Annotated in this window: 224 protein-coding genes, 9 tRNA genes, 3 rRNA genes, 1 other RNA gene and 4 pseudogenes (2 of these 241 running past the window's edge); 159 read left to right on the top strand and 82 right to left on the bottom strand. The window is 28.3% G+C overall.

Translation table 11 applies throughout. The annotated features are described in order from the left end of the window. From CINS_RS07130 to folE, 9 genes are all read right to left on the bottom strand, one after another. Positions 1-55: transfer RNA gene (locus tag CINS_RS07130), tRNA-Glu, on the bottom strand (it extends 20 nt beyond the left edge of the window). A gap of 64 nt (positions 56-119) precedes the next feature. After that, positions 120-1283, bottom strand: coding sequence for a Na+/H+ antiporter NhaA (nhaA, locus tag CINS_RS07125; RefSeq protein ID WP_039651094.1), 1164 nt, complete (start codon positions 1281-1283; stop codon positions 120-122). Between the two features lie 77 nt (positions 1284-1360). Then, positions 1361-2332 carry a Fe-S cluster assembly scaffold protein IscU gene (locus CINS_RS07120; protein WP_039651091.1) on the bottom strand — a complete coding sequence of 324 codons (972 nt, stop codon included), beginning with the start codon at positions 2330-2332 and terminating at the stop codon, positions 1361-1363. Between the two features lie 10 nt (positions 2333-2342). After that, positions 2343-3518: a NifS family cysteine desulfurase gene (locus CINS_RS07115; RefSeq protein ID WP_039651088.1), complete on the bottom strand. Its 1176-nt coding sequence runs from the start codon at positions 3516-3518 to the stop codon at positions 2343-2345. 130 nt (positions 3519-3648) lie between these two features. After that, entirely contained in the window at positions 3649-4803 is a 1155-nt protein-coding gene (locus CINS_RS07110) for a hypothetical protein (RefSeq protein WP_039651086.1), read from the bottom strand. A 79-nt stretch (positions 4804-4882) separates the two neighbouring features. After that, positions 4883-5062: a putative motility protein gene (locus CINS_RS07105; RefSeq protein ID WP_039651084.1), complete on the bottom strand. Its 180-nt coding sequence runs from the start codon at positions 5060-5062 to the stop codon at positions 4883-4885. 54 nt (positions 5063-5116) lie between these two features. After that, positions 5117-5605, bottom strand: a complete 489-nt coding sequence (locus CINS_RS07100; RefSeq protein WP_039651082.1) for a hypothetical protein — start codon at positions 5603-5605, stop codon at positions 5117-5119. Between the two features lie 66 nt (positions 5606-5671). Then, the gene (gene fliI, locus CINS_RS07095) at positions 5672-6979 is read right to left on the bottom strand and encodes a flagellar protein export ATPase FliI (RefSeq protein ID WP_039651080.1); all 1308 of its coding nucleotides are present in this window, start codon (positions 6977-6979) and stop codon (positions 5672-5674) included. Further along, on the bottom strand, positions 6979-7551 hold the full coding sequence (gene folE, locus CINS_RS07090) for a GTP cyclohydrolase I FolE (protein ID WP_039651078.1): 573 nt from the start codon (positions 7549-7551) through the stop codon (positions 6979-6981). The genes fliI and folE overlap by 1 nt, the downstream gene beginning before the upstream one ends. A 111-nt stretch (positions 7552-7662) precedes the next feature. Between folE and tig the strand changes: the two genes are divergently transcribed. The 16 genes from tig to CINS_RS07010 all read left to right on the top strand — a co-directional run bounded on the left by tig (position 7663) and on the right by CINS_RS07010 (position 18576). Then, the gene (gene tig / locus CINS_RS07085) at positions 7663-8982 is read left to right on the top strand and encodes a trigger factor (RefSeq protein ID WP_039651076.1); all 1320 of its coding nucleotides are present in this window, start codon (positions 7663-7665) and stop codon (positions 8980-8982) included. Continuing rightward, the gene (gene clpP, locus CINS_RS07080; RefSeq protein WP_039651074.1) at positions 8982-9572 is read left to right on the top strand and encodes an ATP-dependent Clp endopeptidase proteolytic subunit ClpP; all 591 of its coding nucleotides are present in this window, start codon (positions 8982-8984) and stop codon (positions 9570-9572) included. The genes tig and clpP overlap by 1 nt, the downstream gene beginning before the upstream one ends. Before the next feature lie 8 nt (positions 9573-9580). Continuing rightward, the gene (locus CINS_RS07075) at positions 9581-10615 is read left to right on the top strand and encodes a GGDEF domain-containing protein (RefSeq protein ID WP_039651072.1); all 1035 of its coding nucleotides are present in this window, start codon (positions 9581-9583) and stop codon (positions 10613-10615) included. A 3-nt stretch (positions 10616-10618) separates the two neighbouring features. Further along, positions 10619-11137 (top strand): peptide deformylase, encoded by a 519-nt coding sequence (gene def, locus CINS_RS07070; protein ID WP_039651070.1) that lies wholly within the window; start codon positions 10619-10621, stop codon positions 11135-11137. Then, a complete protein-coding gene (locus CINS_RS07065; RefSeq protein WP_039651068.1) occupies positions 11138-12646 on the top strand; it encodes a YifB family Mg chelatase-like AAA ATPase in 1509 nt (502 codons plus the stop codon). It begins immediately after the preceding gene. Positions 12647-12655: 9 nt separating this feature from the next. Continuing rightward, entirely contained in the window at positions 12656-13345 is a 690-nt protein-coding gene (locus CINS_RS07060) for an NYN domain-containing protein (RefSeq protein ID WP_039651064.1), read from the top strand. A 3-nt stretch (positions 13346-13348) separates the two neighbouring features. Then, a complete protein-coding gene (locus tag CINS_RS07055) occupies positions 13349-14689 on the top strand; it encodes a DNA recombination protein RmuC (protein ID WP_039651062.1) in 1341 nt (446 codons plus the stop codon). Then, entirely contained in the window at positions 14673-16019 is a 1347-nt protein-coding gene (locus tag CINS_RS07050) for a bifunctional ADP-dependent NAD(P)H-hydrate dehydratase/NAD(P)H-hydrate epimerase (protein WP_039651060.1), read from the top strand. Before CINS_RS07055 ends, CINS_RS07050 begins: the two co-directional genes overlap by 17 nt. Beyond that, positions 16010-16582, top strand: coding sequence for a phosphoribosylglycinamide formyltransferase (purN, locus tag CINS_RS07045; protein WP_039651058.1), 573 nt, complete (start codon positions 16010-16012; stop codon positions 16580-16582). Before CINS_RS07050 ends, purN begins: the two co-directional genes overlap by 10 nt. Before the next feature lie 42 nt (positions 16583-16624). Further along, complete coding sequence (locus CINS_RS07040; RefSeq protein ID WP_039651056.1) at positions 16625-17329, top strand: TerC family protein; 705 nt, start codon at positions 16625-16627, stop codon at positions 17327-17329. Positions 17330-17402: 73 nt separating this feature from the next. Beyond that, positions 17403-17480: transfer RNA gene (locus tag CINS_RS07035), tRNA-Pro, on the top strand. Positions 17481-17492: 12 nt separating this feature from the next. Continuing rightward, positions 17493-17569, top strand: a tRNA-His gene (locus tag CINS_RS07030). Positions 17570-17572: 3 nt separating this feature from the next. Further along, a tRNA-Arg gene (locus tag CINS_RS07025) sits at positions 17573-17649 on the top strand. A gap of 24 nt (positions 17650-17673) precedes the next feature. After that, a tRNA-Arg gene (locus CINS_RS07020) sits at positions 17674-17750 on the top strand. Between the two features lie 4 nt (positions 17751-17754). Further along, a tRNA-Leu gene (locus CINS_RS07015) sits at positions 17755-17839 on the top strand. A gap of 164 nt (positions 17840-18003) precedes the next feature. Further along, on the top strand, positions 18004-18576 hold the full coding sequence (locus tag CINS_RS07010; RefSeq protein ID WP_052251991.1) for a hypothetical protein: 573 nt from the start codon (positions 18004-18006) through the stop codon (positions 18574-18576). 4 nt (positions 18577-18580) lie between these two features. Here the strand turns inward: CINS_RS07010 and CINS_RS07970 are convergent, their stop codons facing one another. Beyond that, on the bottom strand, positions 18581-19279 hold the full coding sequence (locus CINS_RS07970) for a restriction endonuclease (protein WP_232012943.1): 699 nt from the start codon (positions 19277-19279) through the stop codon (positions 18581-18583). A 378-nt stretch (positions 19280-19657) separates the two neighbouring features. Here CINS_RS07970 and CINS_RS07000 point away from each other — a divergent pair. The 5 genes from CINS_RS07000 (at position 19658) to rrf (ending at position 25009) form a co-directional block, all read left to right on the top strand. Further along, a 16S ribosomal RNA gene (locus CINS_RS07000) occupies positions 19658-21170 on the top strand. Between the two features lie 93 nt (positions 21171-21263). After that, positions 21264-21339, top strand: a tRNA-Ala gene (locus CINS_RS06995). A gap of 6 nt (positions 21340-21345) precedes the next feature. Beyond that, positions 21346-21422: transfer RNA gene (locus tag CINS_RS06990), tRNA-Ile, on the top strand. 446 nt (positions 21423-21868) lie between these two features. Then, positions 21869-24777, top strand: a 23S ribosomal RNA gene (locus CINS_RS06985). Positions 24778-24892: 115 nt separating this feature from the next. Beyond that, positions 24893-25009, top strand: a 5S ribosomal RNA gene (gene rrf / locus CINS_RS06980). Together the 16S, 23S and 5S rRNA genes with 2 tRNA genes alongside form the textbook arrangement of a ribosomal RNA operon. 397 nt (positions 25010-25406) lie before the next feature. On the opposite strand, the pseudogene CINS_RS07965 reads toward rrf, so the two are convergent. After that, a pseudogene (locus CINS_RS07965) lies at positions 25407-25682 on the bottom strand (energy transducer TonB); the annotation flags it as partial. A gap of 74 nt (positions 25683-25756) precedes the next feature. Next, positions 25757-27427 (bottom strand): gamma-glutamyltransferase, encoded by a 1671-nt coding sequence (gene ggt / locus CINS_RS06970; RefSeq protein ID WP_039651055.1) that lies wholly within the window; start codon positions 27425-27427, stop codon positions 25757-25759. A 429-nt stretch (positions 27428-27856) separates the two neighbouring features. Between ggt and CINS_RS06965 the strand changes: the two genes are divergently transcribed. From CINS_RS06965 to CINS_RS06845, 25 genes are all read left to right on the top strand, one after another. Next, positions 27857-29512: an L-lactate permease gene (locus CINS_RS06965; RefSeq protein ID WP_039651054.1), complete on the top strand. Its 1656-nt coding sequence runs from the start codon at positions 27857-27859 to the stop codon at positions 29510-29512. Positions 29513-29518: 6 nt separating this feature from the next. Then, complete coding sequence (locus tag CINS_RS06960; RefSeq protein WP_373274657.1) at positions 29519-30259, top strand: (Fe-S)-binding protein; 741 nt, start codon at positions 29519-29521, stop codon at positions 30257-30259. Continuing rightward, positions 30256-31671, top strand: coding sequence for a LutB/LldF family L-lactate oxidation iron-sulfur protein (locus CINS_RS06955; protein ID WP_039651050.1), 1416 nt, complete (start codon positions 30256-30258; stop codon positions 31669-31671). Before CINS_RS06960 ends, CINS_RS06955 begins: the two co-directional genes overlap by 4 nt. Further along, a complete protein-coding gene (locus tag CINS_RS06950; RefSeq protein WP_039651048.1) occupies positions 31664-32314 on the top strand; it encodes an NAD-independent L-lactate dehydrogenase subunit in 651 nt (216 codons plus the stop codon). The genes CINS_RS06955 and CINS_RS06950 overlap by 8 nt, the downstream gene beginning before the upstream one ends. A 75-nt stretch (positions 32315-32389) precedes the next feature. Beyond that, entirely contained in the window at positions 32390-34336 is a 1947-nt protein-coding gene (locus CINS_RS06945; RefSeq protein WP_039651046.1) for a BCCT family transporter, read from the top strand. A gap of 38 nt (positions 34337-34374) precedes the next feature. After that, positions 34375-35910: a nickel ABC transporter, periplasmic substrate-binding protein gene (locus tag CINS_RS06940; RefSeq protein WP_039651044.1), complete on the top strand. Its 1536-nt coding sequence runs from the start codon at positions 34375-34377 to the stop codon at positions 35908-35910. A gap of 12 nt (positions 35911-35922) precedes the next feature. Beyond that, on the top strand, positions 35923-36861 hold the full coding sequence (locus CINS_RS06935) for an ABC transporter permease (protein ID WP_039651466.1): 939 nt from the start codon (positions 35923-35925) through the stop codon (positions 36859-36861). After that, positions 36854-37630, top strand: a complete 777-nt coding sequence (locus CINS_RS06930) for an ABC transporter permease (RefSeq protein ID WP_039651042.1) — start codon at positions 36854-36856, stop codon at positions 37628-37630. The genes CINS_RS06935 and CINS_RS06930 overlap by 8 nt, the downstream gene beginning before the upstream one ends. Then, the gene (locus CINS_RS06925; RefSeq protein ID WP_039651040.1) at positions 37627-38388 is read left to right on the top strand and encodes an ATP-binding cassette domain-containing protein; all 762 of its coding nucleotides are present in this window, start codon (positions 37627-37629) and stop codon (positions 38386-38388) included. The genes CINS_RS06930 and CINS_RS06925 overlap by 4 nt, the downstream gene beginning before the upstream one ends. Then, positions 38379-39047: an ATP-binding cassette domain-containing protein gene (locus CINS_RS06920; protein ID WP_039651038.1), complete on the top strand. Its 669-nt coding sequence runs from the start codon at positions 38379-38381 to the stop codon at positions 39045-39047. The genes CINS_RS06925 and CINS_RS06920 overlap by 10 nt, the downstream gene beginning before the upstream one ends. 115 nt (positions 39048-39162) lie before the next feature. Further along, positions 39163-39582, top strand: a complete 420-nt coding sequence (locus CINS_RS06915; protein ID WP_039651036.1) for an NAD(P)H-quinone oxidoreductase subunit 3 — start codon at positions 39163-39165, stop codon at positions 39580-39582. Next, positions 39579-40058 carry a NuoB/complex I 20 kDa subunit family protein gene (locus CINS_RS06910; RefSeq protein ID WP_052252017.1) on the top strand — a complete coding sequence of 160 codons (480 nt, stop codon included), beginning with the start codon at positions 39579-39581 and terminating at the stop codon, positions 40056-40058. The genes CINS_RS06915 and CINS_RS06910 overlap by 4 nt, the downstream gene beginning before the upstream one ends. Then, complete coding sequence (locus CINS_RS06905) at positions 40055-40849, top strand: NADH-quinone oxidoreductase subunit C (RefSeq protein ID WP_126437497.1); 795 nt, start codon at positions 40055-40057, stop codon at positions 40847-40849. The genes CINS_RS06910 and CINS_RS06905 overlap by 4 nt, the downstream gene beginning before the upstream one ends. A gap of 1 nt (position 40850) precedes the next feature. Further along, a complete protein-coding gene (gene nuoD / locus CINS_RS06900; protein WP_039651029.1) occupies positions 40851-42077 on the top strand; it encodes an NADH dehydrogenase (quinone) subunit D in 1227 nt (408 codons plus the stop codon). Further along, a complete protein-coding gene (locus tag CINS_RS06895) occupies positions 42074-42307 on the top strand; it encodes an NADH-ubiquinone oxidoreductase subunit E family protein (protein ID WP_039651027.1) in 234 nt (77 codons plus the stop codon). The genes nuoD and CINS_RS06895 overlap by 4 nt, the downstream gene beginning before the upstream one ends. Further along, the gene (locus CINS_RS06890; protein WP_039651025.1) at positions 42298-43011 is read left to right on the top strand and encodes a hypothetical protein; all 714 of its coding nucleotides are present in this window, start codon (positions 42298-42300) and stop codon (positions 43009-43011) included. The genes CINS_RS06895 and CINS_RS06890 overlap by 10 nt, the downstream gene beginning before the upstream one ends. Further along, a complete protein-coding gene (locus CINS_RS06885; RefSeq protein ID WP_039651023.1) occupies positions 43008-45461 on the top strand; it encodes an NADH-quinone oxidoreductase subunit G in 2454 nt (817 codons plus the stop codon). Before CINS_RS06890 ends, CINS_RS06885 begins: the two co-directional genes overlap by 4 nt. After that, the gene (gene nuoH, locus CINS_RS06880) at positions 45458-46456 is read left to right on the top strand and encodes an NADH-quinone oxidoreductase subunit NuoH (RefSeq protein ID WP_039651021.1); all 999 of its coding nucleotides are present in this window, start codon (positions 45458-45460) and stop codon (positions 46454-46456) included. Before CINS_RS06885 ends, nuoH begins: the two co-directional genes overlap by 4 nt. A gap of 8 nt (positions 46457-46464) precedes the next feature. Then, positions 46465-47091, top strand: a complete 627-nt coding sequence (gene nuoI / locus CINS_RS06875; protein WP_039651019.1) for an NADH-quinone oxidoreductase subunit NuoI — start codon at positions 46465-46467, stop codon at positions 47089-47091. Continuing rightward, positions 47084-47587 carry an NADH-quinone oxidoreductase subunit J gene (locus CINS_RS06870; RefSeq protein ID WP_039651017.1) on the top strand — a complete coding sequence of 168 codons (504 nt, stop codon included), beginning with the start codon at positions 47084-47086 and terminating at the stop codon, positions 47585-47587. Before nuoI ends, CINS_RS06870 begins: the two co-directional genes overlap by 8 nt. Continuing rightward, complete coding sequence (gene nuoK / locus CINS_RS06865) at positions 47587-47898, top strand: NADH-quinone oxidoreductase subunit NuoK (RefSeq protein ID WP_039651464.1); 312 nt, start codon at positions 47587-47589, stop codon at positions 47896-47898. The genes CINS_RS06870 and nuoK overlap by 1 nt, the downstream gene beginning before the upstream one ends. Next, entirely contained in the window at positions 47886-49688 is a 1803-nt protein-coding gene (gene nuoL, locus CINS_RS06860; RefSeq protein ID WP_039651015.1) for an NADH-quinone oxidoreductase subunit L, read from the top strand. Before nuoK ends, nuoL begins: the two co-directional genes overlap by 13 nt. A gap of 1 nt (position 49689) precedes the next feature. Next, positions 49690-51162, top strand: a complete 1473-nt coding sequence (locus tag CINS_RS06855) for a complex I subunit 4 family protein (RefSeq protein ID WP_039651012.1) — start codon at positions 49690-49692, stop codon at positions 51160-51162. Next, positions 51162-52565, top strand: coding sequence for an NADH-quinone oxidoreductase subunit N (locus CINS_RS06850; RefSeq protein WP_039651010.1), 1404 nt, complete (start codon positions 51162-51164; stop codon positions 52563-52565). The genes CINS_RS06855 and CINS_RS06850 overlap by 1 nt, the downstream gene beginning before the upstream one ends. A gap of 43 nt (positions 52566-52608) precedes the next feature. Further along, on the top strand, positions 52609-54945 hold the full coding sequence (locus tag CINS_RS06845) for a tetratricopeptide repeat protein (protein ID WP_052251990.1): 2337 nt from the start codon (positions 52609-52611) through the stop codon (positions 54943-54945). Here CINS_RS06845 and miaA read toward each other — a convergent pair. After that, a complete protein-coding gene (gene miaA, locus CINS_RS06840; protein WP_039651008.1) occupies positions 54942-55814 on the bottom strand; it encodes a tRNA (adenosine(37)-N6)-dimethylallyltransferase MiaA in 873 nt (290 codons plus the stop codon). The genes CINS_RS06845 and miaA overlap by 4 nt on opposite strands. Positions 55815-55882: 68 nt before the next feature. Between miaA and mqnP the strand changes: the two genes are divergently transcribed. The 21 genes and pseudogenes from mqnP to purF all read left to right on the top strand — a co-directional run bounded on the left by mqnP (position 55883) and on the right by purF (position 71292). After that, positions 55883-56758, top strand: a complete 876-nt coding sequence (gene mqnP / locus CINS_RS06835; protein ID WP_039651006.1) for a menaquinone biosynthesis prenyltransferase MqnP — start codon at positions 55883-55885, stop codon at positions 56756-56758. After that, a complete protein-coding gene (locus CINS_RS06830) occupies positions 56749-57249 on the top strand; it encodes a hypothetical protein (RefSeq protein ID WP_039651004.1) in 501 nt (166 codons plus the stop codon). The genes mqnP and CINS_RS06830 overlap by 10 nt, the downstream gene beginning before the upstream one ends. Further along, positions 57246-57749, top strand: coding sequence for a DUF6115 domain-containing protein (locus tag CINS_RS06825; protein ID WP_039651002.1), 504 nt, complete (start codon positions 57246-57248; stop codon positions 57747-57749). Before CINS_RS06830 ends, CINS_RS06825 begins: the two co-directional genes overlap by 4 nt. Positions 57750-57762: 13 nt before the next feature. Then, positions 57763-58728 carry a GTP 3',8-cyclase MoaA gene (gene moaA, locus CINS_RS06820; RefSeq protein ID WP_039651000.1) on the top strand — a complete coding sequence of 322 codons (966 nt, stop codon included), beginning with the start codon at positions 57763-57765 and terminating at the stop codon, positions 58726-58728. Continuing rightward, positions 58729-59478: a 7-carboxy-7-deazaguanine synthase QueE gene (locus CINS_RS06815; protein ID WP_039650998.1), complete on the top strand. Its 750-nt coding sequence runs from the start codon at positions 58729-58731 to the stop codon at positions 59476-59478. After that, complete coding sequence (locus CINS_RS06810) at positions 59475-60059, top strand: 6-pyruvoyl trahydropterin synthase family protein (protein ID WP_039650995.1); 585 nt, start codon at positions 59475-59477, stop codon at positions 60057-60059. Before CINS_RS06815 ends, CINS_RS06810 begins: the two co-directional genes overlap by 4 nt. Beyond that, positions 60059-60256, top strand: a complete 198-nt coding sequence (locus CINS_RS06805; protein WP_039650993.1) for a hypothetical protein — start codon at positions 60059-60061, stop codon at positions 60254-60256. Before CINS_RS06810 ends, CINS_RS06805 begins: the two co-directional genes overlap by 1 nt. Before the next feature lie 6 nt (positions 60257-60262). Beyond that, positions 60263-60673 (top strand): hypothetical protein, encoded by a 411-nt coding sequence (locus tag CINS_RS06800; protein ID WP_039650991.1) that lies wholly within the window; start codon positions 60263-60265, stop codon positions 60671-60673. Next, positions 60673-61335 (top strand): 16S rRNA (uracil(1498)-N(3))-methyltransferase, encoded by a 663-nt coding sequence (locus CINS_RS06795; protein WP_039650988.1) that lies wholly within the window; start codon positions 60673-60675, stop codon positions 61333-61335. Before CINS_RS06800 ends, CINS_RS06795 begins: the two co-directional genes overlap by 1 nt. A 76-nt stretch (positions 61336-61411) precedes the next feature. Then, entirely contained in the window at positions 61412-61612 is a 201-nt protein-coding gene (rpmE, locus tag CINS_RS06790) for a 50S ribosomal protein L31 (protein WP_039650986.1), read from the top strand. Beyond that, complete coding sequence (gene rsmI, locus CINS_RS06785) at positions 61612-62430, top strand: 16S rRNA (cytidine(1402)-2'-O)-methyltransferase (RefSeq protein ID WP_039650984.1); 819 nt, start codon at positions 61612-61614, stop codon at positions 62428-62430. The genes rpmE and rsmI overlap by 1 nt, the downstream gene beginning before the upstream one ends. 19 nt (positions 62431-62449) lie before the next feature. Further along, positions 62450-63130, top strand: coding sequence for a 23S rRNA (guanosine(2251)-2'-O)-methyltransferase RlmB (gene rlmB / locus CINS_RS06780; RefSeq protein WP_039650982.1), 681 nt, complete (start codon positions 62450-62452; stop codon positions 63128-63130). Then, a pseudogene (locus tag CINS_RS08095) lies at positions 63123-63336 on the top strand (helix-turn-helix domain-containing protein); the annotation flags it as partial. The gene rlmB and the pseudogene CINS_RS08095, both read left to right, overlap by 8 nt. 664 nt (positions 63337-64000) lie before the next feature. Beyond that, positions 64001-64807, top strand: coding sequence for a hypothetical protein (locus CINS_RS06770; RefSeq protein ID WP_039650978.1), 807 nt, complete (start codon positions 64001-64003; stop codon positions 64805-64807). A 10-nt stretch (positions 64808-64817) separates the two neighbouring features. Next, entirely contained in the window at positions 64818-66020 is a 1203-nt protein-coding gene (locus CINS_RS06765) for an LL-diaminopimelate aminotransferase (RefSeq protein ID WP_039650976.1), read from the top strand. A gap of 2 nt (positions 66021-66022) precedes the next feature. Continuing rightward, the gene (locus tag CINS_RS06760; RefSeq protein WP_039650974.1) at positions 66023-67276 is read left to right on the top strand and encodes a homoserine dehydrogenase; all 1254 of its coding nucleotides are present in this window, start codon (positions 66023-66025) and stop codon (positions 67274-67276) included. Between the two features lie 2 nt (positions 67277-67278). Then, complete coding sequence (locus tag CINS_RS06755; RefSeq protein ID WP_039650972.1) at positions 67279-67617, top strand: YraN family protein; 339 nt, start codon at positions 67279-67281, stop codon at positions 67615-67617. A 56-nt stretch (positions 67618-67673) separates the two neighbouring features. Then, entirely contained in the window at positions 67674-67988 is a 315-nt protein-coding gene (gene trxA / locus CINS_RS06750; RefSeq protein ID WP_039650970.1) for a thioredoxin, read from the top strand. Between the two features lie 120 nt (positions 67989-68108). Then, a complete protein-coding gene (gene trxB, locus CINS_RS06745; RefSeq protein WP_039650968.1) occupies positions 68109-69047 on the top strand; it encodes a thioredoxin-disulfide reductase in 939 nt (312 codons plus the stop codon). 174 nt (positions 69048-69221) lie between these two features. Continuing rightward, entirely contained in the window at positions 69222-69950 is a 729-nt protein-coding gene (gene dapB / locus CINS_RS06740) for a 4-hydroxy-tetrahydrodipicolinate reductase (RefSeq protein WP_039650966.1), read from the top strand. Between the two features lies 1 nt (position 69951). Beyond that, the gene (gene purF, locus CINS_RS06735; RefSeq protein ID WP_039650963.1) at positions 69952-71292 is read left to right on the top strand and encodes an amidophosphoribosyltransferase; all 1341 of its coding nucleotides are present in this window, start codon (positions 69952-69954) and stop codon (positions 71290-71292) included. A 3-nt stretch (positions 71293-71295) separates the two neighbouring features. Here the strand turns inward: purF and CINS_RS06730 are convergent, their stop codons facing one another. From CINS_RS06730 to ilvE, 4 genes are read right to left on the bottom strand one after another with little or no spacing between them, the layout of a single operon-like run. Beyond that, complete coding sequence (locus CINS_RS06730) at positions 71296-71826, bottom strand: DUF2393 domain-containing membrane protein (RefSeq protein WP_039650961.1); 531 nt, start codon at positions 71824-71826, stop codon at positions 71296-71298. Beyond that, the gene (locus CINS_RS06725; protein ID WP_084593991.1) at positions 71826-72368 is read right to left on the bottom strand and encodes a DUF2393 family protein; all 543 of its coding nucleotides are present in this window, start codon (positions 72366-72368) and stop codon (positions 71826-71828) included. The genes CINS_RS06730 and CINS_RS06725 overlap by 1 nt, the downstream gene beginning before the upstream one ends. A gap of 9 nt (positions 72369-72377) precedes the next feature. Then, entirely contained in the window at positions 72378-73448 is a 1071-nt protein-coding gene (locus tag CINS_RS06720; RefSeq protein WP_039650956.1) for a prohibitin family protein, read from the bottom strand. Next, the gene (gene ilvE / locus CINS_RS06715) at positions 73433-74371 is read right to left on the bottom strand and encodes a branched-chain-amino-acid transaminase (protein ID WP_039650954.1); all 939 of its coding nucleotides are present in this window, start codon (positions 74369-74371) and stop codon (positions 73433-73435) included. Before ilvE ends, CINS_RS06720 begins: the two co-directional genes overlap by 16 nt. Before the next feature lie 99 nt (positions 74372-74470). On the opposite strand from ilvE, the gene CINS_RS06710 reads away from it, so the two are divergent. The 10 genes from CINS_RS06710 (at position 74471) to CINS_RS06665 (ending at position 84256) form a co-directional block, all read left to right on the top strand. Further along, the gene (locus CINS_RS06710) at positions 74471-74677 is read left to right on the top strand and encodes a tautomerase family protein (protein ID WP_039650952.1); all 207 of its coding nucleotides are present in this window, start codon (positions 74471-74473) and stop codon (positions 74675-74677) included. Beyond that, on the top strand, positions 74674-75135 hold the full coding sequence (bcp, locus tag CINS_RS06705; RefSeq protein ID WP_039650951.1) for a thioredoxin-dependent thiol peroxidase: 462 nt from the start codon (positions 74674-74676) through the stop codon (positions 75133-75135). The genes CINS_RS06710 and bcp overlap by 4 nt, the downstream gene beginning before the upstream one ends. Then, complete coding sequence (locus CINS_RS06700; protein ID WP_039650950.1) at positions 75129-76202, top strand: epoxyqueuosine reductase QueH; 1074 nt, start codon at positions 75129-75131, stop codon at positions 76200-76202. The genes bcp and CINS_RS06700 overlap by 7 nt, the downstream gene beginning before the upstream one ends. A gap of 68 nt (positions 76203-76270) precedes the next feature. Beyond that, positions 76271-76711 (top strand): 3-hydroxyacyl-ACP dehydratase FabZ, encoded by a 441-nt coding sequence (fabZ, locus tag CINS_RS06695; RefSeq protein ID WP_039650949.1) that lies wholly within the window; start codon positions 76271-76273, stop codon positions 76709-76711. Continuing rightward, positions 76711-77502, top strand: a complete 792-nt coding sequence (gene lpxA / locus CINS_RS06690) for an acyl-ACP--UDP-N-acetylglucosamine O-acyltransferase (protein ID WP_039650948.1) — start codon at positions 76711-76713, stop codon at positions 77500-77502. The genes fabZ and lpxA overlap by 1 nt, the downstream gene beginning before the upstream one ends. Continuing rightward, a complete protein-coding gene (gene clpX, locus CINS_RS06685) occupies positions 77495-78724 on the top strand; it encodes an ATP-dependent Clp protease ATP-binding subunit ClpX (RefSeq protein ID WP_039650947.1) in 1230 nt (409 codons plus the stop codon). Before lpxA ends, clpX begins: the two co-directional genes overlap by 8 nt. Positions 78725-78726: 2 nt before the next feature. Beyond that, positions 78727-79764: a rod shape-determining protein gene (locus CINS_RS06680; RefSeq protein WP_039650946.1), complete on the top strand. Its 1038-nt coding sequence runs from the start codon at positions 78727-78729 to the stop codon at positions 79762-79764. Then, positions 79754-80497, top strand: a complete 744-nt coding sequence (gene mreC, locus CINS_RS06675; protein WP_039650944.1) for a rod shape-determining protein MreC — start codon at positions 79754-79756, stop codon at positions 80495-80497. The genes CINS_RS06680 and mreC overlap by 11 nt, the downstream gene beginning before the upstream one ends. A gap of 76 nt (positions 80498-80573) precedes the next feature. Next, positions 80574-83837, top strand: coding sequence for a carbamoyl-phosphate synthase large subunit (gene carB, locus CINS_RS06670; protein ID WP_039650942.1), 3264 nt, complete (start codon positions 80574-80576; stop codon positions 83835-83837). Next, positions 83834-84256, top strand: coding sequence for a Sua5 YciO YrdC YwlC family protein (locus CINS_RS06665; RefSeq protein ID WP_039650940.1), 423 nt, complete (start codon positions 83834-83836; stop codon positions 84254-84256). The genes carB and CINS_RS06665 overlap by 4 nt, the downstream gene beginning before the upstream one ends. Here the strand turns inward: CINS_RS06665 and CINS_RS06660 are convergent, their stop codons facing one another. After that, a complete protein-coding gene (locus CINS_RS06660; protein WP_039650938.1) occupies positions 84257-85294 on the bottom strand; it encodes an isoaspartyl peptidase/L-asparaginase family protein in 1038 nt (345 codons plus the stop codon). A gap of 154 nt (positions 85295-85448) precedes the next feature. Here CINS_RS06660 and CINS_RS06655 point away from each other — a divergent pair, with 154 nt between their 5' ends. From CINS_RS06655 to bioD, 3 genes are read left to right on the top strand one after another with little or no spacing between them, the layout of a single operon-like run. Further along, positions 85449-85787 carry a DMT family transporter gene (locus CINS_RS06655; protein ID WP_039650936.1) on the top strand — a complete coding sequence of 113 codons (339 nt, stop codon included), beginning with the start codon at positions 85449-85451 and terminating at the stop codon, positions 85785-85787. A gap of 1 nt (position 85788) precedes the next feature. Then, complete coding sequence (locus tag CINS_RS06650) at positions 85789-86103, top strand: DMT family transporter (protein ID WP_039650934.1); 315 nt, start codon at positions 85789-85791, stop codon at positions 86101-86103. A 7-nt stretch (positions 86104-86110) separates the two neighbouring features. Next, complete coding sequence (gene bioD, locus CINS_RS06645; protein ID WP_039650932.1) at positions 86111-86683, top strand: dethiobiotin synthase; 573 nt, start codon at positions 86111-86113, stop codon at positions 86681-86683. On the opposite strand, the gene CINS_RS06640 is transcribed toward bioD, so the two are convergent. Continuing rightward, the gene (locus tag CINS_RS06640; RefSeq protein WP_039650930.1) at positions 86657-87925 is read right to left on the bottom strand and encodes an adenosylmethionine--8-amino-7-oxononanoate transaminase; all 1269 of its coding nucleotides are present in this window, start codon (positions 87923-87925) and stop codon (positions 86657-86659) included. The two genes, bioD and CINS_RS06640, sit on opposite strands and share 27 nt — an antisense overlap. Before the next feature lie 131 nt (positions 87926-88056). Between CINS_RS06640 and CINS_RS06635 the strand changes: the two genes are divergently transcribed. Genes CINS_RS06635 through CINS_RS06620 form a run of 4 tightly spaced genes read left to right on the top strand, consistent with a single transcriptional unit; the run spans position 88057 to position 90888 of the window. After that, entirely contained in the window at positions 88057-88437 is a 381-nt protein-coding gene (locus tag CINS_RS06635; RefSeq protein WP_039650929.1) for a TPR repeat protein, Sel1 subfamily, read from the top strand. A 23-nt stretch (positions 88438-88460) separates the two neighbouring features. Then, positions 88461-89585: an aminotransferase class I/II-fold pyridoxal phosphate-dependent enzyme gene (locus CINS_RS06630; RefSeq protein WP_039650926.1), complete on the top strand. Its 1125-nt coding sequence runs from the start codon at positions 88461-88463 to the stop codon at positions 89583-89585. Continuing rightward, entirely contained in the window at positions 89582-90208 is a 627-nt protein-coding gene (locus tag CINS_RS06625) for a pimeloyl-ACP methyl esterase BioG family protein (protein WP_039650924.1), read from the top strand. The genes CINS_RS06630 and CINS_RS06625 overlap by 4 nt, the downstream gene beginning before the upstream one ends. Beyond that, positions 90193-90888 carry a biotin synthesis protein BioC gene (locus tag CINS_RS06620; protein ID WP_052251989.1) on the top strand — a complete coding sequence of 232 codons (696 nt, stop codon included), beginning with the start codon at positions 90193-90195 and terminating at the stop codon, positions 90886-90888. Before CINS_RS06625 ends, CINS_RS06620 begins: the two co-directional genes overlap by 16 nt. On the opposite strand, the gene blaOXA is transcribed toward CINS_RS06620, so the two are convergent. From blaOXA to surE, 3 genes are read right to left on the bottom strand one after another with little or no spacing between them, the layout of a single operon-like run. After that, complete coding sequence (blaOXA, locus tag CINS_RS06615) at positions 90872-91630, bottom strand: OXA-493 family class D beta-lactamase (RefSeq protein ID WP_039650920.1); 759 nt, start codon at positions 91628-91630, stop codon at positions 90872-90874. The two genes, CINS_RS06620 and blaOXA, sit on opposite strands and share 17 nt — an antisense overlap. Beyond that, positions 91630-92277, bottom strand: coding sequence for a dinucleotide-utilizing enzyme, molybdopterin/thiamine biosynthesis family 1 (locus CINS_RS06610; RefSeq protein WP_039650919.1), 648 nt, complete (start codon positions 92275-92277; stop codon positions 91630-91632). Before CINS_RS06610 ends, blaOXA begins: the two co-directional genes overlap by 1 nt. Further along, a complete protein-coding gene (gene surE / locus CINS_RS06605) occupies positions 92270-93043 on the bottom strand; it encodes a 5'/3'-nucleotidase SurE (RefSeq protein WP_039650917.1) in 774 nt (257 codons plus the stop codon). The genes CINS_RS06610 and surE overlap by 8 nt, the downstream gene beginning before the upstream one ends. A 246-nt stretch (positions 93044-93289) precedes the next feature. On the opposite strand from surE, the gene pepE reads away from it, so the two are divergent. Together pepE and dcuC are read left to right on the top strand one after the other, a co-directional pair. After that, a complete protein-coding gene (pepE, locus tag CINS_RS06600; RefSeq protein ID WP_039650916.1) occupies positions 93290-93994 on the top strand; it encodes a dipeptidase PepE in 705 nt (234 codons plus the stop codon). A gap of 20 nt (positions 93995-94014) precedes the next feature. Beyond that, on the top strand, positions 94015-95301 hold the full coding sequence (dcuC, locus tag CINS_RS06595; protein ID WP_084594003.1) for a C4-dicarboxylate transporter DcuC: 1287 nt from the start codon (positions 94015-94017) through the stop codon (positions 95299-95301). 47 nt (positions 95302-95348) lie between these two features. Here the strand turns inward: dcuC and zupT are convergent, their stop codons facing one another. After that, positions 95349-96215: a zinc transporter ZupT gene (zupT, locus tag CINS_RS06590; protein ID WP_039650912.1), complete on the bottom strand. Its 867-nt coding sequence runs from the start codon at positions 96213-96215 to the stop codon at positions 95349-95351. Between the two features lie 110 nt (positions 96216-96325). Next, a complete protein-coding gene (pepT, locus tag CINS_RS06585) occupies positions 96326-97558 on the bottom strand; it encodes a peptidase T (protein WP_039650910.1) in 1233 nt (410 codons plus the stop codon). Positions 97559-97646: 88 nt separating this feature from the next. Between pepT and lpxB the strand changes: the two genes are divergently transcribed. The 26 genes from lpxB to uvrA all read left to right on the top strand — a co-directional run bounded on the left by lpxB (position 97647) and on the right by uvrA (position 126252). Next, positions 97647-98741, top strand: a complete 1095-nt coding sequence (lpxB, locus tag CINS_RS06580) for a lipid-A-disaccharide synthase (protein ID WP_039650908.1) — start codon at positions 97647-97649, stop codon at positions 98739-98741. 12 nt (positions 98742-98753) lie between these two features. Then, complete coding sequence (greA, locus tag CINS_RS06575) at positions 98754-99239, top strand: transcription elongation factor GreA (RefSeq protein WP_039650906.1); 486 nt, start codon at positions 98754-98756, stop codon at positions 99237-99239. Then, positions 99239-100969, top strand: coding sequence for a sulfatase domain-containing protein (locus CINS_RS06570; protein WP_039650904.1), 1731 nt, complete (start codon positions 99239-99241; stop codon positions 100967-100969). The genes greA and CINS_RS06570 overlap by 1 nt, the downstream gene beginning before the upstream one ends. Further along, positions 100966-101694: a UDP-2,3-diacylglucosamine diphosphatase gene (locus CINS_RS06565; protein ID WP_084593989.1), complete on the top strand. Its 729-nt coding sequence runs from the start codon at positions 100966-100968 to the stop codon at positions 101692-101694. The genes CINS_RS06570 and CINS_RS06565 overlap by 4 nt, the downstream gene beginning before the upstream one ends. Continuing rightward, complete coding sequence (locus tag CINS_RS06560) at positions 101694-102647, top strand: chemotaxis protein (protein WP_039650902.1); 954 nt, start codon at positions 101694-101696, stop codon at positions 102645-102647. Before CINS_RS06565 ends, CINS_RS06560 begins: the two co-directional genes overlap by 1 nt. Before the next feature lie 2 nt (positions 102648-102649). Further along, positions 102650-104944 carry a hybrid sensor histidine kinase/response regulator gene (locus CINS_RS06555; RefSeq protein WP_039650900.1) on the top strand — a complete coding sequence of 765 codons (2295 nt, stop codon included), beginning with the start codon at positions 102650-102652 and terminating at the stop codon, positions 104942-104944. A gap of 4 nt (positions 104945-104948) precedes the next feature. After that, positions 104949-105464 (top strand): chemotaxis protein CheW, encoded by a 516-nt coding sequence (locus CINS_RS06550; RefSeq protein WP_039650898.1) that lies wholly within the window; start codon positions 104949-104951, stop codon positions 105462-105464. Then, positions 105464-106090, top strand: a complete 627-nt coding sequence (gene serB / locus CINS_RS06545) for a phosphoserine phosphatase SerB (RefSeq protein WP_039650896.1) — start codon at positions 105464-105466, stop codon at positions 106088-106090. The genes CINS_RS06550 and serB overlap by 1 nt, the downstream gene beginning before the upstream one ends. Next, positions 106087-107058, top strand: coding sequence for a transaldolase (locus CINS_RS06540; protein ID WP_039650894.1), 972 nt, complete (start codon positions 106087-106089; stop codon positions 107056-107058). Before serB ends, CINS_RS06540 begins: the two co-directional genes overlap by 4 nt. Before the next feature lie 47 nt (positions 107059-107105). After that, positions 107106-107642, top strand: coding sequence for a 50S ribosomal protein L25/general stress protein Ctc (locus CINS_RS06535; RefSeq protein ID WP_039650892.1), 537 nt, complete (start codon positions 107106-107108; stop codon positions 107640-107642). 1 nt (position 107643) lies between these two features. Then, a complete protein-coding gene (pth, locus tag CINS_RS06530; protein ID WP_039650889.1) occupies positions 107644-108183 on the top strand; it encodes an aminoacyl-tRNA hydrolase in 540 nt (179 codons plus the stop codon). Between the two features lie 3 nt (positions 108184-108186). Continuing rightward, positions 108187-109248, top strand: a complete 1062-nt coding sequence (locus tag CINS_RS06525) for an LptF/LptG family permease (protein WP_039650887.1) — start codon at positions 108187-108189, stop codon at positions 109246-109248. A gap of 18 nt (positions 109249-109266) precedes the next feature. Continuing rightward, positions 109267-110478 carry a diaminopimelate decarboxylase gene (gene lysA, locus CINS_RS06520; RefSeq protein ID WP_039650885.1) on the top strand — a complete coding sequence of 404 codons (1212 nt, stop codon included), beginning with the start codon at positions 109267-109269 and terminating at the stop codon, positions 110476-110478. A gap of 1 nt (position 110479) precedes the next feature. After that, positions 110480-111241, top strand: a complete 762-nt coding sequence (locus CINS_RS06515; protein WP_039650883.1) for an HAD-IIA family hydrolase — start codon at positions 110480-110482, stop codon at positions 111239-111241. Beyond that, positions 111238-112311, top strand: coding sequence for a chorismate mutase / prephenate dehydratase (locus CINS_RS06510; protein ID WP_039650881.1), 1074 nt, complete (start codon positions 111238-111240; stop codon positions 112309-112311). Before CINS_RS06515 ends, CINS_RS06510 begins: the two co-directional genes overlap by 4 nt. Further along, a complete protein-coding gene (gene hisC / locus CINS_RS06505) occupies positions 112301-113398 on the top strand; it encodes a histidinol-phosphate transaminase (RefSeq protein WP_039650879.1) in 1098 nt (365 codons plus the stop codon). Before CINS_RS06510 ends, hisC begins: the two co-directional genes overlap by 11 nt. Positions 113399-113405: 7 nt before the next feature. Further along, positions 113406-115091, top strand: coding sequence for a flagellar basal-body MS-ring/collar protein FliF (gene fliF, locus CINS_RS06500; RefSeq protein ID WP_039650877.1), 1686 nt, complete (start codon positions 113406-113408; stop codon positions 115089-115091). Then, on the top strand, positions 115091-116119 hold the full coding sequence (gene fliG / locus CINS_RS06495; RefSeq protein ID WP_039650876.1) for a flagellar motor switch protein FliG: 1029 nt from the start codon (positions 115091-115093) through the stop codon (positions 116117-116119). Before fliF ends, fliG begins: the two co-directional genes overlap by 1 nt. A gap of 4 nt (positions 116120-116123) precedes the next feature. Next, the gene (gene fliH / locus CINS_RS06490; RefSeq protein ID WP_039650875.1) at positions 116124-116930 is read left to right on the top strand and encodes a flagellar assembly protein FliH; all 807 of its coding nucleotides are present in this window, start codon (positions 116124-116126) and stop codon (positions 116928-116930) included. After that, entirely contained in the window at positions 116927-118756 is a 1830-nt protein-coding gene (gene dxs, locus CINS_RS06485; RefSeq protein ID WP_039650873.1) for a 1-deoxy-D-xylulose-5-phosphate synthase, read from the top strand. Before fliH ends, dxs begins: the two co-directional genes overlap by 4 nt. A 78-nt stretch (positions 118757-118834) precedes the next feature. Further along, complete coding sequence (gene perR / locus CINS_RS06480; RefSeq protein WP_039650871.1) at positions 118835-119251, top strand: peroxide-responsive transcriptional repressor PerR; 417 nt, start codon at positions 118835-118837, stop codon at positions 119249-119251. Positions 119252-119294: 43 nt separating this feature from the next. Next, on the top strand, positions 119295-120029 hold the full coding sequence (locus CINS_RS06475) for a hypothetical protein (RefSeq protein ID WP_039650870.1): 735 nt from the start codon (positions 119295-119297) through the stop codon (positions 120027-120029). A 6-nt stretch (positions 120030-120035) separates the two neighbouring features. Beyond that, a complete protein-coding gene (gene ubiE / locus CINS_RS06470; protein WP_039650867.1) occupies positions 120036-120737 on the top strand; it encodes a bifunctional demethylmenaquinone methyltransferase/2-methoxy-6-polyprenyl-1,4-benzoquinol methylase UbiE in 702 nt (233 codons plus the stop codon). Continuing rightward, a complete protein-coding gene (gene xseA / locus CINS_RS06465; protein ID WP_039650865.1) occupies positions 120734-121897 on the top strand; it encodes an exodeoxyribonuclease VII large subunit in 1164 nt (387 codons plus the stop codon). Before ubiE ends, xseA begins: the two co-directional genes overlap by 4 nt. Positions 121898-121907: 10 nt before the next feature. Continuing rightward, on the top strand, positions 121908-122981 hold the full coding sequence (gene serC / locus CINS_RS06460; RefSeq protein WP_039651458.1) for a phosphoserine transaminase: 1074 nt from the start codon (positions 121908-121910) through the stop codon (positions 122979-122981). A 454-nt stretch (positions 122982-123435) separates the two neighbouring features. After that, positions 123436-126252: an excinuclease ABC subunit UvrA gene (gene uvrA, locus CINS_RS06455; RefSeq protein ID WP_039650863.1), complete on the top strand. Its 2817-nt coding sequence runs from the start codon at positions 123436-123438 to the stop codon at positions 126250-126252. Positions 126253-126275: 23 nt separating this feature from the next. On the opposite strand, the gene trpB is transcribed toward uvrA, so the two are convergent. Next, positions 126276-127451: a tryptophan synthase subunit beta gene (trpB, locus tag CINS_RS06450; RefSeq protein ID WP_039650861.1), complete on the bottom strand. Its 1176-nt coding sequence runs from the start codon at positions 127449-127451 to the stop codon at positions 126276-126278. Between the two features lie 328 nt (positions 127452-127779). Between trpB and CINS_RS07775 the strand changes: the two genes are divergently transcribed. The 5 genes from CINS_RS07775 to motB all read left to right on the top strand — a co-directional run bounded on the left by CINS_RS07775 (position 127780) and on the right by motB (position 133060). Continuing rightward, a complete protein-coding gene (locus CINS_RS07775) occupies positions 127780-128367 on the top strand; it encodes a lysozyme inhibitor LprI family protein (RefSeq protein ID WP_052251988.1) in 588 nt (195 codons plus the stop codon). 16 nt (positions 128368-128383) lie between these two features. Beyond that, positions 128384-128827 carry a YqaA family protein gene (locus CINS_RS06440; protein WP_039651454.1) on the top strand — a complete coding sequence of 148 codons (444 nt, stop codon included), beginning with the start codon at positions 128384-128386 and terminating at the stop codon, positions 128825-128827. A gap of 61 nt (positions 128828-128888) precedes the next feature. Then, on the top strand, positions 128889-131528 hold the full coding sequence (gene polA, locus CINS_RS06435; RefSeq protein WP_039650859.1) for a DNA polymerase I: 2640 nt from the start codon (positions 128889-128891) through the stop codon (positions 131526-131528). A gap of 12 nt (positions 131529-131540) precedes the next feature. Next, entirely contained in the window at positions 131541-132314 is a 774-nt protein-coding gene (motA, locus tag CINS_RS06430) for a flagellar motor stator protein MotA (RefSeq protein WP_039650857.1), read from the top strand. An 11-nt stretch (positions 132315-132325) separates the two neighbouring features. Then, positions 132326-133060: a flagellar motor protein MotB gene (motB, locus tag CINS_RS06425; RefSeq protein ID WP_039650855.1), complete on the top strand. Its 735-nt coding sequence runs from the start codon at positions 132326-132328 to the stop codon at positions 133058-133060. 4 nt (positions 133061-133064) lie between these two features. On the opposite strand, the gene CINS_RS06420 is transcribed toward motB, so the two are convergent. From CINS_RS06420 to CINS_RS06395, 6 genes are all read right to left on the bottom strand, one after another. Next, complete coding sequence (locus tag CINS_RS06420) at positions 133065-134048, bottom strand: beta-ketoacyl-ACP synthase III (protein WP_039650853.1); 984 nt, start codon at positions 134046-134048, stop codon at positions 133065-133067. Further along, positions 134035-135024, bottom strand: coding sequence for a phosphate acyltransferase PlsX (gene plsX / locus CINS_RS06415; protein WP_039650851.1), 990 nt, complete (start codon positions 135022-135024; stop codon positions 134035-134037). Before plsX ends, CINS_RS06420 begins: the two co-directional genes overlap by 14 nt. A 5-nt stretch (positions 135025-135029) precedes the next feature. Beyond that, positions 135030-135176, bottom strand: a complete 147-nt coding sequence (gene rpmF, locus CINS_RS06410; RefSeq protein WP_039650849.1) for a 50S ribosomal protein L32 — start codon at positions 135174-135176, stop codon at positions 135030-135032. Positions 135177-135196: 20 nt separating this feature from the next. Beyond that, complete coding sequence (locus CINS_RS06405) at positions 135197-135547, bottom strand: DUF177 domain-containing protein (RefSeq protein ID WP_039650847.1); 351 nt, start codon at positions 135545-135547, stop codon at positions 135197-135199. Further along, positions 135547-135960 carry a nucleoside-diphosphate kinase gene (gene ndk / locus CINS_RS06400; protein WP_039650845.1) on the bottom strand — a complete coding sequence of 138 codons (414 nt, stop codon included), beginning with the start codon at positions 135958-135960 and terminating at the stop codon, positions 135547-135549. Before ndk ends, CINS_RS06405 begins: the two co-directional genes overlap by 1 nt. 160 nt (positions 135961-136120) lie before the next feature. After that, positions 136121-136405, bottom strand: a complete 285-nt coding sequence (locus tag CINS_RS06395; RefSeq protein ID WP_039650842.1) for a ferredoxin, 4Fe-4S — start codon at positions 136403-136405, stop codon at positions 136121-136123. Between the two features lie 189 nt (positions 136406-136594). Between CINS_RS06395 and CINS_RS06390 the strand changes: the two genes are divergently transcribed. The 4 genes and pseudogenes from CINS_RS06390 (at position 136595) to flhB (ending at position 140775) form a co-directional block, all read left to right on the top strand. Then, positions 136595-137191: a peroxiredoxin gene (locus tag CINS_RS06390; RefSeq protein WP_039650840.1), complete on the top strand. Its 597-nt coding sequence runs from the start codon at positions 136595-136597 to the stop codon at positions 137189-137191. 257 nt (positions 137192-137448) lie between these two features. Next, positions 137449-137961, top strand: a pseudogene (locus CINS_RS08090) (PDC sensor domain-containing protein); the annotation flags it as partial. 105 nt (positions 137962-138066) lie between these two features. Further along, complete coding sequence (locus tag CINS_RS06385; RefSeq protein WP_414973616.1) at positions 138067-139422, top strand: methyl-accepting chemotaxis protein; 1356 nt, start codon at positions 138067-138069, stop codon at positions 139420-139422. Positions 139423-139698: 276 nt separating this feature from the next. Continuing rightward, on the top strand, positions 139699-140775 hold the full coding sequence (gene flhB, locus CINS_RS06380; protein WP_126419345.1) for a flagellar biosynthesis protein FlhB: 1077 nt from the start codon (positions 139699-139701) through the stop codon (positions 140773-140775). Here the strand turns inward: flhB and CINS_RS06375 are convergent. Beyond that, positions 140767-141546: a sulfite exporter TauE/SafE family protein gene (locus tag CINS_RS06375; protein WP_039650834.1), complete on the bottom strand. Its 780-nt coding sequence runs from the start codon at positions 141544-141546 to the stop codon at positions 140767-140769. The two genes, flhB and CINS_RS06375, sit on opposite strands and share 9 nt — an antisense overlap. Positions 141547-141637: 91 nt before the next feature. Here CINS_RS06375 and pseA point away from each other — a divergent pair, with 91 nt between their 5' ends. From pseA to CINS_RS06360, 3 genes are read left to right on the top strand one after another with little or no spacing between them, the layout of a single operon-like run. Beyond that, entirely contained in the window at positions 141638-142774 is a 1137-nt protein-coding gene (pseA, locus tag CINS_RS06370; RefSeq protein ID WP_039650833.1) for a pseudaminic acid biosynthesis protein PseA, read from the top strand. Beyond that, entirely contained in the window at positions 142759-143373 is a 615-nt protein-coding gene (hisH, locus tag CINS_RS06365) for an imidazole glycerol phosphate synthase subunit HisH (RefSeq protein WP_039650830.1), read from the top strand. Before pseA ends, hisH begins: the two co-directional genes overlap by 16 nt. A 6-nt stretch (positions 143374-143379) precedes the next feature. Continuing rightward, on the top strand, positions 143380-144123 hold the full coding sequence (locus tag CINS_RS06360) for a HisA/HisF-related TIM barrel protein (protein WP_039650828.1): 744 nt from the start codon (positions 143380-143382) through the stop codon (positions 144121-144123). Here CINS_RS06360 and pseH read toward each other — a convergent pair. Genes pseH through pseF form a run of 6 tightly spaced genes read right to left on the bottom strand, consistent with a single transcriptional unit; the run spans position 144091 to position 148114 of the window. Next, a complete protein-coding gene (pseH, locus tag CINS_RS06355) occupies positions 144091-144564 on the bottom strand; it encodes a UDP-4-amino-4,6-dideoxy-N-acetyl-beta-L-altrosamine N-acetyltransferase (RefSeq protein WP_039650826.1) in 474 nt (157 codons plus the stop codon). The two genes, CINS_RS06360 and pseH, sit on opposite strands and share 33 nt — an antisense overlap. Then, on the bottom strand, positions 144542-145366 hold the full coding sequence (pseG, locus tag CINS_RS06350) for a UDP-2,4-diacetamido-2,4,6-trideoxy-beta-L-altropyranose hydrolase (protein WP_039650825.1): 825 nt from the start codon (positions 145364-145366) through the stop codon (positions 144542-144544). The genes pseH and pseG overlap by 23 nt, the downstream gene beginning before the upstream one ends. Further along, on the bottom strand, positions 145350-146075 hold the full coding sequence (locus CINS_RS06345) for a WbqC family protein (protein ID WP_170161469.1): 726 nt from the start codon (positions 146073-146075) through the stop codon (positions 145350-145352). Before CINS_RS06345 ends, pseG begins: the two co-directional genes overlap by 17 nt. Then, positions 146072-146746, bottom strand: a complete 675-nt coding sequence (locus tag CINS_RS06340; RefSeq protein WP_039650823.1) for a methyltransferase domain-containing protein — start codon at positions 146744-146746, stop codon at positions 146072-146074. Before CINS_RS06340 ends, CINS_RS06345 begins: the two co-directional genes overlap by 4 nt. 1 nt (position 146747) lies before the next feature. Beyond that, positions 146748-147422 carry a class I SAM-dependent methyltransferase gene (locus tag CINS_RS06335; RefSeq protein ID WP_232012941.1) on the bottom strand — a complete coding sequence of 225 codons (675 nt, stop codon included), beginning with the start codon at positions 147420-147422 and terminating at the stop codon, positions 146748-146750. Next, positions 147413-148114, bottom strand: coding sequence for a pseudaminic acid cytidylyltransferase (pseF, locus tag CINS_RS06330; RefSeq protein ID WP_039650821.1), 702 nt, complete (start codon positions 148112-148114; stop codon positions 147413-147415). Before pseF ends, CINS_RS06335 begins: the two co-directional genes overlap by 10 nt. A 62-nt stretch (positions 148115-148176) precedes the next feature. Between pseF and CINS_RS06325 the strand changes: the two genes are divergently transcribed. Beyond that, entirely contained in the window at positions 148177-149418 is a 1242-nt protein-coding gene (locus CINS_RS06325) for a DUF2920 family protein (RefSeq protein WP_039650819.1), read from the top strand. Then, complete coding sequence (locus tag CINS_RS06320; protein ID WP_039650817.1) at positions 149409-150620, top strand: DUF2920 family protein; 1212 nt, start codon at positions 149409-149411, stop codon at positions 150618-150620. Before CINS_RS06325 ends, CINS_RS06320 begins: the two co-directional genes overlap by 10 nt. An 18-nt stretch (positions 150621-150638) precedes the next feature. Here CINS_RS06320 and CINS_RS06315 read toward each other — a convergent pair whose 3' ends face one another. The 10 genes from CINS_RS06315 to dcd are packed head-to-tail and all read right to left on the bottom strand — an operon-like array spanning position 150639 to position 159333. Then, on the bottom strand, positions 150639-150857 hold the full coding sequence (locus tag CINS_RS06315) for an acyl carrier protein (RefSeq protein WP_039650814.1): 219 nt from the start codon (positions 150855-150857) through the stop codon (positions 150639-150641). Then, the gene (locus tag CINS_RS06310; protein ID WP_039650812.1) at positions 150854-151900 is read right to left on the bottom strand and encodes a beta-ketoacyl-ACP synthase III; all 1047 of its coding nucleotides are present in this window, start codon (positions 151898-151900) and stop codon (positions 150854-150856) included. The genes CINS_RS06315 and CINS_RS06310 overlap by 4 nt, the downstream gene beginning before the upstream one ends. Further along, the gene (locus tag CINS_RS06305; RefSeq protein ID WP_039650810.1) at positions 151884-153401 is read right to left on the bottom strand and encodes an HAD-IIIC family phosphatase; all 1518 of its coding nucleotides are present in this window, start codon (positions 153399-153401) and stop codon (positions 151884-151886) included. The genes CINS_RS06310 and CINS_RS06305 overlap by 17 nt, the downstream gene beginning before the upstream one ends. Continuing rightward, positions 153398-154297, bottom strand: coding sequence for a class I SAM-dependent methyltransferase (locus CINS_RS06300; protein ID WP_039650808.1), 900 nt, complete (start codon positions 154295-154297; stop codon positions 153398-153400). Before CINS_RS06300 ends, CINS_RS06305 begins: the two co-directional genes overlap by 4 nt. Further along, the gene (locus tag CINS_RS06295; protein ID WP_039651446.1) at positions 154291-154515 is read right to left on the bottom strand and encodes an acyl carrier protein; all 225 of its coding nucleotides are present in this window, start codon (positions 154513-154515) and stop codon (positions 154291-154293) included. The genes CINS_RS06300 and CINS_RS06295 overlap by 7 nt, the downstream gene beginning before the upstream one ends. Positions 154516-154539: 24 nt before the next feature. Next, positions 154540-155313 (bottom strand): AAC(3) family N-acetyltransferase, encoded by a 774-nt coding sequence (locus CINS_RS06290; RefSeq protein WP_039650806.1) that lies wholly within the window; start codon positions 155311-155313, stop codon positions 154540-154542. After that, positions 155310-156593: a DUF4910 domain-containing protein gene (locus CINS_RS06285; protein ID WP_039650804.1), complete on the bottom strand. Its 1284-nt coding sequence runs from the start codon at positions 156591-156593 to the stop codon at positions 155310-155312. Before CINS_RS06285 ends, CINS_RS06290 begins: the two co-directional genes overlap by 4 nt. Then, positions 156593-157720, bottom strand: a complete 1128-nt coding sequence (pseC, locus tag CINS_RS06280; RefSeq protein ID WP_039650802.1) for a UDP-4-amino-4,6-dideoxy-N-acetyl-beta-L-altrosamine transaminase — start codon at positions 157718-157720, stop codon at positions 156593-156595. Before pseC ends, CINS_RS06285 begins: the two co-directional genes overlap by 1 nt. Beyond that, positions 157717-158724: a UDP-N-acetylglucosamine 4,6-dehydratase (inverting) gene (pseB, locus tag CINS_RS06275; protein ID WP_039650801.1), complete on the bottom strand. Its 1008-nt coding sequence runs from the start codon at positions 158722-158724 to the stop codon at positions 157717-157719. Before pseB ends, pseC begins: the two co-directional genes overlap by 4 nt. 48 nt (positions 158725-158772) lie before the next feature. Further along, entirely contained in the window at positions 158773-159333 is a 561-nt protein-coding gene (dcd, locus tag CINS_RS06270; protein ID WP_039650799.1) for a dCTP deaminase, read from the bottom strand. Between the two features lie 127 nt (positions 159334-159460). On the opposite strand from dcd, the gene accB reads away from it, so the two are divergent. After that, entirely contained in the window at positions 159461-159907 is a 447-nt protein-coding gene (accB, locus tag CINS_RS06265) for an acetyl-CoA carboxylase biotin carboxyl carrier protein (RefSeq protein WP_039650796.1), read from the top strand. A gap of 1 nt (position 159908) precedes the next feature. Beyond that, entirely contained in the window at positions 159909-161240 is a 1332-nt protein-coding gene (locus CINS_RS06260; protein WP_039650794.1) for an acetyl-CoA carboxylase biotin carboxylase subunit, read from the top strand. 15 nt (positions 161241-161255) lie between these two features. On the opposite strand, the gene CINS_RS06255 is transcribed toward CINS_RS06260, so the two are convergent. After that, complete coding sequence (locus CINS_RS06255; RefSeq protein ID WP_039650791.1) at positions 161256-162083, bottom strand: peptidylprolyl isomerase; 828 nt, start codon at positions 162081-162083, stop codon at positions 161256-161258. A gap of 65 nt (positions 162084-162148) precedes the next feature. Between CINS_RS06255 and gltX the strand changes: the two genes are divergently transcribed. Genes gltX through CINS_RS06240 form a run of 3 tightly spaced genes read left to right on the top strand, consistent with a single transcriptional unit; the run spans position 162149 to position 165511 of the window. Further along, complete coding sequence (gltX, locus tag CINS_RS06250) at positions 162149-163540, top strand: glutamate--tRNA ligase (RefSeq protein ID WP_039650789.1); 1392 nt, start codon at positions 162149-162151, stop codon at positions 163538-163540. Further along, complete coding sequence (locus CINS_RS06245) at positions 163540-164775, top strand: malate oxidoreductase (RefSeq protein WP_039650787.1); 1236 nt, start codon at positions 163540-163542, stop codon at positions 164773-164775. The genes gltX and CINS_RS06245 overlap by 1 nt, the downstream gene beginning before the upstream one ends. Before the next feature lie 55 nt (positions 164776-164830). Beyond that, positions 164831-165511, top strand: coding sequence for a 6-amino-6-deoxyfutalosine synthase (locus CINS_RS06240; protein WP_039650785.1), 681 nt, complete (start codon positions 164831-164833; stop codon positions 165509-165511). Here CINS_RS06240 and CINS_RS06235 read toward each other — a convergent pair. Genes CINS_RS06235 through selA form a run of 4 tightly spaced genes read right to left on the bottom strand, consistent with a single transcriptional unit; the run spans position 165492 to position 169893 of the window. Beyond that, entirely contained in the window at positions 165492-166016 is a 525-nt protein-coding gene (locus CINS_RS06235; RefSeq protein WP_039650783.1) for a hypothetical protein, read from the bottom strand. The genes CINS_RS06240 and CINS_RS06235 overlap by 20 nt on opposite strands. After that, positions 166003-166716 carry a thioredoxin fold domain-containing protein gene (locus tag CINS_RS06230; protein WP_039650781.1) on the bottom strand — a complete coding sequence of 238 codons (714 nt, stop codon included), beginning with the start codon at positions 166714-166716 and terminating at the stop codon, positions 166003-166005. The genes CINS_RS06235 and CINS_RS06230 overlap by 14 nt, the downstream gene beginning before the upstream one ends. A 47-nt stretch (positions 166717-166763) precedes the next feature. Beyond that, positions 166764-168569: a selenocysteine-specific translation elongation factor gene (selB, locus tag CINS_RS06225; protein WP_039650778.1), complete on the bottom strand. Its 1806-nt coding sequence runs from the start codon at positions 168567-168569 to the stop codon at positions 166764-166766. Continuing rightward, complete coding sequence (gene selA / locus CINS_RS06220) at positions 168562-169893, bottom strand: L-seryl-tRNA(Sec) selenium transferase (RefSeq protein WP_039650776.1); 1332 nt, start codon at positions 169891-169893, stop codon at positions 168562-168564. Before selA ends, selB begins: the two co-directional genes overlap by 8 nt. 86 nt (positions 169894-169979) lie before the next feature. Between selA and CINS_RS06215 the strand changes: the two genes are divergently transcribed. Then, positions 169980-171623 (top strand): 4Fe-4S dicluster domain-containing protein, encoded by a 1644-nt coding sequence (locus CINS_RS06215; protein WP_039650775.1) that lies wholly within the window; start codon positions 169980-169982, stop codon positions 171621-171623. A 40-nt stretch (positions 171624-171663) separates the two neighbouring features. Here CINS_RS06215 and CINS_RS06210 read toward each other — a convergent pair whose 3' ends face one another. The 3 genes from CINS_RS06210 to modA are packed head-to-tail and all read right to left on the bottom strand — an operon-like array spanning position 171664 to position 173659. After that, positions 171664-172524 carry an ATP-binding cassette domain-containing protein gene (locus CINS_RS06210; protein WP_039650773.1) on the bottom strand — a complete coding sequence of 287 codons (861 nt, stop codon included), beginning with the start codon at positions 172522-172524 and terminating at the stop codon, positions 171664-171666. Then, positions 172518-172907, bottom strand: a complete 390-nt coding sequence (locus tag CINS_RS06205; protein ID WP_039650771.1) for a hypothetical protein — start codon at positions 172905-172907, stop codon at positions 172518-172520. The genes CINS_RS06210 and CINS_RS06205 overlap by 7 nt, the downstream gene beginning before the upstream one ends. Then, positions 172904-173659 (bottom strand): molybdate ABC transporter substrate-binding protein, encoded by a 756-nt coding sequence (gene modA, locus CINS_RS06200; RefSeq protein WP_039650768.1) that lies wholly within the window; start codon positions 173657-173659, stop codon positions 172904-172906. Before modA ends, CINS_RS06205 begins: the two co-directional genes overlap by 4 nt. A gap of 212 nt (positions 173660-173871) precedes the next feature. Here modA and CINS_RS06195 point away from each other — a divergent pair, with 212 nt between their 5' ends. The 3 genes from CINS_RS06195 to CINS_RS06185 are packed head-to-tail and all read left to right on the top strand — an operon-like array spanning position 173872 to position 177583. Beyond that, positions 173872-174558 carry an MlaA family lipoprotein gene (locus CINS_RS06195; protein WP_052251986.1) on the top strand — a complete coding sequence of 229 codons (687 nt, stop codon included), beginning with the start codon at positions 173872-173874 and terminating at the stop codon, positions 174556-174558. Between the two features lie 8 nt (positions 174559-174566). Next, complete coding sequence (locus CINS_RS06190) at positions 174567-175133, top strand: transporter, toluene tolerance family (RefSeq protein WP_039650766.1); 567 nt, start codon at positions 174567-174569, stop codon at positions 175131-175133. Next, entirely contained in the window at positions 175133-177583 is a 2451-nt protein-coding gene (locus CINS_RS06185) for an efflux RND transporter permease subunit (protein ID WP_052251985.1), read from the top strand. The genes CINS_RS06190 and CINS_RS06185 overlap by 1 nt, the downstream gene beginning before the upstream one ends. 7 nt (positions 177584-177590) lie before the next feature. Here the strand turns inward: CINS_RS06185 and rdgB are convergent, their stop codons facing one another. Further along, positions 177591-178187, bottom strand: coding sequence for an RdgB/HAM1 family non-canonical purine NTP pyrophosphatase (rdgB, locus tag CINS_RS06180; protein ID WP_039651439.1), 597 nt, complete (start codon positions 178185-178187; stop codon positions 177591-177593). 94 nt (positions 178188-178281) lie between these two features. On the opposite strand from rdgB, the gene CINS_RS06175 reads away from it, so the two are divergent. Then, the gene (locus tag CINS_RS06175) at positions 178282-179583 is read left to right on the top strand and encodes an MFS transporter (protein ID WP_039650764.1); all 1302 of its coding nucleotides are present in this window, start codon (positions 178282-178284) and stop codon (positions 179581-179583) included. 13 nt (positions 179584-179596) lie between these two features. Here CINS_RS06175 and CINS_RS06170 read toward each other — a convergent pair whose 3' ends face one another. Beyond that, positions 179597-180640 (bottom strand): AI-2E family transporter, encoded by a 1044-nt coding sequence (locus CINS_RS06170; RefSeq protein WP_039650762.1) that lies wholly within the window; start codon positions 180638-180640, stop codon positions 179597-179599. Further along, positions 180630-181640, bottom strand: coding sequence for a Holliday junction branch migration DNA helicase RuvB (gene ruvB / locus CINS_RS06165; protein ID WP_039650760.1), 1011 nt, complete (start codon positions 181638-181640; stop codon positions 180630-180632). Before ruvB ends, CINS_RS06170 begins: the two co-directional genes overlap by 11 nt. Before the next feature lie 88 nt (positions 181641-181728). On the opposite strand from ruvB, the gene CINS_RS06160 reads away from it, so the two are divergent. From CINS_RS06160 to CINS_RS06150, 4 genes are all read left to right on the top strand, one after another. Continuing rightward, complete coding sequence (locus CINS_RS06160; protein WP_039650758.1) at positions 181729-182139, top strand: hypothetical protein; 411 nt, start codon at positions 181729-181731, stop codon at positions 182137-182139. Position 182140: 1 nt separating this feature from the next. After that, positions 182141-182500, top strand: a transfer-messenger RNA (tmRNA) gene (gene ssrA / locus CINS_RS07695). Positions 182501-182695: 195 nt separating this feature from the next. Further along, complete coding sequence (locus CINS_RS06155) at positions 182696-186448, top strand: type II restriction/modification enzyme (protein WP_039650756.1); 3753 nt, start codon at positions 182696-182698, stop codon at positions 186446-186448. A gap of 1 nt (position 186449) precedes the next feature. Continuing rightward, positions 186450-189146 carry an AAA family ATPase gene (locus CINS_RS06150; RefSeq protein WP_170161468.1) on the top strand — a complete coding sequence of 899 codons (2697 nt, stop codon included), beginning with the start codon at positions 186450-186452 and terminating at the stop codon, positions 189144-189146. Positions 189147-189177: 31 nt separating this feature from the next. Here the strand turns inward: CINS_RS06150 and CINS_RS06145 are convergent, their stop codons facing one another. Together CINS_RS06145 and CINS_RS06140 are read right to left on the bottom strand one after the other, a co-directional pair. Then, positions 189178-190107, bottom strand: a complete 930-nt coding sequence (locus CINS_RS06145; RefSeq protein WP_039651437.1) for a ribose-phosphate pyrophosphokinase — start codon at positions 190105-190107, stop codon at positions 189178-189180. A 67-nt stretch (positions 190108-190174) separates the two neighbouring features. Continuing rightward, positions 190175-190579, bottom strand: a complete 405-nt coding sequence (locus tag CINS_RS06140) for an acyl-CoA thioesterase (RefSeq protein WP_039650752.1) — start codon at positions 190577-190579, stop codon at positions 190175-190177. Between the two features lie 64 nt (positions 190580-190643). Between CINS_RS06140 and ciaB the strand changes: the two genes are divergently transcribed. Beyond that, positions 190644-192482, top strand: coding sequence for an invasion protein CiaB (ciaB, locus tag CINS_RS06135; RefSeq protein WP_039650750.1), 1839 nt, complete (start codon positions 190644-190646; stop codon positions 192480-192482). Positions 192483-192494: 12 nt separating this feature from the next. Here the strand turns inward: ciaB and CINS_RS06130 are convergent. The 18 genes from CINS_RS06130 to CINS_RS06045 form a co-directional block, all read right to left on the bottom strand. Further along, positions 192495-192584: transfer RNA gene (locus CINS_RS06130), tRNA-Ser, on the bottom strand. A 47-nt stretch (positions 192585-192631) separates the two neighbouring features. After that, a complete protein-coding gene (locus tag CINS_RS06125) occupies positions 192632-193189 on the bottom strand; it encodes a PepSY domain-containing protein (RefSeq protein WP_039650748.1) in 558 nt (185 codons plus the stop codon). Positions 193190-193240: 51 nt separating this feature from the next. After that, positions 193241-193951, bottom strand: a complete 711-nt coding sequence (gene pssA / locus CINS_RS06120; protein ID WP_039650747.1) for a CDP-diacylglycerol--serine O-phosphatidyltransferase — start codon at positions 193949-193951, stop codon at positions 193241-193243. Further along, on the bottom strand, positions 193948-194565 hold the full coding sequence (locus CINS_RS06115; protein WP_039650744.1) for a phosphatidylserine decarboxylase-related protein: 618 nt from the start codon (positions 194563-194565) through the stop codon (positions 193948-193950). The genes pssA and CINS_RS06115 overlap by 4 nt, the downstream gene beginning before the upstream one ends. Next, positions 194565-196484 (bottom strand): ATP-dependent zinc metalloprotease FtsH, encoded by a 1920-nt coding sequence (gene ftsH / locus CINS_RS06110; RefSeq protein WP_039650743.1) that lies wholly within the window; start codon positions 196482-196484, stop codon positions 194565-194567. The genes CINS_RS06115 and ftsH overlap by 1 nt, the downstream gene beginning before the upstream one ends. After that, entirely contained in the window at positions 196477-197316 is an 840-nt protein-coding gene (locus CINS_RS06105) for a 50S ribosomal protein L11 methyltransferase (RefSeq protein WP_039650741.1), read from the bottom strand. Before CINS_RS06105 ends, ftsH begins: the two co-directional genes overlap by 8 nt. A gap of 15 nt (positions 197317-197331) precedes the next feature. After that, on the bottom strand, positions 197332-197709 hold the full coding sequence (locus CINS_RS06100) for a chemotaxis response regulator CheY (protein WP_039650739.1): 378 nt from the start codon (positions 197707-197709) through the stop codon (positions 197332-197334). A 116-nt stretch (positions 197710-197825) separates the two neighbouring features. Beyond that, on the bottom strand, positions 197826-199589 hold the full coding sequence (gene pglF, locus CINS_RS06095; RefSeq protein WP_039650737.1) for a UDP-N-acetylglucosamine 4,6-dehydratase (configuration-retaining): 1764 nt from the start codon (positions 199587-199589) through the stop codon (positions 197826-197828). A gap of 1 nt (position 199590) precedes the next feature. Further along, positions 199591-200751 (bottom strand): UDP-N-acetylbacillosamine transaminase, encoded by a 1161-nt coding sequence (gene pglE / locus CINS_RS06090; RefSeq protein ID WP_039650735.1) that lies wholly within the window; start codon positions 200749-200751, stop codon positions 199591-199593. A 1-nt stretch (position 200752) separates the two neighbouring features. Then, entirely contained in the window at positions 200753-201343 is a 591-nt protein-coding gene (pglD, locus tag CINS_RS06085; RefSeq protein ID WP_039650732.1) for a UDP-N-acetylbacillosamine N-acetyltransferase, read from the bottom strand. Next, complete coding sequence (pglC, locus tag CINS_RS06080) at positions 201330-201932, bottom strand: undecaprenyl phosphate N,N'-diacetylbacillosamine 1-phosphate transferase (protein WP_039650730.1); 603 nt, start codon at positions 201930-201932, stop codon at positions 201330-201332. Before pglC ends, pglD begins: the two co-directional genes overlap by 14 nt. Then, the gene (gene pglA, locus CINS_RS06075; RefSeq protein ID WP_039650728.1) at positions 201925-203052 is read right to left on the bottom strand and encodes a N,N'-diacetylbacillosaminyl-diphospho-undecaprenol alpha-1,3-N-acetylgalactosaminyltransferase; all 1128 of its coding nucleotides are present in this window, start codon (positions 203050-203052) and stop codon (positions 201925-201927) included. The genes pglC and pglA overlap by 8 nt, the downstream gene beginning before the upstream one ends. Beyond that, a complete protein-coding gene (gene pglB, locus CINS_RS06070; RefSeq protein WP_039651434.1) occupies positions 203049-205184 on the bottom strand; it encodes an undecaprenyl-diphosphooligosaccharide--protein glycotransferase in 2136 nt (711 codons plus the stop codon). The genes pglA and pglB overlap by 4 nt, the downstream gene beginning before the upstream one ends. A gap of 1 nt (position 205185) precedes the next feature. Next, a complete protein-coding gene (gene pglJ, locus CINS_RS06065; RefSeq protein ID WP_039650726.1) occupies positions 205186-206286 on the bottom strand; it encodes an N-acetylgalactosamine-N,N'-diacetylbacillosaminyl-diphospho-undecaprenol 4-alpha-N-acetylgalactosaminyltransferase in 1101 nt (366 codons plus the stop codon). Further along, complete coding sequence (gene pglH, locus CINS_RS06060) at positions 206286-207353, bottom strand: GalNAc-alpha-(1->4)-GalNAc-alpha-(1->3)-diNAcBac-PP-undecaprenol alpha-1,4-N-acetyl-D-galactosaminyltransferase (protein WP_039650724.1); 1068 nt, start codon at positions 207351-207353, stop codon at positions 206286-206288. Before pglH ends, pglJ begins: the two co-directional genes overlap by 1 nt. After that, entirely contained in the window at positions 207350-209044 is a 1695-nt protein-coding gene (pglK, locus tag CINS_RS06055; protein ID WP_039650723.1) for a BC-type lipopolysaccharide transporter PglK, read from the bottom strand. Before pglK ends, pglH begins: the two co-directional genes overlap by 4 nt. Then, positions 209038-210024 carry a UDP-glucose 4-epimerase GalE gene (galE, locus tag CINS_RS06050; RefSeq protein WP_039651432.1) on the bottom strand — a complete coding sequence of 329 codons (987 nt, stop codon included), beginning with the start codon at positions 210022-210024 and terminating at the stop codon, positions 209038-209040. Before galE ends, pglK begins: the two co-directional genes overlap by 7 nt. A gap of 52 nt (positions 210025-210076) precedes the next feature. Further along, a complete protein-coding gene (locus tag CINS_RS06045; protein ID WP_039650722.1) occupies positions 210077-210859 on the bottom strand; it encodes a 3'-5' exonuclease in 783 nt (260 codons plus the stop codon). Between the two features lie 67 nt (positions 210860-210926). Here CINS_RS06045 and waaC point away from each other — a divergent pair, with 67 nt between their 5' ends. From waaC to CINS_RS06025, 4 genes are read left to right on the top strand one after another with little or no spacing between them, the layout of a single operon-like run. After that, the gene (gene waaC, locus CINS_RS06040; protein WP_039650720.1) at positions 210927-211949 is read left to right on the top strand and encodes a lipopolysaccharide heptosyltransferase I; all 1023 of its coding nucleotides are present in this window, start codon (positions 210927-210929) and stop codon (positions 211947-211949) included. Then, entirely contained in the window at positions 211946-212812 is an 867-nt protein-coding gene (locus CINS_RS06035) for a lipid A biosynthesis lauroyl acyltransferase (RefSeq protein WP_039650718.1), read from the top strand. Before waaC ends, CINS_RS06035 begins: the two co-directional genes overlap by 4 nt. A 2-nt stretch (positions 212813-212814) precedes the next feature. Then, positions 212815-214371 carry a glycosyltransferase family 2 protein gene (locus tag CINS_RS06030; protein ID WP_039650716.1) on the top strand — a complete coding sequence of 519 codons (1557 nt, stop codon included), beginning with the start codon at positions 212815-212817 and terminating at the stop codon, positions 214369-214371. Continuing rightward, a complete protein-coding gene (locus CINS_RS06025) occupies positions 214364-215536 on the top strand; it encodes a glycosyltransferase family 2 protein (protein ID WP_039650714.1) in 1173 nt (390 codons plus the stop codon). Before CINS_RS06030 ends, CINS_RS06025 begins: the two co-directional genes overlap by 8 nt. Here CINS_RS06025 and CINS_RS07960 read toward each other — a convergent pair. Together CINS_RS07960 and CINS_RS07955 are read right to left on the bottom strand one after the other, a co-directional pair. Next, positions 215533-216552: a capsular polysaccharide synthesis protein gene (locus tag CINS_RS07960; protein WP_052252016.1), complete on the bottom strand. Its 1020-nt coding sequence runs from the start codon at positions 216550-216552 to the stop codon at positions 215533-215535. The genes CINS_RS06025 and CINS_RS07960 overlap by 4 nt on opposite strands. A 999-nt stretch (positions 216553-217551) precedes the next feature. Next, a pseudogene (locus CINS_RS07955) lies at positions 217552-217737 on the bottom strand (glycosyltransferase family 2 protein); the annotation flags it as partial. A gap of 107 nt (positions 217738-217844) precedes the next feature. On the opposite strand from CINS_RS07955, the gene CINS_RS06010 reads away from it, so the two are divergent. The 6 genes from CINS_RS06010 to CINS_RS07950 all read left to right on the top strand — a co-directional run bounded on the left by CINS_RS06010 (position 217845) and on the right by CINS_RS07950 (position 223369). Further along, positions 217845-218855: a beta-1,4-N-acetylgalactosaminyltransferase gene (locus CINS_RS06010; RefSeq protein ID WP_039650711.1), complete on the top strand. Its 1011-nt coding sequence runs from the start codon at positions 217845-217847 to the stop codon at positions 218853-218855. Between the two features lie 120 nt (positions 218856-218975). Further along, positions 218976-219860 carry an alpha-2,3-sialyltransferase gene (locus CINS_RS06005; RefSeq protein ID WP_039650709.1) on the top strand — a complete coding sequence of 295 codons (885 nt, stop codon included), beginning with the start codon at positions 218976-218978 and terminating at the stop codon, positions 219858-219860. After that, complete coding sequence (locus tag CINS_RS06000) at positions 219857-220882, top strand: sialic acid synthase (N-acetylneuraminic acid synthetase) (protein WP_039650707.1); 1026 nt, start codon at positions 219857-219859, stop codon at positions 220880-220882. Before CINS_RS06005 ends, CINS_RS06000 begins: the two co-directional genes overlap by 4 nt. Continuing rightward, positions 220879-222003 (top strand): UDP-N-acetylglucosamine 2-epimerase, encoded by a 1125-nt coding sequence (gene neuC, locus CINS_RS05995; protein WP_039650705.1) that lies wholly within the window; start codon positions 220879-220881, stop codon positions 222001-222003. The genes CINS_RS06000 and neuC (CINS_RS05995) overlap by 4 nt, the downstream gene beginning before the upstream one ends. A gap of 34 nt (positions 222004-222037) precedes the next feature. Then, a complete protein-coding gene (locus CINS_RS05990; RefSeq protein WP_039650703.1) occupies positions 222038-222709 on the top strand; it encodes a CMP-N-acetylneuraminic acid synthetase in 672 nt (223 codons plus the stop codon). Positions 222710-222835: 126 nt separating this feature from the next. Next, positions 222836-223369: a CatB-related O-acetyltransferase gene (locus tag CINS_RS07950; RefSeq protein WP_232012940.1), complete on the top strand. Its 534-nt coding sequence runs from the start codon at positions 222836-222838 to the stop codon at positions 223367-223369. A gap of 122 nt (positions 223370-223491) precedes the next feature. Here CINS_RS07950 and CINS_RS05980 read toward each other — a convergent pair whose 3' ends face one another. Beyond that, positions 223492-224304, bottom strand: a complete 813-nt coding sequence (locus CINS_RS05980) for a glycosyltransferase family 2 protein (RefSeq protein ID WP_039650701.1) — start codon at positions 224302-224304, stop codon at positions 223492-223494. Between the two features lie 86 nt (positions 224305-224390). On the opposite strand from CINS_RS05980, the gene CINS_RS05975 reads away from it, so the two are divergent. The 8 genes in view from CINS_RS05975 to neuC (CINS_RS05940) are tightly spaced (at most 54 nt apart) and all read left to right on the top strand, a layout consistent with a single transcriptional unit that may run on beyond the window. Continuing rightward, entirely contained in the window at positions 224391-225398 is a 1008-nt protein-coding gene (locus CINS_RS05975) for an NAD-dependent 4,6-dehydratase LegB (RefSeq protein WP_039650699.1), read from the top strand. Positions 225399-225452: 54 nt separating this feature from the next. Continuing rightward, complete coding sequence (locus CINS_RS05970; protein ID WP_039650698.1) at positions 225453-226172, top strand: class I SAM-dependent methyltransferase; 720 nt, start codon at positions 225453-225455, stop codon at positions 226170-226172. Then, on the top strand, positions 226169-226870 hold the full coding sequence (locus tag CINS_RS05965; RefSeq protein ID WP_039650696.1) for an SAM-dependent methyltransferase: 702 nt from the start codon (positions 226169-226171) through the stop codon (positions 226868-226870). The genes CINS_RS05970 and CINS_RS05965 overlap by 4 nt, the downstream gene beginning before the upstream one ends. Continuing rightward, positions 226863-227876, top strand: a complete 1014-nt coding sequence (locus CINS_RS05960; protein ID WP_039650694.1) for a hypothetical protein — start codon at positions 226863-226865, stop codon at positions 227874-227876. The genes CINS_RS05965 and CINS_RS05960 overlap by 8 nt, the downstream gene beginning before the upstream one ends. Further along, a complete protein-coding gene (locus CINS_RS05955) occupies positions 227863-228987 on the top strand; it encodes an N-acetyl sugar amidotransferase (RefSeq protein ID WP_039650692.1) in 1125 nt (374 codons plus the stop codon). The genes CINS_RS05960 and CINS_RS05955 overlap by 14 nt, the downstream gene beginning before the upstream one ends. 2 nt (positions 228988-228989) lie before the next feature. After that, positions 228990-229661 carry a class I SAM-dependent methyltransferase gene (locus CINS_RS05950; protein ID WP_039650691.1) on the top strand — a complete coding sequence of 224 codons (672 nt, stop codon included), beginning with the start codon at positions 228990-228992 and terminating at the stop codon, positions 229659-229661. After that, positions 229658-230665 (top strand): N-acetylneuraminate synthase, encoded by a 1008-nt coding sequence (gene neuB / locus CINS_RS05945; RefSeq protein WP_039650690.1) that lies wholly within the window; start codon positions 229658-229660, stop codon positions 230663-230665. Before CINS_RS05950 ends, neuB begins: the two co-directional genes overlap by 4 nt. Next, positions 230658-230686: the start of a UDP-N-acetylglucosamine 2-epimerase gene (neuC, locus tag CINS_RS05940; RefSeq protein ID WP_039650689.1), read on the top strand. The gene runs 1120 nt beyond the window's last position; only the first 29 of its 1149 coding nucleotides appear in the window; its start codon is at positions 230658-230660; its stop codon lies off the right edge, out of view. Before neuB ends, neuC (CINS_RS05940) begins: the two co-directional genes overlap by 8 nt.

The following is a 230686-nucleotide window of genomic DNA, read 5'->3' as shown; positions in this document are numbered from 1 at the left end:
GAACTCGTGTTACCGCCGTGAAAGGGCGATGTCCTAACCGCTAGACGAATGGGCCAAAAATAAAAATAAAATTATATCTAATTTTATTTAAAAAAATCTGAATAAAGTCATAAATAACTTTATGACTTTTTATTTTTATATATTATTTTTAGGTAAAAATATCCAACAACAGCACTTAAAAATGATGCAATGAGTATAGCTAATTTATCAGAATAAGCAAATACATCACTATTTTGATAAGCTAAACCATCAATAAAAAAACTCATTGTAAAACCAATACCTGTTAAAATACAAACTCCGTAGAGTTGTTTAAAATTTGTGTTTTTAGGTAATTTAGCCAAGCCTAGCTTAATGCTTATATAAGAAAATATAAATACACCAATTTGTTTGCCTAAAAATAGACCTAATATAATTCCTAAACTAACAGAGGAAAATATAAAATTAGGATCCATATCTTTTAAATCTACTCCAGCATTTGCAAAAGCAAATATAGGTAGAATGAAATAAGTGACCCAAGGAGTTAAATCATGTTCAATATTTTTTAAAAAAGTTTGACCACTTTTAGTATCTAAAGGTATAAAAAGAGCTGTGATTACTCCTGCTAATGTAGCATGAACCCCGCTTTTTAGCATACTTATCCAAAAAATGATAGCTACAACGATATAAAATGATTTTTTTGTAATATGAAAATGATTGAGGAGATATAGCGCAAATATGCATATTAGAGCCGCTATCATCGCATATACTGAGAGTTCACTAGTGTAAAATAATGCAATAACAATAATTGCACCTAAATCATCAAAAATAGCTAAAGATAGTAAAAATAATTTTAATGATATAGGTATTTTATTGCCTAAAAGCATTAAGATACCTACAGCAAAAGCTACGTCTGTAGCGGTCGGTATAGCCCATCCTTGTAGAGCAAAATCATCTTGATAATTAAAAAATGCAAAAATTACTGCTGGAACTATCATGCCACCTAAAGCAGCAAATATAGGCAAAGACATAGCTTTAATGCTGTTTAATTGACCTCTAGTAATTTCATACTTTAATTCAAGTCCTATAGCAAAGAAAAAAATAGCAATTAATCCATCATTTATCCATAGTATTAAAGGTTTAAAAATTTCCAAATTTCCAGCTTGAACTCCAAAAGGAATGTTTAAAAAATTCGTATACTGGTCGGTTAATGAGCTATTTTGCAAAATAAGTGCAAGTACAGTAAAAAAAATCAGTAAAACACCGGGAAAAGTTTCACTTTTAACAAAATTTTGAACTCTTTGCATTAAATAAGCCTTTTAAATATTAATTAAATAAATATTCTATCATAAAAGGCTTATTTTTATATAAGATTGTTGTTGTATTAAACAGGAATAACGCGTATATCAGGACTAAGTTCTTCCTGGAGTATATTTTCTATCGCATACAAAGTTGCCCCGCTTCCACTAGAACAACCACTACATGCACCAAGATAGCGAATATATATATCAATATTTTTATTTTCACTTTTTTGAATATCAATAACTTCTAAATCTCCACCATCTCCGTGTAGCATTGGACGAACTTCGTTGTCTAAGATGGCTTCTATAGCTTTTAGTTGCCCAACAGTTGTCATTTCGCTAAAAGCAAGATCTCCTTTGCTTTGTTCTACTAGTTTTTCTTTATCCATTTCTGCTCTAGTTTGAGCTAAAATATCTACTAAATAATATTCTCTCTTTTCGTGACCACCTGGTTTGATACAGGATTTACAAAAAGCTCCAGCTTTGGTATATTGAGTAATTTCTTCTACACTTTTTAAATCATTTAGTTTGATTACTTCTTTTATAGTTCCAAGACTAACTCTAGCACATTCGCAAACAATAATTTGATCTTCAAAATCTTCAGGATTTATACCTTTGTATTGAGCAGCAGCTTGTTTAATGACATCGTATGCCATAACAGAGCAGTGCATTTTTTGAGGTGGAACAGCGGGAGTGTCAGGATTATCTCTCATTGCGAATTCAACATCTAAATTTGTAATTTTTACAGCTTCATCTACTGTTTTCCCTATACAAAGCTCAGCCATAGTATCACTACTTGCTATAGCTGTCCCGCAACCAAAACTTTTAAATTTAGCATCTAATATTTTATCCGTTTTTTCATCTACTAGCCAATAAAGTCTAACAGCATCTCCGCAACTTTCAGCTCCAAAATCAGCTACGATTAATTTTGCATTTTCTTTTTTTGCATCATCTTCTGTAAATTCACCCATATGTCTAGGATTATTCATCCTATCTTGAACTTTATTTGAGTATTCATCCCAAATAGAACCACCAATTAAATTATTTTTTGCCATGTTTTATCCTTTAATTATTAGGCTTATAAGCATAAGTACTTGAAATTTGTCTTAACCTTTGTGTAGCTTTTTTAATTTGATCAGCTGCATAATCAATCTCTTCTTCAGTATTAAATCTTGATAGAGATAATCTTAAAGCCGTATGAGCTAAATCATTTTCAGCACCGATAGCTTCCATAATAGGATTACTCTCGAGTGCTTCACTAGCACAGGCTGAACCAGTGCTAGCAGCTATACCGTTTTTATTTAAATCCCAAAGCATTGCTTCGCCTTCAACTCCTTTAATACTGGCTAAAATTGTATTAGGAACTCTTCTTGAACGATCTCCAACCACGCTAGTATCAGGTATAGCTAAAATGAGATCTTCTAATTTATCTCTTAATCTTCTAATATGTGAATTTTCAAAATCAAGCATAGTATTAGCTATTCTTAAAGCTTCTGCCATAGCTACTATATAAGGGACATTTAAAGTTCCACTCCTTCTACCGCCCATATGCTCCCCACCATGTAGCAGAGGGGTTAATTCTAACCCTTTTTTTATAAACAATCCACCAACACCTTTTGGTCCATGAAATTTATGAGCTGAAAAAGAGGCAAAATCTACTCCAGATTTAGCAAAATTTACTTTTATTTTTCCGACAGCTTGAGTAGCATCTGTATGAAATAAAGCTCCATATTCATGAGTTAATTGAACCATTTCTTCTATAGGAAAAATCATTCCTGTTTCATTGTTTGCCCACATAACACTCACTAGAACAGTCTTGTTAGAAATTACATCTTTTAAATTTTCTATTTTAGAGATTCCTTCATGATCAACTTCAAGTTCTATAACTTTAACCCCTAATTTTTTCAAAAACATAGCAGTCGCAGCCACTGCTGGATGTTCTACACTTGAAATGATAATTTCATTTCTATCTGAATTTAAAATTTTGTCAAAATAAATGCCTTTTAAAACCCAATTTATACTTTCAGTAGCACAAGAGGTAATTATAATATCATCTAAATCATTAGCTCCAAGTCCTATATAAAGCTTATCCATAGCTTCCTTTAAAGCAGGGTGAGTTGAGCTTCCCCATTGATGAAGACTATTGGGATTTCCATAATTTTCTTCAAAAAAAGGCTTCATCAACTCATAAGCTTCTGGTGCGAGTTGAGTTGTAGCATTGTTATCTAAATATACCTTCAAAATATACTCCTTTTTTAATTAGGATATTTTTTATCTTTTTTGCGTAATATACACTAAAATATTAAATTTAACTTTAAATAAAAAGATAAGTTATTGTTTGTTTTAAATATGTTTAGTATTTTAGCATAAGTTAAGCCATTGCATTTAAATATGAGTGTAAAATCTTATTTATACTAGCTTGTCTTTTTCTATGTTCTAAAAATTGTGTATCCAAATTTATTTTTTGAGAATTAATTTTTTCAAGATTAATATTTTCACTTTTTGTATTGAAGTCACTTTTTAAATTTTCAAAATCTTTATTTAGTTGTTCTATATAGAGTCCATAAATAGAACTTGAATTAGCAAATTCTTGCATGTTGATACTATGCTGATAGTTGATGTATTGTTGAAAGAAAACGGATAATTTATCTTCTGAAGTGGTATTTTTGTCTACTCCATTGATATATAGATATAAATCAAAACTCATTTTTTCTTTATTGTTTTCATTGATATAATCATCGATTTCAAGTTCTCCATTCATAAGTTTTTGAAATTTCATATTAGAAGAAAAATCAAGTTCTATGGGAGATAAGAAGAAATTTGCTTTTTGATCGTTTTGTTCTTTAATGTCGTGATATATATAATTTAAAAATAAACCACTTTTGGAAACTTCAGCATTTTTATTTAGATAGGGTTTTATGACAGAATTGTTTGAAGTGTTTTCTATACTAAATTTAAATGCAAAATCACCTATTTTATTATCAAGCATTAAAATATTTAAATTTTTATTAATATTTTTTGCATCTAAAAGATTCTTAGAATTTTCATAAACTTTTAAAATTTTACCATCGTAATCATAACTATAACCTTGATTTAACTTTAAAATTTGACTTTTGTTTAAATATAAATTATTGTCTGATTGAAATTCTGGGTTAATTGTTTTTAAGGCGTTGTGATAAGAGTTTAAAAGTTTTGGCAAATCAATTTTGTTGTAGTTTAAATTTTCATCTAATTTGGTAAGTTGTTTAGAAATTTCTCTAATGCTTTTAATGTTTATATCATAATCAAGAGGAATTTTTGCATTTTTATTTAAATCTTTTTCGAAAAATCCTCTCTCATCTATTCTAAAGCCAAATTCGCTAGCATAGGTTGTTTTATGATTGTCAATATTATGTTGAGGTTTGGAATTTATAAAATCATTTTGAGTAATGTTAGTATCTTCTTTTTTAGATTCAATCTTTTCAGATTTTGTGAAAGGATATGTTGAAAAATTTTGATAAGGACTAATATTTGAATTTATAAACATGACTCTTCTTTTTAAAAATATTGCTTTATTTGCTAAAAAGCAAAAGGTATGCCAATATTTTTAAATCGAAGAGAAAAGATTAAGCGTAGATATCAAGTGATCCTGAACTATTAGCAGGAGTAGTAGTTGGAGCAGTGCTTGCATCTACGCCTTCAAGTACCTGCATTACCGCATTTTCTTTTGCTTCTATGGTTTTTTTCATTACATTTGTAGCAATATTAAGCATTAAACTTGCTTGATTATTGGTAATTTCGCCCATAACTTACTCCTTATTTTTGGATTCTTAAGTATTATCGGCAAAATTTCATTAATCTTAAGCAAAATTATAAATTTTTGAAAGATAATAATTATAGGTTTTGTCTTTTTCTTCTAAAATATCAATGTAATTTTTAAATTCATCTGTATTTTTAAATAAATTTTTCATATGTATAAATAATTCTTGCGAAAAATTTTGGATATTATTTTGAGATTTAAGATATCTTTCTAGTTGGTAAATTTTTGAAATTTCATTTTGATATTCTTCTTTGGTAATTTTTTGTGCTTGAAAATTTTCATTTAAATTACTTTTGTCATTGAGAATAAAAGAACGCTTTTGATTGTTTATTTTAAATTCTACTATGAAATTATCTTTTGAGGTTATGATTTTCATATATTTTAATTTTGCTTTATTGTCTGTAAGTTGAAAGCTGATACATTCAAGAAACATTTGGGTATAAATTTCTTTTTCAAAAATGTTTTGGCAAATATCAACATATTTTAACCCAAAATTAATATCAAAATCTAAAACTGCTGTATTTGACATATTGTATCCTTTTTACTCACATATTTTTATATATGTTGAGTAAAGAAGCAAAAAATATTCCATAAATTAAGATTCAATCATTTTTAGCATATTTATAGTATCTTCAAATTCAAAATTTTCTTCGGGATTTTGACTGAGAAATTGCTGCATAAAATCTTTTTTCATTATAGCTTGATCAAGTTCTTTATCACTACCTTTTTGATAAGCTCCTATGCGTAATAACACTTCATTTTCCTTTAATAAAGAATTTAAGCGTTTGAATTTTCTTGCATATATCTTATGTTCATCACTAATGATATCACCCATAACCCTAGAAGCTGAATTTTGAATATTAATTGGTGGATAAATTCCAAAATCGGTCAATTCTCGACTTAAGACTATATGTCCATCAAGAATTGATCTACTTTGATCAGCTATAGGATCACTCATATCATCACCATCGACAAGAACTGTGAAAAATGCTGTGATAGTACCCTTTCCTTCTTCTTTTCCTGTGCGTTCCATGAGTTGAGGTAAAAGACTTAAAACACTTGGAGGATAGCCTTTAGTTGTGGGTGGTTCACCAAGTGCGAGCCCTATTTCTCTTTGAGCCATAGCAAAACGTGTTACACTATCCATTATAAAAAGAACATCTTTTCCTTGTTCTTTAAAATACTCTGCAACACTCATAGCACAAAATGCACCGTATTTTCTCATTAAGGCACTATCATCACTTGTAGCTACAATAATAACTGTATCATCGAGTTTTCCACCGAGATTTTTTTGTATAAATTCAGGAATCTCTCTACCGCGCTCTCCTATTAATGCTATAACTTTGATAGGGGCCTTAGAATTTTTAACTATCATCCCCATTAAAGTGGATTTTCCAACACCACTTCCTGCAAAAATACCTAATTTTTGACCAACTCCACAAGTTAAAAGTGCATCAATAGTTTTCACGCCAACTGGGAAAACTTCATCAATTAAACCACGCTTCATTGCATCAATAGGAGCACGCATTATTGGCATAAATTTATCAGCTTCTATGGGGGCTTTGCCATCTTTTGGTCGCATAAAAGGATCTACTACACGTCCTAATAAGGCATCGCTTACCCCGATTTGCATTCCAGCATCATTAATAAAAGCACGATCTCCTATTTTAAAACCTTCTACAAAACCAAAAGGACTTAAATAGCTTAAATGTTCATCTACTTCCACAACCATAGCCATAGCTTCTTTATTTTCATCTTCATTTGAAACTATTTTTATAATATCACCTATGCTTGTTTTTAAGCCATTAATTTCTATACTTGTGCTTGAAATTTTAGTAATTTGCCCAAAAACACTAGAAAGATTTTGAGAAGAAATTTTGTTTCTAAGTTTTTCTAAAGCCATTAAAATCTTACCTGTTTTGCTGAATTAATTAAGGTAAAAAATTCTTTTCTTGTTTTTTCATTTTTTAAAAAAATTCCTCTTAATGCAGAAGTGCTCGTGGTTGAATTTGCTTTTTGAATACCCCGCATTTCAACACACATATGTCTTGCCTCGATAACAACTCCAACACCTTTTGCTCCAACATATTTCATTAATGATTCTGCAATTTGCTCTGTGAGTTGTTCTTGTATTTGTAAACGTCTTGCAAAAACTTCAACCAAACGTGGAATTTTGCTAAGACCAACAACTTTTTTATCAGGAATATAAGCGACGTGAATTCTGCCAAAAAATGGTAACAAATGATGCTCACAAAGGCTATAAAATTCTATATCTCTTATTAAAACCATTTCATTGTTTGAGCTTTCAAATAATGCATCGTTTAAAATTTTTTTTGGATCTTGTTTATAACCACTAGTTAAAAATTCAAAAGCTTTAAAAACTCTTGTAGGAGTTTTTAAAAGTCCTTCTCTAGAAGGATTTTCTCCTATAAGTTCTAAAATATTTTTTACTGAATTTTCAAATTTTTCTTGCATTTTTACTCCATAAAAAATTAAAATTTTAACATATTTTTATTTTTATATGAAGTGATAAGGAAAAATTTGGTATATTAAGGATAAATTTTATTTAAAAGAGGGAAAAATACTATGGAAGTTACAGCAAAATTACTTGATTTTGCAAATGCAAATGCTACTATTAAAATTGCTCAAGAAGTTATCAATAATGAAATTGAAAAATTGGCTAAAAAAGCATCTAAAACAATTAAAATGGATGGCTTTAGAGCGGGAAAAGTTCCAGTAGCTACAGTGATTAAAAGATATGGCAAAGAACTTACAAAAGATGCAGAACAAGATCTTTTTAAAAATGCTATAGATAATATTTTAAAAGAAGTAAAAAAAGATGTGAAAGATTTAGTAGGTGAACCATATTTTGAAACTTTTGATAGAAAAGATAATGGAATTGAAGCTACAATGATATTGTCATTTAAACCAGAAGTTAAGATTGAAAATTACGAAGAATTGATTCCAGCTTATAGCACCCCAAAAGTTACTCAAAAAGAAATTGATGCTAAGAAAGAAGAATTATTAAAAAGATATGCAACTCCAGAAACAATAAAAGAAGATAGAGCAATAAAAGAAGGTGATTTTGTTAAATTTGACTTTGAAGGTTTTGTAGATGATAAAGCTTTTGATGGAGGTAAAGCACAAAATTATGTTTTAGAAATTGGTTCAAAACAATTTATACCAGGGTTTGAAGATGGTATGATAGGACTTAAAAAAAATGATGAAAAAGATATTAATGTTGTTTTTCCAAAAGAGTATGGTGCAGCGCATTTAGCAGGAAAAGATGCTGTGTTTAAAGTAAAAATTCATGAAATTCAAGAGCTGAAAATGCCTGAATTAAATGATGAAATTTTAAAAAGTTTATTGCCTGATGAAAAAGAAGTTAGCATTGAAAAGCTTGATACTAAGATTAAAGAACAAATTAAAAATGAAAAACTTTTTAAACTTATTAATGATGAGCTTAAAAATGAGTTTGCAGAGGCTTTGGTAAATAAATTTGATTTTGTTTTACCAAAAAATATAGTTGAACAAGAAACAGATATGCAATTTAGAAATTCTTTAAGAAATTTAAGCGAGGAAGAATTAAAAGAGTTTAAAGATGAAGCAAAGTACAAAGAAAAAAGAGAAAGTTTTAAAGAAGATGCGCAAAAAAGTGTGAAATTGACTTTTATCATTGATGAGTTAGCTAAACTTAGAAATATACAAGTAAGTGATCAAGAATTAATTCAAGCTGTATATTTTGAAGCTTATAGATATGGTGTCAATCCACAAGAACATTTAGATAATTATAAAAAACAAGGTGCATTACCAGCAATTAAAATGGCATTAATAGAAGAAAAACTTTTTGCTGATATTTTCAAAAAAAATGATAAAAAGAAAACAGAAAAAGAAAGTGAAAAATAATGAGTTCTTATATTCCTTATGTAGTTGAAAAAACGAGTAGAGGTGAGAGAAGTTATGACATTTATTCAAGACTTTTAAAAGATAGAATTGTTATGTTAAGTGGTGAGATCCATGATGATCTTGCTGCTTCTATAGTAGCTCAATTGTTATTTTTAGAAGCTGAAGATCCACAAAAAGATATTTATCTTTATATTAACTCACCAGGAGGAGTTGTTACAAGTGGCTTTAGTATATATGATACTATGAATTATATTAAGCCTGATATTTGTACTATTTGTATAGGACAAGCTGCATCAATGGGTGCATTTTTGTTAAGTTGTGGTGCTCAAGGGAAACGTTTTGCTTTACCAAATTCAAGAATAATGATACATCAACCACTTGGCGGAGCTAGAGGTCAAGCAACTGATATAGAAATTCAAGCAAGAGAAATATTAAGATTAAAATCAATTTTAAACGATATTTTAGCTAAAAATACAAAGCAAAAATTGTCTAAAATAGAAAAAGATACAGATAGAGATTTTTTTATGAGTGCACTTGAAGCTAAAGAATATGGATTAATAGATAAGGTATTAGAAAAAAGCTTTAAATAGGAAAAACAATGCTTGATGATGATTTATTTGCCGATTTAAATTTACACAATGATTTGTCTTTTGTAAAAGAAGCTCCAAAAATTCAAAAAATTAGTGGTGGAGAATTTGAGAAATTTGTAAAGTCTATTTTATCTGAGCTTATAAAAGATAATATACCTCCTACCCCTACTAATTATAATGTATATTTTCAAAAAATGTTAGATGGACGCCCTTTAACTTTTAAGAAAAAAATTAATGAAATTATGGAATTTGAACAAAATGATGATGATACAAGGCGTGCAAATATTGAGCAAGAAATAAAAAAAAGCTTTAGTTCAACATCTACACTGGTGCATTATATAGCAATGATTTATAAGCATCTTGAAACTATGAAAAGTATGTTAAAAAAGAGAAATTCTGAGCTTGCTGTGAGTACTGGGAATTTATCAGTATCTAATGTTATTCATGCTCTAGAAGCCGATCTTTTAAGATTTTCAAATATTTTAGAGCGATATTCTGATGAAATTAGAGAAAATTTTGATGAAGTAAGACAAATTTATAAACAAATAGAAGAACAAAGTGATTTTGACTCTAAATTTGGGGTTTATAATAAAAGATATTTTTTAGAAAATTTAGAAAAGAGCATAGAAAGTAATTTAAAATATGGTTATCACACTACTTTATTATTTTTTAAAGTAAAAGATGAAACTTTAGATCAAGCTTATGCTCAAAAAGACAAAATAGCGTTTTTAAAAGGTATTTGTAAGATTTTTGCTAAAAATATTCCTTCAGGTTATACTGTGGCCCATTATGGAAATAATGTCTTTGCAACGATTATGCCACATACAAATTTGGATAAAGCACAAGAAATTTGTGATAAATTTTTAGAATCATTAGAAAATTCAAATTTTTTTCTTGCTGATAAAGAAATTCAAGTTGATGCTCAGCTAGCAATAGGCGTAGTAAATAAAGATAGCAAAAGTGAAGAATTAGTTGATAAATGCATTAATGCCTTAGAAGATACAAGAAAAGACCTGACTCCTTTTGCAATAGTAGAAAGATAAGTTATGATAAGAGAAATAATTACCTATCCAAATCCTAGATTGTTTTTGCAATCACAAGAAGTAAAAGAATTTGATGAGCAATTGCATATTTTATTAGATGATATGTATGAAACTATGATAGAAAATAAAGGTGTAGGATTAGCAGCTATTCAAGTAGATATTCCTTTGAGAGCCTTGCTTGTAGATATTGGAGATGAAGAGGGTATACAAAAAGATAAACAAACACTTTTAGAAATTATAAATCCTATTATAACTGCCTTGGATGATGAGGTAATTTCATGTAATGAAGGTTGTTTAAGCATTCCTGGTTTTTATGAAAATGTGATGCGCTATAAAAATATAAGATTAGATTATCAAGATCGTTTTGGTAAAAAACAAAGTTTAAATGCCCATGATTTTTTGGCTGTAGCTATTCAACATGAAGTTGACCATTTGGATGGACATTTGTTTATAGAAAAGCTTTCTTTTTTGAAGCGTAAGAAATTTGACAAAGAATTTAAGAAAAAATCTAAAAAAAGCTAGATGAAGAAACTCAAATGCGCAAGTTTTTCTGATCAACTTGATATTATAGAAGTAGAATCAACATTTACACGAGGTTTACCTGGTTTTAATATAGTTGGCTTACCAAATTCAGCGATTAAAGAAAGCACAGAAAGAATTAAGGCAACTTTATTGAGTCACAATTTTTCTTTTCCAGCTCAAAAAATTACTATCAACCTTAGTCCCTCAGATATACCAAAAAATGGATCTCATTTTGATTTAGCTATAGCTATTTTAATTTTATTTCAAAAAGAAAATTTAGATGATTTTTTTGTTTTTGGAGAACTTGGTCTAGATGGAAGCATTAAAAGTACCGCTAGAATGTTTTCGTTATTACTTTTTTTGAGTTCTAAAATAGAATATGCGAAAGTGGTAGTTCCTAAATCTATAGCATTAAAAGCCTCAATGGTACCAAATTTGCAAATTTATGCTTTAGAAAATTTAACACAAGCTATGGATTTTTTCAAAAATAAAAATTATGAAAACTATAGTGTTAAAAATGCCCATCCTTTGTTTTCAAAAGCTATAGAGATTCAAGGACAAAAATATATCAAAAATGAAAATTTTGTACATGATTTTAAAGATGTTAAAGGACAAGAAAATGCCAAATTTGCTTGCATGGTAGCTGCCCTTGGCATGCATAATATTTTGTTCGAAGGTAGTCCAGGATGTGGTAAGAGTATGTGTGCTAAAAGAATTTCTTATATTATGCCACCTCAAAATTTAAAAGAAATTCTTTCTCAAAATGCTTATAAATCTTTAAATTCTTTAGATGATGATCTAAGTGCTAATAGAATTTTTAGAAGTCCACACCATACAAGTACTAGAGCAAGTATTTTTGGTGGTGGAACTAAAAGTGCTAAGATAGGAGAAGTAGCATTAGCAAATGGTGGAGTATTATTTTTTGATGAATTTCCACACTTTTCTAAACAAATTATAGAAAGTTTAAGAGAGCCGTTGGAAGATTATAAAATTTTGATTTCTAGAGTTAATAATAAAGTTGTTTATGAAACTAAATTTTTATTTGTATGTGCTCAAAATCCTTGTCCATGTGGAAATTTATTTTCCAAAAATCAAACATGTCGATGTCAAGAAAATGAAATAAAAAAATATAAAAATAAAATTTCTTCACCTATACTAGATAGACTTGATCTATATGTTGCTATGGATGAGATTTCATATGAAGATAAATCAAGTTTTGATTCTAAAAAAATGAGTGAATTAGTTTTTGAAGGATTTGTTTTTCAGAAAAAAAGAAATCAAAATGAATTTAATGCTAAATTAAATGAAGAACAAGTAAAAAAATACTGTGTGCTTGATATAGATGCTCAAGAAATTTTAAACAAAGCAATTGTTTCATACAATCTTTCTCAAAGAGGTGTGAATAAAACTTTGAAAGTTGCACGAACCATCGCTGATTTAGAACAACAAGAGCAAATTTCAAAATCTCATTTGTTTAAAGCTTTAAGTTTTAGAATGAGGAATTTATAGAGGTAGAATATGGAAAATAAAAGTATTGCTGTGTTTATCGATGCAGAGAATATTCCTTCAAAATATGCAAAATCTATTTTTGATATAGCTTCTGAATATGGTGAAATTGTAATTAAAAGAATTTATGGTGATTGGACACAGAAAAATATACAAAACTGGAAAGATCAAATTGAGCAATATTCTATTATTGCTATGCAGCAATTTAATTTTATTGCCAATAAAAATTCTAGTGATATGTATTTAATTACTGAAATTATGAGTGTTTTTTATGAAAAAAAAGATATAGATATTTTTGTAATTGTTTCAAGTGATAGTGATTATACAAGTTTAATCCAAAAGCTTAAAGAAGCTAAAAAACAAGTTATAGGTATGGGATTAAAACAGGCTGTAAAATCGTATGTAAACTCTTTTAATGAATTTTTTTATCTTGATAAAGATAATTCCAAGGATAAAACTATCATTGATAAAGAATATATCAAAGATTTGATCAATATTACAGAAACTCTTATAGAAGAAAAAGGTCGTGCAGAATATGCTCAAATAAGATCAAATATGAATAGAAAACATGCTAACTTTACCCCACAAAATTTTAATTTTAAAAATTTTAGAGCTTTGGTGAAAGAATTACTGCCAAAAATGAAACAGTTTAAAGAATCTAATGAAAAAAATATATATTTTCTTGAAAAAGTTAAAGGTTAGCTGATGGAAAATATTTTAATTGCTTTATTAAGTGTTTTAGCTTTATCTTTAATATGGCTTATTTATAAAATTCAAAAAGAAAGAGCAAAATTTGAAATTTTAAATCAAAACTATGTGTTGATGCAAAATCAAAATGATATTTTAGAGCAAGAAAAGCAAAATCTTTTAGAACAAAAATCTAAACTTATTGAAGAAAAAATGGTTATTTTGTCTAAATATGAAGCATTAGAAGCAAGATTTAAAGAAAAAGAACAAAATCAAAAAGAATTTTTAAATTTGCATTTACAAGAACGTAGTGCGATAAAAGAAGAATATACTAGGAATTTGAATCAGCTTGAAGAAAAATATAAACAAAATTTATTAGAATTAAAATATGAGTTTGAGCAAAATTTGCAAAAACAAAATACTAATATTTTAAATCAAAACAAGCTTATGTTTAATGAAGATGCAAAAAAAATATTAGAAGAAATTTTCCTACCTGTAAAAAAAAGTGTTAAAGAATATAGTGAAAAACTTTTGCAAAATGAGACAAGTTTAAAAACAAATATAGAGCATATGTTTAAGTTTAGTCAGAATATGGGAGAAAATGCTGAAAAATTAGCTAAAATTCTCAAAGGAGATAAAAAAATTCGTGGAAATTTTGCAGAATTACAACTTAAGTCCGTATTAGAAAATAGTGGTTTAATTGAAGGTACTCAATATAAATTACAAGAGAAATTTAAAGATGATGGTAAAACTTATATACCCGATGCTGTAGTTTTTTTGGATAAACAAAAAAGTATTATTATAGATGCTAAATTTTCTTTACCAAATAATTTTAATTTTGAAGAACTTGAAGGGCAAACTATTAAAGAACTTGCATTTAATTTAAAAGCAAGGATTGATGAATTAGCAAAGAAGCCTTATACGCAGTTTGATAAATATACTTATGAGTTTGTTTTGCTCTTTATACCTTATCAAAATATTTTAGACTTGATTTTAAGTATCGATGTTGAAATTTACCAGTATGCTTATAAAAAAAAGGTATATCTTACAACGCCTAATACACTTTTTATGGCGCTTAATACAATTAATATTTCATGGAAAAATATACAAAGCAATGAAAATATTTTGAAAGCATTTGAAGAACTTGGTAAATTTCATGATAAATTTGCTGGACTTTTAGATGATTTTGAAAAAATTAAAGATAATGTTAGAAAATTAAACACTAATATAGACAGTATGCAAACTAAATTAACCCACGGTAGTGGTAATATCGCTTCAAGAATAGTAAAACTTAAAGATCTTGGAGCTAAAACTCAAAAATTAATTCAACAAGAAATAAACAATGATAGCAATATGTAAAAATAATACTAAATTTGAGCAAGAGCTTTACAATAAAGGTTTAGATGAACTTATTATGATGGAAAATGCTGGGATTGAGCTTGCGAATTTTATTCTTAAGAAAAGTAAAAAATTTAAAAATGCAAAAATATTATTTTTGCTTGGCGGAGGGAATAATGCAGCAGATGGATTGGTTGCCATTAGACATCTTAAGAATTCTAAAGCTTATTGCTTCAATTATAAACAAAGTGAATTATTTCAAAAGCAAATTCAAATTTTAAAAAATACTGGATATAAATTTTTAAAAAAAGAACCAAAATTTAAACATTTTGACATTATTATAGATTGTATATTTGGAAGCGGATTAAATAAAAATTTGGATGAAAATTTACAAAAAACATTGCTCAAGGTTAATAGAACTAAAGCTTTAAAAATAGCATGTGATTGCCCTAGTGGAATAGGATTTGATATATGTTTTAAGGCAGATTTTACTTTGTGTATGGGTGTAGTTAAAGAGAGGTTATTGGAAGATTTTGCTAAAGAGTATGTAGGCAAGATAAAACTTGTGCCTTTAGGATTACAACTTAAATCATTTGCAACACAAAGTTTTTTACTTCAAGCAAAAGATTTAAAGCTTATAATTAGAAATGTGACTTCAAATAAAGGAAATTTTGGACATATTTATGTGTGTGCGAGTGAGAGTGCAGGTACCTTAACAGGGCTTGCTGCTTTAGAATTTGGAGCCGGTCTTGTGTCTTTGATAGCAAAGAGTAGTTATTCGCCATTGCTTATGTTAAAATCAAATATCAACAAAGACGCTAGTGCTGTTGCTTTAGGTATGGGACTTGAAAATTTGGAAATATTAAAAGATGAAATATTAAAACAAATTCCACTTGTGTTGGATGCAAATTGTTTTCAAAGTGAAAATCTACTTTTGCATTTAAATAGGAGCGATGTGATAATAACTCCTCATCCTAAGGAATTTACTAATCTTTTAAGATTGTGTTTTAATGAAGAAGTTAAAGTAGAAGATATTCAAAAAAAGCGCTTTTTTTATGTATCAAAATTTTCATCTGTGTATGATTGTGTGCTGGTGTTAAAAGGTGCTAATACTATAATAGCCCAAAAAGAAAAAAAATATGTAATCAATTGCGGTAACGAAGCGTTGGCAAAAGGTGGAAGCGGAGATGTGCTAAGTGGGATGATAGCAGCTTTACTTGGCGCTAAATTTAGTGCCTTAGAGGCAGCAAAAAATGCTGTTTTAGCTCATGCTTTGGTAGCTAAAAAATATAATAAAAACAAAAATAGTTTTGATGCTTTAAAGTTAATAAAAGGATTAAAATGCTTATAAGACTTGCAATATTATTTAGTGGAAATGGAAGCAATTTAGAAAATATTTTAGAAAAATTGCATAAAAAAACTTTTGGACAAAATACTTTTGAAATTGTTCTTTGTATAAGCAACAATAAAGATGCTTATGGTATACAAAGAGCTTTAAAATATGACATTGAAACTATCATTATAGAACATCAAAAATTTAAAACTAGAGAAGAATTTGACACAAATTTAGTAAAACTTATTAAAGAAAATCAAGTTGATTTGACTATATTAGCTGGATTTATGAGAATATTAAGTCCTGTTTTTACACAGAATATAAAAGCTATTAATCTTCATCCTTCTTTGTTGCCTTTATTTAAAGGTGCAAATGCTATTAAAGAAAGTTATGAAAGTGATATGAAAGTTGCTGGAGTGAGTGTGCATTGGGTAAATGAGGAGCTTGATGGAGGTAAAATCATAAGTCAAAAATCTTTTGATAAAGATAGGTTAAATTTTGAAGAATTTGAAGAAAAAATTCATATTCTAGAACACGAGATTTTACCCTTAACTATAGTTCAAATTTTTGAAGATGATTAATTTTTAATTACTATAATTACGCTTTTGCTTTAAGGAAAATTAATGTTTGAATGGATTTTCAGTGTTGATGCCTGGGTTGTTTTATTTACATTAACAGCTCTAGAAATTGTTTTAGGTATTGATAATATTATATTTTTGGCAATTTTAGTTAGCAAACTACCGCCAAATCTTAGAAATAGAGGTAGAATTTTAGGTCTTGCTTTTGCAATGATTACTAGAATATTATTATTGCTTTCACTTTTTTGGGTCATGAAGCTTACTACTTCTTTGTTTAGCATAATGAATAACGAGATTTCTGGCAGGGATTTAGTGCTTTTGTTGGGAGGATTATTTTTAATTTTTAAATCCATTAAAGAAATAAAAGAACAAATTGTACATAAACAAGAACATTCTAATATAAAAATCAGTAATAAATTATGGATAGTAGTAGCCGAAATAGCTATTATAGATATTGTATTTTCTCTAGACAGTGTTATAACTGCAGTAGGGATAGCACAAGACATTGAAATTATGATTATAGCAGTAGTTATAGCGGTGTTAGTTATGCTATTTGCATCTAAACCAATTGCTGATTTTGTAGAAAAATATCCAAGCATTAAAATTTTAGCATTAGTGTTTTTAGTTATGATAGGTTTTGTTTTAGTGTGTGAGAGTTTTGATTTTCACATCAATAAGGCTTATATTTATACAGCAATGGGTTTTTCTTTGATAGTCGAAATTTTAAATATTCTAGTATCTAAAAAGTAAGGAAAGATGATATTTTTCTTTCTTGACTTTTAATGTTTTTTTATGTAGAATACCGCTTTATTTTTTTGTATATCGGGGTGTAGCGCAGTCTGGTTAGCGCACTTGGTTTGGGACCAAGGGGCCGAAGGTTCGAATCCTTTCACCCCGACCATTTTAAAAAATGGTGAGTGTAGCTCAGTCGGTTAGAGCATCAGATTGTGGTCCTGAGGGTCGTGGGTTCGATTCCCATCACTCACCCCATCAGCGCTCGTAGCTCAACTGGATAGAGCGACAGACTTCGGATCTGTAGGTTATGGGTTCGATTCCTATCGGGCGCACCATTGCCTGATGTACTTCATTATTATGCGCTCATAGCTCAGCTGGATAGAGCAACGGCCTTCTAAGCCGTAGGTCAGAGGTTCGAATCCTCTTGAGCGTACCACTTCGCGGATGTGGTGAAATTGGCAGACACGCCAGACTTAGGATCTGGTGCAGCAATGCGTGAAGGTTCAAGTCCTTTCATCCGCACCATCATGCTTTAAAGCTACTTTTTAAAATTTTTAAAAAACTCATGGAGCGGTTTTTTCTCAAAAATTATTTTTAGTGTTTTATATTGTAAAATAGCATTTTTAAGATTAAATATGCCACTATAAAGGGTTATCCTGCCTCTATACAAAAATAAAAAAATTAATTTTTTGCAAAAAGAATTAAATGATATTAGCCTTAATAGCACAGGAAATATTAATCGTTATAAGCACATTGTAGATTTTTTATATAAACACAAAATATCAACAAAAAGCGATTATGAAAATTTGAAAAAAATGAAATCTTTGATTTTAGATAATATTAGCAATGATGATATAATTAGAAAAAATGCTTTAGAAGGTTCTGCAATACATCAAATTTACAATAAAAAATACAATGAAAGTATTTTTAAAATTGAAAGAAAAATAGAAAAATTGGATAATTCTATTAGTCTTTTAAAACTTTCTAATGCTACATATAAAGAATATGAAAAATACTTAAATACACTTGAACAAAATAAAGAATTTTTAAAAGAATGTGCAAGTGAGCGATTTGTAAGAATTAAAAAAACATTGGAAAATAATAAAAATATTTCTAAAAATTCTTTTATTTTTAAAGAGTATAAAAAAGCTTGTGAGTTTTTAAATATCAAGCAAGAAATTAATTTAGAAAAATCAAGTAAAAATAATAATTTTGTTAAAAAAGAAAAGAATATGGAGAGAAATCATCGCTCCATATTTTAATCAGCTATTGTAAATAATATTTAGGAGCATCTACTGAATTGCAATAAATTTCTTTTTTAAAATTTGATTGGCAAGTAGTGGATAAAACTTTAAAATCTCCTGTGTTTTTATTTTTAATAAAAATATAATTGTTATATTCAAAGCTTTTTTTGTCTTTTTCTATATTAAATTTCATTATTTTTATTTTTTCATCTGGATTTTTGATATCTTTTTCAGCCTTGATTGATGTATAATGATATAAATCATAATCTGGATATTTTTTCTTAATTTCTGCATTTGCTAAATCAAATAGTTTTTGATCATAGCCGTCATTTTTTAATTCAACATAACTTCCACTTCCACCACACGCAACAAAAATTCCTGCTAACCCTGCTAACAAAGCAAATTTAATAATTTGTTTTTTCTCCTTTTTTACTATTTTTAATTCTATCATAAAGAAATTAAAAGAGACTAAAAATTTACATTGTACGGCTATATAATCATCATTATTTGTTTGAATAACTAAATCTATACCACAATCTTGTCCATCTTTTTTATCCCATTCATCCCAAAGATAAATATTTTTATAAATATTTGCTGTATCTTTTTCTTTTAAAAGATGTTTTGAAAGTTTTTCAAACATATATCCTTTTGCTCTATTATTTAAATTTGCTTGTTTTAATTTTTCTAAAATAATTTCAAAAGTAGTTTCGCTTACACTCATTAAAACTCCTAAACTAATAATATAAAGAATATATCAAAAATAGATTAAATATATAAGAGTTTATGTTGTTAATCTATCACATAGTTAATTAAACTTTAAGCTTTTATAGCTATAATTTCATTTCCTTTTTTGAAAAAAGGGTTCTAAAAATTACGATTTAAAATCATCATAATTTTTATATTTGTTCTTTAAATTATTAATTATTGTTAATCAAATCTTATAGTCAATCTTTGAAATCTAAATAAGTGATCGATTGAGCCAGAGATAGATTAAATCTATCACTAATAATTAAAATTATAAATTACATGAATATTCATTATTTTGTAATTTTTAAATTTTACTTTTTCTTTGAAGAAAAAGATTAAACTTATCTATATTTTTATGGAGAGTTTGATCCTGGCTCAGAGTGAACGCTGGCGGCGTGCCTAATACATGCAAGTCGAACGATGAAGCAACTAGCTTGCTAGTTGTGGATTAGTGGCGCACGGGTGAGTAAAGTATAGTTAATCTGCCCTACACAAGAGGACAACAGTTGGAAACGACTGCTAATACTCTATACTCCTATTTAACATAAGTTGAGTAGGGAAAGTTTTTCGGTGTAGGATGAGACTATATAGTATCAGCTAGTTGGTGAGGTAATGGCTCACCAAGGCTATGACGCTTAACTGGTCTGAGAGGATGATCAGTCACACTGGAACTGAGACACGGTCCAGACTCCTACGGGAGGCAGCAGTAGGGAATATTGCGCAATGGGGGAAACCCTGACGCAGCAACGCCGCGTGGAGGATGACACTTTTCGGAGCGTAAACTCCTTTTCTTAGGGAAGAATTCTGACGGTACCTAAGGAATAAGCACCGGCTAACTCCGTGCCAGCAGCCGCGGTAATACGGAGGGTGCAAGCGTTACTCGGAATCACTGGGCGTAAAGGGCGCGTAGGCGGATTATCAAGTCTCTTGTGAAATCTAATGGCTCAACCATTAAACTGCTTGGGAAACTGATAATCTAGAGTGAGGGAGAGGCAGATGGAATTGGTGGTGTAGGGGTAAAATCCGTAGATATCACCAAGAATACCCATTGCGAAGGCGATCTGCTGGAACTTAACTGACGCTAAGGCGCGAAAGCGTGGGGAGCAAACAGGATTAGATACCCTGGTAGTCCACGCCCTAAACGATGTACACTAGTTGTTGGGATGCTAGTCATCTCAGTAATGCAGCTAACGCATTAAGTGTACCGCCTGGGGAGTACGGTCGCAAGATTAAAACTCAAAGGAATAGACGGGGACCCGCACAAGCGGTGGAGCATGTGGTTTAATTCGAAGATACGCGAAGAACCTTACCTGGGCTTGATATCCTAAGAACCTTATAGAGATATGAGGGTGCTAGCTTGCTAGAACTTAGAGACAGGTGCTGCACGGCTGTCGTCAGCTCGTGTCGTGAGATGTTGGGTTAAGTCCCGCAACGAGCGCAACCCACGTATTTAGTTGCTAACGGTTAGGCCGAGCACTCTAAATAGACTGCCTTCGTAAGGAGGAGGAAGGTGTGGACGACGTCAAGTCATCATGGCCCTTATGCCCAGGGCGACACACGTGCTACAATGGCATATACAATGAGACGCAATATCGCAAGGTGGAGCAAATCTATAAAATATGTCCCAGTTCGGATTGTTCTCTGCAACTCGAGAGCATGAAGCCGGAATCGCTAGTAATCGTAGATCAGCCATGCTACGGTGAATACGTTCCCGGGTCTTGTACTCACCGCCCGTCACACCATGGGAGTTGATTTCACTCGAAGCCGGAATACTAAACTAGTTACCGTCCACAGTGGAATCAGCGACTGGGGTGAAGTCGTAACAAGGTAACCGTAGGAGAACCTGCGGTTGGATCACCTCCTTTCTAGAGTACAAACTGATAAGTCTCACAACTATCAGTTCATATAAACTCAATCATCCTTGTTTAGATTTCAAAGATTGATGAAAAGCTAATTTTGGGGAATTAGCTCAGCTGGGAGAGCGCCTGCTTTGCACGCAGGAGGTCAGCGGTTCGATCCCGCTATTCTCCACCATGATAAGGGCCTATAGCTCAGCTGGTTAGAGTGCACCCCTGATAAGGGTGAGGTCACAAGTTCAAGTCTTGTTAGGCCCACCATAAAAAGATTTGTTTATCAATGATGATAAAAGTTTTAAAACTTAAAATAAGTATATATTTATCTAGTTAAGATATTGAATTTTATTTAATAGTTGTCCTATAAAAATTAAGTTTAATTATTTAAATATTATTTTTAATTCTAATATACACTTATTTTAGGTTTTAAGACCTAAAATAAATAAATACTTATTCAATAGAGTTTTTATTTAACGTTATTTAAATTATTATTGTTAAGAGTCACAAGCAAGTTTTAATAAAAACAATTTTACAGGACTTGTTAAAGAATAATGCTGAACTATCTTTTCTTTAAATTATTAAAGATAAGTTTTAAACTCACGACTTATATTTATTTATAAGTGTTTAAATGCTTTCCGTCTTAAGATAGTAAAGTTTTATTGTAAAAGCTTTAACAAGGAAGTGATGCGTTTTAGAATGAATCTAATAAAAGGTAAGCTATTAAGAGCGAATGGTGGATGCCTTGGCTGGTAAAGGCGATGAAGGACGTACTAGACTGCGATAAGCTACGGGGAGCTGTCAAGAAGCTTTGATCCGTAGATTTCCGAATGGGGCAACCTAATATATAGAGATATATATTACCATAAATGGAGCGAACGTAGGGAATTGAAACATCTTAGTACCTACAGGAAAAGAAATCAATAGAGATTGCGTCAGTAGCGGCGAGCGAAAGCGCAAGAGGGCAAACCCAGTGCTTGCACTGGGGGTTGTAGGACTGCAATGTGCAATAAGTGAGGTTAGTAGAACACTCTGGAAAGTGTAGCCATAGAGGGTGATAGTCCCGTATACGAAAACCAAACTTTAGCTAGCAGTATCCTGAGTAGGGCGGGACACGAGGAATCCTGTCTGAATCTGGGTCGACCACGATCCAACCCTAAATACTACTACCAGACCGATAGTGCACAAGTACCGTGAGGGAAAGGTGAAAAGAACTGAGGTGATCAGAGTGAAATAGAACCTGAAACCATTTGCTTACAATCATTCAGAGCACTATGTAGCAATACAGTGTGATGGACTGCCTTTTGCATAATGAGCCTGCGAGTTGTGGTGTCTGGCAAGGTTAAGCACACGCGAAGCCGTAGCGAAAGCGAGTCTGAATAGGGCGATTAAGTCAGATGCTGCAGACCCGAAACGAAGTGATCTATCCATGAGCAAGTTGAAGCTAGTGTAAGAGCTAGTGGAGGACTGAACCCATAGGCGTTGAAAAGCCCCGGGATGACTTGTGGATAGGGGTGAAAGGCCAATCAAACTTCGTGATAGCTGGTTCTCTCCGAAATATATTTAGGTATAGCGTTGTGTCGTAACATAAGGGGGTAGAGCACTGAATGGGCTAGGGCATACACCAATGTACCAAACCCTATCAAACTCCGAATACCTTATGTGTAATCACAGCAGTCAGGCGGCGAGTGATAAAATCCGTCGTCAAGAGGGAAACAACCCAGACTACCAGCTAAGGTCCCTAAATCTTACTTAAGTGGAAAACGATGTGAAGTTACTTAAACAACCAGGAGGTTGGCTTAGAAGCAGCCATCCTTTAAAGAAAGCGTAATAGCTCACTGGTCTAGTGATTTTGCGCGGAAAATATAACGGGGCTAAAGTAAGTACCGAAGCTGTAGACTTAGTTTTACTAAGTGGTAGGAGAGCGTTCTATTTGCGTCGAAGGTATACCGGTAAGGAGTGCTGGAGCGAATAGAAGTGAGCATGCAGGCATGAGTAGCGATAATTAATGTGAGAATCATTAACGCCGTAAACCCAAGGTTTCCTACGCGATGCTCGTCATCGTAGGGTTAGTCGGGTCCTAAGTCAAGTCCGAAAGGGGTAGACGATGGCAAATTGGTTAATATTCCAATACCAACATTAGTGTGCGATGGAAGGACGCTTAGAGCTAAGCAAGCTAGCGGATGGAAGTGCTAGTCTAAGGTTGTAGGAGCTTATATAGGCAAATCCGTATAAGAATACTCCGAGAACTGAAAGGCTCTTCAAAATCTTCGGATAGCGAGGAGAATTGCTGATGCTGTCGAGCCAAGAAAAGTTTCTAAGTTTAGCTAATGTTGCCCGTACCGTAAACCGACACAGGTGGGTGGGATGAGTATTCTAAGGCGCGTGGAAGAACTCTCTTTAAGGAACTCTGCAAAATAGCACCGTATCTTCGGTATAAGGTGTGGTTCGCTTCGTACTAGGATTTACTCCGAAAGCGAAGAAACTTACAACAAAGAGTCCCTCCCGACTGTTTACCAAAAACACAGCACTCTGCTAACTCGCAAGAGGATGTATAGGGTGTGACGCCTGCCCGGTGCTCGAAGGTTAATTGATGGGGTTAGCATTAGCGAAGCTCTTGATCGAAGCCCGAGTAAACGGCGGCCGTAACTATAACGGTCCTAAGGTAGCGAAATTCCTTGTCGGTTAAATACCGACCTGCATGAATGGCGTAACGAGATGGGAGCTGTCTCAAAGAGGGATCCAGTGAAATTGTAGTGGAGGTGAAAATTCCTCCTACCCGCGGCAAGACGGAAAGACCCCGTGGACCTTTACTACAGCTTGACACTGCTATTTGGATAAGAATGTGCAGGATAGGTGGGAGGCTTTGATTAATAGACGCCAGTTTATTATGAGCCGTTGTTGAGATACCACTCTTTCTTATTTGGGTAGCTAACCAGCTTGAGTTATCCTCAAGTGGGACAATGTCTGGTGGGTAGTTTGACTGGGGCGGTCGCCTCCCAAATAATAACGGAGGCTTACAAAGGTTGGCTCAGAACGGTTGGAAATCGTTCGTAGAGTATAAAGGTATAAGCCAGCTTAACTGCAAGACATACAAGTCAAGCAGAGACGAAAGTCGGTCTTAGTGATCCGGTGGTTCTGTGTGGAAGGGCCATCGCTCAAAGGATAAAAGGTACCCCGGGGATAACAGGCTGATCTCCCCCAAGAGCTCACATCGACGGGGAGGTTTGGCACCTCGATGTCGGCTCATCGCATCCTGGGGCTGGAGCAGGTCCCAAGGGTATGGCTGTTCGCCATTTAAAGCGGTACGCGAGCTGGGTTCAGAACGTCGTGAGACAGTTCGGTCCCTATCTGCCGTGGGCGTAAGAAGATTGAAGAGATTTGACCCTAGTACGAGAGGACCGGGTTGAACAAACCACTGGTGTAGCTGTTGTTCTGCCAAGAGCATCGCAGCGTAGCTAAGTTTGGAACGGATAAACGCTGAAAGCATCTAAGCGTGAAGCCAACTCTAAGATGAATCTTCTCTAAGCTCTCTAGAAGACTACTAGTTTGATAGGCTGGGTGTGTAATGGATGAAAGTCTTTTAGCTGACCAGTACTAATAGAGCGTTTGGCTTATCTTATAAAGCATCACTTCCTTGTTAAGGTTTTTTATAATCTTAAAAGAAAATGTTTTTTTAAACTTGCTCTTAACATTGTTTTTTAAGTATTCTTAGTTTAGAATATTTAAATAACAATGTCCGTGATTATACAGATGTGGAGACGCCTTGTCCCATCCCGAACCAAGAAGCTAAGCACATCGTGGGTGATGATACTACGCCTTACTGGCAGGGGGAAAGTAGCTCATTGCGGACTTGTTAATTCTTCTACTACTTATTTTAGCTTATTGATATTTTTATTAAAGCAAAATGATATTATAATAAGAAATGAATTTAATCTCTTATTGAGTAAAGCTTTTTTATGATTTATAAGTTTATATTCTAGGTATTTTTTAAGATTAGTTTATTAGCAAGATATATTGAAATTGTTTTTATATAAGTGGGTTTTTGTTTTTAGAGTATAAAAGCTATGATTTATTAGTAACTTAGAATAGTATAAATTTATTTATTATATTTTTTTTACAATAGTTTTATAAAGATGTGTTAAATCTTCTATTTTAAGTTTTATGTTTAATTCTATTAGTTCTTCTTGAAATATAGGTGTGTTAAAAGCAGTAATTGACCATAATTTTATAATGATTATTTTATGAAGACTAGTTTATTTTATATATTATAGGAATTCTTATATTAAATGTTTGATCATATTTAGGAAAATACTTAGAAGCTAAGTGTATAGTTTGTAAAGCGCTTTCATTTAAAAGTTTGTATTTAGAAGGCGTAATTACTTTTAAATTTTTTAATATTTGCTGATTTGTCCAAGTAAATTCTACCAAAACTTCACCACTCATTCTCATTTTTTGAGCTTGCCTTGGATATACTAATGTATTATCTATAGCTAATTTTATTTCTTTTAGAAAATCATTGTTACTTATGGTGGTAGAAGATATAGTGGAGTTATTGGGGATACAAAATTTGCCTTTGAAAATTCAAAGGCAAAACAAGATTAAAATTCTTTTCTTGTATCCATAGAACCTACAATTTTTTGTGTTTTAGGATCTATCATTATAGCATTTACATCACCCATATAAGGTTGTTCTGAGATTGTATAACCCATTTTTACGAGATTATTTTCAACATCTTTGATAATTCCAAATGGTTCAGTTCTAAGTTCATCAGGAAGCCATTGCATATGGAATCTTGGAGATTCTACTGCTGTTGAAATATCCATTTTGTGATCTATAACATTTGAAATCACTTGTAAAACTGTTGTGATAATTCTAGATCCACCTGGACTACCCACTACCATAAATACCTTACCATCTTTAAGTATTATGGTCGGACTCATAGAGCTTAAAGGTCTTTTTTTAGGTTCTATAGCATTAGCTTCACCACCTACTAAACCATATAGATTTGGAACTCCTGGTTTTATAGAAAAATCATCCATTTCATCATTTAATAAAAATCCTGCTCCCTCTATAGCAGCACCAGATCCATAGCTTGCATTAATAGTATAAGTTATACTGACAGCATTTCCTTTGCTATCTAATACAGAGTAATGAGTAGTATTATGACCTTCGTGGATTTGTCCTAATCCAGGTTTTACTTTAGAACTTGGTAAAGCTTTATTTTTTGGTATTTTTGTGTAAATTTCTTTTGCATAAGCTTTACTTGTAAGTTTTTCAAGTGGAATTTTTACAAAATCAGGATCACCCATATATTCTGATCTATCTGCATAAGCTTGACGCATAGCTTCAGCCATTATATGTAAAGTTTTAGAGCTACCATAACCTAATTTTTCTATATTAGCATTTTCCATAATATTTAAAATTTGAATTATATGGGTACCACCACTGCTAGGTGGAGACATGGAAATTATATCATATCCTCTATAAGTACCTTTTACTGGTTTTCTCCAAATTACTTCATATTGTGCTAAATCTTCTTTTGTAATAATACCATTGTTTTTAGCCATATCTGACTCTATTAGATTAGCAATTTTGCCTTTATAAAAAGCATCAGGACCTTCTTTAGAAATAAGTTTTAAGGTTTTTGCTAAATCTTTTTGGACAAATAAATCTCCGCTTTTATAAGTACTACCATCTTTTTTAAGAAAGTATTTACGTGAGCTATCAAATTTTTTAAACATATCTTGAACTTCCAACATAGTCTGTTCTTGTCGATCGTTGATAAGATATCCTTTTTCAGCTAATTTTATAGCAGGATTCATTAAATCACTCAATTTCATTGTGCCATAGCGATCTAACATTGCACTCATACCTTTTACGGTTCCAGGCACGCCAGCAGCTAAGTATCCTATGGTTGAGGCATCTGGAATAACCTCTCCTTTTTTATCAAGATACATATCTCTAGTTGCTTTTAACGGAGCCATTTCTCTAAAATCAAGAGTAGTGCTTTCACCATTTGCTAAATGTATTACAGCAAATCCACCTCCGCCTATATTTCCAGCCGAAGGGTGCACTACAGCTAAAGCATAACCTACAGCAACAGCCGCATCTATAGCATTACCGCCCTTATCAAGCACCTCTTTACCAATTTTATTGGCAAGTTCATGGCTTGAAAGAACAAGCCCTGTTCCTGTTTTATCTTGTATAGGCGCATTAGCAGCACCAAAACTTAGCGTAATTGACATCGCAAATATAGCTAAATAACGCATTTTTATCCTTTCTTTCAAATTTAAAAGTAGAATGATTGTAACAAAAATAAAAATATTTACAAGTTTAAAATAGTATTAATATTAAGAAAATTACAAAAAAATAAGTTTAATGTATCGATTTTTCTCATTTATTATAAAAATTATTTATATAATTACTAAAAGTAACTATAAATTGTTATTTTCAAATGTGAAATCATAGTAAAAATTATAAAAATATTGTAAATATTTTACATATGATGTAAAGTTATAAATATAAATAATTTTAAATATTACTAAAATCTTAATTTTGATAGTGTAACAGATTTTTACATAAATATATGTTACTCTTATACCCATATCATTAAATATTTTTCTAACAAAAATACACAAACAATCAAAATATTTGTTAAGCTAAATATCTATATAAATTTCAAATTGATAAGGAAAAATATGTGGCAACAAATATATAATCCGTTTGATAATATAATCTTGAGTGCTTTGGTGGCTTTTTTGCCTATTTTGTGTTTTTTGCTTTCTCTTGTTGTTTTTAAACTTAAGGGTTATCAAGCAGGATTTTTGACTCTTATTGTATCAAGTATTGTAGCAATATTTGCTTATGATATGCCGTTTTCTTTATTAGGTGCTAGTTTTATACAAGGCTTTGCTAATGGTATTTGGCCCATAGCGTGGATTATTATTGCGGCCATATTTTTGTATAAACTTTCTATTAAATCAGGTTCTTTTGAAATCATTAAACAAAGTGTTATAGGTATCACACCAGATCATAGAATTCAAGTTATTTTAATTGGTTTTTGCTTTGGTTCTTTTTTAGAAGGGGCTATAGGTTTTGGTGGACCAGTAGCTATTACTGCTGCTTTACTTGTGGGACTTGGACTTAGACCTTTATATGCTGCAGGACTTTGTCTTATAGCCAATACTGCTCCAGTAGCTTTTGGAGCAGTTGGAATACCTATTATCGCTATGAGTAATTTAGCTGGAATAGGACAATATGAAGTTTCAGCTATGGTAGGTAGAATGCTTGTTCCATTGAGTTTAACTATACCATTTTTTATTGTTTTTTTAATGGATGGTTTAAAAGGAGTAAGAGAAACTTTTCCTGCTATTTTTGTAGCGGCTGTATCTTTTACAATTACGCAATTTTTAAGTTCAAATCATTTAGGAGCAGAACTTCCTGATATTATATCTGCTGTTGTTTCTTTATCTGCTACTACATTATTTTTGAAATTTTGGAAGCCAAAAAATATTTTTAGGTTAGATGATGTAAAAAATTTTGAAACTACTCAAACATTAGAATTTAAAAAAGTATTTTTAGCTTGGGTTCCTTTTATACTTTTAATTATATGTATTATTATATGGACTCAACCTTGGTTTAAAGCTTTATTTGCTAAAGATGGAATTTTAAATTTCATGCAATTTACTTTAAAATTTAATGAAGCATTAGGTGTTATTGTGAGTCCTGATATAGTTAATCCTCAAAATACCAAAACAATGATTCCATCGCATGCAATAGATCTAGTAGCGCAGGCAGGAACTGCTATTTTAGTAGCTGCTTTAATGAGTATTGTGGTATTAAAAATAAAAATTAATGAAGCTACAGAGTGTTTTTGGGAGACTTTAAAAGAGATGGCTACCCCTTGTTTGACTATAGGTTTAGTTGTTGCTTTTGCTTTTATAGCAAAAAATAGTGGTATGAGTACTACCTTAGGTCTTGCATTTTCTAATACAGGTGATGCTTATGCATTTTTTTCTCCTATTATAGGATGGATAGGGGTGTTTTTAACAGGTTCTGATACTAGTTCAAATTTACTTTTTGGAACTCTTCAGCAAGTTAGTGCTCAAAAATTAGGAATTTCAGAAACATTATTCTTAGCAGCAAATTCTGTTGGTGGAGTTGTAGGTAAAATGATATCTCCTCAAAGTATAGCAGTTGCTTGTGCAGCAGTTGGGCTTGTAGGAAAAGAGTCTGAGTTGTTTAGATTTACTTTAAAATATTCAATTGGATTTATAATTTTAATAGGAATTTGGACTTTTGTTATAGCGTTTTTCTTTCAAGGTATTGTTCCTGAAGCAGTGCTTTTAAAATAAGGATTGATAATGAAAAAAGTATATTTATTTGCAACTTGCTTGGGTAGTGCAATAATGCAAGAAAGTATTTTAAATGCGGTTAGGCTTTTAAGAAGAGAAGGTGTGGAAGTAATATTTAAAAAGCAGCAAACTTGCTGCTCTCAACCTTCATTTAATTCTGGATATTTCAAAGAAAGTAAAAATGTAGCTTTGCATAATATAAAGCTTTTTACTCAAGATTACCCTATTGTTGTTCCAAGTGGATCCTGTGCTGGCATGATGAGTCATGATTATTTAGAACTTTTTGAAGATGATGAAAATTATGCCTTGGTAAAAGAATTTAGTTCAAGAGTGATTGATCTTAGTCAGTATTTAGATACTGTATTAAATGTAGAATATGAAGATAAGGGTGAGCCATTAAAGGTTACTTGGCATTCTAATTGTCATGCATTAAGAATTCAAAAAAGCATACAATCAAGTAAGAATTTATTAAAAAAACTCAAAAATGTAGAATTAATTCCTTTAGAATTTGAAGAAGAATGTTGTGGTTTTGGTGGAACTTTTTCTGTAAAAGAACCGCAAATTTCAAATTCTATGGCACAAGAAAAAATCAAAGATATTCAGAGAACAGGTGTAAAATATGTTTTAAGTTCTGATGGTGGATGTTTGATGAATATTGCGGGTACAATGAATAAAATGGGGCTTGATATAAAAGGAATTCATTTATACGACTTTTTAAATAAACGTCTTGAAGGGATTGCAATATGAAAATGGCGCACGAGCAAATTGTTGATATAAAAATTCATGATCAACAAATGAGGGAAAATTTAAGATCAGCTATGCATACTTTACAAAAAAATCGTTTAAAAGTTATAGATGAAAAATTTAATGATTGGCAAGGATTACGATCTAAAGCAAAACAAGCAAAAAACAATGCTCTTTCAACTTTATACGATAGACTTTTAGAATTTGAGAAAAATGCTATCAAAAATGGTATAAATGTTCATTGGGCTAATTCTGATGAGGATGCCTGTGAAATTATTTATGAATTGATGATACAAAAAAATATAAGTAAAATTTTGAAAGGTAAGTCTATGGCTAGCGAAGAAATAGGCTTAAATCATTATTTAGAAGCTAAAGGATTAAAGGCTGTCGAAACAGATCTAGGAGAGCTTATATTGCAATTAAACAATGAGACTCCTGTACATATTGTAGTTCCAGCTGTACATAAAAATCGTTACGAGATTGGCAAAATTTTTCAAGAAAAATTGGGTTCAGATTTAGAAAGTGAGCCTGAAAAATTAAATTTTATTGCAAGAAAGCACTTAAGAGATGAGTTTGAAGGCCTTAAAATGGGACTTAGTGGAGTTAATTTTGCTATGTCTAAAGAAGGAGCATTTTGGCTCATAGAAAATGAAGGAAATGGTAGAATGTGCACTACTGCAAGTGATATTCACGTAGCACTTTGTGGTATAGAAAAAGTTATGGAAAGTTTTGAAGATGCTGCTACTATGGTTTCTTTACTCACTCCTTCAGCTACAGGACAATTTATACCAACTTACAATAATATTATCACAGGTCCTAGAAAAAATGGAGATTTAGATGGTCCAAAAGAAGTGCATATCATTCTTTTTGATCACAATAGAAGCAAAATGTTAAATGATGAAGATTATTATGAAGCTTTGCGTTGTATAAGATGTGGAGCATGTATGAATTTTTGCCCTGTATATGATAAAATAGGTGGACATACTTATCAAAGTGTTTATCCAGGTCCTATTGGAGAAGTAATTAGTCCTAATCTTTTTGGTATGCAAGAAAATGGAGATATCCTTACCTTTTGTTCTCTTTGTGGAAGATGTTCTGAAGTTTGTCCAGTAAAAATTCCTCTTGCAGATTTAATACGCAAATTAAGAGCTGCAAAAGTAGGACAAGGAAGTTTTGAAAATATTACACCAAATACCACTGAAGCTATGTCTTTTAAAATTTTTGAAAAAGTAGCTACTTCTCCTATGATTTGGAAAAATACTTTGGCAAATTTACATAAGTTTAATTGGTTTTTACAAAAAGGAAAAAATTCTCTACCAGTAATCAAAAAATGGAGTGCTTATAAAGAATTCCCACAAGTAAAACTTAATCTTTATAAAGAACTTGAGAATATGCAAGGAGTAATATGTGAGTAGAATAAATGAAATTTCTTCAAAAAGCAAAGAAGCTATTTTAAACAAGATTCAAAATACACAGTTATCTGTTGAAAAAATTCTGACTATAGATCCGGTAGAACATATCAAAACAAGTGATGATATGTTGTTTGAATTAAAAGAAAAAATGAGTGCAAATAAATATATAGTAGAAGAAAGCACATTGGAAAAATTAGAAGAAAAAATTAATCAAATTGTTGCAAGCTATGGATATAAAAGCTTTATTTATCCTAGTGATTTAAGCATAGATATTGATAAAATTGATGCAGAAAAAAAGACTTGTTTTAATCAAGAAATTGAAAAATTAAGAAAAGAAGTTTTTCATAGTGATTTTTCCGTTATTCAAGCAAGAGTTGGTGTGAGTTCACATGGTGTAGCTTTAGTTGTATCAGATAAAAATCAACCAAGAATGCTTTCTTTGGCTCCTATGCTTTGTATTGTTTTGTTAAAAAAAGAAAATATTGTAAAAAGTCTTAGCGAGGCTTTAAATTTAGTAAAAAATGAAAATGAAATTTTACCTAGCAATATTTTATTTATTGCTGGCCCTTCAAGAACAGCAGATATTGAATTGATAACTGTTTTTGGAGTTCATGGATCTCAAAAGGTTCATATTATATTTTATTGATTTTTTATTTTTTTAAGATATTTTCTTGCATAGTTAAGAATATTAACTTAAATTAAAACTATAAAAAGGAAGACCATGTTAAAGACAAGTTTTAAAAAGGCAGTATTCTTACCTAGTGTCAGCATTATAGTAGTTTTAAGCTTTAGTTGTATTTTTTTTCCTAAAGTTACAAACGATTTTATTAATCATATTAGAAATGAAATTTTTACAAATTTTTCATGGTTTTATATATTAAGTGTGAGTTTTTTTGTATGTTTTATGCTCACTCTTGCTTTATCTAAGTTTGGCGACATTAAGCTAGGAGATGACGATGAAACACCTTGCTTTAAATTTACTTCATGGCTTGCTATGCTTTTTGCTACGGGCATGGGTGTAGGACTTATGTATTTTGGTGTAGCCGAACCTCTTATTCATAAAAAAGCTTTGCAAGCAAGTGATGAAGAAGCTATGTTGCATACTATATTTCATTGGGGAATTCATCCATGGGCTATTTATGGAGTGTGTGCTTTGGCTATGGCTTATTTTGGTTTTAGATATAAGATGCCTTTGAGTTTGCGCAGTGCTTTTTACCCTCTTTTAAAAGATAAAATATATGGCTTTTGGGGAAATTTGGTTGATATTTTAGCTTTAATTGTGACAGTTTTTGGTATTAGTACTACACTTGGCTATAGTGCTTCTCAATTAAATGCTGGTTTTTTAAATTTGGGTATTGTAAGTGAGCAAAGCTTTTTAGAGCAAAGTATTATTATAATTGTGATCATTTCCTTGGCAACGCTTTCATCAATCAGTGGTTTAACTAAAGGATTGAAACTTTTAAGTGAAGCAAATTTGATTTTTGCTATAGCTTTAATGTTTTTTGTACTTTTTTCTTCTAATACCATAGAAATTCTTTCGAGATTTAGCTCCAATATAGGCAATTACTTGCAAAATATTATAGAGCTTAGTTTTAAGACTTATTATTATGAGAAAGAACATATAGAATGGTTTAATAATTGGACTATATACTATTGGGCTTGGTGGCTTAGTTGGTCCCCTTTTGTCGGGTTTTTTATAGCTAAAATTTCGCGTGGTAGAACCATAAGGGAATTTATATTTGGAGTGCTTGTTGTACCTACTAGCTTCAATATACTTTGGTTTAGTGTTTTTGGTAATAGTGCTTTGAATTTAAATGATATTTTAAGTCCTTTTACTTCATCGCCTGAAAGTTTGCTTTTTTATTTTCTGGAAAATTTTTCTTTTGCATATTGGAGTTCTTTGTTGGCTTTAATGGTACTTTCTTTATTTTTTATAACTTCTGCAGATAGTGGAATTTTTGTGTTGAATTCTTTAGGAAGTCACAATGCAAGTGAACCATATAAATGGCAGAATATACTTTGGGGTTTTATATTAGCGCTTTTGGCTATTTCTTTGCTATATTCAGGTGGATTGGGAGCTATTTTGGGTATCACAATGATAGTAGCTTTACCTTTTGCATTTTTGCTTTGTTTGATGTGTTTTTCTTTGCTAAGAGGTTTGATTGTTGATGTAAATTATTCTTTAACTAAACTAAGTCAAAGTAGTGTTTATTTTTCAGGTGAATTTTGGCAAGAAAGGCTAGCAAGAATTTTAAAACAAAGCAAAGAAAAAGATATAGAAAAATTTTTAGATACCAAGGTAAAAAATGCTATGAGCGAGCTTAATAGAAGTCTAAAAAATTATGGTTTAAATTCACAAGTTGTACAAGAAAAATCTAGCATTAAATTAATTATTAAAAAAGAGTTAGCAAAAGATTTTATTTATGGAGTGCAAGTTGTAAAAAAACAAGCAAGTCAGAGTATTATTGATGATAAGTTTATGCCTACTTACTATAAAGAATTTATTTTTGAACCCCAAACTTTCTTTGCAGATTCACGTAATGGCTATAATATAGAATATTTAAATGAGCAAGAAATCATCGTAGATATACTTAAACAATATGAGAGATATTTGCAACTTTTATTTGATGACAAAAATGAAATTTTTACTAAAGCTTATGATGAGTAGATGTTATAATCTTTGAAAATTTTTAAGAAAGGCATTTTATGTTGAAATTTGTTTTAATGTTTTTTTGTGTGTCGAATCTTTTTGCTATTACCCCAAAAGATACTATAGTGATTGCAGTAGAAAATGAGCCAGAGCGTATTAATCCGCTATTTAGTGAAGATCACGATGTGGCTATAGGATTGGTATTTTCAGGATTGACACGTTTTGATGAAAATATGAGTTTAGCTCCTGATTTAGCTACTTCTTGGAAAGTAAGTAAAGATGGTCTTGTATATGAATTTAGCTTAAGAGATGATGTATTGTGGCATGATGGAGTTAAATTTGGTGCTAAAGATGTAGAATTTAGTATCAATGCTTTAAAAGATGAAAAACTAAATTCTCCCTCAAAAGTAAATTTTGATGCTGTAAAAGAGGTAAAAATTATCGATGATTATCATATTCGTATTACTTTATCAAATCCTTTTCCAGCTTTTTTAGATGCTTTAAGTGTAGGAGTTTTACCACATCATTTGCTTGAAAAAGAAAATTTAAATACTACAGATTTTAATCAACATCCAATAGGAACTGGATCTTATAAACTTAAGCAGTGGAAGCAAGGTCAGTATATGATTTTAGAAGCTAATGAAAAATATTATTTAACTAAAGTTAAAACTCCAAAACTTATACTTAAAAATATAAAAGATCCAAGTATAAGTGCTATTGAGCTTAAAAATGGTTCTATAGATGTAGCATTGGTTGATTTTTCTTTGGCTTCAAATTTTCAAAATGATAAAAGTTTTAAAGTACTAGTTGAGCCTTCTGCTGATTATCGAGCTTTAATGTTTAATCTTAATAATGAATTTTTAAAAGACATAAAAGTGCGTATAGCATTAAATTATGCTATAGATAAAAATGCTATAGTAGAATCACTTTTGCACTCTTTTGGTAAAGTAGCTAATCATCCTTTAGAAAAATCATGGGCTAATCCTAATAAATTTGCTACGTATAAGTATGATATAAAAAAGGCAAATGAGCTTTTAAAACAAGCAGGTTTTGTTAAAAATAAAAATGGTATTTTAGAAAAAGATGGTAAGGAATTTAGCTTTGAAATGTATGCTATGAGTGAAGATCCTTTAAGAGTGGCCTTGGTTAATATTTTACAAAGTGAATTTTTAAAATTAGGTATTAAAGCTAAGGCTATAGCTAAGCCAAGTGGAAGTTTTGATTATACTAAAGAAGATAGTTTTTTGGTGGGTTGGGGTAGTCCTTATGATCCTGATTTTCATACTTTTAGAGTTTTTGCAAGCTCCCAAGATTCTACTTTAAATTCAAGCGGTTGGAATTTTGGACATTATAAGAATTCTAAAGTAGATGAATCTTTAAAGCTTGCTAGAAATTCGCTAGATTCTAAAGAAAGAAAAAGATATTATGGAGATTTCATACAAGCTTTATATGATGATCCTGCTTTCTTATTTATAGCTTATATCGATTATCCTTTAGTGTTTGCTAATAATATTGAAGGTATTAAGTCTCATGTTTTAGGTCATCACGGAGTAGGTTTTACATGGAATGCTTATGAGTGGATTAAAAACTAAGTGTTAAAATTGATTTTTAAACGCCTTTTGTGGGCGTTTTTTTTACTTTTTTTTTCAAGTTTTATGTGCTTTGCAATGATTTATTATGCAAAAGGCAGTGTCGTTTTTGCTAGTGTACCTCAAGGGATTAGTTTAAAATTAAAAGAACAAATAGAAAGAAATTTAGATTTAGATAAGCCTTTGTTGCATCAGTATGAAAATTGGGCGTTAAAGGCCTTAAAAGGAGATTTTTCATATTCTTTGATTAGTGGTGAAAAAGTAGATGCAATATTAAAAGAAAAACTTCCTTACACTTTAATACTTGGAACTTTATCTTTTGGAATTTTATTTTTTCTTTCTATACTTTTAGCACTTTTGTGTGTAATTTATAAAGATAGTTTTTTAGACAAATTCATTACTTTTGTTACAATGAGCTTTTTTGCTTTGCCTACTTTTTCTTTATCTTTGCTTTTAATATTATTTTTTTGTGTATTTTTGAATATTTTTCCAAGTTCAGCTATAGTTGATATTGGCTATGAAGATGATATTTTGAATCGTTTGTGGCATTTGTGTTTGCCAGTTAGTGTTTTAGTTCTTTCGCATTTAGCTATTTTTGTGCGTTTTATAAGAACTACTTTAATTGATAGTTTAAATCAAAATTTTATAGAAGCTGCATTTGCTAGAGGACTTAGTAAAAAAAGAGTATATTTTCATTTTATATTAAAAGATTCATTGGGTGCTATACTAGCGTATTTTGGAGCTTCTTTTGTAAGCTTTTTAATGGGTACTTATATTGTAGAAAGTGTATTTTCATATGAAGGTGTTGGAAATTTAGTTATCAAAAGCATTTTATTTAAAGATTATCCTGTAGTTTTGGCTATATTGTGTTTTAGCATTTTAGTTGTCGTTTTTGTAAATTTACTTGTAGAAATAGTTTGTAAAATGATTAATCCAAGGTTTGCAAATGCGTAAATTTTATATTTTTTTAATAATTTTAAGTATATTTTTAGCGCTTTTTGCTCCATTTTTAAGCAAATATGATCCAGTTTTGATCGATCTTAATGTGGCTAAGATAACCCCAAATTTCACCCATATTTTTGGAACAGATATTTTAGGAAGAGATATTTTTTCTAGAACCTTATATGCCTTGCGTATTTCCTTATTTGTAGGTGTAAGCGCAGCATTTTTAAGTGTGATTTTTGCTTTAGCTTATGTTTTTATATCAAGATTTTTTGCCTATGCTTTTTTTTCAAGAATACTTGATATGCTTTTAGCTTTACCATCTTTACTTGTGGTAATGTTTTTTCAAAGTTTTTTATCAGGGTCTTTATGGAGTATGATTTTTATTATAGCTTTAGGTCATTTCGCTTTTATTGCTAAAGTAATTGATAATCAATTGAATAAATTTCAAAAATTAGAATTTTATCAAAATGCTATTATTTTAGGGAGTACTAAAACAAAAGCTTTGTTTAGTGATCTTTTACCAGCGTGTTTAAATTTAATTTTTGTACTTTTTGTTTTACATATAGCTCATTCTATCACAGCAGAAGCTACATTGAGCTTTTTTGGTTTAGGAGTTGAACTTTCTACTCCAAGTTTGGGTAATATGTTAAATGATGCAAATAAAGCTGTGTTTTTGGGATTTTGGTGGATGATAGTTTTTCCTGTGGTATTTATACTTTTGCTTATTTTGCCTTTGCTTGCTTTAGCCAATGATACACAAGAGGATATTAAAATATGATATGTGTCGAAAATTTAAATTTGAATTTTAAACAAAAAAAATTATTACAAAATGTGAATTTTGAGCTTAAAGATGAAAAATCTTTGGCTATTGTGGGAAAAAGTGGAATAGGAAAAAGTTTATTATTAAAAAGCCTAATTAGACTTTTTGATAAAAATTATACATTACAAGCTAAAACTATAAAATTTGATGATTATGAAGTTTTAAAATTAAACGATAAAGAATTGAACTTTTTAAGGATGAAAGTTAATTTACTTTTTCAAGATGTTTATGGAAGTTTTTATCCTTTTGTAGATATTGGAAGTTATTTTAATATAGTCATAAAAACACATACTAATTTAAACACAAAACAAATTAAAGAAAAAGCATTTTATTTTTTTGAATGTTTAGGACTTAAAAATCATGATCTTTTATGGCATTCTTTCATTTATCAATTAAGCGGGGGTATGGCAAGGCGAGTTCAAATAGCTTTAGCTTTGTTAAGTGGGTCGCAGTATTTATTGTGTGATGAAATAACTAGTTCGCTTGATATGCAAAATGAATGTAAAATTATTGATATTTTAAAAAGTTTAAAAGCAAATTTTAAAAATATTATTTATGTTAGTCATGATTTAAATTTAGTGAAACAATTATGCGATGAGGTATTAGTTTTTGAAGAAAATGATGTGATTTGTCAATATGATATAGAGGAATTTTTAAAATTTCCAAAAAGCCAATATGCTCAAAAATTATTAAATATAGAGAGTGCATGCTTTTAAGAGTTACAAATTTAAGTAAAAGCTATAAATTCAAAAAACATTGGTATTTGCAAGAAGAAGAAATTTTTGTTTTTAAAAATATTAATTTTAGTTTGTATCAAAATGAAAATTTATTATTATGCGGAGAAAGTGGTAGTGGAAAAAGTACTTTAGCTAAAATTCTTTGTATGCTTGAGTACGCAGATGAAGGTGCGGTAGAATTTGAAAATAAAAATATTTTAGATTTATCTTTTGAAGAGCAAAGAAAAATTCGTAAAGAAATTCAATATATTTTTCAAGACCAAAAGCTTGCACTTAATCCTTACAAAAATGTTAAAAAGCTGATATTGAATGTGTATGAAAATTTTAATTTAATTCCAGATTGGGATGAAATTTTTCAATTATTTAATATTTTTCAATTACAAGAAAATATTTTGAATTTAAAACCATCAAAACTTAGTGGTGGTCAATGTCAAAGACTAGGATTAATTAGAGCTTTAATTTTAAAGCCAAAATTATTGATACTTGATGAAATTACTTCAGCTTTAGATATGCCAACAGCTTACCAAATTTTAGATTATCTTAAATGTTTTCAAAAGTCTCACGATATAACTTATATTTTTATTTCGCATCAAGAAAAAATTTTAAACAATATTTGTAATAAGAAAATAATCTTATAAAGACATAAAAAATGTTTCATTTTGGAATATCTATAAAATATTTTTTAATAATAAGTTTTTATATAGCTAAAATAAAGTAAAATATCTCCCAATTATGCTTTAAAAAAGGTTTGTTATGACTCATACAACTATAGAGCATCAGTACTTTGGTATATTTGCAATGCTTGTTATCGCAAGTGTTATATTTTTTACTTTAGTATATTTATCTTCAAAGATAGGCTCGAAATTAGCTTCTCATAATAGAAAAAAACTAGGACTTGGAATTTATGAATGTGGTCCTATGGCTTCTAAGCAGGCTAATAAAATTAATTCTCAATTTTTTGTTTTTGCTTTAATTTTTATTTTACTTGATATTGAAGTAGTGTTTTTATTTCCTTGGGCTGTAATCTTTAAAGATTTGAGTATGGAGCTTTCAAAATACGGTTTATCTTTACTTGCTTTAGTTGAGGTTTTTATTTTTATTTTTTTACTTGCAGTAGGATTTTTATACGCTTATAAAAAAGGAGCATTTGAGTGGCAGAGTATCAAAAAATGAGTAACGCTCCAGTTGTCTTAACTACGGTTGATAAATTAATTCAGTGGGGAAGAAGCAATTCTTTGTGGGCTTTATCGTATGGGTTGGCCTGTTGTGCTATTGAAATGATGGCAGCTGGTGGTTCAAGATATGATTTTGATAGATTTGGAACGATTTTTAGAGCTAGTCCTAGGCAGTCTGAAGTGATGATTATAGCAGGAACTTTGAGCAAAAAACATGCTGAATTTACAAGAAGACTTTATGATCAAATGCCAGATCCTAAGTGGGTTATTTCTATGGGTAGTTGTGCTAATACAGGCGGTATGTTTAATACTTATTCAACTGTTCAAGGTGTTGATAGAATTATTCCAGTTGATATTTATGTGCCAGGTTGTGCGCCTCGTCCTGAAACTTTTCAGTTTGCACTAATGATACTCCAAAAAAGAATCCGAAAAGAAAAAGCAAGTAGACATATTGCTCCAAAAAGGCTCATATAATGAGAAAATATAGTGATAAGAAAAATGTTCAGTTAAAAAACTATTATGAAGATAGATTTTATCATGCTCTTCAAACTAAAAAAGTAAGTATAGAAGGTAGTTTATTTGAAGATGATTTTCGTGCAATTTCACAAAAGTTTAATATAAAAAAATCCTTTATAGAGCTTGATTTTTGGGTGATTGAGATAGAAAAAGATGATAATGTTGAGATTTTGAAAGAACTTAAAAATTTAGGATATGAAGTATTTACTGATGCGAGTGCTATCGATTTTATAGAACAAAAAAAAGGTTTTGAAATATATTATCAACTTTTAAATATAGAAAGAAATCTTAGAGTAAGAATTAAAACTTTTGTTGCTGTAAAGGATAAACTCCAAAGTGTTATGAGTGTATTTAAGGGAGCAAATTGGTGTGAAAGAGAAATTTATGATATGTTTGGAATTTTTATCATCAATCATGCTAATTTGAAAAGAATTTTAATGCCAGATGATTGGTATGGTCATCCATTTTTGAAAACTTATCCTTTAGAAGGAGATGAATTTGCTAAATGGTATGAAATAGATAAAATTTTTGGTAAAGAATATAGAGAAGTTGTCGGTGAAGAAAACAGAGATCCCGGTTTTGTAAATGAAAAAGATACCTTAAACTTTAGTAGAGTTTATCATGAAGTAGCCAAAGGTGAAGCCCCAAGAGAAGATAAGCATTTGCAAGAATATCAAGAAGAAGGTGGAGTGCCTTTTGTGAAAAAGATTAAAAGAAGTGAAGCTAAAATTTTAAATAAGAGAAGATAAAATGCAAATTTCTACTAAATTAAAACCTTATTATGAAAACATAAGTTTTGAACGAGAAGATGGCACCATGATAGTAAATCTTGGACCCCAACATCCAAGTGCTCACGGAAATTTACGTCTCATTTTAGAACTTGATGGAGAAGAGATTACTAAAGCTAGTCCTTGTATAGGCTATATGCATCGCGGTATGGAAAAAATGGCTGAAAATATGATTTATCAGGAATTTATACCAACTACTGATAGAATGGACTATATTGCTGCAAGTGCAAATAATTATGCTTATGTAGCTGCCGTTGAAAAGCTTTGTGGCCTAGAAATACCTCGTAGAGCAAGTGTGATAAGAATGATATTGCTTGAGTTAAATCGCATTGCTTCACATTTATTGTGGTTGGCGACTCATGCGTTAGATATTGGAGCAATGACTGTATTTTTATATTGTTTTAGAGAGCGTGAATATGTACTTGATTTAATAGAAAAATATTGTGGAGCGAGACTAACTCATTCTTCTATGAGGATTGGCGGAGTAATGCTTGATTTACCTGATGGTTTTTTAGAAGAACTTTTGGCATTTTGTAATAAGTTTCCAAATGATATTAAAGATTATGAAGCCTTGCTTGATGATAATAGAATTTGGCGTGCAAGGACTGAAAACGTAGGTGTTGTAAGCAAAGAACAAGCGTTGAGCTGGGGATGTAGCGGAGTTATGTTAAGAGGAAGTGGGATAGCCTATGATGTAAGAAAAGAAGAACCTTATTTGCTTTATGAAGAGATAGATTTTCAAGTGCCTGTTGCAAAAATGGGTGATTCTTATGCTAGATATAAGGTTTATATGCAAGAATTTAGAGAAAGTTTAAAAATTCTTATTCAATGTGCTACTTTATATAAAGATACTCCTCCTCAAATTCTATGTGATCATCCTGAGTATGTAAGTGCATCAAAAGAACAAATTATGACTCAAAATTATTCTTTGATGCAACATTTTGTTTTAGTAACTCAGGGATTAAAGCCACCAAAAGGTGAAGTTTATGTACCAACTGAAAGTCCAAAAGGCGAACTTGGATTTTTTATTCATTCAGATGGAAGCGGTAGACCTTATAGATTAAGAGCTAGAACTCCTAGCTTCTTTCATTGTGCTTTTTTAGAAGAAATGCTTGTAGGATCGTATCTAGCAGATGCTGTGGCGATTTTAGGAAGTATAAATATCGTTTTAGGTGAGATAGATCGATGAGACGCGTGGATTTGAGAAAAAGTAAAGATTTATTTTTTGATCTTAAGATGATTATTGAAAAAGCTTACAATGGCGAAGTTTTAGTTGTTTTATTTGAAATAGGGGATTTTTCTAATGTAGAAAAAAGTTTTGCTTTTGTAAAAGAACAAAATTGTGAACTTTTAAATTCTTTGAAATTTAATCAAGCAGATTGGACCATAGTTTTAAAAAAGGTTGGTGAATGCAATTAGCTGCATATCAAGAAGGTTTAAATGCTTTATGCTTTGTAGATTTACTATCTTTAGAAAATCCAAATTTAAATACAAAATTAAATAAAAGTAAAAATATTAATATTTCTTGTATTCAAGACCCTAGTTTAAATGCTACATTTTATAAGTGCGAAATAGCCAGCATCTCTTTTGTTTTAGCATTATTGTGTAAAATGAGTATGAATGGATTTGATGATTTAGATGAAGGATACTTGAGTGCAGAATCTTGTTTTGGAGAAGAGGAAGCATTGGAAATTTTAGAATTTCTACAAAATGCTCGATGTATCATTTTTGATAAGAATTTAAAAAAACATAAAGATTATGAAAATATTAAATTTTTCTTGGTAAAACTTTGTCAAAATTTTAGCTTAGATTTAATTTGTAGTGATGAACAGTGTGAAGAATTAAAAATACAAAAAGATTTTGATAAGCTTTTAGAGCTTGATAATTTTGATGGTATTGTGGTATTAAAAAGCACTTTGAAAGAATCAAGTTTACACTGTTCACCTTCTTTTGCTTTGATAGCTAAAGTCAAAGATAAAGATTTTATAGAGTTAAAACTTAATAATAAAGTTTTTAATACACAAGTAAAAATTGATACAAATTTAAAAGGCACTGTAGCTTTGTATGATTATAAAAGCGATGTATTTGCTTTTGCGAAAGCTCAGATTAAGGTTATAAAATGAAAGTCATCATCAATGGTATAGAATGTGAAGCAAATGAAAACGAGTATATCTTAAATGTAGCTAGAAAAAATGATATATTTATCCCAGCAATTTGTTATCTTAATGGTTGTTCTCCTACTTTGGCCTGTCGTATGTGTATGGTAGAAGCAGATGGTAAAAAAGTATATTCTTGTAATACTAAAGTTAAAGAAGGTATGGTTGTAGAGAGTGATTTGTCGAATTTATGGGATGAGCGTAATGCTATTATGCAAGCTTATTGTATTAATCACCCATTACAATGTGGAGTTTGTGATAAATCAGGAGAATGTGAGCTTCAAAATTTTACGCATAAAGCTAGGGTTAATGTACAAAATTATTGGATTAAAGACACGCATAAAGAACATAAAAAATGGGGTGAAATTAATTATGATCCTGCGCTTTGTATAGTTTGCGAAAGATGTATAACAGTATGTAAAGATAAAATAGGAGAAAGCGCTTTGAAAACTATTCCTAGGGGTTCTGATGCTCCTGATGCGAGTTTCAAAGAAAGTATGAGTAAAGATGCTCTTGCTATTTGGACTAAATTTCAAAAAAGTTTAATAGCTCCAAGTAGTGGAGATATGCTTAATTGCTCTTTTTGTGGGGAATGCACTAGTGTTTGTCCAACCGGAGCTTTGGTAGGTGCTTCTTTTCAATATACCTCAAATGCTTGGGAATTAAAAAGAATTCCAGCAAGTAACCCACATTCTAGCGATTGTGAGTTAATGTACTATGATATCAAACAAACAAGCATTAATAATCAAAAAGAAAAAATTTATAGAGTAAGTAATGACTTTGCATTTGCAACACTTAATAAAGCAGCAAGATACGGCTTTAATATTCAAAATGAAGTAGAAAATAAAGATCAAATAGCTTTTGAAAAATTAGTAAATATGATTAGAGATGAAGAGATAAAAAATATTAAATTTAACAGTTTTATTACAAATGAAGAAGCTCTAATTTTGCAAAATATAAGTAATAAATTCAATTTAAATTTAATTAACAATGAAGCAAAATCCTTTCAAGATTTTTTGAATGTATTTTATCATGAAATAGGTGATATGTATAATGCAAATAGTGATGATGTTATACAAAGTGATTTTTTAATTATTGCAGGTTCATTTTTAAGATATGATTCTCCAACTCTTAGTTATAAAATCAATAATGCTTTGGTTATGAATAAGGGAGCAGCTTTATATTTTCATCCTATAAAAGATAAAGGAGTAGATAAATATTCTAAAAATCTTTTGCAAATTAATCATAATTATCAAGATAATGAAAATATTTTGCTTTTTCTTTTGCAAAAATTTGCGAAAGATCTTCCACAAGATTTAAAAAATCTACTCGAAAATGCTTATTATCAAGATAATAAAGAAATTGAAGAAACCATTACAGAGGAAATTATTGAAAAGATTGAAAGTCAAGATGATAATGGTAATGTTGTTATTGAAGAAATAAAAAAACAAATTCCTAAAAAAGTTACAAAAACTATAGAAGTAAAACGATCAAATTATGCAAAAATTCTTGGTTTAAATGAGGATAATTTAGAAAATTTATTGACTAAAAAGCAAAAATTTACTTTGGTTATTGGAAGTGATTTTTACTATGATGAAAAGAATTTACAATTAGCAAAATTATGTGCTTTAATACAAAAACATACTGATTTTAAAGTATTTTTAATACCAACTTGCACTAATACTTTAGGTGTGAGTTTGATTTGCGATTTACAAGATACTTACAAAGAAGGTAAAACACTTGGTTATAACGAAGTAGGAGATTTTTCTTTTTCATATGAAGGTCATTATGATCTTGCAAGTTCGAGTTTAAATCAGCAAGAAGGTACTTTTGTTAATTATGACAAAAGAGTAGTTCCTACCAATGCAGCCGTAGAATTTAAAGGTTATTTTTTAAATGATTTAGCTAATGCTTTAGGTTTTGATAAAGAATATACTATAGATTATACTAAATACTTACCTCAAGAAAAAGGTTTCAAAGACATTTGTTTCGATGATTTAGAAAATTATTATGATAATGGTGGAAAGAATCATAGAGGCTATGAACTTGATTTTTCAAATTTAAATTTAGAAAAAAAAGTGTTGCAAACAAAACATAGTTTTTGCGAAGAAGGGAATTTGGATTTATATTTTGCAAATCCTATTCATCAATTTGGAAAACTGAGCAATAAAGCTTTTAATGAAGTTGGGGTATTATTTTTATCAGCTGATTTGATGGAAAAATTTGGTTTGGCTCAAAATGAAAGTGTAATTTTAAAGAATCAATATATACAACTTGCTTTAAGTGTAAAAACTGATGAACATCTAGAAAATGCTGCTTATTTGGGTGATTATGATTGTAAAATAAATACTCAAGACTTATTTAAAAATTCACGTTATATTAGACTTTGGCTTGAAAAAACAGGAGTAAAAATATGAGTGATCTTACATTTTTTATCATAGAAACTGTCATTAAGTGTATTCTTGTTATAGCTGTTTTTGCAACTTTGGCTGGCATTGCAACTTACCTTGAAAGAAAGGTTTTAGCATTTTTTCACCGTCGTTTAGGTCCTGATATGGTTGGACCTTTTGGTTTGATTCAAGTTGTTGCTGATATGATCAAACTTTTTACAAAAGAAGATATTGTGCCAACTCATGCACAAAAAATAGTGTTTTTAATTGCTCCTTTGATTGCAGCCATTTGCTCTTTTGTGGCTATTGCTGCTATACCTATTTTTCCAGAATTTACTTTATTTGGGAGAGTGATTCGCCCTATTATAGCTGATATCAATGTAGCTTTATTATTTGTTGTAGGTATGGGCGGAATCAGTTTTTATGCTATTTTTTTAGGTGGTTTGGCAAGTCACAATAAATGGTCTTTATTGGGTGGAGTTAGAGGTTTAGTTTCTATAATTTCTTATGAAAGCGTTGCAGGGCTTTCATTGGTGTGTGTGGTGATGTTAGTAGGATCTTTATCCTTAATAGATATTAATAACTATCAAAGCAATGGCTTGTTGTCATGGCTTATTTTTAAACAACCTTTAGCTTTTGTTTTATTTGTTATAGCTATTTTCATAGAAACTAATAGAACTCCGCTTTGTTTAAGTGAAAATGAAACCGAGCTTGTTTCTGGTTATGGTACGGAGTACTCAGGGCTTAGATGGGGTATGTTTTTTATAGGCGAATATACTGCCATGATAACTGGTGCTATTATGATATCTCTTTTATTTTTAGGTGGTTTTAATGATTTTTGGATCATACCTGGTGCTATTATGATGCTTTTAAAAGTATCTTTTGTATTTTTCTGGTATTTTTGGGCTAGGGGAGCTTTTCCTCAATTACGTCCTGATCAAGTTATGAGAATGTGTTATTTGATATTAATACCTCTAGCAGTTTTAAATTTATTAGTTAGTGCTTTGGTGCTTATTATATAGGAAAAATAATGAAAAAAGGTTATTTTAAAATAGACTTTGAGCGTAAAAATCCTCAAAGTGCTTATGAAAAATTTATACAAGTTGTAAAGAGATCTTTAAATACTGAACTTTTTGTTGGCTTATATGTGGTTTTGAGAGAAATGTTAAAGAGAAATAATAGTGCGACAATTAAATATCCTATGGAAAAAGTTGCTCTAGATGATCGATATCGTGCGGTACATCGTTTAATGCGTTTTATAGAAAGTGAAAATGAGTGTTGTATAGGATGCGGTTTATGTGAAAAAATTTGCATCAGCAATTGTATAAGAATGGAAACATCTTTAGCAGAAGATGGGCGTAAAAAAGTAGAAAATTATAGTATTAATTTAGGGCGTTGTATCTATTGTGGTTTTTGTGCTGATGTTTGTCCTGAACTTGCTATAGTTCATGGAAAAGAGTATGAAAATGCAGCAGAACAAAGATCATATTTTGGACAAAAACAAGATTTTTTAACTCCTATTGATGAATTGAAAAATCAAGTAGTATTTCAAGGTAGTGGTAGCTTAAGACAAGATGCAGATGATTTAGTCAAGAAAACTCCAAATTATTATGATGTAGATTTGCAAAGAAAAAATACAAAGGAAGAAAATGTTTGAAACATTGGCCTTTTATATATTGAGTATATTGGTATTGGGATTTTTTTTAGTAAGTGTATTAAGTACTAGCATGCTTTATGCTATTAGTTCTTTGGCAGCTGCTATGATTTTTTTAAGTGGATTTTATTTTTTGTTAAATGCTGAATTTATTGGAGTGATACAAATTATTGTCTATAGTGGTGCTATTTTAGGTCTTTATAGCTTTGCTATGATGTTTTTTGATGCTTCTTCTAAAGTTAAAGAAAAAATAAAAGATAAGAAAATTTTTGTTATCGTTATTTTTAGTACTTTCTTGTTTATAGCCGTTATTTTGGGCCATAATATGGACAATACTAAGCAAGATATTGCTTATGATCTTACATCTATACAACAAATCGGCTTAGCACTATTTACTAAATATATGTTGGCTTTTGAATTTATGGCTGTCTTATTGTTAATTGCATTAATTTGTGCCATTGTTCTAACACAAAAAAATACACAAAAGGATGAGCAATGATGTTTGAAAAATATTATATAGTTGCCATTTTAATGTTTGTTATAGGTTTAATAGGGATTGTAAAACGCCAAAATTTAATCATGCTTTTTATATCTAGTGAGATTTTGCTTAATGCAGCTAATTTAGCCTTGGTAACAGCTGGTGCTTTTCATAATGATATTGAAGGACAAATTTTTGCTTTGTTTATAATGGGCATAGCAGCTTGCGAAGTTGCTGTTGGAATTGCACTTTGTGTATTATGGTATAGGAAGACACAGACTCTTCAATTAAGCTCTTTAGTAGAAAAAGGAGATGATAAATGCAAAATTTAGCTTTAATTTCGCTTTTTACACCTTTAATTTCTGCATTGATTTTAGGAATTTTTGCTTTTAAGCCTAAAAATTTTTTTTTAGGATATCTTGCCTTCATTTTAGTTTTAGTTTCTGCTGTTTCTTCAATTTATTTATTAATCAATAATGCTCATTTTGACTTTGCATTAGGCACTTGGATATCTTTAGTTGATGTTAAATTTGGTTTTAAAATCGATACTATTACTTTGACAATGATGTGTGTGGTGGGTGTAGTATCAGCTTGTGTGCATTTGTATAGTATATTTTATATGGAAAAAGATGAAGGATTTAATCGCTATTTTAGTTATCTTGGATTTTTTGTTTTTTCTATGATGTTTTTAGTAATGAGTGATAATTTTTTAGGATTATTTATAGGCTGGGAGGGAGTTGGAGTTTGCTCTTGGCTTTTAATAGGCTTTTGGTTTCATAATGAAAAGTATACTTTTGCGGCTAATGAAGCGTTTATAATGAATCGTATAGCGGATCTGGCTTTACTTTTGGGAATTTTTTTAATTTATTTAGAATTTGGTACCTTAAAATACGATGACGTGTTTAATTTAATAACGTCAAATTATGAAAATAATAAAATTCTGACTTTAATTGCTATCTTACTTTTTATAGGAGCTATGGGTAAGTCAGCACAATTTCCATTTCACACTTGGCTTGCTGATGCTATGGCGGGTCCAACACCCGTTTCGGCTCTAATTCATGCGGCTACTATGGTTACTGCTGGAGTATATTTGGTTATCCGTGCTGGTGAACTGTATTTACAAGTAAGTGAAGTTGGTTATTTTATAGCCTTATTAGGAGCTTTTGTGACATTATTTGCTGCTTCTATGGCTATGGTAGCTAAAGATTTAAAGAGAATTATAGCTTATTCTACCCTTTCACAACTTGGTTATATGTTTGTAGCAGCTGGTCTTGGAGCCTATGCGATAGCGTTATTTCATTTAGTAACTCATGCATTTTTTAAATCTTTATTGTTCTTGGGTGCAGGAAATGTAATGCATGCTATGAATGATAAGCTTGATATTAGTAAAATGGGTGGACTTTATAAAAGTATGCGTTTTAGTGCTATTTTGATGCTCATAGGCTCTTTAGCTTTAGCTGGAATTTATCCTTTTGCTGGATTTTTTTCTAAAGACTTAATTTTAGGCTTTTCTTTTATAAGCCATCACCACGGAATATTTTTGGTATTGTTAATTTCAGCTTTTATGACAGCATTTTATAGCTTTAGACTTTTGATGCTTGTTTTCTTTACTCCACAACGACACGAAGAACACCCTCATGAAGCTAGTAAAATAGCATTGTTAGCTATGAGTCCACTTGCTTTACTTGCTGTTGTAGCTGGTTTATTTGAGCATAAATTTATGGATTTTATAAGTTCAGATTTGGCTTTGATTCAAGCACAAAATTTCTTAGTGATGCAACTTGCTATTGCAGCGGCTATTTTTGGAGTGTTATTAGCTATTATTGCTTATTGGAAAGATTGGTTTAAGCCTTCACTAGCTAAAACAAGTATATATAAGATTTTATTTAATGAATATTATATCCCGAGATTTTATCATCGATTTTTAGTTCAAAAATATACTTTATTTTGTGAATTTTTAAGAAAGAATGATAAAGAAGTGTTAGATGCTATTGTAAATGGTGTAGCTCAATTTTTACAAGTATTTGCAAAAGATATAGCAATTAAAGGAGATTTCTCTTTGATTTTGAGAATTTCTATCTTGGCATTTATTTGTTTATTTTGTCTAGTATTGGTGGTGTAATATGTTAAATTCGTTGATATTTTTTCCATTTTTTGCTGCTTGCATAGCATTGTTTTTGAAAAAAGATGAAAGTAAAATCTTTGCTATATTAGTAAGTTTTTTTATTCTTGTGTTGAATTTATTTTTGCTTTACAAATATCAAGATGGAATAGCTTATGAATTTGGTTTTTCTTTTTTGATTATGAATTACCACATAGGCGTAAATGCTATAGCGTTATATTTGATGTTACTTTGTTCTTTAATGATTTTTTTATCATTTGTATGTTTGAAAATTCAAGATAAAAGTATAGTGATTAGTATATTTATACTGGAATTTTGTATGATGGGGCTTTTTGCTTCCTTAGACGCTATTTTATTCTATATTTTTTGGGAATTTTCGTTGATACCATTGATTTATCTTATAGGAAGGTATTCTAGTAACTATCAAGCAGGAATTAAGTTTTTTATTTATGCATTTTGTGGTTCAATGTTGATGCTTTTAGCTATCCTGTATATAGGATATTTATATTTTCAAAGTTTTGGTTATTGGAGTTTTGATTTGATTGAGTGGTATAAGAGTGATTTTTTTATACCTGAATATGCGCAAAATTTGATTTTTTTAGGATTTTTCATAGCATTTGCTATTAAGAGTCCTTTATTTCCTTTTCATACTTGGGCGCCATCAGTATATGCTAAAAGCCCTACTTTAGTTTCTGTAATGTTAGTTAGTTTTAAAATGGCACCTTTTGGTATAATAACGTTTATTTTACCTTTAACTCCAGATGTTTTAAATCATTATCATTTTATTTTAGTTGTTTTGTGTATTGTAGGTATTTTATATGCAGCATTAATAGCGTTTAAAACGAAAGATTTAAAAGAGTTGATAGCGTATAGTTCTATTTCGCATTTGGCAGTTGTGATTTTGGGTATTATTACCGTTACTCACAATGGACTAAACGGTGCTATATTTTATATGTTTGCTCATGGAATTGTTACAGGTGGTTTATTTTTAGCTGCGTATATGTTATATCAAAGATATTACACTTATGAAATTGATTTTTATAAGAATTTAGCTAAAAAATCTCCTTTGTATAGTCTATTTTTTGGAATTTTAATGCTTTCATCAATTTCTTTACCATTAAGTATTTCTTTTGTTGGGGAATTTTTGATTTTACAGGGTATTGCTGGAATTAGTTTATGGTATGCACTTTTAGCAGGTATTGTGATTATATTAGGTGCTATTTATATGTTAAATATTTATAGAAATATGTTTTTTTCCCCACAAATTCAAGAGGATAAAGTAGAATTTAAGCTCAGTAAAAGTGAAATTTTTGTTTTAATTTTATTGAGTGTAATTATAATTTGTTTTGGTATTGCACCTAGTTTTATACTTGAACAAATTTCGGATAATGTAAATGTTATTTTTGAGACGATGCAAATGAAAAATAATATTTTAGAAAATCAAAAAATTATAGATAGTGTAAGAGGTTTATGATGAGTGTTTTTGGTATTGAAAAATTAAATTTTGTATTATTATGGCCAATACTATCTTTGTTTTTTTGGGCTGTTGCTTTACTTTTGTTAAGTATTTTTACAAAACTTTCTAGAAATTTTTATACAAGTGTTAGTGTAATAGCTCTTTTAGGGAATTTATTGCTTTTAGGTATGTTTAATGGATTTAAATTGAGTGATGCCGATGCTTTTTTTGGTTTATTCATAAGTGATAACTATGCTATATTTGCGCAGATAATCATAGTGGTTTTTTCCATTTTTTATCTTATCATGGATATGAAAGAAAAAAAAGTTGAGTTTTTCCCTTTATTTTTATTTATGATAGCTTGTTTGATTTTAATGGTTTCAAGCACAAATTTGATAGTAATTTTTTTAGCTTTAGAAGGCTCTTCTTTGGCACTTTATACATTAATAGCTTTAAGAAGAACACATAATGCAATTAGTTCAAGTATCAAATATTTTACTATTGCAGCTATTGGTGCAGGATTTTTTGCCTTTGCTTGTGCTTTTGTTTATTTAAATACTAAATCTTTGGATTTACTTGATTTAGTAAATTCAGAGCATATTTCTAACCCCATTTTGTTAAGCGCTGGAGTTATGTTTTTGGTTATAATAGGAATTAAACTATCTATAGCTCCTTTTCATTTTTGGTTAAAAGATGTATATTATGGTGCGCATGCCACTTTTGTGGCTTTTATATCTGTAGTGCCAAAGATAGCAATGATTATAGTTGTGTTAAGGATTTTTTCTGCCTTAGGTGGAGGGGTCAAATTTGAATACATAGTTGCACTGTTAGCAATATTTTCTATGCTGATTGCTAGTATTGTAGCTTTAGTTCAAAATGATGTTAAAAAAATGCTTGCATATAGTTCTGTGACACATTCATCTTTTATATTAGCGGCTATAATTTCAGAAATTAATCTAAATTTTCAAGATGGTGGTATTTTGTATTTAATGGCAATATCTGCATTGTTTTTGTATTGGATAGTTTTTGCATTTGCTAATTATGGTTTATTTTTAGCATTGAGTTTGTTTAAAGAAAGTTCTTATGAAAGTTTTGCAGGATTATTTAATAAAAGACCTATGTTGTCAATTATTATCGCTTTGTTGATTTTGTGTATCGCAGGTATTCCACCTTTTGGAGTATTTTGGGGTAAATTATTAATTTTAGCTTCCATTTTAACTTCTGGCTATTATATTATCGTATTTGCGATAGCTATTAGTTCTATGATTATGCTCTATGCTTATTTAAAAATTTTGATTTATATATTTTTCAAAAAATCTGATTGTTTTCAAGGCGAGCAGTTATATTTAAGACAAAAAATAATTTTATGTTTTTGTCTTATAGGAAGCTTATGTACGGGTATTTTTGCTTTTGTAAAATAATATTGCTATAATCACATCTATGATAAGGATACTATTTTTACTCTTGCTAAGTATTAGCTATATATTTTCTTTTGAAATCCTTATAAATAAAGGTGAAGATGCTAAAATTCCTTTTAGCATCTTGCATTTAAAAGATGACAAAAATTTTACTTGTAAGAGCAGCTTTGAATCGGATAAAAATTTTTTTGAATGCAGAATTATTGGTACTAGTAATATACAATTTCAAAATAAAGAATTTGATGAATTTTCGATAAAATTTAAAAAAGAACAGACTTATTTAGATATTATAATCATTCCAAAAATTCCTGCAAAAATGCGTAGTTATTCTCAAGATATTTTTGATACTAAAGAAATTTTTAATCCAAATCCAAATTCAGCGAAACATTTTGTATTTGTTTTTACAAAAGATATAAAAAAAGATCAAGTTGATGATGGACTTGATTTTAATATTTATTTTAACGATGCCTTAATGCCGTTCATAGGTGCTTTGGATTTAAATTCAAATCCCATAGAAGGCACTAAAAGTGCAGATTTTAACGCTTATTTTAGCATTAAAAAAGAATATGAAGCTAAAAAATACGATCAAGTTTTAAGAGATAGTATTAATGCTATTAAAAGATATCAAGGTAGTATTTTTATGAATGAATTTGAGTTGTATAAACTTAGAGCGCAAAATCAACTTTATACCTATACTTTAGATAAAGATCAGCAAATTTTAGGACAAATGTTAGATGATGCTAAAAATTGGACAAGAACTTATGTAAATGACAAAAATTTTACCGAAGTTATGTATATTATGATGAGGATTTATATAGGTTTATCACAAAGATCGAATGTCGAATATACTATTAATCTTTTAACAACAGAACATAAGAATGATTTTTATACTATTATGGCTATGTTAGATTACGCAGATTATTTATATAATCTTGGTAAAAAAAATACAGCAGTGGACATTTATAAGGAAGTTTACTATTCAACTTCGAATGCAGATTTAGCAAGTAGAGCAGCATTGTTTTTAGCTAAAGATTATTTAGAGCAAAAGAATATTAATGATGCTAGAGATTTAACTATTAAAATTTTAGAATCTAATCCTAAATTTTTTATGAGTGATTTATCAAATTCTTTAATTTTGGCAAAAATTTTAGATAATAATAAAATTTATGATATCAGTTCGAAAATTTATGAATATATATTTTTGCATTTGACAAAAATTGAAAAAGATTATGAAAGAGTTTTAAAAGATTTAGCTTTCTCATTATTCAATAACAAAGAGTATGATAAAGCTGAAGAATATTTAGAACTTTATGCAGAAGAATTTCCAATGGGAGAATATCTAACACTTGTAAAGCAAACTCAAGATAAGAATTTTTTGTATTTAAAAGATACAAATGCAACATATTTGCATGAAAAGTATGAAGAAATTATGCATAAATATGTAGGTGAAATTTCAAGTCAGGCTTTATTTGATAATATAAAACTATATTTTCAAGAGAAAAATTATGAAAAAATTATTACTTATAAAAATGATATAGAAAAATATTCTAATAAAGAAGCAAAAGATATTTTAGAAAAATCAGCAATAGAAGTCTTAACTCAAGATTTAAAAAACGATGAATGTTTAAAAGCTATTGATATATATGATCGCTTTAAAGAATATAATATTGGAAGCAAAATTTATAATAAAAAACAAATGCTAGCATGTTTTAAAAGAACTTTACGTATCGAAGAAGCTAAAAAATATATTGCTGAAAATGAGCAAGATGATGTGATTTACTATAAACTTCAAGACGCAGATCTTACTTTGAAAGATAAGCAATATAAGCAAGTTGTTAAAATTGTCGAGAGTGTTTTAACTACTAGATCTATTATTAGTGATGATGAAAAATTTGAAGCATATTATATTAAATTTTTAGCTCAACTTAAGCTTCAAGATTATAATGCTATGGTGGAAACTTTGCAAAGATTAGAGCAATTTCCTATGAATTATCGCATGGTAGAACTTTATTATGAGTTTTTACTTTTTTGTGAAAAAAACGATTTTATTACTAATATCTTAACTTATGCACCAAAGGCTATAGATTACCAAAATTTAAAAGGCGTGAATCTTTTTTCGCCAGATTTAGAATTTATGTATATTAAAGCTTTGACTCAAACTAATCAAAAGCAAAAAGCATTAGGTTTGTTTAAAGATTTATTAGCAAATCCTCTAAAGGCTGATGAAAGAGCTAGAGCTTTTTATATGCAAAGTAATATTTACGAAGATTTAAATCAAACTCAAAATCAAAAAAATAGCTTGCAAAAATGTGTAGATATTAATTCTACTAGCGATTGGCAAAATTTATGCAAAGAAAAAATTAGTATTTTAAATACGCCTTAATGAGAAAAATTTAGTAATTTTTCTCTTAATACCCTATAAGCATCTTTAAATAAAATATCAGTTTTATGAAATTTTTTATTAAATGTTCTTTGTCTTTTTGCAAGTTGTCTAGTATGTATAACAATAAGTTCTTCTAATTTTTCTAGGGTAATTTTATTGTCTAAAAAATCTTTGCATTCTTTCAAGCCTATACAATTTAATGCTTTTAAATTTTTATCAAATTTTTGAAAAAGTGTTTTTGCTTCATCTATTAAACCCTCTTTTAGCATATTCTGTGTACGTTGAATAATGCGTTTTTCTAATGTTTTTTTATCCCAAGTAATATCATAGATTTCCAAATTTTTTATTAAAGGATCTTTACGAGTTTCTTTTAAAACTTCACTAGGTATTTTTTTGGTTTGTTCATAAATTCCTAGCCATTTTTTTAAACGATAAGTATCATTTTTTTCTATCGTTGAATATTTATCAATTTGTTGCATTAAGGTATAAATTTCATTGTTGTTAAGCAAACTTTGACTTTCTTTAAAATTATCACTTAAACCATCCATTAAAGCTTTAAGATAAAAACTTGTTCCTCCTGTTATGATTAAAATTTTGTTATTTTGCATAGCGTATTGTTTAGCTTTTTTATATTCTTCAAAAAATAAAGCTGTGTTAAAATGTTCATCAATATTAATTAAGTTAACTCCAAAATATTTGAGTTGATTTATAATTTTTTCATCAGTTTTAGCTGATGCTATGTTGATTTGCTTATACACACAAAGACTATCAAGGCTTAGAATGCATGCATCAAATTCTTTAGCAAGAGTGTTAGCAAGATCTGTTTTACCACTGGCTGTAGTTCCTATGAGTGCAAATTCAAAAAACATCGTAAAAATATCCTAAATTTAAATTTATTTTAGTAAAATCATAACAAAAATATATTTAAAGAGTTAAAATGGATTTATATAAAAACAAAATAAAAGATATCTTAGATTTAATTGTTTTTAAGCATTCTATTTTTGCTTTACCTTTTTTATTTGTATCGATGTTTGTGGCTTCTGTAATGTTAAATAATAGCACTTGGATAGGTTTTAAGGCCTTGTTTTTAGGAATTATTTGTGCGGTAAGTGCTAGAAATTTTGCAATGGCTGTTAATCGTTTAATGGATGAAGATATTGATAGAAACAATCCACGATGTGCTAATAGACCTAGTGTGGATGGGCGTATAGGTAAAAGCAGTATTTTGCTTTTTATTATTTTAAATGCTATTATTTTTGTATTATCGAGTTATTTTATTAACAAATTAGCTTTTGCTTTGTCTTTGCCTGTTTTGTTTATACTTGCAATTTATTCAGCATTTAAGAGATTTTCTTCTTTAGCACATTTAGTGCTTGGATTTTGTTTAGGATTAGCTCCTATTGCAGGGAGCGTGATTATACTTGGAAAAATTGAAATTTATAGCGTTATTTTGTGTTTGGGGGTCACATTTTGGACCGCTGGATTTGATTTGCTTTATGCTTTGCAAGACATGGATTATGATAAAAAAGTAGGTTTACATTCTATTCCTGCAAAATTTGGATCTGAGGCTACATTGTTTCTTTCAGCATTTTGTCATGTTTTAGCAGTACTTTTTTGGTTTTTATTTGTATGGGTAGCTCCAACTGGGAATATAGCTTTTGCAGGAGTAATCGTTAGTGCTTTAATTTTATTTTTAGAACATAAAATAGTTAGAAAAAATTTTTCCAAAATAGATAAAGCATTTTTTACGTTAAATGGCTATTTAAGCATAATATTTTTTATTTTTATTTGGGTTGATCTTTTATGGAATTAAATTTTTTCCAGTGTTCTTTAAATCTTAATTTTGAAGAAAGCAAGATAAGACATGATGAATTTTTACAAGATTATTTAACATCAAATAATCTTGTGAATTTAAGTAAATGGAAAAAACTTGCTTCTAGAATAGAATTTAGCGAAGGCGAACAATTAATTTTTGATTTATTATTGGATTTAAAACAAGAGCTTTTTATGCTTAAAAATGATATAAATAAAAGCGATTTATCTATTGATTTGGGTAAAAATTATATGTTAGAAGGTATCCATTTTTCTCATTTAAAATTTAAAGAAGAATGTTTACAGTGTGGTGAAGAATATTATGCAAAAATAGAGCTTTATGGGCAGAAAATTTGTTTTTTCTTTAAGGGTTTAAATAAAAAAGAAGGAAAAATAATTCAAATAAAAAATGAGGATGAATGTATCTACAATAATTTTGTTGTAGACATGCAAAGAGAAATGATTAAGATGCTAAAGGAGAAAAGTGAATGAGCGTGGATGTTTTATTGGGCCTTGTTGTAGTGCTTTTAATATTTGCTTTATTTGCTTATATGTTTATACGTGAAAAAGAGCATGTGGCTAAAATTAATGAATTGGGAAAAATTATAGAAGATTTAAATAAACAATATCATTATTTAAAAAAAGAAAGTGAAGAAGAAGAGCCTAAGGAAGAGTTTGATGTAGAATCAATTAAAGAAGAACTTATGCAAATTTTACAAGCAAAAATTGATCAAAGCATTACACCTATACTTATTGCCTTAAAGGAAGTTGAGGAAGTAATTGATGATTTTCAAAGTGAGCAAAAAAATAGACTTTTAAATTTAGAACAAAAAACTCAAAGCATTACAAAATTAAGCCCAAGTTATGATAATGAAGAGCAAAAAGTAATAGAAATGTTTGAGCAAAAAAAATCTATAGAACAAATTGCTAAGGATTTGCGTATAGGGACTGGTAGAGTTGAGTTGATTTTGAAATTTAACAAACTTTTATAAAAGAGGTTTTTTTATGTTGATTGATAGCTATGGTAGAGTGATTGATTATTTGCGAATTTCTGTAACTCAAAGATGTAATTTTCGCTGCTTATACTGTATGCCAAAAACACCTTTTGAATGGAGTGCAAAAGAGAATTTACTCTCGTTTGAAGAATTATTTATGTTTGTTAAGGTGTGTATTGATGAAGGGGTTAATAAAATAAGAATTACTGGCGGAGAGCCTTTGGTTAGAAAAGATTTACATAAATTTATTGCTATGATTAGTGAATATAAACAAGATATTGATTTAGCTCTTACAACTAATGCATCTTTGCTTAAACAACAAGCGCAAGAATTAAAAAAAGCCGGATTGAAAAGAATTAACATATCATTAGATACTTTAAAGGAAGAAACTGCATTCAAATTAGCACAGAAAAACATACTTAAAGAGGTTTTAAGTGGCATAGAAGAAGCTTTAAAGGTTGGCTTTAAAATTAAATTTAATACAGTAGCATTAAAAGATATTAATGATATTGAATTTATTCAACTGTTGGAATTTGCTAAAGAAAGAAATTGTCAAATTCGATTTATAGAATTTATGGAAAACTATCATGCTTACGGCGATTTAAAAGGTTTAAAGTCTAAGGATATTTTAAATATCCTTGCAAAGAAATATTCTTTTAAAGCTTGTGAAAAGCTTCCTAATGCGCCAGCTTCTTTGTATGAGCTTGATGATGGTTATCGTTTTGGTATAATTGATCCACACAGTCATGATTTTTGTGATACTTGTAATCGTATAAGACTCTCAGCAGAAGGACTTTTGATACCTTGTTTGTATTATGATGAAGCTTTAAGTATTAAAAAATCTATAAAGAATAAAGATATTCAGGGTGCTTGTGAAATTTTAAAGACAGTAATTAAAAATAAATCAGAAAAAAATAGATGGAATCACGAAGACAATAAAAGCTCTACAAGAGCGTTTTATCAAACAGGTGGATAAGTGGAAATTGTTGAAACTTTTTTAAGTATTCAGGGCGAGGGTGCTTATAGTGGTAAACTTGCTATTTTTGTAAGATTTGCAGGATGTAATTTTAACTGCATTGGATTTGGAGTTAGTAAAAAAAAAGATGACAACATTCTTATAGGTTGTGATACTATTAGGGCTGTTTTTACGAAGAATTTTGCATCTACTTATAAAAAATATACTGCACAAGAGTTGTTTAATGAGGTTATTTTTTTAAAAAAAGATTTTAATCCTATCATAGTTATTACTGGTGGAGAGCCTTTACTTTATTATAAAAATGAAGAATTTCTTAAGTGGATTAAACTTTTATTGGAACAAAATTTTTTACTTCATTTTGAAACTAATGCTAGCATAGAAATTGATTTTAAGAAATATCCTGTATATGAAAAATGTTATTTTTCTTTAGGGGTAAAATTAAGTAATAGTGGAGTATCTAAAGAAAAAAGAATTAACAAAAAAGCATTACAAGCATTTAAAAAAAATGCCAAAGGTAGCTTTTATAAGTTTGTTTTGGATGAAGATTTTATATTTAATCATCAAGCACAAGAGGAAATAAGAGAAATTTTGACAATTTGTGAAAATGAAGTTTATTGTATGCCGATGGGATCTAATAGAGAAGAAATTTCTAAAAATGCCTTAAGTGTTGCTGAATTTTGTATAAAAAATGGATATAATTACTCTGATAGACTGCATATTAGGGTGTGGGGAGATAAAGAAGGCGTATGATTATTAGAAAATTATTTGAATTTGAAAATGCTCATATAGTAAGATTTTGTAGTTCTAAAAGATGTAAAACTAGCATACATGGTCATTCTTATAAAGTTGAAGTTTTATTAGAAAGCAAATATTTAGATAACGCTGGAATGGTATATGATTTTGGGTTATTAAAAGATGGAATCAGGCAAATTATAGATAGCTTTGACCATGCAATTACACTTTTTAAAAATGATGACAGTAAATATTTAAAAGATATGAAAAGACATTCTAAAAGATGGATAATTTTGCCTGTCAATGTAAGTGCTGAAAATTTTGTAAGAGTTTTTTTTATACTTATAGATACTTTACTTCAAAAAACTAAAATGTTTAATGGAGAGCAAGGTGTAAAATTACAAAGTATTATAGTGCATGAAACTAGGACAGGTTATGCACAAGGATTTAAAGAAGACGCCTATAGCGAATTTTTACCTAAGATAAATTTAGAAGATATAGAATTTTCAGAAGCTATACAAGATGATTGGAAAGATAAAAATTTTTATATCAATCTTAAAGATAAAAATTTTGTATTTATTAATCAAAAGGAGGTTTAATGCAAAAAATTTTATTAAGTTTTATTATTTTGTTGTTTTGTGCTTGCGCAAGTGAGGAGAAAAAAGATAATTCTCAAGAAGTGCAAACAGAAAATGTGCAGATTGAACAAAGTGATTCTAACATACAAATAAATGATGATACACTTCCTTTACCTGTTGATGATGAAGTTAAAGATGAAAATACAACTCGAGGGTAATAAATAATGGATCAAAATTATCATATTTTTCTAGCATTCCATGTTTATAGTTTATATACTAGTGGTTTTTTGATGTTGTTTTACTTATATTTAACTCAAAGTTCTTTTTCACAAGAATTTATTTTTATTAGAAGGATTCGTTTATTTTTACCAATTTACTATTTATTTTTAGCTATAGTTTTATTTACCGGTAACTTGCTCTGGGCTTTAAAACATTTTGATATGAATTTATATATTTTGCTAATGTGGCTTGCATGGATTTTTATTTTTTCACTCGCAATTTATCAATTTGTGTTGTTTAAAAAAGCAAGAATATATAAACGTTATGCTAAATTTAGATTTTTAAGTTTTTTCATTTTATGTGCTGATATATTTTTACTTTTTGTACCTTATTTATTTCAAAAGTTTTATTTTTAATGAGATTTTTATATCATATTCAAAGTGGTGAGGAGTATTTAAAAATAGAAAATGAAACATTTTCACATTTAAAGGCAAGGCGTTTAAAAGAAGAAGATGAAGTTGCTTTTAAAAATTTCAAAGATAAATTTACTTACATATATAAATGTGTGCAGTTAGAAAAAAAATTTTTCTTATTTGTATTAAAAGAAAAAAAAATAGAACAAATACAACAAAACTCAAAACTCCATTTAGCTTTAGCGGTGATTGATCCAAAGGTTATAGAAAAAACCTTACCTTTTTTAAATGAATTAGGGGTTGAAAAACTTTCATTGGTTTATATGCAATATTCCCAGAGAAATTTTAGATTAGATGAAAAGAGAATGGAGAAGATTCTTATTGAATCATCTCAGCAATGCGGTAGAAATTCTTTGTTGAAACTGGAAATATATAAAAACTTTGAACAATTTCAGTCAAAATACAAAAATATAGTTTTAATTGATTTTGAAGGAGAAAATTTATTAAATTTTAACCCTTTGGAATGTGTTTTTTTAGTTGGAGCTGAGGGCGGATTTTCTCAGCTAGAAAGAACTAAATGTTTTCAAAAAGCTAAATTAAATACTCCTTTTGTGTTAAAAGCACAAACTGCTATTATAGCTCTAGCGTCAAAATTTATAATTTAAATTCTTGCTTAAATTTATCTATTTTTTATATAAAAATTTATATAATTATGCCTTAATGTTTAAAAAAGGATAGATAATGAAAAAAGAAATTCATCCAGAATATGTAGAGTGTAAAGTAAGTTGTGCTTGTGGAAATTCTTTTACTACTAGATCTAATAAAGCAGAAATAAAAGTTGATATTTGCTCAAATTGTCATCCATTTTTTACAGGTAGTGAGAAAATTGTGGATGCTGCGGGACGTGTTGAAAAATTTAAGAAAAAATACGCAATGCAATAATGCTTTATTTTGTTCCTACTCCCATAGGAAATTTAAACGATATTTCATTCCATTCTTTAGAAATCTTACAAAAATGCAAGCTCTTTTTGTGTGAAGACACGAGAGTTTGTAAATCTTTGATTAATTTACTTAATAACAGATTTAATGTTGCTATAAAGCCACTTAAAATTTTAGCTTTTCATACTCATAATGAAAAAACTTTTTTAAATTCAATTGATAAAGATTTTTTTGAAGAAGATGTTGTTTATATGAGTGATGCAGGCATGCCAGGTATTAGTGATCCTGGACAGATTTTAATTGAATATGCTATAAAAAATAATATAAAATATGAAGTTTTATCAGGATCTAATGCAGCTTTGCTTGCTTTGGTTTCTAGTGGTCTTTGTTTAAAAGAATTTATTTTTATGGGGTTTTTGGCAAATAAGGGTGCTCAGAGAAAAAAAGATATAGAAAAATTGATGTTAAATCCTTACCCTAGTATAATCTATGAAGCTCCTACTAGAATAATTAATCTCATAGAAGAAATCAGCAATATAGATTCTCTTAGAGAAGTTTTTATAATAAAAGAAGCGACAAAAAAGTTTGAAAGTAAATTTAAAGCTAATGCGTGCAAAGTTTTAGAAAATCTTAAAAATATGGATTTAAGAGGTGAATGGTGTGTAGTAATTGCACCAAAAATAGACCAATTTCATCAAAATATTTTGTGTGAAGAAGATATTTTAGAGCTTGATTTGCCTCTTAAAGTTAAATCTAAACTGCTTTCAAAAATAAATGCAAAGTCACCAAAAGAAAATTATCAAAAACTGCTTTTAAGTTGAATTTAGTTATTATTGACAAATGATAGTTTATGGTAAACAAGTATTTTTTTATATTTTAGAAAAACATAAAGACAAAATCAATGAAATTTTTTTAGCAAAAGAATGCGAAAAAAGTGAATTTACAAAAATAACCAAATGCTCTAAAAAAATTAAAAAACTTGATTTTAAAAACGCTCAAAGTTTAGCTAGAGGCGGTAATCATCAAGGTTTTTTAATGGATATTAAAGAATTTGATTTTTGTGAATTTAATGAGCTAAAAGACAAAAATTTTATTGTTATTTTGTATAATATTAGCGATGTTGGAAATATTGGAGCTATTATTAGAAGCGCTTATGCTTTGGGTGCTGAAGGTGTGATTTTAGCAACTAAGAGTGTAGCTGTAGATGGTGTGATTAGAACTAGTAGCGGTGCAGCTTTAGATATGAAAATAGCTTTAAATGATGATATATTAAATATGATAAATGAATTAAAACAAAAAGGATTTTATATTTATGCAAGTGCAAGTGGTGGCAATAATATCCATCAAATTACACCTAAAGACAAAAAAGTTTTGATTATGGGAAGTGAAGGTTTTGGGATACCATCTAAAATTTTGAAAAAATGCGATGAATGTGTGGGAATAAAAATGCATAATGACTTTGATAGTTTAAATGTAAGTGCGGCATTTGCGATACTTTGTGATAGGATGATCAATGGATAGTTGGAAAAAGTTAGAAGATTTAAATTTAGTAGAAGTTCAAAAAAGAACACAGATAGAAAAAATTTGTCTTGAGTTTATTATAAAAAAAGATTTTAAGTCTCTATCTCGTTTTAATATCAATGGATTTATTAAAATTTTACAAAGAGAATATGAACTTGATTTTACGGATTTTTTAGAAGAATATCAAGCATATCTTATTGAGAATGGGGCAGAGAAAAAAAACCATGCTCAAGTTTGTCCAAGAATGAGTTCTTATACTAAAAAAGGTTCATATTTTTGGTTTTTTGTTGTTATTATTATCGTTGTATTGATAATTCTTGGGGCTTTTGGAGTCTCTAGATTTTTTGAAAGTTCGATGATAGATGATAATACAACAAATGTTTTAAATCAAGAACAGATTATAATTGAAGAAACAAACGATGAAAACTCCTCAAATTTATCTATACAAGAATATTTTATAGAGGAAAATTTGACTAAAAATGATTTAAATATAAATGAAAAAGATAGTCTTGAATCATTGGATGTATTTGATGATAATACAAGCATAGTAAAAGAAAATATGGATGTTAAAGATACTGAAAAATTGCCTATGCTAGAAGAAAGTATTATCAAGCCGAGTGCAGAACTATGGTTAGGAATGGTTGATTTAAAAACTTTTCAAAAAAATTCTAAAATAATTAAAAATGACTATGTACTTTCTTTGAAAAAAGATATGTTAATTACTACAGGACATGCAGCTTTTTCTTTAAATGATGAAAATAATAATATTTTAGATTTTAAAAACGGTATTTCTAAATTTTTGATAATAAAAGATGGAAAGATTAGGCAAATTACTAAGGCTGAATTTATTAAAGAAAATAGAGGGAAATTATGGTAAAAATTTTCTTTTGTTTGATAATTTTTAGTATAAATTTATTTGCATTAAGTGCTTTAGAAGTAGCTAAACACATAGTTAATGATAATTCTAAAAATGCAAAATTAGAATTACTTTTTGCGAAAAATTCGTATAAAGATAATTACGGCAATGTTGATATCTATACAATTTCTCAGATACTAAAAACAAATGCGTTGTCAAATTTTATTTTCAATGAGCCAAAAAAAATAAATTTTTCTTTTAAAGCTCAAGCTGATGCTGTTATTTTTTTTAAAATTATTAATGATACTTTGAATGAATTAGGTTATGTATATTTTATCCCTATAGAATTTACATTAAGAGAAAATTATATTACCTATAAACTTTCACTTGATTCACAATATATGCTTGATCCTGGAGTTTTTTACAAAGCTTTGCTTGCAAATTTAGTTTTTATTAAAGATATTTCTAAAATTTCAGAAATACACTATGAATATGAGCTTGATTTTTCTAAAGTTAAAGCAAAAGTAAACACTCAAATACCATTGAATACTTTTGTTCAATTACAAAAACCTTTAAGAGAATATATAGTAGATTTACAAGGTGCTAAAACTTTAGAACTAGGCGCTCATAATTACGATTCTTGGTTTTGTAAAATTCAATTTTTAGATAAGAATTTAAATTTTATTCAAGGCGTAGAAAATACCTATAAGCAAAATGATATTATTTTAAATATTCCACTTGGCGCAAAATATGCTATTATAGGAGATATGTTTAGTTTAGATAATATAAAAAGAGGTTTAAAAATTTATCTAAGAAAATAAGGAGTGAATAATGTTTGAAGAGATTCATTTTAATACTATAGAAAGACTCCCAAACTATGTTTTTTCAGAAGTCAATGCCATTAAAATGGCAGCTAGAAGATCAGGAGAGGATATTATAGATTTTTCTATGGGAAATCCAGACGGTAAAACTCCACAACATATTATAGATAAACTTTGTGAAAGCGCTAATAAAGATAAAACTTCAGGTTACTCAGCTTCTATTGGCATATATAAATTAAGACTTGCCATTTGTAGGTGGTATAAAAACAAGTATAATGTTGATTTAGATCCTGAAAGTGAAGTGGTTGCAACCATGGGATCAAAAGAAGGCTTTGTTAATTTAGCTAGAGCGATTATTAATCCTGGGGATGTCGCTGTAGTACCAACACCAGCTTATCCTATACATACGCAAGCTTTTATCATAGCAGGTGGTAATGTTGCAACGATGAATTTTGATTTTAATGAAAATTATGAATTAAATGAAAATACTTTTTTTGAAAATTTACAAAAGACATTATATGAGAGTTTGCCTCGTCCAAAATATGTAGTTGTTAATTTTCCACATAATCCCACTACAGTAACAGTTGAAAAGAGTTTTTATGAAAGATTGGTTGCTTTAGCACGAAAAGAAAGATTTTATATTATTTCTGATATTGCTTATGCAGATTTGACTTTTGGTTCTTATAAAACACCTTCAATTTTTGAAGTTGATGGAGCAAAAGATGTAGCAGTAGAGACTTATACTCTTTCAAAATCTTATAATATGGCAGGATGGCGTGTGGGTTTTATGGTGGGAAATAAACGTTTAATTGGTGCTCTTAAAAAAATAAAATCATGGTTTGACTATGGTATGTATACACCTATACAAGTAGCCGCTATTATTGCTTTAGATGGGGATCAATCTTGTGTTGAGACTATTAGATCAGTTTATGCTAAACGATTGGATGTTTTGATTGAATCATTTGAACAAGCAGGGTGGAATTTAAAAAAACCTAATGCTAGTATGTTTGTTTGGGCTAAACTCCCTTTAAATAAAGCTCATCTTGGAAGTATGGAATTTTCAAAACAAATTTTACAAAAAGCTAATGTCGCGGTAAGTCCAGGTATTGGTTTTGGTGAAGCAGGTGATGAATATGTAAGAATTGCTTTGATAGAGAATGAAAATCGCATTCGTCAAGCAGCTAGAAATATTAAGAGGTATTTAAAAGATTAAAAATGAAAATTGCAATTTTGGGCTATGGAACTGTTGGTAGCGCTGTAGCAAAAACTTTGCTTGATAATCAAGAACTTATCAAAGCTAGATGTGACGAAGAGATTATACCAGTTATATCTTTAGCAAGAACACAAAAAAATGATGCTTTGATACCTATTGTAAATGATGTTGATACAATTTTAAACCGTGATGATATTGATGTTTTTGTAGAATTAATGGGCGGTGTGGAATTTCCTTTTGAGGTAATTTCTAAAATTTTAAAAAAGAAAAAAGCTGTTGTGACTGCTAATAAAGCTTTGTTAGCCTATTATGGATGTGAGCTTGAAAAATTAGCTAAAAATTCAGCTTTTGGTTATGAAGCAAGTGTGGCAGGTGGTATTCCTATAATTAAAATTTTAAAAGAAGGATTGAGTGCAAATAATATTCTTTCTATCAAAGGGATATTAAATGGAACTAGTAATTATATTTTAAGTAAAATGGCTTTAGAAAGATTAAGTTTTCATGAAGCATTAAAAAAAGCACAAGACTTAGGTTATGCTGAAGCTGATCCTACATTTGATATAGAGGGTTTTGATGCTGCATATAAATTGCTAATTTTAGCTAATATTGCTTATGGCTTAAAAGCAAAACCTGAAGAAATTTTAATTGAAGGTATTAGTAAAATAGGTAAAGAAGATATTTATTTTGCTAAGGAATTTGATTATGTTATTAAACATTTAGGTATAGCTAAAATTCAAAATAAAAAAATTGAACTTCGGGTACATCCTGTTTTGATAAATAAAAATAAAATGCTTGCTAAAGTTGATGGGGTTATGAATGCTATAAGTATTTTTGGAGATATTTTAGGAGAAAGTTTATATTATGGAGCTGGCGCCGGAGGGATGGCTACTGCAAGTGCGGTTGTAGCTGATTTAATTGATATTGCAAGAAAAGAAAAAAGTAGTGCCATGTTCGGTTATTTAAATAGTACTTCCTATCAACTGTTAGATAAAGAAAAAATTAACACTCAATATTATTTAAGATTGAAAGTTTTAGATAAAATAGGAGTTTTATCAAAGATTACACAGCTTATGAGCGACCATCAAATTTCAATTGATATTTTCTTGCAAAAACCTAAGAAAGAAAATGATGATTGTAGTATTGTATTTTTTATTACCCATAAGACTTATGAAAATAATATACAATTTTTAATAGAAAAATTAAAAAAGCAAGATTTTATTCAAGATGAAATTTTTATGATGAGAATTGAAGATTGATTATGGGAATGAAATCTTATATTCTTGGCATCGAAGGTGAAAATTTAGCTTGTGTTTATCTGAAAAATTTAGGTTTTGAAATTTTAGAAAGAAATTTTTCTTCTAAGTTTGGTGAGATTGATATTATTGCGATTAAAAACGAAATATTGCATTTCATAGAAGTAAAGACTACTAAAGGCAACTACGAAGTAAGTTATAGATTAGATCATAAAAAATATATGAAACTTGTTAAAACAGTAAAATATTACTTTATGAAACATATGTGCGATAAAAATTATCAATTAGATTTACTTTGTATATATAAAGATGATATAAAACTCATTGAAAATGTTAGTTATTAAGACAGCATTTATCTTAATGTAATAAAATTCCATAAAATAAATAAAGGAGAAATATAATGGGAAAATATATTGATTTAACTTCGGAAAATTTTGCACAAGCAAAAGAAGGAGTAGCTTTAGTAGATTTTTGGGCACCATGGTGTGGGCCTTGTAGAATGCTTGCTCCAGTGATTGATGAACTTGCAAATGATTTTGATGGTAAAGCAAAAATTTGTAAAGTAAACACAGATGAGCAAGGCGACTTAGCGGCTGAATTTGGTGTAAGATCTATTCCAACTATCATTTTCTTTAAAAATGGTGAAGTTGTAGATCAATTAGTTGGTGCACAATCAAAACAAGCTTTAGCTGACAAAATAAATTCACTTTTATAATTTTTTAAGCCACTTATGTGGCTTTTTCTTCTATTTTTTACTATTTAATAATTTTTATTATTTATAATTAAAGAAAAATTTGTATAATGTAACCAAAATAATTTTTCTAAGGAATATAATATGTTAGATTTAGCAATTATTGGCGGTGGTCCTGCTGGATTAAGTGCAGGATTATATGCTACAAGAGGCGGCTTAAAAAAAGTTACAATGTTTGAAAAGGGTATGCCAGGTGGTCAAATTACTTCAAGTTCTGAAATAGAAAATTATCCAGGTGTAGCTCAAGTATTAGATGGAATTTCTTTTATGGCTCCTTGGAATGAACAATGTATGCGTTTTGGATTAAAGCATGAGATGGTGGGAGTGGAGCAAATTCTTAAAAATAATGATGGAAGTTTCAGTATTAAGCTTGAAGGTGGAAAAAGTGAATTAGCCAAAGCAGTTATTGTATGTACTGGTTCTACACCACGTCGTGCAGGATTTAAAGGAGAAGATGAATTTTTTGGTAAAGGTGTCAGTACTTGTGCGACTTGTGATGGATTTTTTTATAAAAACAAAGAGGTTGCAGTACTTGGAGGCGGAGATACTGCCTTAGAAGAAGCTCTTTATCTTGCAAATATTTGCTCAAAAGTTTATCTTATTCATAGAAGAAATGAATTCAGAGCTGCCCCTTCGACTATAGATAAAGTAAAAAAACATGAGAAAATAGAATTAATCACTGATGCGGTTGTCGATGAGGTTTGTGGTGATAATATGGGTGTTAATAAAGTAAAAATAGGATTGAATAACGGCACTAAGAGAGAACTTGATGTACCTGGAATATTTACTTTTGTTGGCCTGAATGTAAGAAATGAAATTTTAAAACAAGATGATGGTAAATTTTTATGTGATATGGAAGATGGTGGTCAAGTGAGTGTGGATCTTAAGATGCAAACAAATGTTGCGGGATTATTTGCAGCAGGTGATCTAAGAAAAGATGCTCCTAAGCAGGTGATTTGTGCAGCAGGTGATGGTGCTGTTGCCGCATTAAGTGCTTTAGCATATATAGAAAATTTACATTAAAATTTTTTAGTATTAATCTTCCTTGCTTAAGGAGGATTATTTATTTTTTCATAAATTTATATTTTAAAATAGGTTTTGCAAATTAAAAAACTTTAAGGAATATTATTTATTTTTGTTAGTTGCTTTTAATCAAATAAACGCTAAAATGGTTTCAAATTTGAAAGGTGCAGTTTAATGATTAATATTGGAATCCATGGAAGTAAAGGACGTATGGGGATACAAATTGATCTTTGCTTAAAAGATCAAATGGACGTTAAGGCTAGTGCATTTTTTGATCAAGGATCAGATTATGAAGCTTTCTTTAAAAAAAGTGATGTAATTATCGATTTTTCAACCCCTCAAGGGTGTGAAAATTTGATTTCTTATGCTAGAAGCAATCCCAAACCTTTAGTTATAGGTACTACAGGATTAAATTCAAAACAATATGAACTTTTACAAAGCGCGAGTATTACTATGCCGATACTTTACGCTACTAATATGTCTTTAGGTATAGCAGTTTTAAAAAAGCTTTCATTTTTAGCTAGTGAAATTTTGCGAGATTTTGATATAGAAATAGTAGAAATGCACCATAATAAGAAAAAAGATGCTCCAAGCGGTACTGCTATGACCTTAGGAGAGTATGTAGCAAAGGCTAGAAATTTAAATTTAGATCAAGTAAGAATAAGCGGAAGAGATGGATTAATAGGTGCTAGAAGTAAGGATGAAATAGCAATTATGAGTTTAAGAGGTGGTGATATTGTAGGGTCTCACAGGGTAGGTTTTTATAATGAGGGTGAATTTATAGAATTAAATCATACTGCGACCTCAAGAGCAACTTTTGCTATGGGTGCAATTCGTTGTGCAAAGTGGATAGTTGCTCAAGATAATGGTTTATACGATATCAATGATTGTTTAGGACTTTAAAATGTGTGCAGTTGTTGGAGTTATTAATTCAAAAAATGCTAGTACTCTTGCTTATTATGCTTTATTTGCTATGCAGCATCGTGGACAAGAAGCAAGCGGAATTAGCGTTAGCGATGGTCAATATATAAAAACCCATAAAGCAAAAGGGGAAGTCGGACAGATTTTTAATAGTCAGATTCTATCTGAGTTAAAAGGAAGTATAGCTATAGGACATAATCGTTATTCTACGGCTGGTCATTCTTCTTTACAAGATGCACAACCAGTAACAGCAACATGTTCTTTAGGCGATATTTCTTTGGTGCATAATGGAAATTTGATTAACAAGGAAAAAATTAGAAAAGAACTCATAGACAATGGAGCTATTTTTCATTCTAATATGGATACTGAAAATGTGATTCATTTAATAGCAAAAAGCAAACAAGGGTCTTTAAAAGAGAGATTTATTGAAGCTTTAAAATACTCTAAAGGAGCATATTGTTTTATGCTTGCAAGTAAAAATCAACTTTTCGTTGCGAGAGATCCTTATGGGGTAAGACCATTATCTTTAGGTAAATTAAAAGACGGAGGGTTTATTGTAGCAAGTGAAACTTGTGCTTTTGATTTGATAGAAGCTGAATTTATTCGTGATGTTATGCCTGGTGAGATGATTATTTTTACTCAAGGAAACAGTGAATTTGAAAGCATACAGGTATTTGATAGTGTTGAGCCTAGAATTTGTGCTTTTGAATATATTTATTTTTCAAGGCCTGATAGTATAGTAGAAGGTAAAAGTGTTTATGAGGTGCGTAAAAAAATGGGTGAGGCATTGGCAAAAAAATTTAAAGAAAAAGTTGATTTTGTCATTCCAGTGCCTGATAGTGGAGTTAGTGCAGCAATAGGATTTTCACAGTATCTTAATATACCTCTTGAGATGGCTATAGTACGAAATCATTATGTAGGGAGAACTTTTATAGAGCCAACTCAAGAATTAAGGAATTTGAAAGTAAAATTAAAATTAAATCCTATGAAAAAAGTTTTATATGACAAAGATATTGTTGTTATTGATGACAGTATTGTTAGAGGAACAACGTCTAAAAAAATCATATCACTTCTAAGGCAAGCTGGAGCCAGAAAAATTCACTTAGCTATTGCATGTCCTGAGATTAAATTTCCTGATACTTATGGTATTGATACGCCAACTTTTGAAGAGTTGATCTCAGCTAATAAAAATGTAGAAGAGGTTAGAATATATACTGGTGCTGATAGTCTGATTTTCCTTGATATAAAAGAACTCATTCAAAGCATAGGAAGTGAAAGAAAATATTCTTTGATTAGTTTTGATGGAGATTACTTTATAAAATGATCTCTAATGACACTTTAGCTGCTTAAATATTTTGTAACTTTGAAAATGCGGAGGTAAAGCTACTTCAAATGAAAAGTCTTTATAGGTATTACCTAAAAGATTTGTTGCGATTTTTATACTATAAGCAGCATCTCTTATTTCTTTATTAGCTTTTTTAATGCTATCAAAATTATTTTGATTAAAAATTTCACCACTTACCTCGTGTTTTTTATTATCATCAATAATTCTAAGATCTAAAAAACATTCTGAAATTTTAAAATTAGTATCATTGGTAATTCTACCTTTTATAATAATACTTTCAGTAGATAATCGTCTGTAAGTAGCGAAGTTGCTTAAACTAGCTTTTTTTGTATATTGATCTATCATTAATAATAAAGAAATTGTCAGAATTGAAGCCAAGACAAAGCTAATTAAACAAAAAACTAGCATATTCTTTTTATTTTGTATTTTCAAATAGAGTAAAACCCAAGTTAACATGGTTGAAACCAACATAGCAAAAATAACTAGTATATGAAAAATAGTAAAATATCCCATTAAAAACACTTTGAATTAATTTTTACATCAAATTCTTGATTCTCTTTAAAATCGGAAAACTTAGTTCTAAGATTTATAGTTTGTTCAGGTTTTATTGTTTTTTTAATCATAATTGATTTATTACGTAAAGGTTTTATAGCATAAACAATTTTTTGCAAAAAATTTATATTTTCTTGAGTTTTTAACACACTAATAGTTATTTTACAAAAATTAAAATTATCTTCTGATGTGTTTGTTAAACTATATCCTACACTCAAAGAATTATCATAGGTAAAATGTTTAAAATGATCAATTTTAGTAATTCTAGATCTAACTTGTGTGTCTATTATATAATATCCTAAGTAAGCTATAGATGCTGAACATAAAATTCCTAAAATAATAACACAAAAAGCAAAATTGCTTTTGTATCTGATAATCAAAGCTGTAATTAAAGTGGCAATAAAAAAAGACACAACTATTATAATTAATAGAAAGTCTACTAGATGCAAATGAGTTGTGAAAAAAATCATTTGCTCTCTTATTTGTTGTGCGTTCATTGCCATTCTTTAGGTTTAATTATTTACAGAAGAAGTTTGCTTTGTATCTTTGCTATCTAACCAAATATTTGGCACAGCTCCACCAGGTGTTAAGAAAATTTTAGCATCTTTATTGGTTTTTAATGCTTCATTGAATTGTTTTTGGGTTTCAATTTGTTTTAAACTAAGTAAAGGATTATTTAAACTTTTTGCAATTTCTTTATTGGAATATGCTTGAGCATCAGCTTCTATTTTTGCAGCACTTGCACGACCTTTTGCGCTGATTATAGTTGCATTTGCTTCACCTTCAGCTAAAGCAGCTTTTTTTAAAGCTTCTTGGTTAGCTCTTTCAACCTCATATTTTGTTCTTTCGGCTTCTTGTTTTGCAATTTGAACTCTTTCAATTTGTTCTTTTACTTTGCTAGGTAAAATAATTTCTCTAAGTTGAACAGCTTGTAATTCTGCTGGTTCATTAGGTTGACTTTCTATAGTCTTTCTAATGCCTTGATCGATTTGAACTGCTATGGTATTTCTATTTGTTGGAAGTTCTTCAGCGGTGTATTGACCTACCACGTTTCTAACTACATCTCTAACCACAGGATCAATAATTTTATTTTCCCAATTTAAACCCCAAGTAGCAATAGTTTGAGGTACTTGTAGCGGGTTTAGTTTGTATTGAACAGTTACATCGATAGATACAGGTAAGCCTCTTGAATCAAGTACTGAAATACTATTTTTATTAATAACACCTGAACCTATTTGTAAATTTTCATTAATTCCTTCAACTGAAGCATAATTAATTTGTCTTACTCTGGTATCTACTACAGTAATCTTTTGTAAAACAGGTACAAAAAAATGTAATCCTGGTTCTAAAGGAGTGGGACTGTATTTACCTGTTGTAGATTTAATTCCCATTTCACCAGAATTTATAACTGCAAATGGCTTAAAAAGTACAAATACTAAAATAATTATAATAGCAGTATAAATGAGTGGTGAGAATTTACCAAATCCCTTAAAATTAAAATCTGGAGTTTTGAAATTTAAATTTTGTTTGTTGTTGTTTTGATTGTTTTTTTTATTAAAATAATCGTTTAAATCAGCTGGCATTTAATTCCTTTAATATAAGTTAGCATAGAAGCGTATTTTTCATTTCTTCCATATACTATATCAAAATACGCATTTTGAAGCTTTTGTGTAAGCTCACCTCTTGAACCATTTCCTATAACTCTTCCATCTATATTGTTAATTGGAGTGATTTCTGCTGCAGTTCCTGTAAAAAATGCTTCATCTGCAACATATACTTCATCTCTTGAAATTCTTGCTCTTATAACATTTAATCCTAGATCATGAGCTATTTTTAAAACTGTATCTTGTGTTATACTTTTTAAAGAAAAATCATTAGGTGGGGTAATAAGTTTATTGTCTTTAATCATAAAAAAACATTCGCCCGTTCCTTCGGCTATAAAACCTTCTTCATCTAGCATTAAAGCTTCTTCATAACCAGCATCAATAGCTTCAAATTTGGCCATTTGTGAATTTAAGTAATTTGCACTGGCTTTTGCTTTTCCAAGACTTGATTTTACGCTATTTCTAGCAAAAGAAGAAATTTTAACTTTAATACCTTTTTCTAAACCTTCTTCGCCTAAATACGCGCCCCATTCCCATGCAGCTATAGCTACTCTGACAGGTGCTTTAATGTGATAAAGCCCCATTATCCCATCACCTAAGAATATTAATGGACGCAAATAAGTATTATTTTGAAAATCATTGGCTCTTAAAAGTTCAATTTGTGCATTTTCAAGTTCATCTTGTGTAAAAGAAGGAGTAATTAAAGTAATTTTAGCAGACTCTAAGAGTCTTTTTGTGTGTTCTTTTAGTCTAAATATTGCTAAACCATTTTGTGTTTTATAAGCCCTTGTTCCTTCAAATACGGCATTACCATAATGCAAAGAGTGTGTTAAAATATGAATTTTTGCATCATTAAAATCAATGATTTTTCCATCCATCCAAATTTTTTTCGCCAAAATCATAACTAAACCTTTTTTTGGAATAGGCCTAATTTTATCAAAAATATACTAATAATTGCTAGAATATAGTAAAATTCTTAGATTTCAAAATAAAGGATATGAATGCCAATTATCAATATAAAACTTGCTAAGCCGGAATTTAGTAGCAAGCAAAAAGAGGAATTAGTTTTAGATATTACAAATCTTTTACATGAAAAATATAATAAACCTAAACAAAATATAGTAATAATTTTAGAAGATATTGAGCCTTTTAATATAGCATTTGGTGGCGAAAGTGTGGAAAAATTAAGACTAAAGAGTAAAAAATGACAGAATTGCAAATTGGTGATATAGCACCTGATTTTGAACTTTTAAATCAAGATGGTGTAAAAATTTCTTTAAAAGATTTTTTGGGTAAAAAAATAGTTTTATATTTTTATCCTAAAGATAATACCCCAGGATGTACTTTACAAGCGTGTGATTTTACAAAATTTTACGATGAATTTTTATCTAAAAATGCTGTAATTATAGGCATTAGTCCTGATAGTATAAAATCTCATGAAAATTTTATGCAAAAATACGATCTTAAACATATTTTATTAAGTGATTCTGAAAAAGAAGTGTGTAAAAAATATGGAGTTTGGGGATTGAAAAAAAATTATGGTAAAGAATATGAAGGCTTGATAAGATCCACTTTCATGCTTGATGAAAATAGGGTAATAAAAAATATTTATAAAAATGTTAAAACAAAAGAACATGCTTTGAAGGTTTTAAACGAATTATGTTAGTACATATTTGTTGTAGTGTTGATAGTCATTATTTTATACAAGAATTAAGTAAAATTTATCCTGAAGAAAAAATTATTGGTTTTTTTTATGATCCAAATATCCATCCTTATAGTGAGCACGAGCTTAGATATTTGGATGTGAAAAGAAGTTGTGATAAATTAGGTATTAAATTATATAAGGGTGAATATGAATATGAAAAATGGCTCAATAGCGTTAAAGGTTATGAAAATGAGCCAGAAAAAGGTGCTAGATGTCAAATATGCTTTGATTTTAGAATTCAAAAAAGTGTTGAATTTGCTAATAAAATGGGAGAAAAAAAATTAACAACTACACTTTTGACTTCTCCTAAAAAAGATTTAGAACAGTTAAAGCAAGCACTACAAAAAGAGTGTGATCAATTTGGTATCGAATTCTTAGCTCCAGATTTTAGAAAAAATGGAGGGACACAAAGGCAATTTGCCCTTGCAAAACAAGATATGCTTTATCACCAAAATTATTGTGGGTGTATTTATGGCTTGTCAAAACAAAAACAACATAAAACCTTTATTGATGAGTTTATATCACCTATAAATAAGCAGATTTTACCTGCTAGTATAGATGAAAAAATTCGATTTTATAAGAAAATAAAATATTTAGAAAATAAAAATATTTCTTTTCAAATTCAAAGGGAAAAATTTCTTAATTATCGTTTATTAAGTGCTTTGATAAAACAAAATAAGCAGGCTATTAAAGCATATATTTTGTTTTATTCTCATTTTAAGAATGCTTATACTAAATTTCATATTGGTCAAGAAAAACTACATACTTACAAAAGTGTTAAAGATGAGATTAATTTATGGGATTTTGAATATTTTAATTCTTTATGCAAGAATAAATTTAAAAATTTTGAAGAATTGATTGCTCATCCTTTAAACGTAGCGCAAGAGATTAAAATCCGTCAAAAGCAATTTGGTGCTTATAATCTTTCACCTGTCATCATTATAGAAAATTTAATGAATACTTCGTATGAGTTTATAGCCAAAAGTGAAATTTATTTTGATAGTAGAGAAAAGATTATCAAGTTGTAATTTTAGTGATTTATTAAGATTTTTTTTGTAAAATCTTAAATTTAGAATATTGTTTTAAGGTTAAATTTATGATTGATGTAATGCAAATTCAAAAGATATTACCACATAGATATCCTTTTTTATTGGTAGATAAAATTGTTGAACTTAAAGTTAAAGAGATCGTAAGAGGTTATAAAAATATCAGCATTAGTGATCATGTTTTTATGGGGCATTTTCCAGACCATCCTATATATCCTGGAGTTTTAATTTTAGAAGGTATGGCTCAAACAGGAGGTGTTTTGGCTTTTGAAAGCATGGATGATAAAGTAGATCCTAGTTCTAAAGTAGTGTATTTTACAGGTATTGATAATGCAAAATTTAGAAATCCAGTGCGTCCAGGCGATAGGCTTGATTATGAAATGAGTGTCGTTAAAAATCGTGGAAATATGTGGATATTTCAAGGAAAAGCTTTTGTAGATAATCAATTAGTTGCAGAAGCAGAACTTAAAGCTATGATAGTAGATAAATAATGGGTAAAATTCATTCAAGTGCAGTTATAGAAGATGGTGCTATTGTAGAAGATAATGTTACTATAGAAGCTTATGCTTATGTGGGATCTAAAGCTCATATAGGAGCTAATAGTATAATAAAACAGGGTGCAAGAATTTTACCTAATGTAGGGATTGGGGAAAATTCTAAAGTTTTTTCTTATGCTATAGTAGGAGATATACCTCAAGATATTTCTTATAAAAATGAAATAAAATCAGGTGTTATTATAGGTAAAAATGCCACTATTAGAGAATTCGTAACTATAAATTCAGGCACAACTAAGGGGGATGGTTATACCAGAATAGGTGATAATGCTTTTATTATGGCTTATTCTCATATAGCTCATGATTGTTTACTTGGAAACAATGTTATTTTAGCTAATAATGCTACTTTAGCAGGTCATGTAGAGCTTGGAGATTATACTGTGGTTGGAGGGCTTACTCCAATTCATCAATTTGTAAAAGTTGGTGAAGGATGTATGATCGCAGGCGCTAGTGCATTATCTCAAGATGTAGTTCCTTTTTGTTTAGCTGAAGGTAATCGTGCTACTATTAAAAGCTTAAATTTAGTAGGACTTAGAAGACGTTTTGATAAAGATGAGATTGATATTTTAAATAGAGCATTTAAATTTTTATTTAGAAAAGGTAGTTTAAAAGAAAATGCTTTAACTTTATTAGACAACACTAAAAGTGAAAATGTAAAAAAAATGTGTAATTTTATATTAGAAACAAAAAGAGGAATTCCTATTTACAAGGAAAAAAATCATGATTAAAAGATGTAGTTTTTGTAACGAAATAGAAACGAGCGATAGAAGAATTTTAGTAAATGACTATAATAATGCCTTTATTTGTGAATATTGTGCAGAAAGCGCTTGTAGTATTTTTTTTGGAGAGGAAAAAGATACAAAACATCAAGAAGTTGATAATACGAATTTTAAAGACATTACTCCAAAAGAATTAAAATCGTATCTTGATAAATATGTTATTGGGCAAGATAGAGCTAAAAAGATTTTTAGTGTGGGAGTTTATAATCATTATAAAAGATTATTTAAATCGAATTTAGAAAATGATGATACGGAATTAGCAAAATCAAATATTTTGCTTGTAGGACCTACAGGAAGTGGTAAAACTTTGCTTGCTCAAACTTTAGCAAGATTTTTAGATGTACCTATAGCAATTTGTGATGCGACTTCTTTAACTGAAGCTGGTTATGTAGGTGAAGATGTAGAAAATATTCTTACACGCCTTTTGCAAGCTGCTGATGGAGATGTGCAAAGAGCACAAAAAGGTATTATTTTTATTGATGAGATTGATAAAATTGCTAGAATGGGAGAGAATCGTTCTATCACTAGAGACGTTAGTGGAGAAGGTGTTCAACAAGCATTATTAAAAATTATTGAAGGATCGGTGGTTAATATTCCTCCTAAAGGAGGCAGGAAGCATCCAAATCAAGATTTTATACAAATAGATACGACAAATATTTTGTTTGTTTGTGGCGGTGCATTCGATGGTATAAGTGATATTATTAAGAGAAAATTAGGTGATAATGTCATGGGATTTTTTAGTGATAATAAAGAAAATAAAGAAGAAAATTTATTTCAAAAATTAGAACCTGATGATTTAGTGCATTTTGGACTTATTCCTGAGCTTATTGGGAGATTACATGTTTTAGCTTCTTTGGAAGAGCTTGATGAAGATAGTATGGTGCGTATTTTAACAGAGCCTAAAAATGCTATTGTAAAACAATATCAAAAACTTTTTGCAATTGATAATGTGGAATTAAAATTCGACGAAGATGCTTTAAGAGAAATTGCAAAGCTATCACTTGAGAGAAAAACAGGTGCAAGGGGTTTAAGGAGTATTATTGAAGAATTGATGGTAGATTTAATGTTTGAATTGCCAGAATATGATGGTTATACTATAGTTATAACAAAGGAAGTAATTAAGGAAAATGCTAAACCTTTGTTTATTAAAAATACAAAAATTAAGGGATAATGATGATTTTAGATCAAATAATTGGATTTTTTTCTAGTGATATGGGAATTGATTTAGGTACAGCAAATACTTTAGTTTTGGTTAAAGATAAAGGTATTGTAATTGATGAGCCTTCTGTTGTGGCAGTTGAGCGTGAAAGATATGGAAGAGTAAAAATTTTAGCTGTAGGTAAAGAAGCAAAGGAAATGGTTGGAAAAACTCCAGGAAATATTGAAGCTATTCGTCCTATGAAAGATGGGGTTATAGCTGATTTTGATATGACTGAAAAAATGATACGTTATTTTATAGAAAAAACTCATAGAAGAAAATCCTTTTTAAGACCTAGAATTATTATTTCTGTTCCTTATGGTTTGACTCAAGTTGAAAGAAAAGCAGTTAGGGAAAGTGCATTAAGCGCAGGAGCAAGGGAAGTATTTTTAATAGAAGAACCAATGGCTGCTGCTATAGGTGCAAATTTACCAATCCGAGAACCACAAGGAAGTTTAGTTGTGGATATTGGTGGTGGAACTACTGAAATTGGAGTTACTTCGTTGGGTGGGCTTGTTATATCAAAGTCGATTCGCACAGCAGGTGATAAACTTGATACTAGTATAGTAAATTATGTAAAAGAAAAATACAATCTTGTAATAGGTGAAAGAACAGGAGAAGAAATTAAAATATCAATAGGTTCTGCGGTACAACTTCCAAAAGAGCTTTCTATGGTGGTTAAAGGGCGTGATCAAGTCACTGGTTTATTAAATAGAATAGAGCTTACAAGCGAAGATGTTCGAGAGGCTATGAGAGAGCATTTAAAAGAAATTGCCGATGCATTAAAAATAGTTCTTGAGATGATGCCACCTGATCTTGCAGCTGATATTGTTGAAAATGGGGTTGTGCTTACAGGTGGAGGAGCTTTAATACGAGGACTGGACAAATATCTTTCTGAAGTGGTTAAACTTCCAGTTTACGTAGCAGATGAACCATTATTAGCAGTTGCAAAAGGTACTGGAAAAGCTTTGGAAGAAATTTCTTTATTACATCAACTAACCAATGAAGAGTAAAATTTTTAGTATACTTGTTTTATCTTTCTTGGTTTTTATTTCGTTTTATTATGGAGATGTAATAAAACGAAATGTGTTAAATTTGAACTCAATAGCACTTGAATATTTTTCTCAAAGTCTTACTTTTATAAAGCATAAATTTGATGAACATTTTAATCAAGCACAAGAGATTAGAAAGTTGCGAGAAAGAAATTTAGAACTCGAAAAAAATAATATTTATATGAAAAATTTTTCTAATGAGCTAAATAATATTTTAAGCGATAAAAATTCGAGTTTTTATTATCCTAGTGTGAATTTGGTAAAAGCTATTTCTTATGTTCAAATCAGCGATTATCATAAAGTATGGCTTGATATTTTAGATTATAAAGATAAAGTTAAAGGTCTTATTTATAATGGATATACTGCAGGTATTGTAGTGGAAAAAAATGGTAGAGCGATGGGGCTTTTGCAAGGTGATGAAGAATGTGTATTTTCTGTTTATGTTGGTAAAGATCAAGCTCCAGGTATAGCTCATGGAAAAAACGATTATATCTTAGTAAAATATATTCCTAAATGGCTTGGAATTAAAATAAATGATAGGGTTTATACAAGTGGATTAGATGAAATATTTTTTTCAGGTATTCCAGTAGGAGAGGTTTTTAAAATAGAAGAAGAAGGAGCCTATCAAAATGCCTACGTAAAACCTTATGTTAAGGTAAAAGTTCCAAGTTATTTTTATATGGTAGAAAATTAATTTTCCATAATAAATTCAACTTTTAAAAAACTTTGATTTGTTATAATTTTAGACAAAAATCATCTTAGGAAAATTTATGCCAAAAAGAACAGATATAAAAAATATACTTCTAATAGGTAGTGGTCCTATCATTATAGGACAAGCGTGTGAATTTGATTATTCTGGAGCTCAAGCTGCTAAAACTTTAAAAGAATTAGGATATAGAGTAGTTTTAATTAATTCTAATCCCGCGACTATTATGACAGATCCTGAATTTGCTGATGCAACTTACATAGAACCAATTACAAAAGAGAGTATTTTAGGCATTATAAAAAAGGAAAATATTGATGCTATATTGCCAACCATGGGTGGTCAAGTAGCATTAAATGTAGCAATGGAAGTTTATGAAAGTGGCCAGTTAAAAGATGTTAAATTTTTAGGAGCCAATCCAGAAGCTATCAAAAAAGGCGAGGATAGACAGATTTTCAAAGAGTGTATGAAAAAAATAGGTATGGATTTGCCAAAATCTATGTATGCGTATAATTATGATGAAGCTTTAAAAGCTGTTGATACTATAGGTTTTCCTTTGATGATTAGAGCATCTTTTACTTTAGGTGGTGCAGGTAGTGGTGTAGTTTATAATATGGATGAATTTAAAGAACTTGCAAATACAGCCTTAGCACTCAGCCCAATACATGAAATTTTAATCGAAGAAAGTTTGCTTGGTTGGAAAGAATACGAAATGGAAGTTATACGCGATAAAAATGATAATTGTATCATAGTATGTTCCATAGAAAATCTTGATCCTATGGGGGTACATACTGGAGATAGTATCACTATAGCTCCGGCTTTAACACTTACTGATAAGGAATATCAAGTAATGCGTAATGCTTCTTTTGCTATTTTAAGAGAAATTGGTGTTGATACTGGTGGATCAAATGTACAATTTGCCGTTAATCCTCAAAATGGTAGAATGATTGTTATAGAGATGAATCCTCGTGTTTCTAGATCTAGTGCTTTAGCAAGTAAAGCTACAGGTTATCCTATAGCTAAAATTGCAACACTTTTGGCTGTTGGATTTAGTTTAGACGAAATTAAAAATGATATAACAGGAACCCCTGCTTCTTTTGAACCTGTGATTGATTATATAGTAACCAAAATTCCTCGTTTTACTTTTGAAAAATTTCCAGGAGCTAGTACAGAGCTTGGTACAGCCATGAAAAGTGTTGGCGAAGTAATGGCAATAGGTAGAACTTTTAAAGAAAGTATACAAAAGGCTTTGTGTTCTCTTGAAAGAAATTTAAGTGGTTTTGATGTGATATATTGTGATAAAAATGAACTTACAGCAAAAATTCGTCATGCAAATGAAAAACGATTACTTTATATAGCACAAGCATTTAGAGATGGGTTTAGTGTTCAAGAACTTTATGAGCTTTGCAAAATTGATACTTGGTTTTTAAATCAAATTAAAGAAATAGTTGATTTTGAAGAAATAATAGATATGGATATTTTAAACAATAAGCATCTTTTAAGAAAAGCTAAGAATTTTGGATTTTCAGATAAGAAAATAGCTAGTTTAGTCAATCAAAAAGATAATTTAGAATTAAGTCAAAATGATATTTATTATGCGAGAATGAAACAAAAAATTATTGTTCAATATAGCGAGGTAGATACTTGTGCGGGTGAATTTGAAGCTCTTACACCTTATTTATATTCTAGTGTCAATGCTAGCGAATTAACTCAAATTAAAGATGGTAAAGATAAAAAAGATAAAAAAGTAATGATTATAGGCGGAGGACCTAATCGTATAGGGCAAGGGATTGAATTTGATTATGCTTGTGTGCACGCTTCATTTGCTCTAAAAGACATGGGCGTGAAAACTATCATGTATAATTGTAATCCTGAAACAGTTTCGACAGATTATGATACAAGTGATATTTTGTATTTTGAACCCATTGATTTTGAGCATTTAAGAGCGGTGATTGACAAAGAGAAGCCAGATGGGGTAATTGTGCATTTTGGTGGCCAAACTCCGTTAAAATTTGCTAAGCGTTTAAGTGTAATTGGTGCTAAGATTATAGGAACTAGTGCCAGAGTGATAGATTTAGCAGAAGATAGAAAAAAATTTGCTAAATTCATAGATGATTTAGGGATTAACCAACCAAAAAATGGCACAGTAATTAGCGTAGAAGAGGCAATAACAAAAGCAAATGAGATAGGCTATCCTGTTCTTGTTAGACCAAGTTATGTTTTAGGTGGACGTGCTATGCGCGTGGTATATGATGAAAATGAGCTTAAAATTTATATGCAAGAAGCAGTAGATGTGAGTGATAAAAGTCCTGTTTTAATAGATCAGTTCTTAGACAATGCGACTGAGCTTGATGTTGATGCTATTTGTGATGGCAAAGATGTATATGTAGCTGGGATAATGGAGCATATTGAAGAAGCAGGAATTCATTCAGGTGATAGTGCATGTTCATTACCTGCTTTAAATATTGATGAAAAAATGCTTGAATTAATTGAACAAAAAACCAAAGATATAGCTTTAAATTTAGGAGTTGTAGGGCTTTTAAATATACAATTTGCAATTTATGAAAATAAACTTTATATGATAGAAGTAAATCCAAGAGCAAGTAGAACAGTGCCTTTTGTAAGTAAGGCTACTGGAATTCCTTTAGCTAAAGTAGCAACACGCGTAATGTGGCAAGGGAATTTAAGAGAAAGTTTGAAATTTTATGATACTTTTGAAGTGGTTGAAGAAAAAAATGGAATTTTAAAAGCTAAAAAATCAAATCATATTAGTGTTAAAGGGGTTGTTTTTCCTTTTGCAAAACTTAGTGGCAGCGATCTTGATCTTGGTCCTGAAATGCGATCAACTGGAGAAGTCATGGGCTTGAGTGAAAATTTCGCAAATTCATATGCAAAAAGCCAACTTGCTTCATCAAATTTTTTACCAAAAAGTGGGAATGTGTTCTTATCTTTAAGAGAAAAAGATAAAAAATATGCAGTGGATTTAGCTAATGAATATATTAAACTTGGATTTAAAATTATAGCTACTAGTGGAACTTATAAAATTTTACAAGAAGCAAAAATAGAATGTGAATTTGTGCATAAAATTTCAGAAGGTCGTCCAAATGTTGAAGATAAAATTAAAAATGCTGAAATCCATTTAGCTATCAATACAAGTGATGAGCATAGCTTTAAAGGTGATACTAAAAAAATTAGAGCAAATATTTTGCGTTTTAAAACTCCATATTTTACAAATTTAAGAGCCGCTTATGCAGGAGTTAAAGCTATAAAAGCTATGCAAAATAAAAGTTATTTAGAAATTAAAAGCTTACAAGAATATTTAAAAGGATGATTTATTTAGCTCAAACTGATACAACTGCTGGGTTTTTAAGTAAAGATTTAAAAGCCCTTAATAAACTCAAAAAAAGGCAATTAAATAAACCTTGTCTTATTACAACAGCTAAATTTAGTGAGCTTCAAAAGCTTACAAGAATTCCAAAATACTTTAAAAATACCATTAGAAAAAGCAAAAAAACTACTTTTTTATACTCTAATTCTAAAGCAATACGCGTTGTAAAAGATTGTGCTCATGAAGAATTTTTAAAACAATTTGATTGGCTTTATTCTACTTCAGCAAATAAACATGGAAAAAAATTTGATGAAAAATGGGCTAGACAAAATGCTGATGAGATTATAGATGAAATTTTTTTCGAAAATAGTGCCTCAAAGATTTTTAAGCTACGAGGCACGAGATTAATTAAAGTTCGATAATTATTTTTTATCTACAGGCCAAAATATCTTAGGCTCTTTACCTATTCTTGCTTCGCCATGATACATACCTAGCTTATCTTTAGTCCAAGCATATCCTACTTTACCATTTTTATCAATAGAAATAATTCCGCCCGTTCCGCCAAGTTCTGCTACTTCTTTTATGGTTTCTTCAGCTGCTTTTTGTACTGATAATTTTTTATATTTATATAATGATGCAACTTCGTGGGCAGCAGCAACTCTAATATAAATATCTCCAGTTCCTGTGCAAGATACTGCTACTGAGTCGTTATTTGCATAGTTTCCAGCACCTATAATAGGAGAGTCTCCAATGCGACCTGTCATTTTATTTGTAGTTCCGCCTGTGCTTGTTCCTGCTGCTAAATTTCCATTTTTATCCAAAGCAATGGCTCCAACGGTTCCTAAGTAAGGTTCTGTGCTTATTCCTAAATGAGCTTTTGCTTTATCACTATCAAGTAATACTTTTTTACTTTTTTTAGCATCTTGTAATTGTTTATATCTGTGATCTGTGTAAAAATATTTTTGATTAACAATCTCTAGGCCATTGTTTTTAGCAAGCTTGTCAGCACCTTCTCCTGCTATTAAAGTATGAGGAGTTTTATCCATGACAATTTTTGCTGCTTCTATAGGATTTTTAATAGTTCTAGCCATAGCAATAGCACCTGCATTCAAACTTTTTCCATCCATTAAAGAAGCATCAAGTTCATTAAATCCATCTGAAGTAAATACAGCTCCTTTTCCAGCATTAAATTCAGGACTATTTTCCATTACTTTTATAGCTGCAATAACTGCATCAACAGAACTTCCTCCTTTTTCAAGTATGTTTTGACCAGCTTTTAAAGATTCTTTCATTACCTTTTCTCTTTTAATAAATTCTTCTTCGGTAAGACCTAATCCACTTGTACCTCCATGGATAACAATAACTGGTTCGAAATTTTTTGCTAGTACATTGGTACTTGATAAAAGTGCTATACTTGCTAATGTGAGCAAAATATTTTTGCTTTTTATTAATAATTTCATTTTTACTTCCTTAATGTAATTTATAGTAATTTTTATTTTATAAAAATAAAAATTAAATGTATATTAATAAATATTTAATTTTATTAGTGAAATATTTAAAATTATGAAATATTAAAATTTGGTATAATTTGCACTTTTGATTTTAAGGATGTATATGTTTAAACAAATGAGTGCAAATTTTGCTTGGTTTATGGTTGTGCTAGGTGGAGTTGTGGAATGTTTTTGGGTAAGTGGTTTGAAACATTCTAGTGAAATTTGGCACTATGTATTAACTATCATAGGTGTTTATATTTCATTTGCATGCATGCTAAAAGCTTGTGAAAAATTAGAAGTAAGTATTGTTTATAGTGTTTTTGTGGGTATTGGAACTGTGGGTGTAGTGTTAAACGAAATGTTGATTTTTAACGAGCCTGTATCTATTATAAAAATTATTTTGATAGCTATTTTGCTTTTGAGTGTTATAGGGCTTAAATTTGCAAGTAAAGAGAGTTAATATGGAATGGTTTTTTCTCAATCTTGCAGCATGTTTTGAAGTTCTTGGTATTGTTATCATGAAAGAATTGGTTAAAACTAAAAAGAGGTTGTATTTTTTGGCTTTAGCAATTAGTTTTGCCTTCTCTTTTGGATTTTTAAGTTTGAGTATGCAAAGCATAGCTATGAGCGTAGCATACTCTATATGGACTGGAGTTGGTACTGCTGGTGGAGTGATAATTGGAATTCTTTTTTATAAAGAAAATAAAAGCTTTATAAAGCTTTCGTTGATTATCATAATTATTGCTTGTACAATAGGCTTAAAAATACTTTCCTAAGAAAAATATGAAAATTTATATCAGCGGTATAGACACAGATGTTGGTAAGACTTATCTAAGTGCTAGGCTTTGTAAGGAATTGGGCTTTGATTATTTTAAGCTTATTCAAGCAGGCACGCCAAAAGATAGCGAGGTAGTATCTCAATTTAGCCCAAAAACTAAGATTTTTAAAGAAGGTGTGTTTTTGCAAACTCCTGCTTCGCCACACAAAGGCAGGATTTTAGAAAATTTAAACTATAAGGCCTTTGATATACAAATTCCACAAAGTGATAAACTCATTATTGAACTAGCTGGTGGGCTTTTTTCGCCCCTTGATGATGAAAAAACGATGATTGATTATATGAGTGCGTTTAAGTACCCTACGATTTTAGTCGCAAAAGATTATCTAGGAAGTATCAATCACACGCTTTTAAGCATAGAAGCACTAAAACAAAGAGATATTAAAATTCTTGCTTTAATCTTAAAAACTCAAGATAATTTTAGCAAGGATTTTATAAGTAAATATACTTCAATTCCTATTATAGAATTTGATGATACAGTATGTGAAAAACTTTCAAAAATTCTTAAAAATCTCTCTTAAAGATTGCACTACATAAGAAATTTCATCTTCATTTATAATATATGGTGGCATAAAATATATAGTGTTTCCAAGTGGTCTTAAAAGTAATCCTTTTTCTAAGGCTTTTTGAAAAACTTCAAGTCCAGCTCTTTGGTATTTGCTTTTTTGTATGTCAAATGCACTCACCATACCTAAATTTCTAAAATTTCCTAAAAATTCAAATTCTTTTAAACTCTCCCATTGAGTTTTTATAAAAGCACTTTTGATTTTGTTTTTTGTGATGATATTTTCTTTTTCAAAAATATCCAAAGTCGCATTAGCCGCTACGCAAGCTAGGGCATTGCCTGTGTAAGAGTGAGAGTGTAAAAAGGCTTTTTGACTTTCATAGCTATCATAAAATTTCTCATAAATTTCATCTTTAGTAAGCACTACTGAAAGGGGTAAATACCCGCCCGTGATACCTTTAGAAAGACATATATAATCAATGCTTTGTGAACAATAATCTAGCGCAAACATTTCTCCTGTGCGTCCAAAACCTGTGGCTATTTCATCAAATATCACTTGCACATCATAATTTTTAGCAAGCTTAATCGCTTCATTTAAATACCCAAGCTCATACATATGCATATTGCCTGCACATTGAAGTAAAGGCTCAAGTATAAAAGCACAAATTTCATGATGATGATTTTTTAAAATGCTTTCTAAAATTTCAAGTTCTTTTGTATAGTCCTTGCTAGTTGGCACAGGCGTTGTGATATTTTTTAAAAGTAAAGGCTCATAGGTTTTTTTATAAAGCGCTACATCGCCAACGCTTAATGCACCTAAGGTTTCTCCATGATAAGAATTGCTAAGAGCTAAGAATTTATCCTTTTTAGAGCCATTGTTTAAGTGGTATTGAAAACTCATTTTTAAAGCTACTTCTATGGCTGAACTTCCGTTGTCTGCAAAAAAACATTTATCAAAAGGTAAAAGTTTGCAAAGTCTTTGTGAAAGCTTTATGATAGGCTCATGCGAAAAGCCTGCAAGTAAAACATGTTCCAAATTTTGTAGCTGATCTTTGATTTTTTCGTTTATATAATCATTACAATGGCCAAAAATATTTACCCACCAAGAGCTAATACAGTCTATGTATGATTTTTCATCAAAATCATACAAATATATTCCCTTAGCTTTTTTTATAGGTATTAAAGGTAAAAATTCATGATCGCTCATTTGCGTGCAAGGGTGCCAAATGTATTTTAAGTCTAGTTCTTTTAAATTCATATTTGCTTCTTTGATTTTTTATTTTAATGATACTACAATTTTTTTAGTCAAATTTATGTTTTAAAATGAAAAAAGTATTATTTGTAAAATATTTATATAATTAGTCTTTTATCTTAAATTTAGAGTAAAACATGAAAAAAGTATTAATTGTATTAGCAATTTTATTTTTAAATTTTGTATACTCGCAAGAGGATTTGGTTGCAAAAGGAATTAAAGCTTACGATAGAGGCGATTATTTAATAGCTTTAAAATGCTTTAAAAAATCTTGTGACTTAAATGATGGTTTAGGTTGTTTTAATCTTGGAATTATGTATGCAAATGGATCTGGCATAAAAAAGGATAATTTTAAAGCAGTTGAATTATATCAAAAATCTTGTGACTTAAATAGTGATTTAGGTTGTTTTAATCTTGGAGCTATGTATGCAATTGGATCTGGTGTTAGAAAAGATATTTCTAAAGCTTTAGAATATTTTGGAAAAGCTTGTGATTTAAGAGATGATTTAGATTGTTAAAACTACATAAGGCTTAAAAAATAATGCAAATTACGCAAATTTTAGATGAATTAAAACAACAAGATAATTTTAGAATTTTACGCTCATTAAAGCATGATGGAAAATATGTTATTTATAATGAGCAAAAATTGCTAAATTTAGCAGGAAATGATTATTTAAATTTAAGCAATGAAAAAGCGTTAAAGCAAGATTTTTTAACACATTTAAAAGAATTTGAATTTTCTAGTTCAAGCTCAAGAAGTTTGAGTGGAAATTATGCTATTTTTGATGAATTTGAAAGCTTTTTAGAAGCTAAGTTAGGCAGAAAAATCTTACATTTTAATAATGGCTATGCTTTAAATATAAGCTGTTTACAAGCTTTAGCAAGTATTAAAAATACTTTGTTTTTAGCGGATAAACAAGTGCATGCAAGTATCATTGATGGTTTAAGGCTTGGTGGGGCTAAATTTATAAGATTTAAACACAATGATATAGAGCATTTACAAAGCTTAGTACAAAAGCATTATAAAGAATTTGAAAACATCATTATCATAAGTGAAGCTTTATTTAGTATGGACGGGGATTTTGCACCTATAAAAGAATTTGTAAGCTTAAAAAAAGAATACAAAAATATAAAAATTTATATAGATGAAGCACATAGTGTGGGGTGTTTTGGAGATAATGGTTTGGGTTATGTGAATTTTTTGGGCTTAGAAAAGGAAATAGATTTTTTAGTTTTTACCTTTGGTAAGGCCATAGCTTCTATGGGAGCTTGCATGATAAGCGATGAAAAAGAATTTTTTATCAATAAAGCAAGAGCTTTTATATATTCAACCGCTATTGCACCTATCAATGTAGCTTGGACTTTGCATGTATTTAAGCATTTGCACGAATTTAACACTCAAAGAAATGAGCTTTTGGAGCTAAGCACTTGGTTTAAAAATGCTTTGGCAAGCAAAGGTGCAGTTTTAGGTGAGGCTTATATCATCTCTTTTGTTTTAGGGCAAAATACATTAGCTAGTAAAATTTCTCAAAAGCTTTTAGAAAAAGGTGTTTTTGCGCTTGCTATTAAAGAGCCAACAGTGGCTAAAAATACAGCTAGAATTCGTTTTTCTTTGCATGCTGGGCTAGTGAAAAAAGATTTAGAAAAAGTTTTGGAGGTATTTTGAAAACTCATTTTTTACATGAAAATGCAAATTCGCGCGAGTTGATTTTGTTTTTTTCAGGGTTTTGTTCGCATTTTAGCCATTTTACGCATTTAAAAAGTGATGTAAATGTTTTAATGGTGTATGATTATACGAGTTTTGATTGGGAATTTAATCTTAATAAATTTGAAAAAATTATTCTTGTTGGCTTTTCTATGGGAGTTTGTGTAGCGAGTAAAATTTTAAAAGATTTAAAATTTGATAAAAAAATAGCTATAAATGGTACAAATTTGGCTATAAATGATGAATTCGGGATTAAAAATGCTATTTATAAGTTTACAATGAAAAGATTTGTTTTAAAAGATTTTAAAGCAAATTTGTTTGAAAAAAGAGCTAATTTGAGTGGCTGGTTTTACTTTGAAGAAAGTGAGCATTTAAAAAATGAGCTTTTTAGCTTATATGAGTTTTGTACTAAAGATTTAAATGAAAATTTCACTTGGGCTAAAGCGATAATTAGCAAAGATGATAAAATTTTCCCACCTAAACATACTTTAAATTTTTTCAAAGAAAAAGCAAGGTTTGTTGATGAGCCACATTTTGCATTTTTTAAATACCACACTTGGGAAGAGCTTTGCAATCTTTCATAAGAGCAAAAGACACTTATAATACAAATACGCCTGTGCAAAAAGACATGGCTAAAGAGCTTTGCGAAATGCTTATTGAAAGTGATTTAAGTTGTTTTGATGAGGTACTTGAGTTTGGATGTGGCACAGGAGAATTTAGTCAAATGCTGCAAAAAAATATAAAATTTAAAAAGTATTTTTTAAATGATATTTATTTCTTTGAAAATCCTTGTCGATATGAAGAATTTGGCATTTTTGATATGAATGAACTTAAAAATCATCATTTTTATACGAAAAAATTTGATCTTATAGCTTCAAATGCTTGTATGCAGTGGTTAAAGATAGATGATCTTTTAGAAAATTTTACGAGCATGCTAAATAAAAATGGGATTTTACTTTTTTCTACCTTTGGAGAAAAAAATTTCATACAAATAAAACAAAGCACAAATTTGTCATTAGATTATTTGAGTTTAGAGCAAATTTCAAAAAAACTTTCTACAAATTTTAAAGTTTTGCAAGCTAAAGAAAAGGTTGTAAATTTGAAATTTAACTCTACTTTAGGACTTTTTAAACATTTAAAACTAAGCGGAGTAAATGCCTTGCAGAAAAAATTTTTTATAGGAAAAGAATTTTTGAAAAATTATGAAAAAGAATTTCAAAATACCTTAACTTATCATCCTTTATTTTTTATGTGCCAAATTTGATTAAGTTTGATAGATATTTTTTTGCTAACTTCTCTCTTAGATAAAGTTTATTAAAATCACTTATATCCATACATAAAGCAAAAGCATAAATTTGATGAGATTTTTTATCTTTTGCAAAACCCACTATTTGCCCAAATTTATCTAAACCCCAACCTGTTTTTGCAAAAAGTTCATAATGATTATTTTCGCTTAGTTTGATGATATTTATAAGTTCTTTTTGTATATTTTTAGGATAATCTAATGCTAAGTTAGCGAGCTTAAAAAGCAAATTTGCTTGTTCTTTTGGACTTATTTTTAAGGAATTATCAAGCCAAAATTCATCTATTTTACTTATTGTTTTATTACCGTAGTTGAGTTTATTTAAATTCGCTTGCATTTTTTCTAAGCCAATTTTTCTAGCTAATTTCTTAAATACAGTAACTTGAGATCTTTGCATAGCTAGGGCTAAATTTGCATTATTTTTCCAAGATGGTAAAAATACTTTTTCACCTTTGTAGTGATAAAAAATTTCATTGATATCTTTTACAACGCCTTCATTAAGTGCTATTAGGGCATTGAAAATCTTAAAAGTAGAAGCAGGTAAAATTCTTTTATCTGTTTTTTTAAAATCATTGCTATAATAATTTTTACCATCATATGCAATAAAAATTCCACTTTCATTGTAATCTTTAAAAATATCTTGCAAAATTTCATTTGAAAAAGTAAGATTACATAAAATACTTATAAATAAAAACCATCGCATTATTTTTCAAGTACTTTTCTTAAAGCTAAAGAAGCTAAAGCAAGTCCAAATGAAGCTGTGACACCCATAAAGGAGCCAAGATTTTTGCAATTTGCTTCTTCATCAGAAAATACTACATCAAAATTTCCCTTAAATCCAGATTTTCTAAGTTCATAACGGAATTTTTTTGCAAGTGCATCGCCATAAGTTTTAAAAATACTTGTTGTTCTTATGCGTGTAGGATCTAATTTTCTAGCTCCGCCAGTTGATGAAATAAAAATTTGTTTTTTAAAATTGATTAAATTTACTAAAGCTACTTTGGCTGGTATGTCATCAATCGCATCGATGATTAAATCAAATTTACTTAAATCAAATTCATTTAAAAATTGATTGTCAATTTTGCTTACTATTCCCTTAGCTTTATAAATTTTTTCAAAAACTTTAGCTTTCTCTTCACCTATGTTTTCACTATGAAGTTGGCGGTTTTGATTTGTGACTTCAAATTTATCAGCATCTATTAAGGTAAGATTGGTAAAACCACTGCGATATAAGGCATCTACACATATTCCGCCAACACCCCCAAGCCCACAAACTAAAACTTTAGTGTTTTGAATTTTGGCAAAATTATCATCATTTACAAGCCATTTTATACGAGTGTATCTATCCATTTTTTATCCATTTTTTGAGATTTTTTATTTGTTTATAAGCTGTTAGATCAAGCATTATAGGGGTTATTGTGACATAACCTTGTTTTAAAAGTGCAATATCAGATCTTTTTTCATGCTCATGATCAAGGTTAGTTGTAGCCAACCAATAATACCGCACACCTCTAGGATTGGTATTTGCATGAGCTTTATAATTATAAATTCTTTTCCCTGCTTTGCAAACCTTAATACCTTTGAAATTTATTCTTGTAGAAGGAAAATTAATATTTAAAAATTCTTTCTTATCCAAGGGAAAATTCTTTTTAAAAATATTTTTGACTATTTTTTTTGTAATTTTTAAGGCAAGTTTGAAATCTAATTTTTCTTGATTATCTTGATAAAATTGTGATAAAGCAATTGCAGGAATTCCTTGTAAAACTGCCTCCATAGCTCCTGCACAAGTGCCTGAATAGGTGATGTCTTCACCTATATTAGCCCCTTTATTAATTCCACTAATTACAAGATCTGGCAAACGTTTTTTGTAAAAAGTGTGTAAAGCAAGGTAAATACAATCAGCAGGAGTCCCATCATCAAGTTTATAAAATCTTTTTTTGATTTTATGAAATCTTAAAGGTTTTGTTAAGGTAATAGAATGCGAACATGCCGATTTTTCAGTAGCTGGAGCTACTATAGTAATTTTAGCTTTAAATTCTTTTTTAAGCATTTTGACAAGTTTTGTAAGCCCTTTACTTTCATAACCATCATCATTTGTGATTAAAATTTCTTTCATTGTTTTTTACTTTGATTTAATATTGAGAATGTGATTTTAACATCAAGTTTATAAAAACTCTCTTTTTTATTTTTAAAATTATAATTTTTAGTTAAGTTATAAATATATGTTTGTTAAAAACAATAATATTTTTTTAAAAAATTACATAATGTAAAAATTTAATAATATTTTAAAAATAAATAATTTTTTATTATTAGTATCAATGGTTTAATATATTATAATGTTTAAAAATTATAAGGAGAAAATATGCTAAATCTTTTGCTTTTTAGTGCATCATCTTATCAAGATAGCCCTTATTTAAGCCATACAAAAGAATTTATCGATTCTTTTTTAAATGAAAATAATGTTTTAAATGAGCAAATTCTTTTTATACCTTATGCAGGTGTTCGGAGAACTTATGATGAATATGAAGAAAAAGTAAGACAAGGTTTACAAAAAGATAATATAAAATCTTTACACAAATTTGATAATTTTAAAGAAGCTATTTTAAATGCTAAAGTAATCATGGTAGGTGGAGGAAATAGTTTTGAGCTTTTAAATCAACTGTATAAGAATGATTTATTAGAAAGTATAAAAAATAGTGTTATGAATGGTGCCTGTTATATAGGTTGGAGTGCTGGATCAAATATAGCAGGTGCAAGTATAAAAACAACTAATGATATGCCTATAGTAATGCCTCAAAGTTTTGATAGTTTAAATCTTTTTCCATATCAAATAAATCCTCATTTTATAAGCGGTAAAATAAAAGGACATAATGGAGAAAGTCGCGAAGAGCGTTTGCAAGAATATTTGATCATAAATCCTAATGATAAAGTTTATGCTTTACCTGAAGGTTGTGCTTTAAAGATCAAAAATAATACCTTAAAATCCGTAGGTTTTAAAGATGTAAAAATTTTTACTTATCCTATGCAAGAAAGCCTTTTAAAATTAGATCAAGAATATACTTATTAAGGAGAAAAATGCAAAATTTAATTCAAGATATGTATTTAGTTATAGCTGCTTTGGGGACTTTAATTGCCATAGTTTTGTTGATAAAAAAATACGAAACTAAAAGTGTTTTATTTGGTGTTGGTTTTATTTTGTGTTTAGTATCTTTAAAGCCTATAGATGCCTTGAGTGCTTTTACGCATACTATGGTTCAACCTGCTTTACTTAAAGCAATATGTGCTAGTATGGGTTTTGCTTTTGTTATGAAAGCAACAAGGTGTGATCAGCATTTAGTAAAACTTCTTACAGCACCTTTAAAAAATTTAGGGTTTTTTTTAATTCCACTTGCTTTTGTAATAACCTTTTTTATTTCTATTGCTATACCTTCAGCAGCTGGTTGTAGTGCAGCTGTTGGTGCTACTTTAATCCCGCTTTTGATGGCTTCAGGTATTAAACCAGCTATGGCAGCTGCTTCGGTGTTGTGCGGGACTATGGGTGGTATTTTGAGTCCAGGTGTTTCTCATACGGCAGTTATTTCTGAAATTTCTGGTAAAAATATACAAGATATTATTATTGTTCAAACTCCTAACGCTCTAACTGCTGGAGTGATTGTAATGTTTTCTTTGATGATTATGGCTTTAGTTTTAAAAGATTATCAAAAAGGAAAAGTGTTTGAGATAGTAAATCGCAAGGAAGAAGTTATAGAAAAAGTAAAATTTCACTATGCTCTTATGCCTTTGGTTCCTTTACTGATTTTAATTATAGGTGCTAGTCCTTTGCATAATTATGAATTTTTAACTTGGACAAAACAAATTGAAGTAGCCGAAGCAATGCTTTTGGGCGCCATTGTGACTTTAATCATAACACTAAATAAACCTGATAATATTTTTAATGAATTTTTTAATGGTATGGGAAAATCATATGCTGAAATAATTGGTATTATTATAGCAGCTAGTGTTTTTGTGGCAGGTCTTAAAGCTTGTGGTGTTATAGATATCATCATAGAGTGGTTAAAAAATGAGCAACATTATGTTCGTTTTGGTGGTACATTTATACCTTTTATTATGGCTATGATTACAGGTAGTGGAGATGCTGCAGCTATGGCATTTAATAAAGCAGTAACAATTCATGCGCAAGATTTAGGCTTTGATCAGGTTAAATTAGGAACTATAGTTTCTATGTCCGCAGTACTTGGAAGGTATGTTAGTCCTATTTTGGGTGCTTGCATCATTGTTTCAACTATGGCTGGGGTTAGCCCTTTAGAAGTTGTTAAGCGAACAGCTTTAGGGTGCTTTGTTTCGGTTATTGTTATAGTTTTTGTATTGTTATGAAAATTGAGCCTTTATGGCTGAATTTTCATTTCTTGTGATTTTTTGTTTTAAGGATTTAATAAAATGAGGCTGATTGCCATTATGGCCATTCCTAGAACTAAACCATAAAGACTATCATGGCCTTTATCGTAAGCTTTTGCAGCAGGAAGTAATTCGTTAAAAGAAATAAATATCATAATTGCAGCTATTATAGCAAAAGTTATAGCTAAAGTTAATTCGCTCATAACAGGCAAGATTAAGAATGCTCCTGCAATTGCTCCTATAGGCTCTGCTATTCCTGAAAGAGTAGAATAAATAAATGCTTTTTTCTTATTGTTAGTGGCATAATAAATAGGTAGTGATACAGCTATTCCTTCAGGGATATTATGTATAGCAACAGCAACAGCGATAGCTATACCAAAACTAATATTATCAAGGGTTGCCATAAAAGTTGCAAATCCTTCAGGAAAATTATGAAGAGCTATAGCAAGCGCTGTAAAAATTCCTGTTCTTTTTAATGCTTTTACATTAATCTTTTTAAATGATTGATTATTAGAAATTTGTTTATCTTTGTCACTTAAAAGACAAAATTTTAATTCGCTTAAATCATCTTTTGGATCATGTGGATTGATATCTTTAGGTATAAGTCTATCAACAATAGCTGAGAAAAAAATTCCACCAAAAAAACATAAAAGAGCTAGAAGCTCACCATAGCTTGAGTTGTAATACTTTCTAAAATCTATAAAAGCAGAAGGTAAGATTTCCATAAAAGAAATATATATCATTACCCCAGAAGAAAAACCAAGCCCAAAAGCAAGAAATCTAAAATTATCATTTTTGCTAAAAAATGCTATTATAGAGCCAACTGCTGTAGAAATACCCGCAAGAATAGTTAAAATCATTGCTATTAAAATTTGTTCTAATGTAAATTCCATGGAGGATATTATAGCAAAAAAATAAATAATAAAAAATTATTTTTAAATAATAAATTTTATTATTTATATATTAAATTATGTAATATTTATGAAAATTAAGCCAATAGGGCTTAATTTTCTTTTCCTGCGAGGATTATAATTTCTTGTAAAACTTTGCTTGCTGATTTTAAAGAATTGACAGGTAAATATTCATAAATAGAATGAAAATTATGTGCTCCTGTGAATATATTAGGGCATGCTAAGCCTTTTTCAGATAAGACTGCTCCATCGTATCCACCACGCATAGGAATAATTTTAGTTTTGATATTTAAATTTTCATAAGCTTGCAAAGCAAGTTTAATAGGTAGTGACTGAGTGCTTTTTAGTGCATTAAATACATTTTTATATCTATCGCTTAATTTGATATTTATTTTATCATCCCCGTAAAGTTGCTTAAAACTATCGCATAAATTTTGTAAAAATTGCATTCTTTGTTTATATTTTTCATCATCAAATTCTCTAACATCCATTTTTAAAATAGTTTTAGCATTATTGCCTTTGATTTCTTTTACCCAAAAATAACCTTCTTTATTTTCTGTATATTCTGGTGCTTCGCCATTTGGAAGCATTGAAATAAATTTATGAGCTAATATTAAAGAATTAACTAGTTTTCCTTTCGCACTCATAGGGTGAGCGGACTTGCCTATAAATTCTACTTCACAATCTCCAGCGTTCCAATTTTCATAAATAAATTCTCCTATTTCGCAACAATCTAAACAATACCCAAAATCAGCATCAATTTCATTAATATCAAAGGCTTTAGCTCCTCTTAAGCCTTGTTCTTCATCTGGTAAGAAGCAAGCATAAATATCTCCATGCTTAATATCAGGATTTTTACTAAAAAACTCTAGCATATCCATAATAGCAGCAATAGCAGCTTTATCATCAGCGCCAAGTAAACTAGTCCCATCGGTGTGAATGATATCATCTCCTATGTAATTTTTAAGTTCTTTAAATTCACTTTCTTTTAGATATATATTTAAATCTTGATTTAAGCATATATCTCCACCTTGATAATTTGTAATTTGTGCTTTGGTATCATTAGTTTGCTCCATACTTGTATCTAAGTGTGCAAAAAATGCTATCTTTGGAGCATTTGGAGTGTTTGCTGGTAAAAGAGCTGTTGTAATGGTATTTTCTCTTCTTTTTATATTTTTTAAACCTAGATCTTGTAATTCTTTTTCAAGTAATTTTGCAAGTTCCATTTGGTTAGGACTTGATGGCATGATGCCTTTAGCACCATTTTCTCTACTTGTAGTAGTATTGATCTTGGTGTAGTTTATAAATCTCTCAACGATATCCATGTGTTATCCTTATTTATTTTAAGTTTTAATAAATTATACTTTTAAATAATAATATTTTAGTAAAATATGTAAAAATATGGTGAAATATATGAAAAAATTTTTAGTTTGTGCTTTAGAGCCTTCTGCAAATTTGCATTTAAAAGAAGTTTTAAAAGCTTATAAAAATGAGTATAAAGAATTTGATTTAGTAGGAATTTATGATGAGAATTTATGTAAAGAATTTAGCTTAAATTCTAAACCACTTTATAGCTCACATGAGTTTAGCGCTATGGGATTTGTGGAAGTTTTACCACTCATTTTAAAAGCAAAAAAAGCCATAAAAGAGCTAGTAAGTCTAAGTTTTACTCAAAAAATTGATGCGATTTTATGTATAGATTCTCCTGCTTTTAATATACCTTTTGCAAAGGCTTTAAAAAAAGCAAATTCTAAAGTAAAAAGAATTTATTATATTTTGCCTCAAGTTTGGGCTTGGAAAAAAGGACGAATTCCTATCATAGAAAAAAATTTTGATATTTTAGCTTCTATCTTGCCTTTTGATAGAGAATTTTTTAGTAAAAGTGTTTATGTAGGTCATCCACTTTTAGATGAAATAAAAGAATTCAAAAATGAAGTTGATATTAATTCTTTGCTTTTAAAGCAAAATGATGAAAAAATAATAGCTTTTTTGCCAGGTTCAAGAAAGAGTGAAATTAAGCGTTTAATGCCTATTTTTAGAAAATTGAGTACTAAATTCAAAGGTGAAAAGATCCTTTGTGTGCCTGAATTTAATTTAAATAAGTTAGAAGTTTATGGCGACATTAGCGATTTTGAAATTCAAACTAACACCCCAAAAGTTCTTAAAAAAGCTGATTTTGCTTTTATTTGCAGCGGAACTGCTACTTTGGAAGCAGCTTTAGTGGGCACGCCCTTTGTTCTAACTTATAAGGCAAAAGCAATTGATATTTTTATAGCAAAACTTTTTGTAAAATTAAAATATATAGGACTTGCAAATATTTTTTTAGATTTTGCAAAAAAAGAACCATTAAATCCTGAATTTTTGCAAGATGATGTTAGTGTAAATAAGTTATATGAAGCTTTTATTAAATATGATTATAAGGGATTTTTTGATAAAGTCAGTTTCTTAAAGGAATATTTACAATTTGCAAGTGCAAAAAATTTAGCTAAAATCCTTTATGAAGTTTAAATGAGGTGTAATATGCAAAAAGAGCCTATGAGTAAGTATGGTTATGAAAAATTAGAAAAAGAATTGGAAAATTTAAAAAAGCATGAGCGTCCAAAAGTAGTTGAGGAAATAGATATAGCAAGATCACATGGAGATTTAAAAGAAAACGCAGAGTATCATGCAGCAAGAGAAAAACAAGCGTTTATAGAAGGCAAGATAGCTGAACTTGGAGATTTAATATCAAGAGCGCAAATTATTGATCCAAGTTCTTATGAGCATGATAGCGTAAAATTTGGTTCAACCGTTGTAGTAGAAGATATGGAAAGTGAAAAACAAAGCACATATACTTTAGTAGGTGTAAATGAAAGTAATTTAGATAAAGGTTATATTTCTATCAATTCACCTATAGCTAGAGCTATGCTTGGAAAGAAAGAAGGTGATGATTTTAAAGTGCGTTTGCCAAAGGGTGAAAGTGAATTTGAAATTATTTCTATAACTTACAAGACTTTAGAATTTTAATGACACAAAAAACATATTTTGATTTTGTTTTAAAATATATTCCATATATTGCCTTGATTATTGTATTGGATATTATTATTGCATTATGGTGGAGTTATTTTACTTTTCAACGAGAATTTACTGAATGGATATTTTTTAGAGCTACAAAATATATTTTCACTATTTGTGTTTTGGATATTTTTATTATTCATTTGTTTTATTTGTTTTTAAAAGAAAAAACTAAATATATTGTATATATTTTTAGTTTGCTTGCGACGTTTATTTTTTTATTGCAAGTGTATTTGCTCGTATTTTATTATTCAAAGCTTAATGTTATAATGATAGATATTTTGTTACAGACTGATATTAAAGAAATTTATGAATTTATTCAAGTTTATATTAATTACAAAATTGTAATAAGCGTGATAGTGTTTTACACGTTAATCATGATATTTTTACTTATGTTTTATAAAATAAAACCTAAAATTTATGTACAAAATAAAGTTAAAAATTTCTTATGTATTTTTTATGTTTTGGTAATTATCATTTTGTTTGTAGATATAGCCAATAGATATTTTGTTAAACATCAAGGGAAATATTCTTTTGATAAGTTGAATTTTTCTTTTGTTATTGATATTCCTATTCAATTTGTAGAATATTATGGTAAAAATGGACTTTGGACTAATTATAAATTCTATTTAACAAATTATGAAAAAGTAGCTAATCTATATAAAAATAAAGTGATTCTTAAAGAAAAAATTCCGTATATTGTCTTTATTGTAGGTGAGAGTACTCAGAGAAATTATATGAGTTTGTATGGCTATGAATTAAATACTACCCCCAATTTAAAAAATCTTGAACAAAGTGGAAATTTAATAAAATTTAGTGATACTATAGCTTCATTTGCAAGCACTCAAGCTTCTTTGAGAAGAGTATTAAATTTTTCAAATATAGAGAATGAAGAAAATTGGCAAGATCGGTTAAATGTTGTTGATTTATTTAATTTGGCAGGTTATAGAAGTATTTTTATATCAAATCATGAACCCATGTCAGGGCACACAAGTATAACCACTGCTGTAGCTAATAGGGCACATAAAACTATTTTTTTAAATCAGTTTATTAATGATGATAAAATTTTGTCTAAAGCTTTGGATACAGAAATGTTGCCACTTGTTAAAAAAGAGCTTGATGATAAAGATTTTTTCATTTTGCAGTTAATGGGAACTCATGCAAATTATAAAAGAAGATATGAGAAAGAGTTTGATAAATTTAATTTTAATGATATAAAGCGAAATTTGAGTCAAGAAAAAAAACAAGAAGTAGCAGAATATGCCAATGCAGTATTATATAATGACTATTTTGTTAATGAGATTTTTAATATTTTCAAAGACAAAGATGCCATTATAATTTATATCAGTGACCATGGAGAAAGTGTATTTGAATATAGGGATAGAGCTGAACATTTTGTAACTTCAAAATTTACGGCTGAAATTCCATTTTTCTTTATTATGAGTGATAATTTCAAGAATAATCATCCTGAAATTGTAGAAAGAATATTAGTTTCAAAAGATAAACCTTTTATGACAGATGATTTGATCCATACATTAAGTGCAATTGGTGGAATTTACGTTAAAGATTATGATGAAAAAAGAGATATTATCAATGATGCATTTAATACAAATAGAATTCGATTTTTCAATGGCGATGTTGACTATGATAAAGTTTTAAAAAGTGAGAAATCTAAGTATTGATACATATAAAAGAAAATGCTATTTTTATAGCTGATGCTCATGAAAACAAAAACAGACGAGGATTTTGGAAATTTTTACAAGCTTTAAAAAATAATCAAATTCAAACTAAACAGCTTTTTTTAATGGGTGATATTTTTGATTTATTGATTTATGAAGTGAAAGCAACTCATGCTTTTGCTAAACCTTACATAGAACTTTTAGAAGAATTAGCTGATAATATCGAAATCATATATTTAGAGGGAAATCATGATTTTAATTTAGAAAAATTTTTTGTTAAAGTAAAAGTTTATAGTATAAGTAAACAGCCTTTAGTTTGTGAGTTTGAAGATATAAAGCGTACTAAGGTTAAATTAGCACATGGGGATATTTTTTTAAAACCATTGTTGCAATTTCTCTTAAAGAGCTTGAGAAATCATTATTTGCTTTATTTTCTAAATTTTCTAAATTTCATATGTAAAGAAAAAATTACATATGAGATTTTAAATTCGCAAGAAAAAAAATATCTTACAAGAAAAATATCTAATTTCGAATCTCTCATAAAAGATCGTATGAAAAAATATCAAATGAATTTTATTATAGAGGGACATTATCATCAAGATGTGTTTTTAAAACTAGATAATATAAAATATTTAAATTTAGCTACTTTTGCATATAAGGAAAGTTTTTTTATAGTAAAATACGACTCAGAAATCAGATTTCATAAAATAGAACTTAAGGAGGCATAATGTTTGATGAGAATGTCATAAAGACAGGTTCAAATGAAATGGAACTTGTTGATTTTCGCATCTTTAAACAAGGCCACGATAAGATTTATGAAGGAATTTATGGTGTTAATGTTTCTAAAGTTAGAGAGATTATTAAAATTCCTTTTTTAACTGAAATTCCAGGGGTACCTGATTATGTTGAAGGTATTTTTGATCTTCGTGGTGTTGTGATTCCGGTAATAAATCTTGCTAAATGGATGCAAATACAAGAGCCAGAGATGACAACTATAAAACCTAGGGTAATTATTACAGAATTTAGTAATGTGTTAATCGGATTTATAGTTCATGAAGCTAAAAGAATTCGTAGAATTAATTGGAAAAATATAGAACCAGCTACTTTTGCTACCAGTGCAGGGAGCTTAGATAAAGGTAAGATTACAGGTGTTACTAAGATAGAAGGAGATGAGGTTTTACTTATCTTAGATCTAGAAAGTATAGTGCAAGAACTTGGAATTTATGCCCCAGATACCAATATAGATGATTCTAAAATTCAAAAAATTGATGGACTTGCTTTGGCACTTGATGATAGTTCTACTGCGAGAAAACTTGTTAAAGATTTACTTAATAGAATAGGTTTGAAAGTTGTAGAAGCTAAAGATGGTATTGAAGGTTTACATAAACTTGAAGAGTTATATAACACTTATGGTGCAGATTTGAAAAAACATTTGAAAATTATTGTGAGTGATGTTGAAATGCCACAAATGGATGGATTTCATTTTGCATCTAAAGTAAGAGAAGATGAAAGATATAAAAATATACCTATAGTTTTTAATTCTTCATTATCAAATGAATTTATGAGTGAAAAAGGTGTTAAAGAAGCTGGTGGCGAAGGCTATTTAGTTAAATTTAATGCGAGTGATTTTTTTGCTGAAATTTCTCGTGTTGTAGCAAAACATGAAAAAGGTGAGGAGTAAAAATGGAAGATATTCAAGAAATACTTGAGGATTTTTTAGTTGAAGCCTTTGAATTAGTTGAGCAAATTGACCATGATTTAGTTGAATTAGAAGCAAATCCTGAAGATTTAGAATTATTAAATAGAATTTTTCGTGTTGCACACACTGTTAAAGGATCTTCAAGCTTCTTAAATTTTGATGTTTTAACTAAACTTACTCATCATATGGAAGATGTTTTAAATAAAGCAAGACATAATGAACTTAAAATTACTCCTGAAGTTATGGATGTGGTTTTAGAATCTATTGATATGATGAAAACTTTATTAAATTCAATAAGAGATAATGGAAATGATACTGCAATAGGACTTGATATAGCTCCAATTTGTACAAGATTAACTGCTGTATCAGAAGGTGAAAGCTTAGACAATGTAAAAGCTGAAGTTAAAGTTGAAGAAAATAAACAAGAAGAAGTTAAAGCTGAAGAGCAACCTGATGTTGATGTAAATAAACTCAGTGATGATGAAGTAGAAGCTGAGATTGAAAGACTTTTAAAAGCTAGAAAGGCTGAAGATCAAGCAAGACGTGCTGAAAAGAAAAAAGTTCAAGATGTGCCAAGTCCTCAGAAAGCAGCATCAGCACAAAGTCCTTCTGAGAAAAAAGTTCCAGCAGCTGGTGGAGCAAGTAGTGGTGCAAGCATGGATCAAACGATTAGAGTTGAAGTTAAAAGACTTGATCACTTAATGAATTTAATTGGAGAGCTTGTTTTAGGCAAAAATCGTTTATTGAAAATTTATGATGATGTTGAAGAGCGTTACGATGGTGAAAAATTCTTAGAAGAATTAAATCAAGTAGTATCTCAACTAAGTATAGTTACTACTGACATACAGCTTGCTGTTATGAAAACAAGAATGCAACCAATTGCAAAAGTGTTTAATAAATTTCCAAGAGTTGTGCGTGATTTGGGTCGTGAACTTGGAAAACAAATGGAGCTTGAAATTTCAGGTGAAGAAACTGAACTTGATAAGTCTATAGTTGAGGAAATTGGTGATCCTATCATGCATATGATTAGAAATTCGTGTGATCATGGTATTGAAGATCCTGCAACTCGTGTTGCTAATGGAAAACCAGAAAAAGGAACTGTTAATCTTAAAGCATACAACGAAGGAAACCATATTGTTGTTGAGATTACAGATGATGGAAAAGGTCTTGATGCTGATGCTTTAAAAATTAAAGCTATAGAGAAGAATTTGATTACAGAACGTGAAGCTGATCAAATGACTGACAAAGAAGCATTTACATTGATTTTTAAACCAGGATTTTCTACTGCGGCAAAAATTACTAATGTTTCAGGCCGTGGCGTTGGAATGGATGTTGTTAAAACAAATATCGAAAAATTAAATGGTGTAATTGAGGTAGATAGTGAGCTTGGAAAAGGCACTGTTATGAAGTTGAAAATTCCACTTACTTTGGCTATTATTCAGTCATTGCTTGTTGGCACTCAAGAAGAATTTTTTGCTATTCCACTTGCTTCTGTTCTTGAAACTGTTAGAGTTCCAATTGATGATATTTATACTATTGAAGGTAAAAATGTACTGCGTTTGAGAGATGAAGTATTGTCGCTTGTAAGACTTTCAGATGTGTTTGGAGTTAAACAGGTACTTGAAAATAATGATCAAACTTATGTAGTTGTAATAGGAGTAGCAGAAAGTAAGCTTGGAATTATGGTAGATACTCTAGTTGGTCAAGAAGAAATCGTTATCAAATCAATGGGAGAATATTTGCAAAATATTCAAGGTATTGCGGGCGCGACTATTCGTGGTGATGGTAGAGTGACATTGATTATTGATGTGGCTGCTATGATGGATATTGCTAAAGAAATCAAGATTGATATTAAAGCTCAAATTGAATCACAAGCTAAAAAAGTAGTTAAAGAAAAACCGAGTGATTATACTGTGCTTATAGTAGATGATTCTAAAATGGATAGAAATATCATGCAAAAATCTTTAGAACCATTAGGAGTTAGCGTGATTGAGGCTACAAACGGTGTTGAAGCTTTAAATACTATTAAATCAGGTGAGCATGATATTGATGCTGTGTTGATTGATATTGAAATGCCAAGAATGGATGGTTATACTTTAGCAGGTGAAATTAGAAAATATTCTAAATACAACAATCTTCCACTTGTAGCTGTAACTTCAAGAACCAGCAAATCAGATCGTTTAAGAGGTGTTGAAGTAGGTATGACTGAATACATTACTAAACCTTACTCTCCAGAGTATTTAGAAAATGTAGTTAGAAAAAATTTAAAACTAGGATAAAAAGATGAATGATAAATTAAACCAGGTTTTGCAAAAACAACAAGCACAAATTTCAGAACCTGATATTAAAGAAGAGGATATTATTCAGCTTGTAGGTTTTGTTGTAGGAGATGAGGAATATGCTATTCCGATTCTTAATATTCAAGAAATAATTAAGCCAATAGAATATACTAGGGTTCCTAGTGTACCTGATTATGTACTTGGTGTATTTAATATGAGGGGTAATGTTATGCCTTTGATAGATCTTGCAAAAAGATTTAATCAAGGAAGTTCTAAAATGACTCCTCAAACTAGATATATTGTATTAAAAGGTATAGCTAATGGAAACCAAAATCCAGTAGGTAATGCGGGATTTGTCATAGATAGATTAACAGAGGCTATTAAAATTCATAGAAATAGAATTGATCCACCACCTGAAACTTTATTGAAAGAAAAAGGAATGATTTTCGGTATAGGTAAAAGAGAAGAAAATATCTTAACTATACTAAAAGCTGAAGCTTTGTTAAAACGCGAGTTTTAATGATAAAACTTTGTGCTTTTGATTTTGATTCTACGCTGATGGATGGTGAGACCATCGATATTTTAGCAAAAGCATATCATGTCGGTGATGCTGTAAAAAACATTACCGACAAGGCTATGAATGGTGAGCTTGATTTTTTTGAAAGTTTATTAGAAAGAGTAGCTTTACTAAAAGGTATGCCTTTAACTCAAGTAAAACAATGTTGTGAAAATTTACCTTTGATGAATGGTGCTATAGAACTTTGTGAATATTTAAAATCACAAAATGTCAAAATTATAGTTTTTAGTGGCGGTTTTCATGAGGGTATAGATCTTGTACAAAGGAAACTTTGCTTTGATTTTGGATTTGCTAATTTTTTACATCATAAAGATGGATTTTTGACAGGTAAAGTCGGCGGGGAAATTATGTTTAATAACTCTAAAGGTATTATACTGCAAAGATTAAAAAGTTTTCTCAATTTAAATACTAAAGAAATTATGTGCGTAGGTGATGGGGCAAATGATATATCTATGTTTGATGAATGTGGATTAAAAATAGCTTTTTGTGCGAAAACTATTTTGAAAGAATATGCAGATGTTTGCATTGATAAAAAAGATTTAAAAGAAATTATAAAGGTAATAAAATGAAAAAATTTTCCTTATGGTGTGATTTTGTAGAAAATGAATTTCTAGATACATATTTTCAAGATTTAATTATTTTAAAAGCTATAAATGGAGCTACTTCAAATCCTGCTATTTTTAAAAATGCAATTTTAAATTCACACAAATACAAAGAAAAAATAAAAAATTATCATATAAAAGATAAAAAATCTTTATATGAGTGTCTAGCTATAGAAGATATAGCAAAAGCCGCAGATAAACTTGCTTTAAATTATTATGAAAAAGATGATGGTTTTATAAGTATTGAAATTGATCCAAGATTAAAGGATAATACCAGTTTATCTTTGGCTGAAGCGAAGAGATTATATACTCAGATTGCAAAAGATAATGTAATGATTAAAATTCCTGCAACAAAGGCTTCATATGAAGTTATGCAAGAACTAATGAAAAATGGTATTAGTGTAAATGCTACTTTGGTATTTGATTTTGAGCAAACAAAAGAATGTTTTGATGCTTTAAATTTAGGTTTAAAAGAATTTAGAAAAAATAATATTGCAAAAATTAGAGAACCACAAGCTGTAATTAGTATTTTTGTAAGTCGTTTTGATAGACTTTTAAATGATCAGGTTTTAGATAAAAACTTTATAGGAATTTTAACTGCTACAAAAGCTTATAAATATATAGTAAAACAAAATGAAGATGATATTAGAGCACTTTTTGCTAGCACCGGCGTCAAGGGCGATGATTTAGAAAAAGATTATTATATTAAAGAATTACTCTATGATAAGGCTATTAATACTGCTTCATTAGATGCTATCAAGGCTTTTAAAGGCAAGCAAATTATATTTAAAGAGCCTTTAAAAGATGAGTGTATAGAGAAAAAATTGAATGCAAATATTTCAAAAGATGCTTTAAGTAAAGCTTGTAAGGATTTGCTTGATGATGGTTTGGAGCAATTTTGTATAGCTTATGAGGATATTTTAAAATCTTTATAAACTTATTTGGATATAATTAATACTTATTTTTTTAGAAAGGGTTAAAGATGCTAGAAGGTATCGTTAGAGAGAGTATCGGTAGAAAAGCTGCGAAGGCTTTAAAAAGAGATGGTTATCTAATCGCAAATATCTATGGAAAAGGATTAGAAAATATCAATGCAGCTTTTAAGGTGAATGAATTTATTAAAGAAGTTCGTAAAAAAACTACTTTAGCTTTTGATGTAAAAGTTGGTTCTCAAGTTTTAAATGTAGTTGTAGTTGATTATCAAAAAGATCCTGTTACAGCTGAACTTAAACATGTAGATTTAAAAGTAGCGCAAAAAGGTGTTATTTCTAAATATATGGTTCCAGTAAAAGTAGTAGGAACTGCAATAGGTCTTAAAAATAAAGGTGTTCTAATCCAATCAAAAAGAAGATTAAAAGTAAAATGTGCTGCTGAGAATTTGCCAAATTTCTTTGAACTTGATGTTACAAAACTTGATGTTGGAGATGCGCTTTTAATCCGTGATGTTGTTGTACCTGAAGGTGTGACTATGGTTGATGCTGATAGAGTTGCTGTAGTTGGCGTAGAAAAAGCAAGATAAAATGACCTTAGTCGTAGGACTTGGTAATATAGGAGAGCAATACGATCAAACTAGGCATAATGTCGGTTTTATGCTAATTGATTTACTGATAAAAGATTTGGAAGTTACAAAAATTTCCAATGCTAAATTTAAAGGAGAGCTTTTTAAAAGTTCTTCTACCCTTTTTTTAAAACCTTCTACTTTTATGAATCTTTCCGGTCAAAGTGTTTACGCTGTTAAAGAATTTTATAAGTGCGAAAGAATTATAGTCATCCATGATGATATAGATTTGAATTTAGGTGTCTTGAAATTTAAAATAGGTGGCACAAGTGGTGGTCATAATGGACTTAAAAGTATTGATGGTTTATGTGGAAACCATTATGAGAGAATTCGTATAGGTATAGGAAAAAATTTTGATGTAGTTTCTCATGTATTGGGAAAATTTACACAAGAAGAAAAAGAAAGATTAAATGAAATTTTAGCTCATGCAAAAAAAGCTTTGTTTGAACTTTTAAATTCTAACATAGAAATAATTGCTTCAAAGTATTCTTTGAAGGTTTAAGTAATGAATATTTTTTTTCGCTACATCTCATCTTTATATCTAAAATCATTTTTTATATTATTTTTTTCCTTAACTTTTTTCTTTGTAGCGATTGATTTTTTGGTGAATTTTAATAAAATTCCCAAAAGTGCCAATTTAGAACTTCTTTATGTATTTTTTTTAGTATGTTCAGCGATTTCTTATATTTTACCACTTGCTATAGTTTTTGCTTTAATTTTGTGTATATTTCATATGATAAGATCCAATGAATTTGTAAGTTTATATGCTTTAGGACTTAGTAAAAATCAAGTTGTTTTTTACCCATTTTTATGGGCTTTATTTTTTTGTATTTTATATGTTGGATTAAATTTTACACCTTTTGCTTATGCAAATGAATATAAAAGCAATATAGTAAAAACAGGAGTAATATCAAGAGAAGGCAATGAAGTTTTAATAAAATACAACGATAGTTTTGTTTATATAGAAAAAACTAGTGCTAATTCCCTATATAATGTCAAAATTTTTAAGATAAAAGATCTAGATATAAAACAACTTATTCAAGCATCTAATGCGCAATTTAAAGGAAATTTTTGGGATTTAAATGAAGTTAAATCTACAATTACTCCTGAATATTTAATTGTTTCGCAAGAAGGCTTAAAAATAGAAGAATTTAATAATCTTAAAGGGTTGGAAGATTTTTCTCCAAAAATACTAGAACGAATTTCATTGGTAGAAAATGACCCTTCTTATTCTATTAAAGATGCCTTAGAAAGTATTATTATATTTTCTAAACAAAGTATTTCTACAAGCGCTCTTAGAACAAATTTGTATTCTTTAATTTTATTTCCATTTTTTGCACCTTTTTTGATGCTTATAATTTATTATTATTTTCCAATCACTGCAAGATTTTTTAATTTAGCTTTTTTAGCTTTTATATTTTTTATATCAGTACTTGGGGTATGGGGATTATTATTTTTACTTATTAGATTAAGTAAAAATGATATTTTACTTCCAGAGCTTGGTATAATGTTGCCAATTTTTATTTTAATGACAATAGGCAGCTTTTATTATTTTAAAAATAAATAACAATAAAAGAGGTAATTTATGGATTATTATAAATTAGCAAATGAGTATCAAACCCCATTTTATATTTATGACTTTGATAAGATTAAAGAGCGTTTTGATAAACTAAAAAATGCCTTTAAAGCAAGGAAATCTCAAATTTTTTACGCTGTTAAAGCGAATTCTAATTTAAGTGTTTTAAAATTTTTGGCTTCTTTAGATAGCGGATTTGATTGTGTGAGTGCTGGTGAAATTTATAGAGCTTTAAAAGCTGGAGCTAAAAATTATAAAATTATTTTTAGTGGTGTAGGAAAGAGTATTGAGGAAATCGAATTTGCTTTAAATAAAAATATACTTTATATTAATATTGAAAGTGAAGCTGAGATGTTTCTTATAGAACAAATTGCAAGTAAAATGCAAAGAAGTGCAAGAATTAGTATAAGGGTCAATCCAAATGTAGATGCAAAGACTCATCCTTATATTTCTACTGGTTTGCATGAAAATAAATTTGGTGTGGATATTGAAAATGCTAAAAGGATGTATATTTATGCAAAAAAATCTAGTTTTTTAGAGCCTGTTGGGGTGCATTTTCATATCGGTTCTCAGATTTTAGATATTAGCAGCATACAAGAAGCATCAAAAATTGTTTCACAACTACTTAGAGAATTAATTGTTTTAAATATTAATCTTAAATTCTTTGATATAGGAGGAGGGCTTGGGGTTTGTTATAAAGATGAACAAGAGCCAAATTTATATGAGTATGCACAAGGTATTTTAGCAAGTTTGCAAGGACTTGATGTATGTATTGGTATGGAACCTGGAAGATTTTTGGTGGCAAATGCTGGTGAATTTGTTACTAAAGTATTGTATGAAAAGTGTAACGGAGAAAAACGTTTTGTAATTGTTGATGGCGCTATGAATGATTTATTGCGTCCAAGTTTGTATAAAGCTTATCACGAAATAGAACTTTTAACTGATAATATAAAAGGAAATTTAAGTCTTTGTGATATAGTTGGTGGAGTTTGTGAGAGTGGAGATTTCTTGGCACAAAATAGAAAATTAGTTCCTACAAAAACGGGAGATTTGATCATAGTTAAGGGTGCGGGTGCTTATGGGTTTAGTATGAGTAGTAATTACAACACTAGAAACAGAGTTTGTGAGCTTGCAAAAGAAAATGATAAAATAAGAATAATTAGAAAACGAGAAAGTTACGCTGACCAAGTTGCCTTAGAGGTAGAATATTTAAAGGATTAATATGCTTTTTTTAGATGTTCAAGGTACTTTAATTTCAGATATAGATAAAAGTCCAATAGAAGGTTCTTTGCAACTTTTTAAGACTTTAAACAAGGAAAAAATTCCTTATGTTGTTATTACCAATAATACTAAAAACTTAAATTTTTTAAATAAACTGCAAGATTTGGGTTTTGAAATTAAGGAAAATGCTTATATTGATCCGTTTCATGTTTTAAAAGATTATTTAAAACCATGTAAAGTGGCAGCTTTTGGGTCAAAAGAATTTTTGTATAGTCTTGAAATATTAGGATATGAAATTGACTTTAAAAATCCGCAAGCTTTTTTGGTAGCTAGTTATGATGAGTTTAAATTTGAAGATTTTGCTTATATGAATGAATATATTAAACATGGGATTAAAGCAATTGCTATGCACGAGGGGAGTATTTATAAAAAAAATCATCGTCTCTATCCAGGCGTTGGTAGTATTATGGCTATGTTAAAAAATTCTTATGATTTTGAATATTGTGTTGTAGGTAAGCCAAGCAAAGCCTTTTATACTAGTGCTTTAAATTTATTAAAAATTCAAAATTCAAAAGCAAAATTTGAAGATGTAATGATTATTAGCGATGATTACAAAGGAGACTTAATAGGTGCTAAAGAACTTGGTATGCAGACATCTTTGGTTTTAAGTGGTAAAATTTCAGATACAAAAGGTTTGGATTTGACTAAGTTGAATTTTGTATATGATAGTATTAAAGAGTATTATATATCGAGGTTTGCATGAAAGAAATAGAAATACTACGAAGTAAAGTAGATAATATTGATGATAAAATTTTAAGCTTACTTAATGAAAGAATGCTTTATGTAAAAAATATAGGAGAAATTAAAAAGAATATAGGTGGAAGTATTTATAGACCAGAGCGAGAGCGAGCTATCATCAATAGGCTTAAAAATCAAAACAATGGTTTATTAGATCAAAATGCTATTGAAGCTATTTATCAAGAAATTTTTGCTGTTTCAAGAAATTTAGAAATGCCTCAAAGTATAGCTTATTTAGGGCCTGAAGGTAGTTATACACATCAAGCCACTAGAAGTCGTTTTGGAGCTATGAGTCGTTATATTCCACTAGCAAATATAGAAGATGTTTTTAAGGAGCTTGTTCATAAAGAAGCTAAATATGGTGTTGTTCCTATCGAAAATAATACAGCAGGTGCTGTTGGCGTTACGCTTGATTGTTTAGGTAAATACGAAGAAATTAAAATTTTTGCAGAACTTTATATGGATATTCATCATTCTTTTGTAAGTATGAGTGAAAATTTAAAAGAAATTAAAAGAATTTATTCTCATCCACAAGGTTATAATCAATGTAAAAATTTTTTAGAAAGTCATGATTTAAATGAGGTTGAATTTATAGCGAGTAAATCTACAGCTAATGCGGCTTATTTAGCTTCTATGGATACAAAATCAGCTGCAATTTGTTCTAAAATAGCAGCTAAACTTTATAATGTCCCTATTTTATTTGAAAGAATCGAAGATAATTTAGCTAATCGCACAAGATTTTTGATATTAAGTGATATAAAATTACCACAAATGAGTCATTGTAAAACTTCTATTTTAGCTCATACTGCTCATAAACCAGGGGGCCTTAGTGATTTACTATATGAATTTAAAAAAGAAGGTATTAATCTTACAAAATTAGAATCACGTCCTATAAAAACAAGAGAATTTATTCATAGTTTTTTTATAGATTTTGAAGGACATATTGATGATGATAATGTTCAAAGAGTTTTAAAAAAAGCTGATTATATACAATGGCTTGGTTCGTATTTATCAGGAGAAAATAATGAAATTTAATCCTTTTTTAGAAGCAATTAAAACCTATGAAAGTGGAAAAGATATTGATTTGATTGCAAAAGAATATAACTTAAAAGAAGTTATTAAATTAGCCAGTAATGAAAATCCTTATGGAACGAGCTTAAAAGCAAAAGAAGCTATTATAAAAAACGCTCATTTAGCCCATCTTTATCCAGATGATACTATGATTGAGTTAAAGCAAGCTTTAGCAAAAAAATTTAATGTTTTAAATGAAAATATCATCATAGGAAGCGGAAGCGATCAAATAATCGAATATGCTGTTTATGCAAAACTTGATCATATGAAAGCTTATTTACAATGTGGAGTAAGTTTTGCTATGTATGAAATTTATGCAAAACAAGTGGGTGCAAAAATTTATAAAACTCAAAGTTTGATCCATGATTTAGAGCAATTATGTGACTTATATCAAAAACATAAAAATGAAATTAAAATAATTTTTTTATGTTTACCTAATAATCCTTTAGGAGAATGTTTAGACAAAAAAGATGTTTTTGAATTTATAAGCAAAATAGATGAGGATTGTTTGGTTGTAATTGATGGAGCGTATAGTGAATTTGCAAGTTTTAAAGATAAAAGTAAATTTATTGATCCCCAAGAACTGATTTTAAACTTTCAAAATGTTGTATATCTAGGAACTTTTTCAAAACTTTATGGCTTAGGTGGTATGAGGGTTGGTTATGGCATAGCTTCACAAAAAATCATAAATACTTTTTATAAATTAAGAGCACCGTTTAATGTTACTAACTTAAGTTTAAAAGCAGCATTTGCTGCTTTAGATGATAAAGAATTTGTAGAAAAAACTTTAAAAAATAATTTTTCACAAATGAAACTATATGAAGAATTCGCAAGAAAAAATGAAATTTCGTATATAGAAAGTTACACAAATTTTATTACTTATTTTTTTGATAAAAAAAATAGTACAGATTTATCTGAAAAACTGCTTAAAAAGGGTATAATAGTAAGAAACTTACAAAGCTATGGTTTAAATGCTATACGCATAAGCATAGGTACAGAATATGAAAATTCAAGGTTTTTCGAAGAATTTTTACAAATTTTTAGTTTATAGGGATTAGATGGATTATAAAACTATGTTGCACCAAGTGGGGCAACTTTATCAGAATTTGAGTTTAAAACAGCGTATTATTATTGCTGCTTCTATTGTAGTGGTAGTTGGATTTTTAGTTTTTTTAACCCTATTTAGAAGTGGCTCAAGTATGGCTAATGATGCAGGTTATTCTGTGTTATTTGAAAATGCTAATACTAGTGATTCGGCTATGATTGTGACGCAACTTGAAAAAAGTGGTGTGCCTTATATTTTACGCAATGAAGGAACCATTTTAGTACCTAATGAACAAGTTTATAAACAGAGATTAGCTATAGCTTCTGCTGGATTATTACCAAAAGATAATAAAGTAGGTTTTGAACTTTTTGATAAACAAGAATTTGGAGCAACAGAAGCTGAACAAAAAGTAAAATATCAAAGAGCCTTAGAAGGTGAATTAGCAAGAACTATAGAAAGCTTAGAACCAATACATAGTGCAACAGTTCATATTGCGTTTGCAAAAGATACTCTTTTTACCCAACAACAAGTTCCACCCACTGCATCAGTTGCTCTAACGGTTAAAGATGGGCTAAAATTAAATAAAAAACAAATCATGGGAATTAAGAATTTAATTGCCTCTTCAGTTACAAAACTTACTCCAGAAAACGTAAAAATTATGGATCAAAAAGGTATTCCACTAGATGATGAAGAAGGTTTTGCAGATGATTTAATAGCAGCACAAATAAAATACAAAAGAGATCAAGAATACGAATTAGAGCAAAAAATTGTTTCAGCTATTGCACCGTTTGCTGGTGGTTATGATAGAGTTGTTGCAAAGGTTAGTATTGATTATGATTTTTCAAAAGAACAATCTCAAAGCGAAGTTTATGATCCTAATACAGTAGTGCGTAGCGAACAAACTTTAGAAGAACATAAAGAAGGATTTAAAGATAAGGAAATTCAAGGTGTTCCTGGTGCTGTTTCTAATATAGGCCCAGTAGAAGGTTTAGATGATAAAGGTGCACGCGAAATTTATACAAAAAATCAAACTACTACTAACAATGAAATATCAAAAAAGATTACTAACACAACTAAACAATTTGCAACTATCAAAAGAATTTCAGCAGCTGTTGTTGTAGATGGAAAATATAAGGTTATTACTGATGATCAGGGAAATATTACCAATGAATATATTTCTTTAAATGAAAAAGAAATTCAAGCTATTGAAAATTTAACCAAAGGTGCTATAGGCTTTAATCTTGCTAGAGGTGATGCAGTAGAAGTTAATAACTTAGAATTCCATAAAACTGCTAAAGTTGAAGATAAAGTGCAAACTTTTTATACAAAATTTGTTGAACCATTTATACCACCTGTTAAATACGTTTTTGCTGCACTTTTACTCTTTATTTTTTACAAAAAAGTTATTGTGCCATTTTCACAAAAGATGCTTGCAGATATTAAACTTGAAGAAGAAATGGAAGGCAAAGAAGGACAATTTATTGATGATGCTGAAGACGCTATTGAGAAATTTAATGCTGCTCGTAAAAAGGTTGAAGAGCAGCTTGGATTTGGAGATAATTTTGATGAGGATTCATTACAATATGATGTATTACTTGAAAAATTAAGAGGCGTTGCAAATGAGAAAGCAGAAGAAGTGGCTTTATTGTTACAAAAGCTTGTTGAAAATGAAGCAGAATTTGGCGAGAAGGATATCTAATGATAAAGCTTAGCGAAGAACAAAAAATGATTTATGATGACCTTTCTATGCCAGAAAAGGTTGCTATATTTTTGATCCAACTTGGAGAAGATGTTACTACTGTTTTATTTTCTCATATGGATATTAATGTTATTACTGAAATTTCTCGTTATATTGCTTTAGCAAAGAATGTAGATAAACCTGTTGCAACTGCAGTACTTGAAGAATTTTATACTTTACTTCAATCTAATCAGTACCTTAAAAGTGGTGGTTTGGAATACGCAAAAGAAATTTTATTTAGAACTTTTGGTCCTGAAATTGCGGGTAAAATTTTAGAAAAACTTACTAAAAGTATGGAAAATAACCAAAATTTTGCCTATCTTTCTCAAATTAAGCCTCAACAACTTGCTGATTTTATTATTAAAGAACATCCTCAAACTATTGCTTTAATTTTGGCACATATGGATACCACTCAAGCTGCTGAAACTTTAGAGTATTTTAGTGATGAATTAAGAGCTGAAGTTGTAATAAGAATGGCAAATTTAGGAGATATTTCTCCATCTATTATTAAAAGAGTATCTGCTGTGCTTGAAAGCAAGCTAGAAAGTCTTACTTCTTATAAAGTTGAAGTTGGCGGTCCAAGAGCTGTAGCTGAAGTTCTTAATAGATTAGGACAAAAAGCTTCCAAGACAACTCTTACTTATATTGAACAAAGCGATGAAAGACTAGCTACTACTATTAAGGATTTGATGTTTACTTTTGATGATATTTCTCAGCTTAGCACAAATGCGATTAGAGAAGTTTTAAAAGTTGCTGATAAGCGTGATTTGATGATAGGTTTAAAAGGTGCTAGTGAGGATTTAAAACAAAAATTTATGGCAAATATGTCAACTCGTGCTGCTGAAGCTTTCGTGGAAGAGATGGGATTTTTAGGAGCTGTACGTGTAAAAGATGTAGAAGAAGCGCAAAGAAAAGTTGTTGAAGTGGTGCAAAAATTAGCTGAACAAGGTCTTGTCCAAATGGGTGAGGCTGATGAGATGATAGAGTAAGAATATGGCTAAATTAAATAATGTAATTTCAAATATTAATATTGCAAATCATGTTGTGGAAGATTACCATTTTAAGGTAATGAGTGAAATAGCTAATGATGAGATAAAGTCAAATGAAGAAGTTCAATCTTCACAAACAAAAACTATAGAACCTGATGTACAAATTTCTCAAACTCAAGTGGAAGAGAGTGTACCTCAAACTCCGTCTGCTCAAATTCAGCCAGATTTTGTGGAAGATTTATTAAAAAAAACTGATGAAATGTCAAGCAATATTATTAAATTACAAATGCAAATAGAAAGTCAAGAAGTTGAATTCAATAATCGTTTAACTAGCGAATTAGAACATGCTAAAGAAAAATATACCAAAGAGGGGTTTGATGAGGCTCAAAAAAGTTTTGAAAATGAACTTGCAGATTTAAGAGAAAAATATTTAAAAAGTGTAGAAAAATTAGAAAATACCATACAAACTCTTGATGAATTTTTATTAAAAAATGAAAATGAACTTGCAGATACTGCTGTTGTTATAGCAAAGGAAGTGATTGCAAAAGAGGTAGAAAATAACTCAGCTATAATTGCTTTAAATTTAGCAAAAGAATTAATGGAAGAATTAAAAAATGCAACTAGTATTGAATTAAAATTAAATCCTAGTGATTTTGATTATGTAAAAGAGCATTTACAAAGTAATAATTTAAAATTTAGCGTCGATGATGCAATTAACAAAGGTAGTGTTTTAATTCTTAGTGATGCTGGAAATATCGAGTCAAATTTAAATTCTCGTTTGCAAAAAATTAAAAATATGGCGAATGAATGATAGATTTTGATCATTTAGATATTAAGCAAATGAGTGTTAAAGAACTAGAAAATTTAGCATCTTTATTACGTGAAAATATTATAGATACGGTTAGTAAAAATGGTGGACATTTAAGTTCAAATTTAGGTGTTGTAGAACTTATTATAGGAATGCACTATGTTTTTGAGGTGAACAAAGATCCTTTTATATTTGATGTTTCACATCAATCTTATCCACATAAACTTTTAAATAAAAAGCATGATATTTTTCATACTTTAAGACAATTTGGGGGTTTAAGCGGCTACACTAAACCAGATGAAGGTGATTATTTTGTAGCTGGTCATTCAAGCACTTCTATATCTTTAGCAGTTGGAGCTTGTAAAGCTATACAGCTAAAAAATGAAGATCGCGTGCCAGTTGTTTTAATAGGTGATGGAGCATTGAGTGCAGGTATGGCTTATGAAGCTTTAAATGAACTTGGTGATAGGGAATATCCCTGTATTATTATTTTAAATGATAATGAAATGAGTATCTCAAAACCTATAGGTGCTATTTCAAAATATCTTTCTCAAGCTATGGCGACTCAGTTTTATCAAAAATTTAAAAAGCGTGTTGAAGATATATTAGAATATTTTCCTCAAGGTGCTTCATATGTAGCGAAGAGATTTGAAGAAGGTTTGAGGCTTATTACTCCTGGAATTTTATTTGAAGAATTAGGACTTGAATATATAGGACCTATAAATGGACATAATATTAGCGAGATTATTACAGCATTAAATCAAGCAAAAAGTATGAAAAAACCATGTGTAGTTCACGCTCAAACGGTTAAAGGGAAAGGTTATCAAATTGCTGAAGGGAAAAATGCTAAGTGGCATGGAGTTAGTGCTTTTGACATAAATAGTGGAAAAAGTATAAAACAAACTATTAATAAAAAAAGTGCTACTGAGATTTTTTCAAATATTTTATTAAGATTAGCTCAGAAGTATGAGAATATAGTTGGTGTAACTGCAGCTATGCCAAGTGGAACAGGTCTTGATAAGCTTATAGAATCTTTTCCTCATCGTTTTTGGGACGTAGCTATAGCTGAACAACATGCGGTAACTTCCATGGCTGCTATGGCAAAAGAGGGTTTTAAACCTTTTATAGTTATTTATAGTACTTTTATGCAAAGAGCTTATGATCAAGTTATTCATGATTGTGCAATTATGAATTTAAATGTTGTTATTGCCATGGATAGAGCAGGTATAGTTGGTGAAGATGGAGAAACACATCAAGGAGCTTTTGATATAAGTTTTTTAAGCGCTGTGCCAAATATCACTATTGCAGCTCCTAGAGATGAAGGCATGATGGAAAAAATTATGGAATATGCGTACTTTCATCAAGGAGTCTTTGCATTTCGTTATCCTAGAGGTAATTTTATTTTAGATAAAGAATTTAAATCTTGCCAAGTAAATTTGGCCAAAGCGCAAATTTTAATTGATAATCAAAGTGATAAAGCATTTTTAGGTTTTGGACAAGGAGTAGGTAGAGCAAAATTAGTTTTAAATGAACTAGGAGAAAAATATGCTAGCTTAATTGATCTGATATTTGTAAAACCATTAGATGAAGAATTTCTAAAAAAATTGGCAAAAAAAACTACAACTTGGTTTGTGTTTTCAGATAGTGTAAAAATAGGTGGTGTTGCAAGTTTAATTATGGAATTTATACAAAGAGAAAACCTAAATCATATTAAGGTTATTAGTTTTGAGTATGAAGATAAATTTATTACTCATGGTAGAACAAGTGTAGTTGAAGCTTCTTTGGGACTTGATATAAATTCTTTATGTCAAAAAATAAAAAGTTATTAAAGGATAAAAAATATCTTTTAATATAATAATATTTTTATAAAAAAATAGTTATACTATGCAAAAAGTTAGGAGATATAAATGGAACTTATGCAAATGCTAAAAGATTGTGATCTTAAAGCTACGCCTCAAAGACTTTGTATTCTTAAAATTTTGAAACGTCACGAACATCCTAATATAGACTCTTTGTATGAAAATATCAAAGAAGAGTATCCGTCTATTTCGTTAGCAACGGTTTATAAAAACCTTAATACTTTAAAAGAGCAAGGTTTGGTCGTTGAAATCAATACACCAAATCAAAAAACTTGTTATGATATTTATGAATATCCTCATATTCATGTAATATGCAGTAAGTGTAATCATATAGAAGATATACGTTATGAAGAAAGTGGACTTCAAATTTATCAAGAAAATCTTGAAAAAAAGATTGGTAATATTATAGATTATCTCGGTGTTTTTGCGCATATAAATGGTTGTAAATTTTGTAAGAATAAGTAGAAAATTTTTATTTTTGTGTTGAGAGAGGTTGGTTTTAAAATGTATGAAAGAGGTTGTAAAAAATCTTAAAAATTTAGTTTTTGATGAAAAGAAACTACAGTTTTTTACTTATGGTGATTATATAAGTGCAATAGCTTTAACCTCTAAAATAAGATTGCTTACTTCATCACAAATGCGAAGTTTTGATATTTTAAGAGTTATACTTTTTAGAATATATCAGAAATTTCAGCGTCAAAAAGGTTTATTTTTATATAAGCCTAATGATAAGTGTTTAAAGAAGATTAATAAAAAACTTTATGAATTTACTTTATATTTTATGATTTTTGAAAATATTTTTGAGTTTAATATTCAAAAAAGAATAGTAGAAGATCTTCACGCTTTAAAAGCTAAATTTGATTTGTTAAAAAATACAAAAGCAAATTACAAAGAAATTAGTAAAATTTTAAATAGTGTAGAAATTAAAAATTTTTTATTTAATTTAGAGTTTGTATTAAAAGATGATAGCGATTTTTTTCAAGGACAAAAAGATACAAACTTACAAGAATTGCTAAATTTTATTATAAAAAAAGAATTAATTTCTCTTAGAAAAAGTATTCTAAAATCTTCAAATAATTTTAAAGAATTTGATAAAATAAATTTTATTTTTAAATATTTTTCTAAAACATATAAAAATATAGATAAAATAGATCTCTTAATAAAAAATGAAAAAATGATATTGAATCAAAATGAAAAGAGTCTCAAAAATATAAATAAAATTATTGAGAAATTAGACAGGTAGGAATATATGCAAAAGCAAGAAAAAATCGTTAAAATGTTTGATGATATAGCTCCAACATACGACAAAGCAAATAGAATTTTAAGTTTTGGCACTGATGTAAATTGGAGAAAAAAAGCTTGTTTAAATGCATTTAAATATGTAGGAAATCAGCTTGATATTGTTGATGTTGCTTGTGGAACAGGAGATATGATTATAGAATGGCAAAATCAAGCAAATAAAATAAATAAAGAAATTGTTAGCATTAAAGGTATTGATCCAAGTATTGGTATGCTTGAAGTGGCTAAAAAGAAAAGGCTAAATGCTGAATTTACCCAAGCAAAAGCTCAAGAACTTCCTTTGAAAAGTCAAAGTGCGGATATTATAAGTATTAGTTATGGAATTCGTAATGTTATAGATAGAAAAGAAGCTATTAAAGAATTTTCAAGAGTTTTAAAAAAAGATGGTATTTTGTTGGTACTTGAATTTACCAAAAGAGAACAAGGTGGTTTTATAGCAAATTGCAGAGATTTTTATCTTAAAAATATTTTACCTAAAGTTGGTGGGTTTATAAGTAAAAATTATACCGCTTATGAGTATTTACCTAATTCTATTGAAAATTTTTTATCTAAAGAAGATTTCATAGATGAGTTGGGTGAATATTTTCAAATGCTAGAATATAAAAGCTTTAGTTACGGCATTTGTTCTGAATTTATTGCAAGAAAAAAATGAAAGTTTCAGAGCTCAATTTAAAAGCTAAAAGCTTATTAGAAATTCATCTTGATGATATAGAATTAAGTGGAGAAATTTCTAAAATTACTATACATAGTTCTGGACATTGGTATTTTGATTTAAAAGATGAAAAATCAAGTATAGCTTGTATTATGTTTAAGGGTCACAATCAATTTGTAGAAACTAAACCAAAAGCTGGAGATATGCTTGATTTAAGAGGCTATGTAAGTTTATATGAGACAAGTGGTAGATATCAATTCATAGCTAAAAGTATGCAAAGAACAAATTTTGGAGATTTAGAAGCTAAGTTTTTAGCACTTAAGGATAAGCTTGAAAAAGAAGGATTATTTGATCAAAAAATAAAAAAAAGCATAAAAAAATATCCTGAAAAAATAGCAATTATTACTTCTGTGACTTCAGCTGCTTTACAAGATATGTTAAAGCTTATTGAAAATAAGGAATATAACTTTTGTAAAATCAGTGTATTTAATGCTTTAACTCAAGGTCAAAGTGCTCCTAGTTCTTTGATTGAAGCATTAGAAAAAACTAAAAAAGATAATTTTGATGTTATTATTTTAGCCAGAGGTGGTGGGAGTAGGGAAGATTTATTTTGTTTTAATGATGAAGAATTAGCTAGATATATTTTTTCTTTGGATACACCAATTGTTTCTGCTATTGGACATGAGATTGATTATGTTATTAGTGATTTTGTAGCAGATATAAGAGCACCCACCCCAAGTGCTGCTATAGATATGATTTTTCCTTCTAAAATGACTATGATGCAAATTCTTGATGAAATTGAAACAAAATTAAAAGCTCAAATTTTAAATTTTTTTAAAATATATGAAAATAAGGTGGATTTTTTGTGTAATTTAGCAAAAGCAAGATCTTTGGAAAATATATTTTCTTTAAAAAAGCAACAATTATTTGCCACTAAAAAACAACTTGATTATCTAGTGAAAATGAAAGTATTAAATTATGATAATCGACTAACTAACATTCAAAAACTTTTAAGTCAGCATGAATATTTTTTTGAAAAAAGTAAGAATTTAATTAATTTGCAAAAAAATGGTAAAAATATTTCGTTAAAAGAACTTAAAAAAGGAGATGTTGTGGAACTTTGCTCTATTGATGAAAACAAGGAAGCAAAAATACTATAAAGGAGAAATAATGAGAGTGATAAATTTTAGTGCAGGTCCTTCAAATTTACCTGATGAGGTTTTAAAAGAAGCACAAGAAAATTTGTTTGATTATCATCAAAAAGGTTTTTCTATAATGGAAGTATCTCATAGGGGAAAAATTTTTGAAGAAGTGCATTTTGAAGCCATGAAGTTAGCAAAACAACTTTATGAGGTAAACGATGATTATGAAATATTATTTTTTCAAGGTGGTGCTAGTTTGCAATTTGCAATGATTCCTATGAACTTAAGCTTAGGTGGAATTAGTGAATTTGCAAATACTGGAGTTTGGACAAAAAAAGCAATTAAAGAAGCTCAAATTTTAAAAGTTAATACTCAAATAGTCGCAAGCAGCGAGGATAGTGGATTTGATCATATTCCTAACTTTAAATTTAGTGATGATGTTGACTATGCTTATATTTGCTCAAATAATACTATTTACGGAACTCAATATAATAATTATCCTATAACTAAAAGCCCTTTGATTGTTGATGCTTCTAGTGATTTTTTCTCTAAAAAACTTAATTTTTCAAATATTGCTATGCTCTTTGGAGGAGTGCAAAAAAATGCTGGAATTTCAGGACTTGCTTGCGCATTTATACGAAAAGATATGATAGAACGCAGTAAAAGTAAAAATATACCTAGTATGTTAAAATATAGTGTCTATGTTGAAAATGATTCAATGTTTAACACTCCTGCAACTTTTGCTATATATATGTTTAACCTTGAAATGAAGTGGCTTTTAAATCAAGGTGGATTAGATAAAATTAATGAGCAAAATATACAAAAAGCAAAATTTTTGTATGAAATCATAGATCAAAGTGAAGGTTTTTATCAAGGTTATGCCAAAAAAGAAGATAGATCTTTAATGAATGTAAGTTTTAATATAGCTGATAAAAATTTAGAATCAAAATTTTTACAAGAAGCAGAAGAAAATGGAATGATAGGATTGAAAGGCCATAAAATTTTAGGTGGAATCCGAGCAAGTATTTATAATTCCATTGATTTAAAAAAGGTTCAAATTTTAGGTGAATTTATGAAAGATTTTGCTAAAAAAAATGCTTAGATTTTGGTAAAAATTACCAAAATCTTTTTTTATATAGCAAAACTTCTATTTTCTTATTATCAATATTTGCTCAAGTTTTTATTATATTTTTTAAGAAAAACTTTAAAAAAGTTTTTTCAGATTTTTATACTATTTTTTAGTATTGATTTTTCTTTAATAATTTTGAGTGGCAAGTATAGGACCAACTAAGGATAAATGTTAGTAATAGTAGTAAAATGTTGATTACAAAGAATTATTTTATTTGTAGTTAGAGTTTTTTATCTAATTGTAACACTTTATAAGCATAAAATCCTATAAGTTTGTATTTAATAATATAAACATACAAGTTATTATAACAAGATAAATTGCTGAAATATTTTAACCATACTAAAAATGTGATGATGTGTTATTTATTAAATACTTGTGATAGAATATAAGCTTTTAAATTATTTGAGCTATGTAAAGGTGATTATAAATGAGCGATAAAATAAGCATAATTGGTGCTAAGGAAAATAATCTTAAAAATATAAATTTAGAACTTCCAAAAAATAAGCTTATTGTTTTTACAGGTTTAAGTGGTAGTGGTAAATCAACTTTAGCTTTTAATACTCTTTATGCAGAAGGTCAACGCCGTTATATAGAGAGTTTAAGTGCTTATGCTAGACAATTTTTAGATAAAGTTGGTAAGCCTAATGTTGATAAAATTGAAGGCTTAACTCCAGCTGTTGCGATAGATCAGAAAACTACTTCTAAAAATCCTCGTTCGACTGTAGGGACTATTACAGAAATTTATGATTATTTAAGGCTATTATACGCAAGAATTGGAATTCAATATTGTCATCAATGTGGACAAAAAATTTCGTCTATGAGTGCGGCTGATATAGTTGGGGAAATTTTAAAACTTCCTAAGGGTGCAAAAATAATCATTTATGCTCCTTTAGTTAAAGAAAAAAAGGGAAGTTTTGCTGATTTGTTAGAAAATTTAGTAAGCAAGGGTTACATTCGAGCTCAAATTGATGGAGTATTAACACGTTTAGACGAGGAAATTAATTTAGCTAAAACAAAAAAACATACTATCAAGTTGATTGTTGATCGTTTAGAAATTCAAGAAGATGTGTTGGCGAGATTAGCTAGTGATATTGAAAAAGGTTTAAATGAAAGTTTTGGCGAAATTGAGATAGAAGTAATTAATAACGAAGAATTTAATATTCCTAAACATTTTCATTATAGTGAACATAATGCTTGTTTTGATTGTAAAATTTCATTTCCTTTGCTTGAACCTTTAAGTTTTTCTTTTAATTCTCCTAAGGGAGCTTGTACATCTTGTGATGGGCTTGGTATAAGATATTCACTAGATATGAAAAAAATAATTAATGAAGATTTGAGTTTAGAATCAGGTGCTATTAAATTGCTTTATGGCTTTAATAAAAGTTATTATTATAAATTTTTAATGGCTTTTTGTGAGCAAAATGAGATAAGAATTAAAATTCCTTATAGTCAATTAAGTGAAGATGAAAAACGTTTGGTATTGTATGGTAATGCAAAAGAAATTAGCTTTTTATGGAAAAGACATCGATTAAATCGTAAATTTGAAGGTGTAGTAAAATATGCTTATGAGATGTTAAAAGACGAAAAAGATTTAAGTGAATATATGAGCGAAAAAATTTGCAAAGATTGTAATGGTCATCGTTTAAGAGCTGAAAGTTTAGCAGTAAAAGTTGCTGATAAAAATTTAGGTGATATTTTAGATATGAGTATAGAAAATACCACGACATTTTTTTCAAAAGAGAAAAATTTCTCTTATCTTAACGATCAAGAACATACTATAGCAAAACCTATCTTGAAAGAAATTAATGAAAGATTGTTTTTTTTATATGATGTAGGACTTGGTTATTTATCTTTGGGGCGTGATGCAAGAACTATTAGTGGTGGTGAAGCACAAAGAATTCGTATTGCTTCGCAAATTGGTAGTGGATTAAGTGGAGTAATGTATGTGCTAGATGAACCTAGTATAGGATTACATGAAAGAGATACGCAAAAACTTATTAAAACTTTAAGGAATTTACAGCAAAAAGGTAATACTTTGATCGTTGTAGAACATGATAAAATGACTATTGAGGAAGCTGATTTTATTGTAGATATTGGCCCAAATGCTGGTAAATTTGGAGGAGAAGTAGTTTTTAGTGGAAGTTATAAAGAATTATTAAAGCGTAATACTCATACTGCACTTTATATGAATGGTAAAAAGCAAATTTCTCATCAACAAAATAGAAAACAAGAAGATTATATTTATTTAAAAGATGTAAACATTAATAATATCCATAATTTAAATGTAAAATTTCCTTTGCGTAATTTAGTTGCTATAACGGGAGTATCAGGAAGCGGAAAAAGTTCACTTATTTTACAAACTTTATTACCATTTGCTCAGGAAGAATTAAATCGTGCCAGAAAAGTCAAAACATTAAGTGGTGTTAAGATAGAAGGTCTTGAAAAGCTTGATAAAGTAATTTATCTTGATCAAAGCCCTATAGGAAGAACGCCAAGATCAAATCCTGCAACTTATACTGGTGTTATGGATGAAATTCGTAATCTCTTTGCTGCAACAAAAGAAGCTAAAATGAGAGGATACAAAATAGGTAGATTCTCTTTTAATGTTAAAGGCGGTAGGTGTGAAAAGTGTAGTGGTGATGGGGAAATAAAAATTGAAATGCATTTTTTACCTGATGTAATGGTAGTTTGTGATGTTTGTCAAGGTAAAAGATATAATGATGCCACATTGGAAATTAGATATAAAGGCAAGAGCATAGCAGATGTTTTAAATATGAGTATTGTAGAAGCAAATGAATTTTTTGCTTCAGTTCCAAAAATTAAACAAAAATTAGATACCTTGGTGAAAGTGGGGCTTGATTATCTTACTTTAGGACAAAATGCAATTACTTTAAGTGGTGGTGAAGCGCAAAGGATCAAATTAGCCAAAGAATTAAGCAGGAGTGATACAGGAAAAACTCTTTATATTTTAGATGAACCTACCACAGGACTTCATTTTGAAGATGTAGATAAATTAGTTTTAGTATTACAACATTTGGTAAATCTTGGCAATAGTGTGTTTGTAATAGAGCATAATCTTGATGTTATCAAAAATGCGGATTATGTGATTGATATGGGCCCAGAAGGTGGTGTAAAGGGTGGAAAAATAATTGCTGAAGGTAGTGTTGAGGAACTTGCTAAAAATTACAAGAAAAGTAAATCTTATACAGGATATTATTTAAATTTAGAATTAAAAAATAAATAAATACATATGGTTAAAGCTTAGCTTTAACCATAAATTTCTCTTTTTTTATATTCGTAAATGCTTTGCATATCTTTATCACCTCTTCCAGAAAGATTAACAACAATGACACTTTTTTTGGTTAAAGTAGGACATAATTTTTCCAAAAAAGCTAAAGCATGAGAACTTTCTATAGCTGGGATAATACCTTCGTGTTTGCATAGTAATTTTAAAGCGTTAATACATTCATCATCACTTACAGCATGATAACTCGCTCTTTTGGTCTCTTGCAAATGTGCATGTAATGGACCAATTCCAGGATAGTCAAGTCCAGCAGAAATGCTAAATGTATGTGAAATTTCACCTTTTTCATTTTGTAATACTTTAGTTTTCATTCCGTGTATGATTCCTGTCTTTCCTTTGGTAAGAGTTGCTGCATGATAAGGAGTATCCTGACCCAATCCTGCTGCTTCTACGCCTATAAGTTTTATTTTTTCATCTTTTAAAAATTCATAAAAAATTCCAGCAGCATTACTTCCACCGCCAGCTGCAGCAATAATATAATCTACATTTTTGTTTATTTTTTTAAGTTGAGCTTTACACTCTTTTCCTATTATACTTTGAAAGTGCGTGACAATTTGTGGATAGGGATAAGGTCCAACAGCACTACCTACAACATAAAATACATTTTTCATATTTTTAACCCAAAAATCTAAAGCTCCATCAACTGCATCGCTGAGTGTTTTACTACCACTTTCTATAGCATGAACTTTAGCTCCTAAAAGTTCCATTTTGTAAACATTTAGTGCTTGCCTTTTAACATCTATAGCGCCCATAAAAATTTCACATTCAAGTCCTAAAAGTGCTGCTGCAGTGGCTGTAGCAACTCCGTGTTGCCCAGCCCCAGTTTCTGCTATGATTTTTGTTTTATTCATTTTTTTAGCCATTAAAGCTTGCGCGAGAGCATTATTGATTTTATGTGCTCCTGTATGAGTTAAATCTTCTCTTTTTAAGTAAATTTCATGTCCGTAAATTTTGCTTAAATTGCTAGCATAATATAAAGGTGTAGGTCTTCCAACATATGTTTTTAAAAGTTGTTTGAGTTCTTGATTAAAATCTTTATCTTGTTTGAATTTTAAAAAAGCTAATTCCACTTCATTTAATGCTATTTTTACACTATCTGGTACAAATTGTCCACCAAAATTTCCATAGTATTGTTTCATAAGTATTCCTTGATATTAAATATAATTTTTTAGATCAAAATGACCAACTAAATTTTGATAATAAATTAAAAATAATGAGAAAAATAATTTTAAAGATTATAGAAGTAGGCTTAACGCCAAGAAGGAGTTTGAGAAAATATAAAATTTGAATTAATAAAGTTTTTAGAATAATTAAAATTTTCAAATATCTTAAATGTTTGTATATTTAAAATATATAACATAAAACTCCTTTAAAATCTAAAATGAGCCTTTATTATATAATAAAATAACTAACAATTAAGTGAGTAATAATATAATACAAGTATTTTGAAACAAGGATATATTTGGTATGAATAAATATAAAAAATTATTAATTTTTATCATGAGTAGTTTGTTTTTTAATTTTAGTGCTGCTATGGATTTATCGGAAACAGAAATCAATTGGTTGCCTAAAGAAAAAATTGAAATAATTCAAAAAGAGTATGAAAAAGGTATTAAGCTGAAATTAGAAGAACTAAACGCACAAAATACTAGCGAGATTTTAAAAGAATATATATTAGATTGTTATAAAATTGATTATGCAATTGAACTTTTGCAAGATTATGAATCTTCTACACAAGGAATAAATTCAGCTTATTTTTATGGTTATCAGAAATATGATAGATTACTTAATAAATATTATTCTTTATATAAAAATAGATTAAATGAAAAAAATAAAGCTGCATTTTTAGAAGAACAAAAAGCTTGGATCAAATTACGAGATGCTTACGAGCAATACATATTAGCACACAAAACATTTGTATATACGTCAAATGGTGGAGGCACTATATATTCTAATTTTGTTAGTGTGTCTCGGTTTGATTTTTTAAAAAAGCGTGTTGACGAACTTTATAAGTATTATTCTCAAGCTATTGATAATAGTGGAATACAATGGTAGAAGTTCAGCAAAATATATGTTTGATTTTTTATATAACGATATAAGCTATGTAGGTCTTTTTTTTGTATGTTTTTTATCTAGTACTCTACTACCACTTGCGAGTGAAGCTTTTGTTGTCGCTTTTGTTAAATTAGATTTTAATATTTATTATATATTGTTTGTATCAAGTTTTGCAAATACTTTAGGAAGTATGACTACCTACGCCTTAGCATATTTTGGTAAGAGTAAAATTTTAGAGAAATATTTTAATTCTTCTTTGAAAAAAATGAAAAACATTGATGCAAATTTTAATCGTTTTGGATTTTTATATGCTTTCTTGGCTTTTTTGCCTTTAATAGGGGATATTTTTGCTTTGGGTTTAGGGTTTGCGAAATATTCTCCTTTAAAGACTGGTTGTTTTATAGCTTTAGGTAAGATAAGTCGTTATGTTTGTGTAATTATTATGACCGGTTTTATTTAAATTTTTACCCACTTTTAAATAATTTTTAGTGATAATTGGATATTTAAATGATTGGAAAACAATGAAAACTTTAACGATAGTTGATACATTTGGATTTTTCTTTAGGCTTTTTTATGCTCTTAAAGGATTGAAAAATTCTAAGGGTCAGTCAAGTAATATGATAAGCGGTTTTGCTAATTTTATTTATACTTTAAAACAAGAACATCCAAGCGATATGATTATTTTTGCACTTGATAGTAAAGGTAAAACTTTTAGAAGCGAGATTGATCCCAATTATAAAAGCAATCGCACGCCTCCTCCAGATGAATTATTAGAACAAATTCCAATTTGTATTCAAATGATTGAGAAAATGGGTTTTGCAAGTTTTTCTTGTGAAGGTTATGAGGCTGATGATATTATTGCATCTTTGGTAAAATCATGTCAAGATAAAGATATATTTATAAGAATTATCACTCAAGATAAAGATTTGTATCAATTGATTCAAGATGAGAAAGTAAATATTTATAGTCCTATTTCAAAAAATGATTATGATGAAGCTGGGTGCTTAGAAAAATATGGTGTTAAGCCTTCGCAGATTAGGGATTTTTTAGCATTATGTGGCGATAGTTCTGATAATATTCCAGGTGTAAAAGGCATAGGTGCAAAAGGTGCTAAAAATTTACTCGATGAATTTGAAGACATAGAAGGAATCTATAATAATTTAACATTAATACGTAATGAAAGAAATAAAAAATTGCTTTTAGAAGGCAAGGAAAATGCCTTTTTAAGTAAAAAATTAGCCTCTTTATATGAAGAATTAAATGTAGATCATATGTTAAAAGATTGTATGTATCCTCAAGGTGAGCCCTTATTGCAAATTATAGATGTATTAGAACATTATGAGCTTAATACCTTACTTAAAAAATTACGTATTAATCCACAAAATAAAGATAAAAATTTAGGTTTCAATGCGCGTTTGATTATCGATGAAAAAGAATTATTTAAAATTTTAGATACAACTGATTCTCAAAGTATTATTGCTTTTGATACTGAAACAACTAGTTTGAATACCAAGGAAGCTAGAATTGTTGGCTTTAGTTTTTGTTTACATGAAAGTGAGGCTTTTTATGTTCCGCTTTCTCATGATTATTTAGGAGTAGGTAAGCAACTCTCTTTAGAAAAAGCCAAGGTAGCTATAGAGAAAATTTATAAAAGTGTTATTGTGGGGCATAATTTAAAATATGATTTTGAAATTATTAGAAATAATTTTGGTATAAATCCACCTAAACAATATGCAGATACTATGATTTTAGCTTGGTTAAATAATCCTAGCTTGCGGGTGAATATGGATGACTTAGCTAAAAGATTGTTTGATTATGAAACATTACATTTTGATAATTTGGTAAAAAAAGGTGAAAATTTTGCAAGTGTAGATTTAGAAAAAGCTTGTAAATATGCTGCTGAAGATGCTTATATCACATTAAGGTTTTATCTTTATTTTGTAAAAAATTTGGAAAAACCTTTGTTTAATCTTGCTATAAATAATGAATTTGAATTTATAAAAGTATTGATAATGATGGAAAATAATGGCATTAAGCTTGATACCATAAGACTTGAAAAATTGATGCAAAATTTCAATCAAGATATTAAAAATTTAAGTGATAAAATTTTTAATTTAGCAGAAGAAAAATTTAATATTAACTCCCCTAAGCAAGTTGGAGATATTTTATTTGAAAAATTAAAATTGCCAAGTGGAAAAAGAAGTAAAACAGGCTATTCCACTGATGAAAAGGTTTTAAACACTATAATAGATGCACATCCTATTGTTAAAGAAATTTTAGCTTATAGAGAATTGGCAAAATTGGTTAGCACGTATTGCGAACCTTTGCTAAAACTTGCTAAAAATGATACAAATTCCAAGATATATTCAAATTTTTTACAAACAGGTACAGCTACAGGTAGACTTTCTTCTAAAGATCCAAATTTACAAAATATTCCAGCACATGGTCAATATGCAAAAGATTATAAATCATGTTTTGTTTCAAAGCAAGGTTATAGTTTTGTTTCACTTGATTATTCTCAAATTGAACTTAGAATGCTTGCTCATTTTAGTGAAGATATTAAGCTTTTAGAAGCATTTGAAAATGATGAAGATATTCATGCAAAAACGGCTATAATGATTTTTGGATCTAACAATTATCATACAAGAAGTATTGCTAAAAGTATTAATTTTGGCCTTATTTATGGTATGGGCTATAAAACTTTAAGTCAAAATTTAAAAATTGAAGCTAAATTGGCTAAAGAATATATTGAAAAGTATTTTGATAACTTTAGTAGCATTAAAAATTATTTTGAAAATGTTAAAAATCAAACCAAACAAGATGGTTTTATTACAACTCTTTTAGGACGAAAGCGTTATTTTGATTTTGTAAATGCAAAACCGATGCAAATTGCTATGTATGAAAGAGAGAGTATCAATTCTATACTTCAAGGTTCAGCTGCTGATATAATAAAACTAGCAATGATTAAGATTGCAAAAATATTAAATGAAGATAAATATTTAATATTACAAATTCATGATGAGTTAATTTTTGAAGTTAAAGATGAATTGTGTGAAGAATTTGCAAAAAATGTTGGTGATATTATGGAAAATATTGTAAAATTAAAAGTAAAATTAAAAACTTCATCAAGTATAGCCAAAAACTGGGGTGCATTAAAATAAGGAGAATATTATATGGATCTTTCAACCATATTAGGAATGGTTTTAGCAGTTGTAAGTATTTCAGTTGGGGATATTTTAGAAGGAGGGAATCCTTTGCACGTTCTCCATTTGAGTTCATTTTTGATTGTGGTTCCAACTGCAGCATTCTGTGCTATGACTGCGACTCACAAACAATTTGTTAAAGCAGCATATAAAGAATTAAAACTTGCGTTTAAAGGCGCTGGAGTAAATTTAAGTCAAAGAATAGCTGAGCTTGTAGAATATTCTATAATAGCAAGAAGAGACGGTCTTTTAGCTCTTGAATCAAAAACCAATGAAATAGATAACGAATTCTTAAAAGAAACTATGATGATGATGGTCGATGGTAAAAGCGTAGAAGAAATAAAAGAATCTATGGAAATTCAAATAGAAGAAATGGAAGAATATTATAAAGAGTGTGCAGAATACTGGATTAGATTTGGTGAAACTTGTCCTACTATGGGACTTGTTGGAGCTGTTATGGGTTTGATGCTTGCACTTAAATTACTCGATGATCCTCAAGCAATGGCCGCTGGTATTGCTGGAGCTTTTACAGCAACAGTTACTGGAATCTTTGGTGCTTATGCGCTTTTTGGACCTTGGGGACATAAAATAAAAGCGAATGCGCATGAATTAATTAAGGAAAGAATTATAATTTCTCAAGCAATTGTTAGTATTGCTGAGGGTGCAAATCCAAGAGATTTAGAAGCAAAATTGTTTAATTATTTAGGTCATGATGATCCTAAAATTTCTCAATTTGATAAATAAGAGTTAAAAAAATGGGTAAAAAACATAAGTGTCCAGAATGTCCAGCAGGTGAGAAATGGGCAGTTCCATATGCAGATTTTTTAAGTCTGCTTTTAGCACTATTTATTGCACTTTGGGCTATTTCAGAAACAAATCCTGCTAAAACTGAAGCATTAAAAACAGAATTTGTTAAAATTTTTGAATTTACTGCATCTAACCCTGTGGAAAAAGAAAGCGAAACGTACCATAAATACAGTTCCCCTTCTAATGCTAATATGGAAGAATTAGAAAAGCTTAAAAAATTAAATTTGACTCAGCAAGAGACTATAGAGAAATTAAAGGCAGCATTAGATCAAAAAGAAAATAACGTTGTTTTAAATTTACCTGCAAGAGTAGAATTTTCTAGAGGTAGTGTAGAAATTAATTCTGCTGATGTACAAGATTTTCTAAAGCATATTACAGATGTAATTATAAAAATGCCACCTCAAGCACAAGTAGAATTAAGAGGCTATACAGATAATAGCGATAAAAGTCATAAACGTAATTTTGATTTAGCAAGTAAAAGATCTCAGATCGTAGCTGATTATCTCATAAATCGGGGAGTTAATCCTGATCAGTTAATAGTTGTAAGCTTTGGAGATAATTATCCATTAATGCAAGATAAAGAAGATGAAAAAAACAATAGAGTGGAATTTTACATTCGTATAGATTCTTCAGATACTAAGACAAAAAAATCCGTTTTAGATCAAATTAAGCAGTTAAAATAACAAATTATTTGTTATTTTTTCCGCCAAATTTCAATAAAGCAGAGCCCCAAGTAAATCCACCACCAAAAGCATCTAATAAAACTAAAGAACCTTGTTTTAACCTACCATCTTCATAGGCGTCATTCATAGCCATAGGTATTGATGCGGCTGAAGTATTTCCATATTTATGAACTGTAAGTACACATTGTTTATCATTGAAATTTAATTTTTCTTGAACAGCTTTAATGATTCTTAAATTTGCTTGATGAGGTATAAAAAGATCTATTTCTTCATTTTTAATTGAATTTTTTGCAAGAATATTAATCACATCATTACTTAGTGTATTTACAGCAACTTTAAATACTTCATTACCTTTCATTTGCATAGAAAGTGGTAAACATATATTACTTTTTTGGGATCTTTGAGTCATCAACAAATCTCCAAAATTTCCATCACTTGCAGTATGTATATCTATAATAGGAAAATTATCATCTAAAGATACAACTCCTGCGCCAGCTCCATCGCCAAATAACACACAAATACTTCTATCTGTATAATCTATAATGGAACTTATTTTTTCAGCTCCAATAATTAAAACATTATTTTTCGCACCACTTTCTACTAAAGACTTTGCAAGTTCAAGTAAATAAATAAACCCTGAACAAGCAGCAGAAATATCAAATGCTGTAACATTATTTAGTCCCAAATTAGAAGCTATTTTACATGCAGTTGATGGCATAGTAAAATAATCAGGACTTAAAGTGGCTACTATAATGGCATCTATATCTTGAGGAGTTAAGTTAGCTCTTTGTATAGCTTTAATGGCGGCTTTAGTACCTAAATCACTAGTATTTTCATTGTCGTTTGCTATACGTCTTTCTTCTATACCTGTTCTTCTTAAAATCCATTCATTGGATGTTTCTACAATCTTCTCTAAATCAAAATTGCTAAGAACTTTATCTGGTAAATAAGATGCTATACTTCTTAGAGAGGCTTTATTTTGTTTCATAATTATAAAGTTCTTTTTCTATTACGGAATTAATATTAGACTGACTGAAATTTAAAGCTTGAAAGATAGCATTTTTAATTGCTTTTGGACCACTTTTTCCATGACTTATAATTACACATTCTTTTATACCTAAAAGTGGAGCTCCACCATATTCTTCATAATCTATGTGAGTCTTTAGTTCTCTAAAAGCAGGTTTTGCTAAAAGATATCCTATTTTTGCCAGAAAGGATTTTTGAATTTCTTGCTTTAGTAATTTTGTAATGACGCTAGCAACACCTTCTCCAGTTTTGAGCAAAATATTACCATTAAAACCGTCACAAACCAACACATCAATACTACCATTAAATATATCTTTTCCTTCTGCGTTTCCTATGAAATTTGGAAGTTGTTTTAGAAGTTGGTGTGTTTCCTTTGTTAACTCATTACCTTTACATTCTTCTTCACCATTAGACAACAATGCAAGTCTTGGTTTTTTAATGTTTAAAATTTCTTTTGCATAAGCTTCACCCATGATGGCAAATTGAAATAAATGTTCGCTTTTACAATCTACATTAGCACCTACGTCTAATACCAATGTTCTAGAATGAATATTTGGCATAAGTGTTGCGATAGCAGGTCTTGCGACATTAGATAATCTTCCTAGTCTTAAAGTAGCTAAACTCATGGTTGCGCCACTATGTCCGGCTGATACTACAGCCTTTGCTTTTTGGGTTTTTACCAATTCTATAGCCTTATATATGCTGCTATCTTTCCTTTTTAAAGCATCGGTTGAATTTTCATCCATGGCAAAAACATCATTAGCTTCTTCGTATTGAATAAATTTATTCAAATCTTGAGGTATTAAGGTTTTAAGTTTTTGAGGATTACCTACTAAAATAGCGTTAAATTCTCTTTCTCTTAGAGCTTGCACAACACCTTCTATGATAGGTTTTTCCCCAAAATCTCCACCCATTGCATCAATAGCAATGTTAGTCATCGTTTTTAATATTCCTTAGTAACTGGATTTACACGATGAGGCATTTTGTAACTACCATCTTTATCTTTTACTGGCATTGGTAGTGTAACTTTATAGTGAGTTCTACGTTTTGCTGCACGAGTTTTACTTACTCTTCTTTTAGGTACTGCCATTTTTTACTCCTTTAATTAATTTATAAACATTTGTCACAATAAAAATAATCACTTAAATACGATTGTAATTCGCTATATGCTAATTCAATCAAATCAATATGAGAATCAAAAAATTCTACGGTATCACTTAAAGTATTATTTTCATCTTTAAAAATTCCATCACTCACTTGAATTTCGATGTTCTCATTTATTTGTAATTCCATTTCTTCGCCACAACGATCACAATGTCTATATATAAAACCTTTTAAATTAGCACTAATCTGAGCTAGTTTTTGATTTTTCTTCTTAATTGAACCTTCAAAAACTATATTATCAAGATCTAATTTAAAAGGATAATCAACAGCATTGAGTTTTACGAATGGAATTTTCATTATAAAATTTCAGTTTTTGAAAAGAAAAATCCTATTTCAATTTCAGCATTTTCTAAACTATCACTGCCATGAATGGCATTTGCATCAATACTATCTGCAAAATCAGCTCTAATTGTTCCGGCAGCAGCTTCTTTAGGGTTTGTAGCACCCATTAATTCTCTATTTTTCAAGACAGCATTTTCACCTTCTAAAACCGAAATAACAACTGGACCACTGATCATAAATTTAACTAAATCATTAAAAAAAGGTCTATCTTTATGAACAGCATAGAAACTTTCTGCTTCATTTTGAGAAAGTTGAACTTTCTTCGTAGCAGCTATTCTTAACCCATTATTTTCAAAACGAGATAAAATTTGACCAATAACACCTTTTTTTACTGCATCAGGTTTTATAATAGAAAGCGTTTTTTCCAAGAACTTCTCCTCAAATGATTAAAATATCCATTTTATTTTCATAGATAAAAGAGCGAATTATATCAGAAAAACTTTTAAAATTATATAAATTTATGAGAACTGAATTTTTAGTTTATATAAATACTTGAGGTATTTATATAAACTATAGATTTAGTAAATTTTAAGAAAAAACTGGAGTTGAGCCATCTCTTAGATCGCTTCCGATAGCATCACGGCTTGGTTGACCACTTACAACATCACTCCAAACTATACAACCACTAGTAGGGCAAGCACTTGCACAGGCTGGCTCATCATTAAAACTTACACATTCAACACATTTATCAGCATATACATAATATCTATCTTCTCCCTCTGGATTGTTCGCATCATCCACAATAGCACTAACTGGACACTCATCAATGCAAGATCCACAAGATATACAAATATCTGTAATTTTAACTGCCATAATTATCTCCTTTAAATAAAATATACTTTGTAAGATTATCAAAATTGTTTGAATTTTATTCTTAAAATCTTATTATTTTGATAATAATATTATTCAGATTTGTATTTTTACAACGATTAATTTTTTTTTAAATTTATAAATGATATTATTTTCTTACAAATAAAATTTATTAATTAGGAGATATAATTAATGATAGTTACTAAAAAAGCTATAGATTTTACAGCACCAGCTGTATTGGGAAATAACGAAATAGTTGAAGATTTTAATCTTTATAAAAATATAGGTTCAAAAGGTGCTGTGGTATTCTTTTATCCAAAAGATTTTACATTTGTTTGTCCTTCTGAAATTATCGCTTTTGATAAAAGATATCAAGAATTCAAAAATAGAGGTATTGAAGTAATTGGTGTTTCTTGCGATAATGAATTCTCGCATTTTGCATGGAAAAATATGCCAGTAAATCAAGGTGGTATAGGTCAAGTAAAATTTCCTTTAGTTGCTGATTTAACTAAACAAATTGCTAGAAATTTTGATGTATTGTTTGGAGAAGCAGTTGCTTTAAGAGGATCTTTCTTACTAGATGCTGATGGAACAATTCGTCATGCAGTTATTAATGACTTACCGCTTGGTAGAAACATTGATGAAATGATTAGAATGGTTGATACTATGTTGTTTACTAATGAGCATGGTGAAGTTTGTCCAGCTGGATGGAATAAAGGTGACAAAGGTATGAAAGCAACTCCAGAAGGTGTAGCTGAATATCTTGATAAAAATGAATCAAATTTATAAAAAATAGCCTCAAATTTAAAAGTTTGAGGCATATCCATTTTTCTTGCAATATTTTAAATAAATTAAGAATACTTTATATTACAAAAAGTCAATATATAACGTAGGTTTTGTTTAATATTTAAAAATTATTAATATTTATTTGATATTTTTCTTCCTTACATTTTTTCGAAGATTTATGATAGAACTAAATTTTTTATTGTTACTTTAATTTAAATGTAAATTTGGCAGTATATTTTAAGGTGATAAAGGGATTTTTTATGAAAATGAATAGCATCGTTTCTAAAGTGAATTTGTTGGTGGGCATTTTGTTTATTGTTGTAATTGTGACAATTAGCAGTGTGTCTTATTTTCAAACTAAAAATACTAGTTTTGAATATTTAAGAGAAAATCATGATAAGATATTATTTGATGTAGGTTATATGTTTAATATTTATGAAGGAGATAATAAAGCTTCAATTCAAGAGTTATCTAGCATAATTGCCCAAATTAATTTCAATAATTCAAATGAAATTTTTAATGTTTTAAAATTAGCTAAAGAATTTATAGGTTTTGAAAATGTATTTTTTGCAACTGAAGATGGAATTATGTATGATAATACCGGTAAAAAATATTCACCAAATAGTGGATTTGACGTAAGAACTAGCGTATGGTATCTTGGAGCTAAAAAAAGTAAAGATATTTTTGTGAGTGATCCATATAAACCGATAAATTCTGATTTGTTTGGTATATCTTATTCTACTCCTGTGTATAGTGATGGAAAAATTATTGGAGTTGTTTCTGGAGTCTATACTTTGCAACAGTATTCAGAAGATATTTTAGACATTGGAAGAACTAATACATCTTTTGTAGCAGTTTATTCTAAAGATGGCACCACAATGTTTCATGAAGATTCTAACCTTATTTTAAAGAAAACTACTTTAGGAGAAAATATAGCAAAAGCTATTAACGAAAATCCTGCTTTATTAGATCCTGATAATATTGATACTTTATTCTATGCTAAAGATGATGCTGGAAAAGTTCAAGCCGTATTGTGTGATAGAACTATAAATCCAAATATAAACATTTGTGCTATGGTTGGAAATGATATTTATACCAAAGCAGGTTATGCAGCATTAAAAATACAATTTATTATAGGAATATTATCTATTGTAATTGTGCTTTTTTTAGTTAAAGTTTTTGCTTCATATTTATTAAATCCTATTAATTCTATCCAAACCGGCCTAAACTCATTCTTTGACTTCATCAATCATAAAACAAAAGACTCTGCTATGATTAATGTTAATACTAATGATGAATTTGGTGCTATGGCTTTAGCTATTAATGAAAACATTACTAAAACTAAAAATGCTTTAGAACAAGATGGTCTAGCAGTAGAACAATCAGTTGAAACAGCTAAAGAAATAGAAAGTGGTAATCTAACAGCAAGAATTACTGCAATACCTGCTAATCCTCAATTAATAGAATTAAAAAATGTATTAAATAAAATGCTTAGTGTATTAGAAGCAAAAGTTGGTTCTAATATGAATGAAATCAATCGTGTATTTGATAGCTATAAAGCATTAGACTTTACTACTGAAGTTAAAAATGCTAAAGGTGAAGTAGAAGTAACTACTAATGTATTAGGACAAGAAATTGTTCAAATGTTAAGACAATCTTCTGAATTTGCTAATTTATTAGCAACAGAAAGTGGTAAATTACAAAGTGCTGTTAGAGAATTAACAGATTCATCTTCTAGTCAAGCTTCTTCTTTAGAAGAAACTGCAGCAGCTTTAGAAGAAATAACTTCTTCTATGCAAAATGTTTCATCTAAAACTAGTGAAGTAATAGCTCAAAGTGAAGAGATTAAAAATGTTACTTCTATCATAGGAGATATTGCTGATCAAATCAATCTATTAGCATTAAATGCTGCAATAGAAGCAGCTCGTGCTGGAGAACATGGACGTGGATTTGCTGTTGTTGCAGATGAAGTTAGAAATCTAGCTGAAAGAACTCAAAAGTCTTTAGGTGAAATTGAAGCTAATACTAATATCTTAGTTCAATCTATTAATGAAATGGGTGAAAGTATTAAAGAACAAACTACAGGTATTACTCAAATTAATGATGCTGTAGCTCAAATTGATCATGTAACTCAAGAGAATTTAAAAATAGCTAAAGATAGTTCAGTTATATCAGAGAATGTAAATCAAATAGCTCATGATATCTTAGAAGATGCAGGGAAGAAGAAGTTTTAATAATTAAAGAGGTATATTGTTATACCTCTTTGTTGTTAATGTTGGAAGCCAACTATTTTATTCTTATCAAAAGATGATTGTAATTCTTTTTCTATAGTTTCGATAAAATAATCCATTTTGAATGTACTTTTCTAAATATACTTTATTTTAATATTAAATTATATAGTTACTTGTGAATTTCATATAAATTGTTTTGTGTTTATTTAAACTTAAAGTTAATTTTTTAGTTTATTTCTTTATAATGTCTTGCTTATTTTTAGTTAAAGGTTAAAAAAGATAATGGCTGATGATCAAGAAAAAACCGAAGAGCCCACGTCCAAGAAAATAGAAGATGCTAGGCAAGAAGGTAATGTTCCAAAAAGTCAAGATGCTTCTGCTGTTGTTGTGTTGATTATAGCGATTGTCGTAGTAATTTTTACTTTGCCTTTTATAGGTGAGAGAATTATAGGATTGTATAGATTTTATCAAAGTTTCATAGGTGTGGAATTTGATGTAAAAATTTTTGAAAAAATTGTTATTAAAACTATTCTTGAAATGATTATTATGGTTTTTCCTATTGTTTTGACAATTATGATATCTGGAATAATGGGAAATTTATTGCAGTTTGGTTTTTTATTTACTACTAAACCTATAACACCAAATTTTAGCAAGATTAATCCTCTTAAGGGTCTTAAAAATCTTTTTTCACTAAAAAAACTAATAGATGCTTTAAAAATTATATTAAAAGTTGGAACTGTTTTTGGCATAGCATTTGTATTTTTATTAAAATTTATGCAAGAGCTTCCTAGAGTTGAACTTTATACTATTTATCTTCAGCTTTCATGGCTTAGAGATAAAGCTATTATTTTAGCTGCAGTAGTTATTATAGCTTTTTTGATTATAGGATTTTTAGATGTACTTTTAGTAAGGTATCAATATTTTAAAAATTTAAGAATGAGTAAGCAAGAGGTTAAAGATGAATTTAAACAAAGCGAAGGAGATCCTTTGGTTAAGGGACGAATTCGTCGCTTGCAAATGGAAGCTGCTAGAAGGAGAATGATACAAGATGTAGCAAGTGCTGATGTAGTTATAACAAATCCTACACATTATGCTGTAGCTTTGCGTTATGATAATTCACAAGAATCTGCGCCTAAAGTATTAGCAAAAGGAGTGGATTTTCTAGCTTTACGTATAAAAGATATGGCTTATGAATATAATGTTATGATATATGAAAATCCTCCTTTAGCAAGAGAACTTTATAAAACTTGTGAAGTTAATGATTTAATACCTCCTGAACTTTTTAAAGCTGTAGCCGAAGTTTTAAGTTTTGTTTATACATCAAACAGACAAAAATTTGCTGATAGATTAAAGTAAGTTGCTTTTTTTAATTAAGCTTATAATTGTCATAGTGATGGAAAATACATAAATGCTTAACAAAGCTATGTGGTGAGACTTAATATTTATTTTTTCCATAATTTTAATTCCTAAATATACTCCAAACATTGAGCTTATGCCAACCATACCCCCATTAATTAAAATTTCTTTATCTATAATATCGTGTTTTATAAATGATAAAATTCCAGATGCTGAAGCAAATATCACAAAAAACAAGCTTAAAGGGACGACTTTTTTACTATCATATCCTAAAAAATAAGCCAAAATTGGAGTAATTAAAAGTCCGCCACCAATACCTAAGGATATAGCAAAAATTCCTGTAAAAATACCACTAAATAATAAAATAAAATTTTTAAATACATCAGAATATTTTGTGATATTTAAGGTGTTTTGTTTGTTAAATGCAAATTTTAAAAAGAAAATAATACTAACACATAAAAACACACTAGTAAGAGCAATATCTGAAAAATATGAAAGCAAAATTCCACTAAATATAGCTCCTATGAAACCGCCAATTCCAATGATTAATCCATCTTTTAAAATTAAATTTTTCTTCTTATAGTTTATATAAGATCCAAAAACAGAAGCAAAAATCATTTGTACCACTGAAATAGCTATTGCATGATGTGAGCTAAGTCCTAGCATCAGTATAAATGGAACGATAATCATCCCGCCACCTATACCAAATATTCCAGAAGCTATTCCAGAAAATATGCCTATAATTAAATAAGGTAAAAAAATAAAATCCATAAAAATCCTTATTTTTATTGTGAAAATAATTTGTTTAACTTTATAATAAATAATTATAGTCGATTTATGTATATATTATTTAGGAAAAACTATGAAATTTTGTAAAAAATGTGTGATGCCAGATACTAAACCTGATTTGCATTTTGATGAATATGGGGTATGTGATGCGTGTAATTCTCAAATTGATAAAAATGAAAATATAAATTGGCAAGAAAGACAAAGAGAATTTTTAGAACTTATTAAAAAATATAAGAAACATCCAATTTATGATTGTGTTATAGGCGTTAGCGGAGGAAAAGATTCTACTTTTCAGGTTTTGAAATGTCTAGAATTAGGTCTTAATCCATTGTGTGTTTGTTTTGAGCCTAGTATTCCTACTAAAATAGGTAAAAAAAATTTAGCAAATCTTAACAATTTAGGTGTGGATTTAATCCATATAAAGCGTAATCCAAAAATTTATAAAAAATTAGCTAAAGAAGCTTTTATAAGAACAGGAGATAATGAGTGGCAAAACCACTTAGGTATTTTTACGAGTGTGCCAAGAATTGCTATAAATTTCAATATACCTTTAATTATTTGGGGGGAAAGCCCACAAGTAGAATATGGTGGCCCTGCTAGTTCAAAAGATAAAAATACTTTAGGGAGAGAGTGGCTTGAAGAATTTGGCGGTTTACTTGGTAATCGTATTAGTGATATGATAGGTGTTGATGGTATTAGTGAAAAAGATTTGTATTTTTACACCTATCCAAGTGATGAAGAATTGCAAAGAGTGGGGGTTAGTGGGTTATTTTTAGGATATTATTTTAAATGGGATTATAAAAATAATCTTAAAATTTCCAAAGAAAATGGTTTTATAACTACAGATAAACCTGTTGAAACTACTTATGAAAATTTTGAAAACTTAGATTGTTATTCAAATCATTTACATGATTATTTAAAATACTGTAAATATGGTTTTGGAAGAGCTACTGATAATGCGTGCTTGGATATAAGACTTGGTTATATAGATCGTGAAGAAGGTGTGCGTTTGGTCCAAAAATATGATGGAAAACCACCAAAAAAAGCCATAAAAAAATATTTACAATTTAGTGGATTTTCTGAAGATGAATTTGAAAAAATTGTAGATAATTTTACAAATAGAAAAATTTTTAAGCGTGATAAGAATGGAAAATTTTTAAAAGATAGTGATGGATCATTAATTAAAAATGAAGAATATATTTTAAAATGATTTGTATTGTTGATTACAAATTGGGGAATTTAAGGTCAATATTTAAAGCTTTTGAAGCTATTAACAAGAAAGTTGTTATTAGTCAAAGTGAAACAGATATTACAAATGCTTCAAAATTGATTTTGCCTGGAGTTGGTTCATTTTATCAGGGAATGCAAAATCTATATAATTTAAATTTATTTGATCTTTTAAAATATGAAGTTTTAAATAAAAAAAAGCCTATTTTAGGGATTTGTTTAGGAATGCAATTATTTTGCAAATATGGTTATGAGGGTGGAGGTTGTAAAGGTCTTAGTTTTGTTGATGCTGAAGTTTTGCAATTTAATCTAAAAAAAGAAAAATTACTCCATAGTGGTTGGGATAATATTAGCTATGCACAAGAAAGTATTTTGTTTAAAGATATTAAGGATTGCAGCGATTTTTATTTCGTACATTCTTATTATGTTAAGTGTAATGAAAGTATAGAAAGTTCTTTTTGTAATTATGAATTTAATTTTTGTGCTTCTTTTGAAAAAGATAATATTTTTGCAACGCAATTTCATCCTGAAAAAAGTCAAAAATTAGGCTTAAGACTTTTAGAAAATTTTGCAAATTTGTAGGTTGATATGCTTAAGACTAGGATAATACCTTGTGTTTTATTAAAAAATGGACAATTGGTAAAAAGTATTAATTTTCATTCTTTTAGAACCATAGGTCATATAATTAGTACTGCTAGGGTTTATAATGCTAGAAATGTTGATGAGCTTATTGTATTAGATATAGATGCTTCAAAAAATGGTAATATAGATTTTGAAAGTTTGGAAGATATTGCAAATGAGTGTTTTATGCCTCTTACTATTGGTGGTGGTATTAAAAAAATTGATGATATTAGAAGAATTTTAAGTATTGGTGCTGATAAGATTAGTATTAATACCATAGCTTTGCAAAATCCATATTTTATAAAAGAAGCTGCTAATACCTTCGGAAGCTCTTGTATTGTTTGTGCTATTGATGTTAAAAAAGATAAAAATGATTTTAAAGTTTTCAATAAAACAATTCTTGATATCAATCCTTTAGATCTTGCTTTAAAATATGAGACTTTGGGTGCGGGTGAGATATTGCTAACTAGTATTGATAAAGAAGGTGCAAGTGAAGGTTATGATTTAGAACTTTTAGAATTTTTTAAAGATAAACTTAAAATTCCACTTATTATTAACGGTGGTCTTAGTAAGCCAAGCGATGGAGTTGATGCAATTTATAAAGGTGCTAACGCACTAGCTGGATCTTATATATTTCATTTTAGTCAATATACTCCAAATGATATTAAAAATGAACTTTTAAGAAATAATATTCCTGTTAGAATTGTTTAGCTTTACAAAATAAAAGTCATCATTTTCATCATAAATACAAAAATTATGTTTTATATATAAATTTAAAGCCTTTGTGTTATCTTTAAAGACATATGCTTTTAGAATTTGTACTTTTAAAATATTAAAAGCGTATTTTTTTATTTCATTGATTAAAATATCACCTACACCTTTTTTTATAGCGTAAAGACCAAAATCACAAGTTTGTGAAGTAATATTTGTAAAATCAATCACTCCTATAGCTTCGTTACTTTCATAAACTAAAAAATATTTTTTAGTTGAATCATTTTTGAGATTTGATAAAAATTTTAAATGTTCATCGAAATCAATATAAGAATTCTTCATAAATTTAGCTATTTGTTCTTTGTTTCTGTGTTGCAAAATAAATTTTTTTTCAAAGTCATCTAAATCGGTAAAGTTTTTAAGCTTTAAACTCAACTTCATATCCTTTTTTTGCTAACCAAGCGGCTATTTTTTTTTGATTTTTGACATAAGCGATAGCCTTGAAATTTGCTTTTAAGACTAATGCTTCATTGATCAAAGAGCTAGCGCTGATAATCAATTTTTTACTTTGATTCATCAATTTTGCTAAATTTTGACTATCTATTATTAATTTTATATTTTCATTTTCTTGGCTAAATTTTTCTAATTTTTTTAAGTGTTTGTTTGCACTTGTCGTAGTAATGACAATTTTTTTATTTTTTGGCAAAGAAAGAGCGATATTTAGGGATAAATTTTTACTATCAACTCCACCCATGCAAATTAAAAAATCATAAATTTTTTCCCGTTTTATTTTAGCTTCTTCATAAAATTCATCTCTAATTAAAGCATAAGAAAAACCACATCTTAATTCACAATATTTAGGAACTAAATCTTTATAATCACTTGCTTTTGCATAAGGATTGACATTAAGTAAAATATCGCAATAATGTTCTTTAAGTTCATCATCAAAACTTAGAATTTTTACACCAGTTTCTAATTTTATAAATTTTTCATCTTCGTAATTGATATCATAGTGATCAATTATCAAAAGATCAAATTTTTCTTCTTTTATAAGATTGGTAAGCTCATAAATGCTAGCACTACTTAATTCATAGACAGAATAAGGAATATCATCTATTAAAGATCCTTCTAATGGTAAACATGCAAAAGATACATCTTCGTATTGTTTAGCTAGTATAAGGTCTCTTTTTATATGACCATGTCCAATTTTGTTAGAACTATCGCTTCTAAACAAAACTTTCATTTATTTTCCTATTTAGTTCAATAATTTCTTTAAATTTTGTGTCAGCTTTTTTTTCATTAACGATAAAATCAAAAATTCCTAAATAAGGCAAAAAATCTTTACCTAATTGTTTATATGTAGGATGTATAAAATCTAAGTATTCGACATTGATATTGGCTTGCTGAAATATAGTTTTAGCGTATTCTTTTTCTAAATAATCTTTTGATCCTTCTGGAGATAAATATTTGTCTGCATTTAATTGTTTACAAATTTCAAGCAATAAATCCTCTCTTTTTTTATCAACAATATTCAAGTTTGAAGCTTTTAAAAGAGGTGTTTTTATATTTAAATTTTGACAAAAAAAATCTATTAAAGATATATTAAAATCTACTAATTTTTTACAATGATTTAGTTGGTTTTTTAGAAAACTAAAATATATATTAAAATTAGCACTTTTTGAATAAGCGTGATAAAAAGTATCTAAAAATTTGTTCTTCCACCGAGAATCTTCGTTAATATAAATTTGATTAAGTGGTGTTTTTTGAGGTGATTGCTGTAAATTTATGCTTATTAAGTGACACTGATTGTTTAGTTTGATTTTGTTTCTATTTTGCCAAGATCTTTTTTCAAATTGCACATTATCTAAAAAAACAAAAATATCCACACTTGCTATCATATATATATAGCCAAGCCATGGATTAAAAGTTGGTTGCATAATAGCTATTTTCAATTTATTTTTCCATAAATTACTATATCGCTATCATTAACTAAGAGCTCTTTTTCTCCCATTATATTTGTGCTTTCGTATGTTAATACTTTAAAATCATATAAATTTAAATTTTCTTTTAAAATTTCCACTAATTCATGTTCTTGGTAAAGAGTATTAATACAACCTAATTCTCCTGTGGTATTATCATTAACAATCTTAAAACAATTGTGTTCTATTTGTTCTCCAAAGCCATATCTAAAGTCTTTTATACTTCTTGTTCTTAGAAAAAATAAAGCATTTTCTTTATACATTTTATATTCTTTAGATATTTTTAAAAGTTTTATAAAATCATCTCTTTTTAAATAATTAATTACATTAGGGATTAAAAAAATATCCGCATTAATATTTGGATTTTTCATAGGAAATTCTAAAATATTATCATTAAAAAAATGATATTTGTTGCTTTTTATAACTTCTTTAAAATTGTAATTTGCGTTATTGATATTATTTTCATCTAAATCAACACCTATGCATTCATAATCATAATTTGCAAATAAAGAAAGATTATTGCCATTAGAGCAAGCAAATTCTAAAACTTTTTGATTTGTTTGATTATGCAAGCCTTGCTTGAAAAAGAATTTTATAATAGCATTATCAGGAAATTTTAACCCTCTTAAATTTTTTATATACATTTTACTCCTTTGTAATTTTTCCATATAAAATTATATCGCTATCTTTTATGTATACTTTATTTTTTATATTTATATTTTCACTTGTTATTAATTCATAATCATATAAATTTAAATTTTCTTTTAAAATTTCTACAAGTTCATATTCACAATAAGCAGTGCAAAGGCAATTTTTTTCACCGCTAAAATCATCATATTCTAAAATAAAACTACCATTATCAAGTTTTTTACCTAAACCATAACGATGATCTTTAATACTTCTTGCTCTTAAGAAAAAATATGCGTGGTTTGCAAATAAATTATTTTTCTTACTATTTAATAGCATTTGTTTAAATTCTTCCTTGCTAATGTAATTAATAACATTTGGAATTAAAAATACATCAGCATTGATATCATGATAATTTTTAGCAAAGTTAAGCATATTTTCATTAAAAAAATGTGCATTGGAATATTTCATAATTTGTTGAAAATTATATATAGCATTATCATGATTTTGCTTTTGAAGCTCAACACCTATACATTCATAGTTATAGTTTGCAAATAAAGAAAGATTGTTACCATTATGAGAAGCAAATTCTAATACTTTTGCATTTGCTAAATTATTTAATCGTTTTTTAAAAAACCATCTCACAAGTTCCATATCAGGATATTTAAAACCTTTGATTTGACTTATAAACATTGTTTTCCTTGTTTGAATTGATATGAGAATTTAGCAAGTTCTAAATCTTCATATGTGTCTATATCACAGACTTGGTTTTTTGGAAGTAAGAAGGCTTTAGAATAAGGCTTGAACATAAAATCTTGTTTAAGCCAAGCATCTTTTTTACCAAAATAAAAAGCACCTGCATCATGATAAGCTTTAGTTAGATCTTGACTTCTTGTATAGTAAAACTTTTCATCAAACATATAAACTTTATTATCTTGATCTGTATAAAAAGCTCTTTGTATTGGATATTCAAATTCACAAGCTGAAAACAAAAAATTGCAATCTTCATAAATAAATTGATTGTAAGCTTGTTTTAGAATATTTTCATCTATTAATGGAGCAGTTGCATATAAACAACACACATTATCATAAATATATCCTAAATTTTCAAGTTGAATAATAGCATCTTTTATCACTGCAGTAGAGCTTGTATAATCATCACTCAACTTAGCATCTCTAATAAAAGGTGTTTTTGCTCCGATATTTTGAGCTATTGTGATGATTTCATCATTATTACTTGAAACTATAACATCATCAAAAATTCCAGACTTTAAAGCGTTTGTTATGCTATAAGTTATTAAAGGTTGCCCTAAAAAATCGACAATATTCTTTTTAGGAATGCGTTTTGATCCACCTCTAGCAGGGATAATGCATATATTTTTCATAATTAAATTCTTTTATTTTTTAAAAGTAAGTATAATGTAGTATAAATTTTAAAAGGCTTAAAATGCTTGTAGATAAAACTTATTTCATAGATTCGTGTGATGATGTAGAACTTAATATAAAAAGAGAAAGTAAACTTGAATTTAGATTGGCTTACGATGATGAAAAAGAAATAGAAGCTGTGGTTTGCGTTATATCAGGAATTGGGAATGATATAAATGATGATTTGTATATAAGTGATTTTATAGCTAGAAATTATAAAGTTGCTGTTATTAATGTAAATTATCATTGTATAGGAAATCGTCCTCAAACAGGATCAACATTTTATTTAGATGAGATAGATAAATTAATTTTAAAAACAAGTTTAGAAGCTACAAATTTAAACATACCTTATGATGTTTATGCTATAAATTCATATAATGAAATGAATGATATTATGAAATATATTAATTATGAAATAGAAAAAATGAAATCACACTGGAAAATAGAACAAAATTATCGTTTAGATTTAAGTGTAAGCTTACAACCTACAAAAAACGAATATCAAAATTTTGGAATCATGCAAGCAACAGATATATTAAATGCTCTTTTATATATTAATAAAAATCCACCTTTTAAGATTATGGGGGGGGGTATGAAGAATATTTTAATTGGAGCTTCTCATGGAGGTTATTTAGCAAATTTATGTGCAAAAATAGCTCCTTGGAATATTGATTGTATTATTGATAATTCTTCACATAGTATCATTAATACATTATGGAGAGTAATAGGTTTTGGTAAAGAAATTGACTATACTAAATATTTTTGTTTTGGAACAAATCAATTTTTTAAAAATATTGCGATTTATGTTAATGATAAAACTCATTGGACTTCCAATAAACAATCTCCGAGATATTTTTCACCAGCAAGAAAACTTATAAGAGAAATTTTAAATAAGGAACACTTAAAAACTCAAAGTTTATATCCTAAACCAAAATATATTTCTTATCATTCTAACTTTGATCAGTTTGTACCTTTACAAGATAAAGAGCAAATGTATAATTATTTAAAAGAATTAGGATTTGATATAGAATTTACTAAAATTATGAATCAAAATGATGTTGATGGAAAATTTATTAAAAATTTAGAACATGGTATGGGTATTCCCGTGAAATTACTCATTAAAAAGCATTTACCATATATCTTAAAAGAAAAAACTAAAGATAAAACTTGTAAAAAAGAAATTTCTTATAAAAGTGATGATTTAATTTATACTTTTAAAGAAAAAGATGACAAAATACTTTTAGAGGTAAAAGCATGCTTATAAATAAAACTTATTTCATAGATTCTTGTGATGATGTAGAACTTAATATAAAAAGAGAAAGTAAACTTGAATATAGAATAACTTATGATGATGAAAAAGAGATGAAAGCTGTGGTATTTGTAATAGGTGGATATGGTGCAAATGCTAATATGACTTTTGTTGATTTTAATCGACAATTTGTAGCTAAAAAATACAATGTTGCTGCAGTAAGTGTTTTGTATCATTGTTTTTGTCAAAGAAAAAGTGATGTGGAAAGATATAGTGCATTACTAGCGTTTATTGAAGAGGATTTGCCAAATTTAGAAAAAATTTTGAGAGAATTTAATATAAATACACGTAGTTTAAATATTTATTCTGCACCAGATTATTATAATTTTTTAAATGAAACTATTAGTGATTGGAAAGAAAAGCATTATCTACCTCAAGATTATCGAGCACATTTTAGTGCAACCTTTATTCCACCAAATAACGAATATCAAAACTATGGCATAATGGCAGCAATTGATCATATCAATGCTTTAAAAGATATTTTAAATAAATATCCTCAATTTAAAACTCTACCTAAAATTTACGGAGGTGGATCTTATGGAGGTTATTTAGCTTTAATGTGTGCAAAGATAGCTCCTTGGTATGTTGATGGAGTTATAGAAAATTCAGCTGCAATCTTGCCACCATTTGAGTATTTTTTAGGAAAGGAATTTCAAAAAGAAGATAGCGTAGTTTATGGTTCTAATATAATGATGCATTGTCAAGTTAAAACTCATTGGACTAGAAAAAACCCAAACTCTCCTTATTATTTTGCAGATGAAAATTATCTAATAAGAGCTTTATTAAATCAAACTCATTTAATATTACAAACTCAAAAAAGTAAAGATATAGTTTATATAAGTTATCATGGCTCAAAAGATACACTCACCCCAACTAACTACAAGATTCAAATAGTACAAATACTTAAAGCATTGGGCTATGAAATAAATTTTCATTTAATAGAAGAAAAAGATATAGATGGTAAATACATTAAAGATTTAGAACATGGATGTGGAATTCCTGATAAAGCATTATTCAATAAAGAATTACCAAACATGTTAGAAAAATTAAAAGGTAAAGAATTTAATATAAGAGAAGATAGTATTTCTTATCCTTGCAAGGATAAAGTTTTTACTTTTAAGGATAAAGATGATAAATTTGTTTTAGAGCTCTTATAATTTAAGATCTTAAAGATCTTAAATTTTTGCTAAAGCTAAAAGATCGCTTACTTTTTCGCATTGTTTTAAAGCTTGTGCGTCAATTTGTATATTTAAAGTATTTTTAAAAAATACCATAATAGAAACAAAAGCAAGGCTATCCCATTCGTCAATGTCGTCTAAAATCATATCTTCACTTAAAGCTTCATCCATATGCATAACATCAGCTAGTTCTTTTAGCAATTCTTCTTTGGTCATTTTTTCTCCTTAATAATGGTTTTTATTTTATCAAATTCTAGATAAGCACTCCCCCATGCAAGTCCAGCACCAAAAGCGCTTAATATGGCGTTAAAATTACAATTTTGTATGTGACAAAGTAAAGCAGGTAAAGAGCAAGCGCTTAGGTTTGCGTATTTTTGCATTAAAGTATTGGGTACTTTTTTTGCATCTAATTGTAAATCAAAAATTAAATTTTCAACTAAAAATTTATTTGATTGATGAAATAAAAAGTATTCAATATCCTCTTTATCTTTAGCACAAAATTTAAGTATTTCTTTTACACTTTGAGCTTCTTTTTCTAAAGCAAGATTAAAAATTTCAGCCCCATCCATATAGAGATTTTCTAAATTTCTATATGGATTTGTTTCAAAAATTTCTTTATTTTGAGTTTTGCTTTTATCCAATTTTGAAAAAGCACGATTTGGTATGATGAGTTTATCAAAGCCACTTCCATCAGAATGAAGACTAAAAAAAGATTTGCTTTCTTTTTTTGTTATTAAGCTAGCGCTGACTCCATCTCCAAAAATAGGTGCTAAATTTGCATTGAGAGGATTTATAGTTTTGCTTAGAGTATCTCCGCAGATTAACAAAATATTTTTAGCATTTTCATTCTCTATGAAAGAATATGCTAAAAATAATCCATACAAGTAACCAGCACAAGCTTGATTTACATCAAAAGCTATAGTGTTTGTGTTTAAATTTAATCTTTTGTGTAGATAATTAGCACAAGATGGCATAAAAAAATCAGGTGTTTGAGTAACAAAGATCAGCATATCAAGTTCGTTTTTATCAAAATTTAAAATTTCAAATAAATTTATACTTGCTTCATATCCTAAATCACTTGTACTGGTATTTTCATCAGCTATAAATCTACTTTGTATGCCTGAAATTTTTTTCATTCTTTTTAAGGTTTTTTCATCATTTAAAAATACACTCTCTAAACAATCATCTATATCTATGCAATGTGATGGCACACAAACACTAACGCCTAAAATATGTGCTTTGTTAAATTGTGCTTTCAATTTCTAACCCTTCATAAGATATTTTTTCATCAAAAATAATAGCAAAATTTGATTCTATTTTTATATTTAAACTTTGTAAAAAGTCTATAAAGGGTAAATTTCTTTCACCTTGTTTATAGTAAAGTAGAGTTTGTTTTGTATTTAATTTGTCTTTTAATAAGGCTATACTTTTATAAAGCATTATTTTTTCTAGTTTTCTTCCAAGGGCTCTACAGCTTATGCAAAAATCTAAAATTAATAATTGTTCTTTTTCTTTTTTAGCAACTATTACTGCGATGATACCACTATCGCTTAATTTATCATTCATTTGTATGCTAAGTATAAAATTTTCTTTTGCAAAATTTTCGCATTGAATCAAATCCATTCTTGAATAATTAGCTATAAATTGATTTGTTTTATTTAAAAGTTCACAACATCTTTGTAAATTTTGGTTAATATTAAATGTTAATTTTATTTTTAAATTTAGAAAATATTCTTTTTGATTAAGTTTAGCAAGATTTTTTCTTTCGATATTTGCTTTTATATCAGCACTTCTTAGTTTATCTTCTTCATTTGTTTTTGTCTTAAATAAACCAGGATAAAGTTTTAATGCAAACGAACTTTCATTATCTGCTAAAAGTGTTTTGATGCCTAAATATTTTGTATTTTCTATTTCTGCTATATTATCATCTATAAATAAAACACTATCAAAACCTATATTGAAAAAATTTACAATTTCTTTAATGTTCTCATCTTTGCTTTGCCAGTTTGCTTTTATATAGGAAAAATCATCTAAATTCAAGATAAAATCACTTCTGTGCGAAAATAATTTTTTTACATCTTCTTCATTATTTTTAGATGCTATGGCAAGTAGAAATCCTTGATTTTTTAATTTTTGAAGTTCGTTTTGCAAATTGATATGGTTTGAATTTAGTTTTAGATTATCTATTCCATCTTCGCCCAAAATACCATCATATAAAGTATTATCAAGATCTACAATAATGGCTTTTAAATTTGGCTTTAATAGGCTAGGAATAATGCTAAGTCCTAAAACTTGGGCTAATTTTACAAAAGCTTTACTACTAAGCCTACTTGCGCTTAATTCAAAATTTCTTTCATCTAAAAGTTCATCTTGTTTTAATGATAGAATTTGACTTAAGTCGTATTTTTTGAGTTTTGTATCGCCTAATAAAAGAGTTATTATCGGTGCAGGATTTAGGTTTTTTAATTCTTCGATTTTTTCTTCTAAAGTATCATCAATATTATTTTTATAGTTATTTAAATCTATGAAAATAATATTTATATCAGCGTTTTTATGACTATTAAAACTTAAACTATCATCATAAGAACTTAAATTAAAATTTGCCCTTAGATTGCTAAAAGCTAAAAAAGCGTTAATAATACTTTCGCAAGGCTCAAACGAATGATTTCTAAATACATTTATATTGATACTTTCAAAAGTATTTTCTTTGCTTAATCTTATAAGCTCATTTCTTTTTAATTTTGATGAAAAAAGATTCATTTTTTTATTAAAACTACAGCCATAACTATAGCATTTCTAGTTTTCAAAGCTTTTTCTAAAGAATAATTGTTTGCCATAAAATATTCACAAGTTTTTATTTTTAGATCAGCTTCATCTAGAATTTTTTCCACTTCATTAGGATGAGAAAATAAATAAATATGATCAATAGCAGGTGCATTGATAGGTATGGTAGCAAAAATTTCCCCATTATCATTTAGTAATTGCTTTACATCTTTCATAAATTGTAAAGGATCTTCCACATGTTCTAATACTTCTCCCATAACCACTAAATCTGCTTTATCATCAAAGTCACATTTTGTAAAATCTTTGCAAATAAATTCACATTTATCTAAAGTATTAACTTGATTTTGCACCATATCTTTACTCATTTGACAACTAATGGGCGATATATCTATACCATAATACTGATTAAATTTATTGCTTCTAATAGCTTTAACAAAAAATTCTCCGTGTCCAGGTCCTATTTCTAGATAGATATTTTTATTTTCTTTTTTATTATCTATATATTTTGCAAAATACCTTCTAACTTCAATATGGGCATTCCATATAAAAGAGGATATTGCAAGTCCTACCATATATTTTTTCATATATTCTTCATTCAAATATACTTTATCTTCTACTTCTGCTAATGTACTATATCTATATTTTCCATATTCTATGAAAAATTTTGTTTCTTCTAAAGTATCATTTAAAACTACTATATAACTTTGAGCTTGTTCTTCTAAATCTATGTTTAAACTTTCCTTGTAATAAATAACTAGTTTTTCTAAGTCTTCATATTCTTCTTTGCTAAGCTTTAAACCATCTAAACATTTTTTATGCAAAGGGTTTTTTTGTTCTATCAAATCAAATAATTTTCTTGAATTTTCTAGCATAATTTATCCTTTATAGCTTTTAATAAATCATTTTGTGATTTTAAATTTATCATTTCTTCTTTATTAAATTTTATATCAAATTCTTCTTCTAAGCTCATTATTATATCAATATGAGCTAATGAAGTCCAACTTTTAGAATTTTCCATACTTAAATTTGAATTTTCATCAACCTTAAGTTCTAAAATATTTTCTAAAATATCATAAAATTTACATTCTATACATGTATTCATGTTGGTTCCTCTTCAGTTAGAATCAAAGTCCCCCCCCCATTGATAAAAAGATCTTTCAATAGCTCTAGTGTATGATCTAAAATTAAAACTAGATACAAAACTTCCCGCAAAATCAAATTCTTTGTAATGTTTTGTGCTTTGAGCAATTTTATTGATATTATCAACATTTGGTAAAGATGGTCTATCTAAATGTCTTACATAGTAATTGATGCTAATATCCTTACTAGTTTCATCAATCATTTTACCACTGAAAGTTTTAAAATATCTATAAGGAACTTGAATTTTTTCTTCTACATAGTGAGTGATTGTATGACCTTCTCTTGTACCAAATAATATTAACTTTGCATTATATTTTACTAATAAGTCAAAAATACTATTTGTTCCAAAACAGCTATCGTGTTTTTTTATAAAATTATATTTTTTAGCTCCCCAAAGTGCAAATGAAAAAATGGGATCATTGCTACGAATGACATCTTTTTGTTTTCTAAAATATTCATTTAGTAATCCAACTTCGCATTTTGAATTTAATTTATCATAAATTTGATTTTTACAAAAACTATAGGTAAAAGTCGGCATTATTAAAGTTCCTTCTTTTCCTATGGCTTCAAAAAAGGCTTCGAGTATAGTCTGTAAAAACTCATTTTTAGGAAGTAAAGGGAAGCCAAATTTAAATAGCTCAGTATGAACGCATATGATATCACCTTTTTTGATACCAACTTCACAAAGAGTTTTTATTAAATCATCTTTGGTGTATTTTTTATTATTATGTTCTAAAAAATATTTCATTGTATAAGCTCATTTTCTTTTAATTTTTCTATTAAATCTTTTAATTCATAGCCTTGTAAATTTAATTTATTTGCTATGTCTAAAACATCGTTTTTACCATCACAATAAGCTAGAAAACTAAGTATATTTTCAACCCTTCCTTCTCTTTTACAATAATTTATATATAACCCTCTTTTACCTAAATTTGGTTCGCAAATTGTGGTATTTGTATAAATTTCATTAATTTCTAAATTTAAAATGATTTCTTTCATTGCCTCTAATCCACCTTCTAAACCTTTTTGACTAATGAAATTTAAATCATCTTTACTAGTGTGATATTCTTTATAATCGCCAAAGCGAGTTCTGCATATACCGACCACAGGTAAACTGACTAAAGGTGCACAAAATTGTCTTTCGTTTCCACCTCTATCTAGAAAGTTAAAATTTTTGAAATTTCTTTTGCTTTTTAGAGTGTGAAGAGCTACTTTATCGCTTAAAGTATTTTCGTTTGGGGAGTGTATAAGAGAGTAAGCATTATCATCACCTATGCAAGAGAGTGCAAAGCCTGCTTTGGTGTATTTTTGTAAATATTTTAAATGCTTATTTATATAAACTATGCTTCCTATAGTTTCTGGAGCTATTAAAAAGCGATAATTATATTTTCTTTCCTTTTGTTCTAAAAGCCATTTGGCTAAAAATATGGCAACAATAGGACTGCTTAATTCATTATTTGCCATAGATGGATGGCATAAATAAGAGCTTATTAAAATTTCATCTTTATTGTTTTGAGTACTAGGAATTATAAAATCAGCGTAATTTAATACCCCATCAAAATGTTTTGCATCTATAAAAACTTTATATTTACCTTGTTTTAATTTAATTTTATCTGTATGTTTGATGCAAAAACCCCATCTTCTTTGATAATAGCTTGTTACGTAAGGTATAGCATCTGGATACTCTTCTATAGAATATAAATGATCTTGTAATTGTTCTAATTCTAGTTCTTGATCTATGCCTTGAGAATAATTTAATACATGTAGATTATTCATTTTAAAATCACAAATTTTTTCTCCATCTGGAGTGATGATATAAGCATCATTTATTTTCCATTCTTGAGGAATTTCCCAATCATAAACTTTAGTGCCACTTTTTATAGAATGAATTTTTAGTATACCCCCCCCCATAGCATCATCAAGAATTTTTAAACTTTGTCTAAAACCTTCACCTGTTATACTTCTACATATTGGGAAAAGCTTGCATGCTAGATCGTACATTCTCTCCTCTCGTGATATTTTTTGCATTAATAACATCCTTTTTTGGTTTGTTGTAAAATTTCAAATAATTTATCTTTAATAAAAATGGCATCTTCTATACTCATTTCTTGATGACAAGGTATACTAAGTTCTGCTTTATAAAAATCATCTGCATTAGGTAGTTTAATATCACCCAAGAGTTTTTTATAAAAATTAAATTGATAAGTAGGTTTATAATGAACTTGCACGCCTATACCATAATCTAATAATCTTTCAAAAATAAATTCTTTTTCGCAATAAAATTCTTTATTTAATAGTATAGGATACAAATGTCTTGAACTTTTTTTATAATCTTTGATTTTTATGATACTAAAATAAGGATTATCTGTAAATTCTTTATCGTAAAAACTTGCTATATGTTCTCTTTTTTCTAAATTTATATCAAGTTTTTTAAGTTGATTGATACCTAGAGCACAAGCTACATCGCTTAAACGATAGTTGTATCCTAATTCTATCATATCACTATCCCATAATCTTTTTTTTACAATTCCATGGCTTCTTAAGAGTTTTATTTTTTCTATTAATTCTTTATCATTGCTAAGTACAGCTCCGCCTTCAAAGGTAGTAATAGGTTTTACAGGATGAAAAGAAAAGATATTTAAATCAGCTTTACTTCCCACTTTATCTTTTTTGTAATTAGCTCCTAAAGCATGACTAGCATCATCAATAAGAGGTATATTATAACTCTTGCATAAATTTATAATTTCATCTAATTCAACGCTATTTCCAGCAAAATCAACAACACAAACTGCACCTATATTTTTATGATCTTTTTCAAGTCTTAGTTTTAATTTATTTTCATTAATATTGCCATCAAATTTTATATCGATAAATTCTATCTTTGCTCCAGCCATTAAAGCAGCATTGGAAGTTGCTACAAAGCTCATAGGGGTTGTAAGAACTATTTTATCTTTTACATTTAAACTTAAATATGCAAGATGCAGTGCTGAAGTGGCTGAATTTAATACGCAAGCATATTGAGTTCCTACATATTCGCAAAGTGCTTCTTCAAAGGCTTCGACCTTACTTCCGCCGGTTAAAAAATCATCTTGTAATGCATTTATAACACTTTTTATATCGCTTTTGTCTATGTTTTGATGTGAATAAGTTATCATTTTTCCAACTCTGTATGATTTATGATATTTAAAAGATCTGCTTGATTGATCCATGAAGTATTGTTGTCTGAACTATAGGAAAATCCATTAGAAACATTACGTCCTTTTTCATTTTTTGCATTAATACTAAAATCTATATTTGTATTAGTAAATTTTATACTCGGGCTAATAGCATAATAATCTTTAAATTCATATGTTAAATGACTATCATCGCTTGAAATCATAATTTCATGAAGTTTTTCTCCAGGTCTTATACCTATGATTTTGTGTTTTAAATCTGGTGCCATAGCTTTTGCTAAATCTATGATTTTCATTGAAGGAATTTTAGGGACAAATACTTCTCCTCCATGCATAATTTCAAAGTTATTTAATACGAAATTTACTCCATCTTCAAGACTTATCCAAAATCGCGTCATTCTTTCATCAGTTATTGGAAGTTCTTTAGCATTGTTTTCTATAAGTTTTTTAAAAAAAGGTATAACTGAACCTCTTGAGCCAACTACATTACCATATCTTGTGACGCTAAATTTGGTATGAGAGTTGCCTGCTATATTATTGGCTGCTACAAAAAGTTTATCACTTGCAAGTTTTGTAGCACCATATAAATTTATAGGATTGCATGCTTTATCGGTAGAAAGTGCAATACACTTTTGAACATTATTTTCTAAACATGCATCAATGACATTTTGTGCTCCATTTATATTGGTTTTTATACATTCCATGGGATTGTATTCTGCTATTGGTACATGTTTCATAGCAGCTGCATGTATAACAAAATCCACATCTTTCATAGCTACGCTTAATCTTTCCTTATCTCTTACATCTCCTATGAAATATCTCATGCATTCATCATTAAACTTTCTTGCCATTTCAAATTGTTTTAATTCATCACGTGAGTAAATAATAATTTTTTTAGGCTTGTATTTTTGAAGAAGCGTGTTAGCATAAGTTTTACCAAAACTTCCTGTACCGCCTGTAATTAAAATACTTTTTTCATCAAACATTGCAAAATCCTATATTTGTTACTATAAATTCATATCGTCAAAAAAATATTATTTTAAAATCCTTGGCAAAGTAATGCCTGTTTGAGCTTGATATTTGCCTTTTTTATCAGCATAGGTAATATCACACGGCTCATCACCTTGTAAAAATAAAACTTGAGCTATGCCTTCATTTGCATAAATTTTTGCAGGCAAAGGAGTAGTGTTAGAAATCTCTATAGTTATGTGACCTTCAAAACCTGGTTCAAAAGGAGTTACATTTACTATAATGCCACATCTTGCGTAAGTACTTTTACCAAGACATATAGCTAAAACATTATCAGGCATTTTAAAATATTCTATAGTCCTAGCTAGTGCAAAAGAATTTGCAGGCACTATACACACATCTCCTTCAAAATCTACCACATTTTCTTCTACAAAATTTTTTGGATCAACAACCGTTGAATTTACATTAGTAAAGATTTTAAATTCTCTTCCAACTCGTATATCATAACCATAACTAGAAAGTCCATAGCTTACTATACCTTGACCTATATTAGCTTCACAAAATGGTTCTATCATTTTATGTTCTAAAGCCATCTTTTTGATCCAATTATCTGCTTTTAAACCCATGTGTTTCCTTAAAAATACAAAAGTAAATTTTTAGATTATATCTTAAAAATTAGTTAAAAATAAATAATTGAAGTTATTTTTAGTATTTTTTTATATAATTATGAATTAAGTCTATTAAGGAGTGTATATGACAAAAGAAGAAATTAAAGAACTTATGGAGCTTTTTGCAAAAGCAAATGTAAGTAAAATTAAAATAAAAGAACAAGATGGATTTGAAATAGAACTTGAAAAAGATTTATGTTGTGAATTACCTGCACCAGCTCCTGTTGTGCCAGCTCCACAACCAATTAATGTAAATGTTGTAAATGAAACTAAAACTAATCAAAATTCAAATAAACCAACTATCAATAGCCCTATGGTTGGGACTTTTTATCAAGCTCCAAGTCCAGGAGCAGCGCCTTTTGCTAAAGTAGGACAGACTATTAAAAGTGGAAGCACGATAGCAATTATTGAAGCTATGAAAATTATGAATGAAATTGAAGCTGAGTATGATTGTAGAATAGTGGAAGTGTTAGTAGCTGATGGACAGCCTGTAGAATTTGGTATGCCATTGTTTATGGTGGAGAAATTATAAAATGGAAATTAAAAAAGTTTTAATTGCAAATCGTGGAGAAATTGCCTTAAGAGCTTTAAGAACTATTAAAGAAATGGGTAAAAAAGCAATTTGTGTATATTCTACTGCAGATAAAGATGCACTTTATTTAAAATATGCTGATGCTAGTATTTGCATAGGTAATGCTAGAAGCTCAGAAAGTTATTTAAATATTCCAGCCATTATTAGCGCTGCTGAAATTAGTGAAGCTGATGCAATTTTTCCAGGATATGGATTTTTAAGTGAAAATCAAAATTTTGTGGAAATTTGTGCAAAACATAATATTAAATTTATAGGTCCTTCGGTGGCTGCTATGGCTTTAATGAGTGATAAAAGCAAGGCTAAACAAGTTATGCAACGAGCCGGAATACCAGTTATTCCAGGAAGTGATGGGGCATTAAATAGCGCTTTAGCAGCTAAACAACTTGCTAAAGAAATAGGTTATCCTGTAATTTTAAAAGCTGCTGCAGGTGGCGGTGGTCGTGGTATGCGTGTGGTTGAACAAGAAAGTGATCTTGAAAAAGCGTATTGGTCAGCCGAGAGTGAAGCAATGAGTGCATTTGGTGATGGAACTATGTATATGGAAAAATATATTCAAAATCCACGTCATATAGAAGTTCAAGTTATAGGCGATAGTTTTGGAAATGTAATTCATATAGGTGAGAGAGATTGTTCTATGCAAAGACGCCATCAAAAACTCATCGAAGAATCACCTGCAATTTTGCTAGATGAAAAAACTAGGACAAAACTTCATGAAACTGCGGTAAAGGCAGCTAAAGCTATTGGATATGAAGGTGCTGGAACTTTTGAATTTTTAGTAGATAAAAATTTGAATTTCTATTTTATAGAAATGAATACACGTTTGCAAGTAGAGCATTGTGTGAGTGAAATGGTTAGTGGGGTTGATATTATTGAGCTTATGATAAAAGTTGCTGAGGGATATCCTTTACCTAAACAAGAAGAAATCAAATTAAGAGGTCATTCTATTGAATGTAGAATAACAGCTGAAGATTCTAAAACCTTTTTACCATGCCCAGGAAAAATCACAAAATATGTAGCTCCAGCAGGTCGCAATGTAAGAATGGAAAGTCACTGTTATCAAGATTATAGTGTACCACCTTATTATGATTCTATGATAGGAAAATTAGTTGTATGGGGTGAGGATAGAAATGTAGCTATAGCAAAAATGAAAATAGCTTTACATGAACTCATTATCGGTGGGATTAAAACTACAAAAGATTTTCATCTAGCTATGATGGATAATGCAGACTTTATAAATAACAACTACGATACAAATTATCTTTCAAGACATTAAGATAGGTTTTTTGACCTATCTTATTTCTTCTATATGGGCATTTGATCTAATTTTATCAAGATGATTTTTAAGAGCTAATTCTTTTTGATTGATGGTATAAGCATTACCTATTTGTTCTTTGATTAAATCAAAATCAATAGGATTTTTTCCGTATTTTTCTTTCACAAAGTAAATAATATAGGCATTTTCGCCATTTAATACAGGTGTAAAATCACCAGCTTTTGTATTATTTAACAAAGCTAATAATCTAGGATCTATATTTGAGGCATTTAAACTAATAGCTTTTGATTTAATTTGTTCATTTTTATACATTGGATTTTGTAAAAGTTGTTGCAAAAGTTCAGGATTTGTAGAATTATAAACAACTAAATCTACATTTGAAAAAGTGCTAAATTTATCAAGATTATCTTCATAAAATTTTTTTAACACTTCATCATTGATATTTACTTTTGCGTTTTGCATAATATTATGATACAATCTTTCTCTTTGCATGTCTTTGCGAACTTGTTCTTTAAAAAGTTCAAAATTTAATCCTTTTTTTTCCATATTTTTTTGCAAACCATTGATATCAGTATTGTTGCCTTTAGCTATTTGATCTAATTTATTTTTTAAGTCAAAATCACTAATGACAATACCAAAATTTTTAGCTTCATTTTGTTGAATTTTATCATCTACTAAAAAAGCTATTGCTTTTTGTTTATCATTAGTTTTTAGTTGCTTCATCGCTTGATTAATATCATAAAGAGTAATAGGTTCATTTTCTACTATCATAGCTACTCCACCGATAGTTTGAGCATATAAAATATTTGCAGCAAAAGAGCATGATATTAAAAATTTTTTCATTTTAAAACCTTTATTTAAGTGTAAATATAGCATTATAACAATAAAAATTTAAAAAAGGTAAAAATATGCAAGAAATCTCAACGCGTTTTGCTCCTTCTCCTACAGGCTATTTGCATATTGGAGGTTTAAGAACTGCTTTGTATAATTATCTTTATGCAAGAAAAAATAATGGTAAATTTTTATTACGCATTGAAGATACTGATTTAAAAAGAAATTCTCAAGAAGCAACACAAGCTATTATAGAGGCATTTAAGTGGTGTGGACTTGATTATGATGGTAAAGTAGAATACCAATCACAAAGATTTGATATATATAAAAAATATATTCAAAAATTATTAGATGAAGGAAAAGCTTATTATTGTTATATGAGCAAAGAAGAACTTGATGAGTTAAGAACCAAACAAGAAGCAGCCAAAGAACGTCCAAGATATGATGGTAGATATAGGGATTTTAAAGGTACCCCGCCAAGTAATATTGAGCCTGTGGTGCGTATAAAGGCTCCACAAAACGGAGAGATTAAATTTATTGATGGTATTAAAGGTGAAATTAGTTTTAAAGCAGAAGATATTTTAGATGATTTTGTTATAGCAAGAAGTGATGGAAGTCCTATTTACAATCTCACAGTTGTAATTGATGATGCATTAATGGGAGTTAGTGATGTAATAAGAGGAGATGATCATCTTTCTAATACGCCTAAACAAATAGTTCTTTATAATGCTTTAGGTTTTGAAATTCCTAAATTTTATCATGTTGCTATGATACATGGAGAAGATGGCAAGAAACTTTCTAAACGCCATGGTGCTACTGATGTCATGGAATACAAAAATATGGGGATATTGCCTCAAGCTTTGTTAAATTTTTTAATAAGACTTGGATGGAGCCATGGAGATGATGAGCTTTTTAATCTTGATCAAATGAAAACATTATTTGACCCAAATCATATCAATAAAAGTGCGTCTTGCTATAATTTTAAAAAATTAGAATGGCTGAATGCGCATTATATTAAAACTTTGCCTTTTGAAGAGATTAACAAGCAGCTTAAAGAATTAGGTTTTGATTTGAATTTATATGAAAATGCAAATTTTTTATTAGATATGTTAAGAGAAAGAGCAAAAACTTTGCATGATATTATTGACGGGGCAAAAATGTTACTAAATGACCCAAAAGAATATGATCAAAAAGCTATAGATAAATTTCTTAATGAAACAAATTTATCTTATTTAGAAAAATACGCTAACGTTTTGAACGAACAAAAAAATGCTTATGAATTTGAAGAATTCACCAATAAATTTTTAGGGGAAAATAATCTAAAATTAAAAGATTTAGCACAAGCCATACGTATTGCATTAACAGGTGGTTCTGTAAGTCCTAGTATATTTGAAGTATTGGAATTTTTAGGTGTACAAAAATGTCAACTTAGAGTACAAAATTTATTAAATTACATAAAGGAAAGATGATGGATTTAAAAGAAGAAGCTTTGGAGTATCATTTAGGTGGTAAGGTTGGTATAGTTGCTAGAAAGCCTATGGACAGTGCACACGATTTATCTTTGGCATATTCACCAGGAGTTGCTGAGCCATGCATCGAGATAGCTAAAGATGAAACTCTAGCTTACAAATACACAAATAAAGCTAATTTGGTTGCTATAATTAGTGATGGAAGTGCGGTTTTAGGACTTGGCAATATAGGAGCTAGTGCAAGTAAACCTGTTATGGAAGGAAAGGCATGTTTATTTAAAAAATTTGCTGATGTTAATGCTTATGATTTAGAAATTGATGCACATAGTGTAGAAGAGGTTGTTACTTTTTGTAAAGCTGTGGCACCTACTTTTGGAGGTATTAATTTAGAAGACATTTCTGCTCCAAAATGCTTTGAAATTGAAGCGGCATTACAAGATCTTGGAATTCCTGTGATGCATGATGATCAGCATGGTACAGCTATTATTTCTACAGCGGGATTGATGAATGCTATGGAAATTAGTGGTAAAAAATTTGAAGATATTAAAGTGGTGGTTAGTGGAGCAGGTGCAGCGGGTATTGCGAGTGCTAGAATGTATAGAAATTTAGGTGTAAAAAATATTATTTTAGTTGATAGTAAAGGTGTGGTGAATACCCAAAGAAATGATTTAAATAAGTATAAACTTGAATTTGTGAGTGATACTAAAGCTATGACATTAAAGGAGGCTATAAAAGATGCTGATGTATTTTTAGGACTTAGCGCTCCAAAAATTTTAGACGATGAAATGGTTTTATCTATGGCTAAAGATCCGGTGATTTTTGCTTTAGCTAATCCTATTCCTGAAGTAATGCCAGAAGATGTAAAAAGAGTAAGAAGTGATGCTATTGTAGGTACAGGAAGAAGTGATTATCCTAATCAAATTAACAATGTTTTAGGTTTTCCTTTTATTTTTAGAGGTGCCTTAGACGTTAAAGCGACTAAAATTACAGAAAATATGAAAGTTGCAGCAGCTAAAGCTTTAGCAGATTTAGCTAAACTTGAAGTAACTGATGAAGTTAAACAAGCTTATGGCGTAGAAGAACTTAAATTCGGTAGAGATTATGTGATACCAAAACCTTTTGATAGTAGAGTTAAAGCAGTGGTAAGTGCTGCAGTTGCCAAAGCGGCTGTGGAAGATGGGGTTGCTTTAGTAAAAGAATTTGATTGTCAAAAATACATTGATAGTTTAAAATAATTTTTTCTCAAGTCTATAATAGACTTGAGAGTTATAATATCGAGAGTTTATAGCAATGATTTTTGGTAAAATTGATTATTTAAATTTACTTCCTTTGCATATTTATCTTAAAAAAATGCCTTTGCCTACTTATGTTAAGAAAATTACTGAGTATAAAAAAGGGGTTCCTAAAAAGCTTAATGAAAGTTTATATTTTAGGCGTATTGATGCTGCGATTATTTCTAGTATAGAAAGTTATAATAAAAAATATAAAACCTTGAATATTGGAATTTGTGCAAACAAAAAAGTAAAAAGTGTTTTAGTTAAAAAACAAACACAAAACAAAGAAGATAGTAGTTCAGCAACGTCTAATGCACTTGCAAAGATATTAAAGCAAAATGGTGAAGTAATTATTGGCGATAAGGCTTTAAAGCTTTATTTACAAAATCCAAATGCTTATATAGATTTGTGTGAAGTATGGTATGAAAAACTTAAACTTCCTTTTGTTTTTGCAAGATTTTCCTGTATAAAAAATTTTTCAAATTATAAAAAAATAATGAATTATTTTGTTAAAAGAAAAATTTTTATACCTCAATATATTTTGTGTGATTATGCAAAATCAAGAAAACTTTCTCAAAGAGAAATTAAAAATTATTTGAAATTAATTTATTATAAAATTGATACAAAAGAACAACTTGCATTGAAGAAGTTTTATATAATGCAAAAAGAATTAAGGATTAAAAATAAAAAAAACTAGCTATTTGCTCACTGATTTTTTCTTCTAATGTTTCTTTGACATTATCTAAATTCCCAAGATGGGTTGTTCTAGCTAAGAGTGAAGTTTTTTGTGAAGACTTTTTTGAGTTAATTTGTAAATTAACTTGCATTATGTAGTAATTTTCTACTTCCATGTCAAAAATATCATCTATTTTATCAAAATCATTGAAGAAAAATTTAGCACTTGAAGAACGAAGTCTTTGTGCATAAGAGAATTTTTTTAAATTAACAATATTGATCAGAATTTCATAATCAGCATCATTTTTATCTAAAACGAGTCCTAAATTTTGAATTTTTTTATTTATTTTTTCTTCTAAATTAGTATTTATTTTTGAAGGATTATTAATGTGTAAATTAATACTTTGTCCTTTTTTTGCTTGTAGAAAAATGCCTTCATTGCTAGTTTGAACAAAGGCATTCATAGAAGATGAGCAAGAGCTTAGAAAAAATCCAAGCAAAATAATAATCAAATTATTTTTGTGCATTTATTATCGTTGGAACAGCGCGTAAGCCAAGTTTAGAATATTTTTCAAAGGTATTTTTGACTTCATTTACCTCTGCATTACTTGGTTTGTTATATTCTTTTAAATTTTTATCATAATATTTTTTCATGATAGCAATTTTTTGAGCATCATCTTTTGCATTTTTACTTTCTTTATAAATTAATGCCGATTTTTCGAATGCGCTAATATCGTGGATTGGTGTGAGTATAAATTTTACTTGATGGGTTTTTAAAGTATCTTCGATTTTTTCCAAATGCATTCTACAATATGGACATTCTGGATCACTAAATACATAAAGTAAGGGTTTGTTTTTATCACCTAAAGAGATAAACATATTTTCTTTTTGTAATTCTACCAATGCTTTCTTAGAAAATTCGGCTTGTTGTTTTTCCATAAGTTTTGCTTGAAATACTTGAGAATAGAATCTTTCTTTTTTAAGATCTATAAGTTCTGTAGTGATAAAGTTGCCATCGGTAAATACTATTTCTTGAAAGTTTTTTCCTGAGAAATCAAAATTAACCATCACTGCCTCAAAATTGCTATCTTCAATTTTTTCTCTACTTGCAATGGTAATATTAGCATTGCTTAAGTTTGGATTTTTTTTAAAGAAATTAATTATTTCTTCGTTATTTGCTGCAAATAATGAACTAGCTAATGTTAGCAAAGCTAAAGATTTTTTCATTATATTCCTTTTTATTTTTAGATTTTAATTATTATAAAATTTTATATTTAATATTTAAGCATTCTTTTTTCATTAATTTTTTTTACTTGTTTAAAATTGTTATCAAGATATTCTAAGTATGCAATAGCATATTTTCGTGAAATTTTAAAATAATTTTTAATAAAATTTACATCTAAATTTTGTGTTTTTAAAAGTAATAAAAAATTATCCATCAATAAATCTAAAGCTTGTTTTTCTATAAATATATTATGTGTTAATCTTATTACTTTATTTTCTTTAGTTAATTTTTTGAGTATAGTATCTCCATTTTTTCTATCTAATCCCAATTGTTCGTAAAGATTATAAGGAGCTGTTGGTCTGATCCCTTCTTTTTTTAGAATTTCAAAAAGTTCGCAATAATTTTTTTCTTTTAATTTTTCAAAATCTTGTCCTTTTAGAAAATAAATTCCATCTTTAAAATCTAAAAAATCTTGCATCTGTTTTAAAGTATATGCACAAAATTCTTCGCTTGCCCATGAGAGTCTTAAAGATATAGAATTAGCTGATATTAGTGCATTTTTATTTTTAGAAAAGATAAAATTTATGAAATTTTTAAGTTCATTTTGTGACTTTAGGTTATACACATTTAAACCTTTTTCATCAATAAAAACATTTGATAAATTTTTAGCTAATTTTAAAGCTTCTTGGTGGGTTAATTTAAAACGTTGATAGCTTGAGAGTAATCCAAAACCAAATTTATGAGTATCTTTTAAGAATTCAAATATTGCATTAAATTCTTTTTGTTCTAAAAGTTCTAAAAATTGTATTTTTACATCTTTTTTTAGCGGTTCGCTTACAGAATTTAAAACTATTCCACCACTTTTGACACGTCCATTTTCAAGTAAAATAAATCTATCATCAAAGCATAAAGCTAAGTTTTTTTCAAAATCTAAAGTTGCATAAGTTTTATTTTCAAATTCTTTTATGATGTTTAATTTGGCATTAACTTTTTTACTCCCTGTGCAAAATTCTAATTCACTTTTATGTTTGATTTTATTAGAAAAAATCAAAACGTCTATACTTTTAAAACTTCTAAAAAGTCCTTTTTTTGTTAAAATGTATCCTTTTTTCAAATCATAATAATTGCAATTTAAATTCAAAGCTACTCGGTTGTAGGCACAAATTTGATCAACATTTATGTCATGAATTTGAATATTTTTTACGATAATGTCTTTTTGATTTTCAATGCAATAAATTTTTTCATTTTTAGAAATTTTTCCTTCATTTAGGCTTCCAGTAACTATTGTTCCAATTCCTTTTAAGGAAAAAACTCTATCAATAAAATATCTAAAAACAAAATCTTTATGACATTTTTTTGGATTTAAATTTAATAAATATTTTTTTAATTCTTCAGTGCTTTTTTTATCATAAATGCTAGTAAGAAAAATTTTTAATAAATTGATTTTATATGATTGCAATTCTTTTAATATAGTATTTTTTTTAAATTCAATGTTTTCACACAAATCAACTTTACTTAAAATTAAAATAATATCTTCTACACCTAAAAATTCTAAAACTTTTAAATGCTCTATACTTTGAGCTTTTAAACCTTCGTTAATATCTACAACAAACAGACATATCTTAAAAGCAAAAGCTCCGCTAATCATTGTTTTGATTAAATTTTCATGTCCAGGAACATCAATAAATGCTAAATTTGTATTAGAATTTTTCAAATGGGAAAAACTAAGATTTATGGTGATTCCTTTTTCTTGTTCTTCTTTTAAATTATCTCCATCAAAGCCATTAAGAGCCTTAATAAGAGAAGTTTTTCCATGATCAATATGACCAGCAGTTCCTACAATAATGCTATCCATTAAACACCTCATTAATGATTTGAATTAATTTTTCCAAATCTTTATCTAATATAGTTCTAAAGTCTAATACAAATTTTCCTTTTTCGATACGACCTACAACACCTTTTTTTCTAAAATTTTCTTGTAACACCAAAGCCTTACCTTTAAAACTCAATACAAAAGTATCTAAACTTTTATCAGGCATAGAGCCACCACCTACTAGACTTTTTGAAATTTTTAAATCAGAAAGAATTTGGATTTTATTTTTTACAAAAATAGCTTTTGCTTTTATATTTGTTAAATCATCATTGAGTAGTTTTAAAGTTGGAATTTTTTCATATTTTTTTTCCAAATATACTTTTGTAGTTTCATTTAAAAAGGCTAGGGTGATTTTATCAACTCTTAGCATTCTTAAGAGTTGATTTTTTTTAAGTTTTTCTATGTATTTTTTCTTTCCAAGTATTATGCCAGCTTGAGTAGATCCAAAAAGCTTATCGCCGCTAAAACTCAATATATCGCAATATTTTAGTAAGTCTTTTACACAAGGCTCATCCTTTGTAAGTTTTGAATTTAAATTTTCACACCAGCCTGAACCTAAATCATAATAGGAGATAATTTTTTTCTTTTTTGCTAAGTTATAAATTTCTTCTAGAGAAACTTCTTCGAAAAATCCTTTAAAAGTAAAATTTGAGCGATGAGTTTTTAGTATAATTTTAGTATTTAAGGAGATGGCATCTTTATAATCTTGCAAATGAGTTTTATTAGTTGTTCCTATTTCTTTAAGCTTGACTCCAGCAGCATGAATTACTTCAGGTATTCTAAAGCTACCTCCAATTTCTACTAATTCGCTTCTTGAAGTGATAACCTCGTAATCTTTTGCTAGTGTATTTAAGATTAAAAAAACTGCTGCAGCATTATTATTAACAATTAAGCAGTCTTCGCAATTAAATAAAATTTTTAAATTTGCACTAAGCCAGTCATATCTTGATCCTCTTTTGCCACTGTTAATATTAAATTCTAAATTAGAATAAGAACATACAATATCTTTTGTTTGTTCAAAAACATTTTCATCTATAATACTACGACCTAAATTAGTATGAATAATTACTCCGGTTGCATTAATTAAGCTTTTTGACTGAAGATTTAAAAATTCATTTATAGAATTTTTTATTTTAAAACTAAGATCTTCAAAAGAAAACTCTAATTTTGGATCTTTTAAAATCTGCTTTTTGCACTTTAAAACGACTAACTTTGAAAAATAATTTCTTAAATATAAAGGATAAGCACTCAAATTTTTATCATTGATGAGAGAATTTATCGGAGGAAATGTTCTAAATTTGTTCATCTTAAACCTTAAGAAAAAATTAGTAAAATTATAGCTTTTTTTATAATGAAATGTATATAATTATTAAAAAAATAAAGAGAGTAGTTATGAAAGATTTTGTTTTTTTAAAGAATGATGATTTGATTCCTTTAAGCGATGATATTTCTATAGTAACCGATATTTGCGAAGATGTTTTTATAGGAAATTCTTTGCTTTTAAATCCTGAAGTGTATGCTCCAGAGATCAATTTTTATTTGAAGAATTCTAAAGATAATATTTTAAAAAAATCAAAAACCATTGATACTTTATATAAGATAAGATCTAAAGTTTATGATATGGGGCTTGATTTAGAGTATACTAAAGAAGTAGGTAAAAATGTAATCATTGTTAGTGATGATGATGAGATAAAATTATTAGAAGAATTAAAAAAACAAGATTATAAAATTTTAAAAATTTCAAATGAAGAATGTCAAGTTGTATTAAGTTCGATAGGAGAACTTTGTGTAATAGTTTTAAAAAATAATGAACAAATAGAACTTGAATGTGATTTTTTCTTGTATAAAAATAAAAAAGATAGTTATGATAAACAAAGTGGGTGCTATGATATAAATAATTTAAGCAATGAAGAAGTTTTAAAATTATTAAATAATAATTCGCCTAAATATAAATTTAGAAATTATATTAGTTACGATGATAGTATTTGTCAATATCACAATAGAAGAAGTATTCATTGTGGAAAATGTGACGAAATATGTCCTAGCGTAGCCATTTTAAAAGATGATGAAAAAAGGCAATTGGAATTTTCTCATATTGATTGTGTTAATTGTGGTGAATGTGTAAGTATTTGTCCTAGTGGAGCACTTGATTATGCCCCTATGCCAAGAAATAGTTTTTATGAGGTTTTAAAATTTTATGAAGATAGAATAATTTTAGTTATTTCAGAAGATAAAAAGATAGAAGATTTAAATATTATTTTAAAAGAAAATGTGATGCCATTTATGGTTAAAACTGATCATTTTTTTGATCAAGCTCATCTTTTGGCTATGTTGCAAACTAGTGGCGCGAATGTGATAATTTATGGAGATAATATTACAAATAAAGAAGCAATAGATCTTGTTAATGAAATTTTTCAAAAAAAATTCAATCACGATGGAGTTTTATTAGCAAACGATGAAATTACACTTCAAAACGCTATAAATCAAGCTAATGTTATACCAAAATTAAAATTTATGATTAATAATACTTCTTTTTTGAAAAGAGAGGATTTTGCTATGAGAGTAAAAGAGCTTATCCAAGATGATAAATTAGGAAATATTCCTAGTAAAGAGTGGATACGCTATGGAAAAATTTCTGTAAATACAAATACCTGTACATTATGTTTAGCCTGTGTTGGATCTTGCAACGTAGGAGCTTTAATAGCTGATGCTAAAGATAATTCTTTGAAATTTAATGCGAGCTTGTGTACTACCTGTGGATACTGCGAAGCAAGTTGTGCAGAAAAAGATACTTTAGTGCTTCAAAGAAGTGGTATTGATTTAGAGAAAGAATATTTTTCTTTTATAACTTTAGCCAAGGACGAACTTTTTGCATGTATTGAATGTGGTAAAGAATTTGCTACAAAAAAAGCTATAGAAAAAATAGCTAGCATTATGAAACCAAAATTTTTAGGCGATGATGCTAAAATTAAAACTCTATATTGTTGTGCTGAATGTAAAGCTAAAGTAATGATTCAAAATATGAATATATTGTAGGTAGCATAATCAACACAGACTAATAAAATAGTGATTTAGTTTATGAATTTATGTTTATTTTAGATAAATTTAATCCAAAGGCTTTTTGGCTTAAAACTACTTCATCATTTTCTTTTAAATTTTGAGCTTCTAATGGACTAAGAATCACTTGACTAATCTGAGTTCCTATGCCAAGAATAGCTACTATTATACTATCTTGTTTTTGTAATTTTAAAATTCTAGCTTTGATGGCAAATTTTTGAGAGCCTTTAGTTTGTAAAAAAACTTCGCTAGGATTCCCTTGTTTTATAATTTGTCCTTGATCTAAAATTATTACTTTGTTGGCTAATTTATATACTTCACTTACATCATGACTAATTAAAATGGTAGTGATATTATAATTTTTGTGTATTTTTAAAAGATAATCTTGCAGAATAATTTTCATTTCATTATCTAAAGCACTTAAAGGTTCATCTAAAAGCAAAAGTTTTGGTTTTCTCATCAAAGCTCTAGCCAGTGCTACACGTTGTTTTTGTCCACCACTAAGTTCTAAAATAGAGCTATTTTTATGAGAGCTTAAATTTAGAAGTTCTAAAAGCTCATTAGCAGCTTGTTTGTCGTTTTTAGCATAAAGTAAATTTTGTTCTACATTCATATTTTCAAATAAAGCATAATCTTGAAACAAAAATCCTATGTTTCTTTTTTGGATACTTAAAAATTGCTCAGTATTAAAAAATATTTGTTTGTTAAATTCGCATTCTCCTTCAGCTTTTTCAAAACCAGCTATTATTCTTAAAAGTGTAGTTTTTCCACTGCCACTTTTGCCAAAAATGGCTAAAAAATCTCCTTGATTGATTTCAAATTTTACTTGAAGTTTAAAATTTTGATTTTTAAAAAATTTACAAACATCTACTTTTAGCATATAAATTTCTTTATAAATAAAGCGTTAGGATTAATATAAGTATAAATAAAATCATTAATTTGTAAATTCATATCTGTAAAAGCCTTGGTATTGATTTGTGCTTCAAATGTGCAAAAATTATTTTGCATCCTTAAAATAGTTATAATTTTTCCTTCAAAAATTTCAATTATTTTTGCATGTAATTCATTGATAAATGAATTTTTTAATTTTTCTTTACTTATGAAGCAATCATTGCTTTTAAAAGATAGCACAACTTGTTGATTGATTTTTACATTTTCATGAGTATTTAAAGAAAGCATATAAAATTTTTGCAAAGCATTTGATAATTCTATAAAATTTACACCTTCATATGAATCAATGAGGCTAATATTAGCCTCTATCACGGAATGTTATATCCATAAGCTTTGAAAATAGCTTTTCCTTTTTCGCTTAAAACAAAATCATAAAATTTCTTAGCATCCACATTATTTTCACCGTGTTTTGTTATTACTATGCCTTGATCAATAGGTGTATAAAGTTTTGGATCTACTAAAATATAATTTGTATTTTCTTTTAGATTATATTTTTGAAGACCTTCCTCATACAGAGCGCTAGCTGCTATAAAACCAGCATCTGTTGCTGTTAGAGTTTGAGTTAATGCCTCACCTATAGATTTTGCTTCTATAATTTTATTTTTAAGATTTTCATAAATTCCTAAATTTTTTAAAGCTTCTATACTTGCTTCTCCATAAGGAGCTGTTTTTGGATTGGCAATAGCAATTAATTTAACATTTTTATTTTGTAAAGTCTCTAAGCCTTTACTTAAATCTGTTATATTAGTTCTTAAAGTGAGTAATGCAATAGCTCCTTGAGCATAAATGACAGGTTTGGTAATAGCTAAATTTTCGTCGTAAAGTTTTTGTGCAAATTTCATATTAGCTGCCATAAATATATCAAATGGAGCTCCACTTTGAATTTGGGTAACTAAATTTCCACTTGCTCCTAGAGTTACATTTATAGTAGTGTCAGGATTTTCTTTTTTAAATTGACTTTCTAATTCTTTAAAAGCATAAGCAACATTTGCAGCTGCTGCAATGTTTATATTAGCACTATAGCTAAATACACATAAGGTTATTAAAATAAGAATTTTTTTCATGATTTTTCCTTAAAATTGTGATAGTTTTGTAAAAATTATAACTTATTTTTAACGTAAAAAATAAAATATTTTTTTTGCATATTTGCAAGAGACATTGATATATGTATTTAAAAAATTATTTATTTATTTTTTGCATATTTAAATAATAAAAATTTAATTGAATATAAAATATAATTTTTGATTAATTTTTAAAATTTAATAAGGAAATTAAGTTGTTAAAATATGTTATAAGTTTAGTATTGCTTTTAAATGTAGCATTTGCAGAACAAAATTTTGAAGATTTCGAACAAGAATATCAAAAAAGAGAAATTCAAGATGATTTTTATTCATATAATAAAGCAATGTCTAGGTTTAACTATAATTTTTATTATTATTTACTAAGACCGGTAACTCTTTCATATAAAAGTGTAATGCCAGAGATTGCAAGAACAGGAATTAAAAATATATTTGAAACCACAAGATCACCTTTAAAAATAGCCAACCATTTATTGAGTTTTGAGTTTAAAAAAGCTGGGGAAGAATTTGGAAGATTTTGCATAAATGTGATTTTTGGTCTTGGTATGTTAGATAGTGCAAGTAAAACTTCTTTAAAATCTTATGAAGCTGATTTTGGAATTACTTTAGGAAAGTGGGGTGTAGGTGGAGGTAGTCATCTTGTTTTGCCTTTTTTAGGACCATATAATGTAAGAGATGCATTAAGTTTACCTATAAACTGGTTTTTAACTCCTGAAGCATATATTGGAAATTTTTGGCTTGGAGCAAGTGTAAATGGAGCATTAAAGGTAAATGAATTAAGTTTTGAACATGAGAAAGTTGATGATATTTACCAAAATAGTGTAGATTATTACATTTTTATGCGTGATGCTTATGAGCAAAGACGTCAAGAATTAATCAAATAGGAGTTTGTATGCGTATAGTTGTATTATTTTTATTAAGTATTTCTTTTGTTTTTGCTTTGAAATTAGAAGATATATCTCAGGTTATGCAAAAAAATATTGATGAGAGCTTAAAAATTTTAGAACAAGAAAAAACTGATAAAACAAAGTCTGCAGATAAAATTTTTGCTTTATTTGATGGAATTTTTGATTATGATTTTATGGCAAAATTGAGTTTATCAACTAGATATGATACGCTAAATACGACCGAAAAAAGTCAATATAATAGAGCTTTTGAAGCAAATCTTAAGAAAAGTTTTACAGATAAACTTTCTTTGTATGATTCACAAAAATTAAAGGTTGTAAGTCTAACAGAACAAGGCAAGAGAGTATTTTTAAAAACTTCTATGGTGGTTGATGGTAAGGAAAATTTTGTTGTATTTAAATTTTATAATAAAGACAGCGATTGGAAAATTTATGATGTAGATATTTTTGGTATTAGTATTATTCAAACTTATAGATCGCAATTTAAAGATGTATTGGCAAATACAGACTTTGATACTTTGTTAAATAAATTATCAAGTGTTCATTTTGAATAATGTTAAGTAAAATTTTAATTTTTTTTTTAAATTTTCCAAAAATAACTTTAAGTATAGGTTTAGCGTTTTGTTTATTTTTTAGCTTTTTTGCCAAGAATTTAAATGTAGAAGCAAATGCTGAAAGTCTACTTTTAGAACATGATGAGGACTTAAAATTTTATAGAGAATTTTCAAATCGCTACAGCAGTGATAATTTTTTAATGCTTGCTTTTACTCCAAAAGATTCTCAAGTATTTTCCCAGAAAAACTTAAATTTAATTAAAAATATGAGTGAAGAATTTTCACAAATTCAGGGAGTAGAAAGAGTATTTTCCATAGCTAACGCCCCTTTGCTTATGAGTTCTAAAAATAAAGAGCTAAAAGAATTGATAAAAAACACTCCTAATATTTTTAGTGCTGATGTGGATATAAATTTAGCTAAAAATGAAATTTTAAACCATCCTTTTTATAAAAACAATTTAATCTCACAAGATGGAAAGACTATAGGAATTTTAATTTACCTACAAGCTGATGAAACATACAATACATTGATCAAATCAAGAGATGAAGCTAAAAATAAACAAGAAAAAGAATATTTTAAAAATGAACTTAAAAACCATCAAGAAAATATGAGAAAATTTAGCGAAGAAAGACTAAAACAGATTAATAACATAGTATTAAAATATAGTCAAAATGGTGATTTTTTGCATCTTGGTGGTGTAGAAATGATAGCTAATGATATGATTTCTTATGTGAAATCAGATCTTAAAATTTATGGCGTTAGTTTAATAGGTCTCTTGTTTTTGGCTCTTTGGTGGTTTTTTGGATCTTTGCGATGGGTGTTTTTAGCCTTGGGAATTTGTATTGTTTCTTTATTTACCTCAAGTGGAATTTTTACACTTTTAGGATTTGACATTACTATAGTTTCTTCAAATTATGTTGCTTTGGTTTTGATTATCACGGTTTCTGTGGTAATTCATTTAATAGTTCATTTTATAGAAAATTTACAAAAACATAAAAAATCCAGTGTTTATAGGATTTTGTTATCAACTTTACTCGATAAAGCTAGTCCGAGTTTTTACGCTATTTTAACTACTGTAGTAGGTTTTTTAAGTTTTATTTTCTCAGATATTGAACCTATTATAAAATTAGGTATTATGATGAGTCTTGGTATAAGTGTAAGCTTACTTTTAGCTTATATATATTTTGCAAGTATTTTGATGCTTTTACCAAGAGCAGAAATTAAAAAACCAGATAAGAGTTCATTTAAATTTTTAACATTTTGTGCTAATGCTAGTTTAAATCATAGGAAAATTATCTATTTAATTAGTTTTGTTTGTATGATTATAGCGGTTGTTGGAATATTTAAAATTAAGGTTGAAAATAGTTTTGTAAATTATTTTAAAGATGATTCTAGAATCAAACAAGGTTTGCTTGTCATTGATAAAGAGCTTGGAGGTACTATGCCTTTGGATGTGATAGTAAAATTTCAAGATGATAAAAATCAAAATAATACTGAAGATGACTTTGAAAATGAATTTAATGCTTTAGCACAAGATGATAGGTATTTTTTTAGTAGTGATAAAACAAGGGTAGCTGCTAAAGTGCATAATTTTTTAATTCAGCAAAAATATGTGGGCTCGGTGCTTAGTTTGCAGAGTTTACTTGAGCTTGGACAAAACATCAATGATGGTAAAGTTTTAGATGATTTTGCATTAGCATTTTTGTATGAAAATTTAGATGAATCTTTTAAAAAACAAGTTTTAAATCCTTATGTAAGTATCAAGGATAATGAATTAAGATTTAGTATGCGGATTTTAGATAGCGATCCTACTTTAAGACGTAACGAGTTCATAAAAAAACTTGAATATGATTTAAGAGAACTTTTGCAAGATGATAATGTGGAAGTTAGAGTTAGTGGTATTATGCTTTTGTATAACAATATGCTTCAAAGTCTTTTTTCGGCACAATTTGGAACGTTAATTTTTGTTATTTTAATGATTTTTATACTTTTTGTATTTATTTTTAGAAGTTTTCTTTATGCTTTTCTTGCTATTGTAGCAAATGTCATACCTTTGGCCTTAGTTTTTGGTTTAATGGGGCTATTTAATATCCCTTTAGATATTATGAGTATCACTATAGCTGCTATTTGTATAGGAATAGGTGTAGATGATATGATACATTATATTCATCGTTTCAAAGAAGAATTAAAACATAAAAGTTTGCAAGAAGCCATTAAAGCTTCACATCTTGGTATAGGTAGTGCTATATATTATACAAGTTTTACAATTATCTTGGGATTTTTAGTTATGATAAGTAGCAACTTTATCCCAACAATTTATTTTGGTTTATTGACTGTTTTGGCGATGAGTTTGCTGTTGTTTGGTTCTTTATTTTTATTACCAAGTTTGATTATTAGTTTTTTTGGTTTTAATCAAAAAATTCAAAGTATTTTTAAAAATATAAAATAAATAAACATTATGATATTTTTTCTAAAAGTTTAAATACATATTTTGAAATCATTAAAGCTTTTGATCGGTGAGATATTTGAATTTTTATCTTTTCATCAAGTTCTCCTAAAGTTTGATTAAAACCTTGAGGGATAAATAATGGATCATATCCAAAGCCATTGTTTCCTTTTGGAGTATCTGTAATTATGCCATACATGTATCCATGGGTACAAAAATGTCCATATTTAGAGCTTATAGCGATTGCTGTAGTGTAAAACGCTTTACTTTCTGAGAGATTTTTTTCATGCAAACTAGATATGATTTTTTCATTATTAGCAATATCAGTTCCTTCTTTAGAATATCTTGCAGAATATATTCCAGGAGCATTGTTTAAAGCTTCAATACTAATACCGCTATCATCGCTTAAAACTATAAATTCATCTTTTTTAAGTGTATTAAAAATTGTTGAAGATTTAATCAAAGCATTTTCTTTAAAACTTTTCCCATTTTCTATAATTTCAAATGGTTTGATTAACTCGTTTAATGAATAAATTTCATAAGATTTAAGAAAATTTTTAATTTCTTGAATTTTGTGTATATTAGAACTTGCAACAACAATTTTCAATTTATTTTTCATACAAAATTACCTTTTTTTATAAATAGCTTTCAAAAAAAGTTTATCAAAATCATAGTAAAATTATCCTTTATAAGGAGAATATATGATAAAAGCGGTTTTACCCTTGTCTTTTATAATTGGGACTAGATTTTTTGGTTTATTTATAGTTTTACCAGTTTTGAGTTTATATGCTTTAGAACTTCAAGGAGCTAATGAATTTTTAGTAGGACTTTTAGTAGGTGTTTATGCATTAACTCAGATGGCTTTACAAGTTCCTTTTGGAGTAGTTTCTGATAAAATTGGGCGTAAAAAGACTATGTTAATAGGGTTGATAATTTTTATCATAGGTTCTTTTGTGTGTTCTTACGCTAATGATATTTATACTATGATATTTGGTAGGCTTTTACAAGGTGCTGGTGCTATTGGTGCTGTAGCAACTGCTATGATAAGTGATTTTATTAATGAAGAAAATCGTGGAAAAGCTATGGCTGTAATGGGATCTTTTATAGGTCTTTCTTTTGCAGCTTCTTTGGTACTTTCTCCTTTGATGAGTGCTAAATTTGGTCTTTCAAGTTTGTTTGATCTTAGCGCTATTTTAAGTTTTGTGTGTATTGTATTGCTTTTTAGTGTTGTACCAAAAGAACATGCCATACATCATGAAAATACAAAAACCCCATTGAAAATGCTTTTAAAAGAAAAGAATCTAGCATTAATGAATTTAACTAATTGCATGCAAAAAATGTTAATGAGTATAGCGTTCTTAAGTATTCCTTTGATGTTGGTTAATGAATTTAATTACCCAAGTGAAAATTTATGGCATGTTTATGTAAGTTCTATGGTATTGGGATTTATCGCTATGGGATTGTCTGGTTCATTAGGTGAAAAAAGAGGGCTTAGTAAAGAAATTTTACTTTTAGGTGTGGTATTTTTTATCCTTTCTTATATAATTTTTGCTTTTGCTAATAGTGCTTTTGTATTTATGGTAGGTGTGGTAATCTTTTTTATAGGATTTAATTTACATGAGCCTATTATGCAAAGCTGTGCGAGTAAATTTGCTAAAGTAAATGAAAAAGGTGCAGCTTTGGGTATATTTAATTCTTTTGGTTATTTTGGAAGTTTTTTAGGTGGTGTTGTGGGAGGATATTTTCTGCATCATTTTAGTTTAAGTATTCTGGCCCTTGTTTTAGTGACTCTTTCTTTAATATGGTTGTTTTTATTGTTTTTTTTACAAAGTCCATCTGAATTTAAAAATTTATATTTATCATTAGACACTCAAGAAAATTTAAGTATCATCAAAGATTTAAAAGGTGTATCGGATGTGTATAAAAATTCCAAATTTTTGGTAATAAAATATAATAAAAAAATTACTAATGAAGAGGAAATTTTAGCGATTATTCAAACTTAAAATAATCGCTTTTTTATACAAAATGTTTTTCTTTTAAAATTATGTATAGTTTTAAAGTAGAAATGAAAAAAGTCAGTATTGCAGGACCTAAAATAATACCCCAAAAACCAAAACTTGAAATTCCAGCTATCATGGCAAAAAATATCAAGAGTTCATTGATTTGTGTTGGAATTTTTACTAGCTTATTGTTAATCCACTTAATAATGTAAGGCTTAACTAAAGTATCTGCTATAAATGAAATTGTTATAATGCTATATAAAAAGATTATTAATGCTGCGTGTAAATTTCCATTAGCAAATTCATATAAAGAAACAGGGACATAGATTAAAGCACCTCCAACAACTGGTAACAATGAGCTAAAGCAAAATACTATTCCCATTAAAAAAGCATCATAACCATAAATTTTTGTGATAATGCCAAAAAGAACTCCTTGCAAAATAGCATTTAAAACCATAGAATAAAATACCACAGACATTACATTACTCACTTCGCTTAAAATCCCTTGAGTTTCTTCTTTTTGCATAGGTATAATAGTTTTTATATAACTTATTATTTGAGATCCATATAAATTTGCAAAGAAATAAAATACGCAGATTAAGACCATATCAGTTAAAAACTTGGTGCCAAATTTTGTAGCACTAGAAAGATAAGTTAGAATATTTTTTGATATAGAATTTAAATCTATACTTGCTAAAATTTCTTTAATTTTTGGTTCTATGAAGCTTAGTGTTTCTGGTAATTGTAGATTATAATTTTTAAAATATTCTATTGTGTTATAAATGTAATTTATATCAAAATTTGTTGCTGCTTTAGCAAGTTCTATAATAGCATATACAAATGGGATAAAAAACAAAGCTAAAGTAAATAAAGTCGTTGCAAGAGCAGATATAACTTTTTTATCTTTAAAAATTGTAAGAAATTTAACATTGATATTAGAAGTAGAAACAGCCATTAAGCTAGCTATGGCTATATTCATTAAAAATGGTTTAAAAAGATATAAAACCCAAAATAAAACAACTAAAATAAAACTTATCAAAAAAAATTTACTATTTTTCATCAAACAATCCTCTATCGTATTTTAGTTTTAAAATATCAAAACTTTTCAAGCTCGCTATTCTACCTTTAGCTGTTCTTTCTATATACCCATTAGCTAGTAGATAAGGTTCAATTACATCTTCTATAGTGTTTTCGTCTTCACTTAAAGCAGCAGCTATACTAGAAAGTCCTATAGGTTTTCTTTTAGCATCAGTTAAAAGCTCTAAATATCTTAAGTCCATAGAGTCAAAACCAAGCTCATTAACTCCTAAAGAATCAAGTGCTTCTTTTGCTCTTTTTTCATTGATAGTATTTTCATCATTAACATCTGCAAAATCTCTTACGCGTTTTAATAATCTCAAGGCTATTCTTGGAGTAGAACGACTGCGTTTAGCTATTTCTAAAGCAGCTTTTTTATCACAGATTTTGTCAAGTTTTATAGCAGCTTTTTCTAAAATAATAGCAAGTTCATCATTTTTATAAAATTCTAAACGAAATTGCATACCAAAACGATCTCTTAATGGATTGCTTAGCATACCCGCTCTTGTTGTTGCACCGATTAAGGTAAATTTTGGTAAGTCTATTTTTATAGTCTGTGCTGCAGGCCCACTACCTATTATTATATCAAGACGATAATCTTCCATAGCTGGATAAAGCACTTCTTCGATGGCTGGGCTTAAGCGGTGAATTTCATCTATAAAAAGAACATCACCTTCGCTTAAATTTGTTAATATAGCTGCTAAATCACCACTTTTTTCTATCATAGGAGCTGCAGTTGTTTTTATATTTGCCCCCATTTCATAAGCTATGATATTTGCTAAAGTTGTTTTTCCAAGCCCTGCTGGCCCACTAAAAAGTATATGATCTAAGCATTCATTTCTTTTTTTGGCTGCTTTTATAAAAATTTTTAAATTTTTTTTAATATTTTCTTGTCCTATGTATCCATCAAAACTAGAAGGTCTTAGTGAATTTTCATAATTTTCATCAGGGGAAAATTTTTCAATTTCTACAATTCTATCCATTTTTTTCCATTTTTGTTTTGTTGAAGATTTGAATTTTATCTAAAATTTGTTAAAATAAACATTTAAACTTAAAATTATAGAAGTTTTTATGGGAATTTTAGAGCAGTTAGAAAGAGATTACGAGCTTGAAGAAATTGAGCGTTTTTTATACTTTTTTAGAAGTCTTTGTGATATTTTAGAACCTTTAATCGTAAAACTTAGCAGTAATAGTGAAAAATATAAAGAGGCTTTGAGAGATTTAGAGCAAAATATTCACAATGTTGTATGGGCAGCTAAAAGATTAAATCTTGAAGAGCTTGTAAATTTTGGTACCTTTTGCGAAGAAATCACAAAACAAGCTTTAAAATTTGAAGGTCCAGCTAGCGAAGAATTTACAGATTGGATGCTTTTAATAAGTGATCAATTTGAAAAATATTGTTGTAGTTATGAAAATGACGATACCGTTTTAGCTATTTTTAATCCTTTAATTGCTAATGTTCCAGATAAAATTTCTCAATAACGGGGACGACTTGGCTTCGACAGGAGTAGAGTGGCCTTAGTGGCATGTCGCTTTAAGCAAAGCGTAAAAAGCTTAAAATTAAAATTAAACGCAAACAACGTTAAATTTGCTCCTGCTTACGCTAAAGCTGCGTAAGTTCAGTTGAGCCTGAATTTTAGATGATACTATCTAGTTTAAAATTTAGTCATCTTTGATAGTGTAGATTAAAAATTGACAATTTTTAATCGAAATTGAAGTCTTAGTCTAACTTGAAATTTTGGAAGGTGAGTTTAGTTAGATGAAATTTTCACCTTTACTAAACATGTAGATGCTGTGGTTGTTTTATTTTTGGACAGGGGTTCAATTCCCCTCGTCTCCACCAAATTTAATCTTTTAATAATATAATTCACCAAAGATTCCTTGCTACTGATAAGACTTTAAGAAAGGCTTCTTTTTAGATGAGTAACAAGGTCTTTATTAATTCTAAATTTAAATTACATTATAAAGCTTGATAATATTTCTTAGCATTTTAAAAAGTTCTTTTTGATATTATTTTAAAAAAATACTAAGGTATTCTATGAATTTTTATGAAGAAATTAAAAAATATCTCGATAATAATCTTTTTACTAATTATGCTCTAGAGGTAGATTTTCCAAACATTTATAATTTTACTCAAAATGAAAATACATACAAAACAACTTTAGATGACATAATTTGCCTATATAACGCTATTCAAAAAAGTTTTCAAAAATACAATGAACATCAATTTGAAGATGAATTTATATCAAAAGTGTTAGAAATTTTAGGGTGGAAATTTATAAGACAAGATGAAAAAATCATACAAGGTAAATTAGAAAAACCTGACTTTTTACTTTTTAGCGATGAAAACATAAAAGCAAATTATGAAAATTTAGACAAAGATGTAAAAAAATCAAGCAATGAATTTACTATCATTATGGAGTCAAAAGCTTATAATGTAGAAATTGATAATAAAAAAGTAAAAGACAATCCTCACTTTCAAATTTTAAGATATCTTAGTAATTTAAAGAAAAATTATGGCTTTTTAACCAATGGTAGATTTTGGCGTTTTTATGATAACTCTACACTTAGTGCAAACAAGGTGTTTTATGAGATAAATTTAGAACAAATTATAAAAGATAAAAATTATCAAGCTTTTGCATACTTTTATAGTATTTTTGCCTCAAAAAGCTATACAGAAGAAAAACACATAGAAAAATCTTTACAAGTTAATAAAGAATCAAAAATCAAAATAGAAGATGATTTAAAATCTATCATCTATGGAACTAATGGTAATGAATCTTTATTTGAATTTATAGGTTCTAAGATTTATAACAAAACTAAAGCTGATTTAAAACTAATCTATGAAAATTCTTTATATTTTGTATTTAGGCTTTTATTTATTGCTTATTTTGAAGATAAATTTGAAAATATCTTAGAAAAGCATAAATACTTCAAAAGCAAAATTAGTATAAAAACTTTATTACAAAATTTAAGTGATGATGAAAGTTCAAGTGCTGGCTTTGGAGATTTAGAAACTATTTTTCAAATTTATAACGAGGGTAAAAGTAGTTTTGATATGCCTGTCTTTAATGGTGGATTGTTTGATGAGAGCAAGACCACTCTTTTAAGCACACCAAAGATTTTCAGTGATAAAGATCTAAAATATGTCTTAGAGCAATTATTAAATTACAAAGATAAAAATTTAACCTTCAAAAGAGATTATAAAACTTTAAGCATAGAGCATTTAGGCACGATTTATGAAGGTTTGCTTTCTTACTTTTTTGAAGTAGCAAATGAAGATATTTACTATGTAAGTTATAAAGAAAAATCAAAAGAAATAGAAAGTTATTTTGATAATTATGATTTTAAAATTTTAGAAAAATCAAAAAAAGTAGAAAAATACAATTTTTATAAAAAAGGACAAATTTATCTTAAAAATTCTAGTAATTCAAGAAAATCAACAGCAAGCTTTTATACACCTGAGTCAATAGTGAATTTTTTGATAAATAGTGCTTTAAAAGATAAACTAAACAATGAAAACATTTTGAAATTTAAAATACTAGACAATGCTTGCGGTAGCGGGCATTTTTTAGTCGGAGTTTTAAATGCTATCACGCATATTGTTTTATCAGATTTTGAACATTTTACAAATTTAAAACAACTTCACGAACAAGAAAAAGAAAATATCGCAAATCACATAAAAGATTTTACGCAAGATTATGAGCTAGATGAAAGTGATGTTTTGAAACGACTTTTGTTAAAACGCATTATTTACGGGGTGGATTTAAACCCATTTAGTATAGAACTTACAAAACTTAGCCTTTGGATAGATAGTTTTATCTTTGGAACCCCACTTTCTTTTATAGAGCATCACATAAAATGTGGTAATGCTTTAGTAGGCTCAAACATAAGTGATTTTAAAAATTTAATTTCACAAAATGCTGATAATCTTTTCACAAATTCCATTACTCAAGAATTTGAAATTTTACAAGAAGTATTTGAAAAGCTTGATAATCTACAAGATACCAACGAAGAACAAATCAAACAATCAAAACAAATCTATCAAAATGAAATCACACCAAAGCTTGATAAGCTAAATTTATATCTAAACTATATCAACTCGCTTTATTTTGCTAACAAAGAAGAATTACAATTTCTAAAAGCCTTAAGTCAAGATGATATACAAAATTTAAATCAAAATGAACAAGCAAAAGACATCATTAGCAAATATCAAAAAGAATTTAGCTTTTTTAACTATGAGTTAGAATTTCCTGAAATCATAGAAAATCAAGTCTTTAAAGGCTTTGATATCATCATAGGTAATCCACCTTGGGATAAGTCAGAGTTTAGTGATAATGATTTCTTTCCGCAATATAAAAGCGATTATAGAAGCTTAATTGCTAGCAAGAAAAAAGAAATTCAAAACAATTTGCTAGCTAAAGATTATATAAAGCAAAATTATGAAAAACAAAAAGCATATATAGATATAATTAATGTTTATTATAAAAACACATTTATGTCTAATTCTTTAACGAAAGATATTAATTTATTTCGTCTTTTTGTAGAAAAAAATCTTTCTCTTTTAAAACAAGATGGAAATTTAGCTTATGTTTTACCTAGTGCTTTAATGTTTGAAGATGGAAGTTTAACTTTAAGAAAAGAAATTTTAGAAAATAAAACTTTAGAATATTTTTATAGTTTTGAAAACAGACAAGCTATATTTGCTGATGTAGATTCAAGGTATAAATTTGCTCTTATGCTTATAAAAAATACGCAAGCAAATAATGCTCACAAAATCAAAACGATGTTTTATAAAACAGATATAAACTCACTAAAAAACAAAGATGAAATTTTAACTCTAAGTTTAAAAGATATCAAAAAGCTAAGTCCAATTCACTTAGCTTTAATGGAGTTAAAAGACAAGCAATCCTTAGAAATTTTAAAAAAATGCTATAAAAAATTTCAAAATTTATCTTTTGATTATATAGATTTTAGACAAGAATTAAATATGACTACTGATAAAGATTTGTTTATAGAAGAGTTTGGGGAAGAACTTTTGCCTTTATATGAAGGTAAAATGATACATCAATTTAATGCAAATTTTAGCCAAGCTACTTATTTTTTAAAAAAGGCTAAATTTGATGAGCGTTTAAAAAGCAAAGAACTTTCAAGAGCTAAAAAAGCTACACAAAAAGAACTAAACCCTGAATTGATAAAATATGATAGAGAATTTTTTAGACTTGGATATAGAGCTATTGCAAGAGATACAGATGAGAGGACTTTGATATTTTCACTTTTACCAAAAAATTGTGGTTTTGGGCATAGTATGTTTGCAAATGTGCCAAAACTATATATTTTAAGAGATGATGAAATTTGTATAAATGCTATGTCTCATAAAAGAATTTTATTTGCTTTAGCTTTGTTAAATTCTTTAGTGGTTGATTTCATCATAAGAAATATGGTGCAAATCAATGTAAGTAAAACTTATTTAGAAAGAATTCCATTTCCACAACCAAGTGATGATGAAATTCAAAATAATGAAATTTATAAAACTCTAGCTAAAAACGCTTTACTTTTACAACTTTACAATGATACAAATCATTATTTTGATGAATTAAAACAAGAATTTAACATAAAAGATGATGAAATTCCAAAAACTAAAAAAGCTTATGATATCTTAAGAGCAAAAAATGATTTATTAGTTAAAGAACTTTATGGTTTAAGCGATGATGAATTTTCTTACATGATAAGCACTTTTAAAGTCTTAAACGAAAAACAAAGCGAATATATAGCATTGTTAAGGAATTAGGGTGGAAGATAAATCTGTTTTAGAGCAAATTATAGTTGTTAGTCAAAATTTTAATAAAAATATAAAAAAACATGAAGATGATAGAGGATTTTTATCTCAAAATATACTCAATGAGTTAAGGAATTTAATAGAACATATTGCTTTGTATATTTACAATAGAGATACAAACAATAATTTTAATAGTCATTATGATAATTTAAAAGTTGGAATTGTATATATAAGCGATAAAGCTAAATATGTAAATATTAGAAAAATGCATAATTTCTTACAAATAACATCTTCTCATTACACTCCAGATGAGGAAACTTCAGAAAGATTGATGTTAAAATATATTTCTCTTTTAATTAAAATAAAGCAATTTTGTAAAAATAATTTAAATATAGATATCTTGCAGAATATATATGAATTTCCTATTAAGCTTGATAATCTAAGTTTGCAATATTATGAAAGAGTTACAAATGTAATCAATAATACAAGTGTGTTTGAAAATACAAGAATTGATAAATTTTATATACATAAAGTCAAGCCATTTATTGTAGATAAAAAAATGTATTATGAGATAACATTTGTATTAGCTAAAAACAATACAAGTAAATTTGATAAAATCATAGCTTTTTCAAAAGAATATATTCCAGATAATTATGCTGTTGAGTTAAAATTATATGATACTAGCATATGGTTGAATTCATTTAAGATACCTATTATATTAATAATCAATTGGAATGTAAGCATAAGACCTTGTGAGTTAAAAAATTTTTGTGTCATTTTTGGATTAGTCAATATTAATTTTATAAGAAATGCAAAGTATGAGAGAATCATGCAGTTTTTAAAATACAATGAATTGAGTTTGCTAGATATTATAAAATTAAATGATATAGAATATCAAAACATCAAGAATGAATTTAGTGAAAATAAATTTAATGATTTTTTTAAATGTCTTGATAAGGCAAGGGATATTATCACAAACAATAAAAAAGGAAAAAATATCCTTAGTTATTTATTAAATAGTATGAATAATGTTGTTGTAAAACATCAAAAAGGTGATTTTGCTAATGAAAAATTATCAAATTTATGTTTAAAAAATTCCTCCATACCTTTTGAAGATATGCCTTTTTGTACTTCTTTAGCAGGACATAATCCTAGATTAATTGATTTATATGAGTGTTTAGATGCGAAAGATAGAGGGCATGAATTATTAGCTAGAACTATTAAAAATAACTCTAAAATTCATGGAAACTTATATAAGGATATTGAGGATTTTGTGCAAATTTCTAAAGAAAATATTTTAGAACTAGTTAGGAAATACAATGATTCTATTGAGTATGAATACCATAAACCAAAAAGACATATAGAAATATTATATGAAAAATATTTATATATTAATGAAGATGAAGTTACGATAAAAAATATTATTTTAAAGCTTAAAAATTTTACTCAAAGTGGCATAGAAAATTATCAAAAAGATATAAAAGAATGGCTAGAGAATAATAACTTAGATTGTGCAGAAAAAAAGAATTTTCTAGAAAAAATGTTTTGTGATTCAAAATTAGCATTGATATATGGTGCAGCAGGAACAGGCAAAACTACATTAATAGAATATATTTCTAATTTTTTTAAAGATAAAAATATATTGTTTTTGACAAATACTTACACAGCATTAGATAATATAAAAAGAAGAATAAAAAATCCCTTATGGAGTTTTAATGTTATATCTTCTTGCATAAAAAAAAGAAAAGAGCAAGTATATGATATTGTAATTATTGATGAGTGTAGTACGATTGATAATAAAAATATATTTGAATTTTTAAATAAAGTAAAATGTGATGTTTTGGTTTGTGTTGGAGATGTATATCAAATAGAGGCTATTAATTTTGGAAATTGGTTTTTATTTGCTCAAAACTTTTTTAAAGATAAGCAAATAGAGCTAAAACATATTTATAGAACTAATGATGAAAGTTTACAAGATTTATGGAAAGAAGTAAGAGAGCTAGGAGAGAATATACTTGAAAAGCTTTCTAAGAAAAAAATATCTGAGAAAATAGAAAATTTTAATTTTAATGCGCAAAAAGAAGATGAGATTATCTTATGTCTTAATTACGGTGGATTATATGGTGTAAATAATATAAATAGGCTTTTACAAGAAAATAATCCTAAACAAGGTATTCAATTTAATAGCTTGTATTATAAAATAGACGATCCTATATTGTTTAATAATGAATCCTCTTTAAGGTTTGGGCAAGTCATTCACAATAACTTAAAAGGATCGATAGTAGACATAAAGAAAGAAAATGGATATGCTCTTTTTGTGGTAAATGTTTATAAAAATATAAGCAAAGAGAGCGAAAATAGCTTTAAAGTTACTAAAAAATTTAATAATGAATATACAGAAATTGCTTTTAAAGTAGATGAAATAAATTCTGATGAAGAGGATGAAAAAGAACATGCTGTTCCTTTTCAAGTAGCTTATGCTATTTCCATACATAAAGCACAAGGTTTAGAATATGATAATGTTTCTATAATTATTTCAGATGAGATAGAAGAGCAAATAACACATAATATATTTTATACAGCTATAACAAGAGCTAAAATAAAATTAAAAATATATTGGTCAGCCGAAACTGAAAATAAAGTATTAAATTCATTAAAACTTAAAGATATCAAGCAGGATTATAATCTTTTGTTATCTAAGTTAAAATAAGTTTTCTTTGCAAGATTACCTCGCAAAGAATTTATACAAATAAAGAATTCACGCTTTCATTATGATAAACTCTACGTATTACTTCTCCAAAAATAGGTGCTACACTTAGGACTTTGATTTTATCCATTTGTTGTTTTAAAGGTATGGTATCAGTTACTACTAGCTCATCAAGTGCATCTTTAGCTATTCTTTCATAAGCTACGCCACTAAGTACAGGGTGAGTGCAACAAGCTATAACAGATTTTGCACCTTTAGTTTTAAAAACTTCAGCAGCTTTTACTATGGTTCCTGCTGTATCGATGATATCATCTACTAAAATTACTTCTTTATCTTTTACATCACCGATGATATTCATTACTTCACTCTCATTGGCTTTTTCTCTTCTTTTATCAACTATTACTATATCAAGTCCTAAGGCTTTTGCTACGCTTCTAGCTCTTGCGATACCTCCTATATCAGGGCTTGCAATGATAGGATTTTTATAATTTTTATTCCTAATATAGTCATTAAAAATGATACTTCCATAAAGATTATCTACTGGTATATCAAAAAATCCTTGAATTTGCCCCGCATGTAAATCGATAGTAGCTACTCTATCTACTCCAGCTGACTGTATGAGATTTGCTACTAATTTTGCAGTAATTGGTACCCTAGGACTTGCTTTTCTATCTTGTCTTGCATAGCCAAAGTATGGAATTATAGCAGTTATAGAACTTGCACTTGAACGACGCAATGCATCAGTCATTATTAAAAGTTCCATTAAATTATCATTAGTTGGTGCACAAGTGCTCTGTATGATAAATACATCCTTACCACGCACACTTTCGTCTATTTGTATGCTAATTTCTCCATCACTAAAACGCTTAACTCCAGCATTACTTAAAGGTAAAGAAAGGTATTTTGAAATTTTTTTTGCAAAGTCTTCGTTTGCAGAACCAGAAAATATTTTATATCCGCGCATATATAGCCTTAGAATTTTTTTTGTTGATAATATAGAATTTTTTTTAAAAATACAATTAATTTTTAAATTAAAAACCATGTAATCTTTTTAAATCCGCATCTATGGCCAATTTATTACCATTTTTATCTACGCTTACATATGTTACAATTGCTGAGGTTACATGTATACAATATACATGCCCATTTTCATTTGCTCTTTGAGTAACAACTTCTACTTCGACTGTGATAGAAGTATTTCCTGCTTTAATAATTTTAGCATAGCACGATACTAAATCACCTACAAAAATAGGTTCTTTAAAAATGATTTTATCTACTGCGACCGTTACGACTCTTTGCGGCGAAAGTTCTCTAGCTGCTATAGCACCAGCTAGATCTATTTGAGACATAATCCAACCACCAAATATATTACCTGCTGGGTTGGTATGACTTGGCATAGCTATGACTTTTAATTTTGGTTCTTGCATATCTTTCATGGTATTCTCCTTGTATTTTGAAAAAAATATTATAATTAAGAATTAAAAATAAAGAAAGGTTCATATGAATGATTTTAGACAAATTGCACAAATAGTAAAAAACAGAAAACAATATATCAATGATTTATATAAAATTTTACAAAATGGAGAAAATCATCCACTTATAGATAGAGCATTACAATTAGCTGAGCTTGATAATGAAAAAAATAATATTTTGGCTATATTGCGTCGTTTGGTAGATTTAAAAGAAGAAAATTTAATTCAAGAACTTGAAAAAAAAGGTTTAAAAGAAGAGGAAATTACTCAAATAAAATATAAAGTACATTCCTTAGTAAGATCTTTTTATGAAGTGGAGCATCAAGATCTCATTGATGAGATAAAGAGTAAAAAATTACTTGATGATTTTTATTTGAATTTAATTCAAGGTGTTCATAATATTGGAGTAATTATGAATTCTTTTGATATTGCATGGAGTAAACAAATTTTAGATGTCAATAATAAAATTTTAAAAGAGCAGTTTCAGAATTTAAGTGATGCTTTAGAATTTTTAAAACAAAATGAACTTTATCAGTTAAATCAAGATGGTGAGATTTGTGAAAGAAGTTATGGGGCTTTAGTCAAAATTGGGACTATTTGGAGATTTTTACCTTATGCAAAAGCTTTTGAGAATGAAGTTTTAAAATTAGAATATGAATTTGATAAACTTCTAGATAAATTAAAAACTTTTGAGTTAAATGATGATAAAAAAGCTTATATAACTTATATAGAAAAGTTAAAATTTGCTTTTTGTGAAAAAGATAATAAAGAAGTAGTTAAAAAATGGCAAGAGGCTGAACTTGCTTGGATGGAAGTAAAATCACCGTTACAAATAGGTCATCCATTAGAATATTATGAAGATTCTTATACCCATGCAGTAGCGTTAGAATGGGATATACGTTTAGAAGATATTAGCGATTTTGATACTAATGTTTTTCAAGAACAAATAAAAGAAAGTTTTTCTATGATTTATGAGCAACTAGAAGAAAAAGATGAAAAGCTTTTTGAGGAGGTTAACTTTAATCTTGATAAAACTCAACTTTATATTTGTATGCCTATGATTTTTTATGGCGCAGAACTTAAAGGACTTTTTTCCGCTCAAGTTGTTCCAAATGATGAATATGTCAGTAATATAGCTGGTAAGAAAATTTTTGCTTTTTTAAATTATGTTTATGAAAATGCTAAGACCAAACCTTTTATGAAACTTTCTTCTATGATTTTTGAAAAAGAATTTTTAGATTATGGAAGAGATATTTTATTTTATAATGAAAAATTATGGAAAAAAATATATGAAGTTTCAACTATAGGACACGAATTTGGACATATTTTCTTTGTAGCAAATGATAGTGAGAAAAAAATGAATGAAAGTGGAGTATTTAAAAATATTGAAGAATTTAAAGCAACTGCAGGAGGATTGGTAAATTTCTTTTTACATGAAAAAGATGAATTAAAAATGCCTGTATTTTATGAATTAATAAAAAGAGCAGTTGGTTTAATAGCTTGGCAAAGAGTAGAAGAAGTTAAACCTTACTATACAGAAGGCCTAATACATTTATCTTTGCTTTTTAAAGCCGAAGTTTTATCTTTTGGAAATGAAAAATTAAATGTAGATTTTACTCAAGAAGCTTATGAGAGATTTAAGGAAATATTTTTACAAAATTATTATAACTTAGCAAGACATTATTTATTAAAAGAAGACGCAAAAAAATATTTAAATGATTTTTGTGTTTTAGAAGATGAATTTTTTATGCCAATAGATGATGAATGTAAAAAATTCGTGAAATATTATTATGAGTTGTACCAATTATATGGAAATGAAATTGATGAAAGTGGAGAATTTGAAAAATACACAAGTGTAAAAAACTAAAACAATTCAAAGTGGCGGACAGAGAGGGATTTGAACCCTCGAGACCCGTTAAGATCTGCACCCTTAGCAGGGGTGTGGTTTCAACCACTCACCCATCTGTCCTCAAGAGACGTAAGTATATCTTAATCTTTATAAGATATACCTTAAATTTAAACACTAAAATAGGCTACAATAAGTGTAATAATAAAACCTAAAGTTAATACTACAATTTGTTTTTTTCTGTCTTTTCGAATGGCTACAAGGGTGATTAAAATTCCAGAAATATAAAGCATTATCATTGCTGAAGCAAAAGCCAAACCAAGGATAGAAAAATACCACATACCTTTATTTTTATGTAATGAAATCATATTACCTAATAAGCTTCTAGTTTTAATGATGATTTCATAAGTGTTTTCATCAATTTTTATGATACTTGTTGTGTAATTAATACCACCAAGTTCTATACCATTGCCTTTTTTATTTGGTTTTGGTTTTAAAGAAGAGGGTAATTTAAGATGGTTTTGCTCTAAAAATGTTATTAGAAATTTAGCTTCATCATCTTTTTGTATGGTTGCTTGAATTTTATAACTTTGAATTTTTGCCCCACTATCTCCATCAAAACCAACTAAATATGCAAATCCAGTTATAGCATATAAAAAAGCTAATGGTAAAAAAAATAAACCAATATAAATATGAACTTGCCTAAAAAACTTGTTTTTATTCATAATAATATCCTTACAAAATTTATAGATAGACTGAAACTAAAGAAAAAAGTTAAATTACTCTTTTTTTAAGGTTTTAGTTAAAGTGTAAGCACTACGTAATAAACCATATAGAACATATAAACTAGCTAGTATTAAGGCACTTTCCAAAAAATATAAATAAAACATAGATAAAAGTATTACTAAAATAATTAAAACTTTTAAAACATTTGCTCTTTTTAGATCAATTTTTTTAAAACTAGGATAGCGTATATTGCTAACCATTAAAAAAGCGAGTAGTGCTTGTATACACAAAATTAACAAAGAATAATTACGAAGGAAATCATAATATAAATAAGCACTTACCCATAAAGCACTTACAATTGCTGCGGTTGGTATAGGCAAACCTATAAATACAGAAGGTTCGTATGTGCCTGTGGTAACATTAAACCTTGCTAAACGTATAGCGCCAAAAACTACAAACAAACCTGCTATAAGTGAACCTAATTTTCCATATTCATATCCTATGCTCATATAAAAAAGTATAGCTGGAGCTACACCAAAGGCTATTATGTCTGCTAAAGAATCAAACTCAATTCCAAATTTAGAAGTAGAATTTGTAGCTCTTGCAACACGCCCATCAAGTCCATCACATATGAGTGATAAAATAATATAAATAAGAGCTTTATCAAAATTTTGATTAATAGAAGCTATAATAGAAATAATTCCTAAAAAAACTGAAGCCGCTGTAAAAAGATTAGGTAATATGTAAATTAATTTAAAATTCATGGATTTAAGTAACCTATTAATGCACCTATGTGAACTTTATCGTTTTCATTGACGCAGATTTTACTGTCTTTTGGTAAAAATAAACTTATACTACCATCTAACATGAAACCTATTTTTTGAGCATGATTTAAATGATGACCAAAATCATAAATATGAGTTTTTCTATTTAAAGCACCAAAAGTGATACGCATAGCCCACAATTTATTTTTTGATTTTACTAAAAATAGGATTCTTTCAGCTAATAAATTTGTATTTTTCATGAAAGGACATAAAAAAAGTCCGTGTTTTATAGTAGTTTTGCTTACTTCTAGTTCCAATGGAGCTATAATAGTTCCTTGAGAAAAAATTGAGTTGAAAATTTGAATTTCAACACATTCTCCAATTTCTGCATAAGTAGTTGATTGAATTTTTTTAACAACCCCCTCTATGGGAGAAATAATAGTGTTAGAATCGGCTATATATCCTACAGAGCTTACCCTAAAAATATATAAAAACAGTATTAATATAAAACATAAAATCCAAGAAAATCCCCATAACAATTGAATTATTGCAAAAACTATAGCAAGAGATATTAAAAATCCTAAACCAGCTTTTGCAATAAAATCGAATTTCATTAGTTTTCCTTATTACTTTCTTGTTTATTTGCTAGTCGAGTAGAAAGATTATTTTCTTCCTCATAATTTTTTATAATTTCTCTAACTCTAACTCCATCTATAGTTTCTTCTTCATATAAAGATTGTACCATAGTTTCAATTGCTCCACTATAAGTTTTAAGAGTTTCTTTCACACCCTGATATCGTTCATCTAGGGTTTTTTTAACATATTCATCTACGTCTTGTGCCATTTTATCTGAATAATCTTTAATAGTTTGACCACCGCTTAAAAAAGTATTTCTTTGCTTTTCAAGCACCATAAGACCAGCTATATCACTCATACCATACATGGAAATCATAGCTTTTATAATATCGGTTGCACGTTCTAAATCGTTACTAGCACCAGTTGAAATTTCTTTTATGAAAATTTCTTCAGCAGCGCGTCCTCCTAAAAGAACATCAACTTCGGCTAGAAGTTCATGTTTTTGCATTAAAAATTTATTTTCTTCAGGAGTATTTAAAGTGTATCCAAGTGCTGCTAGTCCTCTTGGAATTACAGAAACTTTACTGACTTTTTTAGCTCCTTTTGTTGTTTCAGCTATTAATGCATGACCACATTCATGATATGTTACTATTTTTTTCTCTTTATCATTAATTCTGCGAGATTTCTTTTCAAGTCCAGCTATAGCTCTTTCAACGGCTTCAACTAAATCTTTTTGCTCGACGTGTTTTTTAGAATCTCTACCAGCCAAAAGAGCTGCTTCGTTAATAATATTAGCTAAGTCAGCTCCAGCTAATCCAGCAGTTAATCTTGCAATATCTTCTACTTTTACTTCAGGAGAAATTTTAACATCTTTCATATGCACTTTTAAAATATCACACCTGCCTTTAAAATCAGGTTTATCTACTAAAACTTGCCTGTCAAAACGTCCAGGTCTTAATAAAGCTGCGTCTAATACTTCTGGACGATTGGTTGCTGCTAAAACAATTACAGGAGAGCTTTCAGTACCAAATCCATCCATTTCGGCTAAAAGTTGATTTAAAGTTTGTTCTCTTTCGTCATTCCCACCCATCATACCGCTAGCGGCACGAGATTTTCCAATAGCATCAATTTCATCTATAAACACAATAGCTGGAGCTTCTTTTTTTGCATTTTCAAATAAATCTCTAACTCTTGAAGCACCAACACCAACAAACATTTCTATAAAAGATGATCCTGATACACTAAAAAATGGTACATCGGCTTCTCCAGCTACTGCTTTTGCTAATAATGTTTTACCTGTTCCTGGAGGACCTACAAGTAAAAGACCTTTTGGAATTTTTGCACCAAGTTTAATATATCTTTCTGGATACTTTAAAAAATCAACAATTTCTTTAACTTCCTCTTTTGCTTCTTCAACACCTGCGACATCACTAAATTTAACTTTAGGTTTTTCTGAATTAACTAGTTTTTTAGAGCTACCAATCCCAAGTATAGAACCACCCATATTTTTTTGCATGCGAGAAGCTAAAAACATCCAAATTCCAAAGAAAATAAATACAGGTAAAACCCAAGAAAGTAATATATCTATAAACCAATTACTTTCGTTGAATGCTCCATAAGAAACACCTTTTGAGTCTAGTAATGAAACAAAAGTTGTATCATTAGGAACTTTTTTTGTTATATAAGCCATATTTCCAGCTTTAGAAATAGCTTTTATAGTTGTTTGACCTATATTTACCTGCGCAATTTGATTATTTTCTATAAGAGTTTTAAGTTCTGAATAAGTAACTTTTTTAGTATTTTCATTGCCGATAAAACCCATAGCTGAGTCATCTGAAAAGCCTTTGAATAAAAAGATCATTACTATAGCAAAAATAGCAAAAATAAAAATAGGATTTTTATTAAAAAAATTATTGCTATTTTGATTATCTTTTTGATTATTTGGTTTTTTATTCATTATTTTCCTTTTTATAAACTAAACTTAACCATTCTCCTTTATTTTTATATTCTAATAAAGTCAAATCTTTAAATTTATTTTTAATTCTTTCTTCGTATTTGTGTAAAATACCAGATAATATTAAAAGTCCACCTTTTTTCATTTTTTCCTTCAAGTCTTTTTCTAATATTATCAAAACATCTGCTATGATGTTGGCGACAACTATATCATATTTTTGTAAGCTTTGATTAACCGAGCCAATCCAAATTTTATCAAATATAACATTATTTAGTTTAGCGTTTTCTTGACTAGCATGAATAGCCAGTTCATCGGTATCGCAAGCTTGTACTATAGCACCCATTTTAGCCATAATAATACTCAAAATTCCACTACCACACCCAACATCAAGACAATAAGCTGATTTTTTTGTATATTTTTGTATAAATTCTATGCAAGTATATGTACTTTCATGATGTCCTGATCCAAATGCTAAAGCTGGATCTATAACAATGTTTATTTTATTATTTATAGGTTTTTGCCAAGTAGTATGTATATGTATGTTATCAATACTTAATGCTTTGATACCTTTTTTGTATTCTTCTATCCAATCTTTGTTTTCTTTTTTACTTATGGTAGAACAAAAATAAAATTTTAATTGCAATATTTCACAAAGTTTTTTATGAAAATTTTCCAATGCTAAATGAACCAGTTCTAGTTCTTCTTCAGATCTTATATATATTCCATTGTCTTTTTCTTCAATTGCATCTATACCAAGAGAAAAAATCAGATCAAGAAATAAATTTATATATTCCTTGTCTGTTTGAAAAAAAAGTTCATAATAATATTTTTGCATAGAGAAGGGTATGATTTAATCTTCATTACTTCCTAAAACATCTTCAAGTTTTTCTTTTAATACTTGAGGGGTAAAAGGTTTTACAATATAGTTATTAACTCCTGCTTTTAAAGCAGTGATAACTTCAGCTTTACCACCTTCGGTTGTAACCATAATGATAGGCATATCAGCATATTTTTCTTCAGCTCTTACTTTTTTAACTAATTCCAAACCATTCATTTCTGGCATGTTCCAATCAGTGATTAAAACTTTGATATCATCATTTTGTGAAAGTAAATCCCATGCTTCAAGCCCATGTTCAGCTTCTAAAACATCTTTGTGTCCTAATCTTACTAAGGTATTTTTAATTATCCTTCTCATTGTAGAACTATCATCAACGACCAACAATTTCACTTTTTTTCCTTTGTTTGATTTCAATCACATATTTTAAAAATGCAATTTTATCGTTTTTATTTATATTAATCAAGTTAAAGTCCAAATTATATCATTTAAAATAAAACAAGAACTAATTATTCTCCGTTTTTATTGTGATTAAATTCAGGAACAATTTCTTTTAAAATTTTAGCTGGATCTATAGATTGAAGTAATCTTTGTATATCTATATTTAATTCATCTAAATTCTTAATTTCACTAGTGGTGACAAAAATACTTTCATATTTAGTCTTTAAATCATTCTCATGGATTAAAAGCTCTTCGTATAATTTTTCACCTTTTCTTAATCCGGTAATTTTTATATCTAATTTTTTATTAGATAAAAGTAGCATTTTTTTTGCTAGATCCATTATTTTTACAGGTTTACCCATATCCAACACAAATAATTCTCCACCTTTTGCGATTGCAGCAGCTTGTAAAACTAGTTGTACAGCTTCATCCACTAGCATAAAATAACGCACGATATCAGGATGAGTGAGAGTTAATGGTTCATTAGCTGCAATTTGAGCTTTGAATTTAGGTATAACACTACCACTTGAACCCAAAACATTTCCAAAACGAACACAAGCTACTTCAAAATTTTCTTGACTTGAGCTTAAAGCATATAACTCACAAATTCTTTTTGTGCAACCCATAATATTAGTAGGGCGAACTGCTTTATCGGTGCTAATCATAATAAATTTATCTACATGATATTTTTTAGCAATATCGATTAAATTCTTAGTGCCAATTATGTTGTTTAAAATAGCTGAGTGAGGATTTTGCTCACACAAAGGCACATGCTTATAAGCTGCTGCATGTAATATGAGATCTATTTTATTATTTGCTAAAATTTTTTCAAGTGCTTCTTTATCTAGAATACTTGTCATTACAGCTTCAATTTTTTCTTTATGTGCACTTAAATCTTCACTTATTTTATAAAGATTGTATTCACTATGATCAAGCATTATTAAGTGTTTTGCACCAAATTTTATACATTGTTTGCAAAGCTCACTACCTATAGTTCCCCCAGCTCCGCTTACTAAAACAATTTTATTTTTTATAAAATCAATCACGCAGGCATTATCTAAATCTTTTGGTTTTCTAGCAAGTAAATCTTCTATACTAATATCTCTTGCTTCGTTTTGGGTAAAAGAAAAAAGTTTTATATCATTTATACCATATGATATTAATTCATCAAATAAAGCTTTTAATTCATCTTGTTCTAATTTTAAAGCAATAATGGCCGTATGAATACCTTCTTGAGTATATTTTTTGATAGCTTGTTTGTTTTCTACTATAAATTTATCACAATATGTTCCTATTAAATTTTTACGTTCATCAATCACAGCTACTGGAAAAAGTCCCAAACTACCTTCCTTAGCTCCTTTTAGGAGGTGCAAAGCTTTTGAAGTAGCACCCACAACGATACAAGGATGTTCTTCATTATATTTTGGTTTTCTAAAATCTATTACCATTCTTTTGCTGATTCTTAAACTTCCAATTAACATACAAGAGATTACAAAGTCTATACCAATAACACTTCTTGGAAATGGATTGAAAAAATCATCATATAAAAAATAAATTCCTAAAAAGACTAATTCAGCTAAGGCCAAAGCTATAACCAATTTTCTTGCTTCATTTAGTGAAAAAAACCTCCACGCAACTTGATAAATTCGAAGTAAAGCTAAAAAAATAATTTTCAATAAAATTAAAACTACAGCACTTTTAAACATCCCTTCATAAAACTCATTAGGAATATCTGCGCTAAATCGTAAGGAAAAAGACAAATATATGCTAATTACGAAAAGTAAAATATCAGCACCTAAAAAAAATCCTAGGCGTTTGCTTTTGTAATCCATCTTAATCCTTTAAAGTTTTTAAAATCAGTGTAGAAACTTCCTCTACATCTTTTTTTTCCATAGTCGTCGCGCTTGGAAGACAAATTCCATTACTAAAGAAAAATTCACTATTTCCATTTAAATATGCATCATGATTTTTATATAGTTCTTGTAAGTGCATAGGTTTCCAAAGGGGGCGACTTTCTATTTGATTATCTTTTAAATTTTGAATTATTTTTAAAATTTTATTTTGTATTTGAACATTTTTATTTTCACAAATACAATGTTTTTCGTAAGTATTAAGTTTGTCTGTATTAAAATCAAGCAAAGCAGTACTAAGCCAGCGATTTGATTTAGAATCTTTTAATTCATCTAAAAAAGTAAATTTTTCACTTAAAAATTCTTTATACCATTGATAAATTTGACGTTTTTTTTCTACTCTTTCATCTAAAATTTCCATTTGTGCTGTTCCTATGGCACCTAAAATATTACTCATTCTATAGTTGTAACCATACTCTTTGTGTTCATAATGCAGGCAATTTTCTCTTGCTTGAGTACTATAAAATCTTGCTTTTTCTAATAAATCTTTATCTTCACTTACTAGCATACCACCACCACCTGTTGTGATAATTTTATTGCCATTAAATGAGTAAACACCAAAGTCTCCAAAAGTACCTAAAGCTTTGTTATGATAAAAACTTCCTAGAGCTTCTGCTGCATCTTCGATCAAATAAATATTATTTTCTTGGCAAATTTGAACAATTTCATCCATTTTAGAAGCATTACCATAAAGATGGGTAAGAATGAGTGCTTTAGGCTTTTTAAGGCTTTCTTTTATAGCTTTTTTTAATAAATTTACATCTAAATTATATGTTTCATCACAATCTATAAAAACAGGTGTAGCATTCATATAAGAAATTGGAGCAACTGAAGCTATAAAAGTAAAACTAGAAGCAAGAACAATATCTCCTTGCTTGATTCCTAAAACTCTAAGTGCTAAATGTATAGCAGCAGTAGCTGCATTTAACGCTAAAGCATTAGAACTTTTTGTATAATCTTTGATACTTTGTTCTAAAGCATTTACAAATTCTCCTAAAGGTGCTATATAATTACTCTCAAAAGCTCTATGAATATATTCTAATTCTTTGCCACTCATATGTGGTGCAGATAAAAAAAATCTCATTTTAATCCTTTATTTTTTTTGCAGGAACTCCAGCATATACGCCTTTTGAAGTTATATTTTTAATTACAACTCCTCCAGCACCTAAAGTTACATCATCGCTTAAATTTAGACAAGGAATTACGCTTGAATTAACCCCTAAAAAACATCTTTTGCCTATTTTTACAGCTCCACCAAGTTTAACGCCTACACTAATATGCGTAAATTCATCTACAAAGCACTCATGTTCAATCACGCAAGCACTATTTAAAATTACACCTTTTTTAATGCAGGCTTTTGCATTAACTATAACATTAGGCATAATTAAAATACCTTCATCGTCTAAAGATGCATTTTCACTAATGATAGCACTTTTATGTATCAAATTTACTAATTTAAAACCATCTTTTATAACTTTTTTACAAAGTTGTTCCCTAATGGTATTAGCTCCTATGGCTATAAACATATCATATTTTTCTAAGTTGGGTGAATATTGCAAACCTTTATAGTCATCTAAAAAAATAATTTTTTCATAACCCATGCTTTTAGCCACATCCGCACAAACTAAGCCATGACCACTAGCTCCATAAATATAAATATTTTTAGTTGTACCCATTGAATTTATCCGTTGTTACTGTTCCTTCTTTATTTACACCGCTACGCTTTAATACTTTTATGATAGTCATAAAAAATATTTTTACATCAAATAAAAAAGAACATTGATTGACATATTCTACATCAAATTTAAATTTTTGTTCCCAAGATATAGCATTTCTTCCATTAATTTGTGCCCATCCTGTGATACCTGGTCTTACATTGTGGCGTTTTTTTTGTTCATTATTATATAAAGGAAGATATTCAACAAGTAAAGGTCTAGGACCTATAAAACTCATATCACCTTTTAATACATTAAAAAGCTGAGGTAATTCATCTAAACTCAAACTTCTTATAAATTTTCCAAAAGGTTTTAAGCGTATCTCATCACTTAATAGTTCTCCATTTTCATCTTTTTCATCACTCATAGTTTTGAATTTATAAATATAAAATATCTTTTCATTTAAACCAGGTCTTGCTTGTTTAAAGATAACACTTCCTTGTATTATTTTTAGCATGAGAGCTATAAGTAAGATAAAAGGTAAAAATATAATGAGTAAAACTAAAGCAAGACAAAAATCTAATATTCTTTTAAATCCATTTTTATACATTTACAAATCCTTTATAAAATTCTATATATCTTAAAGCAATATCATCTTCGTTGTAATTTTGTGCTTTCAAGAAAGCATTTTGCGCTAAGGTGTCTTTTAATGTTGGATCTTCTAATAAAATTTGAATTTTTTCTGCTAAGTCTTTGCTATCTTTACATTTGCAAATTAAGCCATCTATGGCATTTTCTACCGCTTCAATGCAACCTTCAGCATCACTTACTACGCAAGCTTTTTTACAAGCCATGGCTTCTAAAACAGTTCTTGGATAACCTTCTTTATAGCTTGGTAAGACAAAAATATCGCATAAATTTAGCAATTTTGTAATATCTTTTCTAGCTCCTAGATAAAATACTTCTTTTGAATTTAAAAATTCAAGTGGAGCACAAGATTTATTATCATCTCGCCCTCCGACTAAAACAAAATTTGCTTTTTCTTTTAAGATTAAGGCAGCTTCATAAAATTCTTTTATTCCTTTATGCCATAAAGCTCTTGATATCATTAAAATTATAGGTTTTTGTGGCATATTAAATTCATTTAAAAATAAAGTTTTTTCTTCTGGAGAAATTTGTAGTGGCAAGTATTGTTTTAAATTTACTCCTACGGATTTGATGATTTTAATTTTATTCTGTTTTAGCCCTAAATTTTCCATAAATAAAGCATTACTTTCATTAACAAAAATAAAACCATTTGCCAACTTAAAAGAGATTTTATATAAAAAATTAATTCCTAATCTAACTAGTTTACTTTTAAAATCATCATCAATATAAAAACTTCCTAAACCTTCAACCAAACCAAAAGTATGTTTTATGCCAGCCATTTTAGCAGCTATAATACCTGTGGTATTACTTTTATGTGCACTTGTTTGTAAAAAATCTAAATTTAGTTTTTTGAGGGTATTTTTCAAACTTAAAAGGTTCTTTAAAACCACAAAAGGATTTACACTAGATCTTGCAAGCTCATAATGGCAGATATTATAGCCTTGTTTAGCAAGTTCTAGAGAAAAATCATCTTTTGGAGTAATGATAAAAACCTCATGATTTCTTTTAATTAAAGCTTTAATAAGTGCCAATCTAAAATAATACACACTCATAGCACTGTGAGTTAAAATTCCTATTCTCATCTTTTTAACCTATAAATTTTTGCTCTTGGGTCATTGGTAATTTGTTCGTATAAATTTTGATCATACTGATTTAACAAAAACATTTGTATATAAGTACTATTATAAAGATTTTCATCTAAAAGAATAAAGCTTTTATATTCTCTTAAAAATAATAAATAAATTTGTGATTTTGGATCGATTTCATTGTAATAATATTTTCCATTTGTAATTGATTCAATATCCACAAATGCTTTTAGAGAAAAAGTATTTCCTTCTATTTTTAAGGCTCTAAAATCATTGATAATTTCAACTCCATTATCAAGCATTACAGAACCTGAAGTGGGATCTTGAGCTATGGCATTAGCTTGAGAAAAAAATAAACTTTTTTCTTGATTTCCTGTATCAGGACTAGTGTTGGAAAATTGAGCTACTATAGGCATGATTCTTAGCATTCTATAAGGCATATAAATATAAATATCCCTAGTTTTTTCATTGAGATTAAAATTTATATCATTTAAATTCTCTAAAAAGTCTTTAGCATTGGTTTGATTATAGTCTTTAATCATGGCTTTTAAAATATCAGGATAATTTTCCTTAAAAGATTTTTCTGTGTATTCTACGCTAAGTCTTGCCATATTCGCAGCTGAAATAGGATCTTTGCTCAAAATAAAAGAAGAAAAGAAATTATCTTTTCCTAAGTGCTTACCCCCGTCAATTAAAGTTTTAACATCACTAAAGTATCGTATAGGATAACCATAATCCCACCAAGCGACAACATAATCTTCTCTTTGAGCTTTTTGCTTTAAATCATCCAAAATTTGTGCTTCATAAGAGGTAAAAACAGTAGAAGATTTGTAATAATATATATGTATCATTGCTGGTACAAGTGCAAAAATACTTGCAAGAATCAAAATAATATTAATATTTTTAAAATTAGAAAGTATTTTTTTTCTTCGTAAAAATGTGATAAAAATATGTAAAAAGTATCCAAATCCTAAAGCCATTACAGGAACTGCATATATGGTAAATCTAAGTCCTGCTACCAAGGCTACAAAACCTAATGCAAGTATAGGTAAAGCTAAAAACATACTTTTATGATCTTTGCATAAAAAAAACAAACCTATAAAAGAAAGAATAAACACTGCAACACTGGAGCTAATTCTTTGCATAAATACTTCAAGATCGATAGTATTAACTTCCATAATAGTTTCATTAACATTAAAATATAAAAATGCAGCCTCTTTTAAATTTTGAACGTCGTTAGATTTAAAAATATAAAATTTAAGTTGATATAAAACAGGATCTAATCCTCCACTTAAAAATAGTATTAAAATACTTGCAAAGATTAAACTCCAAATTATATAAAAATTAATTTTTTCTTCTTTTAAAGCAAAAATAGCAAACAATAATACAATTAAAGTCAACTTATAATACCAAGCTAACATACTTAAAGCTACGATCATTACTATAATGGCTAGATAAAAAATTTTTTCTTTTTTGTGAAATATCAAAGTATAAAGTGCAAAAAGTCCTATCATGGCAAAATTTAAAGAATAGCTAGATGGATACCACCAAAGATAAATCATTATAAAAATAGGGCTTAAGAGTAAAGTAAAAATATCTTTATCTATGGTTAATCTTATAAAAGAAAGTAAAACTAGCATTGGTAATACAAGTACTAACATATCTGTGTCATAGTAGCCACTCATAGTACGGTTATAATAACTATTTGCAATACTTGCTAGCAAAGCGGCTATAAAGCCATATGTTGTTAGTTTGTATTCTCTTGCTATTAAAATTATAGGGATAACTATTAATGAAGCAAAAAAAGTACTCATATAAACCATAATACCTTCAAAACTAAAAGGTAGAATTTTATAAAGCCAATAAGTTAAGGTGGAAAGTGAGCTATTAAAATAAGATAAGTCATTTGGCTGATGAAATCCAGCTATCATATCTCTTGCACCTTCTGCAAAAGCATATCCATCATTAGTCGTAATCATAAGTTGATTATTAAAGAAAAATTCATGAAATTCACTTGCCCAAGCAACCCAGTAAAGTCTACATAATACGCTAAAAGTAAATGCAATGAGAATTAAAATACAAGTATAAATAAAGGAATTATTTTCAATATAATTTGGTTTTACTTTCATTTTAAGCCTCATTAAAAAAATCAAAAAGCTTTTTAGCAATTTGAACTTTATCAAAATCTTTTGCTCTATTAAATGCTTTATTTCTATAATCAGCCTTTAAATCTTCATTATTGACCATCTTTTCTAAACCTTCTCGCATAGCATTTTCATCATCAACTTTAACTAAAAGTCCAAATTTATTATCTAAAAACAATTCTCGTGCGCCGCTTTTGTGATCAGTGCAAAGTACAGCAGCATTGCAAGCTAAACATTCAATTAATACATTTGAAAAACCTTCAAAAGAAGAAGCAAAAGCAAAAAAATCACACTTACTCATATATTTATAAGGATTGTTGTCAAAACCAAGTAAAAATACCTTATCTTCCAAATTTAATTCTTTGATTAAAGATAAAAGTTCGTTCTTTAAGATCCCTTCTCCCAGAATGACAAGCTTTAAATTTGTTTGAATTTTAGAGTAAGCTTTGATTAGCATTGCATGATTTTTTCCATGATCTAATCTTCCAACACTTAAAATAAATGGCTCTTTAAAATCAATGTTTTCTTTTGATTTTTCCACGATACTTTCTATGTCTATGGCATTGTATAAAATATCACATTTGTTTGATTGGATGTTAAAATTTTGCAAAAGATCTTCTTTATTTCCCAAAGAATTAGCCAAAATCAGATCAGCTTTGTTGTATAAGTTTTTAATCAAAAATTTATTAATAAAAGAATTTAAATTATTATGTTGATATATAACACTTGGCGTAGTACATTCATTAATAATAAGAGTAGATTTTAAGCCTAAAACTTTGGCCATTAGTGCTATATAGTTGGGACGATTTAAAAAGACAAATTGTAAGTTAATATCTAATTTCTCGCACAATTTTTTATATTTTAAGGCTAACATAGGGAGTTTTAAAAATTTAGATAAATTGCTTTCATTTGGAGTTGATTTTTCTAAATAATGAATATTTACTTCGGGTATATCGTAAGAAATTTTATCATTCATTAAAATTAAATGAACTTCGTATTTTAAATTTAATATTGGAAGTAAAGTTGAAACAACTCTTTCAGCCCCACCACTACCCAAAGAATATATAAAAATTGCGAGTTTTTTCATTATTTAGCCTTTATTTCGTTAATCAAATCTATCCACTTATTTGCTACATTGCTAACTTCATAATCTTTGCATCTTTTAAGAGCATTTATTGCTATTTGTTTTCTTAAATTTTCATCTTGCATAAGTAAGGTAAGCTTCATACTTAAATCCTTATCATCATTTAAATCTACTAATAATCCATCGTAATTATCATTAATTAAATCTTTATGCCCACTTAAATATTTTGTGCTAATGCGTGCAACTTGAAAATATAAACTTTCTAATAAAATAGTTGGTAATCCTTCAATATACGAGCAAAGGCAAATGATTTTAGCTTTTTCATAGAGTTCTTGTATATTAGAAACTTTTCCTAAAAAATTGACTTTTAAATTGAGTGCGTTTGCTTCATTTTGAAGTTGTTTTCTTAACTCTCCATCTCCTGCAACTAAAAATTCATAATCATGTTGTAGATTTTTATCTAGTCTTGATATAGCTTTTAAAAACATTGAAGCATTTTTGTTATGGTCAAGTCTTCCTACAAATAAAACAGTATTTTCTTTCTTGAACTCATTTTTAGTAAGTTCAAAATGGCAAGGATTAGGCATATTTACCACTTTTTTAACAAATTTCTCATAATAATTTTTGTCATCATTGCTAAGTACAGTTAGAGCATCAGCATAGGGAAAGCTAATATTACGCAAAAATTTCCAAATTTTTGATTTTAAATAAGCATGTGAACTATGTTCGCTAATGATTAAAGGAGTATTTAAACCTCTTTTAGCCCAAATACAAGCAATATTTGTTGTATCTAAAAATGAAATAAAAACATCACTAGGATTTTCTTTTAAAATCTGTTTTAAAGCTTGAAATTTTTTAATACGTGAAGCAATTTTATTGTAAATAGTAGAAAAATCAAATTGATTAAGCGTGAGTAATCTTATAGCTGGATTTAATTTATAAAAGGATTCTTCTTTATGAAATTTAATAATAGTAACATCGTGTTTTTTACAAAGTTCATTTGCTAAAGTTACCAAAACTCTTTCAGCTCCACCTGAATTTAAAGTCGCAATAATAAAACAAATTTTCATTTTTTTTCCTTTAAATTACCACGATCAACTTCAAAAACTCTATCGCATTTTTGTATAGTAGATAATCTATGGGCTATGATAATCAAAGTTTTATCTTGAGAAATTTTGTAAATTTCATCCATAATTTTTGCTTCACTTTCTTGATCTAGTGCACTAGTAGCTTCATCTAAAACTAAAATTTGAGGTTGTTGATAAAGAGCTCTTGCTATGGCTATTCTTTGTCTTTGACCACCGCTTAAAAATGATCCTGAATCTCCAACTTTAGTGTGAATTCCATGTTCGAGTGAATTTACAAAATTTTCAAGATTAGCTTGCTTGATGACTTGTTTTAAGAGATTTTCATCAATGTCTTCTCCAAAGCTGATATTTTTAGCTATGGAATCATTAAAAAGGTAAATTTGCTGAGGTATGTAACCAATTTTGCTTCTAAAACTTTTTATATTATTTTCATCTAATTTTATTCCATCTATAAAAATAGCTCCATCATTTGGTTTTAAAAGTCCTATTATAAGATCTACTAAGGTACTTTTTCCACTACCACTTTTTCCTATAAATGCAATTTTTTCATTTTTTTGAAGCGTAAAATTTAAACCTTTAAATAGATTTTTCTTTCCTTTATAGGCAAAAAATAAATCTTTAAGTTCTATTTTCTCTTCAAATTCTATATTTTCATTACCTAATTTTTCTTCTTTTTCATTTAAAATATCATAGATAATATCTAAGGAATTTCTATAATAAATGATTTCGTTGTAACTAGTGATAATACGATTTGCACTAGGCATTAAACGATAAAGTGCAACTACAAAAATTGTTATAGTTGCTAAGATAGAAGAAATATCACTTTCGTATCTTAAAACTAAATATACAACAATCAAACAAAGCATGCAAAATCCCATACCTTCAAGATAAATTCTTGGTATGCTTGACATACTTTCGTTGCTGATATTTGCTTTAGCAAAAAGCCCACTTTGAATTTCATATAATTTTTGAGTGCTTTGTTCTTTTGTTTTTAATTTGATAATTTTAAAATTATTAAGATTAGCGTTTAAAATTTCAAAATAATTTTTCATCGCTTCTTCTCTAGCAAAACTTGCTTTTTTGACTAAAGGTGAGAGAATTTTTATTAAAATAAATGCATTCAACAATAAAAATACACTTAAAGCTAAAGTAATTTTGTAATTAATTATCAATAAAAGAGTATATAGTAAAAACACTACAAAACTTTCACTTAACATTAATAAAAATGCACTAATTAAAGTACTTAAGTGAAAAACTTCTTGGGTGATAGTTTTTAAGAGTTCTGATTGATTTTTGTTGGTAAAATTTTCATATTCAAGGTGTAAATATTTGTTAAAAATTCTACAAGCAAAAGTATGATAACGCCCTTTGGAAAAACGAGCTAGTAAATGAAAATAAAAAGCATTTAAAAAAGCTCTAAAAATATAAAAAACTATTAAAATACAACCAAAATAAGCTACAAGTTTATATGAGGGCAAATTTAAGTATTCATAAATAGGTCTAAAGTAAGAACTCTTCTCTAAGAGTTCAAAATTACTCGCTACAGAAACAAAAGGCATTATCAAAGATATAGCAAAGCTTTCAATAAATCCTATGAAAATAGAAAATGTAAGCAAAGCAAATAAAAACTTTTTGTCGTGAGAATTAAGTATAAAAAATAATTTTTTTAACACTGCTTTTCCCAATCATAAGCAGATTTGCAAATAAGTTTTAAATCATCAAATTTTGGTTTCCATGAGGTTAAAGTTTTAATTTTATTGGCGTTTGAAATTAAAACTGAAGGATCTCCTGCTCTTTTTGGAGCATACTCAACTTTAAAATCAACTCCACTTATTTCTTTCATTGTTTCAACAACTTCTTTTACACTAAAACCATGTCCATAACCTACGTTGAAGATGTTGCTTTCATTATTTTTTAAATAATCTAAAGCAGCTAAGTGAGCACTTGAAATATCATCAACATGAATAAAATCTCTAATGCAAGTACCATCTTTTGTGTCATAATCAGTACCAAAAATATAGAGTTTATCTCTTTTGCCTGCTGCTACTTCAGCAGCAACTTTTATAAGTAAAGTAGCTTTTGGATAGCGTTGACCTATAGGATAATCCATACAAGCTCCAGCCACATTAAAATATCTTAAAATGCAGTATTTAAAGTCAGGATTTGCCATATTTGCATCACGTAATACTTGCTCACTCATTAATTTACTATAACCATAAGGATTAATAGGTGCTAATGGACTTTGTTCATCTACAATTGGGCTTTGTGGCTCACCATAAGTAGCAGCAGTTGAAGAAAAGATGAATTTTTTAACTCCTGTTTCCAAACAAGTCTGGATCAAATTACTTGTATTTGCTGTATTATTCATATAATATTTTAGTGGATTTTGCATACTTTCAGGCACTTCAATGCTAGCTGCAAAATGCACAATTGCGTCAAATTTTTCTTCTTTAAAAAGTTTTTTAACTCCAGCAAAGTCGCTTAAATCTTGTTCGAAAAATTTAAAAGTTTTTATTTTTGAAAGTTCATCAAGACTGATTTTGCTTCCTTTTGAAAGATTATCTAAAACGCAAATTTCATTTTCAGTTTGCAAAAATTGTTTTAATGTGTGAGATCCTATATATCCTGCTCCGCCAGTTATTAATATTTTCATATTTTGCCCTTTTTGAGTTATTTTTTTGTGAATTTTAATATACATTTATTAATTAATTCAAAATTATGCTTTTTTCTTTTTCTATAGCTTCTAAAAAAGGTTTTTGGTAACTTTTTTGAGTAAGCTTTAAAAGTTCTTCTTTAAAATGTTCTAAAATATTTAGATAATCTTCTTTTGTAATATTTGATTTAATAAGTTCATATTTTAAAAAAAGCATATAAGTGTTTAGCACATCACTTTCGCAGTATTCGTGAATTTTTTCAATTTCATTTTTATAAAAAAGTTCTAATACCTGATCGCCACTGACATCATATTTTCCTGGCAAATTTGCCATAGTGCAAAGCGTATCAAGCTTTAATCCTTTTTGTCCAAAACTTCCTAAAGATTCCAATAAATCGCAATGCTTATTTTCAGCATATTTGCTTTTATAATTATCCCATTTATCACTTACATCTAAATATGCACTTGCATCAACGTTATATTTTAAAGCTCTAATTACAAATAAAGGCATATCGTAATTTTTGCCATTAAAACTGATTAAACGAGGCTGATATTTTTTTATGAAATTAAAAAAATCTTCTAACATCTGTTTTTCATTTTCACCTTTAATCTTGCTAACTTTTATGAAATTTCCAAATTTATCTGCCAAAACTGCACAAATACTAACTATTTTATGAAAAGGTAAGGGTAAAAATTCATTTGCACTTTCTTCTTTTTGTTTTTGCAAAGCTTGTTTGCTGATGCTTAAATCATCTCCACTAAAATAATGGATTTTTTTAATTAACTCTACATCTGGTATGCTTTCGCAATCAAATACACATATATATTCTTGCATTATCAACCTTTTTTTAAATAATATTTGATAAAATCATAACAAGAAATATTAAAAAATAAAGTTATAGATGAAAATAGGTTTAGTAAAATTATCTGCTCTTGGAGATATCATCCATGCGGCTATTGTATTGCAATTTATTAAAAAACACCTTCCAAAAGCTAGTATTGATTGGTTTGTAGATGCAAAATTTGCAACTTTATTACAAGATCATCCTATGATTGATGAAGTTTATGCTCTACCTTTGAAAGAAAAAAAAATTAAAGAAAGTTTTTCGATTCTTTTAGAAGCTAGACAAAATCAATATGATGTTGTGATTGATTTACAAGGTTTGATTAAATCAGCTTTAGTGAGTAAATTTTTATGTACAAATACTTTTGGGTTTGATCAAGATAGTATAAAAGAAAGTTTTGCAAGTAATTTTTATAGACATAAATTTGCTTGCAACTATGAAGAAAATATTATAGTGCGTAATTTATCTTTAGTTGCATATGTTTTAAATGAGCATTTTGACCATGGAGATATCAAATTAAAACAGAGTTGTTTTTTTATAGATGAGGATTTAAAAGATGAATTAGAACAAACACTTTCATTAAAAGAAGCAGATGTTGTTATATTGATGCATGTGGGTTCTTCAATGCCTAATAAAATTTATCCAAAAGAACGTTTAACTTTGCTTTGTAGAATGCTTTTAGAGCACTTTGCAAATACTAAGATTTTATTAGGTTGGGGTAGCGTGAGCGAATTTAATTTTGCCAAAGATATGGTTTTGAATTTAAAGCATTTAAATATAGATTTAGCACCAAAACTAAATTTAAATGAGCTATGTGCTTTAACTAAAGCAGTTGATTTAGTTATTGGTAATGATAGTGGTCCTACTCATCTTGCTTTTGCTTTAAATAAGCCATCTATTACTATTTTTGGAGCTACTCCTAGTCAAAGAAATACTTATGAAACAACTATAAATAAAACAATCAATGCGGGTAAAAAAATACTTTATTCAAAACATATCGACAAGAGTGATTTTTGCATACAAAATATCGATGAAAAAGATATTTTTAAATTAGCTTGTGAGCTTTTGGAAAAAAAATGAGTTGTATTTATTTAAGTCTTTTTTATATTTTAAAATTCTTAGTTACCTTTTTACCTAAAAAAATGCTTTATAAATTTGCTGATTTAGTAGCTTTAATAAGTTATAAATTTAACAAAAAACATAGAAAAATCATTGATATTAATCTTCAAATCTGTTTTCCCGATAAGGATAAGAATTGGCGTGAGCAAACTAGTCTTAATGTCTATAAAAATTACGCTAAATTTGGTATAGATTTTATAAAAAATCAAAATATCACTAAAGAAGAGCTTGTTAATAAAATCCATTTTGAAAATCAAAGCATAGTAGAAGAACTTATACAAAGTGATATTCCTCTTATTGTAACTACAGCTCATTATGGTAATTGGGAGCTTTTGGCTTTGCTTTTTGGGGCTAAATTTAAGGGTATTTCTATAGTGGCAAGACCTTTAGATAGTAAAGTTATGGATAAAATTTTAAGTAAAAATCGTAAGCAATTTGATATAGAACTTATAGAAAAAAAAGGTGGGCTTAAGAAAATGCTAAAAGCATTGAAAGAAAAAAGAACCCTTGGAATACTAACAGATCAGCATGCTAGTGATAGCGAGAGTATTAAAATATCTTATTTTAATCAAGAAGTTAATTTTATTTCCGGTGCAAGTGTGCTTGCAAAAAAAGTAAAAGGAGTTATTTTACCTTGTTTTGTTTATCAAAAAGATGGACAATTTTTTATTAAAAATTTTCAAGCAATGTATGCTAGTGAAAAAAGCATTGAAGAATTAACTTTATATCAAGCAAAATGTTGTGAGGAAATGATTAAATTTAAGCCTGATGAGTATTTTTTCTTTCATAAGAGATTTAAAAGCAAGGTAAAATATAAGGTTTAAATATGGATATAAAAAAAATTTCTGTAATAATGATTGTTAAAAATGCTCAAGATACCTTAAAACAATGTTTAAAATCTCTTAAAGACTTTGGAGAAATTATTTTACTAATCAATGAAAGTAGTGATGAAAGCTATGATATTGCTAAACAATTTCAAAAGCATCATTCTCATTTGAAAATTTATCATCATCATTTTATAGGTTTTGGAGCTTTGAAAAATTTAGCCCTTTCTTATGCAAGTAATGAATGGATTTTTAATATTGATGTAGATGAAGTTGTTGGAGAAGAAATTTTTTCTGAGCTTAGTAAGATACAAGTTCAGACAAATCAAATTTTGCTTTTAGCAAGAAAAAATTTATATAAAAATGAATGGATAAAAGCTTGCGGTTGGTATCCTGATTATGTTATGCGTATCTTCAATAAAAATCACACTTGTTTTAATGATAATTTGGTTCATGAAAGTTTAATTATCCATAATAATACGCAAAAAATTAAGTTAAAAAGTGCTCTAACGCACTATGCTTTTGAAGATATAAATGCTTTACTTGATAAGCTTCAAAGGTATTCAAGTCTTTGGGCTTTGCAAAATTTACACAAAGATAGTGGTGTTTTAAAAGCTTTAATACGCGGTGGATGGACTTTTTTGAGGAATTATTTTTTCAAGAAAGGAATTTTTTATGGATATAAAGGTTTTATAATTAGTTTGTGTAATGGACTTGGAGCGTTTTTTAAATATATGAAATTGTATGAATTAAAACTTCAAAAACCACATACTTGTTCTTTGGTTATCACAACTTATAATCAAAAAGAAAGACTCGCCTTAGTGCTAGATAGTGTTAAAAATTTAAGTATTTTGCCAGATGAAGTTTTAATAGCTGATGATGGTAGTAAAGAAGATACAGCTAAACTTATACAAGTATATCAGAAAGATTTTCCTTGTAATTTAAAACATATTTGGCAAGAAGACGAAGGGTTTAGATTAAGTCAAGTTAGAAATAAAGCTATCAAAGCTTCCAAAGGTGAATATATAATCGTTGTTGATGGAGATATGATTTTAGAAAAAAACTTCATTGGAGATCATTTAAAATTTGCACAAAAAAAAGTATTTTTACAAGGTTCTAGAGTGATTTTAAACGAAAAAGAAAGCAAAGAACTCTTAGAAAAAAATGATTTTAGTTTAGCCTTTGCTAAAAAAGGTTTCAAAAATAAAAAAAATACTTTTTTAGCTAAATGCGTATATAAATTTTCAAAGCTTAATAAGATTTTTTTTGAAAAATCCCAACTTATTAAAGGCGTAAGAGGATGCAATATGAGTTTTTATAAAAGTGATTTTGAAGCTATTGATGGTTTTAATGAAAAATTTATAGGCTGGGGTAGAGAAGATAGTGAGTTTGTAGCTAGATTTTTATTTAACAATGGTACTTTTGCAAGAGTTAAATTTTATGCTTTAGCTTATCATATTTATCATAAGGAAAATAGTAAAAATATGCTTGAGAGTAATCATAAAATTTATTTAGATACTATAAAAAATAAAAAAATTACATGGAAAGAAAATGAATAAAAAAGTCGGCGTAGTAATCCCTATATATAATGTAGAAAAATATCTAAGAGAATGTTTAGATAGTGTAATCAATCAAACTTATAAAAATTTAGAAATAGTATTAGTTAATGATGGAAGTACAGATGAAAATTCACTTAATATAGCTAAAGAATATACTTTAAAAGATGAAAGATTTATTTTATTTGATAAAGAAAACGGTGGACTTAGTTCAGCTAGAAATGTAGGTATAGAATATTTTAGTGGAGAATATAAACTACAAAGTACAAACACAGAAAATGATTTAATAGAATTTGATGTAGAAAATAATCATTACAATATATACAAAGCTTATAAAAGCTCTAAAGCTTTTAATAATGAACAAGATTTAACTAACTTTACTTATCCTATTATAGATTATATTATCTTTTTAGATTCTGATAATTCTTGGGAATTAAACTGCATAGAAGAATGTATAAATAAAATGAGTAATGTTGAAGTGCTTTGGTTTAATCATTCTTGTATTTATGAAAAAGGCATTAAAGATAAGGGACAAAAAAACAGAATGGATATTTTTAATTATTACAATGAATGCATTATAAGTCCTAAAGAATATGCTGCTAGAGCCATTAGCATAGGATCAAAAGATATTTCTTTTGGTTGGAATGGTATGATAGATTTTACTTTTTTAAAAGGTATAAAGCTTAAATTTATTGATAAAATCATCAATGAAGATATACATTTTGGTATGGTTTTGTTTGCTAGTGTTAAGAAAATTTATGTTTTGCCTAAAAGATTGTATCGTTGTTGTTTAAGAGCTAATAGCATATCAAATCATGATAAAAAAGTCAGTAAAGAAAACATAACACACTATTTTAATGATATATATGAAAATTTTAATCAAGATCCAAAAGAAGCTAAAAAGTATTTAAAAGCTTCTAGTAGGGTAATAACAGCTTTGAAGTTAATAGAATTTTTTAAAGATAAAAATGATGAAAATGCAAATGCTATTAAAGAAGCATTTTTGTCTTTTTATGCAAAAAAAGCATTGATGATAAATAAGTTTGATAAAGATCCTTTAAATTTAAAAAAACAATTAGTGCTTATAAAGCCATTTATCAATTTTACCCTTCCTTATGATATAGATAAAATTTGGCATAAGATAAAAAATATTTTATTTAAAAATTAATTTTTATTTTGCATGATAATTGCATCTATCATGGAGTTTTTCTTTATGGTTTTAAAATGTGTAAGTTTATGTAAGAAACTTTGATTTTTAATTTCTTCCCATAAGCAAGGATCAAATTTTTCTTTCGCATAAAATTGTAATAAATGGCATTGTATATCGCTCATATTCTTATATGTTTTGTTTATATAGCCATGTTTTTTAAGAAGTTCAAAAATGATTTGGAAAGTAAAATAATAAAAATTGTTGCAATTTTTTTCATTGTGCCAATAGTACAAAAGCATATCTTTTAAGGCTTGAATATTTTTATTGTTAGCTTTGGCTATGATAAAGCTATTTAGTAGTTTGACTTTAAAATCATCATTCCAATTAAAATATCCATAAGAAAAATATCCACTTTTAATAAAACGTTTTAACTCTTCTTTGCTTGGCTTGTTTTGTGCCCTTTCAAAGGCAAAAAAATCTTCTTCGCATAAATTTTGTGGGATTTTATCGCTTAAAAATATATTAGCATCACACCATATTCCTCCGTAAGTAGAAAGTAAACATACTCTTAAAAGATCTGAAAAGAAAGTGATGGTTTTTTCTCCAAAAAAATTATTGATTAATTTTTCTTTTACAAAGGGTGGAAAATCAAGATAATTTTCTAGGTTATTTTTATCTAAAATAATGATGGTGTAATTACCCCCCCCCATATATTTTTGTATAGATTTAAAACATTGTTGTATAAGAGGTGAAGCTTGATCTTTACCTTGATACCAAAATTGCCAAATGATTTTATCATTTTTAAAGTGATATTTTTTCTCAAAAATAAAATGAGAAATTTTTCTTTCTAAAAAAGGGTTGATATAATTAATAGTAAGATAATTTGCTACCTTTGGGTGCTCTATTTTATAACTTATATGGTTTCTTAATTTTCTTCTTAATGATTTAATGGGTATTAATTTACTTAATGATTTTGTGAAATTATTGTAAAAATAGAATTGGACAGTTGAAAATTTATTAAAAAAAGTCTTTATTTTTGTTGGATGTCTTAAGATAAACCTTAGTTCTACAAAAAATTTAAGTAAATCTAAATTTTTATAACCCATTGAATCTAGTAACAAAATAAAACCCAAATAATCTTGCGGATAGTATTTTTCTAAGTAAAGATAATTATATCGTTTTATACTTTTTTTGAGAAAATACTTTTCTTTATTATTTAATAAGTTGGGGCTAATATAAAATTTATAAATTTTAAAAGCAATCATACAAAAACAATATGATCTAAAATATTCTCTTAAATCATTATAATTTCTAAAGTAAGGTTTTAAAATTTCTAAATTTTTTGGTAAATTTTCAGGCATTTGTTGGTTTTCAAAATTAGTAATTGATCCCTGTCTTATCCTATAAACCATTAAAACTTTATCGATGTAAAATGTTTTTTTGGCTAAACAAAATAAAATAGTTCCAAAATCATGATCTTCATGATAAATTCCATGAGTGAAACGGAGATTGTATTGATTTAGAATTTTACTCTGAAAGCAACCATAGCAAGCAAAGGCAAAATTATATAATTTGTTTTTTATAAGCATATCAATGCCTTTATTTTCCATTATTTCTAGATTAAAACATGAATAGTTATTTTTTCTATCTTTTATGGATTTTTCAAAATTATGTATGCAGATATCTAGTTCCTTTTCTAACATTTTTTCTATACAAAGCTCTATACAATCTTTTAACAAACAATCATCAGAATCCAAGAAATGTATTATAGAATTTGGTAATTCTTGAATTATAAAATCATTAATATTTTCTATATTTGTCTTGATGTATCTTTCTTCAATTTGAACAAAATTGGCTTCTATGTTGTCCTTTGTGATAATTTTTGTATCTTTACTAAAAATATTAATTGTTGTGTATGAAAGAATGTCTTCCTTATCTTGATTTTCAAAAAAATTTCGAAGCTTTGTGTTCTTTATAAACTCTATTCCTATATTTCTAGCCGAACTAAGTCCACCATTTTCCTTGGAAATTAAAAACATTCTTTTATCTTTTCTTAGATATTCTAAAGCTATATTTAAACTATTATCGTTACTTCCATCATCTATTAAAATAATATCTAAATTGCTATAGGTTTGGTTTATGACACTATCTAAGCATTCTTGTAAATAAGGAGCAACATTGTAAATTGGGATAATAATAGAAACTAAAGGATTATTCATATATACTTCTTTTTATTTAATTTTATATTAATAAACATAAAAGACAAATGAAAAATAAAATTTAATATTAGTATAGAAATATGAGAAATAACACCTAGGAAAATTTCATGCAATTTAACTTTTTAAGAAATATAGAAAGAAAACTAAGAACTTATTTTAAACATAAATCCATACCCTTAAATAAAATAGATTTGTTAATAGAAACAAATATAGTATCTAGTATTAATAATCATTCAAATGAATATTTTATACAAAAAAATAAAGATATTTATGGGGGGGGGCATAAAGGATATTTTGATTTTGATATAAAATCAAAAGATCATAAATCCCCTTTAAATCCTTGGGCTTTTATAAGAGTAAAAAATGAAGCTATAACTTTAAGAGCTTCATTAGAAAGTATGTTACCTGCTATACAAAGAGGTATAATAGCTTATAATGATTGTACAGATGGTAGTGAAGAGATTATTTTAGAATTTTGTAAGCAGTATCCTTCATTTATTCCTAAAAAATATCCCTATGAAGTTCAAATGGAAAATCCACAAAGTGAAGATAATAAATTACATAGTTATTATAATTTTGCTCTTTCTTTTATACCTAAAGGAGAATGGCTTATCAAAATAGATACAGATCATATTTATGATGCTAAGAAGCTTTATAAGAGTTTTTATATACCTAAAAAAGATTATCATATAGTGTGTTATTCTAGGATAGATTTTGTATTTAGAGATGATAAATTTTATGTGTGTCAAGATAAAGATGATAATGTGTTAAAAGCACCTAGTGATCATTGGCTTTTAAAAAATAAAAAAATATATTTTAAAGAAATTTTAAGAAGTTGGGGGTATAGCTATCATCATAGCAATGTTATTGATAAAAAACAAATGAGATTCTATGAAGAATTAGTAGCAAAGCATAAAATTAAATATTTTACAGAATTAAATAATTATCATTTTCCATATATAAAAAAATATAGAAATATTCCTTCTAATCTAAAGCTTATTTTATTAGATGAATTTGTAGAAAAAAATAAAATAAAATTGAAAGATAAAATAGACTTTACTATGTTAGAGAAAGATATTTTATATAGAATTTATGAAAATTTTATTCTTAAAGAATAGTTGATTTTTGTAATTTATTCTTACAATATATTTGAATGTAATAGTTATATTGTTTCGGTATTTTATTTCTTTAAAAATATGGTAAAATTTAATTTCACAAATTAAGATAATAGGGGAATTATGGAAGAAAAAAATGCATTGATATGTGGTAACGGACCTAGTTTAAGAGAAATAGAATATGAAAAATTGCCAAAGAATTATGATGTTTTTAGGTGCAATCAGTTTTATTTTGAAGATAAATATTATGCGGGTAAAAATATACAATATGCTTTTTTTAATCCATATGTATTTTTTGAGCAATACTATACCATAAAAAATATTATAGATAAAGATGAATATGATATAAAAAATATAGTATGTTCTTCGTTTGGTTTGGAAAGCATAGACAGTAGAAATTTATTAGAATTTTTTTACAATTATTTTCCTGATACTATTTTTGGATTTGATTTGATAAAACAATTAAAAGAATTTCATTCTTTTATTAAATTTAATGAAATATATAATGAACAAAGGATAACTTCTGGAATTTATATGTGTGCTTTTGCTGTTGCTATGGGGTATAAAAATATTTATATATCAGGGATTGACTTTTATTCTAATAAAAATCAACCATATTTATTTAAGTATCAAACTAATAATGTTTTAAAATTAATTCCTGAATTTAAAAATGAGATAAAAGCAACTATACATAGTAAAAATTTTGATTTAAAAGCTTTAGAATTTTTAAGTAAAACCTATAATGTAAATTTTTATTCTTTAAATCAAAATAGTGAGTTAAGTAAGTATATAAAATTAGCTTCAATTATACGAGGAAATAATGATTTTGTTATAGATAATAAGCCTAAAGATTATATTGATGATATTTTACTTCCAGCAAATAATACTTATAAAAAATTTAAAAAATTTCCTTTACCTGTTATAAAAAATAACCTTTGGTTTAGACTGATAAAAGATTTAGTTAGATTGCCAAGTGATATAAAACATTATTTGAAAGATAAGCGATGAAAATTGAACATTTAGAAATATCAAAAGAAAACCCTTTAGTTGTACCTGAAATTGGTATTAATCACAATGGTAGTTTAGAAATAGCTAAACTTATGGTTGATAGTGCTAAAAGAGCAGGAGCAAAAATAATAAAACATCAAACTCACGTAGTTGAAGATGAGATGAGCAATGCTGCGAAAAAAGTTATACCTGGTAATGCAGACATAAGTATATATGAAATTATGAAGCAATGTGCTTTAAGTTTTAAGGATGAATTGGCTTTAAAAGAATATACACAAAAACAAGGCTTGGTATATCTTAGCACACCTTTTAGTAGAGCAGCGGCAAATCGTTTGGAGGATATGGGAGTTAGTGCTTTTAAAATAGGTTCAGGAGAATGTAATAATTATCCTTTGATAAAGCATATAGCGCAGTTTAAAAAGCCTATGATAATAAGCACGGGTATGAATAGCATAGAGACTATAAGACCAACAGTTAGAATTTTACAAGATTTTAACATTCCTTTTGTTTTACTCCATACTACTAATTTATATCCTACACCAACGCATTTAGTAAGATTAAAAGCTATGTGTGAACTTGAAAAAGAATTTAAATGTCTTGTAGGATTGAGCGATCATACTACTAATAATTTAGCTTGTTTAGGAGCAGTAGTGCTTGGTGCTAGTATTTTAGAAAGACATTTTAGCGATACCATGGATAGACAAGGCCCTGATATAGTATGTTCTATGGATGAATTTGCTTTAAAAGATCTTATAACACAAAGTAAAGAAATGGCACTTTTAAGAGGAACTAGTGCAAAAAATGCACTGACAGAAGAACAAGTAACTATTGATTTTGCGTTTGCTAGTGTAGTGAGTATTAAAGAGATTAAAAAAGGTGAAACTTTAACGATGAAAAATATTTGGGTAAAAAGACCCGGACTTGGAGGCATTCCTGCTAGTGAATTTGAAAATATTTTAGGTAAAGTCGCATTAAGGGATATAGCTAATGATACTCAATTGAGTTTTGAGGATTATAGGTGAAAAGAGTTGTTTTTATAACTGGTACAAGAGCAGATTTTTCCAAAATAAAATCATTGATGTTAAAAATAGAACAGTCAAAAGAATTTGAATTATTTGTTTTTGCAACTGGTATGCATATGAGTAAAAATTTTGGATATACCTATATAGAAATAGAAAAATGTGGATTTAAAAATATTTTTAAATTTATAAATCATGATAAGTATTTTCAAATGGATAAAGCTTTATCAAGTACCATAGATGGTTTTTCTAAATTTATACACGAAATAGAACCCGATTTAATCATTGTGCATGGAGATAGAGTTGAACCTTTGGCCGGTGCTATAGTTGGAAGTTTAAATAATATACTAGTAGCTCATATAGAAGGTGGAGAATTATCAGGAACCATAGATGATAGCATAAGACATGCTATAACTAAATTAGCTCATATTCATCTTGTGAATGATGAGATAGCAAAGAAAAGACTTTTACAGCTTGGTGAAGATGAAAAATCTATATTTATTATAGGATCTCCTGATTTAGAAATTTTAGTGAATAATCAAGTTTCCATAGAGGAAGCTAAAAAATATTATGATATACAATTTGAAAATTATGCGATAGTAATGTTTCATCCAGTGACAACTGAGATAGCTAGTATAAAAGAACAAGCTGATAATCTAGTTCAAGCACTTAAGCAAAGTAATAAAAATTATATTATTGTTTATCCTAATAACGATCTTGGTTTTGAATTGATTTTACAAAGTTATGATCAATTGAGAAATTTAGATAATTTTAGGTTTTTTCCTTCTTTAAGATTTGAATATTTTATAAGTTTATTGAAAAATGCTGATTTTATCATAGGAAATTCAAGTTGTATTTTAAAAGAAGCTTTGTATTTAAATATACCATCTATACTTATTGGAACTAGACAAAATGGTCGCCTTGGTAGTGAAGAAGTGGTAAAAATTGATGCAAAATATGAACAAATATTACATTCTATTAATACCATACATAAAAAACATGATGCAAATCTGGGAAAATTAGAAATTTTAGATAGTTCAAAAGTATTTTTTGAATATCTTACAAATGGAGTTTTTTTTGAAATTAAAAAGCAAAAGATATTTAGAGATATCAAAGAAATATAATTGATAAGAAGCAAATTTTTATGAAAGATAAATTATGACTTTGGCAATTATTCCAGCCCGTGGTGGTTCAAAAGGTATAAAAAATAAAAATTTAACCTTACTTAGAGGTAAACCTCTTTTGTATTATACGATTAAAGCTGCTAAAGAATCTAAGTATATAGATAAAATTGTTTTAAGTAGCGACAATGACGATATTTTATTTTATGGAAAAAGTCAAGGAATTGAAATTTTAAAACGTCCTGAAGAATTAGCACTTGATGATACTACAAGCGATCAAGTGGTTTTTCATACTTTAGCAAATTACAAAAACTACGAAAATATAATCTTGCTTCAGCCAACTTCTCCATTGAGAACAAATAAACACATAGATGAAGCTTTTTGTATTTTTGCAGATGAAAATACTAATGCTTTAATTAGTGTATGTGAGTATGATAATAAAATTTTAAAAGCTTTTGTATGTGATGAAAATGGAAATTTAAAAGGAGTTTGCAATGATAATTATCCTTTTATGCCAAGACAAAAATTACCTAAAACTTATATGAGTAATGGAGCAATTTATATCATAAAAACAAAAGAATTTTTAAATAATCTTAGCTTTTTGCAAGATACAACAAAATATTATTTAATGGATTATATATCAAGTATAGATATTGACAATATGGAAGATTTGATAAAGGTTGAGAATATATTATGTCAGTCGAATTAAAATGTAATCAAGCGATATTAAAAATATTACAAGAATATAATATTTATACCAATACCTATGTTAAAAATAGGAAAAAATTTTCAAGATTAAAATTAAGGGATAAAATATTCGTTCCTAAAATAGATCATGGGGAGGGGGTTAGAAGAGTATTGTGCTTTTAAATTTAGCAATATCTTTCATTCCGTGGGATCTTTTTCTTTTAGCGGATCTTTTTTACCTCATTACACGGAAGTTGGAAGATATTGTTCTATAGCTGATGGAGTAAGTATGTTTAATTTTCAGCATCCTTTAGATAGAATTAGCACAGCAAGTTTTACTTATGAGACAAATCATAGTTTTATTAATGATGCTAGTTTGAAACAAATTAATAAAATTTTTTCTGTTAAGCCGCACAATCTAAGCTCATCAATTCAAAAATTAAATATACAAAATGACGTATGGATAGGAAAAGATGTTTTATTAAAACAAGGCATTACCTTAGAAACTGGGTGTGTTATCGGCCAACGTTCTGTTGTGACCAAAGATGTCCCAGCATACGCTATAGTAGCAGGTGTCCCAGCTAAAATTATACGTTATCGATTTGATGATAAAACCATAGAAAGACTTTTGAAAATTAAATGGTGGAATTATCATTTTGCGGATTTTAATGATATTGATTAAATATTCCAATCAATCACTATTTAGATGCATTAGAAGAAAAAATTATAAAAAATAATATACAAATTTATAATCCTAAAAAACTTTATTTTAAAGATTTATTGGCTTTAAATAAAAGAAAATTTTTATTTTTCAATTCTTTGTTGTAGATTATCGTTTTCTCTTTGTAATATTTGTAATAAAATGTTATGAAAGTCATTTTTTTTAAAATTAAAAGATAAATTTTTTATAAGTTCTAAACTTCTTTTTTTATCTTTATAATTTTGCCACAAAATTTCTTTATTTTTATTTTCATATCTTCCATTTTCGTTAAATTCATAATGATAAATGCATTCTTTAGATATAAAAAATTTTTCACAAAGCATAAAATTTATATAGTTAAAAAGTATATCTTCTCCATAGCAAAGATCTTCTTTAAAGTTAAGATATTCAAAATTTTTTAAAATCAATTCTTTTTTATAAATTTTTGCCCAAACACTCCAACAAAAATGTTTTTGCCCAAGTAAAAATTCCAAAAATTTATCTTTTTTAAAAAATTCATCTTGCTTAAATCTATAAAATTTCTTAAATTTTACTCTATGGACATATGCATCAAACAACACTATATCTACATTTTTGATTTTTTCAAGCCCAAGCTCACAAGCATTAAGCTCTAAATAATCATCAGGATCTAAAAACATTATATAATCAGATTTAGAATTTAATACCCCGATGTTTCTACTAGCAAAGGTTCCTAAATTCTCTTCATTATGTATGATTTTTATTCTATCATCTTTACTAGCATATTCTTTAGCTATATCTATACTTTTATCATTTCCAAGGTCATCAACCACAATTATCTCTATATCTTTAAAAGTTTGATTAATACAGCTTTCTAAGGCTCTTGCTATATATTTTTCTACATTATAAGTAGGAAGTATGATTGAAATTTGAGGCATTTGTACCTTTATTATAATATTTAAATTTCGATATTGTTTATATAAATGGTATTATTTTAACTTATTTATTAAAAATTAGGAAAGTGATGAAAAAAATACTAGTTACAGGTGCTGATGGTTTTATAGGATCTCATTTGGTTGAAATGCTTTATAAAGAAAGTAAAAATGAGAAGTCTTGTTTTTATGATTATAAAATTCAAGCTTTAAGTCAATATAATTCTTTTAATCATTGGGGTTGGCTTGAAGATGTAGAGTGTTTAAAGGATATAGAAGTTATTTGTGGAGATATTAGGGATCCGCATTTTTGCAAACATATCACTAAAGATGTGGAAGTTATTTTTCATTTAGCTGCTTTGATAGCTATACCTTTTTCTTATGTTGCTCCTGATAGTTATGTGGATGTTAATGTAAAAGGTACATTAAATATTTGTCAAAGTGCGCTTGAAAATGGAGTAAAGCGTGTTATTCATACTAGTACCAGTGAAGTTTATGGCACAGCTTTGTATGTACCCATAGATGAAAAGCACCCTTTGCAAGCTCAAAGTCCATATTCAGCAAGTAAAATAGGTGCTGATGCCATCGCTATGAGTTTTTATAATGCTTTTAATCTTCCACTTGTTATAGCAAGACCTTTTAATACTTATGGGCCAAGACAAAGTGCAAGAGCTGTTATACCTACTATTATTACGCAAATTGCAAATGGGATAAAACAGATTAAACTAGGCGATGTTTCTCCTACAAGAGATTTTAATTATGTTAAAGATACTTGTTTAGGTTTTATAAAATTATCTCAATGCCAAAAAGCCATTGGAGAAGTTGTAAATATAGGATCAAACCATGAAATTAGTATCAAAGATACCTTAGAACTTATTAAAAAGCTTATGAAATCTAATGTGGAATTTATTATAGAAAATGAGAGAATAAGACCTAAAAATAGCGAAGTGTTTAGACTTTGCTGTGATAATATAAAGATAAAAACTCTTACAGATTTTTCATCAAAATATGATATAGAAAAAGGTTTAAAAGAAACAATAAATTGGTTTAGTAACCCTTTAAATTTAAAGAAATATAAAAGTGACATTTATAATGTTTAAAATGTTACTGGCAAGATTTAATTTGTAATATAAGATAAAAAATGAAGGAGAAATATGAAAAAATATATTAGCAATGAAGAAATTTCAGATAATTTAGGAAGTAATGAAGAAATTTGGGAACAAATTTTCTCTAAAAAAGAATGGGGTAAATATCCAAGTGAAAGTATTATAAGATTTATAGCAAGAAATTTTTATAATGCTCAAGATAGAAGTAAGATAAATATTTTAGAACTTGGTTTTGGAACAGGATCAAATTTATGGTTTTGTGCAAAAGAAGGATTTAGTGTTAGTGGTATAGAGTGGAGTAAAACAGGGGCACAGCGTTTTCAAGCTAGAATGGAAGATGAGAATTTAAGTGATAAAATCAAACAAATTGAAATTGGTGATTATATTGATAAATTAGATAATTTTGAAGATGAGAGTTTTGATGCTTGGATTGATAATTATTCTTTAGCTTATAATGATTTTGATAAAACTAAGACCATAATAGAAAAAGCTATGAAAAAGCTTAAAAGAGGTGGTAAATTTCTTTCTATAACTCCCAGCCTTTATAATGATGGCTTTGAAAAAGATGAAAGTTTAGGATATCACTTGGTAAAACCTACAAGTGGAAGTGATGCTTGTACTGGAGTTATAAGATATTGTGATGAAAAAGATTTACAGGAGCTTTATAAAGGTGCAACTTATAGCATTAATGACATAAAAATTCATATACAAAAAAATTTAATTAAACAATTAAATGAACTTTTTATAGTTGAGGGGTATAAAATATGAATTGTTTATGGGAACAAATTTTCTCTAAAAAAGAATGGGGTAAATATCCAAGTGAAAGTATTATAAGATTTATAGCAAGAAATTTTTATAATGCTCAAGATAGAAGTAAGATAAATATTTTAGAACTTGGTTTTGGAACAGGATCAAATTTATGGTTTTGTGCAAAAGAAGGATTTAGTGTTAGTGGTATAGAGTGGAGTAAAACAGGGGCACAGCGTTTTCAAGCTAGAATGGAAGATGAGAATTTAAGTGATAAAATCAAACAAATTGAAATTGGTGATTATATTGATAAATTAGATAATTTTGAAGATGAGAGTTTTGATGCTATTATAGATGTAGCTTCACTTTGTTGCAATGATAGAGAAAAATCAAAAAATATCTTTAAAAAAGCTATGAAAAAGCTTAAAAATGGTGGTAAATTTTATTCTAGCGCTTTATCAAAACAAATTTTTGGCTATGAAGCAAATAAAGATGATTTTTTCGAGCCAACTAATGGAATTTATGTGAAAATGGGTCCCTTGCGTTTTGACGATGAAAAAAGTTTAAAAGAGCTTTACAAAGAATTAAAATGTATAAATTTTTATACTCAGACATTAAAAAATAATGAAATTATTAATGATGAAATTTTAATTTTTGAAGGTGAAAAAAGTCCTACGGAGAGGGATATTATCAAAAATCAGGTTTTGGAAAATGAGTAAAATTTTACTTGAAAATTTTAATGATCATTTTTGTGATGATTTTAGTGAAGATATTTATTTTCAAAAAGAATATGTAAAACTTTATGGAGAAGTTTTTAAATTTATTTATAAAGAAGATAAAAATTTTTTAAAAGTCATAGCAAATAAAAAAAGCATACAAGATACTCCTTTTTTTGATTTGCAAAGTCCTTATGGTTATGGTGGAATTTATAGCAATAGTGATGATTATGCCTTTTTAAATAGAGCTTTAAAAAATTTAAAACAACGAGCTTTGCAAGAAAATATCATCGCCTTTTTTATAAGGTTTCATCCTTTTGATAGAAATTTGAATTTTTATCAAATAAAGTTTGATTTTTTCAAAAAAGAAAGAAAAATAGTAATAGTGCCAATTTATAAAGATTTAGAACAAATTAGAGCAAATTACAGCCCAAGAATAAGATCTTACATAAAAAAAGCAAGAAAAGAACTTGAAATTTCAATAGTTGATATAAATGATGCTAAAGATTTTAAAAGACTTTATGATGATACTATGACAAAAAATCAGGCTAGTGAATTTTATTTTTTTAGTAGTGATTATTTTAAAAACCTTTTTAATTTCAAACAAAATTTAGTCTTAAAAGCAAACTATAATGATGAAATTTTAGCTTATGCTAGTTTTTTCTTGGATAAAAGATTTGCTTATTATCATCTTAGTGCAAATAAAAATGAAAAAAATGCAAATGCAGCTTTACTTGATTATTCTTTTGAAATTTGTTCAAGTAAAGGGATAGATTTTGTTTTGCTTGGTGGTGGAGTTAAAGATGATGATAATTTGTTTTATTTTAAACAAAAATTTTCAACACTTGAAGGCTTTTTTTATATAGGTGGCATAATTTTTGATGAGTTAAACTATAATGAACTTTCTAAAGCTTATAAAAATAATTTTTTTCTCAAATATCGTGATATGAGGGGGGGGGTAGAAGTGATTTTTATGATCTTTAAGTGGAGTAAAAATGAAATATTGTGATTATTGTGTTATGCCAGATACTAGACCTGGTATTAAATTTTTTAAAGATGAAAATGACAAAAATATATGTAGTGCTTGTGTAAATCATAAAAATAAAGAAAAAATTGATTATAAGGCAAGATTTAAGGAATTGGAAAAACTTTGTGATAAATACAGACATATGAATGGAAAATATGAATATGATTGTGCTATAGCAGTAAGCGGTGGAAAAGATAGCCATTTTCAAGTGCATATTATGAAAGAAAAATTAGGCATGAATCCTATTTTATTTAGCGTTGAAGATAATTTTACTATGACGCAAGCGGGTAAAAAAAATCTTCGCAATTTATCTGAAGAATTTAAATGCCATATTATTAGCTTAAAGCCAGACATTAAAACTCAAAAGAAAGTTGCTTTGAAAACTTTTGAAAGATATGGCAAACCTACTTGGTTTATAGATCGTCTTATATATTCTTATCCTTTTGCAATGGCTTTAAAATTTAATACTCCTTTACTTGTTTATGGAGAAAATGTCAGCTATGAATATGGTGGAAATGATAGTTTAGAAACTCCTAGTGCTAAAGATATTTTCTTAAATGGAGTAGCAAGCGATTTAGATATTGATGAATTTATTGATGATGATATAAGTAGAGAAAATTTACAATTATTTTTTAATCCAAAAAAAGATGATATTGCTAAATTAGATCCTATTTATCTTTCTTATTTTGTTAAATGGAATTCTTATGAAAATTATATTTTTGCTAAGAGCAGAGGGTTTTGTGATTTAAATGGAGAGTGGGATAGAACCCATTGTGCTGAAAATTTTGATCAAATAGATAGTATAGGCTATATACTTCATGCTTGGATGAAGTACCCAAAATTTGGACATGCTATGGCGAGTGATTATGCTGCAAGATTTGTAAGATATGGGCTTTTAAGCAGGCAAGAAGCTATAAAAATAGTTAAGAAAAAAGATCATTTACTTGATAATAAATGTATAGAAGATTTTTGTTCTTTTGTTGGAATTTCAAAAGCTAAATTTTATACAATAGTACAAAAGCATTATAATTTAGACTTATTTTATAAAAATGAATTTGGCGAATACAAACTCAAACAAGAATTAAAAGGATAGTTATGATTTCATCTTTAAAAGCTTATAATGAAAAATATGATAAAGGTTATGGAGTATTGCATCCTGATGGTCATGTTGTAAGATTTTATGAAAGAGTATTAAAATACAAATTAAATAAAACAAGTGGGAATTTGCTTGATTTTGGTTGTGGTAATGGTGTTCATTGTGCTTATTTTAAAAATAAAGGGTTTAATCCTTTTGGTATAGATATAGTAGCTAGTGTTAAAACTAGTTGGGAAAAGTTATCACTGGGGGGGGGTAATTTGCATATAATAAAACCAAATGCAAGTTTTAAGCACCTTTTTGATGAAAAAATAGATGTTATATTTGCAAATCAAAGTTTGTATTATTTGTCTAATTTAAAAGAAAATATTCAAGAATTTTATGAATTAGCAAATAAAGAAGCTATAATTTTTGCCACTATGATGAGTGAAAAAAATTATTATTACAAAAATTCTAGCGAATGTGAAAATACAAATTTAAGAAAGGTAGTTTTAAAGGGTAGGTTAAACGAGGAAAGTTATATTAATTTTATTAAAGACCCTTGTGATTTAAAAGAACTTTTTAAGCCCTTTAAAACTCTTTATCTTGGCGAGTATGATCCTATTAATATTTTTGATTTTGAAAATGAAGGAAGTGCCCATCATTATATTTATATAGGTGTTAAAGAATGAAAAAAACTATTATCATAGCAGAAGCTGGAGTTAATCATAATGGCGATATAAATTTAGCTAAAAAACTCATAGAGCTTGCTGCAAAAGCTGGCGCTGATTATGTGAAATTTCAAAGTTTTATAGCAAAAGATTGTGTTTGTGCCCATACTAAAAAAGCTCAATATCAAATCAATAATACACAAAATAATAAAGAAAGTCAGCTTGAAATGATAGAAAAATTAGAGCTTGATAAAAAAGCTCATGAGATTTTGATTGCTCATTGCAAAAAACATAATATTAAATTTTTATCCACACCTTTTGATTTAGCTAGCATCGAGCTTTTGTCTGATTTTAATTTGGATTTTTTTAAAATTCCAAGTGGAGAAATTACTAATTTTATATATTTGAAAAAAATAGCAAAATTAAATAAAAAAATTATACTTTCAACAGGTATGAGTAGTTTAGGTGAGATTGAAGAAGCAATTAATGTCTTAGTAAAATATGGTACAAAAAGAAAAAATATAAAATTATTACATTGCAATAGTGCTTATCCTACGCCTTTTGAAGATGTTAATTTAAAAGCCATGCAAACATTAAAAGATGCTTTTAAACTTGATGTTGGATACTCTGATCATACTTTGGGAATTCATATTTCCTTAGCTGCTGTAGCTCTTGGGGCTTGTGTTATAGAAAAACATTTTACTTTAGATAAAAATATGCAAGGGCCTGATCACTTAGCTAGTTTAGATCCTCAAGAATTATATGCTTTGTGTAAAAATATAAGAGAATTAGAACTTAGTTTTGGAGATGGTATTAAAAAAACTAGTAAAAGCGAAAAGTCAAATTTAAAAATAGTTAGAAAATTTTTAGTAGCTAATAAAGATATTAAAAAAGGTGAAAGATTTAACGAAGAAAATTTATGCGCTAAGAGAAGTAGTGGGGGAATTTGTGCTATGAAATATGAAAAATATATTAATAAAATAGCTAAGAAAAACTATAAAAAAGATGAAATAATAAATGAGTAGAAAAATTTGTGTAATCAGTGG

The sequence above is a fragment of the Campylobacter insulaenigrae NCTC 12927 genome, from assembly GCF_000816185.1.
In the GTDB taxonomy this organism is placed as follows: Bacteria; Campylobacterota; Campylobacteria; order Campylobacterales; family Campylobacteraceae; genus Campylobacter_D; species Campylobacter_D insulaenigrae.
Note: the sequence above shows the minus strand (reverse complement) of the source record. Positions and strands in the feature narration are given on the sequence as shown.

What these genes read in the sequence shown, in the direction of transcription:
- waaC (WP_039650720.1), top strand. Translation starts at nt 210,927, where the DNA reads ATGAAAATAGGTTTAGTAAAATTATCTGCTCTTGGAGATATCATCCAT.
- CINS_RS06405 (WP_039650847.1), bottom strand. Translation starts at nt 135,547, where the DNA reads ATGAAAATTCCATTCGTAAAACTCAATGCTGTTGATTATCCTTTTAAA.
- greA (WP_039650906.1), top strand. Translation starts at nt 98,754, where the DNA reads ATGCAAAAAGAGCCTATGAGTAAGTATGGTTATGAAAAATTAGAAAAA.
- pseH (WP_039650826.1), bottom strand. Translation starts at nt 144,564, where the DNA reads ATGAAGTTGAGTTTAAAGCTTAAAAACTTTACCGATTTAGATGACTTT.
- CINS_RS06655 (WP_039650936.1), top strand. Translation starts at nt 85,449, where the DNA reads ATGTTTAAACAAATGAGTGCAAATTTTGCTTGGTTTATGGTTGTGCTA.
- CINS_RS07110 (WP_039651086.1), bottom strand. Translation starts at nt 4,803, where the DNA reads ATGTTTATAAATTCAAATATTAGTCCTTATCAAAATTTTTCAACATAT.
- CINS_RS06215 (WP_039650775.1), top strand. Translation starts at nt 169,980, where the DNA reads ATGAAAGATTTTGTTTTTTTAAAGAATGATGATTTGATTCCTTTAAGC.
- CINS_RS06515 (WP_039650883.1), top strand. Translation starts at nt 110,480, where the DNA reads ATGCTTTTTTTAGATGTTCAAGGTACTTTAATTTCAGATATAGATAAA.
- lpxA (WP_039650948.1), top strand. Translation starts at nt 76,711, where the DNA reads ATGGGTAAAATTCATTCAAGTGCAGTTATAGAAGATGGTGCTATTGTA.
- CINS_RS06145 (WP_039651437.1), bottom strand. Translation starts at nt 190,107, where the DNA reads ATGCGCGGATATAAAATATTTTCTGGTTCTGCAAACGAAGACTTTGCA.
- CINS_RS06255 (WP_039650791.1), bottom strand. Translation starts at nt 162,083, where the DNA reads ATGAAAAAATTTTTAATATCATGCTCTTTTGCTGCAAATATTTTATAT.
- CINS_RS06700 (WP_039650950.1), top strand. Translation starts at nt 75,129, where the DNA reads ATGTTAGTACATATTTGTTGTAGTGTTGATAGTCATTATTTTATACAA.
- CINS_RS06965 (WP_039651054.1), top strand. Translation starts at nt 27,857, where the DNA reads ATGTGGCAACAAATATATAATCCGTTTGATAATATAATCTTGAGTGCT.
- CINS_RS06930 (WP_039651042.1), top strand. Translation starts at nt 36,854, where the DNA reads ATGCGTAAATTTTATATTTTTTTAATAATTTTAAGTATATTTTTAGCG.
- CINS_RS05990 (WP_039650703.1), top strand. Translation starts at nt 222,038, where the DNA reads ATGACTTTGGCAATTATTCCAGCCCGTGGTGGTTCAAAAGGTATAAAA.
- CINS_RS06285 (WP_039650804.1), bottom strand. Translation starts at nt 156,593, where the DNA reads ATGCAAAAAATATCACGAGAGGAGAGAATGTACGATCTAGCATGCAAG.
- CINS_RS05955 (WP_039650692.1), top strand. Translation starts at nt 227,863, where the DNA reads ATGAAATATTGTGATTATTGTGTTATGCCAGATACTAGACCTGGTATT.
- CINS_RS06725 (WP_084593991.1), bottom strand. Translation starts at nt 72,368, where the DNA reads ATGGCAATGAACGCACAACAAATAAGAGAGCAAATGATTTTTTTCACA.
- purN (WP_039651058.1), top strand. Translation starts at nt 16,010, where the DNA reads ATGCTTATAAGACTTGCAATATTATTTAGTGGAAATGGAAGCAATTTA.
- moaA (WP_039651000.1), top strand. Translation starts at nt 57,763, where the DNA reads ATGTTGATTGATAGCTATGGTAGAGTGATTGATTATTTGCGAATTTCT.
- pglE (WP_039650735.1), bottom strand. Translation starts at nt 200,751, where the DNA reads ATGAGATTTTTTTTATCTGCACCACATATGAGTGGCAAAGAATTAGAA.
- fliI (WP_039651080.1), bottom strand. Translation starts at nt 6,979, where the DNA reads ATGGCTTTAGAAAAACTTAGAAACAAAATTTCTTCTCAAAATCTTTCT.
- CINS_RS06385 (WP_414973616.1), top strand. Translation starts at nt 138,067, where the DNA reads ATGTTTCATGAAGATTCTAACCTTATTTTAAAGAAAACTACTTTAGGA.
- neuB (WP_039650690.1), top strand. Translation starts at nt 229,658, where the DNA reads ATGAAAAAAACTATTATCATAGCAGAAGCTGGAGTTAATCATAATGGC.
- pseC (WP_039650802.1), bottom strand. Translation starts at nt 157,720, where the DNA reads ATGATAACTTATTCACATCAAAACATAGACAAAAGCGATATAAAAAGT.
- pssA (WP_039650747.1), bottom strand. Translation starts at nt 193,951, where the DNA reads ATGAATTTTAAATTAATTTACATATTACCTAATCTTTTTACAGCGGCT.
- ggt (WP_039651055.1), bottom strand. Translation starts at nt 27,427, where the DNA reads ATGCGTTATTTAGCTATATTTGCGATGTCAATTACGCTAAGTTTTGGT.
- CINS_RS06535 (WP_039650892.1), top strand. Translation starts at nt 107,106, where the DNA reads ATGCTAGAAGGTATCGTTAGAGAGAGTATCGGTAGAAAAGCTGCGAAG.
- surE (WP_039650917.1), bottom strand. Translation starts at nt 93,043, where the DNA reads ATGAAAGAAATTTTAATCACAAATGATGATGGTTATGAAAGTAAAGGG.
- CINS_RS06155 (WP_039650756.1), top strand. Translation starts at nt 182,696, where the DNA reads ATGAATTTTTATGAAGAAATTAAAAAATATCTCGATAATAATCTTTTT.
- CINS_RS05950 (WP_039650691.1), top strand. Translation starts at nt 228,990, where the DNA reads ATGATTTCATCTTTAAAAGCTTATAATGAAAAATATGATAAAGGTTAT.
- CINS_RS06360 (WP_039650828.1), top strand. Translation starts at nt 143,380, where the DNA reads ATGCTTAAGACTAGGATAATACCTTGTGTTTTATTAAAAAATGGACAA.
- CINS_RS06680 (WP_039650946.1), top strand. Translation starts at nt 78,727, where the DNA reads ATGATTTTAGATCAAATAATTGGATTTTTTTCTAGTGATATGGGAATT.
- ciaB (WP_039650750.1), top strand. Translation starts at nt 190,644, where the DNA reads ATGAATGATTTTAGACAAATTGCACAAATAGTAAAAAACAGAAAACAA.
- CINS_RS06955 (WP_039651050.1), top strand. Translation starts at nt 30,256, where the DNA reads ATGAAAATGGCGCACGAGCAAATTGTTGATATAAAAATTCATGATCAA.
- def (WP_039651070.1), top strand. Translation starts at nt 10,619, where the DNA reads ATGATAAGAGAAATAATTACCTATCCAAATCCTAGATTGTTTTTGCAA.
- CINS_RS06770 (WP_039650978.1), top strand. Translation starts at nt 64,001, where the DNA reads ATGGTAAAAATTTTCTTTTGTTTGATAATTTTTAGTATAAATTTATTT.
- CINS_RS06335 (WP_232012941.1), bottom strand. Translation starts at nt 147,422, where the DNA reads ATGTTTATAAGTCAAATCAAAGGTTTTAAATATCCTGATATGGAACTT.
- CINS_RS06800 (WP_039650991.1), top strand. Translation starts at nt 60,263, where the DNA reads ATGGATCAAAATTATCATATTTTTCTAGCATTCCATGTTTATAGTTTA.
- CINS_RS06420 (WP_039650853.1), bottom strand. Translation starts at nt 134,048, where the DNA reads ATGAAACAAAATAAAGCCTCTCTAAGAAGTATAGCATCTTATTTACCA.
- CINS_RS06765 (WP_039650976.1), top strand. Translation starts at nt 64,818, where the DNA reads ATGTTTGAAGAGATTCATTTTAATACTATAGAAAGACTCCCAAACTAT.
- galE (WP_039651432.1), bottom strand. Translation starts at nt 210,024, where the DNA reads ATGAAAATATTAATAACTGGCGGAGCAGGATATATAGGATCTCACACA.
- CINS_RS06895 (WP_039651027.1), top strand. Translation starts at nt 42,074, where the DNA reads ATGAGACGCGTGGATTTGAGAAAAAGTAAAGATTTATTTTTTGATCTT.
- CINS_RS06795 (WP_039650988.1), top strand. Translation starts at nt 60,673, where the DNA reads ATGAGATTTTTATATCATATTCAAAGTGGTGAGGAGTATTTAAAAATA.
- fabZ (WP_039650949.1), top strand. Translation starts at nt 76,271, where the DNA reads ATGATTGATGTAATGCAAATTCAAAAGATATTACCACATAGATATCCT.
- clpP (WP_039651074.1), top strand. Translation starts at nt 8,982, where the DNA reads ATGAGTTCTTATATTCCTTATGTAGTTGAAAAAACGAGTAGAGGTGAG.
- CINS_RS05970 (WP_039650698.1), top strand. Translation starts at nt 225,453, where the DNA reads ATGAAAAAATATATTAGCAATGAAGAAATTTCAGATAATTTAGGAAGT.
- CINS_RS06045 (WP_039650722.1), bottom strand. Translation starts at nt 210,859, where the DNA reads ATGCAAGAATATATATGTGTATTTGATTGCGAAAGCATACCAGATGTA.
- zupT (WP_039650912.1), bottom strand. Translation starts at nt 96,215, where the DNA reads ATGGAATTTACATTAGAACAAATTTTAATAGCAATGATTTTAACTATT.
- CINS_RS07075 (WP_039651072.1), top strand. Translation starts at nt 9,581, where the DNA reads ATGCTTGATGATGATTTATTTGCCGATTTAAATTTACACAATGATTTG.
- CINS_RS06160 (WP_039650758.1), top strand. Translation starts at nt 181,729, where the DNA reads ATGGGAATTTTAGAGCAGTTAGAAAGAGATTACGAGCTTGAAGAAATT.
- CINS_RS06525 (WP_039650887.1), top strand. Translation starts at nt 108,187, where the DNA reads ATGAATATTTTTTTTCGCTACATCTCATCTTTATATCTAAAATCATTT.
- CINS_RS06825 (WP_039651002.1), top strand. Translation starts at nt 57,246, where the DNA reads ATGAGCGTGGATGTTTTATTGGGCCTTGTTGTAGTGCTTTTAATATTT.
- CINS_RS06315 (WP_039650814.1), bottom strand. Translation starts at nt 150,857, where the DNA reads ATGACCAAAGAAGAATTGCTAAAAGAACTAGCTGATGTTATGCATATG.
- CINS_RS06855 (WP_039651012.1), top strand. Translation starts at nt 49,690, where the DNA reads ATGTTAAATTCGTTGATATTTTTTCCATTTTTTGCTGCTTGCATAGCA.
- CINS_RS06660 (WP_039650938.1), bottom strand. Translation starts at nt 85,294, where the DNA reads ATGAAATTATTAATAAAAAGCAAAAATATTTTGCTCACATTAGCAAGT.
- pglH (WP_039650724.1), bottom strand. Translation starts at nt 207,353, where the DNA reads ATGAAAATTTGTTTTATTATTGCGACTTTAAATTCAGGTGGAGCTGAA.
- CINS_RS06550 (WP_039650898.1), top strand. Translation starts at nt 104,949, where the DNA reads ATGAATGATAAATTAAACCAGGTTTTGCAAAAACAACAAGCACAAATT.
- serC (WP_039651458.1), top strand. Translation starts at nt 121,908, where the DNA reads ATGAGAGTGATAAATTTTAGTGCAGGTCCTTCAAATTTACCTGATGAG.
- CINS_RS06320 (WP_039650817.1), top strand. Translation starts at nt 149,409, where the DNA reads ATGCTTATAAATAAAACTTATTTCATAGATTCTTGTGATGATGTAGAA.
- pseB (WP_039650801.1), bottom strand. Translation starts at nt 158,724, where the DNA reads ATGTTTGATGAAAAAAGTATTTTAATTACAGGCGGTACAGGAAGTTTT.
- motB (WP_039650855.1), top strand. Translation starts at nt 132,326, where the DNA reads ATGGGTAAAAAACATAAGTGTCCAGAATGTCCAGCAGGTGAGAAATGG.
- bioD (WP_039650932.1), top strand. Translation starts at nt 86,111, where the DNA reads ATGAAAATTTATATCAGCGGTATAGACACAGATGTTGGTAAGACTTAT.
- pepT (WP_039650910.1), bottom strand. Translation starts at nt 97,558, where the DNA reads ATGGATATCGTTGAGAGATTTATAAACTACACCAAGATCAATACTACT.
- dapB (WP_039650966.1), top strand. Translation starts at nt 69,222, where the DNA reads ATGATTAATATTGGAATCCATGGAAGTAAAGGACGTATGGGGATACAA.
- fliG (WP_039650876.1), top strand. Translation starts at nt 115,091, where the DNA reads ATGATAAAGCTTAGCGAAGAACAAAAAATGATTTATGATGACCTTTCT.
- CINS_RS06665 (WP_039650940.1), top strand. Translation starts at nt 83,834, where the DNA reads ATGATTTATTTAGCTCAAACTGATACAACTGCTGGGTTTTTAAGTAAA.
- selB (WP_039650778.1), bottom strand. Translation starts at nt 168,569, where the DNA reads ATGGATAGCATTATTGTAGGAACTGCTGGTCATATTGATCATGGAAAA.
- CINS_RS06945 (WP_039651046.1), top strand. Translation starts at nt 32,390, where the DNA reads ATGTTAAAGACAAGTTTTAAAAAGGCAGTATTCTTACCTAGTGTCAGC.
- polA (WP_039650859.1), top strand. Translation starts at nt 128,889, where the DNA reads ATGAAAACTTTAACGATAGTTGATACATTTGGATTTTTCTTTAGGCTT.
- CINS_RS06555 (WP_039650900.1), top strand. Translation starts at nt 102,650, where the DNA reads ATGGAAGATATTCAAGAAATACTTGAGGATTTTTTAGTTGAAGCCTTT.
- selA (WP_039650776.1), bottom strand. Translation starts at nt 169,893, where the DNA reads ATGAACAAATTTAGAACATTTCCTCCGATAAATTCTCTCATCAATGAT.
- CINS_RS06720 (WP_039650956.1), bottom strand. Translation starts at nt 73,448, where the DNA reads ATGCCAGCTGATTTAAACGATTATTTTAATAAAAAAAACAATCAAAAC.
- trxA (WP_039650970.1), top strand. Translation starts at nt 67,674, where the DNA reads ATGGGAAAATATATTGATTTAACTTCGGAAAATTTTGCACAAGCAAAA.
- motA (WP_039650857.1), top strand. Translation starts at nt 131,541, where the DNA reads ATGGATCTTTCAACCATATTAGGAATGGTTTTAGCAGTTGTAAGTATT.
- lysA (WP_039650885.1), top strand. Translation starts at nt 109,267, where the DNA reads ATGGATTATTATAAATTAGCAAATGAGTATCAAACCCCATTTTATATT.
- nhaA (WP_039651094.1), bottom strand. Translation starts at nt 1,283, where the DNA reads ATGCAAAGAGTTCAAAATTTTGTTAAAAGTGAAACTTTTCCCGGTGTT.
- CINS_RS06570 (WP_039650904.1), top strand. Translation starts at nt 99,239, where the DNA reads ATGACACAAAAAACATATTTTGATTTTGTTTTAAAATATATTCCATAT.
- xseA (WP_039650865.1), top strand. Translation starts at nt 120,734, where the DNA reads ATGAAAGTTTCAGAGCTCAATTTAAAAGCTAAAAGCTTATTAGAAATT.
- CINS_RS06755 (WP_039650972.1), top strand. Translation starts at nt 67,279, where the DNA reads ATGGGAATGAAATCTTATATTCTTGGCATCGAAGGTGAAAATTTAGCT.
- gltX (WP_039650789.1), top strand. Translation starts at nt 162,149, where the DNA reads ATGCAAGAAATCTCAACGCGTTTTGCTCCTTCTCCTACAGGCTATTTG.
- trxB (WP_039650968.1), top strand. Translation starts at nt 68,109, where the DNA reads ATGTTAGATTTAGCAATTATTGGCGGTGGTCCTGCTGGATTAAGTGCA.
- fliH (WP_039650875.1), top strand. Translation starts at nt 116,124, where the DNA reads ATGGCTAAATTAAATAATGTAATTTCAAATATTAATATTGCAAATCAT.
- CINS_RS06000 (WP_039650707.1), top strand. Translation starts at nt 219,857, where the DNA reads ATGAAAATTGAACATTTAGAAATATCAAAAGAAAACCCTTTAGTTGTA.
- serB (WP_039650896.1), top strand. Translation starts at nt 105,464, where the DNA reads ATGATAAAACTTTGTGCTTTTGATTTTGATTCTACGCTGATGGATGGT.
- rpmF (WP_039650849.1), bottom strand. Translation starts at nt 135,176, where the DNA reads ATGGCAGTACCTAAAAGAAGAGTAAGTAAAACTCGTGCAGCAAAACGT.
- CINS_RS06885 (WP_039651023.1), top strand. Translation starts at nt 43,008, where the DNA reads ATGAAAGTCATCATCAATGGTATAGAATGTGAAGCAAATGAAAACGAG.
- pglD (WP_039650732.1), bottom strand. Translation starts at nt 201,343, where the DNA reads ATGGGTACAACTAAAAATATTTATATTTATGGAGCTAGTGGTCATGGC.
- CINS_RS06030 (WP_039650716.1), top strand. Translation starts at nt 212,815, where the DNA reads ATGGATATAAAAAAAATTTCTGTAATAATGATTGTTAAAAATGCTCAA.
- pth (WP_039650889.1), top strand. Translation starts at nt 107,644, where the DNA reads ATGACCTTAGTCGTAGGACTTGGTAATATAGGAGAGCAATACGATCAA.
- mqnP (WP_039651006.1), top strand. Translation starts at nt 55,883, where the DNA reads ATGGATTTATATAAAAACAAAATAAAAGATATCTTAGATTTAATTGTT.
- ftsH (WP_039650743.1), bottom strand. Translation starts at nt 196,484, where the DNA reads ATGAATAAAAAACCAAATAATCAAAAAGATAATCAAAATAGCAATAAT.
- CINS_RS06210 (WP_039650773.1), bottom strand. Translation starts at nt 172,524, where the DNA reads ATGCTAAAAGTAGATGTTTGTAAATTTTTTAAAAATCAAAATTTTAAA.
- CINS_RS06560 (WP_039650902.1), top strand. Translation starts at nt 101,694, where the DNA reads ATGTTTGATGAGAATGTCATAAAGACAGGTTCAAATGAAATGGAACTT.
- CINS_RS07050 (WP_039651060.1), top strand. Translation starts at nt 14,673, where the DNA reads ATGATAGCAATATGTAAAAATAATACTAAATTTGAGCAAGAGCTTTAC.
- CINS_RS07055 (WP_039651062.1), top strand. Translation starts at nt 13,349, where the DNA reads ATGGAAAATATTTTAATTGCTTTATTAAGTGTTTTAGCTTTATCTTTA.
- tig (WP_039651076.1), top strand. Translation starts at nt 7,663, where the DNA reads ATGGAAGTTACAGCAAAATTACTTGATTTTGCAAATGCAAATGCTACT.
- CINS_RS06650 (WP_039650934.1), top strand. Translation starts at nt 85,789, where the DNA reads ATGGAATGGTTTTTTCTCAATCTTGCAGCATGTTTTGAAGTTCTTGGT.
- CINS_RS05965 (WP_039650696.1), top strand. Translation starts at nt 226,169, where the DNA reads ATGAATTGTTTATGGGAACAAATTTTCTCTAAAAAAGAATGGGGTAAA.
- CINS_RS06510 (WP_039650881.1), top strand. Translation starts at nt 111,238, where the DNA reads ATGAAAGAAATAGAAATACTACGAAGTAAAGTAGATAATATTGATGAT.
- fliF (WP_039650877.1), top strand. Translation starts at nt 113,406, where the DNA reads ATGGATTATAAAACTATGTTGCACCAAGTGGGGCAACTTTATCAGAAT.
- CINS_RS06610 (WP_039650919.1), bottom strand. Translation starts at nt 92,277, where the DNA reads ATGGATAGATACACTCGTATAAAATGGCTTGTAAATGATGATAATTTT.
- rsmI (WP_039650984.1), top strand. Translation starts at nt 61,612, where the DNA reads ATGCTTTATTTTGTTCCTACTCCCATAGGAAATTTAAACGATATTTCA.
- CINS_RS06185 (WP_052251985.1), top strand. Translation starts at nt 175,133, where the DNA reads ATGTTAAGTAAAATTTTAATTTTTTTTTTAAATTTTCCAAAAATAACT.
- ruvB (WP_039650760.1), bottom strand. Translation starts at nt 181,640, where the DNA reads ATGGATAGAATTGTAGAAATTGAAAAATTTTCCCCTGATGAAAATTAT.
- plsX (WP_039650851.1), bottom strand. Translation starts at nt 135,024, where the DNA reads ATGACTAACATTGCTATTGATGCAATGGGTGGAGATTTTGGGGAAAAA.
- dcd (WP_039650799.1), bottom strand. Translation starts at nt 159,333, where the DNA reads ATGGGTTTAAAAGCAGATAATTGGATCAAAAAGATGGCTTTAGAACAT.
- CINS_RS07100 (WP_039651082.1), bottom strand. Translation starts at nt 5,605, where the DNA reads ATGTCAAATACAGCAGTTTTAGATTTTGATATTAATTTTGGGTTAAAA.
- pepE (WP_039650916.1), top strand. Translation starts at nt 93,290, where the DNA reads ATGCTAAATCTTTTGCTTTTTAGTGCATCATCTTATCAAGATAGCCCT.
- CINS_RS07040 (WP_039651056.1), top strand. Translation starts at nt 16,625, where the DNA reads ATGTTTGAATGGATTTTCAGTGTTGATGCCTGGGTTGTTTTATTTACA.
- CINS_RS06890 (WP_039651025.1), top strand. Translation starts at nt 42,298, where the DNA reads ATGCAATTAGCTGCATATCAAGAAGGTTTAAATGCTTTATGCTTTGTA.
- CINS_RS06630 (WP_039650926.1), top strand. Translation starts at nt 88,461, where the DNA reads ATGCAAATTACGCAAATTTTAGATGAATTAAAACAACAAGATAATTTT.
- CINS_RS06730 (WP_039650961.1), bottom strand. Translation starts at nt 71,826, where the DNA reads ATGGGATATTTTACTATTTTTCATATACTAGTTATTTTTGCTATGTTG.
- CINS_RS06340 (WP_039650823.1), bottom strand. Translation starts at nt 146,746, where the DNA reads ATGTATATAAAAAATTTAAGAGGGTTAAAATTTCCTGATAATGCTATT.
- pseA (WP_039650833.1), top strand. Translation starts at nt 141,638, where the DNA reads ATGAAATTTTGTAAAAAATGTGTGATGCCAGATACTAAACCTGATTTG.
- CINS_RS06915 (WP_039651036.1), top strand. Translation starts at nt 39,163, where the DNA reads ATGACTCATACAACTATAGAGCATCAGTACTTTGGTATATTTGCAATG.
- CINS_RS06940 (WP_039651044.1), top strand. Translation starts at nt 34,375, where the DNA reads ATGTTGAAATTTGTTTTAATGTTTTTTTGTGTGTCGAATCTTTTTGCT.
- CINS_RS06300 (WP_039650808.1), bottom strand. Translation starts at nt 154,297, where the DNA reads ATGCTAGAAAATTCAAGAAAATTATTTGATTTGATAGAACAAAAAAAC.
- CINS_RS06805 (WP_039650993.1), top strand. Translation starts at nt 60,059, where the DNA reads ATGCAAAAAATTTTATTAAGTTTTATTATTTTGTTGTTTTGTGCTTGC.
- pseG (WP_039650825.1), bottom strand. Translation starts at nt 145,366, where the DNA reads ATGAAAGTTTTGTTTAGAAGCGATAGTTCTAACAAAATTGGACATGGT.
- CINS_RS06325 (WP_039650819.1), top strand. Translation starts at nt 148,177, where the DNA reads ATGCTTGTAGATAAAACTTATTTCATAGATTCGTGTGATGATGTAGAA.
- pglF (WP_039650737.1), bottom strand. Translation starts at nt 199,589, where the DNA reads ATGGATTACAAAAGCAAACGCCTAGGATTTTTTTTAGGTGCTGATATT.
- CINS_RS06245 (WP_039650787.1), top strand. Translation starts at nt 163,540, where the DNA reads ATGGATTTAAAAGAAGAAGCTTTGGAGTATCATTTAGGTGGTAAGGTT.
- CINS_RS07105 (WP_039651084.1), bottom strand. Translation starts at nt 5,062, where the DNA reads ATGGGCGAAATTACCAATAATCAAGCAAGTTTAATGCTTAATATTGCT.
- CINS_RS06925 (WP_039651040.1), top strand. Translation starts at nt 37,627, where the DNA reads ATGATATGTGTCGAAAATTTAAATTTGAATTTTAAACAAAAAAAATTA.
- CINS_RS07775 (WP_052251988.1), top strand. Translation starts at nt 127,780, where the DNA reads ATGAATAAATATAAAAAATTATTAATTTTTATCATGAGTAGTTTGTTT.
- CINS_RS06170 (WP_039650762.1), bottom strand. Translation starts at nt 180,640, where the DNA reads ATGAAAAATAGTAAATTTTTTTTGATAAGTTTTATTTTAGTTGTTTTA.
- CINS_RS06010 (WP_039650711.1), top strand. Translation starts at nt 217,845, where the DNA reads ATGCAATTTAACTTTTTAAGAAATATAGAAAGAAAACTAAGAACTTAT.
- CINS_RS06760 (WP_039650974.1), top strand. Translation starts at nt 66,023, where the DNA reads ATGAAAATTGCAATTTTGGGCTATGGAACTGTTGGTAGCGCTGTAGCA.
- pglC (WP_039650730.1), bottom strand. Translation starts at nt 201,932, where the DNA reads ATGTATAAAAATGGATTTAAAAGAATATTAGATTTTTGTCTTGCTTTA.
- CINS_RS06035 (WP_039650718.1), top strand. Translation starts at nt 211,946, where the DNA reads ATGAGTTGTATTTATTTAAGTCTTTTTTATATTTTAAAATTCTTAGTT.
- CINS_RS06910 (WP_052252017.1), top strand. Translation starts at nt 39,579, where the DNA reads ATGAGTAACGCTCCAGTTGTCTTAACTACGGTTGATAAATTAATTCAG.
- CINS_RS06475 (WP_039650870.1), top strand. Translation starts at nt 119,295, where the DNA reads ATGAAAGAGGTTGTAAAAAATCTTAAAAATTTAGTTTTTGATGAAAAG.
- CINS_RS06235 (WP_039650783.1), bottom strand. Translation starts at nt 166,016, where the DNA reads ATGCACAAAAATAATTTGATTATTATTTTGCTTGGATTTTTTCTAAGC.
- CINS_RS06830 (WP_039651004.1), top strand. Translation starts at nt 56,749, where the DNA reads ATGGAATTAAATTTTTTCCAGTGTTCTTTAAATCTTAATTTTGAAGAA.
- pseF (WP_039650821.1), bottom strand. Translation starts at nt 148,114, where the DNA reads ATGAAAAATATATGCATTATCCCTGCTAGAGGTGGATCAAAACGCATT.
- CINS_RS06105 (WP_039650741.1), bottom strand. Translation starts at nt 197,316, where the DNA reads ATGCAAAAATATTATTATGAACTTTTTTTTCAAACAGACAAGGAATAT.
- perR (WP_039650871.1), top strand. Translation starts at nt 118,835, where the DNA reads ATGGAACTTATGCAAATGCTAAAAGATTGTGATCTTAAAGCTACGCCT.
- nuoL (WP_039651015.1), top strand. Translation starts at nt 47,886, where the DNA reads ATGCAAAATTTAGCTTTAATTTCGCTTTTTACACCTTTAATTTCTGCA.
- CINS_RS06810 (WP_039650995.1), top strand. Translation starts at nt 59,475, where the DNA reads ATGATTATTAGAAAATTATTTGAATTTGAAAATGCTCATATAGTAAGA.
- CINS_RS06540 (WP_039650894.1), top strand. Translation starts at nt 106,087, where the DNA reads ATGAAAAAATTTTCCTTATGGTGTGATTTTGTAGAAAATGAATTTCTA.
- CINS_RS05980 (WP_039650701.1), bottom strand. Translation starts at nt 224,304, where the DNA reads ATGCCTCAAATTTCAATCATACTTCCTACTTATAATGTAGAAAAATAT.
- CINS_RS07065 (WP_039651068.1), top strand. Translation starts at nt 11,138, where the DNA reads ATGAAGAAACTCAAATGCGCAAGTTTTTCTGATCAACTTGATATTATA.
- purF (WP_039650963.1), top strand. Translation starts at nt 69,952, where the DNA reads ATGTGTGCAGTTGTTGGAGTTATTAATTCAAAAAATGCTAGTACTCTT.
- nuoH (WP_039651021.1), top strand. Translation starts at nt 45,458, where the DNA reads ATGAGTGATCTTACATTTTTTATCATAGAAACTGTCATTAAGTGTATT.
- CINS_RS05975 (WP_039650699.1), top strand. Translation starts at nt 224,391, where the DNA reads ATGAAAAAAATACTAGTTACAGGTGCTGATGGTTTTATAGGATCTCAT.
- CINS_RS06375 (WP_039650834.1), bottom strand. Translation starts at nt 141,546, where the DNA reads ATGGATTTTATTTTTTTACCTTATTTAATTATAGGCATATTTTCTGGA.
- CINS_RS06870 (WP_039651017.1), top strand. Translation starts at nt 47,084, where the DNA reads ATGTTTGAAACATTGGCCTTTTATATATTGAGTATATTGGTATTGGGA.
- nuoK (WP_039651464.1), top strand. Translation starts at nt 47,587, where the DNA reads ATGTTTGAAAAATATTATATAGTTGCCATTTTAATGTTTGTTATAGGT.
- rpmE (WP_039650986.1), top strand. Translation starts at nt 61,412, where the DNA reads ATGAAAAAAGAAATTCATCCAGAATATGTAGAGTGTAAAGTAAGTTGT.
- CINS_RS06390 (WP_039650840.1), top strand. Translation starts at nt 136,595, where the DNA reads ATGATAGTTACTAAAAAAGCTATAGATTTTACAGCACCAGCTGTATTG.
- CINS_RS06240 (WP_039650785.1), top strand. Translation starts at nt 164,831, where the DNA reads ATGATTTTTGGTAAAATTGATTATTTAAATTTACTTCCTTTGCATATT.
- nuoI (WP_039651019.1), top strand. Translation starts at nt 46,465, where the DNA reads ATGAAAAAAGGTTATTTTAAAATAGACTTTGAGCGTAAAAATCCTCAA.
- CINS_RS06850 (WP_039651010.1), top strand. Translation starts at nt 51,162, where the DNA reads ATGAGTGTTTTTGGTATTGAAAAATTAAATTTTGTATTATTATGGCCA.
- CINS_RS06230 (WP_039650781.1), bottom strand. Translation starts at nt 166,716, where the DNA reads ATGAAAAAATCTTTAGCTTTGCTAACATTAGCTAGTTCATTATTTGCA.
- uvrA (WP_039650863.1), top strand. Translation starts at nt 123,436, where the DNA reads ATGAGCGATAAAATAAGCATAATTGGTGCTAAGGAAAATAATCTTAAA.
- rlmB (WP_039650982.1), top strand. Translation starts at nt 62,450, where the DNA reads ATGATAGTTTATGGTAAACAAGTATTTTTTTATATTTTAGAAAAACAT.
- CINS_RS07120 (WP_039651091.1), bottom strand. Translation starts at nt 2,332, where the DNA reads ATGGCAAAAAATAATTTAATTGGTGGTTCTATTTGGGATGAATACTCA.
- accB (WP_039650796.1), top strand. Translation starts at nt 159,461, where the DNA reads ATGACAAAAGAAGAAATTAAAGAACTTATGGAGCTTTTTGCAAAAGCA.
- lpxB (WP_039650908.1), top strand. Translation starts at nt 97,647, where the DNA reads ATGAAAAAATTTTTAGTTTGTGCTTTAGAGCCTTCTGCAAATTTGCAT.
- CINS_RS06920 (WP_039651038.1), top strand. Translation starts at nt 38,379, where the DNA reads ATGCTTTTAAGAGTTACAAATTTAAGTAAAAGCTATAAATTCAAAAAA.
- clpX (WP_039650947.1), top strand. Translation starts at nt 77,495, where the DNA reads ATGATTAAAAGATGTAGTTTTTGTAACGAAATAGAAACGAGCGATAGA.
- CINS_RS06395 (WP_039650842.1), bottom strand. Translation starts at nt 136,405, where the DNA reads ATGGCAGTTAAAATTACAGATATTTGTATATCTTGTGGATCTTGCATT.
- CINS_RS06305 (WP_039650810.1), bottom strand. Translation starts at nt 153,401, where the DNA reads ATGAATCTTTTTTCATCAAAATTAAAAAGAAATGAGCTTATAAGATTA.
- pglA (WP_039650728.1), bottom strand. Translation starts at nt 203,052, where the DNA reads ATGAGAATAGGAATTTTAACTCACAGTGCTATGAGTGTGTATTATTTT.
- carB (WP_039650942.1), top strand. Translation starts at nt 80,574, where the DNA reads ATGCCAAAAAGAACAGATATAAAAAATATACTTCTAATAGGTAGTGGT.
- modA (WP_039650768.1), bottom strand. Translation starts at nt 173,659, where the DNA reads ATGAAAAAAATTCTTATTTTAATAACCTTATGTGTATTTAGCTATAGT.
- CINS_RS05960 (WP_039650694.1), top strand. Translation starts at nt 226,863, where the DNA reads ATGAGTAAAATTTTACTTGAAAATTTTAATGATCATTTTTGTGATGAT.
- dxs (WP_039650873.1), top strand. Translation starts at nt 116,927, where the DNA reads ATGATAGATTTTGATCATTTAGATATTAAGCAAATGAGTGTTAAAGAA.
- CINS_RS06115 (WP_039650744.1), bottom strand. Translation starts at nt 194,565, where the DNA reads ATGAAATTCGATTTTATTGCAAAAGCTGGTTTAGGATTTTTAATATCT.
- CINS_RS06290 (WP_039650806.1), bottom strand. Translation starts at nt 155,313, where the DNA reads ATGAAATATTTTTTAGAACATAATAATAAAAAATACACCAAAGATGAT.
- CINS_RS06005 (WP_039650709.1), top strand. Translation starts at nt 218,976, where the DNA reads ATGGAAGAAAAAAATGCATTGATATGTGGTAACGGACCTAGTTTAAGA.
- pglJ (WP_039650726.1), bottom strand. Translation starts at nt 206,286, where the DNA reads ATGAAAAAACTCGCAATTTTTATATATTCTTTGGGTAGTGGTGGGGCT.
- bcp (WP_039650951.1), top strand. Translation starts at nt 74,674, where the DNA reads ATGACAGAATTGCAAATTGGTGATATAGCACCTGATTTTGAACTTTTA.
- hisC (WP_039650879.1), top strand. Translation starts at nt 112,301, where the DNA reads ATGAAATTTAATCCTTTTTTAGAAGCAATTAAAACCTATGAAAGTGGA.
- CINS_RS06190 (WP_039650766.1), top strand. Translation starts at nt 174,567, where the DNA reads ATGCGTATAGTTGTATTATTTTTATTAAGTATTTCTTTTGTTTTTGCT.
- miaA (WP_039651008.1), bottom strand. Translation starts at nt 55,814, where the DNA reads ATGTTTTTTGAATTTGCACTCATAGGAACTACAGCCAGTGGTAAAACA.
- pglB (WP_039651434.1), bottom strand. Translation starts at nt 205,184, where the DNA reads ATGAAAGTAAAACCAAATTATATTGAAAATAATTCCTTTATTTATACT.
- CINS_RS07970 (WP_232012943.1), bottom strand. Translation starts at nt 19,279, where the DNA reads ATGAGTGTAAGCGAAACTACTTTTGAAATTATTTTAGAAAAATTAAAA.
- CINS_RS06635 (WP_039650929.1), top strand. Translation starts at nt 88,057, where the DNA reads ATGAAAAAAGTATTAATTGTATTAGCAATTTTATTTTTAAATTTTGTA.
- ubiE (WP_039650867.1), top strand. Translation starts at nt 120,036, where the DNA reads ATGCAAAAGCAAGAAAAAATCGTTAAAATGTTTGATGATATAGCTCCA.
- mreC (WP_039650944.1), top strand. Translation starts at nt 79,754, where the DNA reads ATGAAGAGTAAAATTTTTAGTATACTTGTTTTATCTTTCTTGGTTTTT.
- CINS_RS06440 (WP_039651454.1), top strand. Translation starts at nt 128,384, where the DNA reads ATGTTTGATTTTTTATATAACGATATAAGCTATGTAGGTCTTTTTTTT.
- nuoD (WP_039651029.1), top strand. Translation starts at nt 40,851, where the DNA reads ATGCAAATTTCTACTAAATTAAAACCTTATTATGAAAACATAAGTTTT.
- CINS_RS07950 (WP_232012940.1), top strand. Translation starts at nt 222,836, where the DNA reads ATGGGGAGGGGGTTAGAAGAGTATTGTGCTTTTAAATTTAGCAATATC.
- CINS_RS06175 (WP_039650764.1), top strand. Translation starts at nt 178,282, where the DNA reads ATGATAAAAGCGGTTTTACCCTTGTCTTTTATAATTGGGACTAGATTT.
- CINS_RS06710 (WP_039650952.1), top strand. Translation starts at nt 74,471, where the DNA reads ATGCCAATTATCAATATAAAACTTGCTAAGCCGGAATTTAGTAGCAAG.
- CINS_RS07060 (WP_039651064.1), top strand. Translation starts at nt 12,656, where the DNA reads ATGGAAAATAAAAGTATTGCTGTGTTTATCGATGCAGAGAATATTCCT.
- folE (WP_039651078.1), bottom strand. Translation starts at nt 7,551, where the DNA reads ATGCAAGAAAAATTTGAAAATTCAGTAAAAAATATTTTAGAACTTATA.
- trpB (WP_039650861.1), bottom strand. Translation starts at nt 127,451, where the DNA reads ATGAAACAATACTATGGAAATTTTGGTGGACAATTTGTACCAGATAGT.
- CINS_RS06025 (WP_039650714.1), top strand. Translation starts at nt 214,364, where the DNA reads ATGAATAAAAAAGTCGGCGTAGTAATCCCTATATATAATGTAGAAAAA.
- CINS_RS06640 (WP_039650930.1), bottom strand. Translation starts at nt 87,925, where the DNA reads ATGAATTTAAAAGAACTAGACTTAAAATACATTTGGCACCCTTGCACG.
- CINS_RS06140 (WP_039650752.1), bottom strand. Translation starts at nt 190,579, where the DNA reads ATGAAAGATATGCAAGAACCAAAATTAAAAGTCATAGCTATGCCAAGT.
- blaOXA (WP_039650920.1), bottom strand. Translation starts at nt 91,630, where the DNA reads ATGCGATGGTTTTTATTTATAAGTATTTTATGTAATCTTACTTTTTCA.
- ilvE (WP_039650954.1), bottom strand. Translation starts at nt 74,371, where the DNA reads ATGATTTTGGCGAAAAAAATTTGGATGGATGGAAAAATCATTGATTTT.
- CINS_RS06260 (WP_039650794.1), top strand. Translation starts at nt 159,909, where the DNA reads ATGGAAATTAAAAAAGTTTTAATTGCAAATCGTGGAGAAATTGCCTTA.